Consider the following 226,591-nt stretch of genomic DNA (forward strand, 5'->3'; position numbering starts at 1 on the left):
CGAGCGTGCGCACCTTCACCCCGTCCACGTAGAGGTCGGCCTGGCCGGAGGTGGGGCCCATGCCGACGATCCAGGAGAACGAGCGGCCGGTGAATGTCCACTTCAGTGCCGCGCCCTTGGTGGTGGAGGCGAGCGCCGAGCCCCCCAGGTAAGAGGTGCTGCTCCTGCTGGACCAGGTGCCCGTGCGGGTTGCGGTGCTCTCCGTGACGATCTGCCCGGTGCGGTCGACGGTGGTGTACCGGTAGTTGCCGGCCCAGTCCAGGGCCTTGAGCTGCCATCCGACCGGGGTGCCGTTCGGCGTGCTGCGTTTCCAGCTACCGGCGCCGGAGGAAGCGATCCCGCTCGGCGAGTTGATCAACTGAAGGTAGCGCAGCGCCGCGTTGTCGGTGCCCGTACCGCTGACCACGACCGGCAGGGCGCCGGTGGTGCTCACGATGCCGGCCTGCAGCCGGACCTCCGGGTTCCGGCTGAAGGTCGGTGCGGTGGTGTCGCCGACGATGGTCAGCGCCCCGCTGGTGGCCGTCCTGCCCAGCGCGTGCACGGCGCGTACCTGCACCTTGTGCGTGCCGGTCGGCACGGTGGCGGCGACGGTGCGGGCGGTGCCCGGCGCGGTGGCCGCGACCTTGCCGTCCACCAGCACCTCGAACCGGTTGATCAGCTCGGACTGGCTGCTCACCGTCCAGTTCGCCGCGAACGATCTGCGGGTGTAGTAGGTCGACCCGGCCTTCGGGGCGGTGAGGCTGGTCAGCGCCAGGCCGATGATGCCGCCGGCCCGCGCCCGGATGTCGGGCAGTTGGTTGTACAACGGCGTGCCCGGGCAGATGGTGAGGTCACCGTCGCGGTGGCCGGGGATGCGGGGCAGCGTGACAGACTGGCCCAGCGCGAACTTGCCGTTCTTCGCGCCGGCCGTGGTGGTGAAAGTTCCCATCGGGTCGTACTTGTACGGCGCGAGCTTGTACGCGGCGAGGTACGCGACGCGGTTCAGCACCGTGCTGGACACACCGACCTTCTGGTAGTCGCCGATCACGGCGATCGACGAGTAGTTGGTGTTGAAGCCGAGCACCTGCGCGCCCACCACCGGCTTGTCGATACCGCCCTTGCGCCCCTCGTAGACGGTGCCGCACTTGTCGACCATGAAGTTGTAGCCCAGGTCGTTCCAGCCCTTGACCTGCACGTCGTTGGTCATGATGCTGCGCACGATCGCCGCCGAGTCGGCGCAGGCGTAGTCGCTGCTGGTCCCGGTGTGGTGCACCCAGAAGCCGCGCACCTCGGTGCCGTACTGCGGCAGGTCGGTGACCAGCTTCTCGTTGGCGCCCCACTGGGCGCGGGTGAGCAGCTTGGGGGCCGGCACCGGGTTGGCCGGAGCGGTGGCGGTCGGGGTTGGCGTCGGGGCCGAGGTGGTCGGCGCGGGCACCGTGGTGGTCGTGGTCGTGGTCGGGGCCGGGGCGGTGGTGGTCGGTGCCGGGTCCGTGGTGGTCATGGTGGGCGCCGGGTCCGTGGGCGCGGGCGCCGTCGTGGTGGTGGTCGTGGTCGGGGCCGGGGCGGTGGTGGTCGGTGCCGGGTCCGTGGTGGTCACGGTGGGCGCCGGGTCCGTGGGCGCGGGGTCGGTGGGCGCCGGCTCGGTGGCGGTCGGCTCCAGCGCCCGCACCTGCGCGACCGGCTGGAACCGCTCCGCCGGGCGGCGGTCGGCGCCGGCGGCGTGCGGCTTGCGGATCCGGGCCGGCTCGCCCGGGTCGATCAGGTCCAGCCGCAGCCCGGCCGGCAGCTTGTTGGTGACCTTGCCCGAGGCGGCCACGATGCGCACCTCGACGCCGTCGGAGGGGCCGGCCCAGAGCGGGTCGGCGGTGCCCCGGGCCGCGCCGCGAGCCACCTCACCCGGTTCGGCGCTACCCGGATCGTCGGTGGTGAGCTGCTTCCACGCCGACCAGGTGCCGCTCTTGGCCGCCCGGGTCCGCACCGAGATGGTGCCCTTCAGCAGGGCCTTCGGGTCGCTCCAGCTCACGCCGACCATGGAGAACTTCTCGGTGCGCCGCTGCGGCATGACCACCTCGGTCGGTGTGGCCGCCGGCAGGTCGACGGTGTGCAGCGCGGTGCTGACGGGCCCCTCGGCCACCTCCCACTGCGCCGCCGCGTCCTCCTCGGCGTCCGGTCCGGCCGCCACCATGGTGGCGGTCACCGCCACCGTGGTGGCCACGATGGCGGCAGCTATGCCGCCCGTCCGGCCGTTCCAGTTGATCCCCGCAAGTCTCACCGTTGACGTCCCTCCACGATCCGCGTCCACTGGGGATCTCAGCGGTCCCCGGCGGCAAGACGTTACACGGTGGGAGGGCCGCTCAGGAGGCGGCGCATCGGCGTGTGTGGTATGCCGTCCTCGACGTACTCGGGTCCGCTGACGGTGAAACCGTGTCGGGCGTAGAGGCCCACCAGGTGCGACTGCGCCTCCAGCACGCAGGGCCGGTCGCCGACCAACCGCAGGGCGGCGGTCACGAGTCGGCCGGCCAGGCCCGCGCCGCGGGCCGCGGGCGCGACCACCACCCGGCCGATCCGGGCCACGCCGCCGGGGTCGGCCAGCACCCGCAGGTACGCCGCCGGCCCGTCCGGGCCGGGCAGCCAGAGGTGCCGGGTGCCGGGCTCGACGTCCCGCCCGTCCAGCTCCGGGTACGCGCACTCCTGCTCCACGACGAACACGTCGATCCGCAGTCGCAGCAGGTCGTGGAAGGTGTGCACGTCCAGCTCGTCGAAGGACGCCACCCGCACGTCGTCGTCGTTCCCGGTCACCCGCCGGATCCTACGGCCGTCCCGGGCCGCGGTGTCGTCCGTCCGCTGCCGTTACCGTGTGGTGGTGGACGAGATGCGGCGGGTCCGACTGTTCAAGGTCAAACGCCCGGGCGGCGTCTACTGGTTCGACCTCGAGCCGTTCGCCGAGGACGCCGACGGGACCTGGCTGCGCGGTGCGGCCGGGTCGCCCTGGGGCGGCCCGGACCACCACGGCGTCCTGTCGCTGTCCGCCGTCGTGCTCGTCGCGGTGGGCCGTCCCTGGGCGGCGTGGTGGGTCGCCGATCCCGGCGACCGGCGGCTGGAGATCGACGTCTGCCTGCCGGCGGAGCGCGCCGGGGCCGGCTGGCGCTACGTCGACCTGGAGCTGGACCCGGTACGCCACGAACAGGACTCGCGGGTCGAGATCGAGGACTGGGACGAGTACGAGGTGGCGTGCCGCGAGGGCTGGATGAGCGGCGACGACGGCATGCTCGCCCGGGCCGTCGCAGAGGAGCGCGCCGAGGCGCTGCGCCGCCGGGAGGAGCCCTGGCAGGAGCGCGGATGGCGGTTGCTGGACAGTGCCGGCCCGGCCGGGGTGTGACGGCCCACCGGAACCGCCGGCGTGGGTCTGCTCCCGCCCCGGGACGGCTGGGTCAGGCGGGGCGGGCGCCGACGGCGTCGCGGATCTCGGCGCCCTCACCGGTGGCGCTGCGGGCGCAGTGGCCGCAGCAGAAGAAGCGGCCGGAGACCTCGACCCCGTGGCCGAGGATCTTCACCTGGCAGTGCTCGCAGATCGGTGCCAACTTGTGTGCGGCGCACTCGAAGGAGTCGAAGGTGTGCACGTCGCCGCTGACGGTGCGCACCTCGAAGGCCAGCCAGTAGTCGTTGCCGCAGACCTCGCAGGTCGCCATGGTGAACCCCCCGTGGAAGGACATTTCCGTCAAGGGTGCGGCACCGCAGGCGCACCGGGAGGGCAAACCCGCAGGTCGGCGCCGCCCACGGCGCGTCGCACCGGCGTGTCGGGCGTTGAACCGGGTGAACGCCTCGACCTCGGAGGACCACGTGATCAAGCGGAACAAGCTCTTCGGCAACCAGACCCGGGTCACCTTCTGCCTGCCCCGCGACACCCCACCCGGCACGGTGAGCGTGGTGGGCTGCTTCAACGGCTGGGAGCCGGGGCGGCACGAACTGGTCGCCCGCCGCGACGGCACCCGCACCGTCACCCTCCGGCTCGGGCCCGGCGAGTACCGCTTCCGCTACCTGGCCACCGGCGGCGTCTGGCTCGACGACGACTCCGCCGACCAGGTGGACGACCGCGGCAGCTTGCTGCTGCTCTGACTGTGAGGCTGGCCACCCGCGCCCCCGGGGTGCGACCGGGGGAGCGGGCCGTGGCCGGACCGGGGACTGTCAGGCGTCGCGCGGCTCCAACCGGACGGAGATCGAGTTGACGCAGTGCCGGGTGTCCTTCGGGGTGAAGCCCTCGCCGTGGAAGACATGCCCCAGGTGGCTGTCGCAGCGCGCGCAGCGGATCTCCGTACGCCGCATGCCCAGGGTGTTGTCCTCGATCTCCTTGACCCGCCCCGGGATGGCGTCGTCGAAACTCGGCCAGCCGCAGTGCGAGTCGAACTTGGTGTCGCTGCTGAACAGCTCCAGCCCGCAGGCCCGGCAGTGGTAGACGCCGGGGGTCTTGGTGTCGACGTACTCGCCGGTCCACGGTCGCTCGGTGCCGGCCTGGCGCAGCACCCGGAACTCCTCGGGGCTGAGCCGGACCCGCCACTCGTCCTCGGTACGGGGCAGTTCGTTCTCGGAAAGACTCACCGGCCAACGGTACGTCGACCGTCGGGGGTGTGGCATATGGTCGCCCAATGGCAGGCAGCGCCAAGGCGACGGTGACCGAGATCGAGGTGGCCGGACACACCGTCCGGCTGACCAGCCCGGACCGGGTGATCTTCCCCGCGCGCGGCTTCACCAAGGCCGACGTCTTCCACTACTACCTCGCGGTCGGCGACGGCATCATGCGCGCGCTGCGCGATCGGCCGACCACCCTGCAGCGCTTCCCCGACGGCGTCGAGGGGGAGGCCTTCTTCTCCAAGCGGGTGCCCACCCGAGGCGTTCCGCCCTGGATCCAGACCGTCGGCATCACCTTCCCGAGCGGTCGGGGCGCCGACGAGCTCCGCCCGAGCGACCTGGCGCACGTGGCCTGGGCCGCCCAGATGGGCACCGTCGTGTTCCACCCCTGGCCGGTCCGGGCGGCCGACCCCGACCGTCCGGACGAGCTGCGGATCGACCTCGATCCCCAGCCTGGCACCGACTTCGCCGACGCGGCCACCGCGGCCGGCGAGCTGCGGGCCCTGCTCGGTGAGCTGGGTGTGCGCGGCTGGCCGAAGACGTCCGGCGGTCGCGGGCTGCACGTCTATCTCCGCATCGAACCGCGCTGGACGTTCGTCGAGGTGCGCCGGGCCACCATCGCGCTGGCCCGGGAGCTGGAGCGCCGCAACCCCGAACTGGTCACCACCGCCTGGTGGAAGGAGGAGCGGGGAGCCCGGGTCTTCGTCGACTACAACCAGATGGCGCGGGACCGGACGATCGCCTGCGCCTACTCCTTGCGGGCCAACGCCCGGGCCACGGTCTCCACCCCGGTCGACTGGGACGAGCTGCCGCGAATCGACCCGGACGACTTCGACCTGCGCAGCGTGCCGACCCGGCTCGCCGAGCGCGGCGACCCGCACGCCGGCATCGACGACGCCGGGTGGGACATCACCCCGCTGCTGGAGTGGGCCGACCGGGACGCCGCGGCCGGCCTGGGCGACCTGCCGTACCCGCCGGACCACCCGAAGATGCCGGGGGAGCCCAAGCGGGTACAGCCCTCCAAGGACCGCGACCGGCCCCGTTGACCGAGAGTCCGATCGGCGCGGACGCGGCACACTTGCCGGCGTGACCTCCACCGGTGTGATCCAGCGGCTGGTCGGCGTCTACCACGCCGACGGCGGCCTGCGCGGCGAACTCGCGTACCTGATCGGCAAGGCCCGGGGCACCGCCGAGTGCGCGCTCTGCGACGTCACCCACGGCCCGCTCGGCCCCCGGCGGCGCTGGCGGGAGCTCCGCGCCGGCCTGGGTGTACCGGTGGAGATGGTGCACCTGAACGAGCGGGACGCGCAGGTCCGGACGGCCAGCGAGGGCGGCACGCCGTGCCTGCTGGCGATCACCGACGACGGACCGGTGCTGCTGCTCGGGCCGCTGGACCTGGCCGCGATCGGCGGCAGCGTGGACCGGTTCGGAGCTCGGCTGCGGGCCGCCGTTGCCGACGCCGGCCTGTACCTGCCCGGAAGCTGAGCGCCCGGGGCGTACGGCCCGCCCGGTCGGCGGGTCGCGGAACGACGCCCCGGGGTGCCGACGAACGATCAGTCCGGTCGATCGATCCGGATAACGATCATGTAACGGACGCGAACCTTTCCGCGACCGTGGCGGCTCTTCCTGTGCGTTGGCCCGCCCGGGCCCGGGGGAGGCGTCGGATGAAGCTGGTGTGGAGACGGGCACGCGCCGCACGCGGCCTGCTGATCGCGGCGATCGTCGCGGCGCTGGTCTCGATCGGGCTGGTGACCGGCCTGTCCGACTTCAACCGCCGGGCGACCGACGCCGGCCAGCGCAGCGTCCTGGCCGCCTCGCCGCCCGAGGAGCGCAGCCTGCTGCTCAGCGGCGCCGGGGGCCGGGACGCGGCCGCGTTCGCCGACCGGGACCGGGCGGTACGCGGATGGCTCGCCGACGGCTTCGGTGGCGCCCCGGTGACCGTGGTCGCCGCCCGCTCCGGCACCGGCCGGGAACTCACCGGAGACCTCGGCACCGTCACCCGCCAGGGCGACGACCCCGTCTTCGCCAGCCTCGCCCTCCTCGACGACCTCGCCGGGCACGCCGACCTCACCGCCGGCGCCTGGCCGGTGGACGGGGCCACCCCGATGCAGGTGACCGTCCCGGAACGGGTCGCCGCGACGCTCGGACTGACCGTCGGTGAGCGGGTGCCGCTACGTGACCGCAGCACCGAGAAGACCGGCGAGGTGGTGGTGGCCGGCACCTGGCGGGCCCGCGACCCCGGCTCGCCGTACTGGCGGCTGGCCCCCGGGGCGAACGCCGCCCGGTCCGGGTCGGACACCTCGTACGGGCCGTTCGCGCTCAGCGCCGCGGACTTCGCGCGTACCTTCCCCGGCCCGACGTCGGCGTCCTGGCTGATCGCCCCCGACCTCGGCCGCGTCGAACCCGCCCGGCTGGACGCGGTCCGCCGGGCGGTGGCCGCGGCCGGGACCGAGCTGCCCACCGCGGCCGGACTGGGTTCCTCCGCGCAGACCGTGACCGCGATGGACCAGTTGGTCGACCGGCTCGGCCGGGCCGACCTGGTGGGCCGGTCCGCGCTGCTCACCCCGCTGCTGCTGATCGTGGTGCTCGGCGGGTACGCGCTGCTCCTGGTCGCCGCGCTGCTGCACGAGGACCGCCGGGCGCAGACCGCCCTGCTGCGCGCCCGGGGAGCGGCCCGTGCCCAGCTCGCCGGCCTGGCCGCCCGGGAAGCCACCCTGGTCGTCCTGCCGGCCGTCCTGGTCACCCCGTTCCTCGCCGGCGAGGCGCTGCACCGGGTCCGGCCCGCCGACGGGATCACGCTGCCCGCCGGGAACACCACTCTGGTCTGGGCGGTGGCCCTCGCCACCGCCGCCGGGTGCCTGCTGGCGATGGTCGCGCCGACCCTGCGCGGAGCGCGCTCCTACGTCGCCGACATGGCCGCCGCCTCCCGCCCGGACCGCTCCGCCAGCGTGCAGCGGGCCGGAGTCGACCTGGCGCTGGTCGGCCTCGCCGTGCTCGCCTGGACCCAGCTGAGGCAGTACTCCGGCCCGCTGGCCGGCCGGGGCGGAGCGCTGGGCGTGGATCCGCTGCTCGTCGCCGCGCCCACCATCGGTGTGCTGGCCGGCGCGGTGGTGGCGCTGCGGCTGCTGCCCCCGGTCACCCGGTTCGCGGAACGGTTCGTCGACCGCCGGCCCTGGACGGCCACCATGTTCGGCATGTGGCAGGCGGGCCGCCGACCGCACGCCGGCCCGGTGCTGCTGCTCGCCCTCGCCGTGGGCAGCAGCACGCTGGCCTGGTCGCTGGTCACCACCGGCGAACGGTCGCACCTCGACCAGGCCGACCACACCGTCGGGGCGGACCTGCGGGTGACCGAGCGCAACGGCACCGCGCCGGCGGGCCGGGCCGGCGAGCTGCGCGCCCTCACCGGCGCCCGGACGGTGCTGCCGGCATGGCGGGACGAGGTGCGGCTGGGCCCCAAGGACCTGCCCACCACGGTGGTCGCCCTGGACGCCGCACACGCCGGCGGGGTGGTCCGGCTCGCCGACCGGCTGGCCGACGAGCCGGTACCGGCGCTCTACCAACGGCTGGCCCGGGCCCGGGGCGCCCCCGCCGGGGTGGACCTGCCGCCGGGCACCCGGCGGATCAGCGGCACCGTCGCCACCCCGGTGGAGCGGCCGTTGGCCCCGCACCCGGTACGGGTGTCGCTCCTGCTGACCAGCCCGGAAGGGTTGGCGTACCGGCTGCCGCTGGGCGCGGCGGACAGCTCGGGTCGGCCGGTACGGTTCGCCGTCGACCTGCCCGACGTGGGCACCGGCACGCTGCGGCTGGCCGGCTTCGAGGCCGCCGCCGGTGACGCGCAGGGCACCGCGTACGGCCTGCGGGTGGCCGACCTGCGGCTGGCCGGCGCGGACGGGGCCGCGCGGCTCCTCCAGCTGGCCGGCGGTTGGCGGGTGACCAGCGAGCAGGCCGGCCCCAACGACACGGCGACGGCGACCGGCGCCGGCCTGACCGGGCGGCACGACGTCATCGGCGTCGACGGATCGGTCACCTACGACCAGGTGCAGTACATCTCCTACGACCGGTCCCGCTTCACCGTGGTGCCCGACGGGACGAGCCCACCGGTGCCCGCGCTGATCACCCCGCAGGTGCGCGCCGCGCTGAGCCTGCGCGACGGGGACACCCTCAACCTCCAGCTCTCCGGCGTCACGGTGCCGGTGCAGGTGGTCGGCGAGGTGGCGGCGCTGCCCTCCGCGGCGGGCGCCGGCGTCCTGCTCGACCTGCCCGCCGCCACGGACTGGCTGCTGCGGGAGCGGGGCGGGACGCGGCCGGTGTCGGAGTGGTGGCTGGCCACCGACCCCGGTGGCCACCGGGCCACCGCCGCGGCCGCGGCGGCGCTGACCGGCGTCACCGTCGCCGACCGGCGGGCCACCGCCGAGGCGGCCGCCCGCGACCCGTACTGGCTGGGGGCGCGGACCGGGCTGCTGGCCGCTGCGCTGGGCTGCGTGCTGCTGGCGCTGGTCGGACTGGGCGTGGACGTCTGGGCGACCGCCCGCCGCCGGCTCGCCGAGTACGCCGTGCTGAACACCCTCGGCGCGACACCCCGGCTGCTGGCCCGGGCGCTCCTGGCCGAGCAGGCGTTCCTGGCCGGCATCGGGGTGGGTGTCGGGTTGCTGCTCGGCACCGGCGTGGGCGCCACCATGGCGCCGCTGCTGATCCTCACCCCGGCCGCCGGCCGGCCGGTGCCCGAGGCGGCCTTCGTGCTGCCCTGGACGCCGATCGGGCTCACCGCGCTCGGCCTGCTGCTGACCGCACTCGCGTTCAGCGCGGCGATCGCCCTGGGCATCCGGCAACGGGTGGCGGCGGCACAACTGCGGATCGGGGGAGACCAGTGAGGGCACGGATGGACGCGGTTTCCGGCGAGCCGGGCGGGGTGGCGTGATGGGACCGTTCGGGGTGGTCCGGCGGGTCCGGGCCTTCGGTGGCTACTTCCTGCTGCTCGGGGTGCTGGCGCTGGTGACCGCGTTCCTCGCCAGCGGCGTGCCGAGGATGACCAACCGGCTCGGCCAGGACGGGCTGACCGGTTACCTCACCGCCCAGCCGGCAGCCAAGCGGGACCTCACCTTCCGCGGCAACCAGGTCACCGCCGCCGACGGGGTGTCGATGACCGATCTGCGGCGGGAGAACCTTGACCTGCTGCCCCGGCAGCTGCCCGCGCCGGTGCGGGGCGCCCTCGGCCAGCGCTGGTACGAGGCCGACACCGCGCCGGTCGAGGCCAAGGGACCGGACCTCACCGCGCGGAACCTGAAGGTCGAGCTGACCGTTCGCGCGACGCCCGGCGCTGAGCAGGCCACCACCATGGCGGACGGGCGCTGGCCGGGCCGCGCGGCCGACCGGGACGCCCCGGTCGAGCTGGCGCTGGCCACCGACACCGCCGCGAAGCTGAACCTGCGGGTCGGCAGCCGGCTGCGGCTGAGCCGGATCGGCCCGCAGCCCGACCCGGAGCCGGTGACCGCCGTCGTGGTCGGCCTGTTCACGCCCCGGGACCGGGGTGACGGGATCTGGGACGGCCTGCCGCAGACCCTTCAGGTGGTCGAGCCGGCCGGCGAGTCCGGGCCGTTCGGGCTGGTCGGGTTGACCGACCCGTCCTACCTGGACCGGCTGGTCGCGCGGGGATGGGTCGGCCGGTTCAGCTGGCGGTACCGGCTCGACCCGCAGCGGATCGACGTCCGCGAGCTGGACCAGGTGATCGACGGCATCCGCGTGACCCAGCGCAAGCCGCCGCGCGGCACCGAGTTCACCCAGGGCGCGGACGAACTGCTCAGCCGCTTCGATGACACCCTAGACGCCGCCCGTACCCTGCTCGCGGTGATCGCCGCCGGGGTGCTGGCCACCCTGGCCGGCCTGGTCGCCCTCGCGGCCGCGCTGGCCGTCCGCCGCCGGCGCGGCGAGTTCGCGCTGATCCGGGCCCGCGGCGGCGGGGTGGCCAGCGGTCCGGGGCGCAGCCTCGCCGAGGCGCTGCTGGTGGTGCCGCTCGCCGCCGTCGCCGGCTGGCTGCTCGGCACCCTGGTGCCCGGCGCCCCGGGCAGCAGCCTCCCGCTCACCCTGACCGCAGCCGTCGTCATCACCGTCGCGCTGCCGGTCGCCACGCTGGCCGTGGCCGGCCCGGACGGCCGGCGGGACCTGGTCCGGATGCGGCCGGGGGCCCGGCGGCTCACCGTGGAGGTGTTCCTGCTCGGTCTGGCGGTCCTCGCCGCCGTCCTGCTGCGCCGGCGCGGCCTGGTGCCGGGCACGGTGGACCCGCTGCTGGTCACCGTGCCGGTGCTGCTCGCCGTCGCGGCGGCGGTGCTCGCCCTGCGGCTCTATCCGTGGCCGCTGTTGCTGGCCAGCCGGATCGCCACCCGGACCCGGGGCACGGTGGCCTTCCTGGGCACCGCGCGGGCGGGCCGCTCCGGGGTCGGCGTACCCCTGGTCGTGGTGGTGGTGGCGATCGCCACCGCGGCCTTCTGTGGGGTGCTGGCCAGCGGCGTCGGGGCCAGCCGGGACCGGGCGGTGACCCGGGGCGTACCCGCCGACGCGCTGATCCTGGGGGCCCGGCTCGCCCCGGACACCGGTGCGGCACTGCAACGCTCGCCCGGGGTACGCGCGGCCACCCCGCTGATCCTCAGCCCCACCCAACGGCTGGCCACCGACGAGGTGGGCACCGACGCCCGGCTCGACGACGTGACGGTGCTGGTGCTGGACGGGGCCGGGTTCGCCGAGGTGGCCCGCGGCTCCGGCGTCGACGTGACCGTGCCGGACGTTCTGCGCGGCGGCCGCGCCGACACCGGGCCGGTGCCCGCGGTGGTGTCCCCGCTGCTCGCCGAGGAACTCGCCGACGCTCGGCTCGACTCCGTGTTCGTACCCGTGGAGGGCCGGCGACATCCGTTCCGGGTCGCCGCCACGGCTGCCGACTTCCCGCTCGTCGACACCGGACGGTACGTGGTCCTGCCCTGGTCGGCGCTGGCCACCGACGACCGGGAGGCACTGGTCCCGACCGGCTTCCTGGTCGCCGGGGACGACCTGGACGCGGGCGAGCTGACCCGGATCGGCAACGAGGGGCAGCGGCGCTACCAGTTCGGCAGCCCGGTGGTCGGCAAGGAACCGCCCCGCGACGTCACGGTCCGCACGTGGGCCGCCGAGCGGGAGGGGCTGGGTCGCAACGGCGCCAACGCCCTGCTGGCCTTCGCGTTCGCCGCCGGGGCCGTCGGGGGCACGCTGTTCGGCCTGATCGCGATCGCCTTCACGGTGCTGGCCGGGGCGCGGTCCCGCGGCCAGGTGCTGTCCCGGCTGCGCACCCTCGGGCTGTCCCGGGGGCAGGGCCGCGGGCTGCTGCTGGTGGAGCTGGTGCCGTTGGTGGCGGTCGCGGTGCTCACCGGTGCGGTGACCGGCGCGCTGCTGCCGCTGCTGCTCACCCCGTTGCTGGGGCTGTCCGCGTTCACCGGCGGGGTGCCGGTGCGGGTGGCCTTCGAACCCGGCCTGGTGGCGGGCGCGGTGCTGGTCGCCGCGGTCGCCCTGGCCTTCGCCGTCGCGGTCGAGGCCGTGAACAACCGTCGGCTGCGCCTCGGTGAGGCGCTCCGGCTCGGAGAGGAGAGCGCGGAATGACAGTCACCGCCGACACGGCCGGCGTACCCGATCTGGCCACTCTGCAACGACGGGCCGCGCAGCGGGCCGCGGAACGGGCCGGTGGGCAGGACCGGCTGCGCGGGCACATCGTCTGCGACGGTCTGGTCCGCATCTTCAAGACCGAGGGGATCGAGGTCTTCGCCCTCCAGGGACTCGACCTGGTGATCGACCGCGGTGAGCTGGTCGCCATCGTGGGCGCCTCCGGCTCCGGCAAGTCGACGTTGCTGAACATCCTGTCCGGACTGGACACCCCGACCGCCGGTATCGCCCGGGTCGCCGACTACGACCTGCTGTCGCTGTCGAACCGCAAGCGGCTGTCGTACCGGCGGGAGGTGGTGGGTTTCGTCTGGCAGCAGACCGGCCGCAACCTGCTGCCGTACCTGACCGCGCGGGAGAACGTGGAGCTGCCGATGAAGCTGGCCGGGCGGATGGGCGGCTCACGGGCCCGGCGGGAACGGGCCCGGGAACTGCTCGACCTGGTCGGCGTCGGACACTGCGCCGACCGTCGGCCGGGGCAGATGAGCGGCGGTGAGCAGCAGCGCTGCGCGGTGGCCGTGGCGGTGGCCAACGACCCCGAGGTGCTCTTCGCCGACGAGCCGACCGGCGAGCTGGACGAGGCGACCGGCGCCGAGGTCTTCGCGGCGCTGCGGACCATCAACGCCGAGCTGGGCGTCACCATCGTCGTGGTCACCCACGACCACGCCGTGGCCGGCCAGGTGCGCCGGACCGTCGCCATCCGTGACGGCCGGACCGCCTCGGAGGTACGCCGGACCGCGCGTCTGGACGCCGACGGCAACACCGAACTGGTCAGTGAGGAGTACGCGGTGCTGGACCGGACCGGCCGGATGCAGTTGCCGGTGGCCTTCGTCGACGCGCTGTCGTTGCGCGACCGGGTCCGGCTGAACCTGGAGCCGGATCACGTGGAGGTCCGGCCGGGCGCCGACGGCCGGCAGGAGCAGGGGAGTGCGGAATGAGCGAGCAGGTGGCGGTCCGCGACAGCGGCCTGCCGGTGGTCGAGGACGTGGTCCGGGTGGAGGGGGTGAGCCGCAGCTTCGGCCGCGGCGAGCACGCGGTGCACGCCGTACGCGAGGTGTCGTTCACGGCCCGGCGGGGCGAGCTGGTGGTGGTCCGGGGCCGGTCGGGTGCGGGCAAGACCACCCTGCTCAACCTGATCGGCGGACTGGACCGGCCGAACTCGGGTCGGGTCCGGGTGGCCGGCCACGACGTGACCGCCGCCGGTGAACGGGAGCTGCTGGAGCTGCGCCGGGGCACGATCGGTTTCGTGTTCCAGACCTTCGGCCTGGTGCCGATCCTGTCGGCGGCGGAGAACGTCGGGGTTCCGCTGCGGCTGGCCCGGGTGCCGGCGGCCGAACGGGAGCAACGGGTGGCGGTGCTGCTGGAGCTGGTGGGGCTGGGCGGACAGGCGCGGCAGCGACCGTACGAGCTCTCCGGCGGCCAGCAGCAGCGGGTGGCGGTGGCCCGCGCCCTGGCCAACGAGCCGGCGCTGCTGATCGCCGACGAGCCGACCGGCCAGCTCGACTCGGAGACCGGGCGCTCCATCATGGACCTGCTGCGCGCGGTGGTGCACGCCCGGGGGATGACCGCGCTGGTCGCCACCCACGACCCGGCCCTGATCGAGCTGGCCGACCGCACCCTGACCCTGCGCGACGGCCGCCTGACCGCCGACTGACCCCACCCACCGCGCCGCCGGGCCGGGTACTGCGCCCTCCCGGACCGGTGGCGCTGCCCGGGCCGGAGCTGATGTTCCGCTGCCTACAGACTTGAGAGCACGAACGACTCACCGATCCCGCTACGGCTGCCGTCACCGAGACCATCACCCTTCCACCAACCTGAGTCGGGCGATCGGCATCGGGCCCGCCCCCAGGAACCCGGGTCTGCGTGAGTCGTCTGTGCTCTCAGGTCTGTAGGCCCTCGCGACGACCACGAGGCGGGAGGGCTGTGCGGTCCGTGCGAGCTGTGCGGGCCGTGCGAGCTGTGCGGTCCGTGCGAGCTGTGCGGGCCGCGCGGGTGGCGGTGTGGACCCGCGGCGACCCCGAGTCAGGGCCGGCGACGGCGGTGGTGCGCGACGGTGACGGCGAACAGCAGGGGCCCCCAGAGGAGCAGCGGGGTGTAGCAGGCCAGCAGCAGGGCGAAGCCGGCCGGGGAGAAGTCGAGGTCGTTGCCGCTGACGAGCACGCCCCAGGCGGCGTACCCCCAGATCAGGGTGACCGCGACGGCGCCGGCGGTGGCGACGGTGACCGCGAACGCGGGCGGCACCCGCCGGCCGCCCAGCAGCGGCAGCCGGCGGGGCAGGACCTCACCCCACGGGCGGACCAGTCCCAGGGTGAGCAGGGCGAGCGCCTCGGAGACCAGGCTCAGCGAGACGATGTAGAGGTTCTCCCAGCCGTGCACGCGCGCGACCGTGCCACCGGCGTACGCGCCGATCGGCACCCCGGCGACCAGCGCGAGCCGCCACAGCCCCGACGGCAGGACGGCCAGCGGAACCAGGTGGGCGACGCGGACCGCCCAGGCGGGCGACGGCCGGCCGTCGCCGGGGTGTGCGGTCGGTGCGGTGACCATGGACATGGCTGCTCCTCGCTGTTCGGTTACCCGCCCAGCGTGTCCCGGTCCGCGGCGCCGGCCCTCCCGCCCGGCGGGGGACCGTCTCCCCGGCTCGGGGGAGGGACCCCGGCCGGGCGGGCGTCAGAGCGCCAGCTTCATCCCCTGGTGGCTGGCCACGAAGCCGAGGCCCCGGTAGAAACGGTGCGCGTCGGCGCGGGTCTTGTCCGTGGTGAGCTGCACCAGCGCGCAACCCCGCCGCCGGGCCTGGTCGACCGCCCACGCCATCATCTCCCGGCCCAGGCCCTGCCCCCGCAGGTCCGACCGGACCCGTACCGACTCGATCAGGGACCGCTCCGCGCCGTGCCGGCCCAACCCCGGGATGTAGGTGACCTGCATGCACCCGACCAGCTCGCCGCCCCGGTCGGCGACGATCAACTGGTTGCGCGGGTCGGCGGTGATGTCGGCGAAGGCCCGCTCGTACGCGTCGTCGACCTCGGTGAGGTCGCGGGCCTTGCCCAGCACGTCGTCGGCGAGCAGGGCGATGACGGCGGGCAGGTCGGCCCGGGTCGCCTCCCGGAACAGCACATCGGTCATGCGGGCAGCCTGGCACAGCGAGCCGAACCGATGCGTGGGCCCGCCGTCGGCCGGCCGCCGGTCACCGGGCCGGGCAGCGCAGCCCCTGCCGGGGAACGGTCAACGAGATCAGGTACGCATCGACGGCGTCGGTGATGCAGCCGGTCTGCGGGTAGGCCGTGTGCCCCTCACCCTCCCAGGTCAGCACCCGGCCCACACCGAGCATCGAGGCCAACGCCGGGGTCTGCTCGTACGGCGTCGCCGGGTCACCGGTGGTGCCCACGACCAGGATCGGCGGCGCACCGACCGCCTTGCCGGTCGGGTACGGGTCCCGCTGCCCGGGCCACTCGACACAGCCCAGCATCCCCACCGCCAACGACGGACCGAAGAGCGGGTACTTCTCGCGCCACTGCGACTGCAACTGGCGGATCCGCTCCCGGCTCGGCTTCTCGGTCTCGTCGGCGCAGTTCACCGCGAGGTTGGCGTCGAAGAGGTTGGTGTAGTGGCCGTCCTCGCCCCGACCGGCGTACGCGTCGGCGAGCTTGAACACCTCCGTCGGGTCGCCGCCCTGCAACTCGTCGATCGCCTTGGCCAGCTCCTGCCAGCCCGTCTCCGTGTAGAGGGAGGAGATCACGGCGTAGAAGACCCACCCCGAGGTCGCCTCACGGCCGTCGGCGCCCCGCACCGGCGACACCTTCGCCTTGTCGATCGCCGTGGTGACGGCGGCCCGGGCGTCCGGCGCGATCGGGCAGCGGCCGGCGTTCGCGGCGCACCACCGGTCGAAGTTGTCGAAGGCCCGCTCGAAGCCCCGGGCCTGGCTCTCCGAACCGGCCACCAGCTTCTGCTGCGGATCCACCGCCCCGTCGAGCACCAGGGCGCGCACCCGCTGCGGATAGAGCTGCGCGTAGGTGGCCCCGAGCAGGGTGCCGTAGGAGTAACCGAGGTAGGTGAGCTTGTCGTCCCCCACCGCGGCCCGGACGGCGTCCATGTCCCGGGCCGCCTGCTCCGTGCCGTAGAGCGGCAGCTGGTCGCCGTACTTGTCGCCGCAGCCCCGACCGATGCGCTGGTTGAGCGCCACGAAGTCGTCGAAGGACCGCTGGCTCTGCGGATCGGGGTCGAAACCGAAGCTGGTGTCGAGCTCGGCGTCCGAGATGCACTTCACCGGGCTGGACCGGGCCACCCCGCGCGGGTCGAAGCCCACGATGTCGAACCGGTCGGTGACCGAGGCGGGCAGCCCGCCGAACGCCGAACCGAAGGAGAGATAGACGGCGGTGTCCACACCGGACGCCCCCGGCCCGCCGGGATTGATCACCAGCGAGCCGATCCGGTCCCGCTGCCTGGTCGACCGGGCCCGGATCAGGGCGATCTCGAAGGTCTCCCCGGCGCCCGGGCCGGCGGTGGCCCCGGCGCCGCCGGTGCCCCAGTCCCGGGGCACGGCCACCTTCGCGCAGTCGTACCGCATCCCCGGTGCGCCCCGGCCGACCAGCTCGTCGGGGATCTCCGGGCAGGGCCGCCAGGTCGGCGTGGTGCCGGGCGCCGCCGCCGGACCCGCCCCCTCGGTCTCCGGCGCGAACGCCGGCAGGGTGCAGCCAGCAGCGACCAGCGCCGCGGCGGTGAGCCCGGCGAGGGTGAGCCGGACCCGGCGGATCCGGTCGGGAAAGCGGGTCACCTGGACCTCCGTGATCGTGTCGACGCCAGGCTACCGGCCCGGCGTCGGCTCCACGGTCGCCGCGGGGTCCCCGCGCAGGACCTCGTCGACGTCGTAGCGGATCGGGCGGTCGAGCTGGTCGTAGCCGCAGGAGCGGGGATCCCGGTCGGGCCGCCAGCGGACGAACTGCGCGGTGTGCCGCAACCGGTCGCCCTCCATCGCGTCGTAGCCGACCTCGGCGACCAGCTCCGGCCGCAGCGGCTCCCACTCCAGGTTCTTCGTGCCGGTCCACCGGCTGACCCCGCCCGGGATCCGCTGCCCCCGCTCGTGGTCGCCGTGCACCCAGGGGTGGTCGCTGCCGACGTCGCGGTACGGCTCCAACTCGGTGAGCAGCTCCTTGCGGCGGGCCGCGGTGAACGACGAGCTGACCCCGATGTGGTGCAGCACCCCGGCCTCGTCGTAGAGGCCGAGCAGCAGCGAACCCACCACCGGGCCGGACTTGTGCCAGCGGAAGCCGGCCACCACCACGTCGGCGGTGCGGGCGTGCTTGACCTTGAACATCAGCCGCTTGCCCGGCTCGTACGGCAGGTCGGCCGGCTTGGCGATCAGCCCGTCGAGCCCGGCCCCCTCGAAGACGTCGAACCAGCGGCGGGCCGTCTCCGGGTCGGTGGTCACCTGGGTGACGTGCACCGGTGGACGCACCCCGGCGAGCGCCGCCTCCAGCCGGGCCCGCCGGACCGGGTACGGCTGGTCGAGCAGCGCCTCGTCGTCGAGGGCGAGCAGGTCGAAGGCGACGAAGTCGGCCGGCGTGGTCTCGGCGAGCAGTTTCACCCGGGAGGCGGCCGGGTGGATCCGCTGGGCGAGCAGCTCGAAGTCGAGCCGGGGCTGGCCGCCGGGACCGTCCCGCCGGATCACGATCAGCTCGCCGTCGACCGCGCTCCGCTCCGGCAGCTGCCGGCGGGCCTGCTCGACCACCTCGGGGAAGTAGCGGGTCATCGTCTTGCCGCCCCGGCTGGCCAGCTCGACCTCGTCGCCGTCGCGGAAGATGATGAGGCGGAAGCCGTCCCACTTCGGCTCGTAGGTCATGCCGTCGGCGGTGGGCAGGCGGGGCACGCTCTTGGCCAGCATCGGCTCGACCGGCGGGGTGATCGGCAGCTCCACGGCGACCAGTCAACCAGACGGCACCGACAGTCGTGAGGCACATCACGCGGGCCCGGCGGGCGGCGTGTCCCGCGCAGGCCCCCGTCGTCCCCTCCGGGCGGATCGCATCTGCGCAGGTCAGAGCTACCTTCGCCGGATGCGGGAGTGGGTCTGCGGATGCTGTGGCCGCTGGCGGGTGGGCGTGGAGCTGATCCGTGGCCGCTACCGGTACCGGCTGTCGCACCGCTACCGCCCCGAACACGGCGGCGGTCGCAACGTGCTCGGCGAGGTCGGCTCGGTGGCCGAGCTGACGGAGCTGCTGGCCCGGCGTACCCCGATCGGCCTGGCCGACCTGCGCGAGACCGACCTGCGCGAAGCCGGCTGATCCCGGCGGTCCCGGCCCGCCCGGTGCGGGGACCACGCGGATCGACGTCCGGCGTTACGCTCGGCGCCAGCGGCCACCCGACGGGTGCCACCCGGGCGCGGCGGCCGGTTGGCGGCGACCGGCGAGGGAGGGCCGATGCGGTACGAGGCGACGTCCGAGGTGGCCGCGGCGCAGGAGCGGATCTGGGCGGTGACCGTCGACGTGGAGCGCTGGGCGGAGTGGACGCCCTCGGTCACCCGGGCCCGCCGGCTGGACTCCGGTCCGTTCGCCGTCGGCTCGACGGCCCGGATCGAGCAGCCCCGGCTGCGACCCGCGGTCTGGCAGGTCACCGAGCTGGTCGAGCCGCACTACTTCAGGTGGGTCTCGCGCAGCCCGGGCGTGCGCACCCTCGCCGAGCACCGGCTGGAGCCGCTGCCCGACGGCCGGGTGCGGGTGGTGCTGAGCGCCGAGCTGACCGGTCCGCTGGCCCGGCTGGTCGGCCGGTTCGGCGGCGGGCTGTTCCAGCGCTACCTGCGACTGGAGGCCGACGGCCTCAAGCGTCGCTGCGAGCAGGGCTGACCGCCGGCTTCTCCAGCAGCGCCAGCCGGATCCCGTTCGGGTCCGGCCGATGGCCGACCACCCGGTAACCGGTCCGGTGATAGAGCCGCAGGTTGTCCGCGCTGTCGGCGCCGGTGAAGAGCGCGAAGCGGGCCACCCGGCCGGCGTACGCGGACTCCAGGGCGGCCAGCAGCGCACCGCCCACCCCCCGGCCCTGCTGGTCGGGCGCCACGGCGAGCCGGCCGACGTGGACCACCTCCCCGTCGGCCCGGCCCCGGACCGAGCCGACCAGCCGGTCGCCGCGCCGGGCGGCCAGCACCACGACGGCCGGGTCGGTCAGCGCGGCGACCACCTCGTCCAGGGTCTCGGTCAACGGCGGAAGGAACGGGTCGGCGTAGCGCTGCGCCTCGACCAGGTACGCGGCCCGCTGCACGGTGAGGATCTCGCCGGCGTCGTCGACACCGGCCGGGGCGATGATCGTCTCGACGGTCACCCGTGCAGCCCACCACACCACCCGTCGCCCCCGAGGAGCGGCCCGCCCACCCGAGCACCCGAGGTGCTCGCCGGGCGGCCCGCCCAGCGCGCCCGTACGCTGGCGGTGTCCCGCCCAGCCGGAAGGTGGCCACGGTGCCCGAGCTGACGTACCCGCAGGTGGGGGCGACCCGCGACGGGCGCCTGCCGGCCGGCTACCACCACCTGCGCCACCGGGTCCGGCTGCCCGACGGCTGCTTCGCCGTCGCGGCCGACGCGGTACTGAGCTGGCGACTGCACCGGTCCGCCGGGGTGGTCATGCGCACCGACGCGCCGCGCGCCGCGGTGGGCGTCCGGGTCACCCCGGGGCTGGGGGTCGGCCCGGCCCGGATCTGGGGACCGACCGAGGTGGTGTGGGTGGCCGACGGGCCGGACCGGGCCGGCTTCGGCTACGGCACCCTGCCCCGGCATCCGGAGCGCGGCGAGGAGGCGTTCCTGGTCCTCCGGGAGGCCGGCGAAATCTTCTTCGAGGTGCGCGCGTTCAGCCTGCCGGCCCGCTGGTACCTGCGCGCCGCCGGACCGGTCACCCGGGCCTTCCAGCAGGCGTACGCCTGGTGGCTGGGACGCACCCTGCGCCGGCTCTGCGCCGGCGGCCCGGCCGCCCGCTGAGCGCGGGCGCGCCCGGTCAGAAGCGGGCGAAGGAGCGGATCGGGGCCCGTGGCCCGTAGCGCGGCGCGTGGATCCCTGCGGCGGCCAGCAACAGGCAGACCCGGCCGCGGTGGCCGCGGAACGGCTCCAGCAGCTCCAGCATCCGGGCGTCGTCGCCCCGGGCCTCGCCGGCCAGCGCCCAGGCCACCGTGTTCGGCACGTGGTAGTCGCCGACGCTGACCGCGTCGGGATCGCCGTACGCGACCCGGACCACCTCGGCGGCGGTCCACGGGCCGATGCCCGCGACGGCGGTCAGCCGGCGGGTGGCCTCCGCCGCGTCGGCGCACCGTTGCAGCCGGTCGGCCACCGCGGCGGCCCGGCGCAGCGTGTCGGCGCGGCGCTGCTCCACCCCGAACGGGTGGAAGACCCAGTACGGCGCGGCGGCCACCGCGGCCGGTTCCGGCGGCAGCAGCAGCGGTTGCAGCGGCCCCGGCGCCGGCTCGCCGAAGTGCCGGACGGTCGCCGCGTACGCCCGGTACGCCTCCTTGCCGGTGACCTTCTGCTCGAAGACCGCCCGCAGCACCCGGGGGAACACCACCCCGGTGGCCGGCATCCGCAGCCCCCGGTGCGCGGCGGCGAGGCGGGCCACCACCGGGTGCCCGGCGGCCAGCTCGGCGAACCCGCTGAGGTCGTCGCGGAGTCCGGCGATCGCGTCGGCCCGCTCCACCAGCCACCCGCCGCCCGGGCCGTACCCGTCGGCGACCAGGGCGCCGGCCGCCGGGCGCAGGCAGAGCGTGGCCGGGCCGGCCGGGGTGCGCAGGGCGATCCAGAAGGTGCCGGCCGCGATCCGGGCGCACGGGTCGTAGGGGCTGAAGGTCAGGGCGTGCACCGTCGCGGCCAGCCGGTAGCCGGGCGGCGGGCGCAGCTCCCGGGTCGCGGTGGGATCGGTCGGGGTCACCCCGACACTCTGCCACGGCACCCGTGGCGTGACGTGCGACACCGCCGACGCGTGGGCGTCGGCGGTGCCGCCTTCCGGAACGGGCCGGCCGGGGCCGGGGGAGGAGGCTGGGGGACCTCGGCGGGGCCGCCTGCTGGCAGGGGCGTACCCGCCGCTCTCCACGCACCGCTCCGGGGCTCGTCGGGGGAGGGACGGTCGCGGCGCCGGCCCGCGGGCGGGCCGGCGCCGTACCCGGGACGCCCGGGCGCTGCCGGTACGCCGGCGTCCAGGCTCGCGGACGGTGGCCGGTCGCGCCCTCCCCGGCTGCGACCGACCACCGCGTACCCGGCGGGTGGACTCAGTACGAGTAGCCGGAGCCGCCGGCGTCGGAGCCGCCGCTGTCGCCGCCGCTGCTGTCGGCGGGCGGGGCGACCGGGGTGGGGGTGCCCTTCGGCAGGCAGGTCAGGTTCTTCTTGCCGTTCGGGGCGACCACGAACCAGGTGCCGCCGACCCCCTGGCCCTTCCACTGGCCGGGCTTCTTGTCGCCGATGTAGCGGTAGAGCGGCCAGCCGCCCAGGGTGATCTGGCGGGTGCCGTCCTGCCGGGTGACCGTGCCGACCTTGTCGTCGGAGACGCCGTTGAGCTGCGGGTTGCCGTCGGTCAGTGCGGGCGGCCAGACCTGCGCGCACTTGCCCACGCAGTTGGACGAGGGCGGGTCGGCCGAGTCCTTGTCGAACCGGTAGAGGATCCAGCCGTCCTGGTCGGTCACCACGTTGCCCATCCGGGCCACCTTCTTGCCGTGCAGCTCGTCGGTGAGCCGGACGTCGGCGGGGGGCGCCTGCTCGGTGGCCGGCGGCGCCTCCGTGGTGGCGGCGGCCTCGGGCTCGACCGCCGCGGTGGGCTCGGCCGCGGCCACGGCGACCGGCTCGGCGGCGCTCGAGTTCGCCGGGTCGTATCCTGCGGGAGCGCAGGCCGTCAGGGCGACCATTGCGCCGGCGACGACGACGGTCCGCTTGATGTGTGCCACGTGCCCTCCTCATTCTTGGCAAGTTCGCCCTGTAGTACGGGAGGTGCGCTGTCAAGGTTGAACGTCCAGGAGTGGCTCATTTCACAGTGGACCGTTGAACCGTGCGGCCCTTTCCTCCGTGCCCGGCCGCACATCCACCGGAGGACACGAATCGGCGCCGGTCGGTTCCTCCCGACCGGCGCCGATCCACCTGCCCTCGCCCTACAGCGGGAACGCCACCAGCGGGCTCGCCACCCCGTTCGTGTCCACCGACTCGACCTGCACCCGGGCGATGTCCCCCCGCGCCGCGGAGGTGGAGGCCTGCAACTGCAACGGCTGCGGATTGGTGTTCGTCCCGTAACCCGTCCCCGGCACCGACCAGCTGGAGAGCACCTCGGTGGTGTCGTTCTTGCGGACCACCACCATCCGGCAGGTCCGCGGCCCCGGCAACCGGCTCAGGTTGAAGCTGATCGCCGTGCCGAACTCCTTCGACTCCAGCCACAGGTCGGCCTTCACCCCGGTGGCCGGGTCGGTCCGGCTGATCGGGTCGACCTCCGGCACCTCGCTCGGCCCGCCCACCCCCGGCCCGGACCGGGTCGGCCCCGGCGTCGGCTCGTCGTCCGGGGCGGTCGGCTGGACCGTCGGCAACGCCTGCGGCGGCGCGGTCGAGTCGCTGAGGGCGGCGACACCCACCCCGGTCACGCCGGCGACCACCACCACCGCGGCGGCCGTGGCGAGCACCTGACGCATCCGGGAGCGCCGCCGGTGCGCCCGGACCGCCACCAGCGTACGGTCCAGCAGGGCCGGATCGGTCGCCGTCTGCTCCAGCGCCATCATCGTCTCGCCGTCGATGCCGGAGAGCAGACCCACCACCGGCACCATGGTCTCCAGCTCGGCGGCGCACGCCCAGCAGGTGGCGAGGTGCTCCTCGAACCGTTCGGTGTCCTGCTGGTCCAGCACGCCGAGCGCGTACGCGGCGACGTCCATGTGGTCGGCCCGGCTCATTCCGTCACCCCCCTCTCCTGCAGAGCCGTGCGCAGCGCACGCAACGCGTAGTAGACCCGCGACTTGGCGGTGCCGAGCGGAAGGCCCAGCTCCTCGGCCGCCTCCGGCACCGTCCGGCCCCGGAAGTACGTCGCCACCAGGATCTCCCGGTGGGACTGGCTCAGCGTACGCAGCGCGTCGGCCATCGTCATCGTGCGCAGCACCCGGTCGGTGCTGTCCGCCTCGGCGAACGCCGTCAGGTCCCGGTCGTACGTCTCCGCCGGCCGGGCCTGCTCGCTGCGGTGCTCGTCGATGGCGATCCGCCGGGCCACCGTCACCAGCCACGGCCGCAGCGAACCCTGGCCCTGCACGCCCAGGCGGTGCGCGTTGCGCCAGGCGCGCAGCAGCGTCTCCTGCACGATGTCCTCGGCGCGCTGCCGGTCACCGCCGGTCAGCCGCATCACGAACGCCAGCAGCGGCCCGGCGTGCTCGGCGTAGAGCAGCCGGACCAACTGGTCGGAATGACTGGCCTCGGTGGACGTCGCCTGGTGGCGCCCGGGCGCCGATCGCGGCGTCACCGGGTCATTCTGGCGGTCGGTGGGACGTGCGTCGACCCCCCGACCGGACCTGGACGCGCGCGACTGCGGTTGGGCCCGGGCGGACATCCACTCGGGCCGCACCATGTCGCCGTGCCAGCCGGCCGCCACCGCGTGCATGCAGACCTCCGGTGTCGAATGACATCAGCCGGCCCCCCACGGGCATGGCCGCCCGGTGGTACGCAGCGCCGCGCCGAACGGATCAACGGCGGACGGAAAAAATCCCCGGCGGCGGTGGGGTGGAGTCGGTGGCGTCGGCGTCACGCACCACCGGGGCGCCGGAGGCGAACCGGTCCAGCTCCGCCCCCGCCAGCACCCGGCCGGGAAACCAGTCACCGGCGGCCCGCCGGGTCAGCTCCGGCACCGGCGGTTCGACCCGGCCCGCGACCAGCACCAGGTTGCCGTACCGGCGCCCGCGCAGCACCGCCGCGTCGGCGACCAGGCAGGCCCGGGGCAGCACCGAACGCACCGTGGCCACCTGCGCGCGGGCGTGCCGCAGCGGCGGCCCGTCGGCGACGTTGGCCAGGTAACAGCCGTCGGGGCGCAGCACCCGGGCCACCTCGGCGGCGAACTCCACGCTGGTCAGGTGGGCCGGGGTGCGGGCACCGGCGAACACGTCGGCCACCACCACGTCGTAGCTGGCGTCCCGGGCGGACGCCACGGTGGCCCGGGCGTCGTCGACGCGTACCCGGATCCGCGCGTCGGCGGGCCAGGGCAGCTCCCGGCGCACCAGCTCCACCAGCGCTCCGTCCACCTCGGACACCCGCTGGGCGGAGCCGGGCCGGGTGGCGGCCACGTAGCGGGGCAGGGTCAGCGCGCCACCACCCAGGTGCAGCACCCGCAGCGGCGCCCCGGCCGGGGCGACGAGGTCGAGGGCGGCGGCGAGCCGCCGGACGTACTCGAACTCCAGGTGCGTCGGGTCGGCCAGGTCCACGTGCGACTGCGGCGCGCCGTCGAGGAGCAACGTGTACGACCGGGGACGGTCCGGGTCCGGCGCCAGCTCGGCCTGGCCGGTGTCCACCTGCTCGACCACCCGGTCGGTGGAACGCTTGCGTCCCATCAGCGCCGCAGCCCGCCGGCCCGGGCGGCCGTCGTCAACGCCCGGTGCAGCAGCCGGGCGTCGCCGAGCAGGCCGCGCAGCCGCCGCTCCAGCCCGGCGATCGGGATCAGGTTCTGCGGGGCACGCGGGTCCTTGTACGGCGTCGAGGCGAACCGGGGCAGGGTGACCAGGGACAGGTCGGCCAGCTCCACCGCCTCGGCCACGGTCAGGTCGGCGGAACACTCCAGCCGGACGATGCCCGCCCACGGCGCGCCCACCGTCACCGGCAGGCGCAGATACCAGGACCAGCCACCCCAGGCGGTGCCGAGCTTGAAGACCGGGCAGCGCTGCCCGGGACGCAGGCCGGTCACCACCGCGGTGAGCCGGGCGTCGAGGTACTGGCTGTGCTGGGTCTTGATGTAGCCCAGCGTGCGCGGCAGCTGCCGGCGGCTGCGCAGCGGCCCGTCCACCACCAGCAGGTCCCCGTCGGTACGCGCCGCGTCGGAGACCGCCACCTCCAGCGCGGTCAGCGGCCCCTGCACCGCCGCCGGCAGCTTGCTCAGCTCCCCGGTGCCGCCGACCCGGTGCACCGGGTAGCGCACCTGGCCGCAGACGACCTCCTCCGCCGACGGGCTGGCGGTGAACAGACCCCGACCGACCCGGGCGCCGGCCAGCTCCGCGGCACCCCGCTCCAGGTCGCAGCGGACCACGCCGGCGGCGTACGAGGCGGCGATCCCGGGGAAGGACGCCCCGTCCTCCTCGGCGGTCCAGACCGAGGCGTCGATCCGGCGCACCCCGTCGACCAGCAGCACCACGTGCGGCGCGGCGAGCCCGGGACGGACGTCGATCGCCCGCCAGTCGACGGCCGGCAGTTCGGCGTCGGCCTCGACCTGGGCGCTGCTCTGGGCGGCCGGCCCGCCGGCCGCCGCCTCGAACGACGCGCCGTACGCCGGATCCCACGCGTCCACGAAGAACCGCGGCGCGCTCACCGGGCCGGCCTTCCGTTCGCGACTGCGGGGCTCCGCTGCGCTGCGCTCCTCGCGCTCACCGGGCCGGCCTTTCGTTCGCGACTGCGGGGCTCCGCTGCGCTGCGCTCCTCGCGCTCACAGCCCGGTCCTCTCCACGCGGGCCGTGCGGGCGTCCTTGCGGACCTCGAAGCGGACCGGGATGCGTTCGGCCAGCGCCGGCACGTGAGTGACCACGCCGACCATCCGGTCGCCCCGGGCCGCCAGCCCCTCCAGGGTGGCGGCCACCGTGTCGAGGGTGGCCGCGTCCAGGGTGCCGAAGCCCTCGTCCAGCACGATCGACTCCAGGCTGGCGGCGGTGGTGGAGAGCCCGGCCAGCTGCTCCGACAGGGCCAGCGCCAGGGCCAGCGACGCCTGGAAGGTCTCGCCGCCGGAGAGGGTACGCACCGCCCGGCGCAACCCCGCGTCGTGGTGGTCGACCACGAAGAACTCGCCCTTGTCGTGGACCAGGTCGTACTGGCCCTGGGACAGCTCGCGCAGGATCCGCGAGGCCCCCTCGACCAGCAGGTCCAACGCTTCCGCGAGCAGCCACCGCTCGAAGTTGTTGGCCCGCAGGTGCCCGGCCAGCGCCCGGGCCACCTGGGCGGCGTTGCGGTGCTCCTCGCGCTGGGTGCGCAGCTCCGCGGCCTGCGCGCGGCGCTCCTCCAGCCGGCGGTGCGCCGCCTGCGCCCGTTCCGCCGCCACGGCGACCGCGCGGACCGGGTCGTCGGCCGGCGGCAGGCCGGCGTCGGCGAGCAACCCGCCGATCCGCTCCCGCGCGGCGTCGGCCGCCGCCTCGGCGCCGGTCACCTCGGCGGCCAGTCCGGCCCGCTCCGCGCGCCGCTCGCTGGCCTGCCCGTCGGCCCAGTCGACCAGCGCCGCCCAGGCGGCGGCCACGTCGTCCCGGTCGGCGGCCGGCGGGCCGAACCGGGCCAGCCCGTCGCGGGTCGCGTCGAAGTCCCGCCACGCGGAGCGCAGCCGCTCCCGCGCCGCGTCCAGGCCACCCCGGGTCCGCCGGGCCGCGTCCCGACCGGCCCGGACCGCCGCACCGGCCTCGTCCAACGCCGTACGCAGCCGGGCCTGCTCGGCCAGCGCCGCGCGCAGCGCCTCCGGGGCGGCCGCCCCGGCGAGCTGACCGTCCAGCTCGGCCAGCCGGGACCGTAGCTGGTCGTGCTGGGCACGGGCCCGCACCAGCACCCGGTCCAGGTCGCGGGTCGCCGCGTCCCGCTCCGCCACCAGCGCCTGCGCCGCCTGACTGGCGGCCCGCGCCTTCTTCCCGGCGGCGGTCGCCGCGGCCACCGCCGAACCGGCCGGCATCGGCGGCACCGTGCCGACCGGCTGCTCGCAGACCGGGCAGGGCGCCCCCGCGCTGAGGTGCGCCCGCAGCGCGACCGCCTGGTCGGTGGCCTTCGCCTCCTCGTGCGCCCGGAACGCCGCCTCCAGCTCCGCCTCGGCGCGGGCCGCCGCGTCCCGGGCCGCCGCGAGCGCGGTGGCCGCCGCGTCGTGTTCCCGCTGCGCGGCGTCCAGCGCCGAGCCGACCGTACCGGCCTCCGCGGTCAGCCGGTCCCGGTCGGCGTACGCCTTGAGCAGCAGCCGCAGGGTGCTCTCGTCGCCCGCGCCGGCCAGCTCGCCGCGCAGCTTCTCCTCCCGCTCCTCGGCCAGCGCCACGGCTGTCGCCGCCCGGTCGGCGTCGGCCTGCGCGGTGGTGACCGCGTGGGCCACTTCGGCGACCCCGGCGGGGGAGCGCACCCCGGCCAGCCCGGCGAGGTCGGCGTCGAGGGCCGCCAGCGCCGCCCCCGCCGTCCGGACCGCCGCCCGGGCCTCCTCCAGTTCGGGTACGGCCGCCTCGACCGCCCCGGTCAGCTCCCGCATCCGAGCCACCTGGCCGGCGGCGGTCGCCAGCGCCTCGTCGTCGACGTCGGCCAGCCCGGCGAGCATCCGGTCCACCTCGTCCAGCCGGGCCTCGGCCTGGCCGGCCCGCTCGGTGGCCCGCTTCTGCACCCCCTCGTAGACGCCCAGCCCCAGCAGGTTCACCAGGATCTGCTGCCGGGTGGCCGGCTTGGCGTGCAGGAAGTCGGCGAACTGGCCCTGCGGCAGCACCACGCAGCTGGTGAACTGCTCGTACGGCAGCCCCACCGCGGCCAGCACCGCCTCCTCCATCTCGGCGGCCGTGCCGGCCATCACCTCGCCCAGGTCCTCCGGGCTGAGCCCGGTGTCCAGCTTGGTGACGTCGAACCCGTCCGGCATCAGCTGGAGCCCGGCGCCCGCGGTCTTGACGTTGCCCCGGCTGTCCCGCCGCACCACCCGGGTCGCCACGTAGCGTGCGCCGGCGGACTCGAAGACCAGCCGCACCCGGGCCTCGGTGGCCGACGGGGCCAGCGCGTTGGCCAGCCCGCGCGCGCCACCCCAGCGGGGCACCGTGCCGTAGAGGGCGAAGCAGATCGCGTCCAGCACCGTGGACTTGCCCGAACCGGTCGGCCCGACCAGGGCGAAGAAGTCGGCGTCGGTGAAGTCGACGGTGGTCTCGTCACGGAAGACGGTGAAACCCGCCAGGTCCAGCCGCATCGGGCGCATCAGCGCTCGACCCCCTCGAGGAGCTCGTCGAAGAGCTCCCGCACGCCCTGGTCGGTGTGGCCCTTGCTGTCCAGGTAGTCGCCGAACAGCTCCCGGGGGGAGCGGCCGGCCCGCTGGGCGGTGCGGGTGCCGCTGCCCGGGGCGGGGACCAGCTCCGGGTCGATCCGGATCTCCAGCGCGTTGGGGAGCAGCTCCTGCACCTCCTCGCGCAGCCCGGCCCGGGGCTGCTCGCGGACGAACACCCGCAGCCAGCCCTCCGGTGCCTCGGCCTCGGCGAGCTGGGCGAGGGTGCCCCGCACCGTACGCAGCGGCACGGCCGCCGGCACCGGCACCTCGCGGATCCGGGCGGCGGTGCTGGCGGTCACCTCGACCAGGGTCACCGAGGGGACGTTCTCCTGCTCGCCGAAGTCGACCGCGAGCGGGCTGCCGCTGTAGCGCACCGGGCAGGGCCCGATGACCCGCTGCGAGCGGTGCAGGTGACCCAGCGCGACGTAGTGGGCGTTGCCCGGGAAGACGGTGGCCGGTACGGCGTAGCCGAGCACGGTGTGCGCGTCCCGCTCGCCGCCACCGGTGCTCGCTCCCACCACGGTCAGGTGCGCGGTGACCAGGTGCACCCGGTCGGGCTCGGTGAACCCCTCGGTGAGCCGGCCCAGCAGCCGGCCCAGGTGGTCGGCGTACGTCTGGTGGGCCTCGGCGGGGGTCAGGTCGTACATCTCCACGGCGCGGACGGCGTACCGCTGGGACAGGAACGGCAGGGCGGCCACCTGCCAGCGCTCGCCGGCGCCGGTAACCCCGTCGATCACGTGCTCGGCGGGATCCTCCCGGACGCTGCCGCGCAGCACGATCCCGGCCGCTTCGGCCCAGGGGCGCAGCGCGTCGAGGGCCTGCCCGTTGTCGTGGTTGCCGCCGATCGCCAGCACGTCCGCGCCGGTGCGGCGCAGCGCGGTCAGCGCCCGGGTGACCAGCCGGGTCGCCTCCGGGGTCGGCGCCGCGGTGTCGTAGAGGTCACCGGCGACGATCACCAGGTCGGGGCGTTCCGCCCGGGCGATCTCGATCACCCCGGCCAGCACCTGCTTCTGCTCGTCCAGCCGGGACCGGCCCTTGAGGACCTTGCCGACGTGCCAGTCCGAGGTGTGCAGGATCTTCACGGGTCACCCTTCTAGAACGGGATGTCGTCGTCGGCGGAGCCCGAGCCGACCACCGCGAACGGGTCGGCGGACTGGGTGATCGAGCGCAGCGTCTGCGATGGTGGCCGGCCCGCCTCGGAGACCCGGGTCGCCCAGGCGGGGAAGGGGAACTCCAGGCAGAGCGGGACCGGGATGTCCGGCTGGTTGACGAACATGGTGCCCGGCTTGGCCAGCAGCGCCCGCTGGCGCTGGGCCGGCGGGAGGAAGCCGTATTCCGGGCGGGACGCCTCGGCCGGGTCGAGCCGGCCGACCACCCGGATCGCCGAGTTGGTGACGATCCGCCGTTCGACCTCGCTGGCGGTCTGCTGGGCGCCGACCAGGATCACCCCGAGGGAACGGCCCCGTTCGGCGATGTCGAGCAGCACCTCCTTGATCGGGGAGGAACCCTCGCGGGGGGCGTACTTGTTGAGCTCGTCGAGGACGACGAAGAGCAGCGGCTTGGCGGTGCCGGCCTTCTCCTTGCGCTCGAACTCGCTCTTGAGCGTCACGCCGACCACGAACCGCTGCGCCCGGTCCGGCAGGTTGTGCAGGTCGACCACGGTGACCTGGGCGCTCTCCGCGGTGTTGATCGAGTGCGGGCGGCGGGTGGCGAGATCACCGCGGATGAGCCGGCCGAGGTCCTTCTTGCTGCCGATCAGCCGGCGGGCGAACGCGTTGACCGTGCCCAGGCCCACCGCGCTGCCGGCCCAGTCGCCGCGGGTCTCGTCGTCGTTGAGCTGCTCGACGATGTGGTCGACGAGGTCGGCGTACGTCCCGAGGCGCACCCCGTCGATGCTCACCCCACCGTCGGCGGGGACCGCGTAGCGGGCCAGGTGGGCGGCTACCGAGTGGACCACCATCGTGTACTGCTGGCGTTCGTCGTCGGCGTCGGCGAAGACGTAGGGCAGCAGGCGGTCGGCGCAGAACTCGGTCAGCGTCCAGTAGAAGCTGTCCACCCCGGTGAGCCGGCTGGACACGTCCGGCGTGCCGGAGGAGTCGCCGACGCGGGGCGGGGCGTACACCCGCACGTCGGGGAAGGCCCCGGCGTCGAGCCCGAGCTTCGCGTACGCGGCGCGGGTCGGGTCGTCGAGCCGGGCGTTGGGGTGGTCGAGGAAGAGCAGGTCCTCGCCCTTGACGTTGAAGATCAGCGCCTTGGCGTTGACCGCGTCGCCACCGAGCACCCCGGAGCGGAACACCGAGTAGAGCAGGAAGGTGGCGAAGCTGGTCTTGGTGGCGACGCCGGAGATGCCGGAGATCGAGACGTGCGCGCCCCGGGTGCCGTCGAGGAAGTCGGCGTTGAGGTAGACCGGGACGCCGTCACGGCCCATCCCCATCGGGATGCGCCGCTCCATCCGGTCGAAGTGCAGGGCGCGCGCCCGGGCGTCGCCCTCGGCCCGGTAGACGGTCGCCCCGGGCGCCGGCGGGACGTAGAACTCGGGGTCGACCCGGGTGGTGGTGATCTCGGCGGCCTCCTGCACCTGCGCCGGCAGCGTGCCGTCGGCGATGGCGAAGACGTCCGAGTCGAACTGGGCGCCCTCGTGCCGGGCCCGCACCTGGGTGACCACCCCGGCGATCGTCACCGGCTCCCGGTCGGGCAGCTCACGGCGGGTCACCACCACGTCGTCGAGCTGGAGGTAGCTGTCCGGGGAGACGGCCGTCCAGAACTGCAACGGGGTGGCGTCGGCCGTGCCCAGCACCCGGCCCACCGGGTCGCCGGGGCCGTCGCGCAGGTCGTCGGTCATCGGCGGACTCCGGTCGGCTGGTCGTCTCGGTCAGGGCACACGCCTGCATCCTGCCCGAGGGATGTGACAGGTTGCCACGCGACGCGGCGGAGGACACGCCCGTACCGGCGCGACCGACCGGCGACCGTCCGCAGCGCCACCGGTCGGCCACGGAGCGTGTCCGTCCGGCCGTCAGTCGACCGTCGGCACGAACGCCACCAGCCAGTCACCGGTGAACCGCTCCGGGATCACCTCCACGGCGACCCGCTGCCCCGGGAGCAGTCGCAGTCCGTGCTCCCCGGCCCACGTGGCGCTCTTGGTGCTGGCCTGCTGGCCGGCCCGGTAGTCCCACCACGACGCGTCGGCGACCTCCACGCCGGCCACCCGTACCCGCAGCCGGCCGGGGGTCTGCGCGGACATCCAGGCCCGGACCGCCGGCCCCCAGGTGATCGTGGCGCGGCGTGACGCGGTCGGGTCGGCGGGGTCGGAACGCAGCACGAGGGCGTCCGGCGGCAGCGGCTCACCATCGTCGCCGACCGGTCGCTCCAGCGGCGGCAGCGGGGCGGGGCGGGGCGGGAACGGGTAGTCGCCGACCGGCACCCGTTCCCCGACGGCCACCCCGAACTCGCCGCGCGGCGGCACCGGCAGCCGTCCCCCCGCGCCGTCGTCCGCGGCGCCGGCCCGGACGGTGAGCACGGCGGGCCGGCCCACCCGCGCCCCGACGTCGCGCCAGCCGTCGACCGTGGTGGACCAGCTGCCGCCGCAGGTCCCGGAGAAGAACGGGTGCCCGTCGACCTGGATCTCCAGCTCGACCGGCAGGCTCGCCGGCTCCGGGCAGCTGGTGAAGATCACCAGGTCGAGGGTGGTCGGGGTGACGGTCAACCGGGTGCTGCGCTCGGGCAGCGCGCCGCGCGCGGTGGCCACGACCCGGGCGCCCTCGGCGTACTCGGGGAATCCGTCGACGGTGCCCGCGGGCGGCCCGGCGGGGGCGGGGGACGGGTCGGTCCGGGCGGTGGCGACGCCGCCGAGCGCCAGCAGCGCGAGCGCCGCGCCGGCCACCGCCGTGCCGCGCCGCAGTCGGCGTCGCCGCAACACCCGCCGGTGTACGCCGGCCAGCCGGTCGACGGCCGGGTCCGAGGTCTTACCCGCCGACCGCTCGGCGAGCACCGTCCGCAGGTCCGTCTCGTTCATGCCAGCGCTCCCTCGGGGCTCAGTGTCTCGTCCAGTCGCAGCTTCGCCAGGGCCTTGCTGGCCTGGCTCTTGACGGTGCCGGGGGAGCAGCCGAGGGTGTCGGCGATCTCGGCCTCCGACAGGTCCTCGAAGTAGCGCAGCACCAGCACCGCCCGCTGCCGCCGGGGCAGCCGGCCCAGGGCCCGCCAGAGCTGCTCGCGGTCGTCGAACCGGGTGTGCGGGTCCGGCTCGGCGGGCGGCTCGGGCAGCTCGCCGGTCGGTCGCTCGCCGGTCCAGCGCCGCCGCCACCACGAGGCGTACGTGTTGACCAGGATCCGGCGCACGTACGGCTCGGGGTCGCCCTGCACCCGCGACCAGGCCTCCCAGGCCCGGGCGAGCGCGGTCTGCAGCAGGTCCTCGGCGAGCGCGCGGTCGTGGGTCAGCAGGTACGCCGTGCGCAGCAGCCGGGGCGACCGGCTGATGACGAACTCGTCGAACCCATCGGGTGGTGTCACGGGCAGCCCTTCGAAGCGTCTGTCGCAAGGGGTTACCGGTCGGCGGGCCCCCTCGGTTGCCCGGTACGGCGGTCGATGTTCCGGCGCCACCTCCTCCCGCCAGCGCAGCTGAACCGGCCGTGACCTGCGGTGATGAACGGCTGGCGAAAACTCGTGGAAAAAATGTTGGCCGAAGGGCGTGACACGGAAGGGCTGCGAGGCGCAAAAATAGCCACAGCGCATCGACGATCTTTCGAACGTCGATCCCCATGCGCCCCGTCGTGGCCCGCTACCTGCGGAACCTCGACCGATCCGCCGTGCACTTGCGACGGATCGTCGTCGGTCGGCACCCCCCCGACCGGCAGTCCTAGCGAAGGCAGGATTCCATGCGTCGTACCACTGTCCTGAGCGGCCTCGCCACGGCCGCTCTCCTGGCCGCCGCCGTCACGGCGCCGACCTCGGCCGGTGCCGCGCCGGGCGTCTCCGGTGACGCGTTCACCCGCGCGGTCGCCCAGCTCAAGGCCCACTCGGGCGCCGGCCTGGTCGCCGACGGCTCGTCGTTCACCCTGAAGAACACCGCGACCGACGCCGACGGCACCGAGCACGTCCGGCTCAACCGCTACCAGGACGGCCTGCCCGTCCTCGGCGGCGACACCGTGGTGCACCTGGGCAAGGGCAACGCCTGGAAGGGCGCCAGCCAGAGCATGGCCGCCGCCCCTACCAAGGGCGCCAAGGCCAAGGTCGGCGCCGCCGCCGCCGGTCGCGCCGCGCTCGCCGCCTCCACCGCCACCAGCCGCCGCGTCGACGGCAGCCAGCTGGTCTACGACGCCGCCGCCGGCGGCACCGCCCTGGCGTACGAGGTGGTCGTGGGCGGCGCGTACGCCGACGGCACCCCGAGCGAGCTGCACGTGCTGGTGGACGCGACCAGCGGCAAGGTCCGCGACTCGTGGGAGGGCGTGCAGCGCGACGGCACCGGCAACACCTTCCACTCCGGCTCGGTGACCGTCGGCAGCACCCTCTCCGGAGGCACCTACCAGCTCGCCGACGCCACCCGCGGCGGCCACAAGACCTACGACCTCAACGGTGGCACCAGCGGCACCGGCACGCTGGTCACCAACGCCGGCAACGTCTTCGGCGACGGCACGCTGGGCAACCGGCAGACCGCCGCGGCCGACGCCGCGTACGGCGCGCAGGAGACCTGGGACTACTACAAGGCCGTGCACGGCCGCAGCGGCATCCGCAACGACGGCGTCGGCGCGTACAGCCGGGTGCACTACAGCTCCAACTACGCCAACGCGTTCTGGAGCGACTCCTGCTTCTGCATGACCTACGGTGACGGCGGCTCCGGCTGGTACCCGCTGACCTCGCTGGACGTGGCCGGGCACGAGATGAGCCACGGCGTCACCAGCAACACCGCGGGCCTGCGCTACAGCGGCGAGTCCGGCGGTCTCAACGAGGCCACCAGCGACATCTTCGGCACCCTGGTCGAGTTCTACGCGAACAACGCCAAGGACCCGGGTGACTACCTGATCGGCGAGAAGCTGCGCTCCTCCGGCGCCCCGCTGCGTTACATGGACAAGCCCTCCAAGGACGGCTCGTCCGCGGACTGCTACAGCAGCAGGGTCGGCCGGCTGGACGTGCACTACTCCTCGGGCGTGGCGAACCACTTCTTCTACCTGCTCGCGGTGGGCAGCGGTTCGTCGTCGTACGGCAACAGCCCGACCTGCAACGGCAGCACCGTCACCGGCATCGGCAACGCCAAGGCCGGCGCCATCTGGTACCGCGCGCTCACCACGTACATGACCTCGCGGACCGGCTACTCCGGTGCCCGTACCGCCACCCTGTCGGCCGCCCAGGACCTGTACGGCGCCGGCAGCGCGGAGTACAACACCGTCGCGGCCGCCTGGTCCGCGGTGAGCGTCAACTGATCGCCTGACCCGGCGCCGGTGGCCTCCTCCACCGCCGGCGCCGGAGGACAGCGCCTCGATCACGGGCGCGGGCACGCCGACCGGCGTACCCGCGCCCGTCGTCGTACGCCGGACGCGGGCCGCCCGCCGGAGGGTCTGCCCGAATCGCCACGCCGGACCGCCCCGACCAGGCATCCTGCACGGGACAGCCGTACGTCGGGCGACGAGGAGGAACGGTGCGACCGGCCGGGACGCGCTTCGCCCTGCTGCTGGCGCTGGCCGCCCTGCTGCCCGCGCTGGAGGCGGCGATCCTGGCCGCCCTGCACTTCCGGGCGGCGCTGGGCCTGGCGCCGCAGCTCACCGCCGTGCGCCCGTACGCCTCGTACCACGACCTGCGCTGGGTGCTGGTCTACCACAACTCCTGGCCCGGGTTCGTGGCCGAGTTCCTGGCGGCCACCGCGCTGCGCGGGCTGCTCTCCTCGGCGCTGGTGGCGCTGGCCTGGCCGGCCGGGGTGGACCGGCCCGCGGGGCGCTGGCTGGTCCGGCGCAACCTCGAGGTCGCGCTCCTGTCCAACCTGGTGATCTCACCCTGGGCGGCGCTCTCCGTGGCCGCCGCGGGGGTCGCGCTCTCCTGGTACCTGTTCGCCTCGCTGCTGCCGTTGATCTTCCTGGCCCCGTTCCTGCAGCGGGGCGGAGTGGTGGACCACTGGTGGCGTGGGCTGCCCTCGACCGAGCTGGTCGGCTGGTCGCTGCTCAACGTCGTGGTCCTCACCCTGGCCGGGGCGGTCACCTCGGCGGGCGCCGGCTGGTGGGCGGTTCCGGTGGCGATGCTGGCCGGTGCGGCCAACGGGTTGCTGTGGCAGCGGACGGTGCGCGCCGCCGTCCTGCCGTCGCGGGTGCGGTGGCGGCGGGTGCCGGTCACCCCGGTGGCGTTCCTGCTGGCGCTGCTGATGCCGCTGGCCGCGCAGGGGGTCATCGGCATCACCGCCGGTGGTTCCGGTGAGTGGCGCCCACCGGTGTTCAGCCAGAACCTGCCCGAGCGGGTGGCCCACGCGGTGATCGCCCTGGCCGGCTACGACTCCACCTACGACGGCCGCCCGGCGGCGGATCCGCGGGTGGAGCGCTACTCCTACCGGGGCCTGGACGGGCAGGACCGGCCGTTGCCGTACCAGAGCGTCGACACCCACCAGTCGCTCGGGCGCAGCGCCGAGCTGCTCTCCGCACACGTCGACGCCCTGCACCGGCGGACCGGCCTGCCGGTGGCGCTGATCGGGCAGAGCGAGGGCGCCATGGTGGCCCGCACGTACCTGGAGCTGCGACCCCGGTCGCCGGTGGACACGGTGCTGCTGTTCAGCCCGCTGGTCCGGCCGGGCCGGGCGTACTACCCACCCGCTGCGGCGACCAGCGGGTGGGGTCTGGCCGCCGGGTGGGAGCTGCGCGGCCTCTTCGCGGCGACCAACCTCGTACGCCGGGTGAGGGACGACCCCGACGAGCCGTTCGTCCGGTCGATCCTCGACAACGCGCCGTTCTACCGCACCCGGATGCTCTGCCCGGTGCCCGGGGTGGTCATGGTGGCCTTCCTGCCGACCGTGACCGCGGCGGAGGCGCCACCGGGGGAGTACAGCGGCATCCCGGTCTTCCAGGTGCCCGCCTTCCACGGCGGGGTGATCGGTCGTACCGTCGCCCAGGAACGGCTGATCGAGGCGCTCTCGGGGGAACGGGCGGTACGGCTGCGGCGGCCCGAGTACGCCCCGCTCCAGCGGTTGGCGGCGGCCTGGCAGGCGCCGCCGCTCCCGCTGTCGGTGAATCCGGCCTGGTCGAAGGCCCCGTACGAGGATCCGGCGTTCACCGGTCGGGTCTGCCGGCGCCGGTGACCGTCATCCGGGGCGCCGTGCGGGAGCGCCCCGGTTGCGGAGCAGGATCGTGACGGCGCCCAGGTGCAGCCCGAGGGCGAGCACGCCGTGCAGCGGGTCGAACGGCAGGAACATCGCGTCGAGGGCGATCGCGCCGGTGACCACGCCGAGGCCGGCCAGCACCGCCCAGGTCCGGCCGGTGGCGAGCAGCAGCCCGGTGAGCAGGACGGCCACCCCGGCGAGGAGGTGCGCCCGGGTCCAGCCGGTCGTCCGCAGCTCCACCATGCCCTGGCCGGTCATCACCACGTACGGGTTGACGGTTTCCAGCCCGAGGTAGCTGAGCACGTCGGCGAGGCCGGCCGTGGCCACCAGCGCCCCGGCGAGCAGCGCCGGCCGGCGGGGGACCGCGAACCGGCCGACGGGCGCGCCGTCGGGGAGCCGCCGCCTCGCCATCCGTCCCACCTCCGGTTCGCGCCGAGCCGCCGTCGGCGCGGCGGGTCCACCTCAGAGGCTAGGCCGCGGTGGGTCGGGCGCGGGCCGGCTTGGCCCGGCTGCCGGTGGGGTGCCGGCCTCAGGCGGCCGGGGCGGATCCGGCGGACGGCACCCGGTCCCCACGGGTGTGGCGCAGCATCAGCACACCGTCCGCGGCGGCCAGCACGTGCCGCAGGCCCAGCTGCCGGGGTGCACTGGCGTCCCCGGCGGTGATCCGCCCCGGCCCGGCGCCGGCCAGCAGGGGGGCGACGGTGAGGCAGAGCTCGTCGACCAGGTCGGCGGCGGTGAGCGCGCCGAACAGGTGCGGGCCGCCCTCGCAGAGCAGTTCGGCGAGGCCGCGCCGGCGCAGCTCGGCCAGCCCGGCGGCGAGGTCGACGTCGGCGCCGCAGCGGACCAGGTCGGCGACGTCGGTCAGCCCGGCAGGCGGTTCGGCGTCGTCGCGGGTGAGCACGATCGGCCGGACCGGCGCGTCGGCGAAGCACGCCTGGGCCGGGTCGAGATCCAGTGATCCGGAGACCACGACCAGGGTGGGATATTCGGTCAGCCCGTGCTCGCGCCGCCAGGCACGGCGCTGCTCGTTGAGCCGTACGGCCCGGTAGCCCTCGTGCCGCAGGGTGCCGGCGGCCACCAGCAGCCCGTCGCAGAGCATCCGCAGCAGGCCGAAGACGCGCTTGTCCGGCTCGCCGGAGAGTCCTTCGGAATAGCCGTCGAGGGTGACCGCGCCGTCGAGACTGGACACGAAGTTGACCCGCAGGTGGGGGCGCCCGGCCCGGCCGTAGAGCGCGGTCAGCTCCGGGTCGGTCAGCGGCGCCCCGTCGGGCTGCGGCCAGGCCCGGACGATCGGGATTCCGACGCTCATCCGCCGGCCGGACCCGTCACCGGAGGGGTGGGTTCGGGGGTACGGTGCTGGCAGTCGCACCACTTCCGACCGGGACACTCGTCGTGCCGCCGCTCCCGGCACGCTCGGCAGATCATGCCGGCAGCCTATGCGGTGGCGGGAGGGGGCAGCATGCCGCGTCAGATCTTCCAGCTGAAGGTGTCCCTGGCCGGCGTGCGCCCGCCGGTGTGGCGGCGGGTGCTGGTGCCCGGCGGCTTCACCCTGGACCGGCTGCACCGGGTGGTGCAGTACGCGATGGGCTGGCGGGACTGTCACCTGCACTGCTTCGAGATCGACGGGGTCGCGTACGGCGAACCGGACCCCGACGGTGAGCTGGCGCTCCGGGACGAGTTGGACGTCCGGCTCGACGCGGTGGCGGGCAAGGGCAGCCGGTTGCACTACACCTATGACTTCGGTGACTGGTGGGAGCACGACCTGCTGGTCGAGGACGTGGTCGCGGCGGACCCGGAGCAGCGCTACCCGTCCTGCTCGGACGGCGCGCGGGCGTGCCCGCCCGAGGAGGTCGGCGGGCCGGCCGGTTACCTGCGGCTGCTGGCCGCGTCGACCGATCCCGGGCATCCGGAGCACGACCGGCTGCGTGACTGGGCGGGGGAGCGGTTCGACCCGGAGGCCTTCGACGCCGGCCGGGTGAGCACACTGCTGCGTCGCCTCTGCTGACGCGGGCGGGGCGCCGCCGCACCGAGGGCCCGGCGGTATGTCCGGGATCCGGATGGTGCATCCCGGTCAGCGGATGACCGCGCGCGGTAACGAAATGGGAACGCTCCCACGGCAGTATTGACAGCCACGACACCCCCCGGCAATCTCATGGGAGCGCTCCCGGGGGTGACGCGGGTCTCTCCGCCCACCGCCCCCGGCCCGCCGCCGGCCCCGTCGGCGGCGGTCGCGCACGCAGCAACCCCCCACCACACCCAGCCTCACCGAAAGAGGGGTCAGGATGAGCGTCCCAATCCGTCGCCGGCGGTTCGCGGCCATCGCGCTCGCATCCGTCGCGGTGCTCGCCACCGCCACCGCCTGCGGCGACGACTCGTCGGACAGCGGCAGCAGCAGTGACGGCCCGGTGAACCTGGTCGTCGACGTCTTCGGCGACCAGGGCTTCGGCTACGACGAGCTCTACAAGCAGTACGAGGCCGAGCACCCGAACGTCAAGATCACCGAGCGCGGCAAGGGGCTCGGCCTCGGCGACTACAACACCCGGCTGACCCAGCAGATCACCGCCGGCGCCGGTGCCGGTGACATCGTCGCCCTCGAGGAGGGCACGATCGTCCAGTTCTACGCCCAGGCCGACAAGTTCGTGAACCTGGCCGACCACGGCGCGAACGACCTGAAGGGCAACTTCCTGCCCTGGAAGTGGGAGCAGGGCTCGACCCCGGACGGCAAGGTGCTCGGCCTCGGCACCGACGTCGGCTCGATGGCGGTCTGCTACCGCAGCGACCTGTTCAAGGCCGCCGGTCTGCCCACCGACCGGGAGAAGGTCGGCGAGCTCTGGCCCACCTGGGACCAGTTCATCGCCACCGGGCAGAAGTTCGCCACTGCCGACAAGAAGCACAAGTTCGTCGACTCGGCGACCAACTTCTACAACGTGGTGCTGATGCAGACCGCGGGCCAGGGCACCGGCTACACCTACTTCGACAAGAGCAACAAGCTGGTGATCGGCGAGAACCCGGACGTGCAGTCGTCGTTCAACCTGACCACCAAGATGGTCAGCGCGGGGCTGTCCAACAACCTGAAGTCCTTCTCCAACGAGTGGAACGCCGGGTTCAAGAACGCCACCTTCGCCACCATCGCCTGCCCGGCCTGGATGACCGGTGTCATCAAGGGGCAGGCCGGTGACGCGGCGGCCGGCAAGTGGGACGTGGCCAAGGCGCCGGGCAACGGCGGCAACTGGGGCGGCTCCTTCCTGGCGGTGCCGAAGTCGAGCAAGCACGCCAAGGAGGCCGCCGAGCTGGCGAAGTTCCTGACCAGCGCCAAGGGGCAGACCGAGGCGTTCAAGAAGGTCGGGAACCTGCCGTCCTCGCCGCAGGCGCTGGCCGACCCGGCGGTCGTCGACTCGACCAACGAGTACTTCTCCAACGCCCCCGTCGGCAAGATCTTCGGCACCGGCGCCAGCGACCTGAAGCCGGTCTACCTGGGCCCGAAGAACCAGGCGGTGCGGGACGCGGTCGAGAACGCGCTGCGCAGTGTGGAGCAGGGCAAGGCGGCGGACGCCGCCTGGCAGGACGCGCTGCGCAACGGCCAGGCGGCGGGCAAGTAGCCGCACGGCCCCGCACGGGTGGCGCCGGCCGGGCTCCCCGGTCGGCGCCACCCGTGCCCATGCGTCGGAGCCCGTGATCCGGCGCCGCCGCGGCGGCGCCACTCACCTGAAGGAACGCCCATGAGCTTCCCGCTCGACACCGCCGCCCCACCCGGCCCCGCCCGGCCACCGGAGACCCCCGCGGCACACCGGCGCCGTCCGGTCGGCCGCACGCTCAACCGACTCGACGTCAGGTACACCCCCTACCTGTTCGTCCTGCCGTTCTTCGTCATCTTCGCGATCTTCGGCCTCTACCCGATCGCCTACACGTTCTGGATCGCGCTGACCGACCGTTCGCCGCTCAACTCCACGATCAGCTTCGTCGGCCTGGACAACTTCGTCGAGCTGCTCACCGACGACCCCCAGTTCTGGAACGCGGTGCTGAACACCTTCGGGATGTTCGCCCTCTCCACCGTGCCGCAGCTGCTCCTGGCGCTGGTGCTGGCCAACGCGCTGAACCGGAAGCTGCGCGCCCAGACGTTCTTCCGGATGGCCATCGCCATGCCGATCATCACCTCCACCGCCGTCGTGGCGCTGATCTTCTCGATGATCTACGCCAAGGAGTTCGGGCTCGTCAACTGGGTGCTCGACACCGTCGGCCTGGATCCGATCGACTGGCGGGCGAACCGCTTCGCCTCCTGGTTCGCCATCTCCACCATGGTCGACTGGCGGTGGGTGGGCTACAACGCCCTGATCTACCTCGCCGCCATGCAGTCGATCAGCAAGGACGTGTACGAGGCGGCGTCGCTCGACGGTGCCTCCCGCCGCCGCCAGTTCTGGTCGATCACCATCCCGCAGCTCCGCCCGACGATCATCTTCACGCTGATCATCTCCACCATCGGCGGACTGCAACTCTTCACCGAGCCGTTGATGTTCACCAGCGGCGCCGGCGCCCTCAGCGGTGGCACGGAGGGGCAGTTCCAGACCATCACCATGTACCTGCTCGACGTGATGAACCAGCGCTTCCGCTGGGGGTACGCCGGCGCGGTCGCGCTCGTGCTGTTCTTCCTCATCGCGCTGATGTCGACGGTGAACTACCTGCTGGCCCGCCGGATCAGCTCGGACAAGTGAGGTTGCGCAGATGACGACCACCACGCTCCGCCCGCCCGTACGTCCGCCGGCCGGACCGGCCCGGACCGCGCACCGGGCCGACAAGCTCTGGAAGGCCACCCCGCTGACCTGGTTCGGCCTCGTCCTCGGGGTGATCCTCTCGCTCTTCCCGTTCTACTGGATGATCGTGATCGCCTCGCGGACCAACGACGCCGCGAACTCGTGGCCGCCGCCCTTCCTGCCCGGCGGCAAGCTCGGCGAGAACGTCCAGCGGGTCCTCGCCAACGGCGACGCCAACATCGTCAAGGGTCTGCTGAACTCGTTCCTGGTCTCCGGCACGATCACCGTGGCCACCGTCTTCTTCGGCTCGCTGGCCGGCTTCGCCTTCGCCAAGCTGCGCTTCCGGGGCAAGAACGCGCTGCTGCTGGTCATCCTGACGTCGATGATGGTGCCGATCCAGCTGGGCGTGCTGCCGCTGTACATCCTGATGGCCAAGCTGGAGTGGCTGAACACCATGCCGTCGGTCACCGTGCCGTTCCTGATCGGCGGCTTCGGCATCTTCATGATGCGCCAGTACGCCGAGCAGGCCGTGCCGAACGAGCTGATCGAGGCGGCCCGGGTCGACGGCTGCTCCACCTGGCGGGTGTACTGGCACGTGGTGGCGCCGGCCCTGCGCCCCGCCGCCGCGGTACTCGGCCTACTGACCTTCATGGAGCAGTGGAACCAGTTCTTCTGGCCGTTCGTGGTGCTGGCCGACCCGGCCAACCCGACCGTGCAGATCTCGCTGCGCAGCCTGAACACCGCCTACTTCGCCGACAACTCGCAGATCTTCGCCGGTACGTTGATCGCCACCCTGCCCCTGTTCATCGTCTTCGTCCTGTTCGGCCGCCAGATCATCGGCGGCATCATGGAAGGTGCCGTGAAGTCTTGAGCAATCCGGAGAGCCCGCACGGTGTCGACGTCCTCGACCAGGGCCCGGCGCTGCAGTTCCCGCCCGGCTTCCTCTGGGGGGCGGCCACCGCCGCGTACCAGATCGAGGGGGCGGCGACCGAGGACGGCCGGACCCCGTCGATCTGGGACACGTTCAGCCACACCCCGGGCCGCACCGTGGCCGGGCACACCGGCGACGTGGCCTGCGACCACTACCACCGGATGCCCGACGACGTGCGGCTGATGGCCGAGCTGGGGCTGAAGTCGTACCGGTTCTCGGTCTCCTGGCCCCGGGTGCAGCCCGGCGGTTCCGGCCCGGCCAACCAGCGCGGCCTGGACTTCTACCGCCGCCTGGTGGACGAGCTGCTGGCCAACGGCATCGAGCCGTGGCTGACCCTCTACCACTGGGACCTGCCGCAGCCGTTGGAGGACGCCGGCGGCTGGCCGGCCCGGGACACCGCGGGCCGGTTCGCCGACTACGCCGAGCTGGTCGCCGACGCGCTCGGCGACCGGGTGACCTACTGGACCACGCTGAACGAGCCATGGTGCTCGGCCTTCCTCGGCTACGGCTCCGGCGTGCACGCGCCGGGACGCACCGACGGGGCCGACGCCGTCCGGGCCGGGCACCACCTGATGCTCGGTCACGGGCTGGCCGTCCGGGCGCTGCGGGCGTCCCGCCCCACCGCGCAGCTCGGGGTGACGGTCAACCTCTATCCGGTCGACCCGGCCACCGACGCCCCCGCCGACGCCGACGCGGCCCGCCGGATCGACGGCCTGATGAACCGGTTCTTCCTGGACCCGATCCTGCGCGGGTCGTACCCGGCGGACCTGCGCGCCGACCTGCGGCAGGTCACCGACTTCGGGCACGTCCGCGACGGCGACCTGCCGATCATCTCCAGCCCGCTGGACCTGGTCGGGGTCAACTACTACAGCCGGCACGTGGTGGCCGCGGCGGAGCCGGGGGCGGTGCCCGACCCGACGCCGTCCTGCTGGCCCGGCAGCGAGGACGTCCGCTTCGTCGAGCGGGGCTTCCCGGTCACCGACATGCAGTGGGAGATCGACGCCCCGGGGCTGCAGGAGACCCTCCAGCGGGTGCACCGGGACTACACCGACCTGCCGATCTACGTCACCGAGAACGGCTCGGCCTTCGTCGACACGGTGGTCGACGACTCCGTCGACGACACCGACCGGCTGGCGTACTTCGACGGGCACCTGCGCGCCGCGCACGCCGCCATCGAGGCCGGGGTGCCGCTGAAGGGCTACTTCGCCTGGTCGTTGCTGGACAACTTCGAGTGGTCCTGGGGCTACACCAAGCGCTTCGGAATGGTCCGCGTCGACTACGACAATCAGGCACGAATCCCCAAGTCCAGCGCCCGGTGGTACGCCGAGGTGATCCGACGCAACGGTCTGGCCGCACAATAGGCGCAGAGGCCAGCCAGTAACGGACGGCCCGGCACCGGCGCCGATGGAGGTGCCGGGCAGTCCGACGTCGGAGGAGCACACGATGACAACGCAGCGCACCCGCTCGCTCGGGCGCCCGACCCTCGACGCGGTCGCCGCCCGCGCGGGCGTCGGGCGCGGCACGGTTTCCCGTGTGGTCAACGGCTCGCCGCAGGTCAGCCCGGAGGCCCGGGCCGCCGTGCAGCAGGCCATCAACGAGCTCGGGTACGTCCCGAACCGAGCCGCCCGGGCGCTGGTCACCCAGCGGACCGACTCGGTGGCGCTGGTGGTCTCCGAGTCCGGTGAGCGGGTCTTCACCGAGCCGTTCTTCGCCGGCATCGTCCGCGGTGTCAGCTCCGGGCTGCTGGAGACCCCGATGCAGCTCTGGCTGGCCATGGTGCAGTCGCCCATCGAGCGGGAACGCGTCGAGCACCACCTGACCAACCAGCACGTCGACGGGGTGCTGCTGCTGTCGCTGCACGACTCGGACCCGCTGCCCACCCTGCTGGAGGAGCGCGGGCTGCCCACCGTGCTCGGCGGCCGGCCGGCCCGGATGCTGCAACCGGGCGCCCAGCCGGCGTACTACGTCGACATGGACAACGTCGGCGGCGCCCGGCAGGCGGTGGAGCACCTCTTCGCCCGCGGCCGCCGACGGATCGCCACCATCGCCGGCCCGCAGGACATGGGTGCCGGCCTGGCCCGGCTCTCCGGCTACCAGGAGGCCGTGAAGGCCGCCGGCGCCTCGGTGGACCCGGACCTGATCGCGTACGGCGACTTCAGCGAGGGCAGCGGGACGGCCTGCATGCGCCGGCTGCTGGAGCTGCGGCCGGACCTGGACGCGGTCTTCGCCGCCTCCGACCTGATGGCCTTCGGTGCGCTGCGCACGCTGCGCGAGTTCGGCCGCCGGGTGCCCGAGGACGTGGCCGTGATCGGCTTCGACGACGCGCCCATCGCCCGGCAGGCCGAGCCGCCGCTGACCACCGTCTTCCAGCCGGTGGAGGAGATGGGCCGGCAGATGGCCCGGCTGCTGGTGGCCCGGATCCGCGGCGACGACCTGCCCGCCGAGCAGATCCTGCTGGACACCAAGCTCGTCCACCGCGCCTCCGCCTGACCCGCCGCCGGGTCGCCGCGGCCGGTCAGGCGGGCGTACGCAGGGTGCGCAGGCCCGCGTCCACCAGCGGGGCGACCATCTCGCCGATCCGGTCGAAGCCACCACCGAGGGTCTGCCCGAGGGTGTGCCGGTAGTGGATCCCCTCGCAGATCACCGCCAGCTTGAAGCAGCCCAGCGCCACGTGCCAGTGCAGCGGGCCGACGTCGACGTCGCTGCGGCCGGCGTACCGGTCGATCAGCTCGGCGCCGGTGGGGAAGCCGGCGCGCGGGCCGATGCCGTCGGCCACCGGGTTCCCCTCGGCCAGGTCGCTGTCGCCCAGCACGCTCCAGTACGTCAGCAGCAGCCCCAGGTCGGCCAGGGGATCGCCCAACGTGGCCATCTCCCAGTCCAGCACCGCGCGTACCGCCACCGGGTCGACCGTGGCCATCAGGTTGTCCAGCCGGTAGTCGCCGTGCACGATCCGCCCGGTCACCGTGCCCTGCGGCACGCTGGCGGCGAGCGCGTCGCGCAGCTCGTCGATGCCGGCGAGGTCCCGACTGCGGGAGCGGTCGAGCTGCCCGGCCCAGCGGCGTACCTGCCGTTCCAGGTAGCCGTCGGGGCGGCCGAAGTCGGCCAGCCCGACCGACGCCGGGTCGACGGTGTGCAGCGCGGCCAGGGTGTCCATCATCGCCATCGCCAGGTCGCGGCGCTGCCCGTCGGTGAGCGGGTCGGTCTGCGCCCGGCTGCGCAGCACCTGCCCGTGCACCCGCTCCATCAGGTAGAACGGCGCCCCGATGACGTCGGGATCGGCGCAGAGCAGCAGTGCCCGCGGCACCGGCACGTCGGTCGGGGCCAGCGCGGAGATCACCCGGTGCTCGCGGGCCATGTCGTGCGCGGTGGCCAGCACGTGCCCCAGCGGCGGCCGGCGCAGCACCAGCTCCCGGTCGCTGGCGCGCAGCAGGTAGGTCAGGTTGGACTTGCCGCCGGCGATCAGGCTCGCGGTCAGCGGCCCCTCGGCCAGCTCGGGGTGGCGCCGCGCCAGGTAGCCGGCGAGCCGCTCCAGGTCGATCCCCTTGGGGGAGCCCTTCGCGGGCGGCAGGTCCGCCGGCTCCCCGTCCGGCGTCGCCCCGGTGGCGGCCCGGGGCGCGGGGGCGGGCCCGGCGGACGCCGGGTGGACGGGGGGCAGCGGGGTGGCCGGGTCACCCGGCCGGAACGCGTCGACGGCCGGATCGGTCATCCGAATAGTTGATGGCAGCTCAGCTTTCTTGTCAAGGTCGGATTTTTCGCCCGGGACACCGCGCGGCAACAGGGGCGAAACGGACCGGGGGCAGGCTGGTGCCCAGCCTGCCGGCCGCGTTCGGGCCGGCCCGCCGAGCGGAGGGACGGAAATGTTGCTGCGAGTTCGGGTGACCCTGCCGGACCGACCCGGCACCCTCGGCCAGGTGGCCCGGACCCTCGGCGTCTCCGGCGCCGACATCGTCCAGGTGGTCGTCCTGGAGCGCCTGGGTGGCCGGGCGGTGGACGACTTCACCGTGGTCTGGCCGGGCGCCGCACGGGTGGAGCGGCTGCTGGCCGGCCTGGCCGCCATCCCCGGGGTACGCGTCGACGGGGTGTGGCGGGCGATCGGCGCCCCGACCACGACCGGGCAGGACGCCGAGCTGCTGGCCCAGATCGCCGCGAACCCGACCGACGGGGTCGCCACGCTGGTCGACGCGGTTCCCGGGCTGCTCGCCGCCGACTGGGCGGTGGCCGCGGTCGTACCCCTGGACTGGGCCTCGCGCGACGGTGGCGGCACGGCGACCGTCGGGCAGGCCAGCTGGCGGGCGCCGCAGCCGCCCCGGCTGCCGGAGGTGACCCCGCTGCGGGCCCGGTCGCTGACCGCCGCGGACGGCACCCACTACGCGGTGGCCCCGTTCGGCCGGGCCGGGCTGGTGCTGGTGGTGGCCCGCGAGCACACCGAGCCGCTGACCGCCGCCGCGTTCCACTCCACCGAGGTGGACCGGCTCGCCCAGCTGGTCCGGGCCGGCGCGGTGATCCTCGGCGACCGGCTGGACCTGGTGGGCACCCCACCGGTGACCACCGTCACCTGACCCGTCCCGGCACGTCACCCGGGGGCAACGGCCCCGCAACAGGCGGCCGGCACGGTGGGAGGCGGCGAAGGGAGCGAACCATGGCGCTGTGGCGGATCCGGGCCACCGTGGACGACCGACCGGGTTACCTGTCGGTCCTCACGGCGAGCCTGGCGTTGCGAGGGGTCAACATCCTCACCGTGCAGGTGCACACCACCGAGGCCGGCGCGGTCGACGACTTCCTCGTCGACGCGCCGGACGCGCTCGACGAGGCCGACCTGGTGGCCGCGATCGCGCGGGGCCGGGGGCGGGACTGCTGGGTGGCGCGCAGCGAGGCGCGCGGCCTGGTCGACCAGCCGACCCGGGTGCTCGGACTGGCCACCCGGCTGGTCCACGACCCGGACGCCACCGGGGCGGCGCTGCAGGCGCTGCTCGGCGCGGACGAGGTGAGCTGGCGGCCGGACCCGGCCGGCCCGGCAGGCGGGGTCGGTGGGCAGACCATGCGGCTGGCCGACCCGGTCGGCGGGTCGTACGTGCTCGGGCGGCGGGAGCCCAGCTTCACCCCGGCCGAGTACGCCCGGGCGCAGGCGCTGGTGGAGCTCTCCGCAGCGGTGGCCCGCCGCGACGCCGACCGGGTGACCCTGGTGCTGCCCGACGGGACCGAGGTGGTGGTCCGCCCGGCGACGGCGGAGGATCTGCCGGCCGTGGTGGAGCTGCACGAGCGGTGCTCGCCGCGGAGCCGGCAACGGCGCTACCTGGGCGGCGCGGGGTCGCCGTCGCCGGCCCGACTGCGCCGGCTGCTCGACCCGGCGCGGGGCTTGACCCTGCTCGCCACGGCCGGCTCCGGTGGGGCGACGGAGCCGGTCGTGGCGATGGCCAACCTGCTCGGCGAGGGCGACGAGGCGGAGGCCGCCCTGCTGGTCCGCGACGACTGGCAGCGCCGGGGGCTCGGCTCGGCGCTGCTGCGTCGGCTGCTCGGGCACGCCGACCGGGCCGGCACCGCAGCGGTCCTGTTGCACGTGCAGGCCGAGAACGAGCCGATGCTGCGTACCGTACGCCGGTTGGGGCGGCGCGTCCCGATCGAGCGGGACGGGCCGCTGCTCAGCGTGACGGTGCCGCTGGCCGCGCGGCCCGGCCTGCCGAGGCAGGCGGACGCGATCACGCGTACCGACTGAGACCACGTCGACCGGTGCGCCTCGGCGCCCGGCGACCCCACCGGCGCCGGTGACAACGAGGTCACCGGGCGTCGGCAGGCCGAACTCCGGTGCGGAGGACGGTGCGACGGCAGGGCCCCGGTGCGGGGCCCTGCCCATGTCCGGGGTCGGCCGGGCCGGTGGCGGAACCGACCGGGTCGGGTCAGCCGAAGAAGAAGCCGGCCCGGCGGTCGCCCGACACGCAGAACCGGTTGCCCTCGGTGTCGGCCAGCACGACGTACGGCTGCTGCCCCGGCTCCGGGCGCGCCGGATAGTGCGGCCAGTCGACGCGGGCGGCGCCCAGCCCGACGAGCCGCTGCACCTCGTCGTCCAGGTCGGTCTCGCCGGCGTTCAGGTCGAGGTGGATCCGGGGAAACTCCTCCACCCGGCTGTCGCTGACGTCCAGCGCGACCGGCACGCCGGCACCGCCGGGCGGCGGTTGCAGGACGACCCACTCGTCGCCGGGGTAGCGGGGACGGCGGCGGACGTAGTTCAGGGCGGCGGCCCAGAACTCCGCGGCGCGCTGGTCGTCCCGGACCCCCAGGGAGATCTGCTCGATCATCGACATCGGTCGAGACTAGCCGGCGACAGATGTTAAGAAGGGGCCCCTGCTATGCAGAATGCGTTAACAGGGGGCCCTTCCTTGCACTCAGGTGGTGGGGTAGCTGCTGTAGTCGGGGAAGTTGCCGTAGAGCCGGCCGTCGCCGCCCACGGTGACCGCCTGCACCAGCAGGTCGCCGCCGACGAAGGCGCCCTTCCACGACGCGCCCCGGCCGCCGAACGGCTCCGCCCGGTCGCCCCGGGAGCGTGGCTTGTTGATGCCCACCTTGAACGCCTGCAGGTCGACGGCCAGCTTGCCGGCGAGTTCCTCGTCGTCGCAGGCGAGCGAGGCGACCAGCGCGCCGTTGGAGGCGTTCATGGCGGCCAGCAGCTCGTCGGTGGTGTCGACCACGACGATGGTGTCGACCGGGCCGAACGGCTCGGCGTGCATCAGCCGGGAGCGCCCGGGCGGGGCGAGCAGCACGGCCGGGGCCACGTACGCCGAGGTGTCCTGGCCGTCGAGGAAGGGCGCGCCGTCGAGCTTGCCGCGGTGCAGCGGGACGGCGCCGCCGCGTACCGCCTCGTCGACCTTGCGGCGCAGCTCGTCGGCCTTGGCGGCGCTGATCAGCGGGCCGAAGTCCAGCTCGGGCAGCGGGTCGCCGGCCGACCAGTCGTCGCCGACGGCGAGCGGGTGTCCGAACCGGACGGAGCGGACGACCGGCAGGTACATGTCGAGGAACTCGTCGACCAGGTCGCGCTGGATCACGAACCGGGGGTACGCGGTGCAGCGCTGCTTGCCGTACTCGAAGCCCTTCTTCAGGTGCTTCGCCAGCATGTCCCACTGGGAGAAGTTCCAGACGCCCCAGGCGTTCAGGCCCTCCTGCTCGATGAAGTGCCGCTTGTCGGTGTCGAGCAGCGCGGCGGCCACCTTGCCGCCGTTGGAGCGCCCGCCGACGAACGCGACCGCACCGATCTCCGGGGCCCGGACCAGCACCTCGGAGAGTTCCTCGCCGCCGCCGGAGAGCAGGGTGGCGGGCAGGCCGGCGCGGCGCATCAGCGCGTGGGCGACGGTGAGGCAGACCGCGCCGCCCTGGGACGGGGTCTTGGCGATGACGGCGTTGCCGGCGAGCAGCTGCACCAGCTCGGCGTGGACCAGGACGCTCATCGGGTAGTTCCAGGAGGCGATGTTGCTGACCGGGCCGGGCAGCGGCTCGCGCCCGTCGGCGAGCATCCGGTCGATCTCGTCGACGTACCAGCGGACGCCGTCCAGGGCGCGGTCCACGTCGGCGCAGGCGAGCCGCCACGGCTTGCCGATCTCCCAGACCAGCAGCAGGGCGAGCAGGTCACGGTGGGCGGTGAGCGCGTCGAGGGCGTCGACCACCCGGGCCTTGCGCTCGGCGAGGGCGGTGGCGGCCCAGTCGCGGTGCGCGGCGGCGGCGTGCGCCACCGCGGCGCGGGCGGTCCCGGCGTCCACCCGGGGCAGGTTGACCAGGACGGTGTTGTCGATCGGCGTCCGGACCGGGCTGGGCGTGCCGACCGGCTGCCACTGCCCGGAGAGCAGGTTGTGCAGGGTGGGTACGCCGTCGACCTCGGCCCCGAAGGCCTCCGGGGTGGCGGCCACCGCGCGGGCGAGGGTGTCGGACCAGGCGGTGCCGTCGGCGAGTCGTAGGGCCATCGCGATCTCCTCAGGGTCGACCGGGGGAGCGGCGGCGTCGATGGCACCGCTGGTGTCGCGTACTGTCCCGCGCGGCCGTTCGGGGCGGCAACCGTACGCTCGTATCCCAGGACGCCGGGTCCACGTTCACGTTCCGTCCGGCGGCGATCCGTGGTCGACGCCACGGTCCTGAGCAGGCAATACCGGAGCCCTTCATCGACAGATGACGATGATGTGATCCAGTGCTCAGTCGGTTACCGGTCGGTAGGAGTCCGTACGGCGACGACCGGCCGCCGGACGAAAGGTCCGACGGCCGGTCGCGGGTGCTGGCCCGAGGTCAGCTGGTGAAGGTGATCTTGTCCCGACGGCGGCGCAGCACCATCAGCGCCACGCCACCGCCGATCAGGGCGAGGCCGGTCAGCGCGGTGCTGGTGGCCGCGACGCCGGTCAGCGGCAGGCCGCCGCCGGTCTCGGTCCCGCCGCCACCGCCGCCCATCGAGGTTCCCGGCGACACCGGGGTGTCCGACGAGCCGGTCGATCCGCCCGGGGCCGTGGACTCCGACGGCATCGGCGACTCCGACTCCGTCGAGGAAGGCGACTGCGACTCCGACGGGACCGGCGACGGCGACTCGGTCGACGAGGCCGCGCACGGCTGGAGCCAGAACACCTTGTGCTTGGCGTCGGAGGACTTGCCGTCGACCAGGTCGACGTCGAGCTTGATGTGGTAGCCCTGCTTCGGGTGCGCGGTGGCGGCGCTGAGGTCCAGGTCGCTCGCGGAGAGCTTGATGACCTCGTCGTGGTCGTTCTCCGCGCCCGAGGCGGCGTCGGTGCTGATGACGTAGCTCTTCGTCGACCAGACCTCGATGGCCCTGCCCGAGGGGGGCTGCGCCGAGAGGGTGATGTCGGCCTTCTGACCGGCGTCGAAGTTGAAGAACTCGAGCTCGAACTCGCAGGTGACGTGGGGCTGGTTGTCGACCTTGTCCTCGAACTCGCGACCGTCGATCTTCACCGTGCCGTTGTCGCCCGGCGGGTTGTGCCCACCCGGGCCGGCGAGGGGGGCGGTCGCCCACGCCGGAGCGGCGAAGGCGAGGGAGGCAGTGGCGGCGGCTGCAGTCAGGGCCGCGCGCGCCACGTGCCGACGCTGTGGCATGAAGAATCCTCCGGGAGTGGTTGAGGGGACGTGACATGTTCCCATGAACGCGCGCGGAAGGCGACATCGGACGAACGGTCTGAGCTGCGAATACTCATCGATGCGACGGCAAAATCGAGCACATTGGTCGCTGCGTCCAGGCGTGTCGCCGTAACACAAAGACGGCCTTCGGCGCTCCGCTCCGTCCGCAGTGGTCCAGGGTTCTCCCTTCACAAAGCGGCAAGAGCCGGTTTACATTGTCGAACATCCATGGGAGCGCTCCCGGGCTCGCGTGGTCACCCCACCACCACCGCCGCACGGCAGCTCCACCGCGGACGCCGTCCCTCGTCCGGTCGGTGCTGCCGTGCGGCGCCACCGACAGGAGTCCACCGTGCACCACCCGACCCGGCCGCCCGGTCCCGGCCGACCCCGGTTGCGCCGCCTGCTCGCCGCCGGCGCCGCCCTCGTCACCACGCTGACCGCGCTGGCGGCACCCGCCACCGCCGCCCCCCGCACCGCCACGACACCGACGGCGACCACGCTGGCCGCGCCCGCCTTCAACTACGCAGAGGCGTTGCAGAAGTCGCTGTTCTTCTACGAGGCGCAGCAGTCCGGGAAGAAGCCGGCCTGGAACCGGGTCTCCTGGCGTGGCGACTCCGCGCTCACCGACGGCGCCGACGTCGGCCTCGACCTCACCGGCGGCTGGTACGACGCCGGCGACCACGTGAAGTTCGGCTTCCCGATGGCGTTCAGCGCCACCATGCTGGCCTGGGGCGCGGTCGAGTACCGCGACGGCTACGCCGCCTCCGGTCAGCTCCCGCACCTGCTGAACAACCTGCGCTTCGTCAACGACTACTTCGTCAAGGCGCACCCCGCCCCGAACGTCCTCTACGGGCAGGTCGGCAAGGGCGACGACGACCACAAGTGGTGGGGGCCGGCCGAGGTGCTGCCGATGGCGCGGCCGGCGTACAAGATCGACGCGAGCTGTGGCGGCGCGGACCTGGCGGGGGAGACGGCGGCCGCGATGGCCGCGTCCTCGATGGTCTTCCGGCCCACCGACGCCGCCTACGCCGACAAGCTGCTCACCCACGCCAGGCAGCTCTACACCTTCGCCGACACGGTGCGGAAGAGCTATCACGAGTGCATCACGGACGCGACCAGCTTCTACCGGTCGTGGAGCGGCTACCAGGACGAGCTGGTCTGGGGGGCGATCTGGCTCTACCGGGCCACCGGCGACGCCACCTACCTCGCCAAGGCCGAGAGCGAGTACGACAAGCTCGGCACCGAGAACCAGACCACCACCAAGTCCTACAAGTGGACGCTCGCCTGGGACAACAAGCAGTTCGGCGCGTACGTGCTGCTGGCCAACCTGACCGGCAAGCAGAAGTACGTCGACGACGCCAACCGCTGGCTCGACTGGTGGACCGTCGGCGTCAACGGCTCGCGGGTGAACTACTCGCCCGGCGGGGAGGCCGTCCTCGACTCCTGGGGCTCCCTGCGCTACGCCGCCAACACCGCCTTCGCCGCGCTGGTCTACAGCGACAGGACCTCCGACGCCACCCGTAAGACCCGCTACCACGACTTCGCCGTCCGGCAGATCAACTACGCGCTCGGCGACAACCCGCGCAACTCCAGCTACCTGATCGGCTTCGGCGCCAACTCCCCGAAGAACCCGCACCACCGCACCGCGCACGGCTCCTGGTGGGACAGCCAGACCGTACCCACCGGGACCCGGCACGTGCTCTACGGCGCGCTGGTCGGCGGCCCGTCGTCGGCCAACGACGCGTACACCGACAGCCGGTCGGACTACGTGATGAACGAGGTGGCCACCGACTACAACGCCGGCTTCACCTCCGCGCTGGCCCGGCTCTCCCAGGAGTACGGCGGCACCCCGCTGGCCGGCTTCCCGGTCGCCGAGCAGCCCGACCTGGACGAGCTGACCGTGGAGACCACGGTGATGCAGGCGGAGACCCGGGCCACCGGCCTCAAGGCGATCATCTACAACAAGTCGGCGTTCCCGGCCCGGGCGCTGACCACCGCGAAGTTCCGCTACTACTTCCGCCCCGACGGCACCGGCCCGGTCACCGTCACCCCCGGCTACACCCAGGGCTGCCCGTCGCCGTCGACCGCGAAGCAGTACAGCGCCGACATCTGGTACGTCGAGGTCGACTGCACCGGCTACACCATCGCCCCGGCCGGGCAGTCGCAGCACCGGATGGAGGTCCAGTTCAAGATCGGCGTACCGGAGGGCGGCACCTGGGACCCGACGAACGACCCGTCGTACTCCGCCACCGCCGGCCCGAACCGTAAGGTGCCGCTCTACGCAGGCGGGGTGAAGGTGTGGGGCGACGAGCCGGGACCGGCCACCCCGGACACCACCGCGCCAAGCACCCCGGGCACCCCGGTCGCCTCGGCGGTCACCGCCACCGGGCTCACCCTGACCTGGCCGGCCGCCACCGACACCGGCGGCAGCGGACTCGCCGGCTACGACGTCACCCAGGCGCAGACCGGAAGCGACGCGCTGGTGCTGCTGAGGTCGACCACGAACACGCTCGCCGTCACCGGGTTGTCGCCCGAGCGGACGTACACCTTCACCGTGGTGGCCCGCGACGGCGCCGGCAACCGGTCGGCGGCCTCGCCTCCGGTCACCGTCACCACCCCGGCCGCGCCCGCGCCGGACACCACCGCGCCCACCGCGCCCGGCACCCCCACCGCCTCGGCGGTCGGCCCCACCGGGCTCACCCTGACCTGGGGACCGGCCACCGACAACGTCGGCGTCACCGGCTACCGGGTCTACCGCGGCGGCACCGTCCTGGTCGGCTCCACCACCGGCACCAGCCTCGCGGTCACCGGCCTCACCGCCGCGACCGCGTACACCTTCACCGTGGTCGCGGTGGACGCCGCCGGCAACGTCTCCGCGGCGTCCGCGCCGGTCACCGTCACCACCGCGCCGCCGCCAGCGTCGGGTGGCTGCACCGTCGGGTACGTCACCAGCGACTGGTCCACCGGCTTCACCGCGACCATCACCATCACCAACACCGGCACCACCACGATCACCGGCTGGACCCTCGGGTTCAGCTTCCCCACCAGCGGGCAGAAGGTCGGCGGCGGCTGGTCGGCGAACTACACCCAGACCGGCGCCGCGGTCACCGCGTCCAACCTCTCCTACAACGGCACGCTCGCCCCGGGCGCGTCGACCAGCATCGGCTTCAACGGCAGCTACACCGGCTCCAACCCGAAGCCCACGGCGTTCACCGTGAACGGCACCCCCTGCACCACCTCCTGACGGCCCTCCTTTCGTGATCTTGGACAGTTTCCGTTCACTGCGAACGGAAACTGTCCAAGATCCAGGAAATCACGGGGTAGCGGCGGTGGTTGGCGGCTGGGATCCTGCGTCGGCGTGTTCGCGCGCGGGCAGCAGGCGCACCGGCAAGCCGGCAAGCCGGCGTCCCGCGTCAACCGCCCGGCTCCTGCACGCCTCGGCGGGTGGACGCGTGTGTGGATGGCGCCTGCGGGCCGGTGCCCATGCAGGCGGGCGCGGCGTGCGGGCGTGCGCGGGCGGGTGCGGGTGGCGCGGCGGGGTGGACAGGTGTGCCAGTGAGTCGATGGGGAGGAACGGTGGGGGACGGAGCGCGTCGGTGGCGGCGCCGGGTCGGGGTGGCCGGCCTGGTCGTCGCGGTGCTCGCCGCCGTGGCGGTGCCGGTGGTGGCCGGATGGGTCGGCGCACGACCGGGCGACCGGGTCGACGAGGTGCCCGGCCGGATCGGGCTGCCGTACATGTGGCAGGCGACCGTGGACCGTGATCCCCCCGGCCCGGCCGCGCTGCTGGTGGCCGGTGACGGCCTGGGGCTGCGCGGGATCGACCTGCTCGACCACGAGGGCAAGGTCGCGGTCATCGGCCGGGACGGCCGCTACCGGATGCTGCTCTACGGCGGCGCGGAGAGCAGCGCCGGGGAGGACGTGCAGCTCTCCCCGGACGGCCGCTACGTCGCCGACGCCCTCGGCGACGGCTGGCTGGAGACCACCGACCTGACCGACGGCTCCCGCCGGGCGTACGACGGGCCGGCGGACGGCAGCGGTGGCCTCCCGGTGACCTGGGCACCCGACGGCCGGTCGATCGTGGCGCTGGACAACCGCTACGAGCCGGTCCTCGGCCGGGACGCCGACGGGCAGGACATCTACCTCATCCGTCTGGTCCTGCTCGACCTGGACAGCGGGGCGACCCGGGTGCTGGCCGAGGAGCGCAGCGACCGGTGGACGGTACGGACCGCGTCGCTGGCCGCGTTCACCCCGGACGGCTCCCGGCTGCTCACCACCGTCGGCGACACGGTGAGCCTGCGCGACCGGACCGGGCGGGCGCTCTGGTCCCGCCGGCTCGGGCCGCGCCGGGTGCTCGCCGGCAGCGGGGCCGTCAGCCCGGACGGCACCCGGGTGGCCACCGTCGAGCTGGACGGTTGCCGCACCGGGTGCAGCGCCCGCGAACTGGGTGCCCGCACCTGGCGGTTCGGTTGGCTGGACACCGCCACCGGGCGGGACACCACGGGCCCGGCCCTGCCCCCGGTACGCGGCCAGGCCGTCCGCGCGCTCGGCTGGCGCACCGGCACCGACCTGGTGGCGCTCCGGTACGAGCCGAACCCGCACGACGGGATGCACACCGTCTACTGGAACGACACCGGCTGGTGGGAGACCGGCCACGTGCAGTTGCTGGCGCTGCGCCCCGACGGCGGCACCGATCTGCTGCTCGACCCGCCCGCCGAGGTCTGCGCGCTGGACGTGCCCCGGGACCTGCTCACCGCCGGCCGGTTCGGGGGGCCCGCGGTCCGCGCCCGGCCGTTCCCGGCCCGCCCGATCATCGTCATCGGCGTCCTGCCGCTCCTGCTCCCGCTGGCCGCCGCGGCGCTGGTGCTGCTGCTGTGGCGACGTCGCCGTCGTGCCGGCCCGGTGCCCGGGCCGGCGGCGGTGCCGGCCTGGCAGCTCCCGGTCGGCGCGGTTCCGGCGCGCCGCCGGACGCCACCGGATCCGCCCTGGCCGACCGCGTAGCCCGGACCCGCCCCGGCCGAGGGCGTGGACCGGACCAGTCGCCGGAAGCCGGCCGACCAGGAGAGCCGGACCGGTCGCCGGAAGCCGGCCGACCGTCGAACCGGGCCGGTCGGCGGAGCCGAAGCGACCTGAGAAGCCCGGCCCGGCGGCGGGTGGGGAAGGCGGATCCGGGGCAAGCTGGCCTGGTGGAACCGGAACTGCTGACCGTCGGGCACGGCGCCGCCGACCGGGAGCGGCTGGGTGAGCTGCTGGCCGGCGCGGGCGTCGCCCTGGTGGTGGACGTCCGCCGGTACCCGGCCAGCCGCACCAACCCGGACGTCCGGCGGGAGGCGCTGCGGGAGTGGCTGCCCGAGCGGGGCATCGACTACCGCTGGGAGCCGCGCCTCGGCGGCCGGCGACACGTCCCGGCCGGCGAACCGGAGCCGGACACCTGGTGGACGGTGGCGGCCTTCCGGGCGTACGCCGCGTACACCCGTACCGCCGACTTCGGCGCGGCCCTCGACGAGGTCCTGGCCGACGTGGCCCGCCGGACCACGACGGTGATGTGCAGCGAGAGCGTCTGGTGGCGCTGCCACCGGCGGCTGATCGCCGACGTGGCGGTGCTCGGTCGCGGCGTCGGGGTGCGGCACCTGATGCCCGACGGGCGGCTCACCCCGCACCGGCCGGCCGAGGGCGCCCACCGCCGCCCCGACGGCCACCTGATCTGGGCCGGCTGAATACCGGTGGTCGCCGACCGGCCTGCGGGACTAGCCTCCCGGCATGGCTGAGTTGATCACCCCGACCACCCGTCTGCACCGCTCCTGGCTCGCCGCCCGCGACGACTGGGGGCGCGGGGTCCACCAGGACGGCAGCGGGCTGCAGCCGACCGACGACGTCGACTCCCCGGAGGGGTTCGCGGACTGGGTGGGCCGGCTGCGCGCCGGCGACGACGAGTCCCGGCTGCCCGACGGCTGGGTGCCGGCGCTCCACTGGTGGATCGTCGAGGGGGACGAGGTGCTCGGCGCCATCGCGCTGCGGCTGCGGCTCAACGACTTCCTCCGCAACGCCGGCGGCCACATCGGCTACGGCGTACGACCCTCGGCCCGGCGTCGTGGCCTGGCCACCTTCGCGCTCGGCGCGGTCCTCGCCGAAGCCGCCCGCCGGGACATCGACCCGGTCCTGGTCACCTGCGACGACGACAACACCGCGTCGGCGCGGACCATCGAACGGCACGGCGGGGTGCTGGAGGACGTCCGGGACACCGAGCTGGGCCGGCTGCGGCGCTACTGGATCGCCACCGGCTGAGTTAGTCGGCCAGCTCGTCGGCGAGCAGGTCCATCAGCACGCCGTCGTGCCAGCGCCCGTCGGCGCCCCGCTCGTAGCGCCGCAGGATGCCGACCGGCCGGAACCCGACCTTCGCGTACGCGCGGATGGCCGCCGTGTTCGCCGCCGCCGGGTCGATGGTGATCCGGTGGTGGCCGTGGGAGTCGATCAGGTGCCGGGCCAGGGTGCGGATCGCGTCGCCGCCCAGGCCCCGGCCGCGTACCTCGGGGTCGAGGAAGAGGTCGAGGCTGGCGTGCCGGTAGTCCGGGTCGGACTCCTCGTACCACTGGATGGCGCCGACCACCCGGCCGTCGTGCTCGACGGCGTACACGGTCAGCTCGTCGTCGTCGAGGTCGGCGCGGACCGTGCCGGCCAGGTCGTCGTCGCCGCGCCACCAGCGGCGCACCTCAGGATGGGCCCGGATGGCGGCCAGGGCGGCCACGTCGTCGTCCGTCGCCGGACGTAGGGTGACCGACCGCCCGCGCAGCATCGCCGGTCAGCCCTCGGTCTCGCCGTGCTCGACGCAGACCGCCGACCAGCCCACCGGCAGCACCTGCACCTTCATCCGGCGGCGGCAGTGCGCGCAGTAGCGCGGCGGCTCCAGCGCCCGGGCCGCGGCGCAGGCGGTGTGCGCGCCGGTCGCCGCGGCCTCGCCGCAGCGGTCGCACCAGGGTACGACCGCTGCCGGCTGGGAAAGTTCCGTCACTGCTCGGCCCTCACAGGGTGGCGGAGAGCGCCTTGACCGGCATCTTCAGGTCGTCCAGCAACTCCAGGTCGGCGGTTGCCGGCCGACCCAGGGTGGTCAGGTAGTTGCCGACGATGACGGCGTTGATGCCGCCGAGCAGGCCGTCGCGGGTGCCCAGGTCGCCCAGGGTCAGCTCCCGGCCGCCCGCGTAGCGCAGGATCGTGCGCGGCATGGCCAGCCGGAACGCGGCGATGGCCCGCAGCGCGTCCTTGCCCTCGACCACCGGCCGGTCACCCAGCGGGGTGCCCGGGCGGGGGTTGAGGAAGTTCAGCGGGACCTCGTGCGGGTCCAGTTCGGCGAGCTGCGCGGCGAACTCGGCCCGCTGCTCCAGCGTCTCGCCGAGGCCGAGGATGCCGCCGCAGCAGACCTCCATGCCGGACTCGCGGACCATCCGCAGGGTCTCCCAGCGCTCCTCGAAGGAGTGCGTGGTGACGACGTTCGGGAAGTAGGAGCGGCAGGTCTCCAGGTTGTGGTTGTAGCGGTGCACACCCATCTCGACCAGCTCGTCGACCTGCTCCTGGTTGAGCATGCCGAGCGACGCGGCGACCTGGATGTCGACCTCCGCCTTGATGGCGGCCACACCCTCGCGCATCTGCTTCATCAGCCGGGCGTCCGGGCCACGGACCGCCGCCACGATGCAGAACTCGGTGGCACCGGTCTTCGCGGTCTGCCGGGCCGCCTCCACCAGGTTGGGGATGTCCAGCCAGACCGAGCGGACCGGCGAGGTGAACAGCCCCGACTGGGAGCAGAAGTGGCAGTCCTCCGGGCAGCCGCCGGTCTTCAGCGAGACGATGCCCTCGACCTCCACCTCCGGGCCGCACCAGCGCATCCGCACCTCGTGGGCGAGCTGGAGGGCGGCGGGAAGGTGCTCGTCGGGCAGGTTCAGCACGGCGAGGATGTCGGCCTCGTCGAGGCCGACGCCGTTCTCCAGCACCTGGGTGCGGGCGCGGTCGAGGATCTCTGGCATGGCTCGTACCCTACAAGGCCCGCCGACCGGCGGGAACGGCCTCCGGGCCCGGCGTCGGTGCGCCGGGCGGGTGCGGCCCGCGCCACGCCGGTCACCGGCGGGCCGGGTGGTAACTTCGCCCCTCGGAAGCGGGCGGCGGAGGAGGGCGACGGCATGGCGGACTGGCTGGCGGCGCTGGACCGCCGCGCCGACCTGCGGGCCAAGGCGGGACTCACCCGCCGGCTGCGGCCCCGGGCCGCCGGCGACCCGGTGGTCGACCTGGCCGGCAACGACTACCTCGGCCTGGCCACCCACCCGGAGGTCACCGCCGCCGCCGCGCGGGCGCTGTCCGCGTACGGACTGGGGGCCACCGGCTCCCGGCTGGTCCGCGGTTCCACCGACGCCCACCACGCGCTGGAGGACGCGCTGGCCGACTGGCTCGGCACGGCCGGTGCGCTGGTCTTCTCCTCCGGCTACCTGGCCAACCTGGCGGCCGTGCGGGCCGTGGTGCAGCCGCGCACCCTGCTGGTCTCCGACGCCCACAACCACGCCTCGCTGATCGACGGCTGCCGGATCTCCGGTGCCGAGACCGTTGTCACCGCGCACGCCGACGTCGCCGCGGTGGCCGCCGCGCTGGCCGCCAACCCGGGCCGGCCCGCCGTGGTGGTGACCGAGTCGGTCTTCTCCGTCGACGGCGACCTGGCCCCGCTGGCCGAGCTGCACGCGGTCGCCCGGGCGCACGGCGCGCTGCTGCTGGTCGACGACGCGCACGGGCTCGGGGTGGTCGGCCCCGAGGGCGCCGGCGGGGTGGCCGCCGCCGGGCTGGCCGGGCAGCCGGACGTGGTGCTCACCGCCACCCTGTCCAAGGCGCTCGGCGGGGCCGGTGGGGTGGTCGCCGGCCCGGCGCCGTTCGTCCGCCACCTGATCGAGACCGGTCGTACGTTCATCTTCGACACCGCCCCGCCGCCGGCCGTGGTGGCCGGCGTGCACGCCGCCGTCGGGTTGGCCCGGGCCGGCGGGGAGCTGCGTGCGGAGCTGGCCGAGCGGGCCGCGCTCGCGGTGCGCCGGCTGCGCGCCGCCCGGCTGACCGTCTCCGACCCGGACGGGGCGGTGGTGTCGGTGACCGCGCCCGGCCCGGAGGCCGCCACCGCCTGGGCCGCGGACTGCCGCGACCGGGGCGTCGCCGTGGGCTGCTTCCGGCCGCCGTCCACCCCGGACAGCCGGTCCCGGCTGCGGCTGACCATCAGCGCCGGAGTGCCCCGGGCGGACTTCGAACGGGCTCTGGACGTCATCGTGGAGTGTGCCCCGTGAGGTTTGCGCAGTGAGTGGATGGCAGGGGCCGGTGCTGGTCACCGGCACCGACACCGAGGTCGGCAAGACCGTGGTCACCGCGGCGATCGCGGCGGCGGCGCAGGCCGCCGGCCTCCGGGTCGCCGTGATCAAACCCGGTCAGACGGGTACGGCCACCGGTGATCCCGGTGACGTGGACTCGGTGACCCGGCTGGCCGCCCCGTCGACCGGCCGGACCCTGGCCAGCTACCCGGACCCGCTCGCCCCGCTGGCCGCGGCCCGGGTGGCACAGCTGGAGCCGCTGGAGCTGTACACCGCCGTCGACGCGATCCGCGAGGAGGCGGAGAAGCACGACCTGGTCCTGGTCGAGGGGGCCGGCGGGCTGCTCGTACCGATGGGGCTGCGTCCCTCGGGGGAGCCGTGGACGGTGGCCGACCTGGCCGTGTCGCTCGGTACGCCGGCGGTGGTGGTGGCCCGGGCGGGCCTGGGCACGCTGAACCACACGGCGCTGACCCTGGAGGCGCTGGAGCGCCGCGGCGTCCCGGCCGGCGTGGTGATCGGCGCCTGGCCGGCCGAGCCGGAGCTGGTGCACTGGACGAACCTGACCGACCTGGTGCCGAACCTGCTCGGCGCGGTGCCGATGGGCGCCGGCGCGCTGGACCCGGGGGTGTTCCGCCGGTCCGCGCCCGGCTGGCTCACCCCGGACCTGTACGGGGTGCTCGACGACTGGCGGGCCTGGGCCGAGGAGATCAGCTGACTTTCGTCAGTGCCGGCGCCGGTCGGGCGTCGGTAGCCTGACGCGGTGCGGCGCTGGCGGGACGGACGAATCGGGCGATCGTTGCCCGACGTGCTGCTCTGGGCGGCGCTGGCCGCCCCGGTGGCGTACGCCCGGCTCACCCCGCCGTACGAGCCGTACGTCGCGGCGTTGCTGCTCGGCTCGCTGGTGCTGCTCGCCGCCGCCGTGGCCGTGGGCCGGCGGGCGCCGCTGGCGTCGGTGGTGCTGGCGCTGGCCGGTTCGGCGGTCGACGGCAACTTCGTCTTCGCCCTGCTGGCGTTCGCCTACCTGGCCGGCCGGCGGGGGGCCCGGACGGCCCCCGCGGTGGCGCTCTTCGTGGTGGTGGCCGCCGCCGGGACGGTGCTGCACCTGGCGGTGCTGGGCACCGGCATGGCGACCTGGTTCCTGCTGAGCTGCGTGCTGCTCGGCGCGGGGGTGTTCCCCTGGCTGGTGGGCCGGTACAACCGGCAGCGGCACGACCTGGTGGTGGCCGGCTGGGAGCACGCCGAGGCGCTGGAACGGGAGCAGCGGGGCGTCGCCGAGCGGGTCCGGCTGCGGGAGCGGGCGCGGATCGCCCAGGACATGCACGACACCCTGGGCCACGAGTTGAGCCTGATCGCGTTGCGCGCGGCGGCGCTGGAGCTGGCCGACGACCTGCACCCCCGCCACCGGGCGGCGGCCGGGGAGCTGCGGGCCAGCGTGGCCGGGGCGACCGAGCGGCTGCACCGGATCATCGGCGTGCTGCGGGAGGCCGCCGACCCGGTCGCCACCCGGCCGGCCGGGGCGGACCTGGCGGAGCTGGTGGACGGCGCCCGGGAGGCCGGCATGGCGGTCACCCTGCGGGTCGCGCCCGACGCGGCCGGCCTGCCGGCGGTCACCGGCCAGACCGTCGGGCGGGTGGTCCGCGAGGCCCTCACCAACGCCGCCCGCTACGCCCCGGGCGCCGCGGTGACGGTCGCCGTGGACGGTGGGCCGGACGGGTTCCGGGTACGGGTGGACAACGCGGCGCCGCCGGACGGGCCGCTGCCCGGGCCGCCGTCGCACGGCTCGGGACTGGTGGCCCTCGCCGAGCGGGTCCGGCTGACCGGCGGGGCGTTCACCGCCGGCCCGACCGATGTCGGCGGCTTCGTGGTCGACGCCCACCTGCCGGCGGAGTTCGCCGTCGGCGCCGGTACGCCGGCCGGCGGGGCGACCGGGCGGGCCGCCGAGCCGGCGCGGGCCGACCCGGCGGGTGGCCCGTCGACCGCGCCGGGTCAGCGGATGCGCGACGCCCGGCGTGGGGCGCGGCGCAGCCTGCTGGTGGCGCTCGCCGCGCCGCCCGCCGTGGCGCTGGCGTTGTCGCTGGTCTACTACCCGCTCGCCACCGCCGGCGCGGAGCTGGACCGCCCGACGTTCGAGCGGATGCGCCCCGGCACGCCCCGTGCCGAGCTGGCCGGCCTGCCCCGGCGGCAGGTCGAGGCGCCGGCCGACGCGCCGCCCGCCACCGCCGGCACCAGCTGCGAGTACTACACCGACGGCAACTTCCCGCTGGCCCGGCCGGTCTGGCGGCTCTGCTTCGCCGGCGGCCGGCTCGTCGACAAGGAGCGCTACGACCGATGACCGCGACGATCCGGGTGCTGCTCGCCGACGACGAGGCGCTGGTCCGCGCCGGGGTGCGGGCGATCCTCGCCACCGATCCCGGGATCGAGGTGGTCGCCGAGGCCGGTGACGGTGGGCAGGCCGTCGAGCTGGCCCGCGCGCACCGGCCGGACGTCGCGCTGCTGGACATCCGGATGCCCCGGCTGGACGGGCTGGCCGCCGCCGTGGAGCTGCGCCGGCTGCTGCCCGGCACGGCCACCGTCCTGCTCACCACGTTCGGCGAGGACGAGTACGTGGCGAGGGCGCTGGGCGCCGGGGCGGCGGGTTTCCTGCTGAAGTCGGGCGATCCGCGGGAGCTGATCGCCGGGGTGCGGGCGGTAGCCGGCGGCGGGGCGTACCTGTCGCCCCGGGTGGCGCGGCGGGTGATCGAGCTGACCGGTGAGCGGATGGCTCGGGTGCCGGCCGCCCGGGACCGGACCGCCGGGCTGACCGAGCGGGAGCGGGAGGTGCTCGGACTGGTCGGCGCCGGCCTGTCCAACGCCGAGATCGGCCGTCGGCTCTTCCTCACCGAGGGCACCGTGAAGAGCTACCTGACCAGCATCTTCACCCGGCTGGAGGTGCGCAACCGGGTGCAGGCGGCGATCCTGGCGTACGAGGCGGGGCTGACCGGCTGAGCGGCCGGCCCCGCCTCGCGGGCGAGGGTCAGGCGTCCCGGCGGCGCAGCGCCCACCGGCCGGCGGCCAGCGCGACGGCGGCCCAACCGGCCAGCACCAGCAGCCCCACCACCGCCGGGTACGGGTCACCGTCGCCGGTCAGGAAGTGCCGGCCGGCCACCCCGGGGAACCCGTCGGCGATCCGGGTCAGCACGGTGATGTCGGGTTCCTGCAACGACAGCGGGACGATCATCAGCACGGCCAGCAGCACGATCAGGCTCAGCACCGCGCTGCGCAGCACGGCGCCCAGCCCGAGGGCCAGCACCCCCACCAGGGCCAGGTACGCCGCCACGGCCAGCACGTCGCCCACCGTCGCCGCCACCGGCGTACGACCCCAGGGGCCGAGCACCGGGACGGCGGCGGCCACCCCGACCAGGCCGAGCAGCAGGCCGAAGGCGAATGTGACCGCCCCGGTCACCACCGCCTTGGCCGCCAGCACGGTGCCCCGGGACGGGGTGGCGGTCAGGGTGGAGCGGATGGTGCCGGTGGCGTACTCGCTGGTGACGGCGAGCAGGCCGAGGGCGAGCACGGCGTACTGGGTGAGGTCCAGCGCGTCGATCAGCACGCTGCCGACGGTGACGACGCCCCGGTCGTCGGTCGGGTCGGCGCTGGTGTTGGAGTTCTGCACGTAGATGGCGAGCTGGGCGGAGGTCGCCGCCATCAGCAGCACCCCGGCCAGCAGCGTCCACCAGGTCGTCCGGATCGACACCAGTCGGGTCCACTCGGCGGCGACGGCGCCGGTCAGCGCCTCGCTGCGCCGGGCGGCGACGGGCGGGGCCGGGACGGTACGCACGGCGGCGCTCACCGGGCCACGCCCGAGGCGTACTCGACCGCGTCGGCGGTCAGCTCCATGAAGGCCTGTTCGAGGGTGGCCGTCACCGGGGTCAGCTCGTGCAGCACCACCCCCAGCTCGTACGCCAGGTCACCGATCCGCCCGGCGGTGACGCCGGTGGCGGTGAACCCGTTGGGTCCGTCCCCGCTCACGGTCGCTCCCTCGCCGGCCAGCCGGGCGGCCAGCCGGGACAGCCCTTCGGCCTGCGGACCGCGCACCCGCACCGACCCGCCGGTGGCCAGCAGTTCACCGACGGGCGCGTCGGCGATCAGCCGGCCCCGCCCGATCACCACCAGGTGGGCGGCGGTCTGCTCCATCTCGCTCATCAGGTGGCTGGAGACCAGCACCGTCCGCCCTTCGGCGGCGAGCCGGCCGGTCAGCTCCCGGATCCAGCGCACCCCGTCCGGGTCCAGGCCGTTGACCGGCTCGTCGAACATGAGCACCGGCGGATCGCCGAGCAGCGCGCCGGCGATGCCGAGTCGCTGCGCCATGCCGAGGGAGAGCGCGCGGCCGGGCTTGGCGGCGGCCCGGTCGTCCAGGCCGGCGAGGGCGAGCACCTCGTCGACCCGGCGACGGCCGATGCCGTTGCTGCGGGCCAGGGCCAGCAGGTGCGCCCGCCCGGACCGGGCCGGGTGGACGGCGCGGGCGTCGAGCAGCGCGCCGACGGAGTGCAGCGGGCGGCGCAGCTCCCGGTACGCCCGGCCGTGCACGAGCGCCCGTCCGGCGGTCGGGGTGTCCAGGCCGAGGACCATCCGCATGGTGGTGGACTTGCCGGCGCCGTTCGGGCCGAGGAACCCGGTGACCCGGCCGGGTGCGATGTCGACGGTCAGGTCGTCGACCGCGGTGACCGGCCCGAACCGTTTGGTCAAGCCACGAAGTGTGATCATGCGTCGACGCTATGGCCGGGCTGGCCGGCCGCGCGGCTGTCGAAAGGGCCGGGCCCACCCTGACCTTCGTCAGGTCGCGGCGACCACCGCGGCCGGGCGCGGCCCGGCCGACGCCGGCGCGACGGCCGCGGCGGCGCCGGAAGCGATGGTGCCGTCCGGGGCCGCACCGGGCACGGCCGTGCTGTCCGCAGGCGCAGCGCCGGAGCGGCGGACGACGAAGGCGTCCGGCATCCGGAAGGTGAGGTTGTCCGGGCACCAGGGCGCGCGGACCACCGTCACGTCGTCCAGCAGCGGCGCCGCCTCGGTGACCACCACCGCCGCCTCCAGCCGGGCCAGTTGCGCGCCGACGCAGCGGTGCGCGCCCGCGCCGAAGGCCAGGTGCCGGCGGGAGCCGCGCTGGCCGGGGCGGAAGTGCGCGGGCGCCTCGACGACGGTGGCGTCCCGGCCGGCCCGGGCCAGCCAGAGCACCAGGCTCCGGCCGGCCGGCACCGGCACGCCGGCCAGCTCGGTGTCCACGGCCGCCACCCGTCGCCAGGTGACGATCGGCGGTTCGAGCCGCAGCCCCTCCTCGACCACGTCGGCGACGTCGACCGTGCCGTCGCGCAGACCGGCCCGGACGGCCGGCTCGCCGGTGAGCCGGTGCAGCAGCAGGGTGAGGAACTGCGAGGTGGTCTCCTGGCCGGCGACCAGGAGGAAGAACAGCGCCCCGACCACCACGTCGGGGGAGTGCCCGGCGGCCCGCAGCCGGGCGGCCAGGCCGCCTCCGGTGGCGGCGAAGTCGCGCAGCACGGTGTGGAACCGGCCGACCTCGCCGGCCAGGGCCACCTGCCGGTCGGCGTCCAGCGGCGCCCAGAACAGCTCCAGCGCGGCCCGGGCGAAGTCCTTCACCGCGCCGACCGGAGCGTCGGGCAGCTCCACCAGGCGGGCCAGCACCAGTAGCGGCAGGTCGGCGGCGAGGTCCGCGTACAGGTCGACCGGCTGATCGGCGGCGAGCGCGGCGGCCAGCCGGGTGACCCGCTGACGGACCAGGTCGGTCAGCCAGGGCCGCTGCGCGGCGACCCGTTGCGGGTGCAGCGCCTCGGCGACGATGCCGCGGATCTCGGGGTGGCTGGCGCCCGCGTTGTTGGCCAGCGTCGGCGGCAGCCGGAACCGGTGCCCGGCGAGCACCCGCAGCGCCGCCACCGGCATCGGGGTCACCGCGTCGAGGGCGTTGTCCGGACGGAAGGTTACCGGGTCGGCGAGCACCGCGCGGACCAGCGCGTGCCGGGTCACCACCAGCTGGGGTACGCCGCCCGGGTCGGGCAGCGTCACCAGGTCCGGCCACGCCTCGTCGACGGTCTCGCCCCACCCCCGGAACAGCACGGCGACACGCTAGCGGGCGGCCCCCGGCAGGCCGGGGTTCAGCTCCCACACGGTGGTGTGCTTCACCCGTACGCTCTCCAGCGCCTCCGGCACCGGCACGTCGTACCCGGCCAGTTCGCGGAACCGGTCGCGGGGCAGGAAGGCCCGTCCCGGGTCGCCGACCAGCACCCGGGCTCCACCGGTGCGGGCCGCCCGGAGCAGGAAGCGCAGCATCCGCTTCGCCATCGCCTCGCTGTAGAACGCGTCGCCGACCAGCACCACCTCGGCGTCCCCGGCGTCGCCGTCGAGGATGTCGGCGAGTTCCGCGTCGACGCGTACCCCGTTGGCCTCGGCGTTGAGCGCGACGGCGGCGACGGCCCGCTCGTCGATCTCGACGGCGCGGACGGCCGCCGCGCCCGCGCGGGCGGCGGCGATGGCGACCAGGCCGGAGCCGGAGGCCAGGTCGAGCACCCGCCGGCCGGCGACCACCTCCGGGTGGTCGGTGACATAGCGGGCCAGGCCCTGCCCGCCGGCCCAGGCGAACGCCCAGAACGGTGGCGGCTGGGCGCTGCTGAACTCGCCCTCGGTCAGCTCCCAGAGCCCGATCGGCTCGTCGGCCTGGTGCAGGCGGACCTCGGGGACGAAGGCGACCGGGCCCAGCCGCGCGTGCAGCCGGACGAAGGTCGCGGAGATGTCGGACACCCGGAGATTGTCCCCGGACGGTGATCCCGGGCGTGTCGCGGGTCGGCGGTGACCGGTTCACCACCGTCGGTGAGATCGCCCCTCGGAGTTGCGGTTGGGTGCGAACACGCCCGTCTACCGGCCGGCGCCCGCCGCTCCTAGCGTCTGGGGAGGGACGCGACCGACGGGAGGGCAGGCGGTGGTGAGGGTGTGGCGGTGCGCGCTTCGAGTCGGGCTGGTGCTGGCCGGTGTGCTGTCGGCGGGGACGGTCGCGGCGCTGCCCGCGCAGGCGGCGCCCGGCTTCGCCACCGAGTTGAGCGGGCTGCCGGACGAGTTCGCCGCGGGCGACGGGGTGCGGACCGTCTCGGCGGTGGTGTCCCGCACCGACGGGGGCGGCTGCCTGAAGGTGCGGTGGTCGCTGGTGCTCAGCGTGCGCGGGCTGCGGCTGGACCAGGTGAAGGTGGACCGGGTGGAGGAGGACGGCTCCTTCCCGCTGGACGTCCGGGCCGACGGTGACGTCGCCCGGTTGACCGACCGGCAGCTCGACCCGGGCACGCTGTGCCCGGACCGCACGGTGACGGCCCGCTACCGGGTGGCGTTCGCCGGGGACGTCGCGCAGGGTCGGGTGACGCTGGCCGCCGAGGCGTACGACGAGGGGCTGCGCCTGCTGGCCCGGCAGACCGCCACCCGGACGGTGGTCGGGGAGTCCGCGCCCGGGCCGACGGCGGAACCGACCGGTGAGCCGACCGTCGGGCCCTCGGCGACACCCGAGGAGGAGCCGTCGGTGGTGCCGACCGAGGACCCGGTCGAGGAGGAGAGCACACCGGCCCGGGTGCCGGTCGCCGAGCCGCCACCGCCGGGGGGTGACGCGGGGCGTCCGGTGTCCCAGGCGGGCGGGTTCGGGGTCGTCCAGGCGGCGTTCCTGCTGGGCGGGCTGCTGCTCTTCCTCGGGGTGGGGCTGCTGCTGCGGCTGCGGTCGTTGGTGCGTACCGGCGGGGACGAGGAGGCCGGCGCGGTGCCGGCCGGCCGGGGCTGGGAGCGGGTGGCGCCGTCCGGGGCGGGCCGGGGCCGTCGATGGGGGCCCGCCCGCCGCTGATCCGCCCGCTTTACAAAAACTCGCCTCTTGTAAAACGGCGGGGTCGCTGCCAGCATCGACGCAGGACCCCGGACAGGAGGCTTCCCATGGCCACCGACGCGCAGCCGATCCGCCCGCCCGCCGCCTGGCGGGATCCCCGCAAACCCCTCTGGCCACTCGCCCTGCTGGTCCCCGCCCTGCCGTTCCTGGGCTGGTGGGCCTGGCACAGCACCGGCGCCGCCTGGGCCTGGTGGCTCACCCCCGGCGTGGTCTTCGGGCTGATCCCGCTGGTCGACCTGCTGATCGGCGACGACCGGCAGAATCCGCCCGACGAGGCGGTGCCCCGGCTGGCGGCCGACGGCTACTACCGCTGGCTGACCTACCTCTACCTCCCCGCCCAGTACGCCGCGCTCGCGCTGTGCTGCGCCATCTGGGCCCGTGGCGGACTGTCCTGGCCGGCCGGCGCCGGCCTGGTCGCCACCGTCGGGGTGGTCAACGGCATCGCCATCAACACCGCCCACGAGTTGGGGCACAAGCGGGAGAACCTGGAACGCTGGCTGTCCAAGATCGCCCTGGCGCCCACCGGCTACGGACACTTCTTCGTCGAGCACAACCGCGGCCACCACACCCGGGTCGCCACCCCCGAGGACCCGGCCAGCTCCCGGCTGGGGGAGAGCTTCTGGGCGTTCTGGCCGCGTACCGTCCTCGGCGGCCTGCGCTCGGCCTGGCGGCTGGAGACGAGCCGGTTCCGGCTGCGCGGCCGCAGCCCGTGGACCCACCGCAACGACGTCCTCAACGCCTGGGCGATGACCGTGCTGCTCTTCGCCGTGTTGGTCGTCGTGTTCGGGGTCGGCGTGCTGCCGTTCCTGTTGCTCCAGGCGGTGTTCGGCTTCTCCCTGCTCGAGGTGGTCAACTACCTGGAGCACTACGGCCTGGCCCGGCAGCGCAACGCGGCCGGCCGCTACGAGAAGGTCGATCCCCGGCACAGCTGGAACAGCGACCGGACGGTCACCAACGTCTTCCTCTTCCAGTTGCAGCGGCACAGCGACCACCACGCCAACCCGCTGCGCCGCTACCAGACGCTGCGCAGCTTCGACGCCTCCCCGCAGCTGCCCGCCGGCTACGCCACCATGGTCGTGGTCGCCCTGATCCCACCGCTGTGGCGCCGCCTCATGGACCGCCGCGTCCTCGACCACTACGCCGGCGACGCCACCCTGGCCAACGTCCACCGCCGACCCGCCCGGCGGGGATGACCCCACCCCGTCGTGGGCGCCGGGTCGGTCACTCCAGCTCGGTCGGGTCCAGCCCCAGCTCGCGGGCCGCCACCAGGCGGATCCACGACGCGAGTTGGCGGCGGGAGATCACCCGGTCGTGGACGGCGAGCTGCACCGCCAGCCCGTCCATCACCGCGCTGATCCGCCAGGCCGCGCCGGCCGGGTCGGTGCACTCGAAGGTGCCCTCCCGGACGCCGTCGGAGATCACCGCCGCGAGGTCCTCGCGCCACCGCAGGTCGAGCCGGCGGGAGACCTTCTCCAACTCCGGGGTACGCAGCGACTCCGCCCACCCGTCGATCCACATCGACCAGGACGTCGACCGGCCGGCGGGGGCGTAGAGCCGCAGGATCCGCCGCAGCTTGACCAGCGGCGGGGCGGTCGAGCGGACCACCGCGTCGAGCCGGGCGAGATCCTGCTCGACCGCGTACGCGAAGGCCTGCGCGAGCAGCCGGTCCTTGGTGGCGAAGTGGTAGAACACCAGGGCCTGGCTCACCCCGGCGGCCTCGGCCACGTCGGCCGTCCGGGTGTTGGCCAGCCCCCGTTCGACGATCACGTCACAGGCCGTCCGCAGCAGGGCATCCAGGCGGATCTCGGCGGCACGTCTCGTCACACCGGTCACCGTAACCCATCCGACCGACCACGAGCAGTCACTGAGGTGCCTGTCGTGCCGTCCGGGCCGAAAGCGGACAGCGGGTGCGGCGCCGGACGTCCCACGCCCTATGCCCCAGGCTCCTAGGAAGCTCTGGGCGCGGTGACGGGACACCGGACTCGCCGGAGGCACCCCCGATTTGGCATCACTTCCGGCGCTGGGCTAAAGTTCTCATCCGTCACCGGGAAACACCGGGGGCGTGCGGACGTAGCGCAGCTGGTAGCGCATCACCTTGCCAAGGTGAGGGTCGCGGGTTCGAATCCCGTCGTCCGCTCGGAGATGCCGCCACGCATGACGGGGGCAACCTCGGTGGAGTGGCCGAGAGGCGAGGCAACGGCCTGCAAAGCCGTCTACACGGGTTCAAATCCCGTCTCCACCTCGGCGTTGACGAGGGCGATTGGCGCAGTGGGAGCGCGCTTCCTTGACACGGAAGAGGTCACTGGTTCAAACCCAGTATCGCCCACCAGGAAAAAGGCTGGATCTTCGTGATCCGGCCTTTTTCGTGTCCGTGAGGGGCTCCGGTCAGTCGAGGTCGCCCGGCGACGGGTCGGCGGGCGACGGGCTGCCGGCGGGACGGTGTCGCTGGATCCAGAGTTCCAGGCGTTTCGCCTCGCCCGCCTTCCCGACAGCGCGCAGCACCTGCGCCAGATTCTCGGCCGACTCCAGGGTGGACGGGTGGTGGTCACCCATGACGCGGCGCTGACGGGCGTGGGCGTCCTGCTGCACGTGGAGGGCCTGGACGTACTGGCCCACCAGGTAGAGGCTGGTGGCGAGGCTGCTGAGTGACTTGAGCGTGTCGGGGTGGTCGCCGCCGAGGATCCGGCGGCGACGGCTCAGGGTGTCCTGCTCGAGGTGGAGGGCCTGGGCGTACCTGCCCTGAATTCCGAGGTCGCCGGCGAGATGGCTGGCTGCGGCGAGCGTTTCCCGATGGTCCTCGCCGAGAATCCGCCGACGACGGAGGTAGGTGTCGTGCTGGAGGCGGGCGGCCTCCTCGAACTTTCCGACGTCACGCATGACGACGGCGAGGTTCCCGGCCGACGTCAGCGTGTCCGGGTGGTCCTCGCCCTGAATGCGTCGCCGCCGCTCCAGGGTGTCCTGTTGAAGCTCGACGGCCCGGTCGTACTGCTTGAGGTGGTGGAGGTTGCTGGCGAGGTTGTTCGCCGAGATCAGGGTGTCCAGATCATCGTCGCCGAGCAGGTGACGACGGCGCTGGTAGATGTGCTCGCAGAGGCGTTGGGCTTCGGTGTAGTGACCGAGGCTCATGTCACCGTTCGCCACGTTGGTGGCCGCGAAGAGGGTTTGCCGGTCGTCCGGGCCGAGCAGCTCCGTCCACCCCCGGTGCAGCCGCTCGGCGAAGTCCCGGCCGGCCCGAAGGTCCCCTCGGGACAGCAGGTACGAGCTGGCGTGGCAGGCCAGCTCCCGGAACTCCTCGTTGTCGCTGGCCGCCGGGTCCAGGGCGGTCACGTGCGGGATCAGCTGCGCCCACCGAGGCCAGTACGTCGGATCCCTGCCGTCGTCGGGGCAGGCGGCGGCGAGGATCGCCTCGGCCTGCTTCCGCAGTCCCCGTCGGCGGTCCTGGTCGAGGTTGTCCCGCAGGATCGCCTGGGTCAGCCGGTGCAGCTGGATGGTCTGCTCGCCGATCCTGGCCAGCCCGTAACCACGGATCCGTCCCCTGCTCCAGGCCAGTTCCAGGACCGATGCCGCGGTGTCGGCCAGTGGTGGCGCCAGCGTGCCCGTCGGTGCGGCGGTGAACAGATCGGTCGGGATCGGGTCGGGTGCCAGGAATGCGCACACCCGCAGGAGCTGTGCGGCAGCCTCGTCCTCTTTGGACAACCGCTCCATCGACGTCCGCACCACGGCGGCCAGCGGCACCGGGTAGCCCACCGGGGTGCCCTCCGACAGGATCTCGCCGGTCTGCTTCTCCAGCAGTTCCAGGTAGTCGGCTACCCCCATCCCGGTCTCGTCCAGCACCTGCGCGGCCTGCGCCACCGCCAACGGGAGGTCGCCGAGCCGGTCGGCCAGCTCGTCGGCCCGATCCCCGCCCAGGGCGGGCAGGCTGTGCCGCAGCAGCTGCACGGACTCGGTCCGGGTGAACTCCGGCAGCGGGACCGGGCGGGCGAGCTGGTCCCAGCCGGGATTGCGGGAGGTGATCAGCACGTGCCCGGCGCCCTGGGGCAGCCAGGCGGCCAGGTCCTCGCGTTTCTCGACGTTGTCGAAGACGAGCAGCCAACCCGTCTCGCCGCGCAGGCGTTGCAGCACCAGCGCCGCGGAGTTGGTGGTCTGGACGTCGGCGGAGATCCAGCCGGCCTCGGCGCCCAGGGCGGTGAACTGCTCGCCGATCAGGGTGGGCTGTTCCGCGTTGATCCACCACACCAGGTCGTAGCTGCCGGCGAAGCGGTGCGCGTACTCGATGGCCAGGGTCGTCTTGCCGACCCCGCCCATGCCGTGCAGGGCCTGGACCACGGCGGTGCTGCCGCCGCTGAGTCGTTCGCGCAGCTCGACCAGGGGTACGCCGCGTCCGGTGAACGCCGCGTTGCGCCGGGGCACGTTCCACACCGGCGGCAGCACGCCGGGCAGCCGTGGCCCGGATCCCCGAGTCCTGCGTCCCTTGGCGGTGCCGGGGAACTCCGGCCGGCCCTTGGCGTCCCTGGGGCCCTGGACCGCCTCCAGCAGCACCGCCCTGGCCCGCTCCTCGTCCAGGCCGAACACGTCTCGGTGCAGCAGGGACGCCACGACCGGTGGCGGGGTCACCTCGGCCACCCGCACCGGCACGAGCCGTCGTCGGCCGTGCACGTCGGGGCGCTGGGCCATGAGCGCGGTCCACTCGTCGGTGGTGAAGCGGTCACGCTCGAAGTAGGACGGTGACCACAGCGCCAGCACCCGGGCGGCGCGGTCCAGCGCGTCGTTGATCCGCAACGTCACGTTGTCGCCCGCGGCCCAGTCCCACACGTCGAGCTCGACGGAGTAGCCGGCCGCCTTCAGGTGCCAGGCCGCCCACTCGGCCCAGGCCCGGTCCGGCCCCGCGTACGAGACGAACAGGTCCGGTGGGGCGGGCCGCTTCTTCGTGCCGCTCATCCGGACAAGCATTGCGTACCGGTGCCGTCACTGCATCACCCGAACCGACCGCCCTGGCGTCGGTGGCCGGTCGGCGGCGCCCCCCGACATCGACGCAACTCACTGTGATCCTCTGACATCGGTCCGTTAACCTGCGTTGACGCGTCGATCGGCCCGACCGGTGCTGCTCAGTTCCGCCGGGAAGGTCCGCCGAATCATGATCCATCGAGGCGTGTCGAGATCGTCATCTTCGTGACTGTCCGTTGAATTATCCCGGAGGTCATTGCGTTCCGCGCGCGGTTCGGGGAAGTTGTCGTCGGCGGTCATCGATTTCGTGGCCGTCGCCACGCCGCTCGTAGTCCGTATCTCAAAAGGAGTGGATGGGAAGTGGCAGTGCCGGTGTCACCCCTCCGACACCGGCGAGTTCTTGCCCTGGTAGTCCCATTTCGACCGGCGCCGGGTGTCGGATCGGCTCCACTCCTGTCCGGCGTAAGGGAGTTCACTGGTGGGGCAGGGTCGATGTAGCATCGACTCTGGTCCATATCGTTCTAGTTATGGGACAGGCCGACGTTACGGCCGAATGCCTGGGGGTGTTCTTCGTGGAGAGAACCGTCGAGTTCTCCATTCTCGGTCCGATTGAGATCCGTGTGGACGGGGACGTCGTCGAGGTCAGGGGAGAGATCCAGCGGGTGCTGCTGATCGCCCTGCTGGCCAGTGAAGGGCGGCTGTGCAGCACAGGCGCCCTGATCGACGAACTGTGGGGGGAGAACCCCCCACGCAACGCGGAGAACGCGCTGCAGGCCCACGTGAGCCGGCTACGCCGCCGGCTGGAGGCCGCCGAGTCCCGCAGCCAGCGCCACCGGCTGGTCAGCTCGCCGTCGGGCTACCGGCTGCTGGCCGACGAGGACGAGGTGGACGCCCTGCGGTTCCTGCGCATCATGCGGGAGGTGCGGGACCAGCCGCGGATGGACCCGGCGGAGGCGGTCCGCAAGCTGCGCTCCGCACTCGACCTCTGGCGCGGCCCCACCTTCGACTCGTTGACCGGCGGCTCGATCTGCCAGGCCGCCGCCGCCCGCTACGCCGAGTCCCGGCTGGCCGTGCTGGAACTGCTCTACGACAACGAGCTCAAGGTCGGGCGGCACTGCGAGATCATCCCCGAGCTGCGCGAACTGACCGAGACCAGCGGCCTCAACGAGCGCCTCTGCGAGCAGCTGATGGTGGCCCTCTACCGGGCCGGCCGGCAGACCGACGCCCTGGCCGTCTACCGCCAGATGTGGGCCCGCCTCAAGGACGAGATCGGCATCGACCCGTCGCCGACGTTGAAGCGCTACGAACGCGCCATCCTCACCCACCACCCCGGCCTGCGCCGGACCGCCGACCACCTCGCGCTGCGCCACTGAGCGGCGCCGGACCGGGCGGGCCGCCACGGCGGTCCGCCCGGTTCCGTCGTGGTGCGGGGGGAGCGTCGGTCGCGGTCCGCGGCCGGGTCAACGCGGCGCGGGTACGCGCGGCAGCGACGCCGCCACCAGTCGCGCCACCTCGGGCGCCGACAGCTTCGCCAGATCGGCCCACGCGTCCGCGGTGGCGGGGCTGCCGCCGTGGGTGAGGTACTTGTGCCGCATCAGCTCGCCGTGCCGGGCCCGGGTGTCCGGCCCGTTCCCGCCGACCGGGACGTCCTGCTCGGCCCGGTGGACGGCGCCGCCGGTGAGCCCGACCGTGACGTGCGCCGGGGTGCGCTTGACCGCGTCGGCGAAGTCCACCGCCGGGGTGCCGGCCGGGTCGAGCAGCTCCGCCAGCCGGGCGCCGCCGAGCTGGCCGAGCCAGTCGACGGCCCGGGGGCCAGCCTCCCGCAGCGCCTCCCCGAACGGTGCGGTGGAGTCGAACAGGGCGCGGGTCAGCCGGGCGTCGTGCCGCAGCCGGACCCGGGCGGCCAGCTCCCAGCGGCGCGGATCGCGTACCGCCGGCTCCTGGAAGTCGGCGACGGTGAGGTCGCCGGTGAGCAGCGCCGTCGCCACGCAGTACGGCACGGCGAGCAGCAGCGAGCTGAGCGCGGCGCCGGGGCCCTCGGCGTACCGGCCGGAGCGTTCGCCCACGTGGACGGTGTAGACGGAGGCGTCGACGTCGATCCGGTCGAGCCGCTCCAGCCAGTCCCCGGGCAGCTGGGGGTGCAGCCGTACGGCGCAGTCGACCGCCGCGTCGACCCCGGGCCCGCCCGGGCGGACCTTGAACGACAGCGTCTCGGTGTGCCACCGCTCGCCGAGGCCACGGGTGAGCACCTCGGGCAGCGGCACGGTCGCGAAGCGGCTCAGGAAGCCGTCCGGATGTTCCAGCACGTCCTCCGGTCCGCCCAGCCCGGCCGCTGCGGCGTCGCAGCTGTCCATGGCCATCCGCACCGGCGTGAAGGCGTTGAACAGCTTCGCGTCGCCGCCGAGGAAGGCGTGCATGACCGGCCAGGGTGGGCTGCTGAAGGCCAGGCTCAGGGCGTCGGTCCACCGATCCGGCGGGGCGTCCTCGCAGCGCAGCCGGCCGGCGACGCCGCCGGCGAGGTGGGTGTGCAGGGCGCTCTGGCCGCGCAGCGGCCCGAGGGTCGCCGCCGCGGTGATCCGGGCCGCGCACTCGTTGGCCGCGATGACCGCGGCCAACAGCCGGCGCCCGTCGAGCTCCCGCGGACCGGCGTACGCCAGCGGCACCGCGACCGTCGAGTTGCCCAGGTGCCCGGCGTACGCGGTGTCGTCGAGGTTCAGCCACGAGCCGAGCGCGGCGAGCACGCAGGCGGCCTGCCGAGGGTCGGCCTGGCGGGGCGGCCCGTAGGCGCGGACGAGCCGACCGCCGAGCGGGTGGGCGAGGCCGGCCCGGATCGCGGCGAGCTGGGAGAGGATCTGGCTGCCGGCCAGCTCGACCACCCGGTCGGGTACGTCGGCGAGGTCCAGCCCGGCGGCCCAGGACGTCAGGGTGCGCAGCAGGGACGGCACGGCTCACCCGGCCGGGTTGGGGAACCGGCAGGCCACCGCGAGCGCGCCGGGCACCACGTCCAGGGTGTACGCGGTGCGGTCGCGGTCCAGCAGTTCGCCGTCGTGCTCGAACCAGATCGGCGCCCCGTCGGTGCGTTCCACGGTGATCGTCCGGCCGCGGGCGTAGACCACGCCGGGCTCGCCGACGTGGTCACCGGCGAGGATCAGCTCCGGCACCCGCAGCGGGTCGACGCCGTCGCCGATCACGCAGACGTCCAACTCGCCGTCGTCGAGCACCGAGTGCGGCAGGAGCTGGTACGTGCCGCCCCGGTAGCGCCCGCCGCCGACGTTGACCAGGATCGTGCCGCCCTCGTGGACCACCCGGCCGTCCACGGTGACCCGGCCGGGGTAGGGCACGCCGTCCCGGCAGGCCCGGGTGAACGCCTCCTGGTAGCGGGCCGGCCCGGTCACGCGTACCGTGCGGGCGATCTGGAGCGCCTCGGCGACGGTCCCGGTGGCGGCGCCGAGCAGGACCAGCTGGTCCCGCTCGCGGATCCGGGCGAGATCGAGGTGGCGTACCCGGGAGCCCTCGCCGCGCAGCGCGGCGTCCACGGCGTCGGGCCAGGGCTCGGCGCCCCACTGGGCCAGGTAGTTCGAGTTGCCGGTCCCCGCCGGTACGACCAGCAGCGCCGGCCCGGCCGGCGTGGCGGCCCCGATCAGGCCGGTCACCACCTCGCGGACCGTGCCGTCCCCGCCGACCGAGACCACCACGTCGGGTCGTTCGGCGTCGGCGGCGCGGGCCGCCGCGGCGACCACCCGGGCGGCGTCCCCGACCTCCATGGTGCGGTGCAGCCGGACGACGTCCAGGTGCTTGCGGCAGCGGGCGAGCACCTCCTCGACGAGATCGTCGGTCACCCTGCCGGCCGCCGGATTGGCGACGACCAGGCCGCGTGCGAAAGGGCGATCGCGCGTGGGCATGACAGCTTCCCGTCTGCTCGGCGGCCGGTACGTGTCGCGTGGTGTGGCGGAGAGGGCAGGATTCGAACCTGCGTGGGTCGCGGACGACCCGGCCGGACCGCGTGGGTCCGGTCCCCGGTGGGCCACTACGGGCACCTCTCCTGGGTGGTGCGGGTGGTGCGGTGGTTCGCGGAGAGGGCAGGATTCGAACCTGCGTGGGTCGCGGACGACCCGGCCGGACCGCGAGGGTCCGGTCCCCGGTGGGCCACTACGGGCACCTCTCCTGGGTGGTGCGGGTGGTGCGGTGGTTCGCGGAGAGGGCAGGATTCGAACCTGCGTGGGTCGCGGACGACCCGGCCGGACCGCGAGGGTCCGGTCCCCGGTGGGCCACTACGGGCACCTCTCCTGGAATTGCAAGTTTTGTTTCTCGAGGAATCCGTCCCGGCCTCCCTCGCAAACAAAGAATGAACCACCGTGCTGACGTTTCGCTGACAAGGTGCTGACGTATTCGGGGCCGGTTCTGTCGCATTCGACGGATACTCATTTCCGCCCTTGCCAACAAAGAGTGCCTGTGTCATATCTGATGAGGCGTGCGCCTGGTTCGGTCGCCCCGCGGGGGTTACCGGATCCGAACTCGGAGCCGGGCGGGCCGCTGTCCGAGTTCGTCCTGTATGCCTGCCTGAATAGGAAGTGCGTGATGACCGGAACAATTTCCCCGTCAGCGTCGGTGCTCGAGGCCGTGCGCGGCCCGGGCGTCGACAATCCGAGTGCTTTCCTTGGCGCCAGCAGCGGAAACTCGGTGTTCACCGCGCCGGGCCACCGAGGCGTGGTCGTCTACCGCACCGCCGGCGCGTACCTGGTGCAGTTCGGCGGGGTGTTCGCCCCCGCCGAGGAGCAGGACGGGCTGCTGGCGGCGTTCGTCGAGTTCGCGGCCGAGCAGGGACGCTCCATCGTCTCGATCCAGTTGCAGCGCGCCGACGCCGAGCGCTACGCCCGCAACGGCTTCACCGTCAACCAGGTGGGCGCCTCGTACGCGGTCGACCTGGCGCACTTCACCCTGGCCGGCACGAAGTTCATGCGGCTGCGCAACAAGATCTCCCGCGCCCACCGCGCCGGTCTGGTGGTGCGTGAGGTCCAGCCCGAGCAGTGGTACGACCGGATGCGCCAGCTCGACCAGGTCTGGCTGCGCAGCAAGGGCGAGCACACCCGCGAGCTGCAGTTCCTGGTCGGCGAGTACGGCGGCGAGATGCAGGCGCACCGCCGGCTCTTCGTCGGCACCATCGACGACGAGCTGGTCGGCTACATCTCGTACTCGCCGGTCTACGGCAGCCGACCGGGGTGGATGCACGACCTGAGCCGGCGCCAGCCCTCGGAGACGCCGGGGCTGATGGAGGCGATCAACAAGACGGCGATCGACACGTTCCGCGCCGAGGGCGTGGCCTGGCTGCACTTCGGCTTCACCCCGTTCACCGGCCTGGACGACGTGCTGGAGCTGCCCGGCCACAGTGTCGCCTTCAACCGCTTCATGCACCTGCTCTGGACGTACGGGGAGCAGGTGTACCCCGCGCAGTCCCAGCTGTCCTACAAGGAGAAGTGGGCGCCGGACGTGGTGCTGCCGGAGTACCTGGCCTTCCAGGGCCCGGCGAGCGTGGCCGGCTTCGCGCACGTGTTCCGCGCCTGCGGCGCGTTCTGACGCCCCGACCACCCTTCCGACCCCTTTCGAACGGAGCCCGACATGCCCGACCAGCCCGACGCCGCCACCCTCGAGGCCGCGCACATGGCCGTGCTGCAGATGTTCGGCGCGGTGTGCGCCGAGCCCGACAACCCCACCGTCGCGGAGCAGGCGGACCAGGCGCTGTGGCGGTTGGACGACCTGCTCGCGGCCGCGGCCTCCTGACCCGCGCACCACTCGGCGGCAGGCGCTCGAAGCGCCTGCCGCCGGCGCGTGTCCCGCGCCGCCGCTGAGCTGGACGGTGCGAGAGGGAGACGGGGGGCGTCGGGCCTACGCGGGTCCGGATCGGGGCCGGGTCAGCGTTGGGCGAGGGTGTCGATGAAGACGTGCACGTAGCGCAGCCGGCCGTCGTCGTCGGCCACCGCCACGTCGCAGGTGACCAACGTCCGGTGCGCCCGGCCCGGCCGTACCACGGCACAGCCGAACCGGGCCACGTTGTGGTGCGCGTCGACCGAGGTGAGCAGGCGGACCTGGTGCCCCTCGAACTGGGAGCGGGCGGTGCCGACCAGCGCCTCGATGGCGTCGTGGCCCACCATCACCACCACCGGGTCGGTGTAGACGCCGTACTCGGACCAGATCGCCGGGATCTCCCGGCGGCGCACGTCCGGGTCCGCCTCGTTCCAGAGCGCGACGTACCGGTGGACGAGTTCGGTGACGGTGGGCAACGGGGCGCTTCCCTCCAAACGGTGTGGCGCGGGATCAGCCACGGTCAGCCGTCGGGATGGCACGAACAGGGCGCCCCCGGCCGATTCGTCAGATGGTAGCGGTAGATGCCCCTTTCGTGGCCCCCACTCCGAAGGTTTCGTCCACTGTGTCCGGGGCGGCCTGGTAGAGGAAGGTGAGGTCCGCCCGCAGCGCCGGCTCCGCGTCGGCCACCTCGACGTGCACCGTGAAGACCGCCTCCCACCAGCCTCTCGGGCGGCTCTGGGCGGCGGTGAGCACCACCCGGCCGCGGACCCGGTCGCCGACCCGCACCGGATTGCTGAAGCGGAGCCGCCCGACGCCCTTGTTGAGGATCAGCTCGACGCCGTCGACGGCGAGCACCTCGAAGATCATCGCTGAGGTGAGGCTGAGCGCCAGGAATCCGTGCGCCAGGGTGGTGCCGTACGGGCCGGCGGCGGCGAGGTCCGGCCTGGTGTGGATCCACTGGTGGTCGCCGGTGACCTCGGCGAAGGTGTCCACCCGGCGCTGGTCGACCAGCTGCCAGGCGGAGCAGCCCAACTCCTGCCCGACCAGGCCGGCCAGCTCCGCCGGCGTCGCCACCCGCCTCATCGGATGGTCCCGCCGGCAACGGCGTGCGCGCCGCCGTCGACGTGGATGACCTCGCCGGTGACGGCGGGCAGCCAGTCCGACCAGAGGGCGCAGATCGCCCGGGCGACGACCGTGGTGTCCTGGACGTCCCAACCGAGCGGCGCACGCTGCTGCCAGGCCGCCTCGAAGGTGTCGAAGGAGGAGATGGCGGTGGCGGCGACGGTCCGCAGCGGACCGGCCGCGACCAGGTTCACCCGGGTGCCCTGCCCGCCGAGGGCGTGCGCGAGGTAGCGGCACGAGCTCTCCAGGCCGGCCTTGGCGACGCCCATCCAGTCGTACCCGGGCCAGGCCTGGCGGGCGTCGAAGTCGACGCCGACCAGCGACCCGCCGCCGGCCTTCGCCAGCAGCGGCGCGAAGGCCCGGCCGAAGGCCACGAAGGAGTACGTCGAGACCTGCACCGCCGGGCCGACCTCGTCCCAGGAGGCGGTGAGGAAGTTGCCGCCGAGGGCACCGGGCGGGGCGAAGGCGATTGCGTGCAGGATGCCGTCGAGCCGGCCCCACCGGCGGTCCAGTTCCTCGGCCACGGCGGTCAGGTGCTCCGGCTGGGTGGCGTCGAGTTCCAGCACGTCGCAGGCCGGTTCCAGCTTCTCGGCCAGGTACCGGGTGATGCGCAGCCCGCGGCCGAACCCGGTGAGGATCACCTCGGCCCCCTGCTGCTGGGCCAGGCGGGCCGTCGCGTACGCGATCGACCGGTCGTTGAGGGCGCCGGTGACGAGCAGGCGCTTTCCGTCCAGGAGCACAGCGGCCTCCGGTGACGAGTCAGTGGTGCCGGCCGGGGTGTGCGGTCGCACGGCGGATGGCTGGTCGACGGGCGCGCGCCGCGGCCGGGCGGGGTCGAGCAGGAGCATGACCTGCCGGGCTGACGACCGCGTGACACGTCGCTGACGCGCCCCGGGCGGCGCACAGGTCAGCGGCTGCTTTACCGCCAACGTAATCGACTGGGGGCGGCGGGTCATGGGAGGTTCGGTTCGTCGAAGAGCGCCGCCACCGCACGGCGGCGCCCACGTACCGGAGGGAGACGTCCGTGAGCGACCTGGCCGAACTGGTCGGTAACTACCTGGAGATCTGGAACGAGGCGGACCCGCAGGCCCGGGAGCGGAAGATCGCCGAGGTGTGGGCGGAGAACTGCTCCTACACCGACCCGCTGGCCGCCGTGCAGGGACGGGCGGGGGTCGCGGCGGTGATCAGCGGCGCCCGGGAGCAGTTCCCGGGGCACGAGTTCAAGCTGATCAGCGCCGTGGACAGCCACCACAACATCGCCCGCTTCACCTGGGAACTGGTCCCCGCCGGCGGCGGCGACTCGCTGGTGATCGGCTTCGACGTGGCGGTGGTCGACGCCGACGGCCGCATCCGCGACGTCTACGGCTTCCTCGACAAGGTTCCCTCGGCGGCCTGACCGCACCGAGCGGCGGCCACGGTGACGCGTACCCGACGGGTGCGTCCGTGGCCGCCGCTCGGCGGTCGTCCGGCGACCCGTACACGACAGGAGCGCCACCATGACAACTGGCAGGCAGCAGGCCCTGCCCCCGACCGAGGCGGCGGCCGTGGCCGAGCCGGCCGAGCGGGCGCCGGGATGGGGGACCCTCTGGGTGGTCCTCACCGGCATCTTCATGATCACACTCGACTTCTTCATCGTGAACGTCGCGATCCCGTCGACGCAGGCGGATCTCGGTGCGAGCGCGGCACAGATCGAGTTCGTCGTGGCCGGCTACGGCCTGGCGTACGCGGCCGGTCTGATCACCGGCGGCCGGCTCGGTGACCTGTACGGGCGGCGGCGGATGTTCAGCATCGGCCTGGCCCTGTTCACCCTCGCCTCGGCCGCCTGCGGACTGGCGCCCGACGCCGGCTCGCTGGTGGCCGCCCGGATCCTGCAGGGCGTCGCGGCGGCCGCGATGGCCCCGCAGGTGCTGGCCATCCTCGGCGTGGTCTACACCGGCAGGTACCGGGCCGCCGCGTTCAACGCGTACGGCCTGACGATGGGGATCGCCGGCATCTTCGGGCAGCTCATCGGGGGCGCCCTGATCCAGTCCGACCTGGCCGGGCTCGGCTGGCGGATGTGCTTTTTGATCAATCTGCCGGTGGGACTGGTGGCGTTGCTGCTGGTGCCCCGGGTGGTCCCGGAGTCCCGGGCCCCGGGCCGGGAACGGCCCGACCTGGTCGGCGCCCTGCTGATCACCCTCGGCCTGGTGGCCACGGTGCTGCCGCTGGTCGAGGGGCGGGAGCACGGCTGGCCGATGTGGACCTGGCTGACCCTCGCCGCGGCGGGACCGCTGCTCGCCGCCTTCGCCGCGTACCAGCACCGGCTGGCGGCGCGGGGTGGCGCGCCGCTGATGAACCTGGCGCTGTTCCGGCAGCGCGCGTTCGGCGCCGGCATCGTGACCACGCTGGTCTACTACTCCGGGATGGCGTCGTTCTTCCTGGTCTTCGCCCTCTATCTCCAGCAGGGCCGCGGGCTCAGCGCGCTTGAGGCCGGTCTGATGCTGGTGCCGCAGGGGCTCGGCTTCATGGCCGCGTCCTTCTTCGCCGGCCGGCTGGCCGCCCGTCTGGGCCGGCAGGTGCTGGCCGTCGGCGGGGTGGCCCTGGCCCTCGGCGTGCTCGGCCTGGATGTGACGGTGGAGGCGATCGGGGTCGGCGGCAGCCCGGTGCTGCTGGTGCCGGCGCTGGTGGTCGGCGGCGTCGGGATGGGCCTGATCATGGCGCCGCTGGCATCGATCGTCCTGGCCGGGGTGGTGCCGCGGCACGTCGGCGCGGCCTCGGGGGTGCTCTCCACCGCGTTGCAGGTGGGCAACTCGCTGGGGGTGGCGCTGATCGGGGTGGTCTTCTACGGCGCGCTGGACGACCGTACGGGCGCCGACCGGTTCCCGCACGCGTACCTGCTCAGCTCGGTGCTGCTGCTGGCCCTCGCCGTGGCGGTGGTCGCGCTGGTGCAGTTGCTGCCCGGCCGGCGGGCCGCGGCGCCGGCGCCCGCGGCGGCCTGACCGTCCGGGAAGGAGTCGCTCGGGGACCGTCCGCGCCGCGGACGGTCCCCGACGTCGCGGTCGCCGCGTCACCAGCGCGGCAGGTCGGTCACCTCCAGCACGGCCGCGGTGAAGCTGAAGCCGACGCCGACCCCGATCAGCAGCACGAGGTCGCCCGGCGCGACCAGGTGCCGTTCGAGCAGGTGGTTGAGGCCCGCCGGCTGGTCGCCCGCGCCGAGGTGCCCGACGGTCCGGCCGAACTCCCACAGGCTCTTCTTCTCGCCGAAGCCGAGCAGGTCGTAGTTCTCGCCCTGGCCGCCGCCCCGGTGGATGAAGGGCACCACCGCGCGGGCCACGTCCTCCACGCCGGCGCCGGCGTCGGCGAGGGCCTCGTCGCGGACCCGGAGCATCTGCGCCTCGATCCGCTCCCAGGAGCCCTCCGCCTCCGGCGTGGCGGCGTGCTCGGCCGCCCGCCGCAGCACCTGCACCGGGGCCTCCTGCCCGGGCGAGGTGCCGAACGGGGTGCTGCCCCGGCCCCACTTCTCCAGGGTGTTGTCCGATGCCACCGCGCAGGAGAGCAGCCGGGCCACTCCGGAGCGGGTGGAGAGCGCCAGCGCCGTGCCGGCGTCGCCGAAGATCGTGTAGAACTGCGATCCCCACCGGTTGAACGCCGGTGCGGCGAACCGGTCGCCGGTGGTGACCAACGCGGTCTCGGCGGCCCCGGCGGCGAGCTGGCCCGCGGCCAGGTGCAGGGCCCCCATGCCCCCGTTGGAGCGCTGCTGCACGTCGAAGGCGAGCGCCCGGGCGCCCAGCGACTGGTTGGCCACATAGCTGGCCGAGGCCCACATGTCCAGGCCCTGGTACCAGAGGCTGGCGTGCAGCAGCAGGTCGTACTCCTCGGGTGGGATGCCGGAGCGGCGGACCGCGACGCGGGCGGCCTCGACCGCCATGTCGACGGCCGCGCTCTGGTCGGCGACCGTCACCGTCTCGTATCCGAGGTCCCGGTGTGCCTCGTCCACCAGGCCGGCATCGACGGCCGGCTGGACGGGGACGGCCGGCGGCAGGAAGACACCCGTGCCGGCGATGTGGATGGTCCGGTCGAATCGCACGTCGCACCTCTTTCGCGTGCGCCCGTCGCGTCGCGGCGGGTGGCGGGGGAGGCCGGTCCGCCACCGTCGGGCGACGCCGCACGACGGGGCCGGGACCGGCCGATTCCCCGGCAGCGTGGCACCCGGCCCTGACACCACGCTGACGAACCATCCCCGCAGGTCAGCGGTGGGAGGGGCCGCCCGTGGCCCGGCTCGGCCCCGGGGACGGACGGCTCACCAGCGCGGCGGGTCGGTCACCTCCAGCAGGGTCGCGGTGAAGCTGAAGCCGACCCCGACGCCGACCATCAGCACCAGGTCGCCGGGGCCGACCAGTCGGCGCTCCAGCAGGTGGTTGAGGCCGGCGGCCTGGTCGCCGGCGCCCAGGTGACCGACCTCGCGGCCCAGTTCCCAGGTGCTCTTCTTCTCGCCGAAGCCGAGCAGGTCGTAGTTCTCGCCCTGGCCACCGCCACGGTGGATGAAGGGCTGCGCCACCCGGGCGACGTCCTCCACCCCGACCCCGGCGTCGGCGAGCACCTCGTCGCGTACCTGGAGCATCCGCGCCTCGATGCGTTCCCAGGAGCCCTCCGCCTCCGGGGTGGCGGCGTGCTGCGCGGCGCGCAGCAGCACCGGCACCGGGGCGACCTGTCCCGGTGCGGTGCCGAACGGCGTGCTGCCCCGGCCCCACGGCTCCAGGCCGTTGTCGGCGGCGACCGCCGAGGCGAGGATCCGGGCGAAGCCGGTCCGGGTGGAGAGCGCGATCGCCGTGCCGCCGTCGCCGAACAGGGAGTAGAACTCCGAACCCCAGCGGTCGAAGGCGGGCGCGGCGAACCGGTCGCCGGTGGTGACCAGGGCGGCGGTGGCCGCGCCGGTGGACAGGTAGGTGGCGGCGAGGTGCAGCGCGCCCATCCCGCCGTTGGAGCGCTGTTGCACGTCGAAGGCGAGGGCGCCGGTGCCGACCGACCGGTTGGCCACGTAGCTGGCCGAGGCCCACATGTCCAGGCCCTGGAACCAGAGGCTGGCGTGCAGGGCCAGGCCGTACTCCTCCGGGGGCAGGCCCGCGCGACGTACGGCCACCCGGGCCGCCTCGACCGCCATGTCGACGGCCGAGATGTCCTCCGCCACGGCGACCGAGTCGTAGCCCAGATCGCGGTGGGTCTCGCCGATCAGGCCGGCCTCCACGGCCGGTCGCACAGGTACGACCGGCGGAAGGAAGGTTCCGGTCCCGGTCAGGTAGATGTTCCGCTCGAATCGCACGTCGCACCCTCTTTCGTCTGCGCGGGCCACCGCGGTGGCCCGCGCCGGGGGAGTATCGGACGTCCCACCGCCCGACATCGCGCGGTGGTGAAGTTGCTTCGGATGCATCGTGCGGCGCACGCAACATCCGGCCTGCCGGGAACCGGACAGCGGGCTGACACGGCGCTGACACCGCGCTGACGTACCCGCCCCCGGCCGGCGGTCAGCCCGACGTCAGGGCGGCATCAGGGGCGGTTGTCAGGGTTGACGCACAGGTGTGTCGTCGAAGGAGAGCGCAGCATGACAGCCCAGACACCGACGATCGTGATATCTCCGACCGGGACGTTCGAGGACCTCGCGGCCCGGGTGCGGCGGGCGGGTCTGATGGACGCCACCCACGGCTACTTCGCGTGGAAGATCGCCTCGAACCTGGCCCTGATGGCGGCGTGCTGGGTGGCGCTGTTCCTGATCGGCGACTCCTGGTGGCAACTGGTGGTCGCCGTCGGCATGGCGCTGGCCTTCGTCCAGACCGGGTTCATCGCCCACGACACCGGCCACAAGCAGATCAGCAAGGCCAAGTCGCCGTCCGAGTTCCTCGGCATCCTGCACATGAACCTGCTGATGGGCACCGCGTACGGGTGGTGGGTCAACCACCACAACCGGCACCACAGCAACCCGAACAACCTCGACCGGGACCCGGACACCCTGCGCCGGCAGGTCATCTTCCACGTCACCGAGATGCCGGTGAAGGGGACGACGAAGTTCCGCCGGTTCGTCATCCGGTTTCAGGCGATCATGTTCTTCGTGCTGCTCGGCCAGGAGGCCTGGCGGCTGCACGCCTCGGGCTTCAAGGCCGCCCGGGCCGGCCAGCTCCGGTCACCGCGGCTGGAGATCGGCCTGGTGCTGGTGCACGCGGTGCTCTACACCGGCGCGGTTCTCTTCGCCATGTCGCCGCTGAAGGCGGTGGTGTTCATCCTGCTCAACCAGGCCCTCTACGGGTTCTACCTGGGTGCCGTCTTCGCCCCCAACCACAAGGGCATGGTGGTGCACCACAACGACGTCGAGCTGGACTGGCTGCACCGGCAGGTGCTCACCTCCCGCAACATCCGCTCCACCCGGTTCACCGACTTCATGTACGGCGGGCTGAACTACCAGATCGAGCACCACCTGTTCCCGAGCATGCCCCGGGGCAACCTGCGCAAGGTCCGGCCGATGGTCGTCGAGTACTGCCGCGAGCACGACATCCCCTACTACGAGGTGCCGGTGTGGCGGTCGTACCTGGAGGTGGCCCGCTACCTCGGCAAGGTCAGCGACGACGCCCGTGGCGGCCCCACCGTGGTCGCCCCCGCCACCGTCTGACCCCACCCGTCCGCCGCCGGCGCCGCCCACCGGGCGGTGCCGGCGGCGTCCGCGCGCCCGTCGGGGACGCGCGGTCCGGTCCGGCCACGCTGGTCGCACGGCCCGGACATGCCGCGGCGGCCGCCCGCCCCGGGGAGGGCGCGGCGGCCGCCGGCGGCGACGGTCACTGTGGCAGGTTGTCGTGCCGGAAACCCAGGCGTACGGCGCCGGCCAGCGAGCGCAGCGAGGCGGCCACCGCGGCACGGGTCCGCTCCGGGGCGATGATCTCGTCGACGGAGAGCCGCTCGGCCGGGAGATGGGGGGCCATCGCCTCGGCGCGGTACCGCTCCACCAGCTCCGCCTGACGGTGCGGGGCGTCCCGCAGCTCCCGGCGGAAGATGACGTCCACCGCCGCGTCCGCGCCCATCACCGCCATCTCCGCGTCCGGCCAGCAGAAGACCGCGTCGGCGCCGAGCGAGCGGGAGTTCATCACGATGTACGCCCCGCCGAACGCCTTGCGCAGCACCACCGTCACCCGGGGCACGGTCGCCTCGGCGAAGGCGTACAGCAGCTTGGCGCCCTTGCGGATCACCCCGCCGGACTCCTGCTTGCTGCCCGGCAGGAAGCCGGGGGTGTCGACCAGCACCACCAGCGGCAGCCCGAACGCGTCGCAGAGCCGGACGAACCGGGCGCCCTTCTCCGACGAGGCGATGTCCAGCACCCCGGCCAGCGCCATCGGCTGGTTCGCCACCACCCCGACCGGCCGCCCCTCGATCCGGGCGAAGCCGGTGACCAGGTTGCGTGCGTACCGGGGTTGCAGCTCCAGGAAGCTGCCGGCGTCGACGATGCCGCGCACCACCTTGCGTACGTCGTAGCTGGCCCGCGGGTTGTCCGGCAGGGCCGGCATCGCCTCGGCCGGCGCGGGCACCCCCATCGGCGCCGGCTCCCAGCACGAGCCCGGCAGGTACGACAGCACCTGGCTGGCCAGCTCCAGCGCCCCGGCGGAGTCGTCGGCGACCAGGTGGGCCAGCCCCGAGTGGCGGGAGTGCACGTCGGCGCCGCCCAGGTCGGCGGCGGTCACGTCCTCCCGGGTGACGGCCTGCACCACCCGCGGCCCGGTGAGGAACATGTGCGCCCCGGTACGCCGCATGATGACGATGTCGGTCAGCGCGGGGGAGTAGGCGGCTCCGCCGGCGCAGGGGCCGAGCACCACGCTGACCTGCGGCACCCGCCCGGAGAGCCGGACGTTGCCGTGGAAGATCCCGCCGTACCCGTCGAGGGCCGCCACCCCCTCCTGGATGCGTGCCCCACCGGAGTCGATGATCCCGACCACCGGGGTGCGGGCCCGTTCGGCCTGGCGCATCACCTGGAGGATCTTCGCGGCGTGCATCTCGCCGAGCGAGCCGCCCAGCGCGCCGGGATCCTGCGCGAACAGCCCGATCGGCCGGCCGGCGATCCGGGCGTGGCCGGTGACCACCCCGTCGCCCGCCGGCCGCTTCCGTGCCATGTCGAAGGCCACCGTCCGGTGCCGGACCCGGCTGCCAAACTCCTCGAAGGACTCCGGGTCGACCAGGGCCTCGATCCGGGACCGGGCGTCGGCGAGCGTCGGCGCGGCGGCCTCCGCCGCGGCTGGTGGGGCGCCGGCCGCGGCGGCCGGGCCGGAAGGTCGGTGCCCGGCCTCCGTGGCGGGCCGGGCGACCAGTGGTCGCATCCGGTGCACCGGTAGGCCGGACGTGGTGTCAGCGATCATCGTGGCTCCCCTTCGGAACGAGAGGGGGCCGACCGGGGCGCGGGTGTCGCGAACGGATCGGTCACCCCGACCCGATCCTGTCGGCAGCGGCTGACGCCGCTCTGACCGTCGCCTTACACGCCGACCCCCACCGCGCTCCTCAGTGGATGGACCGCAGGAAGTCCACCGTCGCCGCGTCCGCCGGCAGGAACGACTCGATGGTCATCTCGGCCACGGTGACGTCCATCGGCGTGCCGAAGGTCGTCACCGTGCTGATGAAGGAGAGCTCCCGGTCGCCGTGGCGCAGCCGCAGCGGCACCGCGATCGCCCCACCGCCGGCCGGCTCGGGCTCGGCGCGCTGCGGGCACGGGTAGTCGAGGACCTCCTCGTGCAGCGCGGTCAGCTCCTCGTCGCCGGTCATCGCCACCTGCCGGCGCAGCCGCTCCAGCAGGTGCTCGCGCCACTGGGCGAGGTTGACGATCCGGGGCGCCATGCCGTCCGGGTGCAGACTGGCCCGCAGCACGTTCATCGGCGGAGCCAGCAGCCGGGGATCCACCCCCTCGGCCAGCACGGCGATGCTGGCGTTCGCGTCGACCACGTTCCAGCCCCGGTCGAGCACCACCGCCGGGTAGGGCTCGTAGCCGACCAGCACCTGCCGGACCGCCTCCCGGACCACCGACAGGGCCGGCGACTCCAGCGAGTTCTCGGTGTAGACCGGGGCGTAGCCGGCCGCCATCAGCAACTGGTTGCGTTCGCGCAGCGGCACCGCCAACTGCTCGGCCAGCCGGATCACCATCTCCCGGCTCGGTGTGGAACGCCCGGTCTCCACGAAACTGAGATGCCGGGTGGAGATCTCGGCCTGCAACGCCAGCTCCAGCTGGCTGAGCCGACGCCGTTCCCGCCAGTGTCGCAGCAGCTGCCCCACCGGCCGCACCCGTTGGCTCGTTTGCGTCATCACTTCATCACCCCGCGCTGACGATACTGAGCTGTTCCAACGATGGGAACACCGCGCGGTGACATCGGCGCGTCGGACCAGCCACACCGGACGGCAGCGATCAGCGCCGTGTCAGCACAGCGTCAGGTCACCTCGCTTGAATCGCCAGGTGAGCGCGGCGTACCCGCCGTGCCGGAGCGCAGGTTCCGCGCGGATCGGGACCGTACGCCCAGGAGGGGACCGCCGTGGTCGACACCGTACGCGCCGACGACACCGTCGCGCCGCACGCCGACAGCACCCGTACAACGGCCGTCGCGCGGATCGCCGCGCTCGCCCCGTCCGAACGGCGCGAGGCGCTGGAGGCGCTGGTCGCCCGGGAGGTACGCAGCGCGCTGCTGATGACCGACGACGAGGAGCTGCCGCACGACGTCAGCTACTTCGACCTGGGGATGACCTCGCTGCTCATCACCGAGGTCAAGTCCCGGCTGGAGCGGCTGCTCGGCCGCACCATCAACGCCAACGTGCTGTTCAACCAGCCCACCGTGGGTCGGCTGCTCGACCACCTCGCCGAGGACCTGCTGGCCGACGTCCTCGCCCCCGCGCCGTCCGCGCCGGCGCCGGCCCGTGCCGCCGCGCCGCCCGACGACCGGGCGCTGGTCGACGACGTCCTGCGTGACCTCTACCGGGCCTGACCGCCCACCCCAGCTGACCAGGAGGAACGGCAGTGCCTGAGAATCCGGCCCCCGGGCGTGACGAGCTGGCCTCCGCGTTGGAGACCGTCGACCGCCAGCAGGAGACCATCCGAGCGTTGCTGCGGGAGAAGTACGAGCCGATCGCCATCGTCGGGATCGGCCTGCGTTTCCCCGGCGGCAGCGACACGCCGGACGAGTTCGCCGCGTTCCTCCGCGAGGGCCGCTCCGGCATCCGGCCGGTGCCCGAGGACCGGTGGGACACCGCAGGGCTCTCCACCGACGACCCGGACGCCAAGGGGCGGATCCGGATGGCCGGCGGTGGTTTCCTCGACCGGATCGACGAGTTCGACGCGCAGTTCTTCAACATCTCGCCCAAGGAGGCGCCGTACGTCGACCCGCAGCAGCGGATGCTGCTGGAGACGGCGTGGGAGGCGCTGGAGCACGCCAACATCGACCCCACCGGGCTGCGCCGCGGCAACGGCGGCGTGTACGTCGGGGCCAGCTCCATCGACTACGCGCTGGAGATGGAGGCGCTGCCGTACGAGCAGCTCTCCGGGCACCTGGCCGCCGGCATCACGCTCTTCCCGCTCTCCGGCCGGCTGTCGTACTTCCTCGGCTGGCACGGGCCCAGCATGACCGTGGACACCGCCTGCGCGTCGTCGCTGACCGCCCTGCACGTGGCGGTCGAGGGGCTGCGCCGGCAGGAGTGCGACATCGCCCTGGCCGGGGCGGTGAACGCCCTGCACCACCCGCGGGTGCCGGTCATCTTCACCCACGCCAACATGCTCGCCCCGGACGGGCAGTGCAAGACCTTCGACGACGCCGCCGACGGCTACGTACGCGCCGAGGGCTGCGGTGTGCTGGTGCTCAAGCGGTTCTCCGACGCCCGCCGCGACGGCGACCGGATCCTCGCCCTGATCCGTGGCACGGCGGTCGGTCAGGACGGCGACAGCGCCGGACTGACCGTCCCCAACGGCACCGCTCAGGAGATGGTGATGCGGGCGGCGATCACCGCCGCCGCGCTGCGCCCCGCCGACATCCAGTACGTCGAGGCGCACGGCACCGGCACCCCCCTGGGCGACCCGATCGAGCTGGGCGCGATCGCCGACGTCTTCGCCGACTCGCACACCCCGCAGGCGCCGGTGGTGGTCGGCTCGGTGAAGACCAACCTGGGCCACATGGAGCCGGTCGCCGGGATCGTCGGCGTGATCAAGACGGTGCTCCAACTGCGGGAGAGCACGATCTTCCCGCACCTGAACTTCCACACCCCGTCCGGGCGCATCCCCTGGCAGAGCTCCCCGGTCACCATCCCCACCGAGTGCCGCCCCTGGGTCGGCGAGCCGAAGCGGGGGCTGGTGAACAGCTTCGGCTTCGCCGGCACCATCTCCGCCGCCGTGATCGAGGAGGCGCCCCCGGCCGCCGTACCGCCGTCCGCTCCGGACGCCATGGCGACGGGCCCGCAGGTGCTCACCCTCTCCGCGAAGACCAGGGCCGCGCTGCGCGGCCAGGTAGAGCGCCACCGCCGTTACGCCGAGCGCCACCCCGGCCTCTGCGTGGCCGACCTCTGCCACACCGCGAACACCGGCCGGGCGCACCACCCGCTGCGGGTGGCCGGCGTGGTGCACGACCACGCCTCGCTCACCGCCCTGCTGGACAAGCAGGCCACCACCCTCGACGAGCAGGGCGCCCGCGCCGGGGACCTGCGCAAGTCGGTCTTCCTCTTCGCCGGTCAGGGCTCGCAGTACGTCGGCATGGGCGCCGCCCTCTACGACCGGTTCCCGGTGTTCCGCACCCACGTCGACGAGTGCGACGCGCTCTTCGCCGCGCACCTGGGCCGCTCGATCCGGGACATGATGCTCGGCGTCCACCCGGAGGCCGACGAGATCAACCTGACCCTCTACACCCAGCCCGCGCTGTTCACCCTCGAGTACGCCCTGGCGAAGCTCTGGCTCTCCCTCGGGGTCCGCCCCGGCGCGATGATCGGGCACAGCATCGGCGAGGTGGTGGCCGCCGCCGTCGCCGGCCTGTTCGACCTGCCCGACGCGGTGAAGCTGGTCGCCGTCCGGGCCCGGCTGATGCAGTCGGTCTCCGCCCCCGGCGGGATGGCCGCCGTCGCCGCCGCCGTCGACGAGGTGGCCCCGCTGCTCGACGGGTACCCCGACCTGTCGCTGGCGGCGGTCAACTCGCCGCAGCAGTGCGTGGTCTCCGGCGGCCGGGCGTCGCTGGACGCGGTGGTGGCCGAGCTGACCTCCCGGGGCCTGCGGGTCCGCGAGCTGGCGGTGTCGCACGCCTTCCACTCGCCGCTGATGACCGAGGTCTTCGACGAGTTCCGGGCCGCCCTGGCCGACATCGAGTTCCGCGAGCCGACCCTGACCCTGATCTCCAACCTGACCGGCGCGGTGGCCCGCCCCGCCGAACTCGCCGACCCCGACTACTGGGTACGCCACATCGGCGAGGCGGTGAACTTCCAGGCCGGCATGGAGACCATCGGCCGGCGGGGCCGGCACGTCTTCATCGAGATCGGCCCGTCGGCCGCGCTCATCTCGCTGGCCCGGCAGTGCGTCGACCCCGACCAGCACCGCTGGCTGCGCAGCCTGCACCCGGAGGACACCGACGGGCGTACGCTGCTCACCGCCGTGGCCCAGGCGTACACCGCCGGGCTGTCGCTGAACTGGGCGGGCCTGCACGAGGGGCGGGCGGCCCACCGGATCGACCTGCCCACGTACGCCTTCGACCGCAAGCGGTACTGGCTGCCGGTGGAGCAGAACCGGCACGGCCGCGGCGGTGGGCTCGGCGACGGGGTGGCGGCCCACCCGCTGCTCGGCGCCGAGGTCACCACCGACGCGCAGCGGGCGACCGGAATCCGGGAGTTCCGCGCCGTGCTCTCGGCGGCCCGGCCGGCCTTCCTCGGCGAGCACCTGGCCGGCGGGCGGGCGGTGGTGCCGCTGTCGGCGTTCCTGGAGACGCTGCTGGCCCTCGCCGACACGGTGCGCGGGCACACCGCAGGCGCGCTGCGTGACGTGCAGCTGCGCGAGCCGGTCCGGCTGCCGGAGAACGGCACCCTGGAACTGCGTACCCGGTGGAGTTCCGGCGCGGACGGCGCCGCCACGGTCGACGTGCTCACCGCGCCCGGCGGGGACGGCGACGAACGGCTGGTGCTGACCGCGGTGCTCGACGCCACCGACGCGGCCCGGCCGGCGATCGACCCGGCGGACCTGCCGACGGGGACGGCCGGGCCGGACTCGCCGACGGCGGCCGGCGACGAGCTGCACGCCCGGCTGGCCGAGGGCGGCCTGGAGCTGGGTGCGGCCTTCCGGCGGGTGGAGACGCTCGACCGGCCGGCGCCGGACCTGCTGGCCGCCGAACTGACCGGGCTGCCCGGCGGCGCGGCCGAGCACGTCGCCCCGGCGCTGCTGGAGTCGGCGCTGCACGTGGCGAACGCGCTCACCGGCGACGAGCCGGCCGGCGTACCGGTGGGGGTGGGCCGGCTGTCGGTGCACCGCAAGCCGCGGGCGCAGCGGTTGCGGGTGCTGTGCCGGCCGGCCGGCGAGCCGGACGCCGACGGTGGCTGGAGCGCCGACCTGCTGCTCGTCGACGACGACGGCCCGGTCCTCGCCGCCGAGGGGGTGCGCTTCGCGCCGCTGGCCGACTGGCTCTCCGACGCCCGGCGCGACTTCTATCACGAGCTGACCTGGCAGCCCTCCGACGACGGCCCACAGCCGGCGGGCGCCGCCCGGCACGTGCTGGTGCTCGGCGCCGACCCGGACCGGTTCACGCCGGTCGCCGACCGGCTCGACGCCGCCGGCGCCCGGCTCACCTACGCCGCCTCCGCGGCCGAGGTGGCGGCCGCGCTGCACGGCCAGGACGTCACCGACGTGGCCTGGTTCTGGCGCACCGGCGCCCCCGGTGGCCTGGACGCCGCCGGCCTGCGCGCCGAGTGCGCCGACAACTACCAGGACCTGCTGGCGCTGCTCGGCACCCTCGCCGCCGAGGGATTCGGCCGCAACCAGCGACTCTGGCTGGTCACCACCCGCGCCCAGGTGCTCCCCGGCGACGTGCCCGGCGACGGCGCCGAACTGGCCGCCGCGACCCTGTGGGGCTTCGGGCACGTGCTGCTCAACGAACACCCGACCTACCGGGTCACCCTGGTCGACCTGCCCGAGACCGCCGACGCGGCGGGCAACCTGGTCGACGAGTGGTACACCCCGGACGCGGGGAACTTCCAGGTCGCGTACCGCGCCGACGGGCGGCACGTGCGGCGGCTGCTGCCCGCACAGGTGCCGCCACCGGCCCCCGACCGGCTCGCCGAGCTGGTCGACGGTGAGCACACCTACCTGGTCACCGGCGGTCTGGGCGCGCTCGGCCTGGTCACCGCCGAGAAGCTGGTCGACCTCGGGGCCCGGCACATCGCCCTGGTCGGCCGCCGGTCGGCGCCATCGCCCGAGGTCGCCGAGCTCTACGACCGGTTGCGCGCACGCGCCGAGGTGACCGTGCACTCCGGCGACCTGGCCGAGCCGGCCGACGTGGACCGGATCGCCGCCGCGCTGCGCGCCGGCGACCACCCGGTCGGCGGCATCGTGCACGCCGCCGGTCTGCTCGACGACCGGCCGGTGGCCGGCCAGACCTGGGAGAGCATCGACGCCCTGTTCCGCTCCAAGGTGTACGGCAGCTGGCTGCTGCACGAGGCCGCGCGGGACTTCGACCAGCTGCGGTTCTTCGTCGGCTACTCCTCGGCCGCCTCGGTGGTCGGCGGGGTCAGCCAGTCCAACTACGCCGCGGCCAACGCCTACCTCGACGGGCTGATGCGCTGGCGGGCCGCCCAGGGGCTGCCCGGCCTGGCCGTCAACTGGGGGCCGTGGTCGGAGGTCGGCATGTCGGCCCGGCTCAGCGCCCCGCACGTCCGGGCGTTGGAGAACGAGGGCATCCGGTTCTTCGGACCGGCCCGGGCGCTGCGGGCGCTGACCGCGCTGCTCGCCGGCTCCGCCCCGCAGATCGCGGTCGGCGAGTGCGACTGGGAGAAGTTCGTGCCGGCCAAGCCGGTCGGCAACGCCCTCTACGAACGGCTGGTGGCGACCGAGGGACGGGCCGCCCCGACGCTGGACCTGGCGGCGCTGCTGGCGAAGCCACGCCACGAGCGGGTCACCGCCCTGGCGGACCTGGTCCGGACCCGGGTCGCTGCGGTGCTGCACCTCGACGACGTGGACGCCGTGCAGCCGCACCTGGAGTTCGTCCAGCTGGGCCTGGACTCGCTGATGGCGGTCGAGCTGAAGAACGGGCTGGAGTCGGCGGTACGCGTCCCGTTGGCCGCGTCGGTCGCCTTCGACCATCCGTCGGTCGAGCAGCTCGCCGAGTTCCTGGACCGGCAACTGGTGCCGGAGCCGGCCGTCGCCGCCGCCCCCTGACCCGTCCCACGATCGGAGCCGTCATGACCCGTACGACGATCGACACGTTGACCGCGGCGTCCGCGGCCAACGCCGCCGCCCACCCGGACGACACCGCCGTGATCTGCGAGGACCGCAGCCTCACCTTCGGGCAGCTGCACGCGGCGAGCAACCGCACCGGGCACGCCCTGCTCGCCGCCGGGCTGCGCCGGGGCGCCCGGGTGGCGTTCCTCGGCAAGGAGTCCGAGCACTACTACGACCTGGCCCTGGGCTGCGCCAAGGCGGGCCTGGTGCTGGTGCCGATCAACTGGCGGCTGACCGCCGTGGAGGTCGACCACATCGTCCGGGACTCCGGGGCGGAGCTGCTCTTCGCCGAGGGCGAGTACCTGCCGGTGGTGGAGCGGATCCGCGGCGAGCTGCCGGGGCTGCGCGGGGTCGTCCAGGTCGACTCGGCGACCGACCGGGGCGCCGGCCTGGCCGCGTGGAAGGGCGGGGCGCCCGCCGAAGACCTGGACCCGGGGACCGGGCGCGACGACCCGGTGGTGCAGCTCTACACCAGCGGCACCACGGGGCTGCCCAAGGGCGCGGTGCTGGCCCACCGCAGCTTCTTCGCCTTCCCGGAGGCGGCCGGGGAGGGCATCCGGGACTGGATCGACTGGCGGCCCGGCGACGTCAGCCTGATCGCGCTGCCCGGCTTCCACATCGCCGGCTTCGCCTGGTTCATGCACGGCTTCGTGGCCGGGGTGCCGAACGTGGTGATGCGCGCCTTCGTCGCCCAGGACGCCGTACGCCTGATCGCCCGGCACCGGGTCAGCGTCACCTACATGGCCCCGGCGATGCTGCAGATGCTGCTCGCCGAGCCGGAGGTCACCAGGGAGACGTTCCGGTCGCTGCGCAAGGTCACCTACGGCGCGGCGCCCATCTCCGAGTCGCTGCTGGAGCAGTGCCTGGAGATGATGGACTGCGACTTCGCCCAGATCTACGCCAGCACCGAGACCGGCAGCGTGGCGGTGTGCCTGCGCCCGGTCGACCACGTCAAGGGCAGCCCCCGGATGCGGTCGGCCGGGCTGGCCTGTCCCGGCGTCGAAATCAAGATCGTCGACGGAGACGGGAACGTGCTGCCGCCGAGGGAGATCGGCCAGGTCTGCCTGAGGACCGGGGCGCGGATGCTCGGCTACTGGAACCTGCCCGAGGCGACGGCGAAGACGCTGGTGGGGGAGTGGCTGCACATGGGCGATGCCGGCTACCTCGACGAGGACGGCTACCTGTTCCTCTGCGACCGGATCAACGACACCATCATCGTCGCCGCGCAGAACATCTACCCGGCCGAGGTGGAGCGGGCGCTGGGCGACCACCCGGCGGTGGCCGACGTCGCCGTGGTCGGCGTGCCGCACGAGAACTGGGGCGAGGCGGTGCACGCCTGTGTGCTGCTGCGTGAGGGCCACCAGGTGACCCCGCGCCAGCTGATGCTCTTCCTCAAGGGTCGGATCGCCGACTTCAAGATTCCGGTCGGCTACTCCTTCGTGGACGACCTGCCCCGCAACCCGTCGGGGAAGATCCTGCGCCGCACGGTCCGCGAGCGGCTGCTGGCCGTACCCGCGGCCGTCTGACCGGACACCCCTGCCGCCTCGCACCCCCGCCTCGACCAAGGACGGAACGAGATGACCAACGCACAGTCACAGCCCCGCGTCGGGGTGCTGCTACCGACCCGGGAACTGGCGATGACCGGCGAGTTCAGCGCCGCGCCCCTGCTCGACTTCGCTCAGCAGGCCGAGGAGCTGGGCTTCGACTCGCTCTGGACGGGTGACTCGCTGCTCGCCCGGCCCCGACTGGACCCGCTGGTGGTGCTCGCCGCGGTCGCCGCGGCCACCTCCCGGGTCACCATCGGCACCGCGGCGATCACCGCCGTGCTGCGCCCGCCGCTGATCGGCGCGAACATGGTGGCCAGCCTGGACCAGGTCGCCCGGGGTCGGCTCACCCTCGGCGTGGGCGCCGGTTTCCCGGTGCCGCAGACCGAGGAGGAGTTCGAGCAGCTCGGCATCCCGTTCACCGGGCGGGCCGGGCGGCTCGACGACACGGTGGCGCTGTGGCGGGCCGCCTGGGCGAGCCGCGCCGGCGGCGAGCCGGACTTCACCGGTCGGCACGCCGTCGGGCGGGGACTGGACCGGCTGCCTCCGCCGGCCACCCCGCAGGGCCCGCCGATCTGGCTGGCCAGCAGCGATACGCCCCGGGTGCTGGCCCGGGTGGCGGAACGCTACGACGGCTGGATGCCGTTCCTGCCCACCCCCGAGGCGTACGCGGCGGGCTGGCAGCGGATCGGTGAGCTGGCCGCCGAGCGGGGGCGTCCGGAGGGGGCGATCACCGGCGCCTTCTACGCCACGATCAACGTCAACCCGGACCGGCAGCGGGCGGAGGAGGAGCTGGAGGAGTACGTCCAGCACTACTACGGCCGCCCGCTGGGCTTCATGGCGCAGATCCAGGCGTACGGCAACGGCACGGCCGAGGAGTGCGCGCAGTGGCTCGCCGGCTACGTCCGGGCGGGCGCCCGGCACCTGGTGATCCGGATCGGTTCGCTGCAACCGGCCACCCAGCTCAAGGAGATCGCCGAGGTACTGGTGCCGGCGCTGCGGAGGCTGGCGTGACGGCCCCGGCGGACGCCGCCGGGCGCACCGGTGCGGGCGGGCGCTGGTTCGAGCCGACCGAGATCGACCCGGACGCCACGCTGCGGCTGTTCCTGTTCCCGCACGCCGGCAGCGGCGTCTCCATCTACCGGGACTGGGGTGGCCTGCTGCCCCCGTCGATCGCGTACCAGTGCGTCCAGTTGCCGGGCCGGCAGCAGCGTCGCGCGGAGCCGGCGTTCACCGAGATGGAGCCGCTGCTCGACGCGCTGCGCGAGACGGTCGCCGCCGAGCTGGACGAGCGCCCGTACGCCTTCTTCGGGCACTGCATGGGAGCGCAGCTGGCCTACCGGCTGGCGGCGATGCTGGTGGCCGACGGGGAACGACCGCCGGTTCTGGTGGCCGCGTCCGGCTGGGCGCCGGAGGGGTTCCGCACGCCGACCATGGAGCATGCCCGGCTGCCGGAGGCGGACCTGCGGCAGTGGATCGTGGACCTGGGCTCGCTGCCGGCCGACGTGATGCACGACGAGGAACTGCTGGCCATGGTCATCCCGACGCTCCGGGCGGACCTGGCGGTCTGCGCCACGGCGGTGGACCGGGGGGAGCAGGTGCCCTGCCCGGTGGTCTCCTACGGGGGACGTTCGGATCCGCTGATGTTCCCCGGGGCGATGGCGTCCTGGCAGGATCGCACCGTGAACTACCTCGGCAACAGCGAGTTCCCCGGTGGACACTTCTACATCGAGGAACATGCGTTGACCGTGACGTCCGACCTGGTCCGGCACCTGCAGCGGCTGGTGGCCGCGGCGAGGTGACGGACCGGACGCCGGGCACGGCGGCGGCCGCGGACAGCGGCCGCCGCCGTCGTGCGCCGGCCAGCCACCTTCACCCGAGGGAGTACGACATGACCACTTCACCGGTACGCCGCCTCGACCCGCAGGAGCTGCTGCGGTTGACCCCGTTCGCCGCGACGGTGGGCATCGAGTTCGACCGGCTCGACCCGGAGGAGGTGACCGCCCGGCTGCCCTGGGCGCCGGAACGGTGCACCGTGGGCGGGGCGCTGCACGGCGGCGCGCTGGTGACGCTGGGTGACGCCGCGGCCGGGGTGTGCGCGTTCCTGAACCTGCCCGCCGGGTCGACCGGCACCACCACGATCGAGTTGAAGACGAACTTCCTCCACGCGGTCCGCGCCGGCGTGGTGACCGCGACGGCCCGCCCGCTGCACCTGGGTCGCACGGTGGCCGTGATCCAGACGGACCTGTTCGACGACACCGCCACCCGGGTCGCCCAGGTCACCCAGACCCAGGCCATCCTGCGCTGAACCGGCGCTGATCCCGCGGCCACCAGCGCCGGCCGACCACTTCGCCGCCCGACGTCGGACCCCAGGCCGTCGGGTCTGCCGTCCCCGGGGCTGACCACCGGCTGGCTGGCCGTCCACTGCGCCGGCCGACTGACAGGCCGCAGGCCGTTGAGCTGGCCGTCCACTGCGCCGGCCGACCGACGGGCCGCAGGCCGTTGAGCTGGCCCTCCACTGCGTAGGCCGGCTGTCGAGCCCGTCAGGCCGCCCCTCCCGCGTGGGGCCGGCCGCTGCGCCGGGGCCCCGTCCGCCACGCTGGACCGTCCGCCGGGCAGGCCGCTCGTGAGCCGTGGGGCCGTCCCGCGCGCTCCTCAGGCCGGTCGGCCCCCAAGTGGAAAGTTCCGCGAGCGTGATACCTCAGAGGAATAGTGATGCCTCTGAGGTATCACGCTCGGAAAACTCATTGGCGAGACGCTGGCCACGCTCCGTAACCGGTGTCGCTCGTCGGCCTCCCACCTGAATGTGGGCGTCAACTGCACCGACTGCCGCATGACGCTGCCGACTGTCGGGCGGGGCGGGGCTGAGATGCCGAGTGTCGGGTCAGCCGACCGCGGCGACATCGGCCTCCGGGCGGGTGGGCGCCTCGCCGGGGGTGTCGTCCCCCGACAGGTTCGGCTCGACGGCGGCCAGGGCGGCGTACCGGGCCGGGCGGTTGGCGCGCATCCACCGCGCGTACCCGATGCCGGCGACCGCGAGCACCGGCAACAGCCACGGCAGGGCGTTGATGACCGGCGACGTCGACCCGGTGAGCACGGAGAAGTTCGTCACCACCAGCTCGACCGCGGCGATCAGTCCGAGGGCGCCCAGCCCGGGAGCCACCAGGGTCCGCCACCAGTGCCGGTCGGACCGACCCCGGAAGAACGCGATCACGGCCAGGGCCGCCCCGGCCTGGAGCACGATGATGCCCAGGGTGCCCAGCCCGACCATGCTGGTCGCCAGGTTCGTGTACGGGTCGAGCCCAGCCAGCGCGAAGACGGCCAGCACCACCGTGGTGAGCACCGTCTGCGTCACGCTGGCCCGGTGCGGGGAGAGGTGCCGGGCGTGCACCGCGCCCAGCCCGGTCGGCAGGACGCCCTCCCGGCCGAAGACGTAGGCGTACCGGTTGGCGGCGTTGTGCAGCGCCAGCATCGCGGCCAGCATGCTGGTGACCAGCAGGATCTGCATCACCGCGGTCAGCGCCGGGTCCACGTTGGCGTCGCTGATCGTGAAGAAGAGGTTGCCCAACTGGTCGCCGGCCACCTCGCTCACCCGCTCCGGGCCGATCGCCCCGACCGCCGCCCAACTGGTGAAGGCGTAGAAGACGGCGATCAGCCCGACCGAGGCGTACGTGGCCAGCGGGATGCTGCGTGCCGGGTTCCGGGTCTCCTCGCCGTACAGGGCGGCGGACTCGAAGCCGATGAACGAGATGAAGGCGAACATCATCGCCACCCCGACGCCGCCGCTGAGCACCACCGACGGGTCGAACGAGGCCGCCGGCAGCGCCGCCCCACCGTGGTGGGCCAGGATGCCGACGTCGAGCACGGCCAGCACGCCGATCTCGGCCACCATCAGCAGGGACAGCACCCGGGCGCTCAGGTCGATCTGCCGGTAGCCGAGCACCCCGACCACGAGTACGGCGAAGGCGGCGCACGCCTGCCAGGGCGCATCCACGCCGAGCGCCTCCAGCACCAGCTGGGCGAAGTAGCCGAACGCGCCGGCCAACCCGATCGCCACCGCGTTGTACGACACGATGGCGATCGCCCCGCCGGCCACCGCGACCGGCTTGCCCAGCCCCTGGGCCAGGTAGGTGTAGAAGCCTCCGGCGTGCACGATCCGGCGGCTCATCGCCGCGTAACCGACCGAGAAGCAGAGCAGGGTGATCCCGGCGAAGACGAACATGGCCGGTACGCCGGCGCCGTCCCCGATCGCGAAGGCGAGCGGGACGGTGCCGACCATGGCGGCCAGCGGCGCGGCCGCCGCCACCACCAGAAACACGATCTTCGAGGTGCTCAGGGTCGGCCGGAGGTTCCGTCCGTCGACCGCGGTGTGGGGGTTGGGCATGACCGTCACCAATCACTGAAAGGGGGTGTGGTGTGACGTGGCTCAGGCGGCGCGGAAAGCCAGGACGGCGTTCTGGCCGCCGAAGCCGAAGGAGTTGCTCAGTGCGAGATCGATCCGGCGGTGGGTGGGCTTGGCCGCCACGTCCAGATCGATCTCCGGGTCGAGGGTGGTCAGGTTGGCCGTCGGTGGGACCAGGCCCCGTTCGACGGCGAGCACGGTGAACACGGCCTCCACCGCGCCGGCCGCGCCGAGACAGTGGCCGGTGACGCCCTTGGTCGAGGTGACCAGCGCCCCGGTGTCGCCGAGGACCCGCCGCAGCACCCGGGCCTCGGTGACGTCGTTGAGCGGCGTGGAGGTGCCGTGGGCGTTGACGTGGTCCACGGCGTCCGGGGTGGCGTCGGCGTCGGCCAGCGCACCCCGGATCGCCAGTTCGAAACCGCGCCCCTGGGGGTCGGGGGCGGTGACGTGGTGGGCGTCGGCGGAGGCGCCGTAGCCGGCGACCAGCGCCCGCACCCGGGCGCCCCGGGCCCGGGCGTCGGCGGCCCGCTCCAGCACCAGCACACCGGCGCCCTCACCGGCGACGAAGCCGTCCCGGTCGACGTCGAACGGGCGGGACGCCCGCGCCGGGTCGTCGAGCCGACCGGAAAGGGCGCCCATCTGCGCGAAGCCGGCCATCATCAGCGGCGTGACCATGGCCTCGCTGCCGCCGGTGACGACGATGTCGCAGCGGTCCAGGGCGAGCAAGTCGCGGGCCACGCCGACGGCGCTGGTGCCCGAGGCGCAGGCGGTGGCCACCACCAGGCTGGGGCCCCGGGCGCCCAGCTCGATGGCGACCGTGCCGGCGACCATGTTGGCCAGCTGCATCGGCAGCAGCAGCGGGGACACCTGGCCCGGCGACTCGGCCAGCAGGACCCGCATCTGCTCCTCCACGGTGGCCGTGCCACCGGCGGTGTTGCCGAGCACCACGCCGACCCGCGCGCCGTCCCAGGCGCCCGGGTCGAGCCCGGCGTCGGTCACCGCCTCCCGGGCCGCGACCAGCGCGAACTGGACGAACCGGTCCAGTCGCCGGGCCCGGCGCGCGGTGAGCAGCGCGGCCGGGTCGAAGCCCGGCACCCGGCAGGAGATGGTCACCGGGTTGCCGGCCAGGACCGGGTCCGCCGCGGCGGTCGGCGCCCCGGCACACACCCGCTCCCAGCCGGCGTCGACCCCGACGCCCGCGGGGCAGACCAGGCCCAACCCGGTGACGGCGACGGCGGGGATCGGCATCAGATCCTCGCCGTCCGGCTCTCGACCAGGCGGACGATCTCGTCCAGGCGCTGCGCCTCGGCCAGCTCCACGTCGGAGACCTGCGCCCCGAGCTCCTTCTCGATGACCAGGGAGAGCTCGACGGTGTCCAGCGAGTCCAGCTCCAGGCCCTTGAGCGTGGAGTCCGGGGCGATCTCGCCCGGGTCGATCTGGAACTTGCTGGCGACGATGTCCTTCAGCTGCTCGTACACGGTGGGTCCTCTCTTCGGGGGTGGGTCAGGAAGGGATGTGTTCGGCCCCGACCTCGGGCCAGACCAGGGTGGTGGCGCCCCAGGTCGCGCCGCTGCCGAAGGCGGCCAGCAGCACCCGGTGTCCGGGGCGGAGCCGGCCGTCGGCGGCGGCGTGCGCCAGCAGCAGCGGGATCGAGGCGGCGGCGGTGTTCCCGACGTACTCGATGTTGGAGACCAGCTGGCCGGCGGTGAGGCCGAGCCGGTCGGCGACGGCCGCGGCGATCCGGGCGTTGGCCTGGTGCGGCACGAAGCGGTCCACCTCGGACAGTCGCCAGCCGGCCCGGTCCAGGGCGACCGACGCGGACGCGGTCATCCGGGTGACCGCGTGCCGGTACATGTCACCGCCCTGCATCCGGAAGTAGTGGTCCTCCGGCGCGGCGGTGCCGCCGGCGGACCGCTGCCGGGAGCCGCCCGCCGGGATCATGCCCAGCTCCACCAGGCTGCCGTCGCTGCCCAGGTCCACCGGGCCGATCGCGCCGGGCTCGCCGGGCCCGCCGGCGCGCAGCACCACCGCGCCGGCGCCGTCGCCGAAGATGGCCGCGGTGGTGCGGTCCTTCGGGTCGATGATCGTCGAGTACGCCTCCGCGCCGATCAGCAGCACCCGCCGGAAGTCCCCGGTGGCGACCAGCCCGGCCGCGCTGGCCAGGCCGTAGACGAACCCGCTGCACACCGCGGCCACGTCGTACGCGGCCACCCCGGTCAGGCCGAGCCGGGTGGCCACCTCCGGTGCGGTGGCCGGCACCAGCCGGTCCGGGGTGGCGGTGGCCAGCACCACCGCGTCCACGTCGGTCACGCCCGCCGAGGCCAGCGCCCGGGCGCCCGCCTCGGCGGCCAGGTCGGCGGTGGCCGTGCCCGGGTCGACCCGGCGGCGGGCCCGGATGCCGGTGCGCTGCCGGATCCACTCGTCGCTGGTGTCCAGGTACGCCGACAGCTCGTCGTTGGTGACCACCCGGGGCGGCAGTGCGGCGCCCACGCCGCAGATCACCGCCCGCAGGGTGGTCACTGTCCCGGCCCCATCAGGATCGGCAGCGCGTCGGCCAGGCCCATGTACTCCAGGCGGCTGACCGCCATCTCCTCGGTCCACCGGTCGGCGGTGTCGTACCGCTCGTCGGGGGTGGTGTCGAGCAGCCGCCGGCCGGGCCACACCTCGTAGTCGCCGATCAGGTCGGCGTGCTGGTGCATGCCCTCCTGGAACAGCTCCTCGCGCTGCATGACGTACTTCTTGTCGGGCAGCTCGTCCCAGAGCCGGCGTCCGTCGCGCATGATCTCCAGCAGCCGGGGCCGGTACTCGGGGTGCCGGATCAGGTGGTCGCGGATCAGCGAACTGCCCACGGTCAGGTGCCGGATCTCGTCGATCGCGGCGCCCCGGGCGATCTCGCTGGCCGCCGGGTCCAGCCGGTCCCACTTGCGTTCGCTCAGCTCCGCCGCCGGGGCCAGCACCCCCTCGATGACGATGGTGAAGATGGCGACCCCGCCGATGAAGTCGGCCTCGTCGCGGACCACCCGCAGCGAGTACTCCTCGATCGGGTCGAGCACGTCGCGCCGGTAGTCGGTGGAGACCTCGGCCAGGGTGGCGGCGAGCCGGTCGGCGGGCACCCCCAGCTCGACGAGGTGGTGGCGGAACACCTGGGCGTGCCGGGCCTCGTCGATCAGCTGGGTGGCGTAGAACTCCATCTCGGCGATGCCCGGCGCGTTGGCCACGTAGTGGGCGAGCAGCCGGGTGGCCCGGTCCTCGGCCAGCGAGCGCTGGCCCAGCTCCAGGATCAGCGCGTCGCGCAGCGGGCCCGGCTGCCGCATCGCCTCCGGGGTGGGGCAGCCCTCGACGTGGCCGGTGGCCGCGCGCCCGGCCAGGGTGCCCTGGGCGACGGCGGAGAACCAGTACGGCAGGTCGCACTGTTCGGCGGTGAGGGTGAGGCTCTTCGCCCCGTCCAGCAGTCCCGGGGCGGTGTCCCAGCCGGCCTCGGCCGGCGTCGCGTTCGTCATCGCAGTTGTCCTCTCAGGATGGCAGGGGAGCGGTCGGTGCGCCGGCCATGGCGGTGGCCGGTACGGCGGGGTGGCCGGAGCCGCGGGGCAGGCCGCGCAGGACCCCGTCGTGCAGGCGGCCGGAGAAGTGCAGCAGCGGGCTGCCCTCACCGGCGCTGCCGGCGGTCACCTCGGCCAGCAGGATCCGGTGGTCGCCGGCGGTGACGCAGTCGACCAGCGCGCAGCTGAAGCTGGCCAGCGATCCGTCGATGAGCGGTCCGCCGCCGGCCGGGTCGGGCCGCCACCGGACGCAGTCGAACTGGGCCGTCCCGGCGGGTCGTTCCGGGTCGGCGAACCAGCCGGCGACCAGCGCCTGCGCCGAGCCGAGCACGTTGACCGAGAAGCGCCGGGCGGCCAGCGCCAGGTCGGTGAAGCTGGACCGCCGGTGCAGGCAGGCGGCGACCAGCAGCGGCTCCCGGGAGACCGCGGTCAGCGAGCTGACGGTGGTGCCGTGCACCGCCTGGCCGTGCCGGACGGTGAGGACCGCGACGCCGGAGGCGATCTGGCGTACGGCGCGCCGGTGCGAAGGGGCGGGATCGTCGGTGGGCATGTCACTCCTCGTCGGCTCGCGGAACCCGGTGCCGGCGGTCGCGCTCGGAGCTGGGGCGACCGCCGGCGGGCCGGCCGTGCGGCGTCAGTGCGCCTCGGCGGGCACGGGGGCGTGCGTGGTGGCCTTCTTCGCCCGGGCCGGGTAGCCGAGCGAGCTGAGCAGCTTGTCGTACGCGGGGTGCGGGTGCGGCTCGAACGGCAGGTTGAACGGCTTGAGGAAGTTGCCGAACAGGCCCCGGTCGGCGAAGAGGTGGAACGGGATGACGATCAGTGCCCACTCCGGGCCGACGAAGAGCAGCCACAGGCCGACCACCACGCTCTGCGTGATGAGGCTGTGCATGGTGTTGTAGAGCACGTAGTAGATCTTGGGAATGTTCCCGTCCTTGCTGCGCCGGAAGGCGATCGCCCCGGGGATGTAACCGATCAGGTCGATGTAGAGGAACAGCGCCACGGCCGGCAGCCAGCGGATCTCCTGCCAGTGCCAGACGCCCAGGGTGGTGGCGACGGCGAAGCCCACCAGGTACTCGCCCCGGTGCAGCGCGAAGGTCTTCGGTGTCTCGAACGGGTTGGCGGCGTCCATGTCGGGTCCTTACGCGTCGTGGGGTGGCGGCTCAGCGGACCCCGCCGGGCACCGGCGGGGTGGTGAGGTCGAGGGGGGTGTCGAGGCGTACGTCGTCGAAGAGGCCGACCAGGACCCAGGCGATGGTCTCCTTGATCACCCGTTCGGCGATCGGGTCGAGGATCCCGGCGAGGCTGGGGATGCCGAAGTCGAAGTCGGCCTGGAAGCGCAGCGCGGTGTCGTCGCCGTCGGCGCGCAGCACCCACTCGCCGTGCAGCTCGTCGAAGTCGCCGACGGTCTGGGTGAAGGTGATCCGCAGCTGGTCGGGGTGGAAGGTCTCCTCCTCGGTCCAGCGCAGCAGGCCGCTGCGGAAGTGCAGCTCCCAGTCGGAGCGTCCGGTCGGCTCCGGCAGCGTCCGGTGCACCACCGCGGACTGCACGTGCGGGGCGAGGTCCGGGTAGCGGTCGAACCGGACCACCTGGGCGAAGACCTGGTCGGCGGGGGTTGCGGGGATGACGGCTTCGAGCAGCACGCGACGCATGCCTCTCACCACCCTTCCGGCATCTGGGCGCTCTTGCGCACGAGGTCGCGCGTGGCGCGGTCGAAGGCTTCGAGGAGGAACTCGACCTCGCGGTCGTTGAGGATCGCCGGGGGCGTGAACCGCACGACCCCGCTGGCGGTCATCGAGTGGTTGGCCACCACCCCGTTGTTGAACAGTTCGATCAGCAGCTCGCCGGCGAGGCCGGCCTCGACCAGCTCGACGCCGATCAGCAGGCCCTGCCCGCGTACGTCGGCGATCAGGTCGCCGCAGTTGGCCCGGGCGATTCGGTCGATCTCGGGGAGCAGCCGCTCGCCGAGGGTCCGGGCCCGGTCGACCAGCTCCTCCTCGCGCATGGCGCGGATGGCGCCCTGCACTGCGGCCATCAGCAGCGGCTGGCCGGAGAAGGTGGCGGTGTGCAGGTACGGGTCCTTGTCGAACGGGGCGAAGACCGCCCGGCTGGCCACCGCCGCCGAGACGGGCACCACCCCGCCGCCGAGCGCCTTGCCGGTGAGCAGCACGTCCGGGGTGATCCCGGCCAGGTCGGCCCCCCACCACGCGCCGAGCCGGCCCATGCCGGTCTGCACCTCGTCGAGGATCAGGAAGCCGTCGTGGCGGCGGCAGAGCGCCTCCACCTGGCGCAGGTAGCCCTCGGGCGGCAGCACCACGCCGCCCTCGCCCTGCACCGGTTCGACGATCACGCAGACCTCGCCGGGATGCGCGGCGAGTTCCTTCTCCAGCGCCTCGGCGTCGCCGAACGGGACGTGGGTGGTGTCGGCCAGCAGCGGCCGGAACGGCTTCTGGTAGACCTCCTTGGCGGTCACCGACAGGGCGCCCAGCGACTTGCCGTGGTAGCCCTGCCGCATGGAGACCAGCCGGCGTCTGCCGTGCGCCCGGGCCAGCTTGATGCCGGTCTCCACCGCCTCGGCGCCGCCGAGGGCGAAGTGCACCCGGTCCATGCCGGCGGGGGTGACCTCGGCCAGCGCGGCGGCGGCCCGGCCGACGGTGGGCTCCAGCAGCACCCGGGTGGCGACCGGGTGGCTGTCGAGCTGGCGGCGGACCGCCTCCACCACCAGCGGGTGGCGGGCGCCCATGATGAAGACGCCGTAGCCCCCGCAGTTGAGGAACTCCTCGTCGTCGCTGGTCCAGACCCACGCTCCCTCGGAGGCCACCTCCATGTGGCTGCCGAACAGCTCGGCCACGGTGGCCCGCCCCTTGCTCAGGTGGGCGCGGTACAGGTCCAGCACCTCCGCCTTGTCGTCCTCGACGGCGACCGGCGGTCGTTCCCGCTCCAGTACGGTCACGGATCCTCCTCTGACGTGTGCCGGTCGGCTCAGGACAGCTGCAGCGGGCCGCCGGCGAAGTACTCGACGAGCGACTCCGCGGTGCTGCTGCGCGACGGCGGGTGGAAGGCCAGCGGCCGGACGGCCGAGGCGAGGTAGGCGACCTCCGGGGCGGAGATGAACGCCATCCCGCCGAGCAGCTCCTGGGCGGAGGCGGCGACCCGGGTGATGATGTCCTGCACCGCGAAGCGGGCCACCAGGACGGCGGCGACGGTGTCCTCGCCGGCGTCGCCGGCCTCCAGCGCCCGGGCCACCCCCTCGATCAGCCCGACCGCCGACTCGACGTCCACGCCGAGCGCCGCCCGGTCGGTGATGCTGCCCCGGCCGGCGGCGAGGACCCGCTCCACCAGCGCGCTCGCGGCGCCCAGGTAGACCGAGGAGATCAGCATCTCGAACCAGACGAAGCCGGCGATCTGGAGGTCGTCGAGGCGGTGCGGGTCGTCCGGGGTGGTCCGGACGACCAGCTCCTCGGGGACGAAGACGTCGGTGAGGCGGACCTCGTCGCTCTCCGCGCCGGCCAGCACCGGGGTGGACCAGAACGGGTGCACGGTGATCCCGGGCTGCTTCGCCGGCATCAGCAGCATGGCCAGGGTCGGCTCGCCGTCGACCGGCAGCGAGACGCTTGCGGTGAGCACGTCCATCGAGTGGGCCAGGCTGCACGGCTTCTTGCCGCCGTTGATCAGGTAGCCGCCCTCGGTGGGCTTCGCGGTGACGCTGGGGGTGAGGATGTTCTGGTTGGTCCGGCCCTCCGCCCAGCCGGAGGCGGCGAGCAGCCCCTCGGGGGCTATCCGGCCCAGCAGGTCCAGCTGCGCCGGGGTGAGCCGGTCGGCGGTCTCGGCGAGCGCGAACAGGGTCGCGGCGGTGAAGTGGTGCATGGTGACCGCGGCGCCCAGCGACGGCGACCAGGAGGCGATCGCCCGCATCACCCGGACCGCGTCGAGCGGTCCGGCCCCCTGGCCGCCGTACGCGGCGGGGACGAGCAGGGCCGGGCCACCGTGGGTACGGAACAGCTCCAGCAGCGGTGAGCCGGGCTGTTCCCGCTCCGTGAACGGGACCTCGGCGATGGCCTTGCCGAGCCCCGGGTGGTACTTCTCGGTCGTCTCGCGGGCGACGTCGAGCGAACGCATGGCGAACCTCCAGGCGGGTGGGTGTCGGGGGAGGAGGGTGGTCAGTGGCCGAACGCGGCCCGCCGCGGGCTGATCCCGGGCGTGATGCTGACCCCCTGCACGTGGGTGGTCTTGAGGATCGGGTAGTTGGCCTCGCCGAAGGCGCCACTGGTCAGCCCGGTGCCGCCGTGCGTCGGCACGTACGGCAGGAAACCGATGTGCGAGTCGTTGACCTTCAGCAGGCCGCCGTTGTGCACCCGCCGGACGAACTCGTCGATCACCTGCTCGGAGCCGGACCAGAGCGAGTTGCGCAGGCCGTACTCGTTGGTGTTGACGAAGGCGAGCACCAGGTCGAGCAGCTCGTCGTCGGGCGCCGCGGGCGGCACCACGAACGGCAGCAGCGGGAAGAACGTCTCGTGGCGTACGACGTCCAGCTCGCGGGCGCCGGCCAGGCCCTCCACCCGGACCACCGTCGGTTCGAGGAAGACGCCCGCCTCCGACGGCGTGCCGTCCAGCTCGACCCGCCGGCCGCCGCAGGCGATGGTGGCGCCCTGGTCGACGGCCCGGGTCAGCAGTTCGAAGAACTTCTCGCTGCGCCGCACCGGGGCCAGCAGCACCCCCTCGTCCTGCGGGTAGCCGGGCCGGATCTGCGCGGCCCGCTCGACGACCAGGGCGAGCAGCTCGTCGGCGATGGCCGGGTGGGCGACGACGTAGTTGGGGACCATGCAGATCTGGCCGGAGCCGACGAAGCTCTCGGTGATCGCCTCGGCGGCCAGGGCCAGGTCGGCGTCGTGCCAGACGACCAGGCCGTCGTTGCCGGCGAGCTCCAGGATCGGCTTCTTGCCCCGTTCCACGCACTCGCGTTGGATCCGCAGCCCCTCCTCGGTGCCGCCGAAGTAGAAGATGTCGTCGACCAGCGGGTGGGCCAGCCAACGGTCGATCACCTCGACCGGCTTGCCGCAGATCACGTTGACCGTGCCGGGTGGGGCGTCGAGTTCGCGCAGCACCGGCGCGACCAGGTCACGGACCAGGAACATGGTGCTCAGCGGCACGCTGCGCGGGGCCCGGATCACCACCGCGTTGCCGGCCATCAGCGACAGCACGGCCAGCGCGGCGCTCGGCGCGGGGGCGTTCTGCGGCGGGTTGACGCAGACCACCCCGTCGGGCAGTTGGCGGACGATCAGCCGCCGCTCGCCGTGGCGGAACTCGGCGTGCATCTGCTGCTCGTACCAGGCCAGGTTCTCCTCGCTGAGCACCTGCAGCAGGCAGCTCAGCTCCCACTTCGCCACGGTGCGCGGGTGCGCCTCGGCGACCAGCAGGTCGACGAACTCGTCCCAGTGCGCCAGCAGCCGTTCCCGGAACCGACGTCCCAGGTCGAGCCGTCGGGGCAGCGGGGTGGCCGCCCAGGCCGGGGCGGCGCTGGCCGCGGCCTCCACCGCCGCGTCGATGTCCGCCTGGCCCGCGACGGCGCAGCGGCCCACGACGTACGGGTGGTGCACGGCGTCCGAGTCGGGGTCGCGTTCCAGGCTGCGCTTGAGGCTGACGCTGGTGAAGACGTCCTCCAGCATCGACCGGGAGCTGACCGTGTAGACCCAGCCCACCCCGTCGACGTCCTTGTCCCCGATGTACGAGCGGTAGCTGCGCTGGCGGGCGTCCGACACGGGCGTTCCCGGCGGGACCTCCTCCGCGGAATGCGGCAGTTTCGTCGAGACCGGCATTGAGATCAGTTCCCTCCGACGTGTCGCCGCGATAGCGGCAATCAATTTCTGCCCAGCCGGCCGTCGCGCCTTCCGCCGTTCCGCACGGATCGCGGCGGCGGCGCCGGCGGTTGTGCCACACCGTCCGGATGGTTGCCGAACCGATGGTCACCGACCTTGCTGATGCGCCACTGACGGCGGACTGATGCAGTCCCGGTGACCGGACGCGGACCGGCCCGGCCGGCTCGCGTACCGGCCTGAGCTGGGGTGATGCCCGGCTGTCGGGGCGGCGACAGGAAACCGGGGCGATCGGCGGCCCTCGGGACGCGCCCGGTGCGCGACGGGGATCCTTGACGTAGGAGGTAATTGCCTGGCTGCCGGCTGTCTCACTAGCGTCCATTGGCATGCGGCACGCAGATTGCGACGGAATTATGATTGCGTTGCTCCGGCAGGGGTGGCAGCGCCGTCATTCCGCACAGGCTCGTGCCGACAATTTCCCGGCCCCCGCCGGACCGGTGCCGGCGCTGCCGCCGCCCGCCGCCCCGCCCGAGGCGTTGTCGTCGTCCGTGTTGACCCTGCTCTACGGCCACGAACCGTTCCTGGCCTGGGTGATGGGGCCGGCCTGGGAGCTGCTGGCCAGCAACCACATGCTGGAGGCCCTGGTCGGGCCGGTCGACCCGGAGCTGCTGGTCCCGCCGGTCAACGTGCTGCGGCTGATCCTGCACCCGCGCGGCATGGCGCCGCGGCTGGCCAACCTCGACGAGGTGCACACCCACCTGCTGCGCCGGCTGCGCCGCCAGGTCGAGCTGGTCGGCGGTGAGGCGCTGGTCCGGCTGGAGCGGGAGGTACGCGGTTACCGGGCGGTGCCGGAGCCGGCCCCGCTCGCCACCAACCCGATCGCCGTGCCGGTCCGGCTCCGGGTCGGCTCCACCCTGCTCAACCTGATCAGCACCGCGGTCTTCTTCGGCACCCCGTGGGAGGGGACGCCCAGCGGAGTGACCGCCGAGTGTGTCTTTCCGGCCGACGAGGCCACCCGGCGGTACCTGTTCGCCGACCCCACCGAACGGCCGCCGCCCGACTGACCCCGACACCTCGCCGAGGAATGTCGATCCATAGCGAAAGGGAAGATCCCATGTCCTCCATGCAGGCCTCCAACCCCGTCTCGACCCCCACCCGAGCGGCGAACGACCGGCTGCTGCGCCTGGTGTTGAAGCTCGACGCCGTCGTCACCGCCGTCAACGGCGTCGCGTACCTGGCCCTGGCCGGCGTGCTGAACGACCTGTTCGGCTACCCGACCGGGGTGCAGTACGAGGTGGGCGCGTTCCTGCTCGTGTACGGCATCGCGGTGTGGGTGACCGCCACCCGGCCGGTGGTCAGCCGGGGCGCGACCAAGCTGTGGATCGCCGTGAACGTGCTGTGGGTGGTGCTCAGCCTGGTCGTCGTCGCCACCGGCGCGATCGAGGCCACCACCCTGGGCAAGGTGTGGATGGTGCTGCAGGCCGTGGTCGTCGGCGCCTTCGCCGCCCTCCAGGCGTACGCGCTGGGCAAGGCCGACCGGGTCTGAGGCCCGGACCGGCGAACACGGTCGAGGGCTGGCCACCGGTGCTCCGGCGGTCAGCCCTCGGTCGGTCCAGGTCACAGCGGCGGGACGTCCCGGCGCTCCTCGACGCGGCGGTACTCCACCGGCTCGGCGGTGGTGACCACCTCGCGGCGACGGCCCCGGACCAGCGTCGTCATGATGAGCCCGAGCACGCCCGCGGCCATCAGGATCCAGCCCACGACGTCGAGGTTGACGCCGCCGACACTCGCGTCCAGGGCGAAGGTGAGGATCGCGCCGACCGCGATCAGGAAGATGCTCATACCGATTCCCACGACAGCCTCCTTCTCCGGGGGATGTGGTGTGCTGCCGCGGACCTCGATACCCCGCCGGTGAGCAGCGCAATCACCCTCGCGTTCCGGGACTGGAGGGGGCCGGCGTAGGGCGATCTTGTCATCGGGTATTGTTTCCCCCGTCGCCGACGAACACCGGCGGCACGCGGACGTAGCGCAGCTGGTAGCGCATCACCTTGCCAAGGTGAGGGTCGCGGGTTCGAATCCCGTCGTCCGCTCGCAGCACCTCACGGGCGATTGGCGCAGTGGGAGCGCGCTTCCTTGACACGGAAGAGGTCACTGGTTCAAACCCAGTATCGCCCACCGGAGAAGAATCAGATCGACGACGGACGCCCGGCTCATCGAGCCGGGCGTCCGTCGTGTCGTCACGGTCAGGTGGTCGGGTAACCGATGCCAGATCCGTACGGGTAGAGCACCTTCTTGCCGTCCGGGGTCCGGATGGTGACCGGCAGGCGGCCGACCGGCTGTGTGCCGGTCAGGGTGTTCGTCACGGCGGCGAGCGAGACGTCCCGGTAGCCGTACGCGGCCAGGAAGGTCGGGGCGGTCGGGAAGTACGCGATGTCGTACGGGCCGCCGACCGCGACGACCACCACCGGTTTCCCGGTCGCCAGCAGCGCCTTGACCAGGTTCTGCTGCGTCACGTCGCCCCACGCGTTGTTGGTCAGCACCACCGTGACGTCGGCCGCCCCGGCCGCGGCCACCACCTCGGCGATGGTCTTCGCGTCCGGTGACCCGGTCCACATCGGGGTGGCGACCAGCCCCTTGCCGGACAGCTGGGTGGCCAGCCCGGGGACGGCGTTGACGCCCCAGCCGGTGACCAGCACGTGGCGGCCGGAGTTGGCCTTCAGTGGCAGTACCCCGGCCTGGTTGCGGAGCAGGGTGATCGAGCGGCGGGCGGCCTCGGCCATCACCGCCTGGTCGGCCGCGGTGCCGACCCGCGAGTCCACCGCCTCGCTGGTGGTGTACGGGTCCTCGAAGAGCCCCAGCCCGGCCTTCATCCGCAGGATCCGGTACACGGACTGGTCGATCCGCTGCCGGCTCAGCGCGCCGGTGCGGACCGCGGTGAGCACCGTGGCGATGGCGGCGGGCGGGTCGGTGGGGAGCAGCAGCTCGTCGTTGCCGGCCCGGATGGCGCCGAGGATCACCTGCTCCTGGGAGTAGCTGGCGAGCGCGTCGGCGCGCAGCGCGTCGGTGACCACCACGCCGTCGTACCCGAGGGTGTCGCGCAGCAGGCCGGTGATGATCGGCTTGGACAGCACGGCGGGCGTCCGGGTGGGATCCAGGGCGGGGACGACCACCGCCGTCGGCATGATCGACTTCACTCCGGCGGCGATCGCCGCCCGGAACGGCGGGATGTCCGTCCGCATGATCTGCTCGCGGGTCTCGTTGACCACCGCGATCCCGGTGTCGGGGTTGGCCTCCGCGCTGCCCAGGCCCGGGAAGTGCTTGGCGGTGGCGGCGATCCGGGTGCTCTGGTAGCCGGTGACGGCCGCCACCCCGAACGTCGAGACGGTCGCGGTGCGGTCGCTGAACGCCCGCGTCCCGTCCGCGGTGTTGCGGGGGTTGGTGTTGACGTCGACCACCGGCGCGTGGTCCATGTTGATGCCCATCGCGCGCAGCTGCCGCCCGGTGGACGCGGCCGTCGAGAAGGCCAGGGCGGGCTCGAACGTCGCGCCGAGGGCCATGTTGCCCGGCGACACCGCCGTGGGCGGCGGCACCCGGGTGACGAATCCGCCCTCCTGGTCGGTGCTGATCTGCAGCGGTACGCCGTGGTCGACCGCGGCCGCGCGTTGCAGGCCGTTGGACAGCTGCGCGACCTGGTGGGGGTTGTTCATGTTGTTGGTGTTGGTGAAGTAGATGATGCCGCCGGGGCGGAACTTCCGTACCACCTCCGCGCCGTTGTGCACGTCGCTGCCGTAGAGCGCCTGGTTGGCGGCCACATCGGTGGCCCGGGTGGTGGTGGCGGTCTCGCCGAAGACCTCGAGGACGAACATCTGGCCGACCTTCTCCGCCAGGCTCATCCGGGCCATCGCCGCCCTCACCCGCTGGTCGGTGCGCTGCCCGGCGCCCGGGCCGTCGCCGTGCGGGTCGCTCACCGGACCCCCGCCCGACCAGGCGGAGCCGCCGGAGGCCAGCAGCACACCGCACGCGGCGACGAGCACGGCGGGCAGGCGTAGGGCGGATCTGGCTTTCCGCAAAGACATCGTGTCGTCCCCTCCAGCGATCGGTGACCCCCGTCTTCGGAGTCCGCTTCCTCCGCATCCTGCCCGGAGAGACACGAATGCAATTCTTTGTCGCTTTCGAATTCACCCGGCCGGGAACGTTCTGCCGTCGGCAGATCTGCCCAGCGCGTACCGGGCCGGCGTCGACCGGGTCGGCCCGGCAGGCTGGACGCCATGAGACTTCTGGTGCTGGGCGGGACCGGTTTCGTCGGCGGGGCCACGGTCGTCGAGGCGGTCCGCCGTGGCTGGGACGTCACGGTCTTCAACCGGGGCCGGCACGGGTCGACACCCGAGGGCGTACGCCGGCTGCGCGGTGACCGCCTCGCGCCCGGCGGCCTCGACGCGCTGGCCGGCGGCACCTGGGACCTGGCGGTCGACACCTGGGACGGCGCGCCCCGGGCGGTGCGCGACGCGGCGAAGGCGCTGGCCGGCTCGGTCGGTCACTACGGCTACGTCTCCAGCGGCTCCGTCTACGCCCCGCCCGCGCCGCCGGGCGTGGGCGAGGAGGTGCCGGTGGTCGAGTCGTCCGCCGACGCCGAGGACGGGGACTACGCGACGAACAAGGCCGGCGGGGAACTCGCCGCCGTCGAGGTCTTCGGGGACCGGGCGCTACTGGCCCGGGCCGGGCTGATCCTCGGGCCGGGGGAGGACATCGGCCGGCTGCCCTGGTGGCTGAACCGGATTGCCCGCGGCGGCCCGGTGCTGGCGCCCGGCCCGGCCGACCTGCCGGTGCAGTACGTCGACGTCCGCGACCTGGCCGCGTTCCTGCTCGACCAGGGCGCTGCCGGGATCGGCGGGCCGGTGAACGTGGTGAGCCGACCCGGTCACGCCACCATGGGTGAGCTGCTGGCCGCCTGTGTGACGGCCACCGGCTCCGCCGCCGAGCTGCGCTGGGTCGCGCCGGAGCGCATCCTCGCCGCCGGGGTGGAACCCTGGAACGACCTGCCGATCTGGATCCCGCCGGGGCACGAGTACCGCTGGTTGCAGGAGCGCGACGTGACGAGGGCGTACACGGCGGGTCTGACCTGCCGCCCGATCGCCGACACCGTCGCCGACACCTGGACCTGGCTGCGCCGGGTCGGCGCGGTGCCCCCACGCGCCGGCCGCCCCGCCCGCGCCCCGGTCGGCCTGGCCCCGGGACGCGAGGCCGCCCTGCTCACCTGAGCCTGCGCCCTCAGCGCTCGGACAACTTCAGGGAAGCTGCTGCCTCGACCGGATTCCAGGCAGCAGCTTCGCTGAAGTTGCGGCTCATGGCGGCGGCACGGGCGTGGATCAGGCGGGGACCACGGGGAGGTCGAGGACCTCGTCGACGGTGCGGCGCGGGGTGGGGCGGCCGGGCTGGCCGTAGCCGATCCGCATCACCATCTGCGGCGTCCCGAACCGGCCCAGTGACAGCCGTAGCGCCTCCCGGGCACCGGGCACCTCGATCGGCTGGGACATCATCGACACGCCCAGCCCCGCATCGGTGGCGGTGAGCAGCACCCGCTGCAACGCCTGCCCCGCCACGATCTGGTCGGTGGCGGTGTTGCCGGCCGACCCGAGCACCGCGACGAGGGGCTCCGGCTCGAAGTCCCGCCCCGGCGCCCGGTTGCGGCCACCGAAGCCCCGGGCCGGCAGCAGATCCTGCGGCTCGCTCTGCGGGCCGCCCGCCGCGGCCGGCACCCCGTCCGGCGCCGGCCCGGAGCGGACCCACTCGGCCAGCTCCGCCCGGTAACCGGGGTCGCGTTCCAGCACCCGGTTCGCGCTGCGGGCGATCTCGGCGAAGGCGTTGACCGCGCTCACCCCGATCAGCAGCTCCAGCCAGCACTGCTCCGCCCGGGCCGCCTCGCCGAGGCGCCAGCGGGCGTCGGCGGGCACCGGGTCGGGCCAGAACGGCGCCCGGTTGCTGAACCGGCGGGGGATCGCCGCGTGCAGGCTCTGCTCGGCGGGCGTCGGCCGGCGCGGCAGGTCCGGCACCAGCCGGGCGATCACGTCCGGCTCCGTCGGGTACGGCCGCAGCCGCACCGAGGCCGGGGTGCCCGCCACCGCGAGGGCCAGCCGCAGGTTGAACAGCGCCGCCCCGCAGGCGATACGGGTGCCCCAGCCGCTCGGGTCGGTCGCCGGCAGCCGACGGGCCGGGTCCACGGAGAGCTCGATCCCCTCGTCGCGCAGCCGGAACCGCCACGGCTGGCTGTTGTGCAGCGACGGCGCGCGGACGGCGTCGGTCACGGCGGCCCGCAGCTGCGCGACGGTGAAGCCGGTGTCCATCATCATGCTCCTTCCGTGGCAGGTCGTGCCGCCCCCCGGTTGGTCCAACCCCACGGTGCGCCAGGGGACGCGCCCCCGGGCAGGGCCGGACGTCCCGACCAGCCGGGCACCCCTTCCCGCCCCGGCGCGCCCCGGACGGGACCTTCGGCCCGTGCACCGGCCGGCCCGACCGGGTAGAAACGAGGGATGATCCGGGTGTTCCTGCTCGACGACCACGAGGTCGTCCGTCGTGGCCTTGCCGACCTGCTCACCAGCAGCGGCGACATCGAGGTGGTCGGCGAGTCCGGCTCCGCGCAGGAGGCCGCCCGCCGGATCCCCGCGCTCCGCCCCGACGTGGCGATCCTGGACGCCCGGCTGCCCGACGGCAACGGCATCGACGTCTGCCGGGACATCCGCGCCGTGGACTCCTCGATCAAGGGCCTCATCCTCACCTCGTACGAGGACGACGAGGCGCTCTTCGCGGCGATCATGGCCGGCGCCGCCGGTTACGTGCTCAAACAGATCCGCGGCACCGACCTGGTCGACGCGGTCCGCCGGGTGGCGGCCGGGCAGTCCCTGCTCGACCCGGCGATCACCACCCGCGTCCTGGAACGCATCCGCAGCGGCGTCGAGCAGCCACGCGAGCTGAAGACCCTCACCGAGCAGGAACGACGGATCCTGGAGTACGTCGCCGAGGGGCTGACCAACCGGGAGATCGCCGGCAAGATGTTCCTCGCCGAGAAGACCGTGAAGAACTACGTCTCCAGTGTGCTGGCCAAGCTGGGCCTGGAACGGCGTACCCAGGCCGCGGTGCTGGCCACCCGACTGCTCGGCAAGTCCTCCCACTGAGGCTGGTCCGCCAACCGGGCGGGCCGAGCCGGCGGGCGGCTCAGTCGCGCAGCGGGACGCTCCACCGCACCCGGGTACCGTGCGGGTCGACCCGGTCCAGCTGGAACTCGCCACCGAGACGTTCGGCCCGCTCCCGCAGGTTGACCAGACCACTGCGGGCCGCAGCCGGGTCGCAACCCACCCCGTCGTCGGTGACCTGGACGGTCACCCAGCCGGCGTCGACGCGTACCGCCACCGCCACCCGGTCGGCGTGCGCGTGGCGGGCCGCGTTGGACAGCGCCTCGCGCAGCACCGCCGTCAGCTCGGGGCGGAGCGCGTCCGGCACGGCGCTGTCGATCGGGCCGACGAGTTCCAGCTCCGGCCGGCGGCCCAGCGTCTCGGCGGCCGCCTCGAGCGCCTCCCGGATCTCGGTGCGCAGCGCCGCGCTCATCGGCGTACGCAGCTCGAAGATGGTCCGCCGGATGTCCCGGATGGTGGCGTCCAGGTCGTCGACCGCCGCGTTGATCCGCTTGGCCACCTCGGGGCGGGCGTTCATCGCGCCGCTCTGCAACTGCAGGCCGGTGGCGAAGAGCCGCTGGATCACCACGTCGTGCAGGTCCCGGGCGATCCGCTCGCGGTCCTCCAGGACCACCAGCAGCTCCCGCTCCTCCTGCCCGCGCGCCCGTTCCATGGCCAGCGCCGCCTGACCGGCGAAGCTGCCCAGCAGCGCCACGTCGTCGTCGACGGTCCGGCCCGCGTCTGGCCGGTGCGCGATCACCAGCACACCGTGCAGGGTGTCGGCGGCGGCCAGCGGGGAGACCACCGCCGGCCCGGCCACCACCGGCACCGGCCACGGTGCGGCGCGCGCCAGGTCCGCCACCAGCTCGTGCCGGCGCTCGGTCACCGGGCCGGCGAAGCTCGTCTCGGCCGCCGGCAGCACCGCGCCGACCAGCTCCCGGGCCCGCTCGTCGGCGCCGTCGACCACCTCCACGGTGAACTGGCCGGCCTCCTCGTCGTAGAGCAGCACCAGGGCCAGCTCCGCCTCGGCGACCTCCCGGGCCCGCCGGGCCACCAACGTCAACGCGTCGGTACGCCGCACCTCGCCGAGCAGCACCGAGGTGATCTCCGCGGTGGCCGCCAGCCAGCGTTCCCGGCGGTGGGCCTCCGCGTAGAGGCGCGCGTTCTCGATCGCCACGCCGGCCGCGGCGGCCAGCGCCACCACGATCTCCTCGTCGTCCTCGCTGAACTCCGGGGCGCCCTGCTTCTCGGCCAGGTAGAGGTTGCCGAAGACCTGGTCACGGATCCGGACCGGGACACCGAGGAAGCTGTGCATCGGCGGGTGGTGCGGCGGGAAGCCGTACGACTTCGGGTGCTGGGTGATGTCCGGCATGCGTACCGGCCGGGGCTCGTCGATGAGCAGGCCGAGCACGCCCCGCCCGTGCGGCAGGTCGCCGATCTTCGCGTGCAGCTCCGGGTCGATGCCGTGCACGATGAAGTCGTGCAGCAGCCGGTCGGGGCCGATCACCCCGAGCGCGCCGTAGCGGGCGCCGACCAGCTCGCACGCCGACCCGACGATCCGCTGCAGGGTGCTGCGCAGGTCGAGGTCGGAGCCGATCACCACCACCGCGTCGAGCAGGGCGCGCAGCCGTTCCCGGCTGGTGACCACCTCGCCGACCCGGTCCAGCATCTCTTGGAGAAGCTCGTCGAGGCGGACCCGGGACAGCGGACTCAGCCCCAGCGAGGGCGTCACCGGGGAGTCCTGACGCGGTTGCGGTGCGCTGCTGGTCACGCGCCGATGCTAGCGCCGTAGCCCGGCCGGCACGAGCCCGCTACCGCTGCCGGCCGTCGACCGCCGAGGTGTCCACCACCTGCTCGGTGGGGAGCCGCGGGGTGTGCGCCGGGCCGGCGTGCGCCGGGTCGGCGATCCCCAGGCGGAGCACCAGGAACGGGTAGCCCATCCCGGCCAGCACGCCGCGCAGCGTCTGCCGGGTGCCCTCGACCTCCACGACGCCGCTGAGCGGCACCATCGACACCCCGAGCCGGGTGGCGGTCAGCCAGGCGGCGGAGAGCGCCTCACCGGCCCGCAGCCAGCTGTCGGGCTCGTCCTCGTCGCCGTAGAGCAGCGCGTACACGGCCGCCCGGTCGTGGCCGGGGCCGATCGGCAGGGTGCCGGGGCGGCCGAAGTCCCGACCCGGCACGGTGGTCTGCGGCGCCTGCTCGGGCAGCACCTCCGGCGGCAGTCCGGTGCCGGTGCCGGCGCGGCTGGTCCAGTACGCCAACTCCTCGCGCAGCTGCGGGTCCTCCGCCTCGACGCTGCCGGCGTGGGAGGCCGCGGCGGCCAGCTCCATCACCTGGTCGGAGTCGAGGATCTGCAACCGGGCGCCCTCGGCGGTGGCGGCGCGGGTGATCTCACCGATCGCGGCGGTGGGCACCTGCTCGTCGCTGACCGGCCGACGGTCGGTGTGCCGGACCTGCATGCACTGCACCAGGTGCATGGCCTGCGGGTCGGCGCCCGGGTGCCGCATGCTGGTCAGCCGGGCGAGCAGCTCCGGGTCGCCCGGGTCGGGCAGCCGCTCCACCACCGGCACCCAGCCCTCGGCGGCCAGCGCCACCCGGGCGTGGTGCAGCGCGGCTCCACAGCTGAGCGCCAGCAGCCGCCCCTGCGGGTCGGTGGCGCTCAGCTGCCGGGCCCGGGCCATCCGCAGCTCCAGCGCGTCGGGCAGCACCCGCCAGCTCCAGGGTTGCGTGTTGTGCACCGAGGGGGCGTGCCCGGCCATCGCCGCGGCCTCCGCGAGCGCGGTGGTCAGCGGGCGGTCCGTAGCCGGCGTCTCGTGGCTCATCGTCACGACCTTTCCGTGTTCGTCCCCATCGTGCCCCACCCGGATGCCGCCGCGGGCGGGGATGCCGCTCCATCCTCTGGCATGCCCCGTCCGGCCGCACGGTACGCACGCCCCGGCCCACCGGGCCCTTCGGCCCGCCGGAATACCCGGGTTGCCCTGTCCGACGCGCTCCAGCACTGGGACGATCCGCAGGTGGGAACCGAACCGCGGGAGTGCCTGCCGGAGCGGCCGGTCGGCCGTCGGCGGCTCAGCCGGCTTCGTCGCCGGTTCGGCGGGTCCGACGACGCGCGGCGGCCCGGCGCCGTCGAATGGGCGCCGCTGATCCTGCTCACCGTGGCCGCGCTCGCCGGCGCGGCGCTGTGGCTGGCCGGGCTGCGCGGCGCCGCCGACCTGGTCTGGGCCGCGGTCACCCTGGTCGCCCTGCTCCCCGCCACCTGGGCGGTGCTCCGCCAGATGTGGCAGCGCCAGTTCGGGGTGGACGTGATCGCCGTGCTGGCGCTGGCCGGCGCGCTGGTCGTCCGGGAGTACCTGGCCGGCGCGGTGATCGCGGTGATGGTGGCGACCGGACGGTCGCTGGAGACGTACGCCCAGCGTCGGGCCACCCGTGACCTGCGGGCCCTGCTGGAGCGGGCACCGCGGCAGGCCCGCCGGCGTACCGCCGACGGCGGGATCGAGGTGGTGCCGCTGGACCGGGTCGCGGTCGGCGACCGCCTGGTGGTCGGCCCCGGTGACGTGGTGCCGGTCGACGGGACCGTGGAGGAGCCGGCCACCCTGGACGAGTCGGTGGTGACCGGCGAGTCGCAGCTGGTGAGCCGGGCGGCGGGGGAGCCGGTGGCCAGCGGCGTGGTCAACGCCGGCGCCGGCTTCGGACTGCGCGCGGTGCGTGGCGCGGCCGAGAGCACGTACGCCGGCATCGTCCGGCTGGCCGAGGAGGCGACGGCCCGCAAGGCCCCGATGGTCCGGATGGCCGACAAGTACGCCGCCGCGTTCGTGCCGTTCACCCTGGCGCTGGCCGGCCTGGCCTGGCTGCTGACCGGGCAGTTCGTCCGGGCGGTGGCGGTGCTGGTGGTGGCCACCCCCTGCCCGCTGCTGCTGGCCACGCCCATCGCGATCGTCTCCGGGCTGTCCCGGGTGGCCCGGCGTGGGGTGCTGGTACGCGACGGTGGCTCGCTGGAGCTGCTCGGCCGGGCCCGGACGCTGATGATGGACAAGACCGGCACCCTCACCGCTGGCCGGCCGCGCGCCGCGGAGACCGTGGTGCCTCCCGGCGGTGACCGGGACGAGGTGCTGCGGCTGGCCGCCTCGGTGGAGCAGCTCAGCCCGCACGTGCTCGCCGCCGCACTGGTCCGGCAGGCCCGCGAGCAGGGGCTGCGGCTGGGTGAGCCGACCGACGTGACCGAGGAGCCGGGCCGGGGCGTACGCGGGCGGGTGGACGGCCGGGTGGTCGAGGTCGGGCAGTTCTCCGGTGACCTGCCGGAGTGGGCCGACCGGGCCCGGCGCCGGGCCGAGACGGCCGGTCTGTCCACGGTCTGGGTCAGCGGCGAGCAGGGGCCGCTCGGTGCGATCCTGCTGGAGGACCCGGTCCGCCCGGACGCCCGCCGCACGGTGCGCCGGCTGCGCGAGGCGGGACTCGATCGCCTGGTCATGGTCACCGGGGACCGTCCCCGTACGGCCGAGCAGGTGGCCCAGGCGGTCGGCGTGGACGACGTGGTGGCGCAGTGCTCGCCGGAGCAGAAGGTGGCGCGGGTCCGGGACGAGTCGGGCCGGGCGGTGACCGTGATGGTCGGCGACGGGGTGAACGACGCGCCCGCGCTCGCCGAGGCGCACGTCGGGGTGGCGATGGGCGCCACCGGCGCGACCGCCTCGGCGGACGTGGCCGACGCGGTGCTCACCGTCGACCGGCTGGACCGGCTCGCCGACGCCGTGGAGATCGCCCGGTACGCCCGCCGCATCGCCGTCCAGTCCGCCACCGTCGGGATGGGCCTGGCGGTGGTGGCGATGGTGGTCGCGGCCGCCGGTGGGCTGCCCCCGGTGGCCGGCGCCTTCCTTCAGGAGGGCATCGACGTGCTGGTCATCCTCAACGCGCTGCGGGCGTTGGGCGGTGGCCTGAGCCGGCGTGACGTGCCTCCGGCCACCCGGGACATGCTCGACCGGTACGCCGGCCAGCACGGCCCGGTGCGGGAGGTGCTGGCCCGGCTGCGGGACACCGCGGACCTGGTGGCCACCCGTCCGGACGACCCGGAGTGCCTGCCGGCGCTGCGCGAGGTGCACCATCGCCTCACCGAGCAGGTGCTGCCGCACGAGGCCGCCGAGGAACGTCAGCTCTATCCGGCGCTGGCCGAGCCGCTGGGCAGCGCGGAGGCCACCTCGACGATGAGCCGGGGTCACGTGGAGATCAGCCGCCTGGTCGACCGGATCGGTGGCCACCTGGCCGACCACCCTGGCGAGGCTGCTCCTTCGGGCGAGGCTGCTCCGTCGGGTGAGGTGGCGCGGGCGGGTGAGGCCGGCCGGCCCGGCGAGGCGGCGCGGCCTGGTGGGGCGGGCCGGTCGGGGGCGGTGGCGCGGCCGGGCGAGGCGGACCGGTCGGGTGCCGACGGCCGGCTGCGGCCGGAGGAGGTGCCTGACCTGCTGGCCGCCCTCTACGGGCTGGACGCGGTGCTGCGCCTGCACCTGGCGCAGGAGGAGGAAGACTACTTTTCGCTCAGCCCTTCCGACGGCGGCGACCCCGCCCGCTGATCCCTCGCCGGTCGGCGTCGTGTCCGGCGATTGAGCCCTTCCCGGCCGGCGCCAGACGTGGTGTCGGACCTCGGTTCCGGGCCGGTGCCCGGCGCAGTGTCGGACCGTGACGTCGGGCTTGCGCCCGGCGCAGTGTCGGACCCCTGGGAGAGTCAGTGCCCTCCGAAGTCGCGGATCTTCACCGGGGCCACCACCTCGCCCGGCCACCGACGGGCAGGCGCCCGGCGCGACGCCCGGATCGTCACCAGCCCTTCGGCTCGATCGGAGGCGAGCAGCCGGGCCTGATCAGGAATCGGTCGTGCCCATCCCGGGCGGGTCGCCGGATGGAGGCGGATCCGCAGACGAGCGTGATGACTCTGAGGAATACTTATACCTGAGAGTCATCACGCTCGAAACCTTAATGCCAGCTGGCGCGGCCAGCGGGCCTCGCGCGCCGATCCCATCGCCGTCCGCCGTCCGCCGTCCGCCGTCCGGGCCGCCCAGGCCGCCCAGGCCGCCCGGGCCGGCCGCTGGGCGGCGGGCTCGGCCGTGCCGGCCCGGCATGAGTCGCGGGGACCTGGCATGGGGTCGCGGGGACCTGGCACGAGAGGGCGCGGACCCCGCATGGGGCCCGGCATGAGTCGCCCGGACCCGGCACGAGCCGCGCCGGGCGGTTCCAGCGTGTCCGGCGCGCTTGGATCGGCATCGGCGCGTCCGGCCATGCAGAGCTGGCTCGACCGCGCGGACCGGGCTCACCCGCCCGGGCCGGTGGGCCGCGACGCGCGGTAGCGGCCCACCGGAGCGGTCTCAGCGTTCGCGGGCCACCGCGACCGGGCAGTACGCGTGCTGGATCAGCTGCTGGCTCACCGAACCGAGCAGCATCCCGCGCAGCCCGCCCCGGCCCCGGCTGCCCACGACCACCAACTGGGCGGCGCGGCTCGCCTCGACCAACTCGGCGGCGGGGCTGCCGGCGGTCACGTCGACCGAGACCGCCAGCTCGGGGAAGGTCTCCCGCCACTGGGCGACCGCCTCTTCGGTCGCCGTCCGGTCGTCCGCGAGAGTGGCCGCCGCCTCGTCGGCGGAGAGGCGGCCCGCTTGGGAGACCCGGAGCACCCGCAGCGGGCAGGCCCGCTGGGCCGCGCGTTCCACCGCGAAACCGAGCGCCAGGTGCGCCGACTCCGACCCGTCGAAGCCCACCACCACCGGGCCGTTCGGCTCCGGGTGGGATTCCCGGACCACCACCACCGGGCAGTGTGCGTGCGCGGTGACCGAGACGGCGGTCGAGCCGACCAGCAGGCCACCGAAGCCGCCGTGACCGCGGCTGCCGAGCACCAGCAGGTCGGCTTCGGCGGAGCGTTCCTGGAGCACCAGCGCGGGCGGGCCGTCGAAGACCTCGCCGTGCACCGTGAGCCCCGGGTGGCGGGCGGCGGCGTCCGCCGCGGCCCGGCGTACCAGTTCCTCGACCTCGCGGCGGGCGGTGTCGTCCGGCCAGACGCCGGGGGCGATGCCCGGACCGACCCAACCGGCCACGGTCAGCCACTCGAAGACGTACGCCAGCCGGACCGGCCGGCCCGAGCGGCCCGCCTCGGCCAGCGCCCACTCCAGGGCCACCGTGGCGTCGGCGGAGCCGTCGTAGCCGACCAGGATCTCGTCGGAACTCACTGGCCACTCCGCAGCGCCGGGTCGGTCTCCCGGATCCAGCGCCACTCGGCCACCCGCGGGTCGTCCTCGCCGTAGCGGCGAGTGTGGTCGCGGCACGCCTGCCGGGCGTCCACCATCTCCTGGCGCAGGTGGGCGGCCCGCGCGGCCAGCCCCGGCACCCGGTCGATGACGTCGATGACCAGGTGGAACCGGTCCAGGTCGTTGAGCATCACCATGTCGAACGGGGTGGTGGTGGTGCCCTCCTCCTTGTAGCCGCGCACGTGCAGGTTGTCGTGGTTGGCCCGGCGGTAGGTGAGCCGGTGGATCAGCCACGGGTAGCCGTGGTACGCGAAGATGATCGGCTTGTCCCGGGTGAAGATGGTGTCGAACTCGTTGTCCGGCAGGCCGTGCGGGTGCTCCGACGGCGGTTGCAGCCGCATCAGGTCGACCACGTTGACCACCCGGACCTTCAGCTCCGGCAGGTGCTGGCGGAGCAGGTCCGCGGCGGCGAGGGTCTCCAGGGTCGGCACGTCGCCGGCGCAGCCGAGCACCACGTCCGGTTCGCTGCCGTCGTCGGTGCTGGCCCAGTCCCAGATGCCCAGGCCGCGGCGGCAGTGCTGGACCGCCTCGTCCATGGTCAGCCAGTTCGGGGCGGGCTGCTTGCCGGCCACCACCACGTTGATGTAGTGCCGGCTGCGCAGGCAGTGGTCCATGGTGGACAACAGGGTGTTGCCGTCCGGCGGCAGGTAGACGCGTACCACCTCGGCCTTCTTGTTGACCACGTGGTCGATGAAGCCCGGGTCCTGGTGCGAGAAGCCGTTGTGGTCCTGCCGCCAGACGTGGCTGGACAGCAGGTAGTTCAGCGACGCGATCGGCTCCCGCCAGGGAATGCGCCGGGTGACCTTCAGCCACTTCGCGTGCTGGTTCACCATCGAGTCGACGATGTGGATGAACGCCTCGTAGCTGGTGAAGATGCCGTGCCGGCCGGTCAGCAGGTAGCCCTCCAGCCAGCCCTCGCAGAGGTGCTCCGACAGCACCTCCATCACCCGGCCGTCGGGGGAGAGGTGGTCGTCGCCGGGCACCGTGCCGGCGACGAACGCCCGGTCGGTCACCTCGAAGGCGGCCCCGAGCCGGTTGGAGGCCACCTCGTCCGGGCCGAAGAGGCGGAACGTCTGCGGGTTGCGGACGATCACGTCGCGTACCCACTGACCGAGGACGCCGGTCGCGCCGACGGCCGGCTCGCCCGGCCGCTTGACGTCGACGGCGTACTCGTGGAAGTCGGGCAGGTCCAGGTCGCGCAGCAGCCGGCCGCCGTTGGCCACCGGGTTGGCGCTCATCCGCCGGTCCCCGGTGGGCGGCAGCGTGACCAGCTCCTCGACCGGGGAGCCGGTGGCGTCGAAGAGCTCCTCCGGCCGGTAGCTGCGCAGCCAGCGCTCCAGCTCGGCCAGGTGCTCCGGGTTGTCGCGGACCTCGGCGATCGGCACCTGGTGGGCGCGGAAGGTGCCCTCCACCTGCTTGCCGTCGACGGTGCGCGGCCCGGTCCAGCCCTTCGGCGTACGCAGCACGATCATCGGCCAGCGGGGGCGCTCGACGGTCTCACCGGTCCGGGCCCGGCGCTGGATCGCGGCGATCTCGTCGCAGGCCCGGTCCAGGGTCGCCGCGAGCAGCTGGTGCACCTTCTCCGGCTCGTCGCCCGCCACCACGTACGGCTGGTAGCCGAAGCCGCGCATCATCTCCAGCAGATCCTGCTCGGGGATCCGGTCCAGTACCGTCGGGTTGGCGATCTTGTAGCCGTTGAGGTGCAGGATGGGCAGCACCGCGCCGTCGCGGGCCGGGTTGAGGAAGACATTGGACAGCCAGCTGCCGGCGAGCGGCCCGGTCTCCGCCTCGCCGTCGCCGATGACGCAGGCGACCAGCAGGTCCGGGTTGTCGAAGGCGGCGCCGTAGGCGTGGCTCAGGGCGTACCCGAGCTCGCCGCCCTCGTGGATCGAGCCCGGCACCTCCGGTGCGACGTGGCTGGGGATGCCGCCGGGGAAGGAGAACTGGCGGAACAGCCGCTGCATGCCGGTCTCGTCCCGGCTGATCGAGTGGTACAGCTCGCTGTAGGTGCCCTCCAACCAGGTGTTGGCCACCAGGGCGGGGCCGCCGTGGCCGGGGCCGGTGACGAAGATGGCGGACAGGTCGCGGTCGACGATGACCCGGTTGAGGTGCGTGTAGAGCAGGTTGAGCCCGGGGCTGGTGCCCCAGTGGCCGAGCAGTCGGGGCTTGACGTGCTCGGGGCGCAGCGGCTCCCGCAGCAGCGGGTTGTCGAGCAGGTAGATCTGCCCGACGGTGAGGTAGTTCGCCGCGCGCCAGTAGGCGTCAAGCCGGCGCAGCTCGTCTTCGGTCAGGGGGCTGTGCAGGTCGAGAGCGGTGTCCATGCTGCATTAGCCTCTCGCGGGTCGGGGATTTGTGCACCCGGAAGCGCCAGTTCGGCCGGGCCGGTCCAGCTTCGCCGGTGGAGCCGGACGATGATCAGGGCCGTTGGTCCCGGCCCTCGAGGGCGTCATGCCCCGTCCGGCGGCGAGGAAACCGATCCACGCACGACGATGACGGGGCAGGGCGAGTGGTAGAGCAGCGACTGGCTCACCGCGCCGAGCATGCCGCGCCACGGCTCGTCGCCGCGCGCGCCCACGACGGCCAGTTGGGCGGAGCGGGACTGCTCCAGGAGCACGGTGCCCGGGTCACCCTCGATGGTGTGGCACTCGGCGGCCACCGCCGGGTGACGTCGGGCGGCTCGGGCCACCGCCTGGACGAGCACCTGCTCGCCGTCGTGCCGGCCCGGTTCCAGCACCCGGATCGCGAGCACCCGCGCGGAGCGCCGGTCGGCGCAGTCGAAGGCGAAGGCCAGGGCGGTCTGCGAGCTGGCGGAGCCGTCCACCCCGACCAGAACCGGCCCCGCCGGTGGTGGCTGCGGGCGGACCACCAGCACCGGGCAGTCGGCCCGGGCGGCCACCTGGACCGCCGGGGCGTCGGCGGGCACGCAGGCGCCGCAGCCGGCCATCCCGCCGTCGCCGAGGGCGACCAGGTACGCCGACTCGGAGCGGCGGATCAGCGCCTGCACCGGTGAGCCCTCGACGATCTCGCCGCTGACCGGCACCGCCGGTTCGGCGTCGTTGGCGGCCGCGGCGGCCCGCTCGATCAGCTCCTCCGCGTCGGTCCGGGTGACCGCGCCGGTGGAGTCGAACGCCGCCTCCCAGTTGAAGGCGTGCAGCAGGCTCAGCGACCGCCCCTGCGCGGCGGCCTCCCGGGCGGCCAGCCGGACCACCTGCATCGACTCCTCGGAGGGGCCGACCGCGGCCACGACCGCCGCGTCGGCGGGTGTGGTCATCCGCCCTCACCTCCCCGACGCCGGGCACGGCACGGCACGCTGTCGTGACCGAGCGTAGTGCCGGTGTCGGGGCGGTGGGGCGGGATCCGCTCAGCGGAACTGGAGGCGGTTCACCGCGTCGAAGGCCCGGGCGCCGAAGAGCCGGCGGCTGTGCACCATGATCCGGGCGGCGGCGGTGACCAGGTAGCGGGTCTTCGGCCGGCGGGCGGTGACGGCGTGCTCGATGACCCGGGCCACCGCGTCCGGGGTGGCGGCGAGCATCCGGTTGTCGTACGACTTCGCCATCGCGGTGTCGACGGCGGTGACCATCTTGCGGTAGGGGCCGTCCGGGTCGGCCCCGGCGCCGAGCGAGGAGCTGGCGACCGCGCCGAAGCCGGTCCGGATCAGCCCGGGCTCGACGATGGCCACGTCGACGCCGAACGGCCGTACCTCCTGGCGCAGGGCGTCGGAGATCGCTTCGACCGCGTACTTGCTGGCGTGGTAGTAGCCGCCGCCGGGGAAGACCAGCCGGCCGCCCATCGAGCTGATGTTGACGATCCGGCCCCGGCCGGCGCGCCGCATCCCGGGCAGGACGAGCTGGGTGAGCCGGCTGAGCCCGAAGACGTTGGTCTCGAACTGGGCGCGGACCCGGTCCATCGGGGTCTCCTCGATCGGGCCGTACTCGCCGTAGCCGGCGTTGTTGACCAGCACGTCGACCTGGCCGTGCTCGGCCTCGATGGCGGCGACGGCGGCGCGCATCGACTCCTCGTCGGTGACGTCCAGGGGGAGGATCCGGGCGCCGGTGTCGGCCAGGTCGGCGATGGCCGCGACCTTGCGGGCGGTGGCGTAGACGGTGAGGTCGGGGCGGCGGGCGAGCCGGGCGACGGTGGCCCGGCCGATGCCGGAGGAGGTGCCGGTGATCAGGACGGTGGTCATGACGGTTCTCCCGGTCGGGTGAGGCCGGCGACGACCAGCGCGACGCCGTCGCGCAGCCGCTGCCGGGGCAGGTCGGGGTCGGTGAGGTCGGCTTCCAGGCCGCGGGTGAGCGCGACCAGGACCTCGGCCACGGCGTGGGCCCGCGGCCCGGCGGCTTCGGCGAGGGCGGAGGCCACCACCTCGGTCAGCTCCCGGGTGTACGCCTCGGAGAGGTCGCCGGTGAGCTTGCCGCTGGCGTCGAGCAGTTCGGCCGCGTGCCGGCTGTCCCGGTGCAGGCCGAGGGTGAGTTCCAGCTTCGCGCCCAGCACGGCCTGGAGGCGCTGGGTGACGGTGTCGTCGGACGCCGCGGCGGCCCGGGCCTGGGTCAGCGAGGCGGCGAAGAGCCGCTCGGCGAGCCGCCGGTAGGCGTCGTCCTTGTTGCGGACGTACTGGTAGACCGCCGGGCGGGACATCCCGGCCGCGGCGGCGATGTCGTCCATCGTCGTGCGGCGGATGCCGTGCCGGGTGAAGCACTCGTACGCGGCGGTGAGGATGGCGTCCAACCGGTCCGTTGACATGCTGACGATTCTTGCACAGATTGTCAGCACGTCACGGGTGTTCTCTGTCACGACGGGGCGCGGGGGCTGCTAGCGGGGGTGGACGCGGATCGCGACGGCGGTGGCGTTGTCGGCGCCGCCGGCGTCGAGCGTGGCGAGCAGCAGGTCCCGGACCGCCTGGTCCGGCCGCGGGTCGCCCAGCAGGTCGCGCAGCAGGTGGTAGTCGACCTGGTCGGTGACCCCGTCGGTGCAGAGCAGCCAGGTGTCGCCCGGCCGCAGCGGGGTGGCGATCAGGTCGGCGTCGGGCGACTCGGGGTGCCCGACGTAGCGCAGCAACTGGTAGCGGGCCCGGGCGGCCTCGGGGGAGTCGGCCGCGTACCAACCGTGCAGCAGGCCCAGCCAGGCCGCGGTGTGGTCGACGGTGACCAGCTCCAGCAGTCCGTCGCGCAGCCGGTAGGCCCGCGAGTCGCCGAGCTGGGCGATCCAGGCCTGCTCGCCGTCCGGCTCGGCGACCAGAGTGGTGAGGGTGCAGCCGGTCAGCTCGTGCAGCGGGGCGCCGACGGCGCGTACCCGGGTCTGCGCCTCGGCGACGGCGGCCCGCAGCGTACGGGCGCCCACCTCGGGCCAGTCGGCGTGCAGCCGGCCGGTCAGCGCGGCGGCGGTGGTGGCGCCGGCCAGCCGGCTGCCCTCGCCGGACCCCATGCCGTCGATCACCGCGGCGAAGGGCAGCTCCGGGTCGACGTGCAGCACGTCGAAGTTGGCCGGGTAGCGGTCGCCCACCACGGTGGCGCCGGCGATCTCCAGCTCGAAGCGCCCGGCCACGTGCCGCCGGGTCTGCGGTTCGGGCCGGTCGGACCGGCGGCGCAGGCGCACCGGCTGACGCTAGCACCGGGGGTGCCGCGATCGGGTGTCAACCGGGGTTGACAACCGGCCGGCTGTCAACGTAAGTTGACAGGCATGAGTCAGGCTACGCAACTGGCGGCGGACGCCGGCAGCACCGACCCCCGGGTCGGGCTCCGCGCGGTGCTCGCCCTGCGCCGGCTCCTCGAACGGCTGGAGGTGGTCCAGGTGGACAACGCCCGACGGCAGGGCTGGTCCTGGCAGGAGATCGCCGACGCGCTCGAGGTCAGCCGGCAGGCGGTCCACAAGAAGCACGCCGGGCGACCGGCGGTGCCAGGCACCTGGGAGGCGTGATGTTCGAACGGTTCACCGACCGGGCCCGTACGGTCGTCCGGCTGGCGGTCGAGGAGGCCCGGGCCGACGGCGCCGCCCGGCCGGTCGGCACCGAGCACCTGCTGCTCGGCATCCTCGCCGACCGCGACGCGCTGGCCACCCGGCTGCTGGCCGACGCCGGAGCCGACGCGGACGACCTGCGCGGGCGCCTCCGCCGGCACACCGCCCGGGACGGGTCCGGCCTGGCCGAGGCGGACGCGGCCGCGCTCCGGGAGATCGGCATCGACCTGGCCGCCATCGTGGCCCGGATCGAGGAGTCCTTCGGCCCCGACGCGCTGCGCGAGGCACCCCCACCGCCCCGCCGCCGCTGGGGTCGGCGCCGGCCCGCCCGTGGCCCGTTCTCGGCGCGGGCGAAGAAGTCCCTGGAGCTGTCGCTGCGCGAGGCGCTCGCCCTGCGCCACCGCCACATCGGCACCGAGCACATCCTGCTCGGGCTGCTCCGCGAGGGCGGCGGCCTCGGCGCGCAGGTGCTCACCGAGGCCGGTGTGGATCTCGCCGACCTGCGCCGCCGGGTCGAGGTCGCCCTGCGTACGGCGGCCTGACCGCCGCCGCCCAGCCGACCGCACCGGTAAACCTCTTTGCGGTCCACGCAACCTCCCGCGCGGTCGGCTCGCTGACCGGGCGGATCTGCTGCACACTTGCGCCGTGGATGGTGGAGATGACAAGCGTCCGGTGACCGCCGACAACCCCGCGCCGCGCTCCGCGGTGGTGGTCAACCCCTCGAAGGTGACCGATCTCGACGAGTTCCGCCGCACGGTGGACGACGCCCTCGCCGCGGCCGGCTGGCCCGCACCGACCTGGCACGAGACCACCGTCGAGGACCCGGGCAGGGGCCAGACCGAGGAGGCCGTCAAGGCTGGCGCCGAGGTCGTCTTCGCCTGCGGTGGCGACGGCACCGTGATGGCCTGCGTGACCGCGCTCGCCGGCACCGACACGGCGCTCGCCGTCCTGCCGCAGGGCACCGGCAACCTGCTCGCCGCCAACCTCGGCCTCTCCAACGACCTGGCCGCCGGGCTGGCGGTCGCCGTGGAGCGGGGCATGCGACGGCTCGACGTGGGCGTCGTCGGCGACCAGTGCTTCGCCGTGATGGCGGGGATGGGCTTCGACGCCCAGATGCTCGACTCCACCTCCGAGACGACCAAGAAGCGGATCGGCTGGCCGGCGTACGTGGTGGGGGCGGCCAAGCACCTGCGAGACCGGCCGATGCGGGTTTCCATCAAGATCGACGATCAGCCGCCGGTGCGCCGCCGCGCCCGGTCGGTGCTGGTGGCCAACGTGGGCCGGCTCCAGGGCGGGGTGCGCCTGCTCACCGACGCCGAGCCCGACGACGGCTGGCTCGACGTCGCCGTGCTCACTCCGCGCACCATCCGGCAGTGGGTGGCGATGGGCTGGGCCCTGGTCCGCCGGCGCGGCAGTGTGCCCCGGCTGGAGGTGCTCCGGGCCCGCAAGGTCGAGATCACCAGCAACCGGGCCCAGCCCCGGCAGCTCGACGGCGACCTGATCGACCCGGGCCGCTCGCTGGCCGCCGAGATCAAGCCGCAGTCCCTCTGGCTCTGCGTGCCGCGCCCCGAGCAGCACCCGGACCTGGCGGTGGACGCCGACGCGGCGGCGGAGCGGGGCGAGCGGCTGATCGAGGAGGCCCAGCGTGAGTAGCACCAAGCTGGTCCCCGAGACCCGCCTGATGGCGCAGGAGGAACTCTCCGCCGACGACGCCTGGCGGACGCTGCGCCGGCACGGCGGCTGGCACCTGATGCGCGACGCGTTCGTCCGGTTCCGCTACGGCGACGGGTTCAGCCACTCGCGGGCGTTCGGGTTGCAGCTCTGCCTTGCCGTGGTGCCGTTCATGATCGCGCTCACCGGCCTGATCACCAAGATCGGCGTGGCGGAGGGCGGTCAGGTCGTCGCCGACACCGTGCTGGCGCTCACCCCCGGCCAGAGCGAGCGGGTGGTGCAGGAGTTGCTGGGCGACACCGAGCACATCGAACACGCCGGAGAGTTGGCGCTGACCCTCGGTCTGATCACCGGGCTGGTCGCGCTGACCACCACCATGGCCCAGATCGAACGGGGCGCGAACCGGATCTACGGTGTCGAGCGGGATCGGCCCGCCGTGGCCAAGTACATCCGGGCCGCCGTCCTCGCCGTCTCGGCCGGCCTGCCGGCGTTGATCGGCTTCCTGATCCTGGTCGGCGGGCACGCCATGGGCGAGTCGGTGCAGCGCCACTACGAGTGGGGATCGCTGGCCAAGGTCACCTGGGACGTGGTCCGCTGGCCGTTGAGCCTCGGGCTTACCGTCCTCGCCGTGGCGGTGCTGTTCCGGCACGCGCCCCGGCGCAACCAGCCCAGCCTGTCCTGGTTGTTCTTCGGGGCCGGCATCGCCACGGTGCTGTGGTGGCTGGCGAGCCTGCTGCTGGCCGCGTACGTCAAGTTCAGCGGCGGCTTCGGCCAGACCTACGGCGCGCTGACCGGGATGATGGCGCTGCTGCTCTGGGCCAACCTGACCGGCATGGCGCTCTTCGGCGGGCTGGCCTTCGCGGCCCAGTTGGAGGCCATGCGGATCGGCGTCAGGGAGCCGGCCCAGCCCGACCTGTGGGAGCCGGAGGCCCAGCAGGCCGAGGCCGTGGACACCGGTGAGATGACCGCGCTCTGACCCGGCGCGCCGTACCCCGGTGTACGCGCCGTCCGAATCGGGTACGACGCGGCTCGCCAGGGACGGAAAACAGGAGGTGCGGGGTGACCGCGGTCAAGGAGTCGGGACGCAAGCCGCTCGAGCATTTCGCCGAGCGCAGCGTCGCCGGGCTGGTCGGCATCGCCGCCGTCGGGGTGGCCTTCGGGCTGCTGCTGATGCTGGTCAGATTCAAGTGGGGCCCGCTCTACGACGTGGACCACGGCATCGCCGAGTGGTTCAACGGCCTGGTGTCGCCGCACCACGCCCTGGTCACCGTGCTCCAGGCGATCACCGACCTGGGCGGCCGGCCGGTGCTGATCTGGCTGGTCACCATCGCGGTGGTCGGCCTGCTGATCCGCCGGCAGTCCCGGCTGGCGGTCTACCTGATCATCACCGGGGTCGGCGGGCTGATCCTCGACCCGTCGCTGAAGAGCCTGGTCGGCCGGCTGCGGCCGGTGGTCGACGTGCCGGTGGCCAGCGCCCCGGGCAACAGCTTCCCCAGTGGTCACGCGCTCGGCTCCTTCGTCGCGTACGGGGCGTTGCTGCTGGTGTTCCTGCCGGCGATGGCGCCCCGCTGGCGCAAGCCGGCGATCGCCATCGTGGCGGTGCTGGTGGCGCTGGTCGGGCTGACCCGGGTCGCGCTGGGCGTGCACTTCGTCTCGGACGTGCTGGCCGGCTGGCTGCTCGGCGCGCTCTGGCTCGCCCTCACCGCGTACGCGTTCCGGCTGTGGCGCCGGGAGCGGGGCCGGCCCGTGCCGCCGCTGACCGAGGGGCTGGAGCCGGAGGCCGGGCACGAGATCAGCCCTGCGCCGGACGAGGAGCGCGTGCTGGCCCGCCCGTGGACCTCGGCCGCCGAACTGGTGGTCGGTTGGGTGCTGGTCTTCGGCGCGCTGTACGGCTTCGGCATGTTCGTCAGCTACCACGCCGAGGGCACCTTCTTCGCCACGCTCGACACCGAGGTGCCGCGCTGGTTCGCCGAGCGGCACACCGACTCGCTGACCGACCTGAGCTGGTGGTGGAGCAAGTTCGGCGACACCCACGCGATCCTGCTGGTGTCGTTGGTGTTCTGCCCGCTGGTGCTGGCGATCTGGCGGCGCTGGCGGCCGGTGCTCTTCGTGGTGCTGGCGATGTTCGGCGAGCTGAGCCTCTTCCTCGCCTCGGCTCGCGTGGTGGAGCGGCCGCGCCCGCCGGTGGAGAACCTGGACGGGCAGATGCCCACCTCGTCCTTCCCGTCCGGGCACATCGCGGCGACCATCTGCCTCTGGTCGGCGATGGCGATCATCGTCTTCGCCCGGACCGACCGGTGGTGGCGGTGGCTCTTCGTGGCCATGGCGGTGATCATGCCGGTCGGGGTGGCCACCTCCCGGATGTACCGGGGCATGCACCACCCGACGGACTTCATGGGCGCGATCCTGCTCGGCGCGCTCTGGCTGAGCATCCTCTACTGGGTGGTCAAGCCGAACGCCGACGTGCACGAGGGCAACCGGCCCAGCATCGAGTCCGAGGACGTGCACACCCTCGACGACGAGCTGGCCAGAGCCGCCCGGCCGGAGTGACCCGCGCATGCTGCGGGTGATGACCTGGAACATCCGGACCGGCGGGCGGGACGCCGGTGGCGTCGACCGGCTGGACCGGATCGCCCGGGTGGTGCAGGCCCAGCGCCCGGACGTGCTCTGCCTTCAGGAGCTGCGCGGCTTCGACCGGAACGGTCTGCTGGGGGACGTGGCGGGCCGGGTGGGGATGCGTCCCCACCTGGCCCGCTCCTGTTTCGGGCAGCCGGTCGCGGTGCTGGTCCGGCCGCCGCTGCGGGTGCTCTCCCGGGGTCGGGTGCTGCGCCCGTTCCACCACGCCGCGGCGCGGGTGGCGGTGGCCACCGACGCCGGACCGCTGACCGTGGTGAGCACCCACCTCAACCCCTATCTCGGGGGCGCGCGGCGGGCCGAGGCGGACTGGCTGGCCGCCGCCGTACGCCGGTCCGGGTCACTGGTGCTGCTCGCCGGTGACCTCAACACGCTGGAGCCGGGCGTCGACCACGCCGACCGGTTGGCCGGCCTGCCGGAGCACTACCGGCGCCGGCACCTGCGCCGCGACGGCCGTACGGTCGATACCCGGGCGGTGTCCCGGCTGCTCGCCGCGGGCTTGGTCGACCTGTGGACGTCCGGTCCGCCCGGTGCGCCGGACGCGGCCGGACTGACCGTGCCCACCCGGCACGGCGGCGCGGAGTTCTCCGGGATGCGGCTGGACTACCTGCTCGGCACCCCGGCCGTGGCGGCCGCGGCCCGGGCCTGCCGGGTGGTACGCGACGAGGAGACCGACCACGCCTCGGACCACTACCCGGTGCTGCTGGAGTTGGCCCTCAGCGCGGCCTGACGGCGGTCCGCCGGTGCCGGCGCGCCGCCGGCCGGAGGGCCGGTCACTTCGCCAGGTCGGAGGCGACGATCGCGATGAAGATCAGGATGACCAGCTCGCTGACCACCCAGGAGTGGGCGTTGGCCCAGTTCCGCACCTTCGGCAGCATGGTCGCCGCCCGCCGGCCGAGCAGCAGCAGGGCGATCAGCGGCAGGGCCAGCAGCAGCAGCGTCAGCAGCAGGAACGGCAGCAGGTGCCACCACGGCCGGTCGTGGCCGGCCAGGCTGCCCGCCACCGAGGCCATGGTGACCTCGTCGCTGGGCATGGCGAGGAAGAGCAGCACGCCGAGGCCGAGCGCGAAGCGCGGCCGGGCGTCCTCCAGCTTGCGCATCCAGGACGGGGGCCGGCTCCGTTTCCGGCGGGCGAAGACCAGCACCATCAGGACCACCAGCAGGGCCAGCACGATCCAGTCGATCAGGTGGCGGGCGCCGGAGTCCTTGCTGCCACCCGCGGCGACCTTCACCGCGCGGAAGACCAGGTACCAGATGGCCAGCGGGACCACCACGCCCACGGTCGCGCCGATCAGGTAGGCAAGCGAGCTGCTCCGGGGCTGCCGGCTGGAGGCCAGGAAGATCGCGCTGATCAGCTGCGGCCCGGCGATCATGACGATCGCCAGCGGCAGCACGGTCACCAGGTTCACCTCGGCCCCCTTCCCGAGTGAAGTGTCGCCCGGGGGAGGGCCGTGCGGTGTCGGTTTCCTCAGAGCACCAGGTTGAGCAGGACGGTCAGCACCACCGAGGCGAGGATCGAGAAGAGGATCATCAGCAGGCAGCCGAGGCCGCCGCCGAGCGGGCGGATTTCGGTGTTGCCGAAGCGCATGGGTTCACCTTGTCAGAGTCAGGCGTGCGTACGCACCCCGTCGACCAGCCGCCACTCGCTGGTCAGCCCGACCGCGGGCCGGGGGGCGGCGAGCGCCGGGCGCAGTTCCGCCGGGCCGAACCGCCCGGACCGGCTCAGCGGCACGGGGAGGTTCACAGCTCCCGCAGCCGGGGCAGCAGCTGCTCCTGCGCCCAGTCCAGGAACATCGGCTGGGTGTCGCCGCCGACCTGCACGATCGACACGTGGGTGAAGCCGGCGTCGACGAACCTGGCGAACGCCTCGACGTGCCGGTCGACGTCCGGCCCGCAGGAGATGCCCTCGGCGACGTCCTCCTCGCGGACGAACCGGGTGGCGGCGGCGAAGCCGTCCGGGTCGGGCAGGTCGGCGTTGACCTTCCAGCCCAGGCCGAACCAGCGGAACTGGTCGTGCACGAGCTTGCGGCACTCGGCCTCGTCGGGGCCGTAGCAGATGGCCACCTGGCCGTGGCGGGGCGCGCCGGCGCCACCGGCGTCGTCGTAGAGCTCGATGATGTGCGGGTCCGGCTCGGTGGCGACGATGCCGTCGCCGTACTCGGCGGCCAGCCGGGCCGACGACGGGCCGGAGGCGGCGATGGCCATCGGCACCGGCCGGGCCGGGCGGTCCCAGAGGTACGCGTCGGGCACGTCGAAGTGGTTGCCGGAGAAGGTCAGCGTCTCGCCGCCCAGCAGCGGCCGGATGATCTGGAGCGCCTCTTCGAACATCTCGTGCCGCTGCTGCACGTGCGGCCAGCCGCCGACCACGTGCTCGTTGAGGTTCTCCCCGGCGCCGAGGCCGAGGGTGAACCGGCCGTCGGAGAGCACCCCGACGGTGCTGGCCTTCTGCGCCACGACGGCCGGGTGGTAGCGCCGGATCGGGCAGGTCACGAAGGACATCAGCTCGGCCCGGCTGGTGGCGTGGGCGACCGCGCCGAGCACCGACCAGGCGTACGGGGAGTGGCCCTGGGAGCCCAGCCACGGGTAGTAGTGGTCGGAGATCACCAGCTGGTCGAAGCCGGCGGCCTCGGCGCGTACGGCGTGGTCGACCAGTTGCTTGGGGCCGGCCTGCTCGCTCATCAGGGTGTATCCGACGCTGACCATCGCGGTTCTCCTCCCGGGGCGGATCTTCCCGGGAAGTACCCCTGGGGGTCGGGATCAACCCTGCCGTCCGGTTCGCCGCGGACGGCCCTCTTGACGGGACGCCGCTGCCGGCCTAAGGTCCGGCTTAACCGGTTAAGACCGGGGTGGCGCACATCCTGTGGTGGGGATGACCGCCCCTGCGGTGGCCCGTGTCCACACGGGCCACCGCAGGACGTCCCCCGCCCGGCCTCCTTCACTTAACCGGTTGCTTTAACCGCCCCGGCTGCCTACGCTGACCGTGCGCCGCCGGGAGCCGGGCGGCGGCTGTCGGGCTGCAGCCGCCTTCCCTTGTCACCACCACCGCACCCCCTTGGGCACGGGGGAGACACCCTCCTGAGGAATGCCATGAGAAAGAAGCTCTCCGTCGCGGCCGCCGCGCTGCTGACGGCCCTCGCCGCCGTGTTCGCGTTCGGTCAGCCGGCGCACGCCGCCGCCGGCTTCTCGGTCGCGGGCGGCAAGCTCTACGACGCCAACGGCAACGAGTTCGTGATGCGCGGCGTCAACCACGCGCACACCTGGTACCCGCAGTACACCAACTCGTTCGCCAACATCAAGGCCCTCGGCGCGAACACCGTCCGGGTGGTGCTGGCCACCGGCGACCGCTGGGCCAAGAACGACACCGCCGACGTCGCCAACGTCATCTCGCTGTGCAAGCAGAACAAGCTCATCTGCGTGCTGGAGGCGCACGACACCACCGGCTACGGCGAGGACGGCGCCGCCACCACCCTGGACCGGGCGGCCAACTACTGGCTGAGCATCGCCAGCGCCCTCCAGGGCCAGGAGAAGTACGTCATCGTCAACATCGGCAACGAGCCGTTCGGCAACCAGAACTACGGCGCCTGGACCAACGACACCGCCAACGCCATCAAGAAGCTGCGGGCCGGCGGTATCGCCAACACGATCATGGTCGACGGCCCGAACTGGGGTCAGGACTGGTCGTTCACCATGCGTAACAACGCCTCGACGGTGTTCAACGCCGACCCGCAGCGCAACACCGTCTTCTCCATCCACATGTACGGCGTCTTCGACACCGCCGCGGAGATCACCGACTACCTGGGCCGGTTCCGCAGCGCCGGGCTGCCCATCGTGGTCGGCGAGTTCGGCTTCAACCACTCCGACGGCAACCCGGACGAGGACACCATCATGTCGTACGCCCAGGCCAACGGGATCGGCTACCTCGGCTGGTCGTGGAGCGGCAATGGCGGCGGCGTCGAATACCTCGACATGGCCACCTCCTTCGACCCGAACCGGCTGACCAGCTGGGGTCAGCGGATCTTCAACGGCGCCAACGGCATCAAGGCCACCGCGAAGGAGGCCTCGGTCTACTCCGGCGTCACCCCGCCGAGCCCGACCACCAGCCCCAGCCCGACGACCAGCCCGAGCCCGACCACCAGCCCCAGCCCGACCACCAGCCCGAGCCCGACCACCCCGCCGACCAGCACGCCGCCGCCGGCCGGTGGTGGCTGCACCGCCAGCTACACGATCATCAACAGCTGGCCGGACGGCTTCCAGGCGGAGATCAAGGTGACCGCCGGTTCGTCGGCGCTCAAGGGTTGGACGACCAGCTGGACCTTCGCCAACGGGCAGGCCGTCACCCAGTCGTGGAGCGCCACGATCAGCAACTCCGGCGCCACGTACACGGCCCGCAACGTCGACTACAACGCCACCGTCGGCGCCGGCGCCAGCACCACCTTCGGCTTCATCGCCAGCTGGAACAACTCCACCAACGCCAGGCCCGCGGTGAGCTGCACCGCGAGCTGACGTCCCAACCGGTGGCCGGGTCCGCGCGGACCCGGCCACCGGCTGCTCGCGTACGATCCGCAGGCCGCGTGCCGGACCGCAACCGGCTCGCGTGGCGGACCTGGGGAGGGCACCGACATGACGACGCCACAGACCGGACGACGGCCCAGCGGACTGCTGGTCGGCTCGCTGGTCGCGATCTCGTTCGGCACGGTCTTCGTGCTGGTGAACAGCGGTGGGCTGGCCGCGCCGTGGCCGTGGGTGATCCGGGTGGTCGGCCTGCTGGTCGCGGCGTTCCTCGTGGTCGCCCTGCTGCGGGTGGCCCGGCGGGAACCCGCCGCCACCGGCGGACCGGCGACCGGTTTCATGGACCGTCGGTACTGGATCGTGGTCGCCGTCGAGGCGGTCGCCCTGTTCGGCGGCCTCAACGTCATCAACCGGGTGCTGCACCGGCCGGAGATCTCCGTCGCCTGGGTGGCGCTGGTGGTGGGCGTGCACTTCTTCGGCCTCGGCTGGGTCTGGCGGATGCCCCGTTACCACTGGCTGGGCGCGGTGATGACCGCCCTGGGGCTGGCCGGTTTCGTCATCCACGCGCTCGGCGGCGGGGCGGCCACGGTCGCCCTGGTCGCCGGGGTCGGCTCGGGGTTGGCGCTCTATCTCACGGTGGCCCTGGCGCTGCGGGACGTGTCGCGCGACCGGACGCCGGTGGCCGGCTGAAGGTCACCGCCGCGCGACCGATGAGTCCGGTCGGCGGGTCGGGTCCACCCCGGCATGATCTCCATCATCGCTGACATCTGTGCCCGTCCCGGCGGCCTCCGATGACCACCGTCGACGTCAACGGGGTCACCCTGGGCGTCGAGTCCTTCGGTGCCGACGACGCGCCCCTCGTCCTGCTCGTGGGCGGGACGACGATGCTCTCCTGGCCCGACGCGCTGTGCGAGCACCTCGCCGCCGGTGGGCGCCGGGTGGTCCGCTACGACCTGCGCGACAGCGGGGAGTCGTCGACGACGGATCCGGAGGCGCCCGCGTACACCCTGCGCGATCTCGCCGCCGACGCGGCGGCCCTCGCCGACACGCTCGGCGGAGGGCCCGCCCACCTGGCGGGGATCGGCGTCGGCGGGATGGTCGCCCAGCTGGGCGTCCTCGACCATCCCGGCGCGTTCTCGGCGCTCACCCTGGTCGGCACCCGCCCGGTCGCGCCCGGCCCGCCCGACGAGGACCTGCCCGACCATGACCGGGCGACGATGAGCCGACTGTTCGCGCGACCGATGCCCGACTGGACCGACCGCGCCGCGGTCGCCGAGTTCGTCGCGACCGGCGCGGAGATCCGCGGCGACGACCCGGTCGCCGCGCGTGCGGTCGCCGCACGCATCTGGGACCGTACGCCCGGCACCGCACCGGCGGTCCAGCTGGCCAACCAGCTGGGCCTGGTGTTCTCCAGGCTCGACTGCACACCACGCTGGCGGGAGCGCCTGCCCGAGATCGAGGTGCCCACGCTCGTCGTCCACGGCCGCCACGACCGGTTCTTCCCCGTCGGCAACGGCGAGGCGATCGCGCGCGAGATCCCCGGGGCGCGGCTGCTCGTGCTCGAGGAGGCGGCCACCGCCCTCCCCGATGCGGCGGTCGGCGAGGTCGCCGAGGCGATGCTCAGGCTCGGGTAGCCGACGGCGGAAGGTCGACCGCGGTGACCTCCAACAGCAGGGCCTGCTCGGGGTGCATCGCCGGCAGTTGCAGCCCGACGGTCCCGAGCACCGCGCCGGGCAGGGTCACCGCGGGCGACCAGCCCGGCTCGGTCAGCTGCAACAGCGCCGGCTCCGGCACCCCGTCCGGCACGCGCACCGTGTAGCGCCGGGCCGGGTCCAGCCCGGGCAGGCGCACCGGCCCGGGCGTCTGCGTGGCGCTGGTGGCAAGCCGGGAGACCGCGTACACGGCGTGGGAGCCGTCGTGGGCGACCACGCCGTGCGCGTGCACGGCCGGGTCCGGGTGGTCGGCCCGGACCACCCGGCCGGCGTGCAGCAGCGGGCGCAGCCGCTTGTGCAGCGCCACCCACGCGGTGAGTTCGGCCCGTTCGGCCGGGGAGATCGCGCCGATGTCCCACTCGATGCCGTGGTGGCCGAAGAGCGCGGTGACCGCCCGGAAACCCAGGTCGTGGACGCGTCCGGTGGTGTGCGAGCGGGTCGGCCCGATGTGGCTGCCGATCAGCTCCGGCGGGAGCAGCAGCTCGGTCCACCGCTGGATGGCGAGCCGTTCCAGGGCGTCGTTGCAGTCGCTGGCCCACACCCGGTCGGTGCGGCGCAGGATCTCCAGGTCAACCCGCGCCCCGCCGGAGGAGCAGCTCTCGATCTCCAGCCCCGGGTGCCGAGCTCGCAGCTCGTCGAGGAGCCGGTAGGCGGCCACGGTCTGCCCGTGCACCCCCGGCCGGCCGGCGTGACCGGCCTCGGTGAGGTCCCGGTTGTGGTCCCACTTCAGGTACGCGATGCCGTCGTGCTCGCGCAGCACCGCGTCCAACCGGGACAGCACGTGGTCGTACGCCGCCGGGTGGGCCAGGTCGAGCACCTGCTGGTGCCGCCACGGCAGCGGCAGCCGGTCGGCGGCCTGGAGCACCCAGTCCGGGTGGGCGCGGAACAGCTCCGAGTCGGGGTTGACCATCTCCGGCTCGACCCAGAGCCCGAACTGCATGCCGTGGGCGCGGACGTGGTCGATCAGCGGCTGCAGCCCGTCCGGCCAGACGTCGGGGTCGACCCACCAGTCGCCCAGCCCGGCCCGGTCGTGCCGGCGGCCGGCGAACCAGCCGTCGTCGAGGACGAACCGTTCCACGCCCACCTCGGCGGCCCGGTCGGCCAGCGCGGTCAGCCGGTCCAGGTCGTGGTCGAAGTAGACCGCCTCCCATACGTTCAGGGTCACCGGCCGGGGGGAGCGCGGGTGCCCGGGCCGGGCCCGCACGGAGGTGTGCAGCACGTCGCTGAGCCCGTCCAGCCCGGTGGCCGAGTGGACCGCGTGGAGCAGGGGAGTGGCGTACTCCTCGCCGGCGGCGAGCACGATCTCGCCCGGGGCGAGCAGTTCGCCGCCGCCCAGCGTGGCGTCGCCGGTGGGGCGGCGCTCAGCGTACGTGACGTGGTCGCCGCTCCAGGCGGTGTGCACCGCCCAGACCTCGCCGTGCCCGAACCCGAAGCCGGGCGTGCCGGCGACCAGCAGCAGGGTGGCGTCGTGACCGGTGCGGCCGTGCCGGCCCTCCCGCAGCCAGGTGCCCATCGGCCACGGGTGCCGTTGCGGCGCCCGCTCGCGGCACCAGCGGCCGGTCAGGTCGAGCAGTTCGGTGGCGACCGGCGGGACCGGCAGCACCGGGGTCAGCTCGCGTACCTCGTAGGGGCTGTCGCCGTCGTTGCGCACCCGGTGCCGCAGGGTGAGCAACCCCGCCGGGTCGAGGGTGATCTCGACGGTCAGGCTCAACCCGGCGCCCGGGTCCGTCGCCCGCACGGTCACCCGCGCGGCCCCGGCCCCGTCGCGGTCCCGCTCCCCGTCGGGTACGCGCAGAGTTGTCCCGCCCGGGGCCACGCGATCCGGGCCCGGCGCGTCGTCACGCACGTCGAGGTCGACCAGGCCGAAGGCCGTGGACCAGTCCCGGCCGGCGCGGTGCCCGGCGAGACCCGGTCGCCCGCTCCAGCCGGCGCTCGGCTCGGGCAGCAGGGACAGCACCGTCGGCGCGTCGAAGCTGCTCGGCACCACCGGCGGGATCGTGGCGTCGACCAGCGCGGCCAGGTCGTCGTCGCCGATCGGCCCGAGGTCGGCGCCCCAGTGCACGATCCGGGGCAGGCCGGGGCCGCGCGCGTCGAGCACCAGGCTGGTCCGCGCGCGGCGCAGGTGGACGATGGTCATCCCTTGCTGGCTCCCAGGGTCAGGCCCCGGACGAACTGCTTCTGCAACAGGAAGAAGATCACCAGGGTGGGGATCGCGACCAGCACGGAGCCGGCCGAGACCAGGTTGTTGTCGGTGAAGAACTCGCCGCGCAGGTTGTTCAGCGAGCTGGTCACCGGGAACTTGTCCCCGGTACGCATCAGCACGGTCGCCCAGAAGAACTCGTTGTAGATCCAGGTGACCTCCAGGGTGGCCAGCGCGGCCAGCGCCGGCCGGCACAGCGGCATGGTCACCTGCCAGTACTGCCGCCACACGCTCGCCCCGTCGACCATCGCCGCCTCGTACAGCTCGTGCGGCAGGGCCTTCATGTAGTTGCTCAGCACGAAGACGCAGAAGCCGCACTGGAAGGCCACGTTGACCAGGATCAGCCCCCAGTAGCTGTCGTAGAGCAGCTCCGAGTCGCTCATCCAGGCCGGCAGCGGCACCTCGGTGAACATCCGGAACAGCGGGATCAGCAGCGCCTGCTGCGGCAGCAGGTTCGCCGCCGTGAAGAGCCCCAGCAGGACGATGTTGAGCTTCCAACTGAACCGGGCGATCACGAAGGCCACGCAGGAGGCCAGGAAGAGGGTGAGCAGCACGGCCGGGACGGTGATGTAGACCGAGTTGAGGAAGTGCTTGCCGAACTCGGCGGTCTTCCACGCGGTGACGTAGTTGTCCAGCGTCCAGCCGCCGAGCGAGACGTAGCCGTTGCGGGCGGTGTACTCGTACGACCGCAGCGAGGTCAGCACCGCCCAGAGGATGGGGAAGAGCCAGCCGACCGCCACCGCGGCGAGGAAGACGTGCAGCACCACCCGGGCCGGACGTACCTGCCGGCGGGCGGGCGCCGGGGTGTCGGCCGTCGCCGGTCGGGCCAGGGTCGCGGTCATCGCCGGTCCTCCCGCATGACGGTGGTCAGGTAGACGGTGATGAAGACGAGGGAGACGACCAGCATGATGGTCGCCAGCGCGGAGCCGAAGCCGATCCGGCTGGCCTCACCCACCACGTTGGAGGTGACCAGCGCGGAGAGCAGTTCCAGGCCGTTGCGGCCCTTGTTGATCACCCACACCAGGTCGAAGGCGCGCAGCGACTCGATCACCGTCACCACCAGCACGATGATGTTGATCGGCCGCATCACCGGGAAGACCACCCGGAAGAAGGTGGCGGGTTCCGAGGCGCCGTCCACCGCGGCGGCCTCCCGCAGCGACGGGTCGACGCCCTTCAGACCGGCCAGGTAGAGCAGCATGATGTAGCCGACGTGCCGCCAGCCGGCGGCGAAGAGCACCGCCCAGATGTTCACGTTCGGGTCGCCGTACCAGTCGGTGCTGGTGCCCAGCACGGCGTTGAGCAGGCCCTGGTCGCGGGAGTAGATCAGCTGCCAGACGAAGCCGATCAGCGCCAGCGACAGCACCACCGGCAGGTAGAGGGCGGTCTGGTAGAACCGGCTGCCGCGCAGCTCCTTGTCGAGCAGGACGGCGAGGAACATGCCGAACGGGGTGGCGACCACGAAGAGCGCCGCCAGCCAGAGCAGGTTGTTCTGCACCGCCGGCACGAACGGCGGGTAGATGTTCACCACGTCGTCGTAGTTCTTCAGCCCCACCCAGTCGATCTCGCCGACCGGGCCGATGCCGTCCCAGTCGGTGCCGGAGAGCAGCACGGTGGCGGCGGCCGGCAGCCAGACCAGGGCGACGACGAGCAGCAGGGGTACGAGCACCATCAGCGTGATCACCACGCGGTCGGTGCGGGACAGGAGCCGCAGCCGGCGACCCCGGCCACCGTTGGAGGTGGCCGCGGCCGGCGGCGGTACGGCGCGATCCGCTTGGATCAGGGGCAGGTCGGACACGGGTCCTTCCCCTCTCGCCGTCACTCGGTGAAGATCGACTTTTTTTGGTTCTCGATGCTGGTCAGCAGCCCGCTGATGTCCTTGGGGTTCTTGATGAACTGCTGGAGGGCCGGGATGATCACGGTCGAGGCGAAGTCCGGCCGGGTGTCCCGGTCGAGGAACTGGGCGATCTCGGTGGCCGAGCCGACCAGTTCGGCGGCCTTCTTCTGCAGCGCGGTGTAGCCGCCGGTGTCGGCGCCGGTGTTGGCGACCAGGGTGCTGGGGTCGTTCTTCACCGTGATGTTCGCGGCGTCCTTCGACCCGAGGTACTCCAGCAGCTTCTTCGCCGCGGCCTCGGACTTCGGCTTGCGGGCCATCATGTAGCCGTCGATCGGCGCGTCCAGGGCCTTCGCCCCGATCGCCGGGTCGATCTCCGGGAAGGTGAAGAAGTCCAGGTCGTCCTGCTCGTCGGCGTTGAACTGCTGGCCGACGAAGAGACCGAGCAGGTACATCCCGCTCTTCTTCTGCTGCAGCGACTGGGCGGCCTCCTGCCAGGTCCGGCCCAGCGAGTCCGGCTGGTGGATCGGCAGCAGCCCGGCCCAGGTGTCGAAGACCTTCTTCACCTTGTCGGAGGTCCAGGCCTCCTTGCCGGCCATCAGGTCGACGTGGAACTGGTAGCCGTTGATCCGCAGGTTGAGGATGTCGAAGGTGCCCATCGCCGGCCAGCCGTCCTTGTCGGCGAAGGCGATCGGGACCAGGCCGTCCTTCTTCATCTGGGCGCCCAGCGTGTTGAGCTGGTCCAGGGTGGTGGGCACCTGGTAGCCGCGCTGCTGCCACACCGACTTGCGGTAGAAGACCGCCCACGGGTAGTACGACGCCGGCACGAAGTACTGCTTGCCGTCGTCACCGGTGGAGGCCTTCTTGAAGGCGTCGGAGTAGCCGCTGAGCTTGCCCCACACGTCGCTGACGTCCCCGGCCAGCCCCTTGCTGGCGAAGAAGCGCATCCGGTAGCCGGCGAACCAGCTGAAGACGTCGTCCGGCTTGCCCTGCAGGTAGTTGTTGATGTTCTCCTGGAACGTGTTGTGGTCGACGGTGTTGACGTTCGCGGTGATGCCGGACGAGGTCTTGAAGCCGTCCATCACCTTGGCGACGACGTCCTTGGGCTTCGGATCCGACTGGTTCGAGCCGACCGAGACCGTCTTGGCGTCCGCGCCGGAGTCGGCGTCGGAGCCGCCGCAGCCGGCGAGCAGTCCCGTGCCGAGCAGCGCGCCGGTGCCGGCCGCTCCGGCGAGCAGGGAGCGCCGGTTCAGGCCGGCGACGGACGGGGGTACGAGTCGGGCCAGGTACTCGGCTTGGGTACGGGGACGGGACATTGTGCCTCCTGCGGAAGAGGTGCCTTGCGCCCAAGGGCCGTGAGTGGTGGTGGGCCGTGAGTGGTGGTTCGGATCCACCGAGATTCCACATGTCCGAACACAAACACCCGGTGGCTCGTCAAGCTACCCGTCCGTGGGGCGCTGTCAAGGGGGTCCGCCGGCATCGATAACCCAGTCGTGACAGGGCCGAGACAAGGTAAACGTTGGAATTCCGGTCGATGTTGGAAAGTGTTGACTTCGGTCCGGCTCGGGGGCACGCTCTGCTCTCATGCGGAGCTGGCAGGGCGAGGGCATCTGGTTCGGCGCGGACTACAACCCGGAGCAGTGGCCCGAGTCGACCTGGGTCGAGGACGTCGAGCTGATGCGCCGGGCCGGGGTCGACCTGGTCTCGGTCGGAATCTTCTCCTGGGCGCTGCTCGAACCGGCGCCGGGTCGCTTCGAGTTCGGCTGGCTCGACCGGTCGCTGGACCTGCTGCACGCCGGCGGGATCAGCGTCGACCTGGCCACCGCCACCGCCAGCCCGCCCCCGTGGCTGGCGCACCGGCACCCGGAGACGTTGCCCCGCCGGGCCGACGGGGCGATCCTCTGGCCCGGTGGCCGGCAGGCCTACTGCCCCAGTTCGCCGGTGTTCCGGGAGCGCTCGCTGGCCCTGGTCGAGGCCGTCGCCACCCGCTACGCCGACCACCCCGCCGTGGTGCTCTGGCACGTCTCCAACGAGCTGGGCTGCCACAACGTGCACTGCTACTGCGACGTCAGCGCCGAGGCGTTCCGCCGCTGGCTGCGCGACCGGTACGGCGACCTGGACGCGCTCAACGCCGCCTGGGGCACCGCGTTCTGGAGCCAGCGCTACCACGACTGGGCCGAGGTCGTCCCGCCGCGTACCGCGCCGACCTTCGCCAATCCCACCCAGCAGCTGGACTTCCTGCGGTTCTCCTCCGACGAGCAGCGCGCCCAGCTACGGGCGGAACGGGCCGTGCTGGAGCGGCTCACCCGGCAGCCGATCACGACGAACTTCATGATCGGCACCGGCATCAAGTACCTGGACTACCACTCCTGGACCGCCGACGTGGACGTGGTCGCCAACGACCACTACCTCACCGCCGCCGATCCGCAGCCGCAGGTCAACCTGGCGCTCGCCGCCGACCACACCCGGGGGATCGCCGGCGGTGACCCGTGGCTGCTGATGGAGCACTCGACAAGCGCGGTCAACTGGCAGCCGCGCAACGTGGCCAAGACCCCGGGCCAGCTGCGCCGCAACAGTCTGGCCCACGTGGCCCGGGGCGCGGACGGGGTGCTCTTCTTCCAGTGGCGGGCCTCCCGGGCCGGCGCGGAGAAGTTCCACTCCGCGCTGCTCCCGCACGCCGGCCCGGAGACCAAGGTGTTCCGGGAGGTGTGCCGGCTGGGCGCCGACCTGAAGGCGATCGCCGAGGTACGCGGCAGCCGGGTCGACGCCGACGTGGCGATCCTGTTCGACTACGAGGCATGGTGGGGCGCGGAGCTGGACTCCCACCCCAGCGTCGACGTCACCTACACCGACCGGCTGGCCGCACTGCACGGCGCGCTCTGGCGGGCCGGCGTCACCGCCGACGTGGTGCACCCGTCGACGGAACTGTCCGCGTACAAGCTGGTCCTGGCGCCCACCCTCTACCTCGTGCGGGACGCCGACGCGGCGGCGCTGCGGGCGTACGTGGAGGCGGGCGGAACGGCGCTGGTGACGTACTTCAGCGGCATCGTCGACGAGCACGACCACATCCGGCTCGGCGGCTACCCGGGCGCGTTCCGCGAGCTGCTCGGCATCCGCACCGAGGAGTTCTTCCCGCTGCGCTCGGGCGAGCGGGTACGCCTCGACGACGGCGCCACCGCCGACGTCTGGACCGAGTGGCTGCACCCGGAGGGCGCCGAGGTGCTCGCCGCGTACGCCGACGGCCCGCTGCCCGGCGTACCCGCGCTGACCCGGCACCGCGTCGGCGCCGGCACCGCCTGGTACGCCGGCACCCGCCTCGACGACGACGCCACCGACCGCCTGGTGGCCCGGCTGCTCGCGGAGTCCGGCGCCCGGCCGGCGGTGGCCGCCCCGACGGGCGTGGAGGTGGTCCGGCGCCGCCGCGACGACCGCGGCTGGCTCTTCGTCGTCAACCACACCGACGCCGAGGTGCGGCTCCCGGTGACCGGGACCGAACTGCTCGGCGGCGGCCCGTGCGACGGCGAGCTGGTGGTGCCGCCGGGGGAGGTGGCGGTGGTGAGGGAGGAGGTCTGATGCTCGCCCAGCAACGGCAGAGCGCCATCCTGGACCTGATCCGGCAGCGCGGCGGCGTGCGGGTCAGCCAGTTGGTGAGCCGGTTCGGGGTCTCCGATATGACGATCCGCCGCGACCTGGAGGCGCTCGCCGAGCGCGGCCTGGTCGACAAGGTGCACGGCGGCGCCACCCTGGCCGGCCCCGGCTCGGCCGAGGAGCCCGGCTTCGCGGCCAAGTCGATCCGCCAGCAGGCCGAGAAGCGGGCCATCGCCGAACGGGCCGCCGCCCTCGTGGAGCCGGGGATGGCCGTGGCGCTCTCCGCCGGCACCACCACCGCCGCGCTGGCCACCCTGCTGGCCGACGTCCGTGGGCTGACCGTGGTGACCAACTCGATCCCGGTCGCCGACGCGCTCTACCAGAACCCGCGCCCCGATCAGACCGTGGTGCTGACCGGCGGGATCCGTACCCCGTCGGACGCCCTCACCGGGCCGGTGGCCGAGGCGGCGGTCAGCGCGCTCAACGTGGACCTGCTCTTCCTCGGCGTGCACGGGATGAGCCCGCGGACCGGCTTCACCACGCCCAACCTGCTGGAGGCCGGCATCAACCGGCGGCTGATCGACGCCGCCCGCGGACTGGTCGTGCTCGCCGACCACACCAAGTGGGAGACCATCGGCATCGCCACCATCGCCCCGCTGGAGGAGGCCGACCTGCTGGTCACCGACGCCGGCCTGCCGCCGGACGCCCGCGCCCAGATCGGCGACCAGGTCGGCGAACTTGTCGTCGTCGACCCGGCCTGACTCCGGCCGGCCTTTCCCCGTCCCGTCCTCCCGTCCCCTGCCCGATCCTCCCGGCCGCCCTTGCCCCGTGCTCCTCTCGACCTGATGTCACCAACGACCCACCGGGCTGCCCCTCCGGCGTGGGTCGGCCGAACGCCCGTCCCGCTCGGTGAGCCACCGGTCGAGACGCCGCCACGGACGTTCGCCGCGTCCCTCCGGCACCCAGGCCTCGTCGGCGCCTACAGACTTGAGAGCGTCGACGACTCACCGGACCGCCGGCGGTCCGGCGTCACCGCCGGTCGGCTCGCCCCCTTCGCGGCACCTCGGCCCTGACCGGTCGCCCCGGGTGCCGGGGTCCCGCCGGGCGGGCTGGCTCCACTGCGGGGCGTGGTCGCCGGGCGGTCCGGGCATCGCCGGCCGATCCAGCGCTGCCGCCGCTGTGGCGTGGCGCTGTCGCCCGACCCGAGGGCCATCCCGGTGTCGGCCGGCCGTGAGTCATCCACGCTCTCAAGTCTGTAGGCACCGGAGAGGCCCAGCTGGACAGGCCCGGCGATGCCCGGCCGGCCACCGCCGCCACCGGCCGTGCGGACAGGCGGGTTGTCCGGGCCGGGCGGGTCGGTCCCCGGGATGCCGGGTATCCGGTGGCGGGCTAGCGTCGCCCAGGTGACCAGGCCGCAGCAGATCGGGACCAGCCCGCCGCCGACCCAGCCGACCCGACCGGCGCGGCGGGACCGGCTGGCGCGGAGGCCTTCGCTCGCCGCGCTGGTGCTGCTCACCGGGATCGGGCCGTTCGCCACCGACACCTACATCGCCGCGCTGCCCGAGCTGCGCCGGTCGCTGCACACCAGCGCCACCGTGGCGCAGCTGACCATGACGGCGTTCATCGTCGGGGTGGCGGCCGGCCAGCTGCTGCTCGGGCCGGTCAGTGACAGCCAGGGCCGGCGCCGCATCGTCATCGCCAGCAGCGTCACCTTCGCCGTGCTCTCCGCCGTCTGCGCGGTCGCCCCAGCGGCGCGGTCCTGGTCGCCGCGCGGCTCGGGCAGGGCATCGCCGCCGGCAGTGGGGTGGCCGTCGGCCGGGCGATGGTGACCGACACCTGGCGCGGAACCGACGCCGCCGCCCGGTTCGGCAGCATCGCCTCGGTCACCTTCCTCGGCCCGGTCCTCGCGCCCGCGGCCGGTGGCCTGATCCTGGCCCTCGGCACGTGGCGCACCATCTTCGTCGCGCTGACCGTGCTGGGGGCCGCGATGGCGGTCGCCGTGCTGGTCGGGCTGCCGGAGACCCTGCCCCGGGAGCGCCGTCACCCGTCCGGCCCCGCCGACGCGGGCGCGCGCATGCTCGACCTGCTTCGGGACTGGGGATTCCTGCGGCACATCGTCGTGCAGTGCCTCGCCACCGCCGGCTTCTTCACCTACATCGGCGGCTCGTCCTTCGTGCTCCAGACGTCGCTGCGGATCAGCCCCGGGACGTACACGATCGTCTTCGCGACCAACGCCGCGGCGATGGCCGCCAGCGCGGTGCTGTTCCGGGTGTTCGTGCGCCGCCACGGCGCGGCCCGGCTGCGTACCGTCGGGGTGGTCGCCGCCACGGTCGCCGCCGCCGGCCTGCTCGTGCTGGCCCTGGCCGACCCGGCGGGCCGGCTGCCGCTCGCCGCCCCCTGGGCGTTGCTCTGCCTGATGGTCGGCGGCATGGGGTTCGTCTACCCGGCGACCACGGCGCTGGCGCAGGAGGCGGGCCGGCGGGCCGCCGGCACCGCCGCCGCGCTGCAGGGCGGGCTGAGCTTCCTCACCGGCGCGCTGGTCACCCCGCTCACCGGCATCCTCGGGTACGACTCGCTGCTGCCCATGGCGCTCTGCATGACCGTCTTCTTCCTCGCCGCCTCGGCCGCGCTGCTGGCCGCCCGTCGCTCCCAGGCAGTTCACAGCGGTACGGGTTAGGGTGCCCTAGGTAACTGCGCGTGCTCCACGGTGGAGCGTGCCGATGCGTCCCGGGAGTTCCGATGGTCTTCAAGAAGATGTTGAGCGCGTTCGGCGTCGGGGGCCCCAGCGTCGACACCGTCCTGACCAACCCGAACACCCGTCCCGGCCTCGCCCTCGACGGTCGGGTCAACCTGATCGGCGGGGACTCCCCGGCGAACATCGAGCAGATCACCGTCGGACTGGTCACCCGGGTCGAGGTGGAGAGCGGCGACAGCGAGTACGCCGGCACCATGGAGTTCCACCGGATGGCGGTCAGCGGCCCGCTCCAGCTCGCCCCGAAGCAGCAGCTGAGCATCCCGTTCCAGCTGCCGGTGCCGTGGGAGACCCCGATCACCGACGTGTACGGCCAGCGCCTGCACGGAATGACGATGGGCCTGCGTACCGAGCTGTCGATCGCGCGGGCCGTCGACAAGGGCGACCTGGACCACGTGGCGGTGCACCCGCTGCCGGTGCACGAGCGGATCCTCGAGGCGTTCCAGCGGCTCGGCTTCCGCTTCAAGCACGCCGACCTGGAGCGCGGCCACATCCGCGGCGTGCAGCAGACGCTGCCGTTCTACCAGGAGATCGAGTTCTTCGCCGCGCCGCAGTACGCCCGGTCGATCAACGAGGTGGAGCTGACCTTCGTCACCCACCAGCGCGGCGTCGAGGTGATCCTCGAGTGCGACAAGCGCGGTGGCTTCCTCAGCGCCGGCCACGACGCGTTCGGCCGCTACAGCGTCTCGCACGCCGACGCCGACCGGGTCGACTGGGCCCAGGTGGTCGACGGTTGGCTGCGCGAGACGACGTCCCGCTACGGCAACCTGCGGGCCCAGTTCGGCGGCTTCGGGCACGGCGCCCCGCACGGCTACGGGCACGGGCCCGGGCGGGGCCACGGCCGGGGCGTCGGCATGGGTGGCGTGGTGGCCGGCGCGGCGCTCGGCGCGGTCGGCGGCATCGTGGCCGGTGAGATGATCGAGGACGCCTTCGAGGGTGACTTCGGTGGCGACGACTTCGGCGGCTTCGACGAGTAACCCCACGGGGAACGTGCGACGGCGGTGGTCTCCGGGACGGATCCCGGGGACCACCGCCGTCTGTTCAACCGGCGTGCCGCTCAGGCGTCAGTGCGGGGCCTTGCGCTCCGCTCCGCTGCGGAAGTTGCTGCCGGCCTTGGCCAGCCCCCGGCTACCCAGGTAACCGATGGTCAGCAGCGTGATGAAGAACCAGGCCTGCGGGGCGCGGAAGATGTCCACCCCGACCGAGTTCTTGCCGACCAGGTACGACGCGGCCAGCACACCGATCACGGACGCGACGTAGACCCAGAACTCGGTGGTCGCGAACGAGGTCTTGGTCTCCGTGCCGGGCGCGGTCACCGCGTCGCGGTGTCCGTCGTACATCGGCATCGGCTGGGTGGGCGTCTCCCGCATCGCGGCCCGGTTGGCCATGTCGACGTTGGACGTGCCCTGCATCGGCCGGTTCATCGGCCTGGTGGATGCAGCCTGCGTGCTCATCTGGTCCTCCTCGGATTTGATGAGTACCTGCAATCCCTCGCCCCGCTACCGCGTATCGGCCACGGCACGGTTCGCCTGCTGTGGCGGGGGCACCCTGGGTCTACCCGAGGCCACCGGGGAGGTAACACCGACCGGTGGCCGGGATTCTCCGCGCCGCGCCGCGCCGGGCCGCCCGACCGCCGCTGACGGTCGCGGCGCTCGTCCCGTCCGTGCCCCGGTGTCCGGTTCGGGGCGGGCCGTCGTTTGGTGCCGCCGCCAGCGGGCAGGCAGGGGGTCACCACCAGAAGCTGCGAGGTGATCATCATGCGCGACGACGACAGGATGCGCCGCTCCGCCCGGCACGCCGAGGAGCGGCTGACCGCCGGGGTGTACGGCGAGGGCGCGCTGGACGAGGTGACCGTTCCCCAGACCGACGAGACCCGGATCCTCCAGGACGCGGACCCGGGCGACCCGGCCGACGTGCCGATCGACCCGGAGGTGCTGCGCGACGGTGGCCCGACCCGCGGGCAGGGCGCGGTCACCACGACCGGTGGCACCGCCGGCCCGGCCAGCGTGCGCCGGCTGGCCCGCCAGCCGGAACGGCACCGCGACACGGTCGCTCCGACGACCACCGGCGACGCCACCACCGGCGGCCTGAGCACTCCGGCCGGCGGCTCGACCAGCGACCAGTCCTCGTCGGCCAGCCAGGTCGGCAACTTCACCGACGACCGCCCGAACCCCGGCTGACCCGCCGGAGGTTCGCCGGGGCCCCTTGTCGACGCGCGTGGGTGTCGACAAGGGGCCCTTCCACTCACGCGGGGCGGAGGATGCCGAGGCGTTGGGTGGCGCGGGTGAGGGCGACGTAGAGGTCGCTGCGGCCGCGCGGCGACTCGGCGACGATGCCGTCCGGGTCCGCCACCAGGACGGTGTCGAACTCCAGGCCCTTGGCCTGGGCGACGGTCAGCACGACCACCCGGTTCTCCAGCTCGGGCTGCTCGCCGACGGCCGCCTCGGGCAGGGCGGCGACGACCGCGGCGCCGAGCTCGTCGACCCGTCCGGCGGGGACGATCACACCGAGCCGCCCGTCGGCCAGGCCGGCCGCCTCCCGGCCGGCGGCCTCGACCAGCTCCGCGGCCAGCCGGCCGCCGTCGACCGTCCGGTCCCACGGGGGTACGCCGGCGGCGCGTACCGAGCGGGGTGGCCGCAGGTCGGGGTCGATCCCGGCCAGCACCTCGGCCGCCACCGCCATGATCTCGGCGGGGGTGCGGTAGCTGACGGTCAGCTCCTCCAGTCGCCAGCGCCGCGCCACGTACGGCTCCAGCGCCTCGCCCCAGGAGGGCGTGCCGCTGAGTGCCCCGGTCTGCGCGACGTCCCCGACGATGGTCATCGACCGGCTCGGGCAGCGGCGCATCAGCAGCCGCCACGCCATCGGGGACAGCTCCTGCGCCTCGTCGACGATCACGTGGCCGAACGCCCAGCCCCGGTCGGCGGCGGCCCGCTGGGCGGTGGTCAGCCGGTCGGCCTCCTCCTGCCGTTCCAGCAGCCGGTCGGCGTCGATGAGGTCGGTGACGCCGAGGATCTCGCCGCCCTCGGCCTCGTCCTCCACGTCGATCGACCGGGAACCCCGGGCGATCTCCAGCACGCCCTCGGCGTACTCCCGTTGCAGGGACCGGATGCGTTCCCGGCGGGCCGCGGCGGCGCGGTCGTCCTCGCCGAGCAGCTCGGCGGCCTCGTCGAGCAGCGGTACGTCGGCCGGGGTCCAGCCGCCGGGCTCGCGGTGCAGCAGCTCCCGTTCGGCGTCGGTGAGCATGGGCGCGGCGGTGGCGATCCGCTCGGGGGAGGCGTACAGGTCGGCGAGCAGCCGTTGCGGGGTGAGCACCGGCCACAGCTCGTCGAGGGCGGCGCGGACCTCGGGCTCGTCGCGCAGCTCCCGGCGGATCTCGGCCAGGTCGGCCTCCTCCAGCAGGTTCTCCCCGCCCAGCGGGTCGGCGCCGATCCGCTCGGCGACCTGTCCGGCGAGGGCGTGCACGATCTCGACGTCGAACAGCGCCCGGGCCAGGTTGTGCGGTCGGCCGGAGCGGCGCACCCGGTCCCGGGCGGTCCGCACGGTCTCCGGGTGCAGGTGCAGGATCTCCCGCTGCGGCAGCTCGATCTCCAGCGGCTCGTCGGGGACCCGCTGGCGGTCCCGCACGGCCTCGGCCAGCACGTCGGCCAGCACCGCGCGGCCCTTGAGCGCCGCTGCCTCGGCGGACTCGACCCGCCGGGCGGCGACGCCGGGGAAGAGGTCGGCCTGGGTACGCAGCAGCACGCCCGTCTCGGCCAGCGTGGGCAGCACCTGGGAGATGTAGCGCAGGAAGGTGGCGTTCGGGCCGACCAGCAGCACACCGCGGGTGGAGAGCTCGCGGCGGTGGGTGTAGAGCAGGTACGCCGCCCGGTGCAGCGCGACCGCCGTCTTGCCGGTGCCGGGACCGCCCTGCACCACCATCACGCCGGGCAGCTCGGCCCGGATGATCCGGTCCTGCTCGGCCTGGATGGTCTCGACGATGTCCCGCATCCGCCCGGTACGCCCCGCGTTGAGCGCGGCGAGCAGCGACGCCTCGCCGGTCAGCTCCTCGTGGGCGGTGGGGGAGGCGGTGGCGATGTCCAGCACCTCGTCGTTGAGCCCGGTGACCTTCCGGTCCCGGGTGCGCAGGTGCCGGCGGCGGCGTACGCCCTGCGGGTTGGCGGCGGTGGCCAGGTAGAAGGCCCGGGCGGCGGGGGCCCGCCAGTCGATCAGCAGCGGGTCGTAGTCGCCGGAGGTGTCGAAGATGCCGATCCGACCGATGTAGTGCCGCGCGCCGTCGGAGCCGTCGAGCCGGCCGAAGCAGAGTCCGTTCTCCACGGCGGAGAACTGCTCGATCTGTTCGGCGTACCAGCTGACGCTGGAGTCCCGCTGGGAGCGGGCCTGCTGGGTGCCGCCGGTGTTGCGCAGCTCGTCGGTGAGCCGGCGGGCCGCCTGCTCGCGCAGGCCGTCCAGCCGGTCGTAGAGCATCGAGACGTACTCCTGCTCGTGGCCGATCTCGTCGTGGTTCGCCGGGTCCCCGGCACCGCCGGACTGCCTTGACAAGCCGTCTCCTCATTGGCTAGGATCACTGCGCAGAACGGCTTTCATGCCGTTCTTTTTTCGTTTCCGCGAACGGGCAAAGATACCTCGCCGGCCCGTCCCCGGACCACCGCACCGGACGCACGTCACCCTCCCCGCCCGCCGGTTCCCGGCCGGGACGCCGCCGGGTCAGCGGCGTCGGGTGCAGACCGGGGCGGCCTTCGCCACGGTGTCGGTCGACCAGACCACGGCGACCGTGAAGCAGTAGTCGTTGACCCGGTCCAGGCCGTACACGATGAAGCTGTCCGTCCCGGCGGGCAGTTGCTGGAAGACCCGCGGTTCCTGACCGGACCGGCCGGCCGAGATGACCACCGGGCCCTCGCCGCCCGCCGGGTACGTCCAGGCGAGCGCGATGTTGTCCCGCCGGTCACGCAGGCCCACGGCGGTGGGCGGGCTGCCGGGTCGGGCCGCGGCGCGGGGCGTCGCGGTGGGCCGCGCGGGGCCGGCCGCCCCGGACGTGGTCGGCGCCGTGGGCGCCGGGTCGGCGGGCGTGTCGAAGCGGGACACCCCGGCGATCACCGCGGCGGCCCCGAGCAGCACCACGACCACCCCACCGACGACCAGTGGCAGCAGCCGGTTGCGCGGCGCTGGCGCGACCGGCTGCCGGGGGACCAGCACCGGCAGCAGGCGCGAGGACGGCTCCGGGTCGGCCGGCGGTCGCAGGCTCCGTACGCCCGGGGGGTCCTCCGCCGTGCCGGCCAGCGCCACCACGGCCGGTGGCAGGGGGTCGCGTCCGGGATCGGGGAACGGGTCGTCGGCGACCTGGTCGGGCGGCCACCACCCGTCGTCGTCGAACGCGTGGAACCGCCCGGTGTCGGACGGCGGTCGGGGTGCGGGCACCTGCCGGGCGTCCGGCGGCGAGTACGCCCATGCGGCGTCGGTGAAGGGATCGGCCTGCGGCTCCGGCCGGTCGAAGGGGTCCGGCTCGGCGGCCGGCGGGTCGGAGGCGTCGACGCCTGGATAAGCCAGCGGGTCGCTGTCGGTGTCCGACCGGTGGCCCAGCGGATCGACCGGTCCCTCCTCGGGGGTCGGGGTACGGGCGGCCGGGACGACCGGGACGTCCCACCGACCCGACGCGCCCGCCCCGCCGGTCGGGGTGGTGTCGGTGCAGAGGTGACCCGGGTCGGGTGCCGCCCGGGCCAGCGTCGCCACCTGGGCGGCCAGTGGGTCGTCGGGGGCCAGGTGCTGGCGGGTCAGCTCCTCGGCCAGCGCCAGGCTCTCCCGGGCCTCGGCGTACCGGCCGCAGTCGCGCTGCATCCGGCCGAGCCGGGCCAGCATCTTGATCCCGCTGGGGTGACCGTCGCCGTAGACCTCCCGGTGCAGCTCCCAGGCGTCGAGCAGCCGGTCCCGGGCCAGGGCGCACTGGCCGCGCGCGTGCTCGACGGTGGCCAGGTCGGCGTGCGCGGCCAGCACCCGGGGGGACTCCGGCCCGTCCCGGGCGGTCAGCTCCAGGATGACGTCGGAGTAGAGCCGGGCGGCCCGGGCGTCGCTGCCGACCTGGTGCAGGACGGCGGCCAGGGTCGCCGCGGCGGTGATGGCCCGCTCGTCGGAGCGGCCGTACAGCCGGGTGGTGGCGGCGTGCCCGAAGGCGGCCCAGCCGCGCGCGGCGTGCGGTTCGCCGAGGGCGATCAGGATCTTGGCCTGGAGGCCGGCCGCCTCGGTCAGCTCCGGTGTGGCGTTCGCCGGCCGCGGGTCGGCGTCGGTCAGCGCGTCGGAGAGCAGGCTCCGCGCGCCGGCCAGGTCGCCGGCTGCCACCAGCTGCTGGGCCTGGAGGGTCAGTTCACCGAGGCGGGAAGGCACGCCCCATCGTGCTCAGCCGACAACGGTAAGTACAACCCCTCCGGCGGTGTGGATTGGTCAGGATCCGGTCAGGTGGGCGGCGAGCGTCTCGCTGATCCGGCGGAGCTGGTCGACCTGGGCGGGGCTGAGGGCGTCGAACAGGTGCCGGCGTACGCCCTCGACGTGGCCGGGGGCGGCGGCGGCGAGGGCCGCGAAGCCGTCGTCGGTGAGCACGGCGAGCTGGCCGCGGCGGTCGCTCGGGCACTCCTCGCGGCGGACCCAGCCGGCCGCCTCCAGCCGACCCGCGGCGTGCGACAGCCGGCTGCGGGAGGAGCCGGTGGCGTCGGCCAGGTCGCTCATCCGCATCGACCGGCCGGGCGCCTCGGAGAGCCGGACCAGGATCTCGTAGTACGCGTGCGGCATGCCGGCGTCCCGCTGGAGTTCCCGGTCCAGGGTCTCCATGAGGGCGCGGGAGGAGGCGAGGAAGGCCCGCCAGGTCTGCTGTTCGTCGGCATCCAGCCACCGGGTCATGACCTGGAGCATACCCGATTTGGTTGAACGCTCAACTAAAACGAGCTAGCGTGGGTGGCATGGGAATCCACCGCCTCAACCACGCCGTCCTCTACGTCAGCGACCTGGAGCGCAGTGTCGCCTTCTACCGCGACGTCCTCGGCTTCCGTCGGGTGCCGATGACGCCGGACGGTTTCCGGGGCGCCGCCTTCCTCCAGGCCCCCGGCTCCACCAACGACCACGACCTCGGCCTCTTCGAGGTCGGCGCCGGCGCCGGCCGCTCACCCGCCGGCCGGAGCACCGTGGGCCTCTACCACCTGGCCTGGGAGCTGGACACCCTCGACGAGCTGGGCGCCACCGCCGAGCGGCTCGCCGCGGCCGGCGCGCTGGTCGGCGCCTCCGACCACGGCACCACCAAGAGCCTGTACGGGCAGGACCCGGACGGCCTGGAGTTCGAGATCGTCTGGATCGTCCCGGCCGACCTGCTCGACGACGCCGCGCTGGCCGGCCGCAAGCGCATCGGCCGGCTCGACCTGGACGCGGAGAAGCGGCGCTACGGCGGCCAGACCCGCGGCGGGGTGGGGATCTCCGTCCCGGCCTGATCGCCGGTGCGGTAGAACGGCAGGATGCCGATCGACGCCGTCCTCACCGAGCTGCTCGTCCGACAGCTCGACGCCTGGTTGCCGGGGGCGCTGCGCCGCTCCCGGCGGGCCACCCTCGCCCTGGCGTACGCCGGGGGTGACGCCGCCGGCGCCGACGATGCGCTGCGGGTGGTGGGGGAGTTCGCCGACCGGCTGCGCGGGCGGCGGCTGACCGTGCTGGTGCTGGCCGGCGGTGACCAGGAGCTGCCGGCCCGGCTGGGCGCGGCGGAGGCCACCCTTCCCGGCGAGGTGACCGTGCACGTGGTGCCCGGCGACCCGGCCCGGCTGCCGGTGGCGTTGAAGGCCGCCGGCGCGGCCGGCGACCCGCTGCTGGCCGTGGTGCACGGCGCCGCCCCCGAGCCGGCGGTGCTCAAGGCGGTCACGACCGGCCGCCCGGCCGAGCTGCTCGCCGTGACGCCCGGGTCGGCCCCGCTGCGTCCGGCCCTGACCGCAGCCGGTTTCCCGCTGGTCGCCGAGGTGGAACTGGTGCCCGCCGACGGCTCACCGGCCTGGCTGCTCGGCTACGCCACCGGGCTGGACAAGAGCCTGGAGGCGTTCAAGGACGCCCTCTGGGCGGTCGACGAGTACGCCGGCGTCCGCTACCGCGACCCCGCCGACCCGGCCGGGCGGCCGCTGGACGTCTCGCTGCACCCGGAGCCCGGCCCGCTGCGCCGCGAACTGGTCGCCGAGCTGGAGCGCGGCGGCCCGGCCACGGTGACCGAGCTGCGCCGGTTCACGCTGACCTCGACCGTCTACCGGGTGGAGGACACCACCCGGGCGCTGACCGCCCTGCTCGACGCAGGCGCCGTACGCCGCGAACCGGAGCACGGCCGGCTGGGTGGGGACGTGCTGATCAGCCCCGGGGACGGCTCGTCAGCTGCTTGACCACGATGGACGCGCCGGTGGTGATGACACCGATGCTGAACAGCATCTGCACGCAGGCCAGGATCCGGGCGATCTGCCCCTGGGCGTGCACGTCGCCGTAGCCGACGGTGGTGAGCGTGGCCAGCGCGTAGTAGAGCGCGTCGACCCGGGTGTGCAGGCCGACGAACTCGCCGGGCCGGCTGTCGGCGACCACGAAGTCGGCCAGCGCGAAGGCGAGCAGGCCGGCGACCAGGGCGACGGCGAGCCGGATCAGTGAGTGCAGCTCCGCCGCCGTGCCCTGCCGGGTGGCGGCGATCTGCCGGCGTACCTGGCCGGTCACCACCACCGCGACGATCAGCACCAGCAGCAGCGTGCCGACGGAACGCAGCGCCAGCCGCAGGCCGTTGGGGTCGGCCTCGACCGGCACGAGGAAGTACGCCAGCAGCAGCAGGACCACCGACAGCAACGCCCGCCGCCGCTGCCACTTCCAGGACACCGCCTGCGCCATGCCGCCGATTCTGCGCCCGGGCGCCCCTCCCGCCGGCCCGAACGGCCCGGGACGAACCGAACGGGGTGCCGGTGAACCACCGGCACCCCGTTCAACCTCGGGACGTCACGCCCGGGACTTGTCCTGCTTCCAGGAGAGCGGCCCCGGCAGGTCCACGCGGTGCGCCTTGGCCCGGGAGTTCCAGGACCAGCGACCGATCTTGATGGTCCACGAGGACATGCCGTTCTCGGTGAAGTTGAGGATCAGCGGCCCGTACTTCTTCCGCTTGCGGAACATCAGACCCATCGTGGGCTCCCTTCGCCGTACCCTGTGATGCCCTACCGTCTCGGCGCTGAACATGCCCGGAACGGCTTTTCGTGAAACCTGCTCCGTTCCGCACTGGACGGTCGGGTCCGCACCCGCCTCAGTCGGCGGTCGGGTGGCGGTGCCGGGCGAGGACCCGGGTGGTGCTGCCGTCGTCCTCGGTGACGTCCCGCTCGTGCCGGAAGCCGAGCCGGTCGAGCAGGGCCAGCGAGGCGGTGTTGTCGGCCGCCACGGTGGCGTACACGGTGGACAGGCCGAGGGTGTCGAAGCCGTGGGCGACCACCGCCCGGGCGATCTCGCTGCCCAGCCCGGCGCCCCACGCCGAGGGCAGGAGCGCGTAGATGATCTCGTGGCCGTCGACGTCGTCGGTCCGTTTGATCTCGGCGTGCCCGACCAGTTCGCCGTCGCGGCGGACCGCCCAGACGGCGAACCGGTCCTGCGGATAGACCTGGCTGAACAGCCGGTCGAACACGCCGCGGGCCTGGGTCTCGCCCATCGGCCCGTTGCCCATGTAGCGGCCCACCTCAGGGTCGGTGAGCAGGGCGACCGCGACTTCGGCGTCGGCACGCCGGTAGGGCTCCAGCAGCAGCCGGGGCGTGCGCAGGACGGGGGTGGGCATCAGCGGGGCTCCCAGGCGTCGGGCTGAGCCGTCAACCTACGGACGTGGGCGGGGAGCCGGCCACTGGTTATCTCGGCGAGGCTCACCTCGTCGACGACCCGCCGGACGGCGGCCCGGACAGCCACCCAGAGCCCGGGCAGGTGCTGGGCGGAACCCTCGTAGCTGGTCTCCTCCGGGCGCAGCCCGCGTACCCCGGCCAGCGGGCCCTCCACGGCGCGCAGGATCGACCCGACGGTGACCTCGCGGGGCGGGCGGGTGAGGGTGTAGCCGCCCTCGGCGCCGCGCTGGGCCCGGACGATGCCGGCGCGGCGCAGGTCGGCCAGGACGGCCTCGAGGAACTTGCGCGGCATGTCCTGCTCGGCGGCGATGGCCTGGGTGGACATGAGTTTCGGGTACGCGGTGGCGAGGCTCAGCGAGGCCCGTACCGCGTAGTCACCCCGCGCGGAGATCTGCACCCCGCCATCATGCCTGGCCGGTGCCGCCGCTCGGGTCGGCGGGCGGTCGGGGGCGCACGATGCGGGCGCCGGGGTTGGGCTGGTCGGCCCCGGCGCGGAAGGCGCCCGGGCTGACCCCGACCTCGCGGGTGAAGAAGCGGCCGAAGTTGGTCGGCTCGGGAAAGCCGAGCCGCCGGCCGATCCGGGCGATCGGCTCGTCGGTGGCGGCCAGCATGCGGGCGGCCTGCAACGCGACCCGCTCGTCGATGACCTGCTTGGCGCTGCGCCCGGTCACCGCCAGGCAGGCCCGGGTGAGGGTACGCACCGAGCAGCCCAGTCGGGCCGCGTAGTCCTCGACCCGCCGGCTGTGCTGGTAGCCGGCCTCCACCTCGCGGCAGAACCGGTGGAACGTGGTGGCCTCGGGCCGGTTCTCCGGCGCGGTGGCGTCGGCCAGGCCGAGCCGGTGCAGCAGCACCGCGAGCTGGTGGCGCAGCAACCCCCGCGCGGCCGGTACGTCCCGGTGCCGGCGGCAGTCCACGGCGAGCTGGCTGATCTCGTTGATCACCGCGTCCTCGTCCTCCCCGGTGAGCTGCCGCACGGTGGGCACCGCGTCCGGGTCGACGTCGAGGCCGCGCAGCGCGGCCGGCTCCCAGCGGACGACGGTGGCGTCCAGCTGTGCACCGGTGCGGCGCAGCGCCTGGCCGGGCCGGGCGCGCAGCAGCGTGCCGGGGCGGGCCGGCAGCGAGCGGAAGTCCAGCTCGACGGTGCCGTGCCCGCCGGTGACCAGCACCAGCAGGTCGGCGTCGAGCAGGACCGGTCGACGCCAGCCGCGCTCGGCGGCGAGGTCGCCGAGCGCGAGCGTGTCGATCTCGGCGGGGGAGAGGTCGGTACGGGTGGCCGGGGAGAGCTGTCCGGAAGAGACCATCGACTTCGACGTTAACCGCCGTTCCGGCAGGTTGCATCCCGAGCGGTGCCGTCGGGGCTTGTCCGGGCCGCGCCGGGCGGATTAGGTTACCGCTCGGTAGCGTCCGGTTGGCCGGCCGCGCGGCGATGGGATGGGCATGACGGATCTGTTCTCGGTCGACGGCAAGACGGTCCTGGTCACCGGCGGCTCCCGGGGGATCGGCCGGATGATCGCCGAGGGGTTCGTCCGGGCCGGCACCCGGGTGATCATCTCCTCCCGCAAGGCGGAGGCCTGCGCGGCGGTGGCGGAGGAACTGTCCGCCTTCGGGCGCTGCGAGGCGATCCCGGCCGACCTGAGCACCGACGCCGGCGCCGAGGGGCTCGCCGCCGCGGTCCGCGAGCGGGTCGACCGGCTCGACGTGCTGGTCAACAACGCGGGCGCCACCTGGGGGGCGCCGCTGGAGGCGTACCCCGAGAGCGCCTTCGACAAGCTCTGGGCAGTCAACGTCAAGGCCGTCTTCCGGCTCACCACGGCGCTGCTGCCCGCGCTGCGCGCGGCAGCCAGCGCCGACGACCCGGCCCGGGTGATCACCATCGGCTCGGTCGACGGCATCCGGGTGCCGTTCATGGAGGTGTACGCCTACTCCGCCACCAAGGCCGCCGTGCACATGCTGACCCGCACCCTGGCCCACCAGTTGGCCGGGGAGCGGATCACCGTCAACGCCATCGCGCCCGGACCGTTCGAGAGCCGGATGATGGCCTTCGCCCTGGACGACCCGGGATCCCGGGCGGCCATCGAGGCGCAGGTGCCACTGGGCCGGATCGGCCGCCCCGAGGACATGGCCGGCACGGCGATCTTCCTGGCCAGCCGGGCCGGGGCGTACCTGACCGGCGCGGTGATCCCGGTCGACGGGGGGATGACGACACACGGGTGAGCGGGCTGCCCGCGTACCCGATGGTGGGTAGCCGCAGCCGCGCGGACCCGGCAGGTCCGCGCGGCTGCGATGTGCGTGCTCAGCGACCGGCGAGCAGCCGGTTCACCGCCGTGTCGACGTCCAGGTGCTCGGCCTCGCGGCCCCGCGGGACGACGACGTAGGTCCGCCGCAGGAAGCGCACCAGGACGCTGCGCGGCACCTCGAAGAGGGCGTTGCCGTCGGGTGACGACAGCGCCAGCGCGACGAAGTCGCCGCGCGGGGTGGCCCACGGCCAGACCCGGACGTCACCGATGCCGGCCGGCTCGTCCAGGCCGGTGACCAGCAGCTCGCGGGCGAACGACCAGCTCACCGCCTCGCCACCGGCACTTTCGGCATGGAACAGGACATGGACCGCATACGGGTCAGCAGGGTCGTAGCGCAGACTGGCGCGCACCGGCAAGGCCGTGGCGTCAGGTGCGACGAGCCTTAGCGACGTCTCGACCTCTACGGTCGTCGGTCGGATGACACTCATGGACGTTCTCCCCCCGGCACCGCTGCGGAACGCGCGTGTCCCGCTTTTCCCATACTCAGGTGCTACCTCTGGCTACGCTCCGCCATACGCTGACTTCACCCAGTGGTGGGAAGGGGGTCGGAGCGTCCTCGCGAATGTGAAAATTCTTGTAGGATTTCCGGTCTTGCCCAGTGCGTGATCCCGCCCGGAAGTCGGGTGGTTCAGACGTCGACTTACTCCGGTAACGTCCAGTCGTCCGCCGGAGTGACGGTCCGGCGCAACACTCGCGGGCGAAATAGGGCAGAGACGCTCCATAACGGATACCGCGCCCACCGTGAGTCCACCGAACGGTGGGGTTTGAGCAGCCAAAAGTCGGGGGTAACGGGTGCCGATGGAGCAGGAGGACCGGAACGGTCGGGCAACGGGATCCGACCGTCCGCGGCGGGGCGGCACCGCCGTCGCCGACCGGCCGCGCAGCGCCTGGCGCCAACGACTCCGCACCACCCTCGACCTGATCCGGTCCAACCCCACCGGCCGGGTCACCCTCAAGATCCTCATCGCGATCGCCGGCGCCCTCGTCGTCACCGTCGGCATCGCCCTGATCCCGCTGCCCGGCCCCGGCTGGCTCATCGTCATCGCCGGCCTCGCCATCTGGGCCGTCGAGTTCCACTGGGCCCGCCGGCTGCTCGGCTTCACCCGCCGGCACGTCCAGGCCTGGACCCGGTGGGTCACCACCCGGTCCCTCGGGGTGCGGTTCGTACTCGGGTCCGTCGGGCTGGTCTTCGTCGCCGTGGTGGTCTGGCTGTCGCTGAAGTACAGCTTCGGCATCGACCTCGTCGCCCGCATCGGGCACTACCTCGCCACGCACTGACCCGGTTTTTGGTCCGGGTCCACGATCGGGTAGAGTCAACGGCGCTGAGGGCGATTAGCTCAGCGGGAGAGCGCTTCGTTCACACCGAAGAGGTCACTGGTTCGATCCCAGTATCGCCCACTCAGGTCAAAGGCCACTTCCCGGCTTCGGGAGGTGGCCTTTCTGCTGCCGTACGGCAGGGCGGTCAGCGGATCATCAGCGGGCGTGTGGCAGAGAGCTTCAGGGCCGCTCTCGAGGAGATCGGCTTTGTAGCTCCAGGCCCTCGTTGCTTCCCCGCGGCGCCCTCGGGCGGCCGGGACGGCCCACCCGGCTCTACACGTCCGGCAGTCCTGGGTGGAGGCGCGCTGTCGCCTTGCCGTGCGCGGCTCTTGGGTCTTACAGGCCGATTGCCGAATTCGCCTGTAACTGGATCAAGCGCGTTCCGCGCGGCGCGGGTCGGGGCGCGGCAAACGGCTCCTGCGGAGCCGCCGCCCCGGCGCCCACGGGCGCCGGGGCGGAAAGTCAGCCGGCCCGCAACCCACGCCCCGCCCCGCGCGTCACCCCTGGATCATTCAGCGGTCCGGTGCCCAGTCCCGGGGCAGATAGGCCAAGCGGACACTCCATCACCCGGTTCTCAGCGCTCCCGAAGCACGGGAATGCTTGTGGGACGCTGCCGGGCGACCAAGTTGCCGAACGATCTATACGAGGCCCTGGTGCCATCCCTGGGGCGCCGTTGGCGCTCTCCTCCGTCCCTGCTCTCCGGCTGAGTTCGCCGAGGACCGGACAGAGTGAGGTTGAGGAGGGGTGAAGGGTGGGGGAGGGGCCGGGGTTGGAGCTGCCTCCGGCGGGGGCCAGACGACTCCGAGATGGAGTTGCCGAACGGTTCCGGTCGTGGGTGGTTGAGGTGGGATGGCGAAAAGCTCGGCCTCCTGTCGGCTCTGTAATGGCTGGCAGGGCTAGGGCGTACCTGTAGGCTCCGGTTTGGCGGCAGGAGCGTTGACGTCATCTGTAGATGAGAAGCTGAAGCTGCTCACCTTCCAGTGCCGTTCTCTGTTGGAAAGGGACACCCTCACCGTCCCCGCATCAGTGGGTACGTCGAACGTGTAGGCGGGAGTTCCCGTTGCGACCAAGCTCGGCGTTCCGGTGACCCGGCTTGCCGGTACGTCTAAATTGCTGACCGCTCCGAATAGGGTGGCGAGTTGCCGTGTGCACAACTGTTGAACGTCACGCCGCCATTGTTCGAAGGGAATGCCCGGGCGTGCCCAAGTAGTCGCAAACCGAAGCGCGACGTCTGAAAGCTCCTGGACGTCTGGTGAGGGTCCGGAAGGTGCCCAGGTTCCCGGGGCGCTTCCCACTACTACGGCGGAATCCCCGGCGGGCTCCACAACCGCACCTCCTTGGTTCCTAGTTCCGCACCCGCCCATCATGAGGGCAATGGTGGCGAAAAGCGCACCTACTTTAGCAAGCGAACGTTCCACTTTGCTGGCCCGCTTCAAGCGATTCCTGCCGGAGGCGAGAATCGATGGATGTGGCTCGCCTGCGTTCGGCACTACAGTTGAGCAGACGATGCCCTGACGGTAGACAGCCTGAGGCCATATCCGCATCTGTCGTTTGTTTGTGCGATGAGCGACGATGCCGTGGGTGCCTGCCATGCGACCAAAAGGTACTCCTCCGAGGATGTGTAGTCAACGGAGTCAAAGCATGCATCTCTGTTCCGTGCATGGCCCCTGATGCGATAACTTCCCGGACCCTTTGCTGCTCAAAAGTGGCAGAGGCGGTACGTCCTCTGCTTCCTCATACTCTAAAAGGTGAACTCGACGGTCGCCCTGGGTCGAAACGACGCTCACCTCGACAAGTTCTTCCCAAGGGTCAAGGTCAAGCTCCGGCGGTGCTTCTACAACATCGACAGTGACATTCACAGATCATCGGTTAATCCCCGTATGGACTAATGCACCAGTTGGCGTAGTGCCGAAGAGGCCTGTTGGCCAGTCGACATTGCTAAAATCTACCGCATTTCCCTCAAGAATTCCGAACAAGTGGTCGGATATCGACACTCGCGCCGATGGTGACATCCCCGCTCCCGCTCCTATCATCGACTTGGGTTACAACCGACCGCTGAGTTGCCGCTCTCTGGAGGTCAAAGGGCATGGCCGTGCGCCTCCGTCAGCAAGAGACACCGGGCCAACGATGGCCAGCCGACCTTAGACGGTAGCTGCCCCGAACCTGACGGCATCAGATGGCATCGGTTGGGGCACGTCGACTGACGGGGACCAGCATTCACACCGAAGAGGTCACCGCTGTGAGCCAGTTCGTGTGCTGAGGTCGAATGTTGCCGGGACTGCTGAGGCTGGCCTTTCTGATCGCATTCTTGCGCCGCGCCGACGCAGCTAGTTGGATCTCACTTGCGTTGCGGGGGAGCGAGCCAGGAGAGGGGCTGCCCGTCGAGGGCGGCGTCGGCGAGCCGGTGGGCGCTTGCGGTTTTGAGCGCTGCTCGTGAGCTGTCGATCCAACGCTGCACGTTGTCGACGCCCTGGTGGCGGTACTCGACCGCTTGGACGAGGCATTCGAGCTTGTCGGCGTCCCGGGCGACGACTGCTTCCAGCGTCTCGCCTGCTTCGTATTCGGCCACGGCCGCGGTGATGGCGTCTGCGACGGCGGGTGGGCAGTCGGCCACCTGGTCGGCGGTGACGGCGGTGTTGGGCACGGCGGTCAGGTAGCGCTTGGCGATGTGGGGGATGTCGGTGATCCGAGTTTCCTGGGTGTCGTGCAGGACGCACAGCATCGACACTCGGGCCGGGTCGGCGCCCTCCATGGCGGCGAGCATCATTCCGATGAGCGCGGTCCGGAATGAGTGTTCGGCGATGGACTCGGGGTGCTTGACGCCGGCGAACCACCAGCCGGTGCGGGCGGCGCGTTTCAGGACGCCGGCTTCGAAGATGAAGGTCATCGCTCCGGCGGCTTCGTGGTCCTCGGTCATCTGCCCGTCCCTGTGCCGGTGAGTCCGTCCGCCCGCAGGCTGTAGACGATAGACGTTAGTTCCTGCCGCGACTGCGCGGAGATCCGGTCGCTGTCGAGAAGTTCGATGGTGCGGTCGAGGAGTTCTCGACCCTGGTTGGGGTTGTCGAGAACGAGGCTGCGGCGTGCGGCCAGCAGAGCCCAGACGTTGTGGATGTTCAGATCGACGAACGGGTGTGCCGGGTCCAGCCGTCCGACGAGGTGTCGTAGGAGGACCGAGCCATGCCAGTCGATGAGCGGTCCGGGCATGAAGGAGTCGTCGCGCTGGCGGTATGGGATCTCGCCCACCCAGTAGGCCGAGTAGTTGAGGGCTGCTCGTTCGCACGCGTCGTCGGGATGCGCGCGGGCGATGAAGTGGCGTAGTGGCTCCGGGTCGCCCTGGTTGGCGAGGGACGTGACGACCGAACGGGCGTCGGGCCAGAGCGGTGACCAGGTGTGGAAGGCGCTCCTCCGACGAGCGCGGGCAGTGGTGTGGGCGAGCCAGGCGGCCGCCGCCCTGGTTGGGTCCATGCCGGCGAGGAAGCAGGCTTGTCGGTGCAGCAGCACGTTCGGGTCGCGTCCGGTGGCGGCGCGTTCGGCGAGCACCTGAAGGTGAGCGAAGAACGTATGCCTCTGGTCCACGGGCAGGGTCGGCCCGGAAGCTACCGGACCGCGCCGCGGAGGGGTGAGGGGCAGCCCTCGGGCGAAGCTCGGTGTCTGCCCCAGGACGGCCCAGAGAATCAGGTCGGTCAGGCGATGGGTGAGGACGGACCAGCCGAGCGGCTGCTCGGCGATGTCGGACTGCGTCACGTGCTGGTCGAGGACAGCGGCGAGGATGAGGTCGGCTTCGGCGGCGTCGTCGAGTGCGGCGAGCAGAGTGGGGTTCGCGCCGAGCCGTCCGAGCCTGTGCCGGACGGCGATCGCCTGTCCGAGCGGCACTGCTGTGAATGACCGGCGCCCGGATTCCCAGCTCTGCACGGTTGCCCGGTCGACGTCCAGGTCGACGGCGAGCTGCTCCTGAGTCAACGGGATGGACTCTCGGATGAGCTTGATCAGGTAGCCGGTCACCTCACCGCGTTGAGGTGCTGATCGTCCGCGACCTGCCATCCGAATCCCCACGTTGACCGAAGGTCGACGTTTCCGCCGTGGAACTCATGCTGCCGACGGTCCATGGCCTGTCCACCCGTACTGCGGGTGAGTCCAACCGTCGCCGCCGTGATCGTAGCGTCGCAGTTACCGAACGTTCCATCTCCGGTCCCGTGGATCGGGGTCGGTCGTTAGCTGCTGCCCGACGAAAGGAGCCGGTCATGGGGGAGAGGATGCCAGCGTGGCGACGAGTGTCGTACGACCAGTATGTGATCGCCGTCGCGATGACTCTGGCGCGGCGGCACCGGCCGGTGTGGTCGTGGCGGCGGTGGCGCTGGGTATGCCGCTGCGGCGTCGACCTGCCGTGCCGCAACCGGCATCGCATTCCGATCAGCTCGGCGCACTGGCCGGAGCAGGAGCGGTGACGGCTCACGAGTGGCGCATCCTGGGCGTACACCTGCGGGGCCTGGACGGCATATGCACCGGTTGCCGGGCCTGGTGGGGCCGGCTCACGCCGTACCCGTGCTGGCAGGTGGAGTGGGCGACCAGCCGGCAGGCCCGGCGGCTGACGGCCACCGTGCTCGGAGGCCCGCGGTGACCACGCACGGGCCGGTGCTGCCGGTGTGGAGCTGCGGTGGGTGCGGCGCGTCGTGGCCGTGCGGGACCCGGCGGCGTGAGTTGCGGGCGGAGTTCGTGGACGCGCGGGTGTCGCTTGCGTTGTACATGGGCGCGCAGCTGGTGCGGGCGTCGGCGGATCTGCACTGGGTGCCGGGTGGGGTGCTGCACCGGCGGTTCCTGGGCTGGCTGCGGTGAGCATCCTGCGCCTTGGTGACGAGAAGTTCCACTACAGCGATGGGTCCCACAAGTGGATCCCGCCGGACCCGGACTACGACCAGGAGGTCTGGGACGAGCAGGTTCGCCAGCACAAGCTAGGCCACCTCAGGAACGAGCGGCCCAAGGTCCGCATCCAGCGCCTCGTCTGACGCCAGCAGTACAGCAGTGAAGTACAGCAACGGTGCCGGCCGAACCCGGGCCGAGAAGTGCGCTACCACGCCGTCTGACCTCGCATCAAACCCGACCCGACCGGCTCGCCGAGAGCTCACACCGAAGAGGTCACTGGTTCGATCCCAGTACCGCCCACGCAGGTCGGTAACCGCATCGGTGCCGGCCCGGCCGGCAGCAGGCCGTGTCCACCGGTCAGCCGCCAGCGGTATTCCGTCGAGCTTGGGTGCGCGGGATGGGAGCAGACGGGGCACTGAACGGTGTTGAACACCGCCCGACGGCCCTGAACGGCATCCAACTGCACCCCGGAGTGCTCCGCCATTCTGTGCGGCAGTCGACGGCTCTCTATGTAGCCGAGCAAGACTCAGGGTCCTGACCCACGGTGATGCAGGCGAGCTGTTCGGCGTGACCTCCCAGAGGCCACCGAAGTGGTCAGCGTTGGTTTCCGCGACTCGAGCCTGCGGGCGCCGATCAGGTGCCGACGCGGCGTGTCTCGTAGGCCCACATCACGATTTCGACCCGGTTGCGGGCGTTGAGCTTGCGCATCAGGGCGGCGATGTGGGTCTTGACGGTGCTGAGGCTGATGGACAGCTCATCCCCGATCTCGCTGTTGGTCCGCCCGCGAGCGGCGGCTCGCAGGACCTGTTCCTCGCGAGCGGTCAGCGGCTCGATCGGCTCAGGGGGCACCGGGCGTGAGCGGCTGTTCGCGAAGGAGGACAGGAGCCTCGCGGTGATGTTCGGTGCGATCAGGGCGTCGCCGCGGGCGGCGGCATGGACGGCCTGGGCGAGCATCTCGGCGCCGGCGTCCTTGAGGAGGAAGCCTCGGGCGCCTGCCTTGAGCGCGCCGTAGACGTACTCGTCGAGGTCGAAGGTGGTGATGACGACGACGGCCAGCGGATCGGCGACGTCGGCTCCGGCGAGCTGGCGGGTGGCTTCGATCCCGTCGACCTCGGGCATGCGGATGTCCAGCAGGCACACATCGGGACGCAGTGAACGGGCCATGGCGATCGCCCGGCGGCCGTCGGCGGCGTCGCCGACGACGGCGATGCCCGGTTGGGCGTCCAGGATCATGCAGAGGCCCGCCCTGACGATGTCCTGGTCGTCAGCGACCAGCACGCGGATGGTCATGACGCGCGCACTGTCCGAGGCAGCAAGGCGTCGACGATCCAGCCGCCGTCCGGATCAGGGCCCGCCCGGAGGGTGCCGCCGAGCAGGCTCGCCCGCTCGGCCATGCCGCGCAGCCCGTAGCCGGCCTGCGGGGAGCTGGTCGCGGTCACCTCGCCGTCGTCGTGCACCCGCAGGTGCACCTGGCCGCGGGACGCGGTGACGTCGACGGTGACATCGGTGGCGCCGCGGGCGTGGCGGGTCGCGTTGGTGACCGCCTCGGCGGCGATCAGGTAGAGGGCGGTGCCGACTGCTGGCTCAACAGCCTCGACGTCACCGCGGACCTGCACGCGGACGCCCAGCACCTCGCCGCCGGGACGAGCGAGTCGTTCGATGTCCACCACCCCTCGCCGAGGGGCGAGATCGGCGTCCGTACCGTCGCGCAGCACACCCACGAGGGCGCGCATCTCCCTGAGCGTCCGGGACGCCTCTTCCTCGATGGTGACCAGGGTGGCCAGCGCGCGCTTCGGATCCGCGGCGGCCAGCGCGCGACCGGCCTGTGCCTGGACGGCGATGGCCGAGACGCGGTGGCCGACCGTGTCGTGCAGCTCGCGGGCGAGTTCGTTGCGCTGGTGGAGCCGGACCTGCTCGACGTCGCGGTCGTGGCTTCTGGTGCGGTAGCGCACTGCCGCGCCGAGCGCGGCCGAGCACAGGAAGAAGCCGTAACCGGCGACCCTTTCCGCAGCCGAGGTCGGCTCCGCGACGAGGGTGACCGGTAGCCAGGTGAGGATGATGGCGAGTCCGAGGGCAACCTCGCGACCTGCCCCCCAGCGCAGCAGGGCGTAGGGCAGCACGAGCAGCCCTGCGATGCCCAGCAGGCCGGTGGCGTCGATGACCGCGATTCTCGCGATGTCGAAGGCGAGAACGGTTCCGAAGGCAACGGTGACCGCCGCCAGCGGCCGGGTACGTCGAAACAGCAGGCACGCCGCGACCACGACGCTGACGCCGACCAGCAGCGGCGCCCATGCCCTGTCGTCGCGCAGCAGCATCTCGACGACCGAGATCACGACGAGAGCCGAGGACAGCGCCCAGTCCCGCCACACCCGCACCGGCGGGCGTGCGGGGCGAGGCTCAGCCCAGATCCCAGCAAGCATGCTTCCCCCTCTCGCAGAACGTAAGGGGGCCGCCGCTCGGGCGGATCAGCCGAAAGTACGGCGAATGTGCCGTGCCTGGGGCCAGGACAGCCAGAGCCCGCAAGCGGATGTGGCGCCCGCCAACGCTGGTCATGGTTGAGACATCGAGTGAGCCGACCCGGCTGACGCCAGCAAATCGGAGACGTGATGACCAGAACTGACAGACCAGCCGGTGCGCTCCAGGAGGCGCACATCCCGGTCCGGGCGAAGCTCGCCGCGGCCTGGGCCAGCTTCATGTTCCTCTACATCTACGTCGACTACCTCGCCCTGTACAAGCCCGGCTTCATCGATGACATCCGGGTCGGCGTCGTCCACGAGTTCGACACCGGCCCAACGTTCGTCGCCCTCGCGCTCACGCTCATGGCCATCCCGATCCTCATGATCCTGCTCTCCACGACACTTCCCGCCCGTGTCAACCGCGCCACCAACCTCGTCGTGGCAACGCTCTACATCCCCGTCTCGGTCTACAACGCGGACGGCGAGTCCTGGACCTACCTCTACTTCTACGGCCTCTCGATCGGACTCGAGCTGCTGCTCCTGGCCTTCATCCTGCGCGCCGCATGGACCTGGCCCCGGGCCGTTCGAGCCGCGGCCGGCCGTGACCTCGCTCAGGCCGAGGTGTGACGCTGGAGGCAGGCCCGGTGTGCGGGGCCGGTGACAGCGGCTCCGGCAACAGCGACCGCGAGTAGCGCCAGGACCCAGCCGGCCGTGCAACAGATTTCCCCGCCCGGGCGTCCTGCGTTCGAGGAGGTGGCCATGGATGGTGCCGAACCAGCGTTCGAGGAGTTCGTCCGGGCCCGGTGGACGTCGCTCGTGCGCTACGGGTACGTGCTCACCGGCAGCCCGCACGACGCGGCAGACCTGGCGCAGGAGGCGTTGGCGCGGCTGGGCTCGGCCTGGCCGCGGGTCGTTCGTCGGGACAACCCTGACGCGTACGTCCGGACCACGATGGCGCGGCTGCACATCAGCCGGTGGCGCCGGCTGCGCCGGGAGCGGCTGATGGCCGACGTGCCGGACCGGCCGGCGGCGGACCCGGGGATCGACCGGGTCGACGCGGAGGCGCAGTTCTGGCCGCTGCTGGCGGGTCTGCCTGTGCGGCAGCGGGCGGTCCTGGTGCTGCGCTACTACGAGCATCGGACCGACAACGAGATCGCGGAGCTGCTGGGCATCTCCCGCGGCACCGTCCGTAGCCAGGCCTTCCGTGCCCTGGAGAAGCTCCGGGCGCACAGCGACCAGCACCGGGAAACGACCTCTGGGAGGCGGGGATGAGCAATGACCTGGAAGAACACCTGACGCGGACCCTGGCCCGGGCGGCGGCGGAGGCCCCGGTGCCCGGCTACGACCCCGTCGACGCGGTCCGCGGCCGGCAGCGTCGCCGTCGGCGGCGACGTGCGGCCCTCGCCGCGGCCTGCGCCGTCGTGGTGGCGGCCGCCGGCGCGGTGACCGTGGTGCGGACGGCCGTGCCACCGCCCGACCTCGGACCTCAATATGGCTTCTCCCCGGACCGGATCCCCGACTTCACCAACCTGCCCGAGCCGGAGAAGCTCTGGCCAGACGCCGTCCACCGGCTGCCCGCGACGCTCCCGGACGGCTCCGGCTACGCCGTCGCGGCCGTGCTGGGCGACGACCGCTACCTGGTGGCCAGGGATGGCTCCTCGGGGGAAGCGGCCCCCTCGGTCTTCGACACCCGCGCCGGCACGGTGACTCTGCTCGGTACGTCCGCGGTGGGCGACGGTCTGGCGCGTTCCCGGGTCCTGATGGCCCGGGAAGTAAACGGGCAGGTCGTCTGGTTCGTGGAGGGCACCCGGAGCAACCGGCCTGTCCGGGAGGCATGGGCGGCTCCGCTCGACGGTGGCCCGGCGCGTAGGCTGACTGACCTGCCCAACGGGTCGTCGCCCCGGTTCAGCCCGGTCGGGGACGGCATCATCTGGCAGCAGGAGGCGCAGGGGACCTGGAAGCTGCCGGCCGGCCCGACGGTGTCTGTCCGTACCGTTCCGCTGAGCGGCGGTCCGGCCGTCGAAGTGCCCGGCTCGCAAGGTTTCGACATCGCCAACGTGGCACCGTGGATCATCAACCAGCGGTACGGGACCGGCGTGGAGGCGAAGACCTCCGGCGAACTACGTAACGTGGTGACCGGGGAACGCCGCCGGTGGCAGGCAGCCAGCGGCATCCGATTCGTGTGGTGCGGCCCGACCTGGTGCACCGGACGCGGCGCCGGCGACCGGGTCGCCCTGCAGTCACTCGATGGCACCGATGTCGTCCAACTGCCCTGGACCGGCGAACTGAAGCCCAGCATGGCCGGTCGCTTGGCGGTCGGTCAGTTCGAACTCCCGACGTCGACGCTGCACCTGGTCTGGGACCGCACCACCGGCAGCGCGGCCGGTGTCGCCGAGCCGCGACCGGCGGGCGCTTCGCCTGGATACGGCTGGAACTTGCAGCTCATGGACCTCGATCCCGAGGTGCTGACCTTCCGCTCGGATGACCGCGAACAGATGGTGCTCGACCTTCGGGCCGTCAGGTGAGGGGTTCCGCCTGACCACGCCGTCAGGCGGAAGCACGGCAAGCAGAAAGGCGAACATCCATCGACTGGATGTGCGCCTTCACCTCCCGTCGGTGACGAGTGGGCTTACTCGCTGGCGGCAAAGCGTTCGACGCTGTCGACCGGTCCGACGATGAGGATCAGGTCGCCGTAGGCGAGCACGGTGTCCGGGGTGGCGTGGGTGAACTCGGAGCGTCGGCCCATCGGCGGAGCCTGGGGCTTGACCGCGACCACGGTGACGCCCCAGCGGCTGCGTACCCGGGAGTCGCGCAGTGGCATGCCGACCACCTCGCGGGGCGGGGTGGTCTTGACCACGGCGAAGTCGGCGTCGACCTCGACGTAGTCGAGGATGCGGCCGGAGAGCAGGTGGGCGACCCGTTCGCCCATGTCGTGTTCCGGGGCGACGACCTTGTGGGCGCCGACCCGGGTCAGGATGTGCCGGTGCTGGTCGCTGACGGCCTTGGCCCAGATGTCGGGGATGCCGAGCTCGGACAGCAGGCTGGTGGTGAGGATGCTGGCCTGGATGTCCGTGCCGATCGCCACGACCGCTCGCCGGAATTCCGACACCCCGAGTTGGCGTAGCGCCTCGATGTCGGTGGAGTCGGCCGTGATCACGTGCGGCAGGCGTCCGGACAGCGCCTGTACGACCTTCGGGCGGTGGTCGATGCCGAGCACCTCGGTGCCCCGGCCGGCCAGTTCCAGGGCCAGGGCGGCGCCGAAGCGGCCCAGGCCGATGACCACCACGGGTTCGGTCAGGTCAGCCAACGATCGTCCTTTCCTCGGGCAGTTCGAAGCGTCGGGTTCGTTCCCGCAACGCCAGCGCGGACGCCAGGGTGAGTGGCCCGATGCGACCGGCGAACATGAGTACGACCAGCAGCAGGTCCGCCTGCGGTGGCAGGCTACCGGTGATGCCGGTGGACAGCCCCACTGTGGCGAATGCCGACACCGCCTCGAACAGTGCCCGTTCGAGTCCGTGGTTGGTCATCACCACCAGGGCGAAGGTGGCGGCGATGACGGCTCCGACGCTCAGCAAGGCGACCGCGAGCGCCTGGCGCTGGTTGCTCGGCGGGACGCGTCGCCGCCCGACGTTGACGTGGGTCTCGCCGCGCATCTCCGACCAGAGGACGAACGCCAGCAGCCCGAACGTGGTCACCTTGATACCGCCGGCGGTGCCGGCGCTGCCGCCGCCGATGAACATCAGCACGTCACTGGCGAGCAGGCTTTCCGGGCGCATCGCCCCGATGTCCAGGCTGTTGAACCCGGCGGTACGGGTCATCGTCGAGGCGAAGAACCCGGCGAGCAGCTTCTCGGGCCCGCTCAGTGGGCCCAGTGTTGCCGGGTTGGTTCGTTCCGTGAGGGTCAGCACAGCGGTGCCCAGCGTCAGCAGGGTGACCGTCAGGACGACCGTCAGGCGGGTCATGACCGACCACATCGCCGGCCGGCGCCAGCACCGGGCCAGCTCGAAGACCACCGGAAACCCGAGCCCGCCGAGGACCACCGCGCCCGCGACGACGAGGTTGACCCAGGGGTCGGTGACGTAGCCGACGAGGCTGTCCGCGTTGGTGGAGAATCCTGCGTTGTTGAACGCCGATACGGCGTGGAACACCCCGTGGCAGATCGCCGGCCAGACCGGCTCACCGTGTCCTGCCGCGAATCGCAGAGCGAGCGCCACGGCGACGACGGCTTCGCTGACGAGGCTGAACACCACGATCCGTCGGACGACGCCGCGCACGTCACTCAGGTCCAGGCTCTTGGTCTCGGCCTGGGCGAGGAACCGGGCCCGCAATCCGAGGCGGCGGGACACCAGCACGGTGAACAGGGTGGCCAGCGTCATGATGCCCAACCCGCCGGCCTGGATGAGCAGCAGGATGATCACCTGCCCGAACGACGACCAGTAGCTTCCCGTGTCGACCGTCACCAGGCCGGTGACGCAGACTGCCGAGGTCGCGGTGAACAGCGCGTCGATCAGCGGTGCCGACTGCCCTGACCGGGTCGCCACGGGCAACGACAGCAGAGCGGTTCCGAGCCCGACTGCTGTGCCGAAACCGATGGAGATCACTTGGGCGGGGTGCCGGAATCCGGTGTTGCGGCGTTGCCAGGCCGGCCGACGAGTCATCAGCCCCATGGCCTGGTCGCCTGGCTCGGTCCTACTGCCGGCGTCGTCCGCCGGGCCTGTTGTGCCTGCATCACGCCTGGATCCTGCCATGAACCCAAGGGCGGTGATCTGCTGTGGTGTCAGCCGGTGGCGTGGGGGAGCGGCCGTTGGGATCATCGTGGTCCGTGGAGCGCCGGGAAGTCTGGTCGGCAGCCGCTGAACCGTGCCCTCCGGCGTTCGCGGCCTCGCTGCCGGGTTCCGGCAATGCGTGGCACCGATCTCGGCCGGGCGTCGCCCTGGATCGTGGACGGGCACCAGCGCAACGATGTGGGCATGACGAGCGACATCGCCGTGCTCGCCGAGAACTTGACCAAGTTCTACGGCCGACGACGCGGCATCGAAGATCTCACACTGGAGGTCCGGACCGGGGAGGTGATGGGTTTCCTCGGGCCCAACGGCGCCGGGAAGACAACCACCATCCGGCTCCTGCTTGATTTCCTCCGGCCGACCGCGGGCCGCGCGACCGTCCTCGGGCTCGACCCCCGCCGCGACAAAGCCGCCCTGCACCGCCAGATCGGATACCTCCCCGGCGAGCTGGCGTTTCCCGGTCAGGAGAAGGCCGAGGACCTGCTGCGGTTCTTCGGCGACGCCCGTGGCGGGGTGGCCTGGTCGCAGGTGACCGCCCTGGCCGAGCGGTTGGAGCTGGACCTGACCCGTCCGGTCCGCACGATGAGCAAGGGAAACAAGCAGAAGGTCGGCCTGGTGCAGGCGTTCATGCACCAGCCGGCCCTGCTGATCCTCGACGAGCCCACCAGCGGTCTGGACCCGCTCATGCAGCAGGAATTCCTGGCCATGGTCCGCGACGCCCGGGCCGACGGTCAGACCGTGTTCATGTCCAGCCACGTCCTGGCCGAGGTGCAGCACACCGCCGACCGGGTCGCCATCGTCCGCGACGGCCGGCTGGCCGCGGTCGAGCGGGTGGAGTCCCTCGGTAAACGGGCCGTGCGGTCCGTGGAAATCCACTTCGGTGATCCGGTGGACGCGGGGGAGTTCACCGCCCTGCCCGGAGTCGGTGACGTGACGGTGTCCGGACCGGTGCTGCGCTGCACCGTGGACGGCCGTCTCGATCCGCTGATCAAGGCGGCGGCACAGCACGACGTCATTGACCTGCTGTCGGCCGAGCCCGACCTCGAAGAGACCTTCCTGTCCTTCTACTACCACTCCGAAGGAGCCGGCGATGGTGCCCGCACTGGTGCGTAAGACCTGGCGCGACGACCGTCGTGCGCTGATCTCCTGGACCACCGGCGTCGCCCTTTTCACCGTCGTCTACACCTCCTTCTACAGCCAGTTCCAGGGCGCGGCCGAGCTGAAACAGGATGCCCTGCCCCAGGGAATGCTGGACTTCCTCGGCATCGCGGACATGCTCTCGCCGGCTGGTTACCTCCAGGCGACGGTCTTCAGTCTGGTCGGGCCGTTGCTGGTCCTCATGTGCGCGACCACGCTGACCGCACGGACCATTGCCCGGCCCGAGGAGGAAGGGCGCATGGAACTGCTGCTGACCAACCCCCTGTCGCGCACCGCCTTCGCCGGCCAGCGTCTGGCCGCCACCGGCACCGCCGTCACAGTGGTCGCGGCGGTCCCGCTGCTCCTCCTGATGATCATCGTGCCGCAGGTGGGAATGGACATCGCCCTGTCCCACGTGGCGGCAGCCGGGGTCGGCCTGATCGCCCTGGTCTGGTGCTTCACCGGTATCGCCTTCCTCACCGGCGCGGCCACCGGCAGACGCGGCGCGGTGCTGGCAGTCACCGGCGTACTCGCGGTGACCACGTACATGGCCAACGCCATCGGTGGAATGTCGGACGGCTGGCAGTGGATGCGCTGGCTCTCGCCGTTCCACTACTTCATCGGCACCGACCCGCTGCACACCGGCTGGCACCCGGCACACCTGCTGACCCTCGTACTCGTCGGCGCCGTGACCACGGCCGTCGGAGTGTTCCTGTTCGACCGCCGTGACATCGGTGTCTGACACGGACCGCGGTGGTCCCCGGGCCTCGCCGGGCGGCCGCCGGCAAGCCCCACACGAACCACCTACCGACGGCCGCGCCTGGCTGGCCCATGCGTGCGAGGAACTGCTGCGCGCCCCGGACGGCAACCGGCGACACGAGGCCGCCGCCCGGCTCGGTGCCCGCGCGGCCGACGCGGACCTGCAGCCGGATGAGGTCGCCGACAGCGTGCTCGCGGCTGCCGACCGCTGCTGGAAATCGATGTCTGTCGACTCCGCCGACACTCCGGGGGCCGTCCACGCCCGCGCTGCGGCGCTGCTGGCCACCGCACACGCGGTGCTCGTGAGCGCCCTCGCCGGCCACCGCCGTCAGGCCCGTGCCGAGCTGGCACGACACGACTCCGAACGGTCCGCCTTCGTCGACGACCTGCTCACCGGCCGAGCAGAACCCGGCGGCCTGGCCGAACGCGCCCACCGCTACGGCATCCGCCTGTCGGCAACCCATACCGTCCTGGTCGCCCGCACGCCCCGTCTCACCGCCGAGATCGTCCGCCGTGTCGACGCGGCCCTGGCGGCCCGGTTCGGCGAAGGAAACACCCTCACCACCCAGCGCAACGGTGACCTGGTGTGCATCAGCGCGGGTGGCCTGCGGGGCATCGGAGCAGAGTTGGCACACCTGCTGCTCGCCGAATTCGGCGCTGGAGGATGGCAGGTGGCCGTCGGTCGCCCGCACCCCGGCATGCCCGGTCTCGTCGCCTCGCTCGACGAGGCACGCGACGCCCTCGACCACGCCAGCAAGCTGGGCTTCACCGCTCCCGTCCTCAACGCCGCCGACCTGCTGGTCTTCCCCGTCCTGCTGCGCGACCGCGGCGCCATCTCGGATCTGGTCGCCACCGTTCTCGGTCCGCTCACCGGCGCCCGAGGCGGGCCGCGGCCGTACCTCGACACCCTCAGCGTGCTCTTCGACAACCAGGGCAATCACACCGCCACGGCCCGGCAGCTGCACCTGTCCGTCCGCGCGGTCACCTACCGCCTCGACCGCATCCACCACCTGACCGGCTACCACCCCAACGAGCCCACCCAACGTTTCACCCTCCACGCCGCGGTGCTCGGCGCCCGACTGCTCGGCTGGCCCGACGCGACGACGCGATGAGTACGAACCGGGGCCGCCCCAGGGCGTCCGTATCTCGGCGGTCAGCTGGTGACGGTTCCCATCGCAAGGCGGGATCGCCAACTTGGCGGCTTGTCACCCACGCATCGCAAAAGCCGATCGCCGGTCACCGAGAAGTCCTATCCGGCGCGGTACGGCTCAGCCCCGCCAGCGGTAGAGGTCGCGCAGCAGGCAGATCTCGGCGCCGTGGTGGATCAGCTCCCGGTTGACGTGCAGGACGATGCCCTCCATGGGAAACCGCTCAGGCCCCACCATCGGCGGATTCTCCAGGTCGACGTCCGAGAGCGCGCGGACCCCCGCGTTCCATCTCCCGTACATCTCGTCGAGCTGTTGCAGCGCCCCGTCGGCGGTCCCCGCGTAGGCGAACGTTTCTGAGTCCATCTCCTGCCCGCCGAAGTGCCAACCGACCCGATAGCCGCACCCTACCGGCAGCGACCGGTCGCCCCTCCGGATCGCGGAGAGGCAACCAGCGGCATCCGGCCTCAGCCGGCTCGGCGGGTGAGCCCGCTCATCCGGACCGTGGTGTGCGAGCGGGCAGAGTGGGCCGGCCCTCCTGAGCGGCCGGGCGATAAGCGGGTGACGGCTCGATCCGAAGCCGTTAGCGTCCCGCTCATGAGTCCCGACCTGATCCTCCGGTCGATCGCCGACCCCCGCCGCCTGCGCGCTCTTGCCGCCGTCGTGTTGGGCGCCCGGTCGACCGCGGACATCGCCCAGGCCACCGGACTGTCGCCACGTGAGGCCGCCGTGGCCGAGCGCCGGTTGCGGCAGGCGGGGCTGGTCGAGTCCGACGGTGCCGGGCTGCGCCCGGCGTACGAGAAGCTGCGGGCCGTGGTGGCGGACGACGGCACCGTCGCGACGGAGGTCGACGTGCCGCAGCCACTGCGACCCTTCGTCCGCGACGGCCGGCTGGTGTCGATTCCCGCCCAGCAGGCGAAGCGACGGGCGCTGCTGGAGCACCTCACCGAGGTCTCGTTCGACGCTGACGCCGCCTACTCCGAGCGTGAGGTCGACGACCGGCTGCGGCGCTGGTGCGAGGGCTCATCCGTCGACCGTGTGAGTGTGCGGCGCTACCTGGTGGAGGCGGAGTTCCTGGTCCGCGCCGGTGGGGTCTACGCCCGTGACCGGGCGCGCCTTCCCGCCGCGAACGCCGCCGAGCAGCACGTCGCCGCCATGGGCCTGCGGTAGGCCCTGACACGTTCGAAAGGAGGACCGGTCGCGTGAGCAGCAACCACACCGTCGTCAGCCGCGGACTCCCGGGCCACCGTGCGACCGCACCTGACCGCCTTGAGGAGCCGGGCCGACCCCCGGGTGGCATCCTCCTCGATCGGGGCATCCCGGACCTGATCGGCTTCGACCCGCTGCTCGGCGTACCCGTGCCCGTTCGGCGCACCGCCGCGGCGCGGAAGGCCCGCCACCGCAGGCGGACGTTCACCCCGCCGTCCTGGCCGCAGGCCTACACCGTCGGCGGCGAGCCGGTCGCCGGACGTGGGCTGCCCGGTGCACGGGCACGATGCGATCGTCGTGACCCGGCGCGGCACCGCTCCGCGCCGATCGCCGGGTATCGCCGCCGCGACCTGCGGCGGGGTGGTCCGTCCTGGACCGGACGATGGCAGCCCGCCGCCCAGGTGCACGCCCGCTTCGCGAAGCGCCACCGGTAGTCGGCCGCGCGGGGACCCGGAGGGCTCAGGATCGGTTCAGGTTCAGCGCCCACCCTGGTCCCGGGAGTTGTCCCGCCTGCGAGCTGCCGGCCGGCTACGGTGATCGACGTGCCGCCTGCTCCCAGCCGGCCGTCGGGGCGCCGGCCGGGTATTGCCAGCACTACCGGAAGACTCGATCCAGAGTCCTGGTTCGGGCCGCCGACGCTCACCTAGCCTGGGCAAATGACGTCGGACACCACCCTGCTGCGGGCCGTGACCCGGCCCCGGTTCCTGGTGTCGGCGTGGCCGTGGCGCGGCATCGCCTACACGGCGACCACGGCGGTGGCGGCCGGCCTGCTCTGGCTCCTGCTCGCCCTGCCGCTGACCCCGTTGGTGGTGGCGGTCCAGGTGCTGAGGACCCACCCCTCGAGCCCGGACGGGGAGGCGCTACGAACCGGTTCCCACCTGTTCGCCGCCGCCGTGCTCGGTGTCGTCGGCGTGGCGCTGCTCGCGTTCGTGGGGCCGAGACTCGCCCTCGCCGTGAGGGAGGTGGAGCGGTGGCGACTGCGGTTGGCCGATCCCGCTCCGGCACCGGCGCGACGCCGCGGCAACCTCTACTCCGACCCGGCGACCTGGCGCGCGGTGGCGTACCTGCTGTTGCTCGGGGTCGTGGCGCCGGTGTGGATCGCCGTGCTCGCCGTCGTGGGCCTGCTCGTCGTCTCCACTCCGTTCGCGGTCCAGCACCGGGTGGCCGGCATGGACCCGGCCGGGAGCGTCGCCGGGCGCGCCCTGCTCGGACTGGTGCTCATCCCCGTCCTGCTCTATCTCACCTCGGTGGCCGGTGGGGCGCACGCCGCCCTCGCCCGCCTGCTGCTGTGCGCCGAACCCGACCCGGCCGAGGCCGCGCTGTTCGAGGTGACCCGGTCCCGGGCCCGGCTGGCCGACGCGTTCGACGTCGAACGCAACCGCATCGAACGCGACCTGCACGATCTCGCCCAGCAACGACTGGTGAGCCTGACCATGCAACTCGGCCTCGCCAAGCTCGACCTGCCCGACGACTCTCCCGCGGCCGTCGCGGTGGCCTCCGCGCACGCGCAGGCCAAGACGCTGATGGCCGAGCTGCGCGACCTGGTCCGCGGCATCAGCCCCCGGACGCTGCGCGAGCTGGGACTGCGGGCGGCGGTGGAGGAACTCGCCGCGGCCAGCCCGCTGCGGGTACGCGTCGACGCCGACCCGGGTCGATTCCCGGCGGCGGTGGAGACCGTGGCGTTCGCGGCGGTCTCGGAGGCGCTCGCCAACGCCGTGAAGCACTCGGGGGCGACCGGGGCCGTCGTCACCGCCCGGCGCTCCGGCAGCACGCTCACGGTCCAGGTACGCGACGACGGACATGGCGGCGCCGACCCGTCGCGCGGATCGGGCATCACCGGTCTCGCCGACCGGGCGGCGGCCGCCGACGGCCGGCTGCTGATCTCCAGCCCGCCCGGCGGGCCCACCATCCTGCGGGTGGAGCTGCCGTGCGCGTCGTGATCGCGGAGGACTCCGTCCTGCTCCGCGAAGGGCTGGTCGGCCTGCTGTCCCGGTTCGGTTTCGACGTCGTGGCCGCCGTCGGTGACGCCGCCGCCCTGCTGGCGGCCGTCGACGAGACCACGCCCGACCTCGTCGTCACCGACGTGCGGATGCCGCCGGACTTCACCGACGAGGGGCTGCGGGCCGCCGTGGCCCTCCGCGCGGCGCACCCCGGCCTCGCCGTGGTCGCCCTGAGCCAGTACGTCCAGCACAGTTACGCCGGGGAGCTGCTCGGCTCGGGCGACGGTCGCGCCATCGGCTACCTGCTCAAGGACCGGGTGGCCGACGTCGCGGAGTTCGCCGAGATGCTCCGGCGGGTCGCCGGGGGCGGCACGGTCGTCGACCCCGAGGTCGTACGCCAACTGATGCGACGCGGCCGCGACCCGCTGGCCCACCTGTCCGCCCGCGAGCGCGAGGTGTTGGCACTGCTCGCCGAGGGCCACTCGAACGCGGCCATCGCCCGCATCCTCGTGCTGACCGAAGCCGGCGTGAGCAAGCACATCGGCAGCCTCCTGGCCAAGTTGCGCCTGCCGGTCAGTGACGACACGAACCGGCGGGTCCTCGCCGTCCTCGCGTACCTGCGGGGCCAGCAGTAGGCGAGCCGGACGTCCGGCGTACGCCGCCCCCACCCGATCGAGTCCAGGGAGTCCTCGTTGCACCGCCTCGCCACCCCGTCCCGCTCCACCGCCGTCTCGCGGCGAGCGCCGGCCGCCCTCGCGGTCGTGGCCGCGGCCCTCACAGCCGCCTTCGTCCTCGCCCCACCCGGGCTCGCCGCGGGCGACTCCGGCGGCGAACTGGGCGATAGCGGCCACCTCGTCGGCGCCCTCCGCGCCGCATTCGTCGACTACTGGCGGTCCGGCGACCGGGCCTTCCCGCCCAACCTGCAGCGGGTCGTCGACTACTGGTTCCGTTACCACCTCGTCAAGGCGATGATCGCCGCCGCCCTGCTGGTCGTGCTGGTGACGCTCGGCGTCCTGGTCTGGAAGGCGTTCCTGCGGGCCGGTGACCGACCAATGCGGGCGAGGGCCGCCCTCGCGTCGGCCGGCGTGCTCGTCACGGTGTTCGCGACGACCGCCACGGCCGCGGTGATGGCGAACGTCCAGGGCGCCCTGGCGCCCTTCGCCTCGCTGCTGCCGATGCTGACCGACGGACCGGCCGACGGGGAACTCGCCGACACACTGGCGCAGGTCAGGCGGCAACTTGCCGACCCGTCGAGCAGCGAGGTCCGGAACCGGCCCGCCGTCGAGGCGATGATCAGCCACTTCGCCCACTACCACTCGGTGATGGCCGTCGTCGCCGCGACCGTCGCGGTCGTCCTCGCCGGAGTCGGCGTGGTGCTGTGGTCCAGGCGTGCCGCCGTCGACCCGTCCGCGCGGCGGACCAGGCGCGTGCTGGGTTCGTACGGTGTGGCGTCGGGGCTGCTGTGCCTGGCCGTGATCGCGGTCGTGGTGGCGAACGCGACCACCGCGGCGGACCCGGTGCCGGCACTGCGCGCGTTCTTCGCCGGTGGGTGGTGACCACACGGCGCAGGGCGTGGGGAGGCGGGGCGCGGGACCGTTTCGTCGACCGGCCCACCTGAGAAGGCTTTCCGCCGGCTTCGGGGCCGCCGCTACGGCCCGCATCTGCGACGATGCCCTACGTGACAGAATCATCGACCGCGGCCGGCCTGGTCACGGGTCTCGCCCCACGTTCTCGGGGCTTCGGAGCCCGCGGGTGGCCGGTCCACCGGTTGACCGCCGTCGGGCCCTGGCTGCTCGCGGTCGCGCTGTTCGTCGGCTACGCCACCTGCTCGATCGTGCGCCATCGCCATCTCGGCACCGCCGGCTACGACCTCGGCATCTTCGAACAGGCGGTCCGCGCCTACGCCGCCGGTCGGGCCCCGGTGTCCGAGCTCAAGGGACCCGGCTTCAACCTGCTCGGCGACCACTTCCACCCGATCCTGGCGCTGCTCGCCCCGGCGTACCGTCTCTTCCCGGCGCCGGAGACGCTGCTGGTGCAGCAGGCGGCGCTGACCGCGCTGTCCGTGGTGCCGATCGCCCGGCTCGGCATGCGGCTGCTCGGGCCGGTGCGGGGTCTGGCCGCCGCGGTCGGATACGGGCTGTCCGGCGGGATCCTGAACGCCGTCACCTTCGACATCCACGAGATCTGCTTCGCGGTCCCGATGCTCGCGTTCGCCGCCGTCGCCCTCGTCGAGCGGCGCTGGGCGGTGGCCCTGGCCTGGACCGTGCCCCTGGTGCTGGTCAAGGAGGACCTGCCGCTGACCGTGGCGGCCGTCGGCGCGTACCTCGTGCTGATGGGGCGGCGCCGGATGGGCATCGGCCTGATGGCGTTCGGCCTCGTCGCCATGCTGCTCATCGTCGGCGTGTTGATCCCCGCCGCGAACCCCACGGAAAGCTACCCGTACCTCGGGAACGCGGCGGCCGACGCACAGAACCCGGTGCTCCGACTGCTGCTGCCCGACACCAAACTGGTGACTCTGGTGATGGTGCTGCTGCCCACCGGATTCCTGGCGATGCGCTCACCGATCCTCCTGCTCGCCGTGCCCACCCTGTTCTGGCGGTTCTGGTCGACCAGTCCCAACCACTGGGGCCTCCAGTTCCACTACAGCGCGGTGCTGATGCCGATCGTGTTCGTCGCGATGGTGGACGCACTGGCCACCGTCCGACCGCGCCGGATCATCGCCGAGCGGGCCCTCCGGCTGGTGCCGTACTGGGCGGCGCTCCTCGGCCTGGCCGGACTGCCGGCGGGGCTGATCGCACCGGCGCAGGCGCCGCCACCGACCGGCATACCCGCCGGAACGTCGACGCAGGCGGTCCGGACGGCCCTGGCGCGCGTGCCGGACGGCGCCGAGGTGGCCGCGAGCAACCGACTCGCGCCGCAGCTGACCCGACGCTGCGAGGTCTACCTGTTCCCGACCTTCCCGGCGACCGGGTTCCGGCCGGAATGGGTGGCCATCACCGAACTTCCGGACACCTCTCTCGTGGCCGCCGAGCGGGACAGTTCCGCCCGCGCGGCGCTGCCCCTGCTGGGTTACCGGGAAGTCGCCCGGCGCGACGGCGTGGTGCTGTACCGGCGGTGGTGATCACGCCGCGCCGGCCGGGTGGATGGGGGCCATTTAATTTGCGTGCCGCGCATCCTTGCGTGTCACGCAATTAGTGCTAGCGTGGTGACATGACGGGGCTGCGCGAGCGCAAGAAGGCCGAGACGCGGGCGGCGCTCGGCTGGGCGGCCATCCACCTCACCGTGGAGCGCGGCTACGACAACGTCCGCGTGGAGGACATCGCCGAGGCGGCCGGTGTCTCCCCGCGTACCTTCAACAACTACTTCGCCAGCAAGGCCGAGGCGATCGCCTCCCGCCACCTCGACCGCAGCCTGCGGACCTCCGCCGCGCTGCGCGAACGTCCCGCCGACGAGCCGCTCTGGGCGGCGCTCACCCGGGCCGCGCTGGAGCAGTTCACCCGCGGTCCCGAGGTCGAGGCCATGCCGTCCCCCGCGCATCCACAGTGGGCCGCCGGCGTACGCGCCATGCTCGCCGAGCCGGCGTTGCAGGGTGAGCGGCTGCGCGCCGCCGCGATCGCCGAGGCGGAGCTGGCCGCCGCGGTCGCCGAGCGCACCGGCACCGACCTCGCCACCGACATGTACCCGAGGCTCGTCGCGGCCGCCGCCAGCGCGGCCGTCGGCGTCGCCATGCAGCACTACCTCGACAGCGGCGACCCGCCCACCCCGATCGAGCGCCTCATCACCGACGCCTTCACCCAGGTCGCCGCCGGTCTCCCGGCACCGCCCCGCTGACCCCCCTCGCTCACCGCACAGCCCGACCACACCCGCAGCCGCGGTCATGCCCCCGCGGCGGGCCGGCCGTACGCCCCGCCCGCCGTGGCGATGCCGCGCACCCCGAAAGGATGACGGCAATGATCGATGTCCTCATCGTCGGAGCCGGCCCCAACGGCCTCATGCTCGCCTGCGAACTGGCCCTCGCCGGTGTCCGCCCGGTCGTCCTCGAACGCCACGCCGCGCCGACCGGCGAACCCCGCGCCAACGGCCTCGTCGGTCAGGTCGTCCGCCTGCTCGACCGGCGCGGCCTCTACGCGCGGCTGAGCGGCGAGCGCACCCCGCCGTCGCCCCAGCCGGCCTTCGTCTTCGGCGCGTTCCCGCTCGACCTCACGATGCTCCCGGAGAACCCGCACTACGCGCTCGGCGTGCCCCAGGCCCAGCTCGAGGCCACCCTGGCCGCCCGAGCCGCCGAACTCGGGGTGGACCTGCGCCGCGGCCAGGAGGTCGTCGACCTCCGGCAGCACTCCGCCTCGGTCGAGGTCCGCCTTGCCGACGGTACGCGGCTCACCTGCCGCTTCCTCGTCGGCGCCGACGGCGGCCGCAGCGTGGTGCGCCGCCTCGCCGGCATCGACTTCCCCGGCGTCACCACCGACCGGTCGGTCTCCCGCACCGCCACCGTCACCGTCCCGGCGTCCGTCCTCGACCCCGGGACCGGCGGCCTGCGCGTCCCCGGTCACGGCGTCGTCCCGCCGTTCCAGCACACCCGTACCGAACGTGGGCTCATCGCCTGGGCGCCGTTCCCGGGCCGCCCGCCGATTCTGAGCACGACGGAGTGGCCCGACGCGCCGACCAGCGACGAGACCCCGATGAGCCTGGCGGAGCTCCGCGAGAGCGTCGCCCGGGTGCTCGGCGCCGACATCCCTCTCGGCGCGCCCGACGGGCCGGGCCTGCTGCGGCGGCTGACCGGCGGCAACACCCGCATCGCCGCCCGCTACCGCGCCGACCGGGTGCTGCTGGTCGGCGACGCCGCGCACGTGCACCCCGCGATCGGCGGCCCCGGCCTCAACCTGGGCCTGCAGGATGCCGTCAACCTGGGGTGGAAGCTCGCCGCCACGGTACGCGGCTGGGCGCCGCCGGGCCTGCTCGACACGTACGAGGCCGAGCGTCGTCCCGTCGCCGAGCGGGTCGTCATGTCCACCCAGGCCCAGTCGGCGCTGATCGGCCCCGGCGACGAGATCACCGGCCTGCGGCGACTCTTCGCCGAACTGCTCCGCATGCCGGAGGTCACCGGGCACATCGCGGCGCTGATGTCCGGTGCGGACATCCGCTATCCCGCCGATCCCGCCGACCCGTTGGCCGGCCGCTCCGCCCCCGACGTGGTCGTGCACGGCGCGGACGGTGCGAGACGCCTGGCCGAGTTGACCCGCGCCGCCCGGCCGCTGCTGCTGGACTCGACCGGAGCCCACGCCGAGGTCGCCGCGCCGTGGCGGGACCGGGTCGACGTGGTCGCCGGCGCGCTGGAGGGCACGACAGCGACCGCGCTGCTCGTCCGCCCCGACTGCTTCGTCGCCTGGTCCGCCGGGGACGCCGCGACGCTGCGCGCCGCCCTCACCCACCACTTCGGCCTTCCCGGGTGAGGGCGGACGACCGGGGCGTCAGACCGTCCGCGACTTCGGCAGCGGGATGAACGTCCTGATCTTTCCGGAGACGCGACTGCGCTCGATCACGTCCACGGCCCGCACGGTGACCACCGGCTCGGCCATGCCCACCTCGCGCAGCGCCGCGACCAGCGCGTCGCGCACGTGGTCCAGGTCGTACGCGCTGCGCAGCTCGACGATGACGTCAGCGCCCCCGGGGGTCTGGCGCACCTGGTACTGCGCGATGTGCGAGTCCCACAGCGGGGTCCAGAAGACGTACGGGTGAACCAGCACGCCGCCCGGATACTCGAACAGGTCGTCGTGCCGGCCCCGCACCGGAGCGATGCGACGGCCGGTCCACGGGCCGGGGTTGGGGGTGTCGAGGAACCGGACCTCGTCAGCGATCTCGTAACGGATCAGCGGGAAGACCTTGTTGACCACGTTGGTGACGAGGAGCTTCGCGGACAGCTCACCGGGCGGGACCGGCGCGCCGTGCGCGTCGACCGGTTCGTACACGACCGTGTCCTCGACCAGGTGCAGCGCCTCGTCGCCGGGGTAGGAGCAGGCCAGCATCCACGTCTCGGAGGTGCCGTAGAAGTCGATCACGGGTGCGCCGAAGGCCGCCTCGATGGTCTCGCGCATGTGCGGATAGAGCGGTTCGGCGCCGACGAGCATGATCCGCGGCGAGATGGTGAGCCGACCGGCCTGCTTCTCGTACGCGAGGCGGTGCAGGATCGACGGGTAGGCCAGGATCTGGTCCGCGTCGAACTCGTTGAGCCGGGCCACGATCTCGGCCAGCGGCATGGTGACCGGCACCTTGCAGCTGTCCTTGGGCGGGTCGAAGGTCGCCCGGATGGCGTCCGACGCGTGCGAGGCGTGCCCCGCCCCGACGAAGGCGCCCCGCCCGGGCAGCGGCAGCTTCAGGTCACGGGCCAACCACGGGTGCATCCGCCAGGCGGCCACGCCGACCTCCAGCCAGCCCTGCCAGTCCCACGGGAACAGCCCGGTGAGGCCGGACGACCCGCCGGTGGTGACGACGTGGTACTCGTCGAACAGGTAGGCCGGGCCCTCCGCCGACACCTTGTTGAGGTGGGCCTGCGCCACCTCCAGGTTCAGCCGCGGGTCGGTGACGATCTCGTCCCAGTTGTCCATGACGTCGGCCTTGGTCATCGGCGGGATGGCGCTCAGGTCTTCGCCGGTGAGCGTGTCGGGGTCGATGTGCTTGAGCCGCTTGGCGTGCCAGGGCGAGTTCAGCTTCGCGTGGCGGATCAGCTCGCGCAGCCGCTCGTCGCGCAACCGGTGCAGCCGCTCCAGCGGCCACGCCAGCTTCTCCGACTCCGCGGCCACCCGCGACAGCATCGCCTGGAGGTGGGGTTGCCGGGCCTCTTCGTAGGTGGGCGACATCGATGACCTCATCTCTGCGTGGACGGTGGGCCGGTGTGGTGGGGCGCCCCGCGACCGGTGGCGCGCGGCAGGAGCTGGACCAGTGCCGCGATGGTGAGTCCGACACCGGTGAGGCAGAGCAGGCTGAGCTGGACGGCCCCCGTCCCGGCCGGCTCGGTGGCGCCGTAGAAGACGATGCCGATCAGCGCGACCCCGATCGCGCTGCCGATCTGCACCGCGGTGTTCAGCACGCCGGACGCCGCACCCGCGTGCCCGGCGCCGATGCCGGCGAGGGTCATCGAGGTGAGCTGGGCCATGATCAGTCCCATTCCGACCCCGCAGACCAGCAGGGCCGGGGTGAGCAGCACGACGTCGCCGTCCGGGCCCAGCCCGCCCACGGTGACGGCCAGGATCAGCCAGCCGCCGGCCAGCGCGAGCGCGCCGAGGGCGACCGCCTGCCGGCCCAGCGTGCGGGTCAGCGCGGGCCCGGCCAGCGTGGCGGCGAAGAAGCCCACGCCGATCGCGGTGCAGACCAGGCCGGCGTGCAACGCGCTGAGCCCGTACCCCTGTTGCAGGCACAGCGCCAGGACCAGCAGGAACGCGCCCATGCCGGCGTAGTAGAGCAGCGTGGTGACGACGCCGACGGTGAACGCGCGCCCGCGGAAGAGCGCGGTGTCGACCAGCGGCTGGCCGCCACGGGCGGTCAGCCGACGCTGGTGGGCGGCGAAGGCAGCCAGCAGCGGGACCGCGGCGGCCAGGCACAGCCACGACCAGGGCGGCCAGCCCTGCCGGCGGCCCTCGACCAGCGGCAGCACGGCGGCGACCAGTCCCGAGGCGACCAGCACCGTGCCGACCAGGTCCAGCGACGTCCGGCCGCCCGCCCGCGACTCGGGCACCACCCGGGGGGCGGCGACCAGCACCGCGACGCCCACCGGCACGTTGATCAGGAAGCACAGCCGCCAGCCCAGCCCGCCCGCGTCGGCCTGGATCAGCAGCCCGCCGATGAGCTGCCCGAACACGGCGGCGAGGCCCTTGCCCAGCCCGGCGACGGCGAACGCGCGGGCCCGGTCGGCTCCGATGTAGACGATGCCGAGGATCGCCAGCACCTGCGGCGCCATCAGGGCGGCGCTCAGGCCCTGCGCGATCCGGGCCGCCACCAGCGCGCCCGCCGTGGGGGCCAGCCCGCACGCCGCCGAGGCGATCGTGAACAGGACGATGCCCAGGGTGAACATCCGCCGCCGTCCGCGCATGTCACCCAGGCGACCCCAGGTGATCAGGCCGCTGGCGTACGCCAGGCCGTAGCCGGCGACGATGAACTGCACCGCCGCGGAGTTCGCCCGCAGGTCGGTCTGCATCGACGGGATGGCGACGTTCACGATGAAGAAGTCCAGCGTGATCATGAAATCGCAGCACAGGATGACCGCCAGGACGCCCCAGTGCCGCCAGAAGGTCTCCCGCTCGGTGCCCGCCACGGGCGCCGCTGCTTGCTGAACCACGGTGTCCTGCCTTCGGCCCGGGGACGTGTTGCCGACAGTCAAGAGAAGTCCCCTGACCGGTGCCTGACACGACTCTGACGCTGGCGTCCGGCCGAGATCAAGTGGCGATCCGGTGCCGGACGTTCGTCGGGATCCGCTCGTGGATTCTTCGCCGGTGTTACGTGGTGACGGCCGGCGTATCCCGCCGCCGTCAGCAATTGGTCACCCGCTTGCGACTTGATTTCCGGGTTCGTCGATCGGCGTTTCGCCGGCACCTTCGCCTCGAATCAACGGGAAGAAGAACCATGGCCGACACCCCCGTGACATGTACGTCGTTCACAGCGCTGTCTATTCGACGACGCCGATGGGCGCTGGCGGTGTTCAGTGTCTGTCGGTGCGCGGTGTTAGCTTGCCGGCCGTGAACGACTCTCGCCCTGCTGTCGACTGGGAAACGCTGCAAGGTCCGTACGGACCGGCCTCGGATGTGCCGCAGCTGTTGCAGACGCTCCGATCCGAGGACCCGTCGGCGCGGATCGAGGCGGAGGAGCAGCTCGAAGACCATGTCCAGCACCAGGGGTTGGTCCATGAGCCGGCCGCCTTCGTTGCGCCGTACCTGATCGATCTCCTTGCCGATCAGGAGGCGCCGGACCGCCTGGTGGCCTACCGCCTCCTGCAGACGACTATCGACTGCGTCGAACTCTACGAGTCGCTGATGCCGGCGTCCGATGTGCCGAGCCTCGACGACCTCGCCCAGCAGCGCTCGGACTTCTGGTTGTCCAGGTCGACGGAGTGGCGCAGGCACGGCGGACCCCAGTCCGTTGTCACCAGTCCCTGTCATGCCGCGGCCTACGCGGCGGTGCGAGCGGGAGTTCCCGTCTATCTGCGGGTCTTGCAGGAGCCTGACCGGAATCTGCGGCTAGGGATGGCGAATCTGCTCACCTCCTTTCCGCAGGAGTGGCCGGCCGTGGCACCCGTACTGGCGGAACGGCTCTCGGTGGAGACGGACCGTGCCGTGGTCGCCAAGATGTGCCTCGTGGCCGGCCTCGCCGGCCGACCCTCCGACGGCGCCATCGTGGATGCCCTGCAAGCCTGGCGCGGCAACTCCGACCGACTTCTTCATCGAGCGGCGTTGATCGGGCTTGTGGGGACTCTTCCGGCACCGGACACGTCGCTGCTGACCGACCTGAGCGACTGCCTGATGGAGCCGGTGGAGGACTGCGATTCGGACGCGGGTGTCATGGCCAACGCCACCGCCTCGGCGCTCGGTGGTCGCTCTCCGAACTCGGTGCCGCAGCTCGCCGGACTGCTGCTGGAACGGATGCGGGTCCCCGACCCGCGTCGGCATGACTTCCTGGCGCTGCGGCTACTTCTCGGCCTGACATTTCCCGACGGTCCCCTGCCGGACGGCGCGGTGCTCGACGACCTCTCACCTCGGCAGCAGGAGGTCGTTCGGGTCGTCGTCGATGCCCGCTTGTTGAGGCAGGGCGCGATGATGCCGCGAACCATCGGAGAGTGCAATCTCCCGCATACGGAGGAGGGGCTGACTGCGTGGTGTGCCGGACAGCCCCATGAGGCGCGCAGAGTGCATGGTGTGTGAAGGGCGGGCCGGTCGGTAGCGTTGGTGCGACGGCGGCGTGTGCGCCGACGGCGCTTCCTGCACCACAAGGAGGTTCGGGATGGATTCCTTGCCGGAGCTGACCTTCGGGCAGCGGTTGAAGGTCTACCGGGAGCGGTCCGGGAAGACCCGTGCGGTGCTCGGTGGGCTGGTCGGTCGCAGCGCCGAGTGGGTCAAGGCGGTGGAGACCGATCGGATCCTGCCGCCGCGCATCCACATGCTGGACCGGATCGCCCGTGCCCTGAAGGTCGACGTCTCCGCCCTGGCCGGTGAGCTGGGCGACCGCACGGTGGCGGTGAACGGGCCGGAGCATCCGACGCTGCCGTCGGTCCGTGACGCCGTGAACCGTCTCGTGGTTCCTGGTGAGGCGGAGTCCCTGGCGGGCCTGGGAAAGCGGCTCGCCCTGGCGTGGCGGGCGCGTCACCTGGCGTCGGATCACCGTACGGTGCTGGGCGGCTTGCTGCCGGGGCTGCTCCGGGACGTGCAGCGTGCGGCGTTGGCGTACGAGGGTGACGAGCGTCGGCGGGCGCAGGCCCTGTTGGTGCAGACGTTGGGGCTGACCCAGATGTTCCTCGCCTACCAACCCGCCGCCGAGCTGTTGTGGCGGGTCGCGGACCGGGCGATGGTGGCGGCGCAGGAGTCCGGGGACCCGGAGGCGTTGGCGTGTGCCGGCTGGTTCCTGTGCCAGGTGCACCGGGACGCGGGGGACTGGGACACCGCGATGGCGGTGACCCTGGACGTAGTGTCCGCCCTCAAGCCGCGGACGGCCGACGGGAACGCGAACCTCTTGGCGCTGTGGGGAGCCCTGAACTTCGAGGCCGCCTACACCGCCGCTCGTGCCGGTGAGGATGGCTGGGCCTGGCAGTACTGGGACCGCGCGGACCGGGTGGCGCAGCGCCTGCCGCAGGGCTTCTACCAGGACCAGACCTCGTTCTCCCGGGTCATCATGGGCGCTCACGCGGTGACCGTGGCGGTCGAGCTGCAGAAGTCCGGCGAGGCGGTGCGGCAGGCCCGCCGCCACGATGCGGCGGCGATTCCGTCGCGGCCGCGTCGGGCTCGCCACCTCATCGAGGTTGCCCGGGCGCACTACGGCAAGGACGACAACGAGGCAGCCGTGGCGACGCTGCGGCAGGCGTACGAGTCGGCGCCGGAGACGATCTGCTTCAACGGGTACGCCCGCCAGATCACCCTGGACCTGCTCGACGGTCCGCGATCCACCCGGGAAGACGCCCGTGACCTCGCGCTGAAGGTCGGCCTGCTCTCCTGAGCCAGGGGGTACAAACCCTACCCTTCCGATGCCCGCACCGACCGTAGCTTTGTGCTCACGGGATGCGACGGTTGGTGCGGGTTTCGCCTGGTCGTCGCCTCCCCCTCAGCGTGGAGGGCGGAAGGCCGTCCTCGCGATCGACGAGGGAGGGTACGTGCGGCGCGTCAGGTATGACGAATACCTTGTGGCCACCGCGTTGACGTTGGCCCGGCGGCACCGGTCGGTGTGGTCGTGGCGGCGGTGGCGCTGGGTCTGCCGCTGCGGCGCCGATCTGCCGTGCCGCAACCGGCACCGGATCCCGATCAGCTCCGCGCACTGGCCGGAGCAGGAGCGGTGACGGCTCACGCCGTACCCGTGCTGGCAGGCGGAGTGAGTGACCAGCCGGCGCGCGCGGCACCTGACGGCGGTCATGCTCGGAGGCCGGCGGTGACCACGCACGGACCGGTGCTGCCCCGGCGGTTCCTGGGTTGGCTGCGGTGAGCATCCTGCGCGCCGGTGACGAGAAGTTCCACTACAGCGACGGTTCGCACCGGTGGATCCGCCGGACCCGGACTACGACCAGGAGGTCTGGGACGAGCAGGTCCGCCAGCACAAGCTCGGTCACCTGCGCAACGAGCGCCCGAAGGTCCGCATCCAGCGCCTGGTCTGATGTCGTCCTCGATCGGTTGCTCAGGACCGCTCAGCGCGCTCCCGCAGGAGCCGGTGCTCCACCCGGACCAGCCGCAGGAACGCCACCAGCCCCACCCCGCCGACCACGTTGCCCAGCACCGCCCAGCCCAACGCGCCGAGCCAGTCCAGGTAGCCGAACGGGGCCTTCCCGGTGACCAGGGCGCAGAACATCAGGATCGAGTCCAGGATGCTGTGGAACAGCTGGCCGCCGGCGAGGAGCGCGCCGAACAGCAGAGCCGGCACCAGCCGCACCCCGAGATTTTCGGTGGCGTGCTGCATCCGGGTCATCAGGGTGATCACCATGCCGGCGAGCACGGCCAGGACGAACGAGCGCAGGTTGATGCCGAGGTCGGCGTAGTAACTGCCGGAGTCGATCGCGGTCTCGCGAAGCTGCGGCAGCCCGGTGACGATCAGCCAGGCCAGCAGCCAGCCGCTGACCAGGTTGCCTACCAGGGTGACGGCCCACAGCCGGATCAGTGACCCGAACGAGTTGCGTCGGGTGACCACCGCGGTGACCGGTACCAGGAAGTTCTCGGTGAACAGCTCACTGCGGGCCAGCAGCAGCGCGACGAAACCGATGCTGAACGCGAGGCCGGCCAGCAGCGGCTGCCCGGTGGCGTGCTCGACCAGCAGGTACGCCAGCACGCCGGTGCCCACGTCGATGCCGCCCAGCAGCGCGGTGGCGATCAGCGACGGCCACGGCCGGGCCAGCCGCGTCTGGCCCTCGTCCGCCAGCCGGTCGAACGCCTCCTCGAGTTCCGGTTCCGGCCGCTCGGGGGCGACCTGCTCGGCACGCTCGGCGTTGCGGTGCGCTTCGCTCATCGTCGCGCCCTACCCGATCCGGGCCGGCTTAGCCTCGATGTCGTCGGCCAGGTCGGAACGCCCTCGCGTCGGCGGAGGGGAGCCGGAGCCCGGTGAGGCCCGATTCGAGGTGTCTGGCGCTCCTTTGGCGATCAGCCCGCACAGCCGGGCAGGGCATGCACGCGCCGACGAGGAGTGCCGGGCATCCCGGGGCCGCAACCGGGTGGCGGATGATTCGAAGAAGCTACGTCTTGACGAACCTCATGTTATCGACCACATTCGATGGTGAGGACGGAGCGGGACTCACCGGGCAGGTCCCGCCTCCTCGAGCATCGGCGCGCACTCGTAATGCGCACATTCATGTTAACGCTAACAGTCCAGGCGGCGCGCCGTCGGGACGATGGCCATCGAGGAGGATCATGTTCGCCCTTGGTAGGACTCCATCTCGGCGCGGGTGGTTGCGGCGTGGCGTCGCGGCCGGCGTGGCGATGCTGCTGGCCGCCGTCGGCGCGGCGGCGGTGACGTCGACCCCCGCCGCCGCCGCGACGGTCGACACGACCGCCTGGTACGTGCTGGTCAACCGCAACAGCGGCAAGGCCCTGGACGTCTACAACCTGGCCACGAACGACGGCGCGCGGATCGTGCAGTGGACCCGCAACAACGGCAACCAGCAGCAGTGGCAGTTCGTGGACTCCGGCGGCGGCTACTACCGGCTGCGGTCCCGGCTCTCCGGCAAGGTGCTGGACGTCTACAACTTCTCCACCGCCAACGGCGGCAACATCGTCCAGTGGTCCGACCTCAACGGGGTCAACCAGCAGTTCCGGCTGGCCGACTCCGACAGCGGCTACCTCCGGCTGATCAACCGAAACAGCAACAAGGTGGTGGAGGTGCAGGGCGCCTCGACCGCCGACGGCGGCAGCATCGTCCAGTACGACGACTGGAACGGCACCAACCAGCAGTGGCAGCTCGTCCGGGTCGACGGCGGGGGCGCCCCCACCACGCCGCCGCCGACCGGTGGGTGCAGCCTCCCGTCGACGTACCGCTGGTCCTCGACCGGTCCGCTGGCGAACCCGAAGTCGGGGTGGGTGTCGCTGAAGGACTTCACCGTCGCCCCGTACAACGGTCGGCACCTGGTCTACGCGACCACCCACGACTACGGCTCGTCCTGGGGCTCGATGAACTTCGGTTTGTTCACCAACTGGTCCGAGATGGCCACGGCCAGCCAGAACGGGATGTCGCAGGGCACGGTGGCGCCCACGCTGTTCTACTTCGCCCCGCGCAACATCTGGGTCCTGTCCTACCAGTGGGGGCCGTCCGCGTTCTCCTACCGCACGTCCACCGACCCCACCAACGCCAACGGATGGTCGGCGGCGCAACCGCTCTTCACCGGGAGCATCTCCGGCTCCGGCACCGGCCCGATCGACCAGACGCTGATCGCCGACGACACGACCATGTACCTCTTCTTCGCCGGCGACAACGGCAAGATCTACCGGGCCAGCATGCCGATCGGCAACTTCCCCGGCAGCTTCGGCTCCACCTACACCACCGTGATGAGCGACAGCATGAACAACCTGTTCGAGGCGGTCCAGGTCTACAAGCTCCAGGGCCAGACCCGGTACCTGATGCTCGTCGAGGCGATCGGCGCGCAGGGCCGCTACTTCCGCTCCTTCACCGCCACCAGCCTGGGCGGCACGTGGACCCCGCAGGCGGCCACCGAGAGCAACCCGTTCGCCGGCAAGGCCAACAGCGGCGCCACCTGGACCAACGACATCAGCCACGGTGAGCTGATCCGCACCAGCGCGGACCAGACCTTCACCGTCGACCCGTGCAACCTCCAACTGCTCTACCAGGGCCGGGCCACGAACTCCGGCGGCGACTACGGCCTCCTGCCGTACCGGCCGGGTCTGCTGACCCTGCAGCGCTGACCACTGCCGAACCCGGCCGCAGGGGCCGGTCTCCCCGGGCTGGAGCCCGGCCCCTCGTTCCGCCCGGCCGCGACCCGCCAGCACGCTGGCCGACAGCGGCAATGCCGGACGGCGTGGAATGACTCGGGTGGCGTTGCTTCCTGTCGCTGATCGGTCTCCGGGTGTCGGCCCGGTCGCCGGGTGCCGCACACTGGGCCCATGGACCGTCCGGCCTCGTTCCTGCCCGACCCGCCGCAGAGCCCGGCGGTCACCGCCGCCTACGAGGCGGACCTGTCGTCCGACGGCTACGTCAACAACCTCACCCGGGCCTGGTGCTGGCGTCCGGACGTGCTGGCGTCCTTCCAGGCCGTGCGGGGGGAGCTGACGTCGGGCTCCACCCTGTCGGCACGGGAGGTCGCCGTGCTGGTGGCGGCCACCGCCGCCGCCCGCGGCGACTCCTACTGCGCCCTGGCGTGGGGTGCCAGGCTGGCCGAGCTGAGTGACGAGGCGACCGCCGCCGGGGTGTTGCGCGGTGCCGACGGCGGGCTGTCCGCCCGGGAGGCCGCCCTGGCCGGCTGGGCCCGTCAGGTCGTCCACGACCCGAACGCCACGACCGGGGCCGACGTGGCGGGCCTGCACTCCGCGGGCCTCGACGACCGGGAGATCTTCGAGGCGACCGCGTTCGTCGCGTTCCGGCTGGCGTTCTCCACCATCAACGACGCGCTGGGTGCGCCGCCAGACCCGCAGCTCGCCGAGAAGGCCCCCCGGCTGGTCCGGGAGGCCGTCACCTTCGGCCGCCAGGTCTAGCCCGGTCACCGGTCACCTTCGCCGGAGCATCTCGTCCAGGTCGGGATCGGGCAGGAGCTCCCGGACCTCCTGGGCGCAGCGGCACCCGGCGGCGATCTTGGCGGCCCACGCCAGCGCCTCCTCCCGCGTGGCCACGTCGACGACCACCAGGCCGCCGATGACCTCCTTGGTCTCCGGGTACGGGCCGTCGGTGACCAGCCCGTCGGTGCCGACGACGCTGGCCTGCTGGCGTTCGAGTCCGCCGCCGAACACGAACACGCCGGCGTCCACGGCCTCGCGGACCGCCGCGCGCGCGGCCTCGGCCACGTCGGGCAGCTCCTCGGCCGGGATGTGGTCCATCGCGCCGTCGTCGAACGTGATCAGGTACCGCGTCATCCGATGACTCCCTCGTCCCGGCGGTCTCCGGCGGCCGCCTCTCACCTGCGCTACGAACGACCCACCCGGAATCCGACACCGGGCCGGGGAGAACTGCCACCGGAACGTCCCGATGACCGCCGGTCTCAGCCGGCCGGGTCGAAGGTGGCGGCGGCGCGGCGCAGCCGGTCGTTGACCGCGCGCCCCACGCCCACCTCGGGGACCGGCTCGACCAGGATCTCCTCGACCCCGGCGGCGTCCAACCGGTGCAGCCCGTCGAAGAGCCGGGCCGCCGCCTCGGTCAGGTCGCCGGTGGGGGAGAGCACCTCCACCGCCGCGTAGCCGGCCGCCGGCCGCTCCCGGAAGGCCAGGTAGCCGCGCCGGCCGCTGTCGCCGGCCGGCGGCTGCGCGTCGGCGACAAACCGCAACGGGGTACGCGGGGCGTAGTGCGCCGCCAGCGTGCCCGGCGCGACGGGTTGACCGGAGCTGCCCGGGCGGACCGTCACCGGGCCGACCGCGTCCTCCAGCTCCTCGACCGGCAGCGCGCCGAGTCGCAGCACCACCGGCCGGTCACCCCGGGCGTCCACGATCGTCGACTCGATCCCGCAGCGGGTCGGGCCGCCGTCGAGGACCACGTCCACGGCGGCGCCGAGGCCGCGTACGACGTGCTCGGCGCGGGTGGGGCTGAGCTGCCCGAACCGGTTGGCGCTCGGCGCGGCGACCGGCACCCCCGCCGCCGCGATCAGCGCCCGCGCGGCCTCGTTGTCCGGCACCCGGACGGCCATCGTGGCCAGCCCGGAGGTGACGATCGGCGGGATCGCCGCCGGCCGGTCCACGATCAGCGTCAGCGCGCCGGGCCAGAACCGGTCGGCCAGCGCGGCGACCGCCGGCGGCACGTCACCGACCAGCTTCGCCAGCTCCGCCGGGTCGGCGAGGTGGGTGATCAGCGGGTCGAAGCTGGGCCGCGCCTTCGCCTCGAAGATCCGCGCCGCCGCCCGCGCGTCCAGCGCGTTCGCGCCCAGGCCGTACACGGTCTCGGTGGGGAAGGCCACCAGCCCGCCGGTACGCAGGACGGCGGCGGCCTCGGCGATGCCGCTGTCGGCCGGCAGGACGCGTGGGGATCCGGTGCTCACGCCCCGACGCTAACCTGCCCGCCGACGGGTGCCCGCACCGACCGCGCCGAAGTGTGGCCGGGTGAACGGGCGGTCACGCCGCGCAGGGGCAGCGGGCGCCCCGCCGGCCCGCTACCGTCCCTGGACCATGGAGTCGATCGTCGCCGTACCGGCCCGCCGGTGGCGTCCGTGAGCCCGACCCGACGGGACCTGGACCCGGACCAGGTCCGCCGGTACGTCGCCGCGTCCCTCGGGCCACAGGTCGAGGTGGCCGACTGCGGGCCGCTGACCGGCGGCGGGTTCGCCGCCGTGTGGTGGGTACGCCTCGACGACGGCCGTCAGGTGGTGCTCAAGGTCGGCCCGCCCCCGCAGGTGCCGTTGCTGCGCTACGAACGGGACATGATCGGGGCCGAGGCGCGCTACCTGCGGCTGGTGGCAGCCCGGGCGCCCGGGGTGCCGGTGCCGGCGCTGCTGCACCACGGCCACCACCCCGAGCTGGGCGACTGGCTGCTCACGGCGCGGCTGCCCGGCCGTACCCTCTGGGAGCTGACCCGGGCCGGCGCGGACGTCGGGCCGCTGCGCGCGGAGTTCGGCCGGGCGCTGGCCGCGCTGCACGCCGTCACCGGCGACCGGTACGGCTACGACGGCGGACGCGCCGCCGCCCCCACCTGGCGCGGGGCATACCCGGCGATGGTGGACGACCTGCTCGCCGACGCGGCCGACTGGGACGTGCCGCTGCCGGTGCCCGCCGCCCGCATCCGGGAGCTGGTCGCCCGGCACGCCGCCGTCCTCGACGCGGTACGCCGTCCCGCGCTGCTGCACTTCGACGGCTGGGCCGGCAACGTCCTCGCGGTCGACGGGCCCGACGGCGTTCCCCGGCTCAGCGGGCTGGTCGACGGGGAACGGCACCTGTGGGGCGACCCGCTGGTGGACCTGGTGTCACCGCTGCTGTTCCGCCGCGCCGAGGACGAGCCGGACGACCCGCTGGTACGGGCCTACCGGGCGGCGTCGCCGTTCCCGCTGGACGCCCCGGCGCGGCGGCGCCTCGGCCTCTACCGGCTGCACCTCTATCTCCTGATGACCGTGGAGATGCCCAGCCGGGGCATCACCGCCTCCTCCGATCCGGGGCGGGTGGAGCGGCTGGCCGGGCTGGTCGACGCGGAGCTGGCGGACCTGACGCGCCCGCTGCCGGCCCGTAGGGTGGCGCCGTGATCACCTGTGTCGTGCACTACACCATCGACCCCGCGCAGATCGAGGCGTTCGAACGCTTCGCCCGCGAGTGGATGCGGCTGGTGGCCCGGCACGGAGGCGTGCACCACGGCTACTTCCTGCCCGCCGAGGGGGCCAGCGACCGGGCCGAGGCGCTGTTCAGCTTCGAGAGCCTGGCAGCGTACGAGCGCTACCGCGCACGGTTCGGCAGCGACCCGGAGTTCGTGGCGGCCGACCGCATCCGCGACGAGTCGGGATGTGTCGTGCGGTACGAGCGGACGTTCATGCGTCCGCTCCTGCCGGACGAGTCGTAGGGCGGCTCGACGTGCGGACCGGCCGGCGGTCACCGGCCGGCCCGCACGACAGGGCCCTACTGCTCCAGCGTCGGGTAGTCGATGTAGCCGCGCGGGCCCGGCGTGTAGAAGGTGCTCGGGTCCGGCTCGTTGAGCGGCGCACCGATCTCCCAGCGGCGGGGCAGGTCCGGGTTGGCCAGGAAGTTCCGGCCGACCGCGACCAGGTCACCCAGACCGCCGTCGAGGATGCGCTCCGCGTCCGCCCGGGTGGTCACCGAGCCGAAGCCGTCGTTGGCGATGAACGGGCCACCGAAGCGGCGCCGCAGGTCGGTGATCAGGTCGCTCGCCGGGTCGGCCAGCGCGTGCAGGTAGGCCAGGCCGAGCGGGGCGATCGCGTCGAGCAGCGCGCCGTAGGTGGCGGCCACGTCGGCGGCGTCCTCCTCCAGCACACCCTGGATGTTGTGCGAGGGCGAGATCCGGATGCCCACCCGGTCGGCGCCGATGGCGTCCGCGACCGCGCGGGTCACCTCGATCACCAGGCGGGCGCGGGCCTCGGGCGAGCCGCCGTACCCGTCGGTGCGGGTGTTGCTCGACGGGGCCAGGAACTGGTGCAGCAGGTAACCGTTGGCGGCGTGCAGCTCCGCCCCGTCCAGGCCGGCCTCGACGGCGTTGCGGGCCGCCTGGACGAACTCCTCGACGATTCCCGGCAGCTCGTCGCCGCGCAGCTCCCGCGGCTGCGGGTACGCCTTCATCCCGTCGCGGGTGAAGATCTCGCCGGGGGCGGCGATGGCGCTGGGCGCCACGGACTCCAGCCCGCCCTTGTTGTCGGGGTGGCCGATCCGACCCACGTGCATCAGCTGCATGAAGATCTTCCCGCCGCCCGCGTGCACGGCGTCGGCGACGGCCCGCCAGCCCTCGACCTGCTCGGCGGAGTGGATGCCCGGCGTGTCCGCGTACCCCTGGCCCACGGCGCTGGGCTGGGTGCCCTCGGTGATGATCAGGCCGGCCGAGGCGCGCTGACCGTAGTAGGTCGCGGAGATCTCCTGCGGCACCTGACCCTCGCCCGCCCGGTTGCGGGTGAGCGGCGCCATCACGATCCGGTTGGTCAGTTCCAGCTTGCCGAGGGTGAACGGGCTGAACAGCGCTGTCATCGTGTCTCCGCTTCGTCGTCGAACGGACGTCGTGGGTACGCCGGCGTCCCGGCATTGATCAACTCGCAGCCGTACCCGCGGATTCCCCGGCGCTCACGTGACACACGTCTCGGAGCCTGGCACCGTCGGTCCCAGGACGGGTGGGGCCTGGTTGCGCCCATCCGGGACGGGCACCGTACGAGGAGCCGGCGGACGCTCCGGCCGGCGGAGGGAGAACCATGATCGGCGACAAGCTGCCCGGCGGCACCTACCGGATGGGCGACCTGACCGTCACCCGGTTCGGCTACGGCGCCATGCAACTGGCCGGGCCGGGCGTCTTCGGGCCGCCCCGGGACCGCGCCGCCGCCGTCGACGTGCTGCGCACGGCCGTCGAGCTGGGCATCCGGCACATCGACACGTCGGACTACTACGGCCCGCACGTCACCAACGAGATCATCCGGGAGGCGCTCGCGCCGTACCCCGACGGCCTGCACATCGTCACCAAGGTCGGTGCCCGCCGCGACGAGCAGGGCGGCTGGCCGCCCGCGCGTACCCCGGCCGAGCTGACCCAACAGGTGCACGACAACCTGCGCCGCCTCGGCCTGGACGCGCTCGACGTGGTGAACCTGCGCGTCGGCGGCATGAGCTCCCCCGAGCCGGGCTCGATCGCCGAGCAGTTCGGCACGCTCGCCGAGCTGCGCGAGCGAGGGCTGATCCGGCACCTCGGGCTGAGCACCGTCACCGCCGACCAGCTCGCCGAGGCCCAGTCGATCGCCCCGGTGGTGTGCGTGCAGAACTTCTACAACCTCGCCAACCGGCACGACGACGACCTGGTCGACGACACCGCCCGGCAGGGCGTCGCGTTCGTGCCGTACTTCCCGCTGGGCGGCTTCTCCCGCCTCCAGTCGGACGTCCTGGACCGGGTCGCGGCGGCCCTGGGCAGCACGCCGATGTCCGTCGCGCTGGCCTGGCTGCTGCACCGCTCGCCGAACATCCTGCTCATCCCCGGCACGTCGTCGGTGGCGCATCTGCGCGAGAACATCGCCGGCGCGGCCCTGGAGCTTCCGGCCGACGCGCTCGCCGAACTGGACGCGGTCGGCAGGTGATCCGGGCCGGGCGGGAATCCGGGTGACGGCGGTCGGCGTACCGAAGACAATGGCCGGCGTGGCTGAAGTGGAGGTCGTCATCGCCCATCGGGAACGGGCGACCCTGCGCGTCGGGGACGTCTTCCTGAAGATCGACGGTGACCAGACCCGCACCGACGTCGAGGTCGAGGCGATGGCCATGGCGCCCGTCCCGACCCCGGCGGTCCTGTGGCGCAGGCCGCCCGTGCTCGCGCTCGCCGCCCTCCCCGGGACCTCGCTCGCCCGCCTCGGCCGGCCGTCGACCGCCTCGCCGGCGGCGTGGGCGGCGGTGGGTGCCGCCGTCCGGCGGCTGCACGACGCCCCGCTGCCGCCCTGGCCCGGCCGGAGCCTCGACGAGACCGCGGCTCGGCTCGACGCCGAGTGCGAGTGGCTGCTCGCCAACGACGTACTCCCCGGCGACCTGGTGACCCGCAACCGCGAACTCGCCGAGGCGGTGTTCCGGCCCTGCACGCCGGTGTTCACCCACGGCGACCTGCACGTCGCCCACGTATTCGTCGACGGCGACGAGGTCACCGGCGTGCTCGACTGGTCCGAGGCGGCCCGGGGGGACGGCCTCTTCGACCTCGCCGTCCTGACCATGCGGCACCCGGAACGCCTGGCCGACGTCGTGGCCGGCTACGGCGCCGACGTCGACCTCGACGTGGTCCGCGCCTGGTGGTCGGTCCGCAGCCTGCTCGCCGTCCGCTGGCTGGCCGAGCACGGCTTCGACCCGTTCGCGCCGGGCTACGAGGTCGACGTGCTCAGAGCCCGGATGTGAGACTCCCCGGCTCACCGCGCCGCGGGCAGGCTCCGCCGCCAGGCCGCCGCCAGCCAGCGCTCGTACTCGGCGCCGGAGGGTTCGTCCACGACCAGGCAGAACGGGCCGATCACCCGGCCCGCGCCGCCGGCCAGTCCGCCGTGCAGCATGGTCAGGTTGTGGCCGAAGAGCAGGTCGTACCGCTCGCTGGGGGCCAGCACCTCCCACCGGCGGCGGCAGTCGCGCCAGGTGCGGCCGGTGGCGGTGAGCAGCTGGTGGCAGAACAGCCGGGCCGTGTCACCGACGCACTCGCCACACGCGCAGCGCCGCGCCAGCGGCCCGGCCAGCGGATATCGCGCCCGGTCGCCGTCGGTCAGCGGCGCCTCCGCGTGGTGGAAGGACAACCCGTGCCAGATCGGCTCGCCCAGGCCGAGCATCGCCCCGACCGACGGGTACGCGCAGCCGTGCTCCGGCTGCCGGGCCAGCGCCGCGCGCAGGTTGTCGCCGAGCCAGCGGGCCAGCGACCGGGCGTCGCCGGACCCCTCGTCTGCCGCCCGTTCCCGGTGCACGGTGCCGAGCAGGTCCAGCCAGTCGTAGTAGGTGGTCACGCTCAGCCCGTCGCCGGGATCGGCCATGAACACGCCCTGGTACATCTTGTGCGCCGGGGTGGTGGTGTAGCCACGGTCGCCGAACTGCCGGCCCGCCGGCGTCCAGTCCGGGTCGTCGGCGGTGCTCGGGGTCAGGTACGAGCAGTGCTGCCCGTCGTGGTGCGGCAGCAGCGTCCGGCTGCCGAAACCCTCGGGGACGTACGTCTGCTGCTCCTTGTCCTGCTCCAGCCGCATCACCGAGGGCGCGCCACGGCGCACCAGCGCCACCCGCAGCGCCTCGGAGAGCTCCACCGCCAGCCGCCGGCTCTCCTCGCCGTCGAGGCGTAACCGGCCCAGGCGGAAGATCACGTAACCGTGCTCGGTGATCAGCTGAGCGGCCGTGGCAGCCAGCGCGTCGCGGGCGTCGGCGCGTTCCCGCTGGTCGCCCTCGATCAGGTGCGTGCAGTCGAGGTGCAGCTGGGCCGGGGTGAATCGCATGGCCTACCCCCTGTCGGCGGAGCGCCACTGCGGCAGCTCGGGGTCGTGATGGTCGACGCGGAAGAGCTGCTCGAAGAGCAGCCGGGCGGCGATCTGCGCGGTGGCCCCCGTCGGGTCGTACCGGGGGGCGATCTCGGCGACGTCCAGGGCGCCGACGGGCAGCCGGCGGAGCACCTCGTACACGTCGAACAGGTCGCCGACCTGGAGCCCGCCCATCGTCACGTGACCGGTGCCGGTCGCCGCGCTGGTGTCCAGGACGTCGATGTCGAGCGAGACGTACACGGTGTCGCACTCGTTGCCCAACCGCTCCACGGTGGCCGCGAGCGCCGCCGCGGCGCCGTCCCGGACGATCCGCGCCCCGGGTACGACGTGGAAGCCCTGGTCGACGAGCTGCCGGAACTGGTCGTACTTGGTCACGTCGCCGACGCCGACGAAGGCCATGCCGGCGCCGGCCATCCCGGGCAGCTCGCTGATCCGGCGGGAGTTCGAGCCGTGGTAGAGCGGCCCGTGCAGGGTGCTCCAGTTGCCAAAGTCGAAGTGGTGGTCGATGTTGACGAAGCCGACCCGGCGGCCGGCGGCCCGGTCCAGTTGGGCGGCCCGGAACCCGGCGAAGGTGGGGAAGGTCGTGGAGTGGTCGCCGTTGAGGAAGATCACCCGGTCGGCGGCGCCGGCCAGCCGCCGGCTCTCGGCCGCCACGGCCTGGAACGTCCGGACCGTGTCCGTCGGATAGACGTGCAGGTCACCGGCGTCGACCAGGCGCGGCGCCCGGTAGCGGAAGCCCTGCCCGGTGCGGGTGTCCAGCATGTCCCACTGGCCGAGGCTGGCCAGGGAGTTGGCGAAGACGCCGCTGGCCTGGCGTACCGCGCGGGGTCCCTCGGCCGCGCCCGGCCGGGAACTGGCGGTCCCGTCGAACGGCACCGCGGCGACCGCCCAGCCGTCCCACCCGGACAGCTCCCCGGCCCGGACGGCGGGGGCGCCGAAGAGCGTTCCCGGGCCGGCCCAGCCGGGCAGCGGGTCGTCCTGGAAGTCGGCCGGGGCCGCCCGCCGGGCGAGTTCGGCGAAGTCCGGAAGGGAACTCATGTCAGCTGACCAAGCCTCTCTCCGACGATGCGGCCGGCCCGCGCGACCTTCTCCTGGAACAGTTCCCAGCTGCGCGCCGGGGTGAGGTTGCGCGGCCGGTACACCGGTGGCGCGTCCTCCCGCCAGTTCGCGAAGTCCCAGTCGAAGATCCGCGGTCGCAGCCGCGCGAAGTCCGGCACCAGCGGGTACGGGACGAAGTTGTAGAGGTTGAACAGCCAGAGCAGCTCGCGGTGCTGCCAGAGCCAGTCGACGGTCTGCGCGTGCGACTCCTCGGTCTCCTCGTCCAGTCCGCCCATCACGTTGAGCACCACCCGCAGGCCGCCGTCGTGCAGCAGCCGCACCTTGCGGCCGTAGTCGTCCAGGCCGCGGGAGAGCTTGCTCATCCGCTTGAGCAGCTCCGAGTCGCCGGACTCGAAGCCCAGCTCGACCGCGGCGACGCCGAGCGCCTGCATCTGCTCCAGGATGGCCGGGCGGACCTGCATGACGTGGGTCTGCACGATGAACCGGTAGCCGGGACGGTCGGCGAAGACGTCGATGAGGTTGGCCACCGCCTCCGGTGACTGGCCGAAGGTCTTGTCCCCGATGTAGAACAGCCGCGCCTCGGGGAAGCGGGCGGTCAGCCGGTCCACCTCCGCCTCCAGGGCCCGGCGGTGCACCAGGATGAGCTGCCGGGTCCAGGCGTCGCCGCAGAACGAGCAGCGGTAGAGACAACCGTGGCTGGCGTTGAGACGCAGCAGCGGCACCTGCCCCCGGTAGCCGTCCAGGTGCCGGTAGTCCGGCACCCAGTCGATGAGGTCGTCGGCCTTGCCGAGCACGGGAAGGTTCTCCGACAGCCGGCCGGTGCCCCGGGCGAGCCGCACGAGCCGGCCCACCAGCGCCGGGGTGAGCTGCCCCCGGTGCACCAGGTCGACCTCGTCCGGGTCGACCAGCGGAGCCATGTTGCCGCCCAGCACCACCTTGCGTCCGGCCCGACGCAGCAGGGGAGCGACGTGCAGCGCCAGCCGCAGGTTCTGCGCCAGCGGGGAGATGAGCACGAGGTCGCCGGGGGAGCTGTCGGCGAGGATCGCCTCGGCGCAGCCCTCGGGCAGGGCCGGTTGCCTCGACAGGTCGCAGAACCGCGAGTCGAGCCCGCCGCTACGGACCAGCGCCGTCAGGTGCGCCACCCACAACGGCATCTCCCAGAGGCCGTCCTGCGGGATGAAGTACTCCGGGAAGTCCGCCCGGAAGGTGGCGTCGTAGTCGGCGTAGTACCGGGTCAGGTGGGGGTCCGGCTCCGCGGTCGACGGGAACGGGAGCTGGACGATGACGGCGGAGGTCATGAGCGCTGGTGCTGGTCGACCCGTGGCATGGAGAAGTGAGCCCCCGTACGAGATGGAGCGGCGCGCAGAGTCGCCGCTACTGATCGACGTCCGTGACTTTCCCGACCGAGCGTACGCAGCTCGTCCAGGTGTCGGGAGTAGCCGACTGGGGGTAGCCGAACGAGGTGGCCCGCAGGCGCGCTCAGGGGCGCCGATGGGCGTTGAGCCGGGCCGCCCGACGGGTCAGGTGGTCGCGTTCGCCCAGGTTGGGGGCCTTCCGGGCGGCCTCGACGTACAGCTGTGCCGCGGTGGCCAGGTCACCGGCCCGCTCGTGGAGGTACGCCGCCACCGCCGTGTGCCGGGGCAGCGAGGTGTCCAGTCTCGCCAGTGCCGCCAGCCCGGCCCGGGGGCCGTCGGCCTCCCCGACCGCCACCGCCCGGTTCAGCCGGGCGATCGGACTGTCGGTCAGCCGCACCAGCTCGTCGTACCACTCGACGATCTGCACCCAGTCGGTCTCCTCGGCGGTGGGCGCGTCGGCGTGCAGCGCCGCGACGGCGGCCTGGGCCTGGAACTCGCCCAGCCGGTCGCGGGACAGGGCCGCCTGGAGGATGCCGACGGCCTCCGCGATCGACGTGGTGTCCCACCGGGCGCGGTCCTGCTCGGCGAGCGGCACCAGGCTGCCGTCGGGCGCCGTCCGGGTGGCCCGCCGGGCGTGGTGCAGCAGCATGAGGGCGAGCAACCCCGCCACCTCGGGATGGTCGATCGCGACCGCGAGCTGCCGGGCCAACCGGATCGCCTCGGCGGCGAGGTCGACGTCGCCCGAGTAGCCCTCGTTGAACACCAGGTAGAGGACCCGCAGCACGGTGGCGACGTCACCGGGCTGGTCGAACCGTACGCCGGAGACCGTGCGCTTGGCCCGGCTGATCCGCTGCGCCATGGTCGCCTCGGGCACCAGGTACGCCTGGGCGATCTGCCGGGTGGTCAGGCCACCCACGACACGCAGGGTGAGCGCCACCGCGGACGACGGCGTCAGCGACGGATGGGCGCAGAGGAAGTAGAGCTGGAGGGTGTCGTCCGCCGCCGGCGCGGGCCCGGGCGGCGGCTCGTCGTGCAGCAGGTCCTCCCGCCGCCGCCGCGCGGTGTCCGCCCGGGTGGCGTCCAGGAACTTGCGCCAGGCCGCCGTCACCAGCCAGCCCTTCGGATCCCGCGGCGGGTCGGCCGGCCAGACCCGGACCGCCTCGACCAGCGCGTCCTGCACGGCGTCCTCGGCCGCCGCGAAGTCGGCTCCGCGGCGGACGAGGACCCCGAGCACGCTCGGCGTGAGACGCCGGAGCAGGAGCTCATCCATCGGAGCAGGTCATTCCGTGATGGTCGGCGCCTCGGTCAGGAACGGGCGCAGCTCGAGCCACTCGTGGATCGGCTTCCCGCCCGCCCCGGGGGCGGCCGACAGCTCCCCGGCCAGCTCGACCGCCCGGTCGTAGCTGTCGACGTCGATGATCATCCAGCCGGCGATGAGGTCCTTGGTCTCGGCGAACGGGCCGTCGGTGACCGGCGGGCGTCCCTCGCCGTCGTACCGGACCCACGCGCCCTCGGGGGCGAGCGCCTGGCCGTCGACGAACTCGCCGGTGCCCTCGAGTCGGGTCGCGAAGTCGTTCATGTACTGCATGTGCGCCGAGATCTCCTCCGGCGTCCAGCGGTCCATCGGCACGTTGTTCACCGCGTCCGGAGCGCCGCGGTAGTGCTTGAGCAGCAGGTACTTGGCCATCGTCTTCTCCTCGGTGCGGGTGCGACCCCATTCTGGTCGCGTTCACCCCGGGGACGGAGCCGGCCACGCGTTCTCGACATCGGCGCCGACACCTTCCGCGTACTTTCTCCGCGGCCGACGATGTGGTTCGGTGGATCGGTGCGGGCGCCGACCCGCCGACCGGCGGGAGGACCGATGGCGACGGGGCGGGTGCTGGTGATCGGTCTCGACCCGGTGCGGATCCCGGGCTGGGACCCCGAGCCGGTCGTGGCGGCGATAGCCCGTGGTCAGGCCCGCTTCGCCGAACACGGCATCGAGGCCGACCTGTGCCTGGTGGCGCCCGAAGAGCACGCCGAACGGCAGATCGTCGAGGCGTTGACCCGCCGGGAGTACGCCTGCGTGGTGGTGGGCGGCGGCATCCGCAAGCACGAACCGCTGCTGGAGCTCTTCGAGAAGGTGGTAAACCTGGTCCGGCGGCACGCTCCCGGCGCGGCGATCGCCTTCAACAGCGGCCCCGAGGACACCGCCGATGCCGCCCTGCGGTGGCTGCGGTAGGCCGCCACCACCAGGGGGCCGCCGACCGTCAGCCGACCTGGTCGCTGTCCTTGAGCGCGCCCCAGCCGTGCCAGCGGTCGATCTCGATCAACGCGCTGACCCGGCCGCGTTCCCGCCTCGGGTAGTCGTTGCCCGTGTAGTGCCGCGACAGCCGGTCGATGTCCGCCAGACCCTCGTCCGGCCGCAGCTCGACGACGTGCCCGACGACGCTGAGGTGGGTGTACCAGCCGGCCTCGTCCAGCACGGTGAGGGAGACCCGGGGGTCGTTGCGGACGTGCTCCAGCCGGCGGCGGCCCTCGTCCATGTTCACCAGGATCCGGCCGTCCTCCCACAGGTACCAGGTGGCCGCCGACACGGGCTGACCCCCGGCGCGCAGCGTGGTGATGACGGCGGGGTTCGGCTTGCGCAGCATGGCGACCGCGGCGTCGGGAAGCGGTGGCTTGGACATCGGCTCTCCTCCTCGAACGGGACATTCGTCTTGTACGGTACGCACCGCCCGGAGCCGGCACGCTCCTCGGCCCGTGGGAGAGTGCGGCGTTCCGCGGGCGCCACCGGGGCCGGCTCAGGAGGGTGGGGTGTGACCGGCGAGGACCCGGTCGACGATCCGCTCGGCGAACGCCCGGTCCAGGGCGCCGCCGGAGACCGCCCGGCGGTAGAAGAGCGGACCGGCCAACTGGTCGAGCACGTCGGCCGGGTCGGTGTCGGCGGGCAGCTCGCCGCGACCGATGCCCCGCTCGACGGCGCGCAGGATGACGGCGTGCCGCGCCTCGGCCTCCCGGCGGTGCAGGGCCGCGACCTCCGGGTCACGTTCGGCGGCATCGACCAGCGCGAACATGAGCCCCGCCGCCGGGCCGGCGGAGAGCGCCGCGGCGAGGCCGGTGACCAGGTCGAGCAGGTCGCCGCGGAGGGTGCCGGTGTCCGGGTCCACGGGCGGGCGCCGGACGCTGTCGAAGGCGTCGAGGATCAACGCCGCCTGACCGTCCCAGTGTCGGTAGATGGTCGTCTTCGCCACCCCGGAGCGCTCCGCCACGGCCTCGACGGTGGTCCCGGCGATGCCCCGTTCGGCGAGCAGGTCCAGCGCCGTGGCGATCACCACCGCCCGGGTACGCCGTACCCGCGGATCGGTCGCCCGGCCCATCCGTACCCCCCGTCCCGCGCCGGGCCGGTGGCGCCTACCGCCACAACTCCCGGTGCTCCCACACATACTGGCGCAGGGTGCGGGGCGGCCGCCCGAGCAGGTGGGCCAGGGTGGGATCGACCCGCTCGGCCCGGCCCCGCCGCAGGCCGGTGTGCAGCACGGTCTGCACCAGCGCCTGGACCAGCGGGGTGCCCCGGCGGCGCAGGTGGGTCAGGTAGCCGGCGACGGTGGCCGGCCGGTAGTGGACCGGCCGGCCGAGGACCTCGGTGAGCAGGGCCGCCACCTGGTCGAAGTCGAGCGCCTCCGGGCCGGTGAGGGTGTATCCGGTGCCGGCGTGCGCCGCCGGGTCCGCGAGGACGGTGGCCGCGACGTCACCCAGGTCGCGGGTGTCGACGAAGGCGACCCGGCCGCGCCCCGCCGGCAGGAGGATCTGGTCGTCCTCGCGGATGTCCCGCCGGTAGGCGTCGGCGAGGTTCTGGGCGAAGAAGCCCGGGCGCAAGATCGTGTACGGCAGGCCGGAGCCGCGTAGGTGCGTCTCGACCCGGTGGTGCGGGACGATCCGATTGGTGTCGGCGCCGGTCACCGAGGCGAACACGACGTGCCCGACCCGGTGCCGGGTGGCGGCGTCGACGAGCGCGTTGAGGGTGGGCCCGACGCGGGCGATCTGCGGCGGCCGGAGCAGGAACAGCGCGCCCACGTCGGCCAGCGCCGGGTCGAAGGTGCCGGGTTCGGCGAAGTCCAGGCGTACGGCGGGGACGCCGGGGAAGCGTCGCCGCAGCCCGACCAGGTCGGGGCCGGCGACCCGCACGGGTGTCCCGGCCGCGGCCAGGGATCGGGCGACGGCCCCGCCGACGTTCCCGGTCGCCCCAGTCACCAGCACCGGGGCGGTCATCGGGCCCCGTCCACGACGTCGAGGTGGATCAGGGCGAGGCCGTCGCGGCGGGCCGCCTCGGCGAGTTCCGCGTGGGTGGGGGTACGGGGCACGTTGATCCGGATGCCCATCCGCCGCCCCGCCCGCCGGTGTCCCGTCGCCTCGATCAGCGTGCGGTAGGCGGCGGCGACCCGGTCCGGGTCCTCGACCAGTTCCGCCCGGGCGGCCCGACGCCGACCCAGCAGGGTCACCGCGACGTCGGGCCGGTCGCGCAAGTTGACCCGCCAGGGCGAGTTCGTCAGCACCAGCAGCCGGCCGTCGCCGTTGTCGCGGTAGGCGACCGGGAAGACGAGATCGCGCCCCGTGCGCCGCCCGGTCACGTGCAGCAGCAGCAGATGCCGGCCCACCCGGCCGGCCCGGGCGGGATCGGTGAGCAGCCACCGCACGACCCGGTTGACGACCCTGTAGGGGGCACTGGGCGGCCGGATCCGCTGCACGGCCGGCCGAGGGGAGGAAGCCATACCGGTACCGTAACGCTACGGGACCGTAGCGAAAAGGGTTGGGCCTCGCACAACGGCCGCGACATGGGTGCCAGCACAGCGCGAAGGCGTGAACTGCTGGCACTCGCGCTCGTCGGGCGGGCCGCGCCGCTGCTCGTGGTCACCGCGGCGGCCGTCGGGGTGCTCCTCGCCGTGGCGCTGGCCGACCGCCGGGAGCAGGCCGTTTCCACTCGTCGGTCCGGCGCCCGAGCCTAGGCTGAGGCTGCCCCGACCAGCGGATGCGCGGAGGAGACATGGCGACGGCAGGTGTGGCGACGCGGCTCCCGCCGATCACCGTCGACCGCTGGGTGAACTCCCCGCCGTTGACCCCGGAGGCGCTGCGCGGCCGGGTGGTGCTGGTCGACATCTGGGAGTACACCTGCGTCAACTGGATCCGCACCGCCCCGTACGTCAGGGCGTGGCACCGCGACTACGCCAACCTGGGGCTGGTCGTCGTCGGGGCGCACGTGCCGGAGTTCGCGTTCGGGCGGAGGCCGGAGAACATCGACCGGGCGATCGAGGAGCATCGGCTCACCCATCCCCTCGCCATCGACAACGACTACCGGTTCTGGCGGGCCCTGCGCAACGACGCCTGGCCGGCGAAGTTCCTCTTCGACGCCGATGGCCGGCTGGTGGACCGGTGGGTCGGCGAGGGCGACTACGACCGGGTGGAGTCGGAGATCCGGCGGTTGATCGAGGTGAGCGCACCGGCTGTCGCGCTTCCACCGGTGAGCCCCGAGGTGACGGCGTTCGTCACCACCGGGCAGCCGACCTACGTCGGCATCACCCCTGAGACGTACCTTGGCGGGGGCCGGGCGGTCCCCGGCACGTACTCCTACACCGGTGACTGGCAGGTCGCCGGCGAGTACGTCGAGCTGACCGGCGGCACCGTCGAGCTGACCCTGCCCTTCGACGCCGGCGAGGTGAACCTGGTCGTCGACCCCGGCCCGAACGGCCGGGCGGAGGTTAGCGTGCTGCTGGACGGGAACCCGGTGGACGGCGAGCGCGGGGCCGACGTCGGCCCCGACGGGACCGCGCGGATCGACCGGGCGGCCATGTTCCGGCTGGTCGCCGGGGCGGCACGGGGTGGGCGGCTGCTGACCCTGGTCACCGATCAGCCCGGCCTGCGCGCGTACGTCTTCACCTTCGGCCCGTAGGACACCGTCCCGACGGGCGGAGACCCGAGGGATGGGCAGGGCGATGAGCGACACGACCGAGAAGGCGATCCTGGCCGGCGGCTGCTTCTGGGGGATGCAGGACCTGATCCGCAAACGCCCCGGGGTGCGACACACCCGGGTCGGCTACACCGGCGGAGACGTGCCGAACGCCACCTACCTCAACCATGCCGGGCACGCCGAGGCCATCGAGATCGAGTTCGATCCTGCCGAGCTGAGCTACCGGGACCTGTTGGAGTTCTTCTTCCAGGTGCACGACCCCACCACCCGGGACCGGCAGGGCAACGACGTCGGCTCCAGCTACCGGTCGGCGATCTTCTACACCGACGAGGCGCAGCGGGCCGTCGCCGAGGACACCATCGCCGACGTGGACGCCTCCGGTCTCTGGCCGGGCAAGGTGGTCACCGAGGTGACCCCGGCCGGGCCGTTCTGGGAGGCCGAGCCCGAGCACCAGGACTACCTGGAGCGCAATCCGGGCGGCTACACCTGCCACTTCGTCCGCCCGGACTGGAAGCTGCCCCGTCGCGGGCGCAGCGCCGCCTGACCGCACCGCCCAGCCCGACCGGAAGGAAGAGCAGATGGCCGCCCGGACCATGACCTGTCCCGGCACCGACATCCGACCGTTCCGTCAACGACCAGTCCCAGGGCGCGCCGCTGGAGACCAGCCAGGCCCTGGCCCGCTACTGGGAGAACAGCCGATGCTGCTCACCGGGGAGCTGCGCACCGCCTTCCGGTCGCTGCGCTGAGCCAACCGAGGCCGGCGACGCTCACCCGGGCGTCGCCGGCCACGGCGCTCATCCGTACGGGCCACTCAGGGGCCGGCCTCCCGACCGGTCAGCGGCTCACGCCTTGCGCAGCCAGAACGTCAACCCCAGGGCATCGTCCCGGAACGCCTCCGGCTGCTCCCACGTCGGCTCGCCGGCGGCGATGTCGGCGGCCAGCACCTCCTCGCCCACCAGGTCGCGGTGCTCCTGAAGGGCGAGCGCCGTCTCCTCGACGGTGGCCGCGTAACGCAGCACGATCCGGTCGGTGACCTCCAGGCCGCTGCCCTTGCGCGCCTCCTGGACCAGCCGGATGGCGTCCCGCGCCACCCCGGCCCGGCGCAGCTCGGGCGTGAGGGCCAGGTCCAGGGCGAGCGTCGCGCCGCTGTCCGCGGCCACCGCCCAGCCCTCCCGGGGCGTCTCGGTGATGAACACGTCCTCCGGGGCGAGCGTCACGCTCTCACCGTCCGGCAGCACCAGGGTGGCGGTCCCGGAGCCGCGCAGCTCCGCCTTGAGCGCCGCCGGGTCGGCCGCCGCGACGGCCTTCGCCACCGCCTGCACGCCCTTGCCGAACCGCTTGCCCAGGCTGCGGAAGTTGGCCTTGGCCGTGGTGTCGACCAGCGACTCGCCGGCCGTGTCGACGGGCAGCACCGAACCGGTGTTCAGCTCCGCGGCGATCTCGGCCAGCAGCTCGGGGGAGAGGTCCGCGAAGCCGGGCGCCGAGGCCAGTGCCCGGGACAACGGCTGACGGGTCTTCACCCCGGAGTCCGCCCGGGCCGCCCGGCCCAGCTCGACCAGCCGCCGGACCACGCCCATCTGCTCCGACAGGCGCGGGTCGACCAGCCGCTCGTCGGCGACCGGGTAGTCCGCCAGGTGCACCGACTGCGGCGCGCCCGGGGTCACCGGCACCACCAGGAGCTGCCAGACCTGCTCGGTGATGAACGGCACGATCGGGGCCATCAGCAGGGTGACCGTGGACAGCGCCTCGTGCAGGGTGGCCAGCGCGGCCCGGTCGCCCCGCCAGAACCGGCGCCGGCTGCGCCGGACGTACCAGTTCGACATGTCGTCGATGAACCGCGCCAGCAGCCGGCCCGCCTCGTGCGTGTCGAAGCCCGCCAGCGCCGCGTCGACCTCACCGACCAGCGTGTTCAGCTCGGAGAGCAACCAACGGTCCAGCACCGGACGGTCCGCCGGCGCCGGGTCCGCCGCCGACGGCGTCCAGTTCGCGGTACGGCCGTACAGCGACTGGAAGGAGGCGGTGTTCCAGTAGGTCAGCAGCGTCTTGCGGACCACCTCCTGGAGCGCGTTGTGCCCGACCCGCCGCGCCGACCAGGGCGAACCCACGGCCGCCATGAACCAGCGCACCGCGTCCGCGCCGTGCCGCTCCATCAGCGGGATCGGCTCCAGGATGTTGCCCAGGTGCTTGGACATCTTCCGGCCGTCCTCGGCCAGGATGTGGCCCAGGCAGACGACGTTCTCGTACGGCGACCGGTCGAACACCAGCGTGCCGACCGCCATCAGGGTGTAGAACCAGCCCCGGGTCTGGTCGATCGCCTCGGAGATGAACTGCGCCGGGTAGCGCCGCTCGAACAGCTCGGTGTTCTGGTAGGGGTAGCCGAACTGGGCGAACGGCATCGAACCCGAGTCGTACCAGGCGTCGATCACCTCGGGCACCCGGCGGGCGGTCTCGCCACACCGGCAGGCGAAGGTCACCTCGTCGATGTACGGGCGGTGCGGGTCCAGCTCCGACAGGTCGGTGCCGGTCAGCTCGCTCAGCTCGCCCAGCGAACCCACGCAGGTCAGGTGCCCCTCCGGGCAGCGCCAGATCGGCAGCGGGGTGCCCCAGTAGCGCTGCCGGGACAGCGCCCAGTCGACGTTGTTGTTCAGCCAGTCGCCGTAGCGGCCGTGCTTGACCGTCTCCGGGTGCCAGGTGGTCCGCTCGTTCTCCCGCAGCAGCGCGTCGCGGATCTCGGTGGTCCGCACGTACCACGAGGGCTGGGCGTAGTAGATCAACGCGGTGTGGCAGCGCCAGCAGTGCGGGTAGCTGTGCTCGTACGGCACGGAGCGGAACAGCAGGCCACGAGCCTGGAGATCGGCCACCAGCGGCGCGTCGGCGGCCTTGAAGAAGAGCCCGCCGACCAGCGGCAGGTCGGCGGAGAAGGTGCCGTCCGGGCGGACCGGGTTGACCATCGGCAGGCCGTACGCCCGGCAGCTGGCCAGGTCGTCGGCGCCGAACGCCGGCGCCTGGTGGACCAGGCCGGTGCCGCTGTCGGTGGTGACGTACGACGCCAGGATCACGATGTGCGCGTCCGGGACCTCGACCAGGTCGAACGGTGGGCGGTAGGTCCACCGCTCCAGCTCCCGGCCGGTGAAGCTCTCTCCGGTGGTCTTCCAGCCCTCGCCGAGCACCGCGTCGAAGAGCGCCTCGGCGACCACCAGCTGCTCGGTGCCGTCGGTGGCCACCACGTAGGTGACGTCCGGGTGCACCGCCACGGCGGTGTTCGACACCAGCGTCCACGGGGTGGTGGTCCACACCAGCAGGGCGGCGCGGCCGGCCAGCGGGCCGGAGGTGAGCGGGAAGCGGACGTACGCCGACGGGTCGACGTCGATCTCGTAGCCCTGGGCCAGCTCGTGGTCCGACAGGGCCGTCTGGTCCCGGGGGCACCAGGGGGCGACCCGGAAGTCCTCCACCAGCAGGCCCTTGTCGAAGATCTGCTTGAGCGACCACCACACCGACTGGATGTAGTCCGGGTCCATGGTCCGGTAGGCGTCGTCCATGTCGACCCAGTAGCCCATGCGCTCGGTCAGCTCGGCGAACGCGTCGGTGTGCCGGGTGACCGACGCCCGGCAGCGGGCGTTGAACTCGGCGATGCCGTACGCCTCGATGTCCTGCTTGCCGGAGAAGCCGAGTTCCTTCTCCACGGCCAGCTCCACCGGCAGGCCGTGGCAGTCCCAGCCGGCCTTGCGGGCGACGTGGAAGCCCTTCATGGTCCGGTAGCGGGGGAAGACGTCCTTGAAGACGCGGGCCTCGATGTGGTGCGCGCCGGGCATCCCGTTCGCGGTCGGCGGGCCCTCGTAGAAGACCCACTCGGGCCGGCCCTGCGACTGGGCCAGGCTGCGACCGAAGATGTCCTGCTCGCGCCAGAAGCGCAGCACGTCATGATCCAGAGCGGGCAGGTCGACCTGGACGGGAACGGCGCTGTACATCAATTCCTCCGTCGTGCTGGTGCTCGTCCCCATCTGGGCGTTGCACCCCGGAATGCTAGCGCAGCCGGCCGACCCGCCTCCGCGCGGCGAACGGCCGCCGACGGTTTCCCGCCGACGGCCGTCGACGGCCGGCTCAGGCCAGCGGCTTGCCGCGGCACATCCCTGCCGAACGCTCGACCTTCTCCGCCGGCATGGTGGCCGGGATCAGCGGGGTCCAGATCGGGCCCGGGGCGACCGCGTTGACCCGGATGCCCTTCTCGGCGAGCCCCTCGCCGAGGCCCTTGGTGAGGGCGAGGATGCCCGCCTTGGTGGTGGCGTGGTCGAGCAGGTCCGGGGAGGGCTGGTAGCCCTGGATCGACGCCGTGCTGATGATCGTCGAGCCGGGTGCCAGGTGCGCCCGTCCGTCCCCCGGGTCCGCTCAGGAGGTCAGCTGCCGGCGCAGCTTCGCCAGCGCCCGGGTGAGCAGCCGGGAGACGTGCATCTGGGACAGCCCCACCCGGGCGGCGATCTCCTGCTGGGTGAGGTTGCCGTGGAAACGTAGGGCGATGATCCGCTGCTCGCGCTCACCGAGCGAGGCGATCGCCGGGGCCAGGGCCAGCCGCAGCTCCGCGAGGGCGAGTTCCTGGTCCTCGCCACCGATCAGGTCACCCAGCTCGGCCGGGCCGCCGCCGTCGCCGACGGGGGTGGACAGCGACACCGCGTTGTACGCGCGGGCCCCCTCCAGCCCTTCGAGCACCTCCTCCTCGGTGAGGTCGAGGTGGGTGGCGATGTCCGCGACGGTGGGGGACCGGCCCAGCGTGTGGGTGAGGGTCGCGTTCGCCTGGCTGATGGCCATCCGCCGCTCCTGGAGCCGGCGGGGCACCCGGATGTCCCAGGTGCGGTCGCGGAAGTGCCGCTTGATCTCACCGACGATGGTGGGGATGGCGTAGCTGGTGAAGTCGATCCCGCGGCTCGGATCGAACTTGTCGATCGCCTTGATCAGGCCGAGGGCGGCGATCTGCGTCAGGTCGTCGCCCGGCTCGCCGCGGCCTTGGTAGCGGCGGGCCAGGTGGTTGGCCAGGGGCAGCCAGGCCTCGATGGCCCGGGCCCGGACGTCCGGGCGGGACGGGTGGCCCTCGGGCAGCGCGGCGAAGGTGGCGAGGAGCCGGCTGGCCGGCGATTCGGCTCGCTGCTCCCGGTCGTGGGAGACGGTCGCCGCCCGGGTGGCGTCGGTGGGAATGGCGGTCATGCGGTTCCTCCGCTATGTCGTGCGCGGCGGAAGGTCGATCGCCTGGTCACGTGCCGACCTCCCGACACGGTGAGGTGTCGCGGGCACGTGGCTTGACCCAGACAAAAGCCTAGAGCCCCCACCCGACCCTCGCCACCGGAAGCGGTCCGTGGCGGGTGGTCCGCGCGGCGTCCGGCGGGCCCGCCATGATGGGCGGGTGAAGATTCTGTCCATCCAGTCGTCCGTCGCGTACGGGCACGTCGGCAACTCGGCGGCCGTGTTCCCCCTCCAGCGGCTCGGGCACGAGGTGTGGCCGGTGCTGACGGTCCACTTCTCCAACCACACCGGCTACGGCGCGTGGCGCGGACCGCTGCTGGCGCCGGCCGACGTGGCCGAGGTGATCGCCGGCATCGCCGACCGTGGGGTGCTCGGCGACGCCGACGCGGTGCTCTCCGGCTACCAGGGGGACCCGGCGATGGGCGCGGTGATCCTCGACGCGGTGGCCCTGGTCAAGACGGCGAACCCGGACGCGGTCTACTGCTGCGACCCGGTGATGGGCGACGCCGGCCGGGGGATGTTCGTCCGGCCCGGGATCCCGGAGTTCCTGCGCGACACGGTGGTCCCGCGCGCCGACATCATCACCCCGAACCACTTCGAGCTGGACTTCCTCGCCGGCGGCACGACCAGCACCCTGGCCGAGGTACTGGCGGCCGTCGACGCGGTCCGCGCCACCGGGCCGCGGCACGTGCTGGTCACCAGCGTGCTGCACGGCGACGTGCCGGAGGGCTCGCTGGAGGTGCTGGCCGTCTCGGACGAGGGCGCCTGGGCGGTGACCACGCCGCTGCTGCCGATCAGCCCGAACGGCGGGGGCGACGTCACGGCGGCGTTGTACCTGGCGCACCTGCGGACCACCGGGTCGCCCGCGACCGCGCTGGAACGCACCATCGGCTCGGTCTTCGCCGTGCTCGAGGCGACCCTCGCGGCCGGCACCCGGGAGATCCAGCTGGTCGCGGCCCAGGACGCGATCGCGGCGCCGCCGGCCAGCTTCACCGCCCGCCGGGTGCGCTGACGACCGACACCGCGAAACCACCGCGAAACATTGACAGGTGACGTCGTGGCGGGCATGGTCGGAGATCTGCGGGAACGCTCCCACAGTCCGTCCCCTGTCTCTGACCAGGAGCAATGACGTGGCCCTGACCCCATTGCGCCGGCGAGCCGTCACCGGTCTCGCCGCCGTCGCCGCGACGCTCGCCGCGGCCGTGCCCTTCTCCGCCGCGCCGGCCGGCGCGGCGATCCCCGACGGCACCACCTTCTACACCCCGCGCCCCGACCACGGCGCGGTCGAGCAGATCGCCGCGCTGACCGCCGCCGGGCGGCACGACCAGGCCGCCCAGCTGCGCACCATGATCCGCACGCCGCAGGCGGTCTGGGTGACCGGCGGCTCCGGCCACAAGCTGACCCAGTCGGTCAAGGCCGAGGTGCAGCGCGCCGCCGGCAAGAAGTCCGTGCCGGTCCTGGTGGCGTACAACATCCCGTTCCGCGACTGCTCGCAGTACTCGGCCGGCGGCGCGACCTCGGTGGCCGAGTACGAAGCCTGGATCGACGCCTTCGCCGCCGGCATCGGCAACCACGAGGTCGCCGTCATGCTGGAGCCGGACGGCCTGGGCATCATCCCCTGGTACACCACGATCAACGGCAACTCCGAGTGGTGCCAGCCGGCCGAGGCCGACCGGGCGACCGCCGCCGCCGACCGGTTCGCCATGCTGAACTACGCCGTCGACCAGTTGGCCGCGCTGCCGCGTACCAGCGTCTACCTCGACGGCACGCACAGCGCCTGGCTGGGCGTCGGCGACATCGCCGACCGGCTGGTCAAGGCGGGCGTGCGCAAGGCCGACGGGTTCTTCCTCAACGTCTCCAACTACGAGACCACCGAGCGGCAGCTGAAGTTCGGCAACTGGATCTCGAAGTGCGTCTGGTACGGCACCGAGGGCCCCGACTACGCACGCGGCCACTTCGACTGGTGCGCCAGCCAGTACTACCCGGCCGACCCGGCCGACTTCGGCACCTGGACCCGTACCGACGCCTGGTACGCCGAGAACGTCGGCGACGTCCCCGCCGACCGGCTCGCCCACTACGTGGTGGACACCAGCCGCAACGGCCGGGGCCCGTGGACCGCGCCCGCCGGGGTGACCTGGCCGGACCCGCAGACCTGGTGCAACCCGCCGGACCGCGGCCTGGGCCTGCGGCCCACCACCGCCACCGGTGAGCCACTCGCCGACGCGTTCCTCTGGATCAAGACGCCCGGCCAGTCCGACGGGCAGTGCGACCGGGGCACCGGCACCGGTCACGACCCGGCCCGCGGCGGCATCGCCGACCCGGCCGCCGGCGCCTGGTTCCCCCAGCAGGCCCTGGAGCTGGTGCGCTTCGCCAACCCGCCGCTGCGCTGAGCGACGCGGCACGACCGGGGCGGCTCCCTGCCGGGGCCGCCCCGGTCCACGTCCGGGCGCTTTTCCCCGATGCCGGCCACAACCGAACCGGGCCCCGGGCCACTCCTAGTAAGGGTGGGAGGCCGGGTTGCGGAATGAACATGGGTACGTCGAGTACGTGCAGGCCCGGATGCGGTGGCTGCGCCAGTTGGCGTACGGGCTGTGCGGGCAGTGGTCGGCCGCCGACGACCTGGTCCAGGAGTGCCTCGTCGCCCTCTACCGGCACTGGCACCGCGCCTCGGGCGCTGACTCCGTCGACGGCTACGTCCGGGCGATGCTGGTGCACGCCTACCTGGCCGAGCGGGACCGGTCCTGGAGCCGCCGGGTCAGCCCGGTCGCCGAGGTGGTCGGGGTGCCGCCGGCGCCCCAGGTCGACGCGGAACACCGGGTGGACCTGCTGAACGCCCTGGCGCAGTTGTCCCGAGGGCAGCGCGCCGTGCTGGTCCTGCGGTACTGGGAGGACCTCGACGTCGCCCGGACCGCCGCGGCGCTCGGCTGCTCGACCGGGACGGTCAAGAGCCAGACCTCGTACGCCATCTCGGCGCTGCGCCGGCTGCTGCCGAACTACCAGCCGGGAGGGGCGGACACGCCGTGAAGGACCTCTTCGCCACGTTGCCGGACGAACCACCGCCGCTGCCGCCCGACTACCTCGACACCGTGCTCACCCGGGGCCGCCGCGCGGTCCGGCGCCGGCGGGTCGGCGTCGCCGCGGCCTGGGCGGTGCTGCTGCTCCTGGTCGCCGCCCTGCTGCCCGCCGTGCACCTGCCCGCCCAGCCGGCCGCCCGGTCGGCGCGGCCCAGCCTGCCGGACCACCTCGCCGACTACTCGCTGCTCACCAGCACCGTGGGCCGGGCCCCGGCCGGCCGGGCGATCGCCCTCTACGGCTACGGCAACGGGGAGACGGTCAACATGTTCCAGTCGCTGGTCGTCGGCGCCGACTCCGACACGTACCGGCGGGTCGACGCCATGGCGGAACGGAACCGGCCCTCGGCGCTGCTCTCCCCGGACGGCACCCGGGTGCTGCTCGGCGACGACCGCGGCCAGACCGGCGACCTGGTGCTGGTGGACCTGACCACCGGCGACCGCCGGTCGGTCCCGCTCGGCGAGCGGGCGGGCGTACGCCTGCTGGCCTGGTCGCCCGACGGCCGGCACGTCGCGTACAGCGCCGCGCCGCTGCGCCACACCGACGAGTTCGGCAGCGTCAACGTGGTCGAGGCGCAGGTGGCCCGCGGCGGCACGCTGCGGCTGCTGGACCTGGCGACGGGGCGCGACACCCCGGTGCCGGCCCTGCGGCCGGCCTGGACGGCGGCGTTCGCCCCGGACAGCCGACGGCTCGCCGTGCAGGTCGGCCAGGAGGCCCACCTGATCGACCTGACCGGCCGCGAGTACGCCCGGGTGCCCGTCCCGGCCGGGCGTGAGCTGGCCGCCGAGGTCGGCTGGTCGCCGGACGGCGCCTTCCTCGCCACCGTCCCGTGGCTCGGTGGTGGTCCGTCCAGCGGCGACACCAGCCACGGGAACTTCCTGTGGAAGGCGGGCGACGTGGAGTTTGTGCCGATCGCCGCCGGGACGCCGCCGACCAGGGTTCCCGACGTGGTGCAACTGCTCGGCTGGCGGGCGGCGGACAGCCTGGTGGCGGTGACGGTCGACGGCGGGGGTCGGGTGTCCCTGGTGGAGGTGCGGCTCGGCACCGGCACCCGCCGGACGTTGTCCCGCTTCGACACCGGCCACAGCTGCGAGCTGGGGACGCAGAGCTGCCAGGTGTTCGACCTGCACCTGGCAACCGGCCTGCTGCCGCAGCTCACCGTCCGCGACGCCGGTCGGCCGCGGCGTGGCCCGTGGCCGACGCCGCTGAGCGGGGGCGTGGGCGTGGTGCTGGCCGGCGCGGCGTACCTGCTGTGGCGCCGGACCGGGTGGCGGCCGGGACGCGGGCGCGGACCGGCGGCGTGAGGGGCTGCCCGACGTCGGCGGTCCGGCTCGGGCGGAACGTCGGGTGCGCCAACGACCGGAGCAGGCGGGGGACGTCCGTGCGGCGTGGCCGCAGTAGGCGGCGGGACGTCCGGTGCGGCGCGGCCGGGGCGGCTCAGAACAGCGTCGACGGACCGACCGGCTCGGGCTCGGGCAGCGGCGCCAGCTCCGGCACCAGCGCCCGGACCTGGTCGTGGAAGCGGCGGGCCAGCTCCGGCGCGTCGGCGTTGTCCGGGGTGTGCAGGAAGAAGGTGGGGGAGCGGCCCTCGCGGAGCCAGCCGGCCACCACCGGCAGCCACGGCTGCCAGCCCTCCACCGTCCGGGTGGGATCGTCCCGGCCCAGGTAGCGGACGACCGGCCGGTCGGTCAGCGCTCGCGTCCGCAGTGGCGTACGCGGCTTGCGGGTCCATGCCTCCCGCTCCGCGTCGCTGGTCGGTGGGGTACGGAAGAACGCGGTGGTGTCGAACGGCACCCACTCCGCGCCGACCGTGCCGAGCGTCGCCTCCAGCGCCGCCACCGTCGCCGGATCGGTGAAGAACGCGGGATGGCGGACCTCGACGGCGTACCGGTGGGTGGTGGGCAGGCCGCGCAGGAACCGGTCCAGCGTGGGTACGTCACCCGGGCCGAACGAGCCCGGCAGCTGGATCCAGAGGGCGTGGGTCCGTGGGCCGAGGGGCTCGATCGCGGCCAGGAAGGAACGCAGCTCCTCGTCGCCGCCGGTGAGCCGACGGTCGTGGGTGACCACCCTCGGCAGCTTCAGCACGAACCGGAAGTCCGGATCGGTCTGCCGGGCCCACGACTGCACCGTCTCCCGGGCCGGGGTGGCGTAGAAGGTGGTGTTCCCCTCCACCGCGCTGCACCAGCCCGCGTACGCGTGCAGCCGCTCGTCGGCCGGCAGCGGATGCGGCAGGAACCGCCCCTGCCAGGACCGGTGCTGCCACATCGCGCACCCCACGTGCAGCCGCATCGAACCTCCCCGCTCGCCTCCCGACCCGGGCGTACGCTATCCGGCGGGCCGCGCGCCCACCACCGGGGCACTATCGTCGGCGCATGCCCGAGCTGGTCGCGCCGACGGTGAGCCTGCACGCCGCGTGGCTGGACGCGCGCGACGACTGGGGTCCCGGCGTCCACGAGGACGGCTTCGGCCTGCGGCCCTCCGACGAGGTCGACTCGCCGGACGGGTTCGCCGCCTGGGTGGCCCGGCTGACCGCCAGCGGGCAGCCGGGAGACGCCGACCGGCCGCGGTGCACGTTCCGCTGGATCGTCGAGGACGGCCGGGTGCTCGGCGGGATCGCGCTGCGGCACCAGCCCAGTGACCTCGGCCAGATCGGGTACGGCATCCGGCCGTCCGCGCGCCGACGGGGGCTGGCCACCTGGGCGCTGGGCCGGATGCTCGACGAGGCCCGTGCGCTGGGTACGGACCGGCTGCTGATCGTCTGCGTGGCGGACAACACCCCCTCGGCGCGGACCATCGAGCGCAACGGCGGCGTGCTCGACGGTGTGGTGGCGAGCAGGCTCGGCCCGGTCCGGCGCTACCAGGTCGTCCTCCGGCCGCCCATCGACAGCGCCACCGACAATCCATAGACTCCGGTCATTCTGGTACCACGAGTCCCGGGAGGACCCACGTGTCGAGCGAAACCCGACCGCACGCCGCCGTACCGCTGCTGTCCCGCCTCGCCGCGACGGCGGTGGTCTCCGCCGCGCTGGTCGCCACCGGCGGCGCCGCCGCGAGCGCCGCACCGGCCGCCGAGCCCACGCCGACCAGCGGGCCGTG

Annotated in this window: 209 protein-coding genes, 9 tRNA genes and 2 pseudogenes (2 of these 220 only partly in view); 108 read left to right on the forward strand and 112 right to left on the reverse strand. The window is 73.4% G+C overall.

The genetic code is table 11. The annotated features are described in order from the left end of the window. Both GA0074704_RS11485 and GA0074704_RS11490 read right to left on the reverse strand, forming a co-directional pair. On the reverse strand, positions 1-2,251 hold the 5' portion of the coding sequence (locus GA0074704_RS11485) for an N-acetylmuramoyl-L-alanine amidase (protein ID WP_157743650.1). It extends 146 nt beyond the left edge of the window; the window shows 2,251 of its 2,397 coding nt (coding positions 1-2,251); it begins with the start codon at positions 2,249-2,251; its stop codon lies off the left edge, out of view. Between the two features lie 62 nt (positions 2,252-2,313). Continuing rightward, positions 2,314-2,778 carry a GNAT family N-acetyltransferase gene (locus GA0074704_RS11490; RefSeq protein WP_088970499.1) on the reverse strand — a complete coding sequence of 155 codons (465 nt, stop codon included), beginning with the start codon at positions 2,776-2,778 and terminating at the stop codon, positions 2,314-2,316. Between the two features lie 73 nt (positions 2,779-2,851). Between GA0074704_RS11490 and GA0074704_RS11495 the strand changes: the two genes are divergently transcribed. After that, positions 2,852-3,358 (forward strand): DUF402 domain-containing protein, encoded by a 507-nt coding sequence (locus GA0074704_RS11495; RefSeq protein WP_231926904.1) that lies wholly within the window; start codon positions 2,852-2,854, stop codon positions 3,356-3,358. A gap of 52 nt (positions 3,359-3,410) precedes the next feature. Here GA0074704_RS11495 and GA0074704_RS11500 read toward each other — a convergent pair whose 3' ends face one another. Next, positions 3,411-3,668 (reverse strand): Prokaryotic metallothionein, encoded by a 258-nt coding sequence (locus tag GA0074704_RS11500; RefSeq protein WP_088973608.1) that lies wholly within the window; start codon positions 3,666-3,668, stop codon positions 3,411-3,413. A gap of 151 nt (positions 3,669-3,819) precedes the next feature. Between GA0074704_RS11500 and GA0074704_RS11505 the strand changes: the two genes are divergently transcribed. Beyond that, entirely contained in the window at positions 3,820-4,095 is a 276-nt protein-coding gene (locus GA0074704_RS11505; protein ID WP_088973609.1) for a glycoside hydrolase, read from the forward strand. 69 nt (positions 4,096-4,164) lie between these two features. Here the strand turns inward: GA0074704_RS11505 and msrB are convergent, their stop codons facing one another. Further along, positions 4,165-4,575 carry a peptide-methionine (R)-S-oxide reductase MsrB gene (gene msrB / locus GA0074704_RS11510; RefSeq protein ID WP_088970501.1) on the reverse strand — a complete coding sequence of 137 codons (411 nt, stop codon included), beginning with the start codon at positions 4,573-4,575 and terminating at the stop codon, positions 4,165-4,167. A gap of 47 nt (positions 4,576-4,622) precedes the next feature. On the opposite strand from msrB, the gene ligD reads away from it, so the two are divergent. From ligD to GA0074704_RS11540, 6 genes are all read left to right on the forward strand, one after another. Further along, the gene (gene ligD / locus GA0074704_RS11515) at positions 4,623-5,651 is read left to right on the forward strand and encodes a non-homologous end-joining DNA ligase (protein ID WP_088970502.1); all 1,029 of its coding nucleotides are present in this window, start codon (positions 4,623-4,625) and stop codon (positions 5,649-5,651) included. Between the two features lie 40 nt (positions 5,652-5,691). Then, entirely contained in the window at positions 5,692-6,090 is a 399-nt protein-coding gene (locus GA0074704_RS11520; RefSeq protein ID WP_088970503.1) for a hypothetical protein, read from the forward strand. A gap of 179 nt (positions 6,091-6,269) precedes the next feature. Next, entirely contained in the window at positions 6,270-9,476 is a 3,207-nt protein-coding gene (locus tag GA0074704_RS11525; protein WP_088970504.1) for an FtsX-like permease family protein, read from the forward strand. A gap of 46 nt (positions 9,477-9,522) precedes the next feature. After that, on the forward strand, positions 9,523-12,225 hold the full coding sequence (locus tag GA0074704_RS11530) for an FtsX-like permease family protein (protein WP_088970505.1): 2,703 nt from the start codon (positions 9,523-9,525) through the stop codon (positions 12,223-12,225). Then, positions 12,222-13,220: an ABC transporter ATP-binding protein gene (locus GA0074704_RS11535; protein WP_088970506.1), complete on the forward strand. Its 999-nt coding sequence runs from the start codon at positions 12,222-12,224 to the stop codon at positions 13,218-13,220. Before GA0074704_RS11530 ends, GA0074704_RS11535 begins: the two co-directional genes overlap by 4 nt. Further along, entirely contained in the window at positions 13,217-13,936 is a 720-nt protein-coding gene (locus tag GA0074704_RS11540; protein ID WP_088970507.1) for an ABC transporter ATP-binding protein, read from the forward strand. The genes GA0074704_RS11535 and GA0074704_RS11540 overlap by 4 nt, the downstream gene beginning before the upstream one ends. A gap of 368 nt (positions 13,937-14,304) precedes the next feature. Here GA0074704_RS11540 and GA0074704_RS11545 read toward each other — a convergent pair whose 3' ends face one another. The 4 genes from GA0074704_RS11545 to GA0074704_RS11560 form a co-directional block, all read right to left on the reverse strand. Beyond that, positions 14,305-14,832, reverse strand: coding sequence for a hypothetical protein (locus GA0074704_RS11545; protein WP_088970508.1), 528 nt, complete (start codon positions 14,830-14,832; stop codon positions 14,305-14,307). 117 nt (positions 14,833-14,949) lie between these two features. Next, complete coding sequence (locus GA0074704_RS11550) at positions 14,950-15,402, reverse strand: GNAT family N-acetyltransferase (protein WP_088970509.1); 453 nt, start codon at positions 15,400-15,402, stop codon at positions 14,950-14,952. A 61-nt stretch (positions 15,403-15,463) separates the two neighbouring features. Continuing rightward, positions 15,464-17,029 carry an alpha/beta hydrolase gene (locus GA0074704_RS11555; RefSeq protein WP_231926905.1) on the reverse strand — a complete coding sequence of 522 codons (1,566 nt, stop codon included), beginning with the start codon at positions 17,027-17,029 and terminating at the stop codon, positions 15,464-15,466. A 51-nt stretch (positions 17,030-17,080) separates the two neighbouring features. Continuing rightward, positions 17,081-18,190, reverse strand: a complete 1,110-nt coding sequence (locus GA0074704_RS11560) for an ATP-dependent DNA ligase (protein WP_088970511.1) — start codon at positions 18,188-18,190, stop codon at positions 17,081-17,083. Between the two features lie 136 nt (positions 18,191-18,326). Here GA0074704_RS11560 and GA0074704_RS11565 point away from each other — a divergent pair, with 136 nt between their 5' ends. Both GA0074704_RS11565 and GA0074704_RS11570 read left to right on the forward strand, forming a co-directional pair. Then, on the forward strand, positions 18,327-18,554 hold the full coding sequence (locus tag GA0074704_RS11565) for a hypothetical protein (RefSeq protein ID WP_088970512.1): 228 nt from the start codon (positions 18,327-18,329) through the stop codon (positions 18,552-18,554). Positions 18,555-18,689: 135 nt separating this feature from the next. After that, entirely contained in the window at positions 18,690-19,112 is a 423-nt protein-coding gene (locus tag GA0074704_RS11570; protein WP_088970513.1) for an SRPBCC family protein, read from the forward strand. Here GA0074704_RS11570 and GA0074704_RS11575 read toward each other — a convergent pair. Then, entirely contained in the window at positions 19,087-19,584 is a 498-nt protein-coding gene (locus tag GA0074704_RS11575; protein ID WP_088970514.1) for a GNAT family N-acetyltransferase, read from the reverse strand. The two genes, GA0074704_RS11570 and GA0074704_RS11575, sit on opposite strands and share 26 nt — an antisense overlap. A gap of 134 nt (positions 19,585-19,718) precedes the next feature. On the opposite strand from GA0074704_RS11575, the gene GA0074704_RS11580 reads away from it, so the two are divergent. Further along, positions 19,719-20,231, forward strand: a complete 513-nt coding sequence (locus GA0074704_RS11580; protein WP_088973610.1) for a DUF1990 family protein — start codon at positions 19,719-19,721, stop codon at positions 20,229-20,231. Positions 20,232-20,247: 16 nt separating this feature from the next. Here the strand turns inward: GA0074704_RS11580 and GA0074704_RS11585 are convergent, their stop codons facing one another. The 11 genes from GA0074704_RS11585 to GA0074704_RS11635 all read right to left on the reverse strand — a co-directional run bounded on the left by GA0074704_RS11585 (position 20,248) and on the right by GA0074704_RS11635 (position 32,922). After that, the gene (locus GA0074704_RS11585) at positions 20,248-21,168 is read right to left on the reverse strand and encodes a DNA-3-methyladenine glycosylase family protein (protein ID WP_088973611.1); all 921 of its coding nucleotides are present in this window, start codon (positions 21,166-21,168) and stop codon (positions 20,248-20,250) included. A 337-nt stretch (positions 21,169-21,505) separates the two neighbouring features. Then, positions 21,506-22,174: a hypothetical protein gene (locus tag GA0074704_RS11590; protein WP_088970515.1), complete on the reverse strand. Its 669-nt coding sequence runs from the start codon at positions 22,172-22,174 to the stop codon at positions 21,506-21,508. Between the two features lie 201 nt (positions 22,175-22,375). Continuing rightward, the gene (locus tag GA0074704_RS11595) at positions 22,376-23,158 is read right to left on the reverse strand and encodes an anti-sigma factor family protein (RefSeq protein ID WP_088970516.1); all 783 of its coding nucleotides are present in this window, start codon (positions 23,156-23,158) and stop codon (positions 22,376-22,378) included. Next, on the reverse strand, positions 23,155-23,853 hold the full coding sequence (locus tag GA0074704_RS11600) for a sigma-70 family RNA polymerase sigma factor (RefSeq protein WP_088970517.1): 699 nt from the start codon (positions 23,851-23,853) through the stop codon (positions 23,155-23,157). The genes GA0074704_RS11595 and GA0074704_RS11600 overlap by 4 nt, the downstream gene beginning before the upstream one ends. Positions 23,854-23,935: 82 nt before the next feature. Then, complete coding sequence (locus GA0074704_RS11605) at positions 23,936-24,793, reverse strand: spermidine synthase (protein ID WP_088970518.1); 858 nt, start codon at positions 24,791-24,793, stop codon at positions 23,936-23,938. Beyond that, positions 24,793-25,761, reverse strand: coding sequence for a hypothetical protein (locus GA0074704_RS11610; RefSeq protein ID WP_088970519.1), 969 nt, complete (start codon positions 25,759-25,761; stop codon positions 24,793-24,795). Before GA0074704_RS11610 ends, GA0074704_RS11605 begins: the two co-directional genes overlap by 1 nt. A gap of 114 nt (positions 25,762-25,875) precedes the next feature. Continuing rightward, positions 25,876-28,350 carry an AAA family ATPase gene (locus GA0074704_RS11615; protein WP_088970520.1) on the reverse strand — a complete coding sequence of 825 codons (2,475 nt, stop codon included), beginning with the start codon at positions 28,348-28,350 and terminating at the stop codon, positions 25,876-25,878. Beyond that, on the reverse strand, positions 28,350-29,498 hold the full coding sequence (locus tag GA0074704_RS11620) for an exonuclease SbcCD subunit D (protein WP_088970521.1): 1,149 nt from the start codon (positions 29,496-29,498) through the stop codon (positions 28,350-28,352). The genes GA0074704_RS11615 and GA0074704_RS11620 overlap by 1 nt, the downstream gene beginning before the upstream one ends. A gap of 11 nt (positions 29,499-29,509) precedes the next feature. After that, the gene (locus tag GA0074704_RS11625; RefSeq protein WP_088970522.1) at positions 29,510-31,258 is read right to left on the reverse strand and encodes an ATP-binding protein; all 1,749 of its coding nucleotides are present in this window, start codon (positions 31,256-31,258) and stop codon (positions 29,510-29,512) included. Positions 31,259-31,429: 171 nt separating this feature from the next. Continuing rightward, the gene (locus GA0074704_RS11630; protein ID WP_088970523.1) at positions 31,430-32,428 is read right to left on the reverse strand and encodes a hypothetical protein; all 999 of its coding nucleotides are present in this window, start codon (positions 32,426-32,428) and stop codon (positions 31,430-31,432) included. Further along, positions 32,425-32,922 carry a SigE family RNA polymerase sigma factor gene (locus tag GA0074704_RS11635; protein WP_088970524.1) on the reverse strand — a complete coding sequence of 166 codons (498 nt, stop codon included), beginning with the start codon at positions 32,920-32,922 and terminating at the stop codon, positions 32,425-32,427. The genes GA0074704_RS11630 and GA0074704_RS11635 overlap by 4 nt, the downstream gene beginning before the upstream one ends. 365 nt (positions 32,923-33,287) lie before the next feature. Here GA0074704_RS11635 and GA0074704_RS11640 point away from each other — a divergent pair, with 365 nt between their 5' ends. Both GA0074704_RS11640 and GA0074704_RS11645 read left to right on the forward strand, forming a co-directional pair. Next, positions 33,288-34,829: a M4 family metallopeptidase gene (locus GA0074704_RS11640; RefSeq protein ID WP_088970525.1), complete on the forward strand. Its 1,542-nt coding sequence runs from the start codon at positions 33,288-33,290 to the stop codon at positions 34,827-34,829. Between the two features lie 215 nt (positions 34,830-35,044). Then, the gene (locus GA0074704_RS11645) at positions 35,045-36,682 is read left to right on the forward strand and encodes an alpha/beta fold hydrolase domain-containing protein (RefSeq protein ID WP_088970526.1); all 1,638 of its coding nucleotides are present in this window, start codon (positions 35,045-35,047) and stop codon (positions 36,680-36,682) included. Between the two features lie 3 nt (positions 36,683-36,685). On the opposite strand, the gene GA0074704_RS11650 is transcribed toward GA0074704_RS11645, so the two are convergent. After that, the gene (locus tag GA0074704_RS11650; RefSeq protein WP_088970527.1) at positions 36,686-37,114 is read right to left on the reverse strand and encodes a DUF7144 family membrane protein; all 429 of its coding nucleotides are present in this window, start codon (positions 37,112-37,114) and stop codon (positions 36,686-36,688) included. A gap of 118 nt (positions 37,115-37,232) precedes the next feature. Next, positions 37,233-38,012 (reverse strand): pyrimidine reductase family protein, encoded by a 780-nt coding sequence (locus tag GA0074704_RS11655; RefSeq protein ID WP_088970528.1) that lies wholly within the window; start codon positions 38,010-38,012, stop codon positions 37,233-37,235. Positions 38,013-38,162: 150 nt separating this feature from the next. Here GA0074704_RS11655 and GA0074704_RS11660 point away from each other — a divergent pair, with 150 nt between their 5' ends. The 6 genes from GA0074704_RS11660 to GA0074704_RS11685 all read left to right on the forward strand — a co-directional run bounded on the left by GA0074704_RS11660 (position 38,163) and on the right by GA0074704_RS11685 (position 44,872). Then, entirely contained in the window at positions 38,163-38,708 is a 546-nt protein-coding gene (locus GA0074704_RS11660; protein WP_088970529.1) for a plasmid pRiA4b ORF-3 family protein, read from the forward strand. A 277-nt stretch (positions 38,709-38,985) separates the two neighbouring features. Beyond that, positions 38,986-40,302: an ABC transporter substrate-binding protein gene (locus GA0074704_RS11665; RefSeq protein WP_088970530.1), complete on the forward strand. Its 1,317-nt coding sequence runs from the start codon at positions 38,986-38,988 to the stop codon at positions 40,300-40,302. 120 nt (positions 40,303-40,422) lie between these two features. Continuing rightward, positions 40,423-41,412 (forward strand): carbohydrate ABC transporter permease, encoded by a 990-nt coding sequence (locus tag GA0074704_RS11670; protein WP_088970531.1) that lies wholly within the window; start codon positions 40,423-40,425, stop codon positions 41,410-41,412. 10 nt (positions 41,413-41,422) lie between these two features. Then, a complete protein-coding gene (locus tag GA0074704_RS11675; RefSeq protein WP_088970532.1) occupies positions 41,423-42,322 on the forward strand; it encodes a carbohydrate ABC transporter permease in 900 nt (299 codons plus the stop codon). After that, positions 42,319-43,743 carry a GH1 family beta-glucosidase gene (locus tag GA0074704_RS11680; protein ID WP_088970533.1) on the forward strand — a complete coding sequence of 475 codons (1,425 nt, stop codon included), beginning with the start codon at positions 42,319-42,321 and terminating at the stop codon, positions 43,741-43,743. Before GA0074704_RS11675 ends, GA0074704_RS11680 begins: the two co-directional genes overlap by 4 nt. An 82-nt stretch (positions 43,744-43,825) precedes the next feature. Then, positions 43,826-44,872 (forward strand): LacI family DNA-binding transcriptional regulator, encoded by a 1,047-nt coding sequence (locus GA0074704_RS11685; protein ID WP_088973612.1) that lies wholly within the window; start codon positions 43,826-43,828, stop codon positions 44,870-44,872. Between the two features lie 25 nt (positions 44,873-44,897). On the opposite strand, the gene GA0074704_RS11690 is transcribed toward GA0074704_RS11685, so the two are convergent. Further along, complete coding sequence (locus GA0074704_RS11690) at positions 44,898-46,088, reverse strand: phosphotransferase family protein (protein ID WP_088970534.1); 1,191 nt, start codon at positions 46,086-46,088, stop codon at positions 44,898-44,900. 151 nt (positions 46,089-46,239) lie between these two features. Between GA0074704_RS11690 and GA0074704_RS11695 the strand changes: the two genes are divergently transcribed. Together GA0074704_RS11695 and GA0074704_RS11700 are read left to right on the forward strand one after the other, a co-directional pair. Further along, positions 46,240-46,941 (forward strand): ACT domain-containing protein, encoded by a 702-nt coding sequence (locus tag GA0074704_RS11695; RefSeq protein WP_088970535.1) that lies wholly within the window; start codon positions 46,240-46,242, stop codon positions 46,939-46,941. An 80-nt stretch (positions 46,942-47,021) separates the two neighbouring features. Beyond that, on the forward strand, positions 47,022-48,095 hold the full coding sequence (locus GA0074704_RS11700; RefSeq protein ID WP_088970536.1) for a GNAT family N-acetyltransferase: 1,074 nt from the start codon (positions 47,022-47,024) through the stop codon (positions 48,093-48,095). 181 nt (positions 48,096-48,276) lie between these two features. On the opposite strand, the gene GA0074704_RS11705 is transcribed toward GA0074704_RS11700, so the two are convergent. The 3 genes from GA0074704_RS11705 to GA0074704_RS11715 form a co-directional block, all read right to left on the reverse strand. Beyond that, positions 48,277-48,681, reverse strand: coding sequence for a VOC family protein (locus GA0074704_RS11705; protein WP_088970537.1), 405 nt, complete (start codon positions 48,679-48,681; stop codon positions 48,277-48,279). 81 nt (positions 48,682-48,762) lie between these two features. Next, entirely contained in the window at positions 48,763-50,328 is a 1,566-nt protein-coding gene (locus GA0074704_RS11710; protein WP_088970538.1) for an aldehyde dehydrogenase family protein, read from the reverse strand. A 316-nt stretch (positions 50,329-50,644) separates the two neighbouring features. Further along, positions 50,645-51,457 carry an LPXTG cell wall anchor domain-containing protein gene (locus GA0074704_RS11715; protein WP_157743652.1) on the reverse strand — a complete coding sequence of 271 codons (813 nt, stop codon included), beginning with the start codon at positions 51,455-51,457 and terminating at the stop codon, positions 50,645-50,647. A 343-nt stretch (positions 51,458-51,800) separates the two neighbouring features. Between GA0074704_RS11715 and GA0074704_RS11720 the strand changes: the two genes are divergently transcribed. The 4 genes from GA0074704_RS11720 to GA0074704_RS11735 all read left to right on the forward strand — a co-directional run bounded on the left by GA0074704_RS11720 (position 51,801) and on the right by GA0074704_RS11735 (position 57,760). Continuing rightward, positions 51,801-54,722 carry a glycoside hydrolase family 9 protein gene (locus GA0074704_RS11720; RefSeq protein ID WP_231926821.1) on the forward strand — a complete coding sequence of 974 codons (2,922 nt, stop codon included), beginning with the start codon at positions 51,801-51,803 and terminating at the stop codon, positions 54,720-54,722. A 332-nt stretch (positions 54,723-55,054) separates the two neighbouring features. Continuing rightward, entirely contained in the window at positions 55,055-56,476 is a 1,422-nt protein-coding gene (locus tag GA0074704_RS11725; RefSeq protein WP_157743653.1) for a WD40 repeat domain-containing protein, read from the forward strand. Between the two features lie 185 nt (positions 56,477-56,661). Further along, positions 56,662-57,192, forward strand: coding sequence for a DUF488 domain-containing protein (locus GA0074704_RS11730; RefSeq protein ID WP_088970541.1), 531 nt, complete (start codon positions 56,662-56,664; stop codon positions 57,190-57,192). Positions 57,193-57,235: 43 nt separating this feature from the next. Further along, positions 57,236-57,760, forward strand: coding sequence for a GNAT family N-acetyltransferase (locus tag GA0074704_RS11735; RefSeq protein ID WP_088970542.1), 525 nt, complete (start codon positions 57,236-57,238; stop codon positions 57,758-57,760). Between the two features lies 1 nt (position 57,761). On the opposite strand, the gene GA0074704_RS11740 is transcribed toward GA0074704_RS11735, so the two are convergent. The 3 genes from GA0074704_RS11740 to bioB are packed head-to-tail and all read right to left on the reverse strand — an operon-like array spanning position 57,762 to position 59,490. Then, positions 57,762-58,268, reverse strand: coding sequence for a GNAT family N-acetyltransferase (locus tag GA0074704_RS11740; protein ID WP_088970543.1), 507 nt, complete (start codon positions 58,266-58,268; stop codon positions 57,762-57,764). Between the two features lie 6 nt (positions 58,269-58,274). Beyond that, positions 58,275-58,484, reverse strand: coding sequence for a biotin synthase auxiliary protein BsaP (bsaP, locus tag GA0074704_RS11745; protein ID WP_088970544.1), 210 nt, complete (start codon positions 58,482-58,484; stop codon positions 58,275-58,277). 10 nt (positions 58,485-58,494) lie between these two features. Continuing rightward, entirely contained in the window at positions 58,495-59,490 is a 996-nt protein-coding gene (gene bioB / locus GA0074704_RS11750; RefSeq protein WP_088970545.1) for a biotin synthase BioB, read from the reverse strand. 153 nt (positions 59,491-59,643) lie between these two features. On the opposite strand from bioB, the gene GA0074704_RS11755 reads away from it, so the two are divergent. From GA0074704_RS11755 to GA0074704_RS11770, 4 genes are read left to right on the forward strand one after another with little or no spacing between them, the layout of a single operon-like run. Next, complete coding sequence (locus tag GA0074704_RS11755) at positions 59,644-60,780, forward strand: 8-amino-7-oxononanoate synthase (RefSeq protein ID WP_088973614.1); 1,137 nt, start codon at positions 59,644-59,646, stop codon at positions 60,778-60,780. Positions 60,781-60,811: 31 nt separating this feature from the next. Continuing rightward, positions 60,812-61,516 (forward strand): dethiobiotin synthase, encoded by a 705-nt coding sequence (gene bioD, locus GA0074704_RS11760; protein WP_088970546.1) that lies wholly within the window; start codon positions 60,812-60,814, stop codon positions 61,514-61,516. A gap of 45 nt (positions 61,517-61,561) precedes the next feature. Next, the gene (locus GA0074704_RS11765; RefSeq protein WP_088970547.1) at positions 61,562-63,133 is read left to right on the forward strand and encodes a sensor histidine kinase; all 1,572 of its coding nucleotides are present in this window, start codon (positions 61,562-61,564) and stop codon (positions 63,131-63,133) included. Continuing rightward, positions 63,130-63,786 carry a response regulator transcription factor gene (locus GA0074704_RS11770; RefSeq protein ID WP_088970548.1) on the forward strand — a complete coding sequence of 219 codons (657 nt, stop codon included), beginning with the start codon at positions 63,130-63,132 and terminating at the stop codon, positions 63,784-63,786. The genes GA0074704_RS11765 and GA0074704_RS11770 overlap by 4 nt, the downstream gene beginning before the upstream one ends. A gap of 28 nt (positions 63,787-63,814) precedes the next feature. On the opposite strand, the gene GA0074704_RS11775 is transcribed toward GA0074704_RS11770, so the two are convergent. The 4 genes and pseudogenes from GA0074704_RS11775 to GA0074704_RS11790 all read right to left on the reverse strand — a co-directional run bounded on the left by GA0074704_RS11775 (position 63,815) and on the right by GA0074704_RS11790 (position 67,587). Further along, positions 63,815-64,630, reverse strand: coding sequence for an ABC transporter permease subunit (locus tag GA0074704_RS11775; RefSeq protein WP_231926822.1), 816 nt, complete (start codon positions 64,628-64,630; stop codon positions 63,815-63,817). Continuing rightward, positions 64,627-65,544 (reverse strand): ABC transporter ATP-binding protein, encoded by a 918-nt coding sequence (locus GA0074704_RS11780; RefSeq protein ID WP_088970549.1) that lies wholly within the window; start codon positions 65,542-65,544, stop codon positions 64,627-64,629. Before GA0074704_RS11780 ends, GA0074704_RS11775 begins: the two co-directional genes overlap by 4 nt. Before the next feature lie 204 nt (positions 65,545-65,748). Further along, positions 65,749-66,906 (reverse strand): annotated as a pseudogene (locus tag GA0074704_RS11785) (cytochrome P450); the annotation flags it as partial. 9 nt (positions 66,907-66,915) lie between these two features. After that, complete coding sequence (locus GA0074704_RS11790) at positions 66,916-67,587, reverse strand: class I SAM-dependent methyltransferase (RefSeq protein WP_088970551.1); 672 nt, start codon at positions 67,585-67,587, stop codon at positions 66,916-66,918. Positions 67,588-67,768: 181 nt separating this feature from the next. Between GA0074704_RS11790 and GA0074704_RS11795 the strand changes: the two genes are divergently transcribed. Both GA0074704_RS11795 and GA0074704_RS11800 read left to right on the forward strand, forming a co-directional pair. After that, entirely contained in the window at positions 67,769-68,662 is an 894-nt protein-coding gene (locus tag GA0074704_RS11795) for an RAD23 family protein (RefSeq protein ID WP_197697615.1), read from the forward strand. A gap of 86 nt (positions 68,663-68,748) precedes the next feature. Then, positions 68,749-69,894: an alkane 1-monooxygenase gene (locus GA0074704_RS11800; RefSeq protein ID WP_088970552.1), complete on the forward strand. Its 1,146-nt coding sequence runs from the start codon at positions 68,749-68,751 to the stop codon at positions 69,892-69,894. Positions 69,895-69,922: 28 nt separating this feature from the next. Here the strand turns inward: GA0074704_RS11800 and GA0074704_RS11805 are convergent, their stop codons facing one another. After that, positions 69,923-70,525 (reverse strand): TetR/AcrR family transcriptional regulator, encoded by a 603-nt coding sequence (locus tag GA0074704_RS11805; RefSeq protein WP_088973616.1) that lies wholly within the window; start codon positions 70,523-70,525, stop codon positions 69,923-69,925. A gap of 240 nt (positions 70,526-70,765) precedes the next feature. On the opposite strand from GA0074704_RS11805, the gene GA0074704_RS11810 reads away from it, so the two are divergent. The 3 genes from GA0074704_RS11810 (at position 70,766) to GA0074704_RS11820 (ending at position 71,030) form a co-directional block, all read left to right on the forward strand. Beyond that, positions 70,766-70,838: transfer RNA gene (locus GA0074704_RS11810), tRNA-Gly, on the forward strand. Positions 70,839-70,872: 34 nt separating this feature from the next. Beyond that, positions 70,873-70,943 (forward strand) — tRNA-Cys (locus GA0074704_RS11815). Positions 70,944-70,955: 12 nt separating this feature from the next. Then, a tRNA-Val gene (locus tag GA0074704_RS11820) sits at positions 70,956-71,030 on the forward strand. A gap of 56 nt (positions 71,031-71,086) precedes the next feature. On the opposite strand, the gene fxsT is transcribed toward GA0074704_RS11820, so the two are convergent. Then, positions 71,087-73,639, reverse strand: a complete 2,553-nt coding sequence (gene fxsT, locus GA0074704_RS11825; protein ID WP_172880523.1) for an FxSxx-COOH system tetratricopeptide repeat protein — start codon at positions 73,637-73,639, stop codon at positions 71,087-71,089. 533 nt (positions 73,640-74,172) lie between these two features. Between fxsT and GA0074704_RS11830 the strand changes: the two genes are divergently transcribed. Continuing rightward, entirely contained in the window at positions 74,173-75,018 is an 846-nt protein-coding gene (locus GA0074704_RS11830; protein WP_088970554.1) for an AfsR/SARP family transcriptional regulator, read from the forward strand. A gap of 87 nt (positions 75,019-75,105) precedes the next feature. Here the strand turns inward: GA0074704_RS11830 and GA0074704_RS11835 are convergent, their stop codons facing one another. From GA0074704_RS11835 to GA0074704_RS28745, 5 genes are all read right to left on the reverse strand, one after another. Continuing rightward, positions 75,106-76,590 (reverse strand): MmgE/PrpD family protein, encoded by a 1,485-nt coding sequence (locus GA0074704_RS11835; RefSeq protein WP_088970555.1) that lies wholly within the window; start codon positions 76,588-76,590, stop codon positions 75,106-75,108. A 3-nt stretch (positions 76,591-76,593) separates the two neighbouring features. Continuing rightward, positions 76,594-77,547, reverse strand: a complete 954-nt coding sequence (locus GA0074704_RS11840) for a diacylglycerol/lipid kinase family protein (RefSeq protein WP_088970556.1) — start codon at positions 77,545-77,547, stop codon at positions 76,594-76,596. 44 nt (positions 77,548-77,591) lie between these two features. Beyond that, positions 77,592-77,688, reverse strand: a tRNA-Trp gene (locus GA0074704_RS28735). 28 nt (positions 77,689-77,716) lie between these two features. Continuing rightward, positions 77,717-77,810: transfer RNA gene (locus tag GA0074704_RS28740), tRNA-Glu, on the reverse strand. Between the two features lie 28 nt (positions 77,811-77,838). Beyond that, positions 77,839-77,932, reverse strand: a tRNA-Glu gene (locus GA0074704_RS28745). A 291-nt stretch (positions 77,933-78,223) separates the two neighbouring features. Here GA0074704_RS28745 and GA0074704_RS11845 point away from each other — a divergent pair. Then, positions 78,224-79,219: a bifunctional lysylphosphatidylglycerol flippase/synthetase MprF gene (locus GA0074704_RS11845; protein WP_088970557.1), complete on the forward strand. Its 996-nt coding sequence runs from the start codon at positions 78,224-78,226 to the stop codon at positions 79,217-79,219. Positions 79,220-79,261: 42 nt separating this feature from the next. Next, positions 79,262-79,423, forward strand: coding sequence for a hypothetical protein (locus GA0074704_RS28750; protein ID WP_157743654.1), 162 nt, complete (start codon positions 79,262-79,264; stop codon positions 79,421-79,423). A 131-nt stretch (positions 79,424-79,554) separates the two neighbouring features. Here GA0074704_RS28750 and GA0074704_RS11850 read toward each other — a convergent pair whose 3' ends face one another. From GA0074704_RS11850 to fabI, 3 genes are all read right to left on the reverse strand, one after another. After that, positions 79,555-79,923, reverse strand: a complete 369-nt coding sequence (locus GA0074704_RS11850) for a nuclear transport factor 2-like protein (RefSeq protein WP_088970558.1) — start codon at positions 79,921-79,923, stop codon at positions 79,555-79,557. A gap of 88 nt (positions 79,924-80,011) precedes the next feature. Then, positions 80,012-80,521, reverse strand: a complete 510-nt coding sequence (locus tag GA0074704_RS11855) for a MaoC family dehydratase (protein ID WP_231926824.1) — start codon at positions 80,519-80,521, stop codon at positions 80,012-80,014. Between the two features lie 5 nt (positions 80,522-80,526). Beyond that, on the reverse strand, positions 80,527-81,309 hold the full coding sequence (fabI, locus tag GA0074704_RS11860) for an enoyl-ACP reductase FabI (RefSeq protein WP_231926825.1): 783 nt from the start codon (positions 81,307-81,309) through the stop codon (positions 80,527-80,529). 284 nt (positions 81,310-81,593) lie between these two features. Between fabI and GA0074704_RS11865 the strand changes: the two genes are divergently transcribed. Further along, positions 81,594-81,965: a nuclear transport factor 2 family protein gene (locus tag GA0074704_RS11865; protein ID WP_088970561.1), complete on the forward strand. Its 372-nt coding sequence runs from the start codon at positions 81,594-81,596 to the stop codon at positions 81,963-81,965. A gap of 100 nt (positions 81,966-82,065) precedes the next feature. Continuing rightward, complete coding sequence (locus GA0074704_RS11870; protein ID WP_197697616.1) at positions 82,066-83,547, forward strand: MFS transporter; 1,482 nt, start codon at positions 82,066-82,068, stop codon at positions 83,545-83,547. A 68-nt stretch (positions 83,548-83,615) separates the two neighbouring features. On the opposite strand, the gene GA0074704_RS11875 is transcribed toward GA0074704_RS11870, so the two are convergent. Beyond that, positions 83,616-84,635: a ketoacyl-ACP synthase III family protein gene (locus GA0074704_RS11875; RefSeq protein ID WP_088970562.1), complete on the reverse strand. Its 1,020-nt coding sequence runs from the start codon at positions 84,633-84,635 to the stop codon at positions 83,616-83,618. 213 nt (positions 84,636-84,848) lie between these two features. After that, a complete protein-coding gene (locus GA0074704_RS11880) occupies positions 84,849-85,868 on the reverse strand; it encodes a ketoacyl-ACP synthase III family protein (RefSeq protein WP_088970563.1) in 1,020 nt (339 codons plus the stop codon). Between the two features lie 279 nt (positions 85,869-86,147). Here GA0074704_RS11880 and GA0074704_RS11885 point away from each other — a divergent pair, with 279 nt between their 5' ends. Then, positions 86,148-87,206: a fatty acid desaturase family protein gene (locus GA0074704_RS11885; RefSeq protein WP_088970564.1), complete on the forward strand. Its 1,059-nt coding sequence runs from the start codon at positions 86,148-86,150 to the stop codon at positions 87,204-87,206. Positions 87,207-87,369: 163 nt separating this feature from the next. Here GA0074704_RS11885 and GA0074704_RS11890 read toward each other — a convergent pair whose 3' ends face one another. Both GA0074704_RS11890 and GA0074704_RS11895 read right to left on the reverse strand, forming a co-directional pair. Next, entirely contained in the window at positions 87,370-88,935 is a 1,566-nt protein-coding gene (locus tag GA0074704_RS11890) for an acyl-CoA carboxylase subunit beta (RefSeq protein WP_231926826.1), read from the reverse strand. A 139-nt stretch (positions 88,936-89,074) separates the two neighbouring features. Further along, on the reverse strand, positions 89,075-89,869 hold the full coding sequence (locus GA0074704_RS11895) for a helix-turn-helix domain-containing protein (RefSeq protein WP_088970565.1): 795 nt from the start codon (positions 89,867-89,869) through the stop codon (positions 89,075-89,077). Positions 89,870-90,093: 224 nt separating this feature from the next. Between GA0074704_RS11895 and GA0074704_RS11900 the strand changes: the two genes are divergently transcribed. The 6 genes from GA0074704_RS11900 (at position 90,094) to GA0074704_RS11925 (ending at position 99,857) form a co-directional block, all read left to right on the forward strand. Then, positions 90,094-90,540: an acyl carrier protein gene (locus GA0074704_RS11900; protein WP_231926827.1), complete on the forward strand. Its 447-nt coding sequence runs from the start codon at positions 90,094-90,096 to the stop codon at positions 90,538-90,540. Positions 90,541-90,617: 77 nt separating this feature from the next. Continuing rightward, positions 90,618-95,942, forward strand: coding sequence for a type I polyketide synthase (locus GA0074704_RS11905; RefSeq protein ID WP_408632009.1), 5,325 nt, complete (start codon positions 90,618-90,620; stop codon positions 95,940-95,942). Between the two features lie 23 nt (positions 95,943-95,965). Next, positions 95,966-97,531, forward strand: coding sequence for a long-chain-fatty-acid--CoA ligase (locus tag GA0074704_RS11910; RefSeq protein ID WP_088970567.1), 1,566 nt, complete (start codon positions 95,966-95,968; stop codon positions 97,529-97,531). A gap of 51 nt (positions 97,532-97,582) precedes the next feature. Next, positions 97,583-98,563: an LLM class flavin-dependent oxidoreductase gene (locus GA0074704_RS11915; RefSeq protein ID WP_088970568.1), complete on the forward strand. Its 981-nt coding sequence runs from the start codon at positions 97,583-97,585 to the stop codon at positions 98,561-98,563. Continuing rightward, the gene (locus GA0074704_RS11920; protein WP_088970569.1) at positions 98,560-99,351 is read left to right on the forward strand and encodes a thioesterase II family protein; all 792 of its coding nucleotides are present in this window, start codon (positions 98,560-98,562) and stop codon (positions 99,349-99,351) included. The genes GA0074704_RS11915 and GA0074704_RS11920 overlap by 4 nt, the downstream gene beginning before the upstream one ends. 89 nt (positions 99,352-99,440) lie before the next feature. Further along, positions 99,441-99,857, forward strand: coding sequence for a PaaI family thioesterase (locus tag GA0074704_RS11925; protein WP_088970570.1), 417 nt, complete (start codon positions 99,441-99,443; stop codon positions 99,855-99,857). 576 nt (positions 99,858-100,433) lie between these two features. Here GA0074704_RS11925 and GA0074704_RS11930 read toward each other — a convergent pair. From GA0074704_RS11930 to GA0074704_RS11980, 11 genes are all read right to left on the reverse strand, one after another. Continuing rightward, positions 100,434-101,933 (reverse strand): APC family permease, encoded by a 1,500-nt coding sequence (locus GA0074704_RS11930; protein ID WP_088973620.1) that lies wholly within the window; start codon positions 101,931-101,933, stop codon positions 100,434-100,436. Positions 101,934-101,975: 42 nt separating this feature from the next. Continuing rightward, positions 101,976-103,199, reverse strand: coding sequence for a beta-ketoacyl-[acyl-carrier-protein] synthase family protein (locus tag GA0074704_RS11935; RefSeq protein WP_088970571.1), 1,224 nt, complete (start codon positions 103,197-103,199; stop codon positions 101,976-101,978). Beyond that, positions 103,199-103,429: an acyl carrier protein gene (locus tag GA0074704_RS11940; RefSeq protein ID WP_088970572.1), complete on the reverse strand. Its 231-nt coding sequence runs from the start codon at positions 103,427-103,429 to the stop codon at positions 103,199-103,201. The genes GA0074704_RS11935 and GA0074704_RS11940 overlap by 1 nt, the downstream gene beginning before the upstream one ends. 25 nt (positions 103,430-103,454) lie before the next feature. After that, the gene (locus GA0074704_RS11945; RefSeq protein WP_088970573.1) at positions 103,455-104,471 is read right to left on the reverse strand and encodes a beta-ketoacyl-ACP synthase III; all 1,017 of its coding nucleotides are present in this window, start codon (positions 104,469-104,471) and stop codon (positions 103,455-103,457) included. Next, positions 104,468-105,451 carry a ferritin family protein gene (locus GA0074704_RS11950; protein WP_088970574.1) on the reverse strand — a complete coding sequence of 328 codons (984 nt, stop codon included), beginning with the start codon at positions 105,449-105,451 and terminating at the stop codon, positions 104,468-104,470. The genes GA0074704_RS11945 and GA0074704_RS11950 overlap by 4 nt, the downstream gene beginning before the upstream one ends. A 13-nt stretch (positions 105,452-105,464) precedes the next feature. After that, a complete protein-coding gene (locus tag GA0074704_RS11955; protein ID WP_088970575.1) occupies positions 105,465-106,040 on the reverse strand; it encodes a flavin reductase family protein in 576 nt (191 codons plus the stop codon). Positions 106,041-106,124: 84 nt separating this feature from the next. Then, positions 106,125-106,619, reverse strand: a complete 495-nt coding sequence (locus GA0074704_RS11960; RefSeq protein WP_088970576.1) for a hypothetical protein — start codon at positions 106,617-106,619, stop codon at positions 106,125-106,127. Positions 106,620-106,650: 31 nt separating this feature from the next. Further along, entirely contained in the window at positions 106,651-107,139 is a 489-nt protein-coding gene (locus GA0074704_RS11965) for a type II toxin-antitoxin system RatA family toxin (protein WP_088970577.1), read from the reverse strand. Between the two features lie 5 nt (positions 107,140-107,144). After that, positions 107,145-108,440 (reverse strand): aspartate aminotransferase family protein, encoded by a 1,296-nt coding sequence (locus tag GA0074704_RS11970; RefSeq protein ID WP_088970578.1) that lies wholly within the window; start codon positions 108,438-108,440, stop codon positions 107,145-107,147. 29 nt (positions 108,441-108,469) lie between these two features. Then, complete coding sequence (locus GA0074704_RS11975) at positions 108,470-109,606, reverse strand: acyl-CoA dehydrogenase family protein (RefSeq protein WP_088970579.1); 1,137 nt, start codon at positions 109,604-109,606, stop codon at positions 108,470-108,472. A 41-nt stretch (positions 109,607-109,647) separates the two neighbouring features. After that, positions 109,648-111,246, reverse strand: a complete 1,599-nt coding sequence (locus tag GA0074704_RS11980) for an aldehyde dehydrogenase family protein (protein WP_231926828.1) — start codon at positions 111,244-111,246, stop codon at positions 109,648-109,650. Between the two features lie 551 nt (positions 111,247-111,797). Between GA0074704_RS11980 and GA0074704_RS11985 the strand changes: the two genes are divergently transcribed. Together GA0074704_RS11985 and GA0074704_RS11990 are read left to right on the forward strand one after the other, a co-directional pair. Next, on the forward strand, positions 111,798-112,364 hold the full coding sequence (locus GA0074704_RS11985; protein ID WP_088970581.1) for an MmyB family transcriptional regulator: 567 nt from the start codon (positions 111,798-111,800) through the stop codon (positions 112,362-112,364). A 50-nt stretch (positions 112,365-112,414) separates the two neighbouring features. Continuing rightward, on the forward strand, positions 112,415-112,846 hold the full coding sequence (locus GA0074704_RS11990; protein WP_197697617.1) for a hypothetical protein: 432 nt from the start codon (positions 112,415-112,417) through the stop codon (positions 112,844-112,846). A gap of 71 nt (positions 112,847-112,917) precedes the next feature. Here the strand turns inward: GA0074704_RS11990 and GA0074704_RS11995 are convergent, their stop codons facing one another. Beyond that, positions 112,918-113,154, reverse strand: a complete 237-nt coding sequence (locus tag GA0074704_RS11995) for a DUF6458 family protein (RefSeq protein ID WP_088970582.1) — start codon at positions 113,152-113,154, stop codon at positions 112,918-112,920. 163 nt (positions 113,155-113,317) lie between these two features. Here GA0074704_RS11995 and GA0074704_RS12000 point away from each other — a divergent pair. Beyond that, positions 113,318-113,390 (forward strand) — tRNA-Gly (locus GA0074704_RS12000). Between the two features lie 13 nt (positions 113,391-113,403). Next, positions 113,404-113,475, forward strand: a tRNA-Val gene (locus GA0074704_RS12005). A gap of 68 nt (positions 113,476-113,543) precedes the next feature. Here the strand turns inward: GA0074704_RS12005 and GA0074704_RS12010 are convergent. Next, positions 113,544-115,376 carry a glycoside hydrolase family 3 protein gene (locus GA0074704_RS12010; protein WP_088970583.1) on the reverse strand — a complete coding sequence of 611 codons (1,833 nt, stop codon included), beginning with the start codon at positions 115,374-115,376 and terminating at the stop codon, positions 113,544-113,546. 192 nt (positions 115,377-115,568) lie between these two features. Between GA0074704_RS12010 and GA0074704_RS12015 the strand changes: the two genes are divergently transcribed. Then, the gene (locus GA0074704_RS12015; RefSeq protein WP_088970584.1) at positions 115,569-116,558 is read left to right on the forward strand and encodes an NAD-dependent epimerase/dehydratase family protein; all 990 of its coding nucleotides are present in this window, start codon (positions 115,569-115,571) and stop codon (positions 116,556-116,558) included. Positions 116,559-116,666: 108 nt separating this feature from the next. Here GA0074704_RS12015 and GA0074704_RS12020 read toward each other — a convergent pair whose 3' ends face one another. Continuing rightward, positions 116,667-117,641 carry an Acg family FMN-binding oxidoreductase gene (locus GA0074704_RS12020; protein ID WP_088973622.1) on the reverse strand — a complete coding sequence of 325 codons (975 nt, stop codon included), beginning with the start codon at positions 117,639-117,641 and terminating at the stop codon, positions 116,667-116,669. A gap of 186 nt (positions 117,642-117,827) precedes the next feature. On the opposite strand from GA0074704_RS12020, the gene GA0074704_RS12025 reads away from it, so the two are divergent. Then, positions 117,828-118,469 carry a response regulator gene (locus GA0074704_RS12025; protein ID WP_088970585.1) on the forward strand — a complete coding sequence of 214 codons (642 nt, stop codon included), beginning with the start codon at positions 117,828-117,830 and terminating at the stop codon, positions 118,467-118,469. A gap of 40 nt (positions 118,470-118,509) precedes the next feature. On the opposite strand, the gene GA0074704_RS12030 is transcribed toward GA0074704_RS12025, so the two are convergent. Both GA0074704_RS12030 and GA0074704_RS12035 read right to left on the reverse strand, forming a co-directional pair. Further along, entirely contained in the window at positions 118,510-120,180 is a 1,671-nt protein-coding gene (locus GA0074704_RS12030) for a sensor histidine kinase (protein WP_088973623.1), read from the reverse strand. Between the two features lie 97 nt (positions 120,181-120,277). Beyond that, positions 120,278-121,288 (reverse strand): Acg family FMN-binding oxidoreductase, encoded by a 1,011-nt coding sequence (locus tag GA0074704_RS12035; protein WP_088970586.1) that lies wholly within the window; start codon positions 121,286-121,288, stop codon positions 120,278-120,280. Positions 121,289-121,480: 192 nt separating this feature from the next. Here GA0074704_RS12035 and GA0074704_RS12040 point away from each other — a divergent pair, with 192 nt between their 5' ends. Then, positions 121,481-124,024: a heavy metal translocating P-type ATPase gene (locus GA0074704_RS12040; RefSeq protein ID WP_088970587.1), complete on the forward strand. Its 2,544-nt coding sequence runs from the start codon at positions 121,481-121,483 to the stop codon at positions 124,022-124,024. Positions 124,025-124,810: 786 nt separating this feature from the next. Here GA0074704_RS12040 and GA0074704_RS12045 read toward each other — a convergent pair. From GA0074704_RS12045 to GA0074704_RS12070, 6 genes are all read right to left on the reverse strand, one after another. Further along, entirely contained in the window at positions 124,811-125,665 is an 855-nt protein-coding gene (locus GA0074704_RS12045) for a universal stress protein (RefSeq protein WP_088970588.1), read from the reverse strand. Then, on the reverse strand, positions 125,662-128,064 hold the full coding sequence (locus GA0074704_RS12050; protein WP_088970589.1) for a phosphoketolase family protein: 2,403 nt from the start codon (positions 128,062-128,064) through the stop codon (positions 125,662-125,664). Before GA0074704_RS12050 ends, GA0074704_RS12045 begins: the two co-directional genes overlap by 4 nt. Positions 128,065-128,189: 125 nt before the next feature. After that, entirely contained in the window at positions 128,190-129,014 is an 825-nt protein-coding gene (locus GA0074704_RS12055; protein ID WP_088970590.1) for a universal stress protein, read from the reverse strand. Positions 129,015-129,104: 90 nt separating this feature from the next. Next, positions 129,105-129,929: an oxidoreductase gene (locus GA0074704_RS12060; protein ID WP_088970591.1), complete on the reverse strand. Its 825-nt coding sequence runs from the start codon at positions 129,927-129,929 to the stop codon at positions 129,105-129,107. Continuing rightward, complete coding sequence (locus GA0074704_RS12065; RefSeq protein WP_088970592.1) at positions 129,926-130,486, reverse strand: TetR/AcrR family transcriptional regulator; 561 nt, start codon at positions 130,484-130,486, stop codon at positions 129,926-129,928. Before GA0074704_RS12065 ends, GA0074704_RS12060 begins: the two co-directional genes overlap by 4 nt. 69 nt (positions 130,487-130,555) lie before the next feature. Continuing rightward, positions 130,556-131,338 (reverse strand): PP2C family protein-serine/threonine phosphatase, encoded by a 783-nt coding sequence (locus GA0074704_RS12070; RefSeq protein ID WP_197697618.1) that lies wholly within the window; start codon positions 131,336-131,338, stop codon positions 130,556-130,558. A gap of 84 nt (positions 131,339-131,422) precedes the next feature. On the opposite strand from GA0074704_RS12070, the gene GA0074704_RS12075 reads away from it, so the two are divergent. The 6 genes from GA0074704_RS12075 to GA0074704_RS12100 all read left to right on the forward strand — a co-directional run bounded on the left by GA0074704_RS12075 (position 131,423) and on the right by GA0074704_RS12100 (position 136,733). Then, entirely contained in the window at positions 131,423-131,659 is a 237-nt protein-coding gene (locus GA0074704_RS12075) for an HTH domain-containing protein (RefSeq protein WP_088970593.1), read from the forward strand. Further along, positions 131,659-132,240: a Clp protease N-terminal domain-containing protein gene (locus GA0074704_RS12080; RefSeq protein WP_088970594.1), complete on the forward strand. Its 582-nt coding sequence runs from the start codon at positions 131,659-131,661 to the stop codon at positions 132,238-132,240. The genes GA0074704_RS12075 and GA0074704_RS12080 overlap by 1 nt, the downstream gene beginning before the upstream one ends. 103 nt (positions 132,241-132,343) lie before the next feature. Then, positions 132,344-133,351, forward strand: coding sequence for a diacylglycerol/lipid kinase family protein (locus GA0074704_RS12085; RefSeq protein ID WP_088970595.1), 1,008 nt, complete (start codon positions 132,344-132,346; stop codon positions 133,349-133,351). Continuing rightward, entirely contained in the window at positions 133,344-134,345 is a 1,002-nt protein-coding gene (locus tag GA0074704_RS12090; protein ID WP_088970596.1) for a YihY/virulence factor BrkB family protein, read from the forward strand. The genes GA0074704_RS12085 and GA0074704_RS12090 overlap by 8 nt, the downstream gene beginning before the upstream one ends. Positions 134,346-134,428: 83 nt before the next feature. Beyond that, positions 134,429-135,919, forward strand: a complete 1,491-nt coding sequence (locus GA0074704_RS12095) for a phosphatase PAP2 family protein (RefSeq protein WP_088970597.1) — start codon at positions 134,429-134,431, stop codon at positions 135,917-135,919. Between the two features lie 7 nt (positions 135,920-135,926). Next, entirely contained in the window at positions 135,927-136,733 is an 807-nt protein-coding gene (locus GA0074704_RS12100; RefSeq protein WP_088970598.1) for an endonuclease/exonuclease/phosphatase family protein, read from the forward strand. A gap of 43 nt (positions 136,734-136,776) precedes the next feature. Here GA0074704_RS12100 and GA0074704_RS12105 read toward each other — a convergent pair whose 3' ends face one another. The 3 genes from GA0074704_RS12105 to GA0074704_RS12110 form a co-directional block, all read right to left on the reverse strand. Next, entirely contained in the window at positions 136,777-137,412 is a 636-nt protein-coding gene (locus GA0074704_RS12105) for a GAP family protein (protein WP_088970599.1), read from the reverse strand. A gap of 197 nt (positions 137,413-137,609) precedes the next feature. Beyond that, the gene (locus GA0074704_RS28755) at positions 137,610-137,747 is read right to left on the reverse strand and encodes a hypothetical protein (RefSeq protein ID WP_231926829.1); all 138 of its coding nucleotides are present in this window, start codon (positions 137,745-137,747) and stop codon (positions 137,610-137,612) included. Continuing rightward, complete coding sequence (locus GA0074704_RS12110; RefSeq protein WP_088970600.1) at positions 137,744-138,706, reverse strand: TIGR03557 family F420-dependent LLM class oxidoreductase; 963 nt, start codon at positions 138,704-138,706, stop codon at positions 137,744-137,746. The genes GA0074704_RS28755 and GA0074704_RS12110 overlap by 4 nt, the downstream gene beginning before the upstream one ends. A gap of 384 nt (positions 138,707-139,090) precedes the next feature. On the opposite strand from GA0074704_RS12110, the gene GA0074704_RS12115 reads away from it, so the two are divergent. The 3 genes from GA0074704_RS12115 to GA0074704_RS12125 all read left to right on the forward strand — a co-directional run bounded on the left by GA0074704_RS12115 (position 139,091) and on the right by GA0074704_RS12125 (position 142,146). Further along, positions 139,091-140,506: a cellulase family glycosylhydrolase gene (locus GA0074704_RS12115; RefSeq protein ID WP_088970601.1), complete on the forward strand. Its 1,416-nt coding sequence runs from the start codon at positions 139,091-139,093 to the stop codon at positions 140,504-140,506. A gap of 117 nt (positions 140,507-140,623) precedes the next feature. Then, positions 140,624-141,202 (forward strand): hypothetical protein, encoded by a 579-nt coding sequence (locus GA0074704_RS12120; protein WP_088970602.1) that lies wholly within the window; start codon positions 140,624-140,626, stop codon positions 141,200-141,202. A 101-nt stretch (positions 141,203-141,303) separates the two neighbouring features. Then, the gene (locus GA0074704_RS12125; RefSeq protein ID WP_088970603.1) at positions 141,304-142,146 is read left to right on the forward strand and encodes an alpha/beta fold hydrolase; all 843 of its coding nucleotides are present in this window, start codon (positions 141,304-141,306) and stop codon (positions 142,144-142,146) included. Here GA0074704_RS12125 and GA0074704_RS12130 read toward each other — a convergent pair. From GA0074704_RS12130 to GA0074704_RS12145, 4 genes are read right to left on the reverse strand one after another with little or no spacing between them, the layout of a single operon-like run. Next, the gene (locus GA0074704_RS12130; protein WP_088970604.1) at positions 142,133-144,361 is read right to left on the reverse strand and encodes an alpha-galactosidase; all 2,229 of its coding nucleotides are present in this window, start codon (positions 144,359-144,361) and stop codon (positions 142,133-142,135) included. The genes GA0074704_RS12125 and GA0074704_RS12130 overlap by 14 nt on opposite strands. Then, positions 144,358-145,266, reverse strand: coding sequence for a carbohydrate ABC transporter permease (locus GA0074704_RS12135; protein ID WP_088970605.1), 909 nt, complete (start codon positions 145,264-145,266; stop codon positions 144,358-144,360). Before GA0074704_RS12135 ends, GA0074704_RS12130 begins: the two co-directional genes overlap by 4 nt. Beyond that, positions 145,263-146,219 carry a carbohydrate ABC transporter permease gene (locus GA0074704_RS12140; protein ID WP_088970606.1) on the reverse strand — a complete coding sequence of 319 codons (957 nt, stop codon included), beginning with the start codon at positions 146,217-146,219 and terminating at the stop codon, positions 145,263-145,265. The genes GA0074704_RS12135 and GA0074704_RS12140 overlap by 4 nt, the downstream gene beginning before the upstream one ends. A 20-nt stretch (positions 146,220-146,239) precedes the next feature. Beyond that, positions 146,240-147,571 (reverse strand): ABC transporter substrate-binding protein, encoded by a 1,332-nt coding sequence (locus GA0074704_RS12145; RefSeq protein ID WP_088970607.1) that lies wholly within the window; start codon positions 147,569-147,571, stop codon positions 146,240-146,242. A 268-nt stretch (positions 147,572-147,839) separates the two neighbouring features. Between GA0074704_RS12145 and GA0074704_RS12150 the strand changes: the two genes are divergently transcribed. The 5 genes from GA0074704_RS12150 (at position 147,840) to GA0074704_RS12170 (ending at position 153,572) form a co-directional block, all read left to right on the forward strand. Further along, positions 147,840-149,828 carry a beta-galactosidase gene (locus GA0074704_RS12150; protein ID WP_088970608.1) on the forward strand — a complete coding sequence of 663 codons (1,989 nt, stop codon included), beginning with the start codon at positions 147,840-147,842 and terminating at the stop codon, positions 149,826-149,828. Beyond that, complete coding sequence (locus GA0074704_RS12155) at positions 149,828-150,604, forward strand: DeoR/GlpR family DNA-binding transcription regulator (protein WP_088970609.1); 777 nt, start codon at positions 149,828-149,830, stop codon at positions 150,602-150,604. The genes GA0074704_RS12150 and GA0074704_RS12155 overlap by 1 nt, the downstream gene beginning before the upstream one ends. A gap of 642 nt (positions 150,605-151,246) precedes the next feature. Next, positions 151,247-151,672, forward strand: coding sequence for an MFS transporter (locus GA0074704_RS29755; RefSeq protein ID WP_157743655.1), 426 nt, complete (start codon positions 151,247-151,249; stop codon positions 151,670-151,672). Then, positions 151,648-152,520, forward strand: a complete 873-nt coding sequence (locus GA0074704_RS12165) for an MFS transporter (protein WP_331716651.1) — start codon at positions 151,648-151,650, stop codon at positions 152,518-152,520. Before GA0074704_RS29755 ends, GA0074704_RS12165 begins: the two co-directional genes overlap by 25 nt. Positions 152,521-152,582: 62 nt before the next feature. Then, positions 152,583-153,572 carry a sporulation protein gene (locus GA0074704_RS12170; RefSeq protein ID WP_088970612.1) on the forward strand — a complete coding sequence of 330 codons (990 nt, stop codon included), beginning with the start codon at positions 152,583-152,585 and terminating at the stop codon, positions 153,570-153,572. Between the two features lie 87 nt (positions 153,573-153,659). On the opposite strand, the gene GA0074704_RS12175 is transcribed toward GA0074704_RS12170, so the two are convergent. Further along, positions 153,660-154,049 carry a hypothetical protein gene (locus GA0074704_RS12175; RefSeq protein WP_088970613.1) on the reverse strand — a complete coding sequence of 130 codons (390 nt, stop codon included), beginning with the start codon at positions 154,047-154,049 and terminating at the stop codon, positions 153,660-153,662. A 303-nt stretch (positions 154,050-154,352) separates the two neighbouring features. Between GA0074704_RS12175 and GA0074704_RS12185 the strand changes: the two genes are divergently transcribed. Continuing rightward, entirely contained in the window at positions 154,353-154,775 is a 423-nt protein-coding gene (locus tag GA0074704_RS12185) for a hypothetical protein (RefSeq protein WP_088973625.1), read from the forward strand. A 64-nt stretch (positions 154,776-154,839) separates the two neighbouring features. Here GA0074704_RS12185 and GA0074704_RS12190 read toward each other — a convergent pair whose 3' ends face one another. The 3 genes from GA0074704_RS12190 to GA0074704_RS12200 form a co-directional block, all read right to left on the reverse strand. Beyond that, positions 154,840-157,059, reverse strand: a complete 2,220-nt coding sequence (locus tag GA0074704_RS12190) for a HelD family protein (protein WP_088973626.1) — start codon at positions 157,057-157,059, stop codon at positions 154,840-154,842. Positions 157,060-157,299: 240 nt separating this feature from the next. After that, a complete protein-coding gene (locus GA0074704_RS12195; protein ID WP_088970614.1) occupies positions 157,300-158,970 on the reverse strand; it encodes a tetratricopeptide repeat protein in 1,671 nt (556 codons plus the stop codon). 57 nt (positions 158,971-159,027) lie between these two features. Further along, positions 159,028-159,492, reverse strand: a complete 465-nt coding sequence (locus GA0074704_RS12200; RefSeq protein WP_088970615.1) for a MarR family winged helix-turn-helix transcriptional regulator — start codon at positions 159,490-159,492, stop codon at positions 159,028-159,030. A gap of 47 nt (positions 159,493-159,539) precedes the next feature. On the opposite strand from GA0074704_RS12200, the gene GA0074704_RS12205 reads away from it, so the two are divergent. Next, positions 159,540-160,061 (forward strand): VOC family protein, encoded by a 522-nt coding sequence (locus tag GA0074704_RS12205; RefSeq protein WP_088970616.1) that lies wholly within the window; start codon positions 159,540-159,542, stop codon positions 160,059-160,061. A 24-nt stretch (positions 160,062-160,085) separates the two neighbouring features. Continuing rightward, a complete protein-coding gene (locus GA0074704_RS12210; protein ID WP_088970617.1) occupies positions 160,086-160,985 on the forward strand; it encodes a hypothetical protein in 900 nt (299 codons plus the stop codon). On the opposite strand, the gene GA0074704_RS12215 is transcribed toward GA0074704_RS12210, so the two are convergent. From GA0074704_RS12215 to GA0074704_RS12235, 5 genes are all read right to left on the reverse strand, one after another. Further along, complete coding sequence (locus GA0074704_RS12215; protein ID WP_088970618.1) at positions 160,954-161,472, reverse strand: potassium channel family protein; 519 nt, start codon at positions 161,470-161,472, stop codon at positions 160,954-160,956. The two genes, GA0074704_RS12210 and GA0074704_RS12215, sit on opposite strands and share 32 nt — an antisense overlap. A 105-nt stretch (positions 161,473-161,577) precedes the next feature. Further along, on the reverse strand, positions 161,578-161,757 hold the full coding sequence (locus GA0074704_RS12220; protein WP_088970619.1) for a DUF4236 domain-containing protein: 180 nt from the start codon (positions 161,755-161,757) through the stop codon (positions 161,578-161,580). A gap of 118 nt (positions 161,758-161,875) precedes the next feature. After that, a complete protein-coding gene (locus tag GA0074704_RS12225; protein WP_088970620.1) occupies positions 161,876-162,394 on the reverse strand; it encodes a GNAT family N-acetyltransferase in 519 nt (172 codons plus the stop codon). Then, positions 162,394-162,849 carry an RrF2 family transcriptional regulator gene (locus tag GA0074704_RS12230; protein WP_088970621.1) on the reverse strand — a complete coding sequence of 152 codons (456 nt, stop codon included), beginning with the start codon at positions 162,847-162,849 and terminating at the stop codon, positions 162,394-162,396. The genes GA0074704_RS12225 and GA0074704_RS12230 overlap by 1 nt, the downstream gene beginning before the upstream one ends. Positions 162,850-162,856: 7 nt before the next feature. Continuing rightward, the gene (locus GA0074704_RS12235; RefSeq protein ID WP_088970622.1) at positions 162,857-163,753 is read right to left on the reverse strand and encodes a helix-turn-helix transcriptional regulator; all 897 of its coding nucleotides are present in this window, start codon (positions 163,751-163,753) and stop codon (positions 162,857-162,859) included. Between the two features lie 136 nt (positions 163,754-163,889). On the opposite strand from GA0074704_RS12235, the gene GA0074704_RS12240 reads away from it, so the two are divergent. Continuing rightward, complete coding sequence (locus tag GA0074704_RS12240; RefSeq protein WP_088973627.1) at positions 163,890-164,666, forward strand: SDR family oxidoreductase; 777 nt, start codon at positions 163,890-163,892, stop codon at positions 164,664-164,666. A gap of 79 nt (positions 164,667-164,745) precedes the next feature. Here the strand turns inward: GA0074704_RS12240 and GA0074704_RS12245 are convergent, their stop codons facing one another. Then, a complete protein-coding gene (locus tag GA0074704_RS12245; RefSeq protein WP_007457244.1) occupies positions 164,746-165,177 on the reverse strand; it encodes an SsgA family sporulation/cell division regulator in 432 nt (143 codons plus the stop codon). A gap of 370 nt (positions 165,178-165,547) precedes the next feature. Between GA0074704_RS12245 and GA0074704_RS12250 the strand changes: the two genes are divergently transcribed. Next, on the forward strand, positions 165,548-166,027 hold the full coding sequence (locus GA0074704_RS12250) for a TIGR02611 family protein (protein WP_088973628.1): 480 nt from the start codon (positions 165,548-165,550) through the stop codon (positions 166,025-166,027). A 48-nt stretch (positions 166,028-166,075) separates the two neighbouring features. Then, positions 166,076-166,147, forward strand: a tRNA-Val gene (locus GA0074704_RS12255). Between the two features lie 2,257 nt (positions 166,148-168,404). Here the strand turns inward: GA0074704_RS12255 and GA0074704_RS12260 are convergent. Beyond that, positions 168,405-168,983: an HD domain-containing protein gene (locus GA0074704_RS12260; protein WP_088970623.1), complete on the reverse strand. Its 579-nt coding sequence runs from the start codon at positions 168,981-168,983 to the stop codon at positions 168,405-168,407. After that, positions 168,980-170,107, reverse strand: coding sequence for a helix-turn-helix domain-containing protein (locus tag GA0074704_RS12265; RefSeq protein ID WP_088970624.1), 1,128 nt, complete (start codon positions 170,105-170,107; stop codon positions 168,980-168,982). Before GA0074704_RS12265 ends, GA0074704_RS12260 begins: the two co-directional genes overlap by 4 nt. Positions 170,108-170,327: 220 nt before the next feature. Here GA0074704_RS12265 and GA0074704_RS29760 point away from each other — a divergent pair, with 220 nt between their 5' ends. From GA0074704_RS29760 to GA0074704_RS29040, 3 genes are read left to right on the forward strand one after another with little or no spacing between them, the layout of a single operon-like run. Further along, entirely contained in the window at positions 170,328-170,684 is a 357-nt protein-coding gene (locus tag GA0074704_RS29760) for a hypothetical protein (RefSeq protein ID WP_088970625.1), read from the forward strand. Beyond that, positions 170,681-170,899, forward strand: coding sequence for a hypothetical protein (locus GA0074704_RS12275; protein ID WP_088970626.1), 219 nt, complete (start codon positions 170,681-170,683; stop codon positions 170,897-170,899). The genes GA0074704_RS29760 and GA0074704_RS12275 overlap by 4 nt, the downstream gene beginning before the upstream one ends. After that, positions 170,896-171,069 (forward strand): hypothetical protein, encoded by a 174-nt coding sequence (locus tag GA0074704_RS29040; RefSeq protein ID WP_172880525.1) that lies wholly within the window; start codon positions 170,896-170,898, stop codon positions 171,067-171,069. The genes GA0074704_RS12275 and GA0074704_RS29040 overlap by 4 nt, the downstream gene beginning before the upstream one ends. A 490-nt stretch (positions 171,070-171,559) precedes the next feature. On the opposite strand, the gene GA0074704_RS12280 is transcribed toward GA0074704_RS29040, so the two are convergent. Both GA0074704_RS12280 and GA0074704_RS12285 read right to left on the reverse strand, forming a co-directional pair. Continuing rightward, positions 171,560-172,216 (reverse strand): response regulator, encoded by a 657-nt coding sequence (locus GA0074704_RS12280; RefSeq protein ID WP_088970627.1) that lies wholly within the window; start codon positions 172,214-172,216, stop codon positions 171,560-171,562. Beyond that, positions 172,213-173,259, reverse strand: coding sequence for a sensor histidine kinase (locus tag GA0074704_RS12285; protein WP_231926830.1), 1,047 nt, complete (start codon positions 173,257-173,259; stop codon positions 172,213-172,215). Before GA0074704_RS12285 ends, GA0074704_RS12280 begins: the two co-directional genes overlap by 4 nt. Before the next feature lie 273 nt (positions 173,260-173,532). Between GA0074704_RS12285 and GA0074704_RS12290 the strand changes: the two genes are divergently transcribed. The 3 genes from GA0074704_RS12290 (at position 173,533) to GA0074704_RS12300 (ending at position 175,907) form a co-directional block, all read left to right on the forward strand. Further along, entirely contained in the window at positions 173,533-174,009 is a 477-nt protein-coding gene (locus GA0074704_RS12290) for a DUF6326 family protein (RefSeq protein WP_088973629.1), read from the forward strand. A 132-nt stretch (positions 174,010-174,141) separates the two neighbouring features. Beyond that, a complete protein-coding gene (locus GA0074704_RS12295) occupies positions 174,142-174,654 on the forward strand; it encodes a SigE family RNA polymerase sigma factor (protein ID WP_088970629.1) in 513 nt (170 codons plus the stop codon). After that, entirely contained in the window at positions 174,651-175,907 is a 1,257-nt protein-coding gene (locus GA0074704_RS12300) for a TolB-like translocation protein (RefSeq protein WP_088970630.1), read from the forward strand. Before GA0074704_RS12295 ends, GA0074704_RS12300 begins: the two co-directional genes overlap by 4 nt. A 104-nt stretch (positions 175,908-176,011) precedes the next feature. On the opposite strand, the gene GA0074704_RS12305 is transcribed toward GA0074704_RS12300, so the two are convergent. Further along, positions 176,012-176,689: a potassium channel family protein gene (locus GA0074704_RS12305; RefSeq protein WP_172880527.1), complete on the reverse strand. Its 678-nt coding sequence runs from the start codon at positions 176,687-176,689 to the stop codon at positions 176,012-176,014. Continuing rightward, on the reverse strand, positions 176,682-178,040 hold the full coding sequence (locus tag GA0074704_RS12310; protein ID WP_088973631.1) for a TrkH family potassium uptake protein: 1,359 nt from the start codon (positions 178,038-178,040) through the stop codon (positions 176,682-176,684). The genes GA0074704_RS12305 and GA0074704_RS12310 overlap by 8 nt, the downstream gene beginning before the upstream one ends. Before the next feature lie 312 nt (positions 178,041-178,352). Between GA0074704_RS12310 and GA0074704_RS12315 the strand changes: the two genes are divergently transcribed. From GA0074704_RS12315 to GA0074704_RS12325, 3 genes are all read left to right on the forward strand, one after another. After that, positions 178,353-179,279: an ABC transporter ATP-binding protein gene (locus tag GA0074704_RS12315; RefSeq protein ID WP_088973632.1), complete on the forward strand. Its 927-nt coding sequence runs from the start codon at positions 178,353-178,355 to the stop codon at positions 179,277-179,279. Further along, positions 179,257-180,045: an ABC transporter permease subunit gene (locus GA0074704_RS12320; RefSeq protein ID WP_088970631.1), complete on the forward strand. Its 789-nt coding sequence runs from the start codon at positions 179,257-179,259 to the stop codon at positions 180,043-180,045. The genes GA0074704_RS12315 and GA0074704_RS12320 overlap by 23 nt, the downstream gene beginning before the upstream one ends. A gap of 238 nt (positions 180,046-180,283) precedes the next feature. Then, positions 180,284-181,174 carry a PucR family transcriptional regulator gene (locus tag GA0074704_RS12325; RefSeq protein WP_231926831.1) on the forward strand — a complete coding sequence of 297 codons (891 nt, stop codon included), beginning with the start codon at positions 180,284-180,286 and terminating at the stop codon, positions 181,172-181,174. Between the two features lie 156 nt (positions 181,175-181,330). On the opposite strand, the pseudogene GA0074704_RS12330 reads toward GA0074704_RS12325, so the two are convergent. Beyond that, positions 181,331-181,618: pseudogene (locus tag GA0074704_RS12330) on the reverse strand (DinB family protein); the annotation flags it as partial. A 186-nt stretch (positions 181,619-181,804) separates the two neighbouring features. Here GA0074704_RS12330 and GA0074704_RS29400 point away from each other — a divergent pair. The 7 genes from GA0074704_RS29400 to GA0074704_RS12365 all read left to right on the forward strand — a co-directional run bounded on the left by GA0074704_RS29400 (position 181,805) and on the right by GA0074704_RS12365 (position 189,806). Continuing rightward, positions 181,805-182,377, forward strand: coding sequence for a DUF2087 domain-containing protein (locus GA0074704_RS29400; protein ID WP_088970634.1), 573 nt, complete (start codon positions 181,805-181,807; stop codon positions 182,375-182,377). 695 nt (positions 182,378-183,072) lie between these two features. Further along, complete coding sequence (locus tag GA0074704_RS29405; RefSeq protein WP_231926832.1) at positions 183,073-184,356, forward strand: sensor histidine kinase; 1,284 nt, start codon at positions 183,073-183,075, stop codon at positions 184,354-184,356. After that, entirely contained in the window at positions 184,344-184,991 is a 648-nt protein-coding gene (locus GA0074704_RS29410) for a response regulator transcription factor (RefSeq protein WP_231926833.1), read from the forward strand. The genes GA0074704_RS29405 and GA0074704_RS29410 overlap by 13 nt, the downstream gene beginning before the upstream one ends. A gap of 57 nt (positions 184,992-185,048) precedes the next feature. Further along, positions 185,049-185,912, forward strand: coding sequence for a hypothetical protein (locus tag GA0074704_RS12350; protein ID WP_197697620.1), 864 nt, complete (start codon positions 185,049-185,051; stop codon positions 185,910-185,912). Positions 185,913-186,124: 212 nt separating this feature from the next. Continuing rightward, positions 186,125-187,477 (forward strand): DUF2079 domain-containing protein, encoded by a 1,353-nt coding sequence (locus GA0074704_RS12355; RefSeq protein WP_197697621.1) that lies wholly within the window; start codon positions 186,125-186,127, stop codon positions 187,475-187,477. An 89-nt stretch (positions 187,478-187,566) separates the two neighbouring features. Then, on the forward strand, positions 187,567-188,187 hold the full coding sequence (locus GA0074704_RS12360) for an acyl-CoA-like ligand-binding transcription factor (RefSeq protein ID WP_088970638.1): 621 nt from the start codon (positions 187,567-187,569) through the stop codon (positions 188,185-188,187). A 119-nt stretch (positions 188,188-188,306) separates the two neighbouring features. Continuing rightward, the gene (locus GA0074704_RS12365) at positions 188,307-189,806 is read left to right on the forward strand and encodes an FAD-dependent monooxygenase (RefSeq protein WP_088970639.1); all 1,500 of its coding nucleotides are present in this window, start codon (positions 188,307-188,309) and stop codon (positions 189,804-189,806) included. 18 nt (positions 189,807-189,824) lie between these two features. Here the strand turns inward: GA0074704_RS12365 and GA0074704_RS12370 are convergent, their stop codons facing one another. Both GA0074704_RS12370 and GA0074704_RS12375 read right to left on the reverse strand, forming a co-directional pair. Next, positions 189,825-191,210, reverse strand: a complete 1,386-nt coding sequence (locus tag GA0074704_RS12370) for a phenylacetate--CoA ligase family protein (protein ID WP_088970640.1) — start codon at positions 191,208-191,210, stop codon at positions 189,825-189,827. A gap of 8 nt (positions 191,211-191,218) precedes the next feature. Next, a complete protein-coding gene (locus GA0074704_RS12375) occupies positions 191,219-192,661 on the reverse strand; it encodes an MFS transporter (protein WP_231926834.1) in 1,443 nt (480 codons plus the stop codon). Positions 192,662-192,989: 328 nt separating this feature from the next. Here GA0074704_RS12375 and GA0074704_RS12380 point away from each other — a divergent pair, with 328 nt between their 5' ends. From GA0074704_RS12380 to GA0074704_RS12390, 3 genes are all read left to right on the forward strand, one after another. Beyond that, the gene (locus GA0074704_RS12380; RefSeq protein WP_157743658.1) at positions 192,990-194,261 is read left to right on the forward strand and encodes a hypothetical protein; all 1,272 of its coding nucleotides are present in this window, start codon (positions 192,990-192,992) and stop codon (positions 194,259-194,261) included. A gap of 79 nt (positions 194,262-194,340) precedes the next feature. Next, complete coding sequence (locus GA0074704_RS12385; protein WP_088970642.1) at positions 194,341-195,546, forward strand: helix-turn-helix domain-containing protein; 1,206 nt, start codon at positions 194,341-194,343, stop codon at positions 195,544-195,546. A gap of 154 nt (positions 195,547-195,700) precedes the next feature. Continuing rightward, positions 195,701-195,883, forward strand: coding sequence for a hypothetical protein (locus tag GA0074704_RS12390; RefSeq protein ID WP_088970643.1), 183 nt, complete (start codon positions 195,701-195,703; stop codon positions 195,881-195,883). Between the two features lie 332 nt (positions 195,884-196,215). Here the strand turns inward: GA0074704_RS12390 and GA0074704_RS12395 are convergent, their stop codons facing one another. After that, entirely contained in the window at positions 196,216-197,037 is an 822-nt protein-coding gene (locus GA0074704_RS12395; RefSeq protein ID WP_088970644.1) for a formate/nitrite transporter family protein, read from the reverse strand. Positions 197,038-197,435: 398 nt separating this feature from the next. On the opposite strand from GA0074704_RS12395, the gene GA0074704_RS12400 reads away from it, so the two are divergent. Both GA0074704_RS12400 and GA0074704_RS12405 read left to right on the forward strand, forming a co-directional pair. Beyond that, a complete protein-coding gene (locus GA0074704_RS12400; RefSeq protein WP_088970645.1) occupies positions 197,436-198,941 on the forward strand; it encodes a non-reducing end alpha-L-arabinofuranosidase family hydrolase in 1,506 nt (501 codons plus the stop codon). 198 nt (positions 198,942-199,139) lie between these two features. Then, positions 199,140-199,727: a carboxymuconolactone decarboxylase family protein gene (locus GA0074704_RS12405; protein WP_088970646.1), complete on the forward strand. Its 588-nt coding sequence runs from the start codon at positions 199,140-199,142 to the stop codon at positions 199,725-199,727. A gap of 12 nt (positions 199,728-199,739) precedes the next feature. Here GA0074704_RS12405 and GA0074704_RS12410 read toward each other — a convergent pair whose 3' ends face one another. Both GA0074704_RS12410 and GA0074704_RS12415 read right to left on the reverse strand, forming a co-directional pair. Then, positions 199,740-200,102: a YciI family protein gene (locus tag GA0074704_RS12410; RefSeq protein WP_088970647.1), complete on the reverse strand. Its 363-nt coding sequence runs from the start codon at positions 200,100-200,102 to the stop codon at positions 199,740-199,742. A gap of 125 nt (positions 200,103-200,227) precedes the next feature. Continuing rightward, positions 200,228-201,190, reverse strand: a complete 963-nt coding sequence (locus GA0074704_RS12415) for an L-threonylcarbamoyladenylate synthase (RefSeq protein WP_088973635.1) — start codon at positions 201,188-201,190, stop codon at positions 200,228-200,230. Between the two features lie 192 nt (positions 201,191-201,382). On the opposite strand from GA0074704_RS12415, the gene GA0074704_RS12420 reads away from it, so the two are divergent. Next, the gene (locus GA0074704_RS12420; protein WP_231926835.1) at positions 201,383-202,405 is read left to right on the forward strand and encodes an aminoglycoside phosphotransferase family protein; all 1,023 of its coding nucleotides are present in this window, start codon (positions 201,383-201,385) and stop codon (positions 202,403-202,405) included. After that, positions 202,402-202,716 (forward strand): NIPSNAP family protein, encoded by a 315-nt coding sequence (locus GA0074704_RS12425; protein ID WP_088970649.1) that lies wholly within the window; start codon positions 202,402-202,404, stop codon positions 202,714-202,716. Before GA0074704_RS12420 ends, GA0074704_RS12425 begins: the two co-directional genes overlap by 4 nt. A 56-nt stretch (positions 202,717-202,772) precedes the next feature. On the opposite strand, the gene GA0074704_RS12430 is transcribed toward GA0074704_RS12425, so the two are convergent. Next, complete coding sequence (locus GA0074704_RS12430) at positions 202,773-203,846, reverse strand: alkene reductase (protein WP_088970650.1); 1,074 nt, start codon at positions 203,844-203,846, stop codon at positions 202,773-202,775. Between the two features lie 218 nt (positions 203,847-204,064). On the opposite strand from GA0074704_RS12430, the gene GA0074704_RS12435 reads away from it, so the two are divergent. After that, positions 204,065-204,931, forward strand: a complete 867-nt coding sequence (locus GA0074704_RS12435) for an aldo/keto reductase family oxidoreductase (RefSeq protein ID WP_088970651.1) — start codon at positions 204,065-204,067, stop codon at positions 204,929-204,931. Between the two features lie 49 nt (positions 204,932-204,980). Next, positions 204,981-205,727 carry a phosphotransferase family protein gene (locus tag GA0074704_RS12440; RefSeq protein WP_172880904.1) on the forward strand — a complete coding sequence of 249 codons (747 nt, stop codon included), beginning with the start codon at positions 204,981-204,983 and terminating at the stop codon, positions 205,725-205,727. Positions 205,728-205,738: 11 nt separating this feature from the next. Here GA0074704_RS12440 and GA0074704_RS12445 read toward each other — a convergent pair whose 3' ends face one another. The 5 genes from GA0074704_RS12445 to GA0074704_RS12465 form a co-directional block, all read right to left on the reverse strand. Then, positions 205,739-206,791: a hypothetical protein gene (locus tag GA0074704_RS12445; protein ID WP_088970652.1), complete on the reverse strand. Its 1,053-nt coding sequence runs from the start codon at positions 206,789-206,791 to the stop codon at positions 205,739-205,741. Positions 206,792-206,794: 3 nt separating this feature from the next. Further along, a complete protein-coding gene (locus GA0074704_RS12450) occupies positions 206,795-207,871 on the reverse strand; it encodes an arginase family protein (protein ID WP_088970653.1) in 1,077 nt (358 codons plus the stop codon). Further along, the gene (locus GA0074704_RS12455; protein WP_088970654.1) at positions 207,868-209,190 is read right to left on the reverse strand and encodes a B12-binding domain-containing radical SAM protein; all 1,323 of its coding nucleotides are present in this window, start codon (positions 209,188-209,190) and stop codon (positions 207,868-207,870) included. The genes GA0074704_RS12450 and GA0074704_RS12455 overlap by 4 nt, the downstream gene beginning before the upstream one ends. A gap of 181 nt (positions 209,191-209,371) precedes the next feature. After that, complete coding sequence (locus GA0074704_RS12460; protein WP_088970655.1) at positions 209,372-210,517, reverse strand: RNA polymerase sigma factor; 1,146 nt, start codon at positions 210,515-210,517, stop codon at positions 209,372-209,374. A 9-nt stretch (positions 210,518-210,526) separates the two neighbouring features. Beyond that, entirely contained in the window at positions 210,527-210,934 is a 408-nt protein-coding gene (locus GA0074704_RS12465; protein WP_088970656.1) for a YciI family protein, read from the reverse strand. 174 nt (positions 210,935-211,108) lie between these two features. Between GA0074704_RS12465 and GA0074704_RS12470 the strand changes: the two genes are divergently transcribed. After that, entirely contained in the window at positions 211,109-211,468 is a 360-nt protein-coding gene (locus GA0074704_RS12470) for a hypothetical protein (RefSeq protein ID WP_088970657.1), read from the forward strand. Positions 211,469-211,496: 28 nt separating this feature from the next. Here GA0074704_RS12470 and GA0074704_RS12475 read toward each other — a convergent pair whose 3' ends face one another. The 4 genes from GA0074704_RS12475 to GA0074704_RS12490 all read right to left on the reverse strand — a co-directional run bounded on the left by GA0074704_RS12475 (position 211,497) and on the right by GA0074704_RS12490 (position 213,998). After that, positions 211,497-211,916 (reverse strand): PPOX class F420-dependent oxidoreductase, encoded by a 420-nt coding sequence (locus GA0074704_RS12475; protein ID WP_088970658.1) that lies wholly within the window; start codon positions 211,914-211,916, stop codon positions 211,497-211,499. A gap of 114 nt (positions 211,917-212,030) precedes the next feature. Beyond that, positions 212,031-212,606 carry a TetR/AcrR family transcriptional regulator gene (locus GA0074704_RS12480; RefSeq protein ID WP_088970659.1) on the reverse strand — a complete coding sequence of 192 codons (576 nt, stop codon included), beginning with the start codon at positions 212,604-212,606 and terminating at the stop codon, positions 212,031-212,033. Between the two features lie 34 nt (positions 212,607-212,640). After that, positions 212,641-213,498, reverse strand: coding sequence for an SDR family oxidoreductase (locus GA0074704_RS12485; RefSeq protein ID WP_088970660.1), 858 nt, complete (start codon positions 213,496-213,498; stop codon positions 212,641-212,643). Next, a complete protein-coding gene (locus GA0074704_RS12490; protein WP_088970661.1) occupies positions 213,495-213,998 on the reverse strand; it encodes a nitroreductase/quinone reductase family protein in 504 nt (167 codons plus the stop codon). Before GA0074704_RS12490 ends, GA0074704_RS12485 begins: the two co-directional genes overlap by 4 nt. A gap of 63 nt (positions 213,999-214,061) precedes the next feature. Between GA0074704_RS12490 and GA0074704_RS28770 the strand changes: the two genes are divergently transcribed. Genes GA0074704_RS28770 through msrA form a run of 3 tightly spaced genes read left to right on the forward strand, consistent with a single transcriptional unit; the run spans position 214,062 to position 215,735 of the window. After that, positions 214,062-214,232, forward strand: coding sequence for a hypothetical protein (locus GA0074704_RS28770; RefSeq protein WP_157743659.1), 171 nt, complete (start codon positions 214,062-214,064; stop codon positions 214,230-214,232). Between the two features lie 38 nt (positions 214,233-214,270). Continuing rightward, on the forward strand, positions 214,271-215,173 hold the full coding sequence (locus GA0074704_RS12495) for a thioredoxin family protein (RefSeq protein WP_088970662.1): 903 nt from the start codon (positions 214,271-214,273) through the stop codon (positions 215,171-215,173). A gap of 43 nt (positions 215,174-215,216) precedes the next feature. Then, positions 215,217-215,735: a peptide-methionine (S)-S-oxide reductase MsrA gene (gene msrA / locus GA0074704_RS12500; RefSeq protein WP_088970663.1), complete on the forward strand. Its 519-nt coding sequence runs from the start codon at positions 215,217-215,219 to the stop codon at positions 215,733-215,735. A gap of 298 nt (positions 215,736-216,033) precedes the next feature. Here msrA and ileS read toward each other — a convergent pair whose 3' ends face one another. From ileS to GA0074704_RS12515, 3 genes are all read right to left on the reverse strand, one after another. Continuing rightward, positions 216,034-219,159, reverse strand: a complete 3,126-nt coding sequence (ileS, locus tag GA0074704_RS12505) for an isoleucine--tRNA ligase (RefSeq protein ID WP_088970664.1) — start codon at positions 219,157-219,159, stop codon at positions 216,034-216,036. Positions 219,160-219,292: 133 nt separating this feature from the next. Then, entirely contained in the window at positions 219,293-219,550 is a 258-nt protein-coding gene (locus GA0074704_RS12510; protein WP_157743817.1) for an SDR family oxidoreductase, read from the reverse strand. Between the two features lie 27 nt (positions 219,551-219,577). Then, positions 219,578-220,387 (reverse strand): SigB/SigF/SigG family RNA polymerase sigma factor, encoded by an 810-nt coding sequence (locus GA0074704_RS12515; protein ID WP_088970665.1) that lies wholly within the window; start codon positions 220,385-220,387, stop codon positions 219,578-219,580. A gap of 196 nt (positions 220,388-220,583) precedes the next feature. Here GA0074704_RS12515 and pdxY point away from each other — a divergent pair, with 196 nt between their 5' ends. The 4 genes from pdxY to GA0074704_RS12535 all read left to right on the forward strand — a co-directional run bounded on the left by pdxY (position 220,584) and on the right by GA0074704_RS12535 (position 224,799). Next, positions 220,584-221,435: a pyridoxal kinase PdxY gene (gene pdxY, locus GA0074704_RS12520; protein WP_088970666.1), complete on the forward strand. Its 852-nt coding sequence runs from the start codon at positions 220,584-220,586 to the stop codon at positions 221,433-221,435. A 118-nt stretch (positions 221,436-221,553) separates the two neighbouring features. Then, positions 221,554-222,813, forward strand: coding sequence for a glycoside hydrolase family 6 protein (locus tag GA0074704_RS12525; RefSeq protein ID WP_231926836.1), 1,260 nt, complete (start codon positions 221,554-221,556; stop codon positions 222,811-222,813). Between the two features lie 127 nt (positions 222,814-222,940). After that, a complete protein-coding gene (locus tag GA0074704_RS12530) occupies positions 222,941-223,447 on the forward strand; it encodes a SigE family RNA polymerase sigma factor (RefSeq protein ID WP_197697623.1) in 507 nt (168 codons plus the stop codon). Next, positions 223,444-224,799 carry a hypothetical protein gene (locus GA0074704_RS12535; protein WP_088970668.1) on the forward strand — a complete coding sequence of 452 codons (1,356 nt, stop codon included), beginning with the start codon at positions 223,444-223,446 and terminating at the stop codon, positions 224,797-224,799. The genes GA0074704_RS12530 and GA0074704_RS12535 overlap by 4 nt, the downstream gene beginning before the upstream one ends. Positions 224,800-224,932: 133 nt before the next feature. On the opposite strand, the gene GA0074704_RS12540 is transcribed toward GA0074704_RS12535, so the two are convergent. Beyond that, positions 224,933-225,760, reverse strand: coding sequence for a DUF72 domain-containing protein (locus tag GA0074704_RS12540; protein WP_197697655.1), 828 nt, complete (start codon positions 225,758-225,760; stop codon positions 224,933-224,935). Between the two features lie 107 nt (positions 225,761-225,867). Here GA0074704_RS12540 and GA0074704_RS12545 point away from each other — a divergent pair, with 107 nt between their 5' ends. Together GA0074704_RS12545 and GA0074704_RS12550 are read left to right on the forward strand one after the other, a co-directional pair. Beyond that, the gene (locus tag GA0074704_RS12545) at positions 225,868-226,401 is read left to right on the forward strand and encodes a GNAT family N-acetyltransferase (protein WP_088970670.1); all 534 of its coding nucleotides are present in this window, start codon (positions 225,868-225,870) and stop codon (positions 226,399-226,401) included. A gap of 41 nt (positions 226,402-226,442) precedes the next feature. After that, on the forward strand, positions 226,443-226,591 hold the 5' portion of the coding sequence (locus GA0074704_RS12550) for a peptidylprolyl isomerase (protein ID WP_088970671.1). 610 nt of this gene lie beyond the right edge of the window; the window shows 149 of its 759 coding nt (coding positions 1-149); the start codon lies at positions 226,443-226,445; its stop codon lies beyond the right edge, outside the window.

The organism is Micromonospora siamensis (assembly GCF_900090305.1).
Taxonomy (GTDB): domain Bacteria; phylum Actinomycetota; class Actinomycetes; order Mycobacteriales; family Micromonosporaceae; genus Micromonospora; species Micromonospora siamensis.

Coding starts and splice junctions, on each gene's coding strand:
- GA0074704_RS12265 (WP_088970624.1), bottom strand. CDS start 170,107: ATGGCAGGTCGCGGACGATCAGCACCTCAACGCGGTGAGGTGACCGGC.
- GA0074704_RS11540 (WP_088970507.1), top strand. CDS start 13,217: ATGAGCGAGCAGGTGGCGGTCCGCGACAGCGGCCTGCCGGTGGTCGAG.
- GA0074704_RS11525 (WP_088970504.1), top strand. CDS start 6,270: ATGAAGCTGGTGTGGAGACGGGCACGCGCCGCACGCGGCCTGCTGATC.
- GA0074704_RS11670 (WP_088970531.1), top strand. CDS start 40,423: ATGAGCTTCCCGCTCGACACCGCCGCCCCACCCGGCCCCGCCCGGCCA.
- GA0074704_RS12125 (WP_088970603.1), top strand. CDS start 141,304: ATGACCACCGTCGACGTCAACGGGGTCACCCTGGGCGTCGAGTCCTTC.
- GA0074704_RS11660 (WP_088970529.1), top strand. CDS start 38,163: ATGCCGCGTCAGATCTTCCAGCTGAAGGTGTCCCTGGCCGGCGTGCGC.
- GA0074704_RS12465 (WP_088970656.1), bottom strand. CDS start 210,934: ATGGCCAAGTACCTGCTGCTCAAGCACTACCGCGGCGCTCCGGACGCG.
- GA0074704_RS12100 (WP_088970598.1), top strand. CDS start 135,927: ATGCTGCGGGTGATGACCTGGAACATCCGGACCGGCGGGCGGGACGCC.
- GA0074704_RS12280 (WP_088970627.1), bottom strand. CDS start 172,216: ATGACCATCCGCGTGCTGGTCGCTGACGACCAGGACATCGTCAGGGCG.
- GA0074704_RS11685 (WP_088973612.1), top strand. CDS start 43,826: ATGACAACGCAGCGCACCCGCTCGCTCGGGCGCCCGACCCTCGACGCG.
- GA0074704_RS11740 (WP_088970543.1), bottom strand. CDS start 58,268: ATGCTGCGCGGGCGGTCGGTCACCCTACGTCCGGCGACGGACGACGAC.
- GA0074704_RS12210 (WP_088970617.1), top strand. CDS start 160,086: ATGCCGATCGACGCCGTCCTCACCGAGCTGCTCGTCCGACAGCTCGAC.
- GA0074704_RS12540 (WP_197697655.1), bottom strand. CDS start 225,760: ATGTGGCAGCACCGGTCCTGGCAGGGGCGGTTCCTGCCGCATCCGCTG.
- GA0074704_RS28770 (WP_157743659.1), top strand. CDS start 214,062: ATGGGTGCCAGCACAGCGCGAAGGCGTGAACTGCTGGCACTCGCGCTC.
- GA0074704_RS11570 (WP_088970513.1), top strand. CDS start 18,690: ATGCGGTACGAGGCGACGTCCGAGGTGGCCGCGGCGCAGGAGCGGATC.
- GA0074704_RS12545 (WP_088970670.1), top strand. CDS start 225,868: ATGCCCGAGCTGGTCGCGCCGACGGTGAGCCTGCACGCCGCGTGGCTG.
- GA0074704_RS11895 (WP_088970565.1), bottom strand. CDS start 89,869: ATGACGCAAACGAGCCAACGGGTGCGGCCGGTGGGGCAGCTGCTGCGA.
- GA0074704_RS12480 (WP_088970659.1), bottom strand. CDS start 212,606: ATGGGCCGGGCGACCGATCCGCGGGTACGGCGTACCCGGGCGGTGGTG.
- ligD (WP_088970502.1), top strand. CDS start 4,623: ATGGCAGGCAGCGCCAAGGCGACGGTGACCGAGATCGAGGTGGCCGGA.
- GA0074704_RS11545 (WP_088970508.1), bottom strand. CDS start 14,832: ATGTCCATGGTCACCGCACCGACCGCACACCCCGGCGACGGCCGGCCG.
- GA0074704_RS12250 (WP_088973628.1), top strand. CDS start 165,548: ATGGAGCAGGAGGACCGGAACGGTCGGGCAACGGGATCCGACCGTCCG.
- GA0074704_RS11840 (WP_088970556.1), bottom strand. CDS start 77,547: ATGCCCACGCGCGATCGCCCTTTCGCACGCGGCCTGGTCGTCGCCAAT.
- GA0074704_RS12145 (WP_088970607.1), bottom strand. CDS start 147,571: ATGTCCCGTCCCCGTACCCAAGCCGAGTACCTGGCCCGACTCGTACCC.
- GA0074704_RS11950 (WP_088970574.1), bottom strand. CDS start 105,451: ATGACGAACGCGACGCCGGCCGAGGCCGGCTGGGACACCGCCCCGGGA.
- GA0074704_RS12060 (WP_088970591.1), bottom strand. CDS start 129,929: ATGACCACCGTCCTGATCACCGGCACCTCCTCCGGCATCGGCCGGGCC.
- GA0074704_RS12050 (WP_088970589.1), bottom strand. CDS start 128,064: ATGGACACCGCTCTCGACCTGCACAGCCCCCTGACCGAAGACGAGCTG.
- GA0074704_RS11845 (WP_088970557.1), top strand. CDS start 78,224: ATGACCGGAACAATTTCCCCGTCAGCGTCGGTGCTCGAGGCCGTGCGC.
- GA0074704_RS29405 (WP_231926832.1), top strand. CDS start 183,073: ATGACGTCGGACACCACCCTGCTGCGGGCCGTGACCCGGCCCCGGTTC.
- GA0074704_RS11935 (WP_088970571.1), bottom strand. CDS start 103,199: ATGCCGATCCCCGCCGTCGCCGTCACCGGGTTGGGCCTGGTCTGCCCC.
- GA0074704_RS11630 (WP_088970523.1), bottom strand. CDS start 32,428: ATGAACGAGACGGACCTGCGGACGGTGCTCGCCGAGCGGTCGGCGGGT.
- GA0074704_RS11650 (WP_088970527.1), bottom strand. CDS start 37,114: ATGGCGAGGCGGCGGCTCCCCGACGGCGCGCCCGTCGGCCGGTTCGCG.
- GA0074704_RS12460 (WP_088970655.1), bottom strand. CDS start 210,517: ATGGATGAGCTCCTGCTCCGGCGTCTCACGCCGAGCGTGCTCGGGGTC.
- GA0074704_RS11800 (WP_088970552.1), top strand. CDS start 68,749: ATGGCCACCGACGCGCAGCCGATCCGCCCGCCCGCCGCCTGGCGGGAT.
- GA0074704_RS12470 (WP_088970657.1), top strand. CDS start 211,109: ATGGCGACGGGGCGGGTGCTGGTGATCGGTCTCGACCCGGTGCGGATC.
- GA0074704_RS12360 (WP_088970638.1), top strand. CDS start 187,567: ATGACGGGGCTGCGCGAGCGCAAGAAGGCCGAGACGCGGGCGGCGCTC.
- GA0074704_RS11695 (WP_088970535.1), top strand. CDS start 46,240: ATGTTGCTGCGAGTTCGGGTGACCCTGCCGGACCGACCCGGCACCCTC.
- GA0074704_RS11955 (WP_088970575.1), bottom strand. CDS start 106,040: ATGCCCACCGACGATCCCGCCCCTTCGCACCGGCGCGCCGTACGCCAG.
- GA0074704_RS12075 (WP_088970593.1), top strand. CDS start 131,423: ATGAGTCAGGCTACGCAACTGGCGGCGGACGCCGGCAGCACCGACCCC.
- GA0074704_RS29400 (WP_088970634.1), top strand. CDS start 181,805: ATGAGTCCCGACCTGATCCTCCGGTCGATCGCCGACCCCCGCCGCCTG.
- GA0074704_RS11500 (WP_088973608.1), bottom strand. CDS start 3,668: ATGGCGACCTGCGAGGTCTGCGGCAACGACTACTGGCTGGCCTTCGAG.
- GA0074704_RS11910 (WP_088970567.1), top strand. CDS start 95,966: ATGACCCGTACGACGATCGACACGTTGACCGCGGCGTCCGCGGCCAAC.
- GA0074704_RS11495 (WP_231926904.1), top strand. CDS start 2,852: ATGCGGCGGGTCCGACTGTTCAAGGTCAAACGCCCGGGCGGCGTCTAC.
- GA0074704_RS11975 (WP_088970579.1), bottom strand. CDS start 109,606: ATGCGTTCGCTCGACGTCGCCCGCGAGACGACCGAGAAGTACCACCCG.
- GA0074704_RS11735 (WP_088970542.1), top strand. CDS start 57,236: ATGGCTGAGTTGATCACCCCGACCACCCGTCTGCACCGCTCCTGGCTC.
- GA0074704_RS12235 (WP_088970622.1), bottom strand. CDS start 163,753: ATGGTCTCTTCCGGACAGCTCTCCCCGGCCACCCGTACCGACCTCTCC.
- GA0074704_RS12445 (WP_088970652.1), bottom strand. CDS start 206,791: ATGCGATTCACCCCGGCCCAGCTGCACCTCGACTGCACGCACCTGATC.
- GA0074704_RS12010 (WP_088970583.1), bottom strand. CDS start 115,376: ATGTCTTTGCGGAAAGCCAGATCCGCCCTACGCCTGCCCGCCGTGCTC.
- GA0074704_RS12190 (WP_088973626.1), bottom strand. CDS start 157,059: ATGCTCTACGACCGGCTGGACGGCCTGCGCGAGCAGGCGGCCCGCCGG.
- GA0074704_RS12450 (WP_088970653.1), bottom strand. CDS start 207,871: ATGAGTTCCCTTCCGGACTTCGCCGAACTCGCCCGGCGGGCGGCCCCG.
- GA0074704_RS11700 (WP_088970536.1), top strand. CDS start 47,022: ATGGCGCTGTGGCGGATCCGGGCCACCGTGGACGACCGACCGGGTTAC.
- GA0074704_RS12380 (WP_157743658.1), top strand. CDS start 192,990: ATGTACGTCGTTCACAGCGCTGTCTATTCGACGACGCCGATGGGCGCT.
- GA0074704_RS12310 (WP_088973631.1), bottom strand. CDS start 178,040: ATGACTCGTCGGCCGGCCTGGCAACGCCGCAACACCGGATTCCGGCAC.
- GA0074704_RS12475 (WP_088970658.1), bottom strand. CDS start 211,916: ATGTCCAAGCCACCGCTTCCCGACGCCGCGGTCGCCATGCTGCGCAAG.
- GA0074704_RS12015 (WP_088970584.1), top strand. CDS start 115,569: ATGAGACTTCTGGTGCTGGGCGGGACCGGTTTCGTCGGCGGGGCCACG.
- GA0074704_RS28750 (WP_157743654.1), top strand. CDS start 79,262: ATGCCCGACCAGCCCGACGCCGCCACCCTCGAGGCCGCGCACATGGCC.
- GA0074704_RS12200 (WP_088970615.1), bottom strand. CDS start 159,492: ATGCTCCAGGTCATGACCCGGTGGCTGGATGCCGACGAACAGCAGACC.
- GA0074704_RS11960 (WP_088970576.1), bottom strand. CDS start 106,619: ATGGACGCCGCCAACCCGTTCGAGACACCGAAGACCTTCGCGCTGCAC.
- GA0074704_RS12405 (WP_088970646.1), top strand. CDS start 199,140: ATGGACCGTCCGGCCTCGTTCCTGCCCGACCCGCCGCAGAGCCCGGCG.
- bioB (WP_088970545.1), bottom strand. CDS start 59,490: ATGCCAGAGATCCTCGACCGCGCCCGCACCCAGGTGCTGGAGAACGGC.
- GA0074704_RS12430 (WP_088970650.1), bottom strand. CDS start 203,846: ATGACAGCGCTGTTCAGCCCGTTCACCCTCGGCAAGCTGGAACTGACC.
- GA0074704_RS11755 (WP_088973614.1), top strand. CDS start 59,644: ATGGCGGACTGGCTGGCGGCGCTGGACCGCCGCGCCGACCTGCGGGCC.
- GA0074704_RS12065 (WP_088970592.1), bottom strand. CDS start 130,486: ATGTCAACGGACCGGTTGGACGCCATCCTCACCGCCGCGTACGAGTGC.
- GA0074704_RS12400 (WP_088970645.1), top strand. CDS start 197,436: ATGTTCGCCCTTGGTAGGACTCCATCTCGGCGCGGGTGGTTGCGGCGT.
- GA0074704_RS12055 (WP_088970590.1), bottom strand. CDS start 129,014: ATGACCACACCCGCCGACGCGGCGGTCGTGGCCGCGGTCGGCCCCTCC.
- GA0074704_RS11705 (WP_088970537.1), bottom strand. CDS start 48,681: ATGTCGATGATCGAGCAGATCTCCCTGGGGGTCCGGGACGACCAGCGC.
- GA0074704_RS11710 (WP_088970538.1), bottom strand. CDS start 50,328: ATGGCCCTACGACTCGCCGACGGCACCGCCTGGTCCGACACCCTCGCC.
- GA0074704_RS12290 (WP_088973629.1), top strand. CDS start 173,533: ATGACCAGAACTGACAGACCAGCCGGTGCGCTCCAGGAGGCGCACATC.
- GA0074704_RS11565 (WP_088970512.1), top strand. CDS start 18,327: ATGCGGGAGTGGGTCTGCGGATGCTGTGGCCGCTGGCGGGTGGGCGTG.
- GA0074704_RS12150 (WP_088970608.1), top strand. CDS start 147,840: ATGCGGAGCTGGCAGGGCGAGGGCATCTGGTTCGGCGCGGACTACAAC.
- ileS (WP_088970664.1), bottom strand. CDS start 219,159: ATGTACAGCGCCGTTCCCGTCCAGGTCGACCTGCCCGCTCTGGATCAT.
- GA0074704_RS12455 (WP_088970654.1), bottom strand. CDS start 209,190: ATGACCTCCGCCGTCATCGTCCAGCTCCCGTTCCCGTCGACCGCGGAG.
- GA0074704_RS11640 (WP_088970525.1), top strand. CDS start 33,288: ATGCGTCGTACCACTGTCCTGAGCGGCCTCGCCACGGCCGCTCTCCTG.
- GA0074704_RS12035 (WP_088970586.1), bottom strand. CDS start 121,288: ATGAGCCACGAGACGCCGGCTACGGACCGCCCGCTGACCACCGCGCTC.
- GA0074704_RS12215 (WP_088970618.1), bottom strand. CDS start 161,472: ATGGCGCAGGCGGTGTCCTGGAAGTGGCAGCGGCGGCGGGCGTTGCTG.
- GA0074704_RS11885 (WP_088970564.1), top strand. CDS start 86,148: ATGACAGCCCAGACACCGACGATCGTGATATCTCCGACCGGGACGTTC.
- GA0074704_RS12295 (WP_088970629.1), top strand. CDS start 174,142: ATGGATGGTGCCGAACCAGCGTTCGAGGAGTTCGTCCGGGCCCGGTGG.
- GA0074704_RS12225 (WP_088970620.1), bottom strand. CDS start 162,394: ATGCCCACCCCCGTCCTGCGCACGCCCCGGCTGCTGCTGGAGCCCTAC.
- GA0074704_RS11615 (WP_088970520.1), bottom strand. CDS start 28,350: ATGCGCCCGATGCGGCTGGACCTGGCGGGTTTCACCGTCTTCCGTGAC.
- GA0074704_RS12135 (WP_088970605.1), bottom strand. CDS start 145,266: ATGACCGCGACCCTGGCCCGACCGGCGACGGCCGACACCCCGGCGCCC.
- GA0074704_RS12490 (WP_088970661.1), bottom strand. CDS start 213,998: ATGGCTTCCTCCCCTCGGCCGGCCGTGCAGCGGATCCGGCCGCCCAGT.
- GA0074704_RS11675 (WP_088970532.1), top strand. CDS start 41,423: ATGACGACCACCACGCTCCGCCCGCCCGTACGTCCGCCGGCCGGACCG.
- fxsT (WP_172880523.1), bottom strand. CDS start 73,639: ATGAGCGGCACGAAGAAGCGGCCCGCCCCACCGGACCTGTTCGTCTCG.
- GA0074704_RS12155 (WP_088970609.1), top strand. CDS start 149,828: ATGCTCGCCCAGCAACGGCAGAGCGCCATCCTGGACCTGATCCGGCAG.
- GA0074704_RS12185 (WP_088973625.1), top strand. CDS start 154,353: ATGCGCGACGACGACAGGATGCGCCGCTCCGCCCGGCACGCCGAGGAG.
- GA0074704_RS12130 (WP_088970604.1), bottom strand. CDS start 144,361: ATGACCATCGTCCACCTGCGCCGCGCGCGGACCAGCCTGGTGCTCGAC.
- GA0074704_RS11655 (WP_088970528.1), bottom strand. CDS start 38,012: ATGAGCGTCGGAATCCCGATCGTCCGGGCCTGGCCGCAGCCCGACGGG.
- GA0074704_RS12120 (WP_088970602.1), top strand. CDS start 140,624: ATGACGACGCCACAGACCGGACGACGGCCCAGCGGACTGCTGGTCGGC.
- GA0074704_RS11925 (WP_088970570.1), top strand. CDS start 99,441: ATGACCACTTCACCGGTACGCCGCCTCGACCCGCAGGAGCTGCTGCGG.
- GA0074704_RS12025 (WP_088970585.1), top strand. CDS start 117,828: ATGATCCGGGTGTTCCTGCTCGACGACCACGAGGTCGTCCGTCGTGGC.
- GA0074704_RS11830 (WP_088970554.1), top strand. CDS start 74,173: ATGGGACAGGCCGACGTTACGGCCGAATGCCTGGGGGTGTTCTTCGTG.
- GA0074704_RS12080 (WP_088970594.1), top strand. CDS start 131,659: ATGTTCGAACGGTTCACCGACCGGGCCCGTACGGTCGTCCGGCTGGCG.
- msrA (WP_088970663.1), top strand. CDS start 215,217: ATGAGCGACACGACCGAGAAGGCGATCCTGGCCGGCGGCTGCTTCTGG.
- GA0074704_RS12325 (WP_231926831.1), top strand. CDS start 180,284: ATGTCTGTCGACTCCGCCGACACTCCGGGGGCCGTCCACGCCCGCGCT.
- GA0074704_RS11625 (WP_088970522.1), bottom strand. CDS start 31,258: ATGACCGACGACCTGCGCGACGGCCCCGGCGACCCGGTGGGCCGGGTG.
- GA0074704_RS11870 (WP_197697616.1), top strand. CDS start 82,066: ATGACAACTGGCAGGCAGCAGGCCCTGCCCCCGACCGAGGCGGCGGCC.
- GA0074704_RS12435 (WP_088970651.1), top strand. CDS start 204,065: ATGATCGGCGACAAGCTGCCCGGCGGCACCTACCGGATGGGCGACCTG.
- GA0074704_RS11550 (WP_088970509.1), bottom strand. CDS start 15,402: ATGACCGATGTGCTGTTCCGGGAGGCGACCCGGGCCGACCTGCCCGCC.
- GA0074704_RS12440 (WP_172880904.1), top strand. CDS start 204,981: ATGGCCGGCGTGGCTGAAGTGGAGGTCGTCATCGCCCATCGGGAACGG.
- GA0074704_RS11890 (WP_231926826.1), bottom strand. CDS start 88,935: ATGATCGCTGACACCACGTCCGGCCTACCGGTGCACCGGATGCGACCA.
- GA0074704_RS12110 (WP_088970600.1), bottom strand. CDS start 138,706: ATGGTCAGCGTCGGATACACCCTGATGAGCGAGCAGGCCGGCCCCAAG.
- GA0074704_RS12205 (WP_088970616.1), top strand. CDS start 159,540: ATGGGAATCCACCGCCTCAACCACGCCGTCCTCTACGTCAGCGACCTG.
- GA0074704_RS12385 (WP_088970642.1), top strand. CDS start 194,341: ATGGATTCCTTGCCGGAGCTGACCTTCGGGCAGCGGTTGAAGGTCTAC.
- GA0074704_RS12320 (WP_088970631.1), top strand. CDS start 179,257: ATGGTGCCCGCACTGGTGCGTAAGACCTGGCGCGACGACCGTCGTGCG.
- GA0074704_RS12370 (WP_088970640.1), bottom strand. CDS start 191,210: ATGTCGCCCACCTACGAAGAGGCCCGGCAACCCCACCTCCAGGCGATG.
- GA0074704_RS11530 (WP_088970505.1), top strand. CDS start 9,523: ATGGGACCGTTCGGGGTGGTCCGGCGGGTCCGGGCCTTCGGTGGCTAC.
- GA0074704_RS11915 (WP_088970568.1), top strand. CDS start 97,583: ATGACCAACGCACAGTCACAGCCCCGCGTCGGGGTGCTGCTACCGACC.
- GA0074704_RS12395 (WP_088970644.1), bottom strand. CDS start 197,037: ATGAGCGAAGCGCACCGCAACGCCGAGCGTGCCGAGCAGGTCGCCCCC.
- GA0074704_RS12115 (WP_088970601.1), top strand. CDS start 139,091: ATGAGAAAGAAGCTCTCCGTCGCGGCCGCCGCGCTGCTGACGGCCCTC.
- GA0074704_RS11665 (WP_088970530.1), top strand. CDS start 38,986: ATGAGCGTCCCAATCCGTCGCCGGCGGTTCGCGGCCATCGCGCTCGCA.
- GA0074704_RS11990 (WP_197697617.1), top strand. CDS start 112,415: ATGTCCTCCATGCAGGCCTCCAACCCCGTCTCGACCCCCACCCGAGCG.
- GA0074704_RS12315 (WP_088973632.1), top strand. CDS start 178,353: ATGACGAGCGACATCGCCGTGCTCGCCGAGAACTTGACCAAGTTCTAC.
- GA0074704_RS12260 (WP_088970623.1), bottom strand. CDS start 168,983: ATGACCGAGGACCACGAAGCCGCCGGAGCGATGACCTTCATCTTCGAA.
- GA0074704_RS11690 (WP_088970534.1), bottom strand. CDS start 46,088: ATGACCGATCCGGCCGTCGACGCGTTCCGGCCGGGTGACCCGGCCACC.
- GA0074704_RS12410 (WP_088970647.1), bottom strand. CDS start 200,102: ATGACGCGGTACCTGATCACGTTCGACGACGGCGCGATGGACCACATC.
- GA0074704_RS12240 (WP_088973627.1), top strand. CDS start 163,890: ATGACGGATCTGTTCTCGGTCGACGGCAAGACGGTCCTGGTCACCGGC.
- GA0074704_RS12300 (WP_088970630.1), top strand. CDS start 174,651: ATGAGCAATGACCTGGAAGAACACCTGACGCGGACCCTGGCCCGGGCG.
- GA0074704_RS11965 (WP_088970577.1), bottom strand. CDS start 107,139: ATGCGTCGCGTGCTGCTCGAAGCCGTCATCCCCGCAACCCCCGCCGAC.
- GA0074704_RS12170 (WP_088970612.1), top strand. CDS start 152,583: ATGGTCTTCAAGAAGATGTTGAGCGCGTTCGGCGTCGGGGGCCCCAGC.
- GA0074704_RS12515 (WP_088970665.1), bottom strand. CDS start 220,387: ATGACCGCCATTCCCACCGACGCCACCCGGGCGGCGACCGTCTCCCAC.
- GA0074704_RS12365 (WP_088970639.1), top strand. CDS start 188,307: ATGATCGATGTCCTCATCGTCGGAGCCGGCCCCAACGGCCTCATGCTC.
- GA0074704_RS11605 (WP_088970518.1), bottom strand. CDS start 24,793: ATGGGACGCAAGCGTTCCACCGACCGGGTGGTCGAGCAGGTGGACACC.
- GA0074704_RS12485 (WP_088970660.1), bottom strand. CDS start 213,498: ATGACCGCCCCGGTGCTGGTGACTGGGGCGACCGGGAACGTCGGCGGG.
- GA0074704_RS12020 (WP_088973622.1), bottom strand. CDS start 117,641: ATGGACACCGGCTTCACCGTCGCGCAGCTGCGGGCCGCCGTGACCGAC.
- GA0074704_RS12245 (WP_007457244.1), bottom strand. CDS start 165,177: ATGAGTGTCATCCGACCGACGACCGTAGAGGTCGAGACGTCGCTAAGG.
- GA0074704_RS12495 (WP_088970662.1), top strand. CDS start 214,271: ATGGCGACGGCAGGTGTGGCGACGCGGCTCCCGCCGATCACCGTCGAC.
- GA0074704_RS12175 (WP_088970613.1), bottom strand. CDS start 154,049: ATGAGCACGCAGGCTGCATCCACCAGGCCGATGAACCGGCCGATGCAG.
- GA0074704_RS11715 (WP_157743652.1), bottom strand. CDS start 51,457: ATGCCACAGCGTCGGCACGTGGCGCGCGCGGCCCTGACTGCAGCCGCC.
- GA0074704_RS11770 (WP_088970548.1), top strand. CDS start 63,130: ATGACCGCGACGATCCGGGTGCTGCTCGCCGACGACGAGGCGCTGGTC.
- GA0074704_RS11595 (WP_088970516.1), bottom strand. CDS start 23,158: ATGAGCCGGGCCGACCACATGGACGTCGCCGCGTACGCGCTCGGCGTG.
- GA0074704_RS12220 (WP_088970619.1), bottom strand. CDS start 161,757: ATGGGTCTGATGTTCCGCAAGCGGAAGAAGTACGGGCCGCTGATCCTC.
- GA0074704_RS11930 (WP_088973620.1), bottom strand. CDS start 101,933: ATGCCCAACCCCCACACCGCGGTCGACGGACGGAACCTCCGGCCGACC.
- GA0074704_RS11780 (WP_088970549.1), bottom strand. CDS start 65,544: ATGATCACACTTCGTGGCTTGACCAAACGGTTCGGGCCGGTCACCGCG.
- GA0074704_RS11600 (WP_088970517.1), bottom strand. CDS start 23,853: ATGCACGCGGTGGCGGCCGGCTGGCACGGCGACATGGTGCGGCCCGAG.
- GA0074704_RS11535 (WP_088970506.1), top strand. CDS start 12,222: ATGACAGTCACCGCCGACACGGCCGGCGTACCCGATCTGGCCACTCTG.